The organism is Streptomyces sp. P1-3, assembly GCF_050613155.1.
Taxonomy (GTDB): domain Bacteria; phylum Actinomycetota; class Actinomycetes; order Streptomycetales; family Streptomycetaceae; genus Streptomyces.
In genome coordinates this window covers 6,376,591-6,607,276 of sequence record NZ_CP192512.1, presented here as the reverse complement: position 1 = coordinate 6,607,276, position 230,686 = coordinate 6,376,591, and the positions used below count along the sequence as shown (strand labels likewise).

197 protein-coding genes, 1 tRNA gene and 20 pseudogenes (2 of these 218 running past the window's edge) are annotated in these 230,686 nt (G+C 70.0%); 103 read left to right on the top strand and 115 right to left on the bottom strand.

The window, feature by feature from the left end:
• From ACQUSR_RS28290 to ACQUSR_RS28260, 7 genes are all read right to left on the bottom strand, one after another.
• Positions 1–103, bottom strand: the beginning of a protein-coding gene (locus tag ACQUSR_RS28290; RefSeq protein WP_431045426.1) for a DUF5722 domain-containing protein. It extends 1,475 nt beyond the left edge of the window; the window shows 103 of its 1,578 coding nt (coding positions 1–103); the start codon lies at positions 101–103; the stop codon falls past the left edge of the window.
• Between the two features lie 1,148 nt (positions 104–1,251).
• Positions 1,252–2,067, bottom strand: a complete 816-nt coding sequence (xdhC, locus tag ACQUSR_RS28285; RefSeq protein WP_431047895.1) for a xanthine dehydrogenase accessory protein XdhC — start codon at positions 2,065–2,067, stop codon at positions 1,252–1,254.
• Position 2,068: 1 nt separating this feature from the next.
• On the bottom strand, positions 2,069–4,486 hold the full coding sequence (gene xdhB / locus ACQUSR_RS28280) for a xanthine dehydrogenase molybdopterin binding subunit (RefSeq protein ID WP_431045425.1): 2,418 nt from the start codon (positions 4,484–4,486) through the stop codon (positions 2,069–2,071).
• Positions 4,483–5,964, bottom strand: coding sequence for a xanthine dehydrogenase small subunit (locus tag ACQUSR_RS28275; protein ID WP_431047893.1), 1,482 nt, complete (start codon positions 5,962–5,964; stop codon positions 4,483–4,485). The genes xdhB and ACQUSR_RS28275 overlap by 4 nt, the downstream gene beginning before the upstream one ends.
• A 682-nt stretch (positions 5,965–6,646) precedes the next feature.
• Entirely contained in the window at positions 6,647–7,144 is a 498-nt protein-coding gene (locus ACQUSR_RS28270) for a nucleoside deaminase (RefSeq protein WP_431045424.1), read from the bottom strand.
• A gap of 87 nt (positions 7,145–7,231) precedes the next feature.
• Positions 7,232–7,570, bottom strand: coding sequence for a hypothetical protein (locus tag ACQUSR_RS28265; protein ID WP_431045423.1), 339 nt, complete (start codon positions 7,568–7,570; stop codon positions 7,232–7,234).
• 480 nt (positions 7,571–8,050) lie between these two features.
• Positions 8,051–8,521 (bottom strand): Lrp/AsnC family transcriptional regulator, encoded by a 471-nt coding sequence (locus ACQUSR_RS28260; protein ID WP_431045422.1) that lies wholly within the window; start codon positions 8,519–8,521, stop codon positions 8,051–8,053.
• Positions 8,522–8,716: 195 nt separating this feature from the next.
• On the opposite strand from ACQUSR_RS28260, the gene ACQUSR_RS28255 reads away from it, so the two are divergent.
• Positions 8,717–9,679, top strand: coding sequence for a DMT family transporter (locus ACQUSR_RS28255; RefSeq protein WP_431045421.1), 963 nt, complete (start codon positions 8,717–8,719; stop codon positions 9,677–9,679).
• Positions 9,672–10,880, top strand: a complete 1,209-nt coding sequence (locus ACQUSR_RS28250) for an aromatic amino acid transaminase (RefSeq protein ID WP_431045420.1) — start codon at positions 9,672–9,674, stop codon at positions 10,878–10,880. Before ACQUSR_RS28255 ends, ACQUSR_RS28250 begins: the two co-directional genes overlap by 8 nt.
• 46 nt (positions 10,881–10,926) lie before the next feature.
• Here the strand turns inward: ACQUSR_RS28250 and ACQUSR_RS28245 are convergent, their stop codons facing one another.
• The gene (locus tag ACQUSR_RS28245; protein WP_431047891.1) at positions 10,927–11,304 is read right to left on the bottom strand and encodes a hypothetical protein; all 378 of its coding nucleotides are present in this window, start codon (positions 11,302–11,304) and stop codon (positions 10,927–10,929) included.
• A gap of 128 nt (positions 11,305–11,432) precedes the next feature.
• Here ACQUSR_RS28245 and ACQUSR_RS28240 point away from each other — a divergent pair, with 128 nt between their 5' ends.
• Positions 11,433–11,966, top strand: a complete 534-nt coding sequence (locus ACQUSR_RS28240; RefSeq protein ID WP_431045419.1) for a GNAT family N-acetyltransferase — start codon at positions 11,433–11,435, stop codon at positions 11,964–11,966.
• A gap of 84 nt (positions 11,967–12,050) precedes the next feature.
• Here the strand turns inward: ACQUSR_RS28240 and ACQUSR_RS28235 are convergent.
• The 3 genes and pseudogenes from ACQUSR_RS28235 to ACQUSR_RS28225 all read right to left on the bottom strand — a co-directional run.
• Positions 12,051–12,314, bottom strand: a pseudogene (locus ACQUSR_RS28235) (DUF523 domain-containing protein); the annotation flags it as partial.
• Positions 12,315–12,439: 125 nt separating this feature from the next.
• On the bottom strand, positions 12,440–12,826 hold the full coding sequence (locus ACQUSR_RS28230; RefSeq protein WP_431045418.1) for a VOC family protein: 387 nt from the start codon (positions 12,824–12,826) through the stop codon (positions 12,440–12,442).
• Positions 12,827–13,051: 225 nt separating this feature from the next.
• A complete protein-coding gene (locus ACQUSR_RS28225; RefSeq protein ID WP_431045417.1) occupies positions 13,052–13,636 on the bottom strand; it encodes a TetR/AcrR family transcriptional regulator in 585 nt (194 codons plus the stop codon).
• A gap of 281 nt (positions 13,637–13,917) precedes the next feature.
• Here ACQUSR_RS28225 and ACQUSR_RS28220 point away from each other — a divergent pair, with 281 nt between their 5' ends.
• The 3 genes from ACQUSR_RS28220 (at position 13,918) to ACQUSR_RS28210 (ending at position 15,430) form a co-directional block, all read left to right on the top strand.
• Positions 13,918–14,412 carry a hypothetical protein gene (locus ACQUSR_RS28220; protein ID WP_431045416.1) on the top strand — a complete coding sequence of 165 codons (495 nt, stop codon included), beginning with the start codon at positions 13,918–13,920 and terminating at the stop codon, positions 14,410–14,412.
• Positions 14,413–14,488: 76 nt separating this feature from the next.
• Positions 14,489–15,151 (top strand): class I SAM-dependent methyltransferase, encoded by a 663-nt coding sequence (locus ACQUSR_RS28215; protein ID WP_431045415.1) that lies wholly within the window; start codon positions 14,489–14,491, stop codon positions 15,149–15,151.
• A 102-nt stretch (positions 15,152–15,253) separates the two neighbouring features.
• Positions 15,254–15,430 carry a hypothetical protein gene (locus ACQUSR_RS28210; RefSeq protein ID WP_431045414.1) on the top strand — a complete coding sequence of 59 codons (177 nt, stop codon included), beginning with the start codon at positions 15,254–15,256 and terminating at the stop codon, positions 15,428–15,430.
• Between the two features lie 296 nt (positions 15,431–15,726).
• Here ACQUSR_RS28210 and ACQUSR_RS28205 read toward each other — a convergent pair whose 3' ends face one another.
• The 4 genes from ACQUSR_RS28205 to ACQUSR_RS28190 form a co-directional block, all read right to left on the bottom strand.
• The gene (locus ACQUSR_RS28205; protein ID WP_431045413.1) at positions 15,727–16,035 is read right to left on the bottom strand and encodes a hypothetical protein; all 309 of its coding nucleotides are present in this window, start codon (positions 16,033–16,035) and stop codon (positions 15,727–15,729) included.
• Between the two features lie 332 nt (positions 16,036–16,367).
• The gene (locus ACQUSR_RS28200) at positions 16,368–18,221 is read right to left on the bottom strand and encodes a protein kinase domain-containing protein (RefSeq protein WP_431045412.1); all 1,854 of its coding nucleotides are present in this window, start codon (positions 18,219–18,221) and stop codon (positions 16,368–16,370) included.
• A 563-nt stretch (positions 18,222–18,784) separates the two neighbouring features.
• On the bottom strand, positions 18,785–19,147 hold the full coding sequence (locus tag ACQUSR_RS28195) for a VOC family protein (protein WP_431045411.1): 363 nt from the start codon (positions 19,145–19,147) through the stop codon (positions 18,785–18,787).
• Positions 19,148–19,430: 283 nt separating this feature from the next.
• Positions 19,431–21,086 carry a methyltransferase domain-containing protein gene (locus tag ACQUSR_RS28190; RefSeq protein WP_431045410.1) on the bottom strand — a complete coding sequence of 552 codons (1,656 nt, stop codon included), beginning with the start codon at positions 21,084–21,086 and terminating at the stop codon, positions 19,431–19,433.
• Positions 21,087–21,376: 290 nt separating this feature from the next.
• Between ACQUSR_RS28190 and ACQUSR_RS28185 the strand changes: the two genes are divergently transcribed.
• From ACQUSR_RS28185 to ACQUSR_RS28175, 3 genes are read left to right on the top strand one after another with little or no spacing between them, the layout of a single operon-like run.
• On the top strand, positions 21,377–22,348 hold the full coding sequence (locus ACQUSR_RS28185) for a hypothetical protein (RefSeq protein ID WP_431045409.1): 972 nt from the start codon (positions 21,377–21,379) through the stop codon (positions 22,346–22,348).
• A 15-nt stretch (positions 22,349–22,363) separates the two neighbouring features.
• A complete protein-coding gene (locus ACQUSR_RS28180) occupies positions 22,364–24,436 on the top strand; it encodes an ATP-binding protein (RefSeq protein WP_431045408.1) in 2,073 nt (690 codons plus the stop codon).
• A gap of 56 nt (positions 24,437–24,492) precedes the next feature.
• Positions 24,493–26,052, top strand: coding sequence for an ABC transporter substrate-binding protein (locus tag ACQUSR_RS28175; protein WP_431045407.1), 1,560 nt, complete (start codon positions 24,493–24,495; stop codon positions 26,050–26,052).
• A gap of 25 nt (positions 26,053–26,077) precedes the next feature.
• Here the strand turns inward: ACQUSR_RS28175 and ACQUSR_RS28170 are convergent.
• The 3 genes and pseudogenes from ACQUSR_RS28170 to ACQUSR_RS28160 all read right to left on the bottom strand — a co-directional run.
• A pseudogene (locus tag ACQUSR_RS28170) lies at positions 26,078–26,371 on the bottom strand (helix-turn-helix domain-containing protein); the annotation flags it as partial.
• A gap of 107 nt (positions 26,372–26,478) precedes the next feature.
• A complete protein-coding gene (locus tag ACQUSR_RS28165; protein ID WP_431045406.1) occupies positions 26,479–26,871 on the bottom strand; it encodes a tautomerase family protein in 393 nt (130 codons plus the stop codon).
• Between the two features lie 416 nt (positions 26,872–27,287).
• On the bottom strand, positions 27,288–27,968 hold the full coding sequence (locus ACQUSR_RS28160) for a response regulator (RefSeq protein ID WP_431045405.1): 681 nt from the start codon (positions 27,966–27,968) through the stop codon (positions 27,288–27,290).
• Between the two features lie 254 nt (positions 27,969–28,222).
• On the opposite strand from ACQUSR_RS28160, the gene ACQUSR_RS28155 reads away from it, so the two are divergent.
• The 3 genes from ACQUSR_RS28155 to ACQUSR_RS28145 all read left to right on the top strand — a co-directional run bounded on the left by ACQUSR_RS28155 (position 28,223) and on the right by ACQUSR_RS28145 (position 31,828).
• Positions 28,223–29,194 carry an ATP-binding cassette domain-containing protein gene (locus ACQUSR_RS28155; protein ID WP_431045404.1) on the top strand — a complete coding sequence of 324 codons (972 nt, stop codon included), beginning with the start codon at positions 28,223–28,225 and terminating at the stop codon, positions 29,192–29,194.
• Positions 29,191–30,009, top strand: coding sequence for an ABC transporter permease (locus ACQUSR_RS28150; RefSeq protein WP_431045403.1), 819 nt, complete (start codon positions 29,191–29,193; stop codon positions 30,007–30,009). Before ACQUSR_RS28155 ends, ACQUSR_RS28150 begins: the two co-directional genes overlap by 4 nt.
• Before the next feature lie 121 nt (positions 30,010–30,130).
• The gene (locus ACQUSR_RS28145; protein ID WP_431045402.1) at positions 30,131–31,828 is read left to right on the top strand and encodes a sensor histidine kinase; all 1,698 of its coding nucleotides are present in this window, start codon (positions 30,131–30,133) and stop codon (positions 31,826–31,828) included.
• A gap of 146 nt (positions 31,829–31,974) precedes the next feature.
• Here ACQUSR_RS28145 and ACQUSR_RS28140 read toward each other — a convergent pair whose 3' ends face one another.
• Entirely contained in the window at positions 31,975–32,196 is a 222-nt protein-coding gene (locus tag ACQUSR_RS28140) for a hypothetical protein (protein WP_431045401.1), read from the bottom strand.
• Between ACQUSR_RS28140 and ACQUSR_RS28135 the strand changes: the two genes are divergently transcribed.
• Positions 32,189–33,181 carry a hypothetical protein gene (locus ACQUSR_RS28135; RefSeq protein WP_431048013.1) on the top strand — a complete coding sequence of 331 codons (993 nt, stop codon included), beginning with the start codon at positions 32,189–32,191 and terminating at the stop codon, positions 33,179–33,181. The genes ACQUSR_RS28140 and ACQUSR_RS28135 overlap by 8 nt on opposite strands.
• A gap of 395 nt (positions 33,182–33,576) precedes the next feature.
• Here ACQUSR_RS28135 and ACQUSR_RS28130 read toward each other — a convergent pair whose 3' ends face one another.
• A complete protein-coding gene (locus ACQUSR_RS28130) occupies positions 33,577–34,632 on the bottom strand; it encodes an alpha/beta hydrolase (RefSeq protein WP_431045400.1) in 1,056 nt (351 codons plus the stop codon).
• A gap of 969 nt (positions 34,633–35,601) precedes the next feature.
• Positions 35,602–35,844 (bottom strand): hypothetical protein, encoded by a 243-nt coding sequence (locus ACQUSR_RS28125; protein WP_431047889.1) that lies wholly within the window; start codon positions 35,842–35,844, stop codon positions 35,602–35,604.
• A 1,212-nt stretch (positions 35,845–37,056) separates the two neighbouring features.
• On the opposite strand from ACQUSR_RS28125, the gene ACQUSR_RS28120 reads away from it, so the two are divergent.
• Positions 37,057–37,698, top strand: coding sequence for a hypothetical protein (locus ACQUSR_RS28120; RefSeq protein WP_431045399.1), 642 nt, complete (start codon positions 37,057–37,059; stop codon positions 37,696–37,698).
• A 58-nt stretch (positions 37,699–37,756) separates the two neighbouring features.
• Here the strand turns inward: ACQUSR_RS28120 and ACQUSR_RS28115 are convergent, their stop codons facing one another.
• Together ACQUSR_RS28115 and ACQUSR_RS28110 are read right to left on the bottom strand one after the other, a co-directional pair.
• Entirely contained in the window at positions 37,757–38,479 is a 723-nt protein-coding gene (locus ACQUSR_RS28115) for a transposase family protein (protein ID WP_431045398.1), read from the bottom strand.
• Between the two features lie 297 nt (positions 38,480–38,776).
• A complete protein-coding gene (locus ACQUSR_RS28110) occupies positions 38,777–39,112 on the bottom strand; it encodes an NIPSNAP family protein (protein WP_431045397.1) in 336 nt (111 codons plus the stop codon).
• Positions 39,113–39,748: 636 nt separating this feature from the next.
• Between ACQUSR_RS28110 and ACQUSR_RS28105 the strand changes: the two genes are divergently transcribed.
• The 3 genes and pseudogenes from ACQUSR_RS28105 (at position 39,749) to ACQUSR_RS28095 (ending at position 42,229) form a co-directional block, all read left to right on the top strand.
• On the top strand, positions 39,749–40,528 hold the full coding sequence (locus ACQUSR_RS28105) for a class I SAM-dependent methyltransferase (protein WP_431045396.1): 780 nt from the start codon (positions 39,749–39,751) through the stop codon (positions 40,526–40,528).
• Positions 40,529–40,783: 255 nt separating this feature from the next.
• Positions 40,784–41,272, top strand: a pseudogene (locus ACQUSR_RS28100) (transposase); the annotation flags it as partial.
• Between the two features lie 198 nt (positions 41,273–41,470).
• On the top strand, positions 41,471–42,229 hold the full coding sequence (locus ACQUSR_RS28095) for a MerR family transcriptional regulator (protein ID WP_431045395.1): 759 nt from the start codon (positions 41,471–41,473) through the stop codon (positions 42,227–42,229).
• A 151-nt stretch (positions 42,230–42,380) separates the two neighbouring features.
• Here the strand turns inward: ACQUSR_RS28095 and ACQUSR_RS28090 are convergent, their stop codons facing one another.
• Positions 42,381–42,995, bottom strand: a complete 615-nt coding sequence (locus ACQUSR_RS28090; protein WP_431045394.1) for a transposase family protein — start codon at positions 42,993–42,995, stop codon at positions 42,381–42,383.
• Between the two features lie 701 nt (positions 42,996–43,696).
• Here ACQUSR_RS28090 and ACQUSR_RS28085 point away from each other — a divergent pair.
• Positions 43,697–44,803: a glycosyltransferase family A protein gene (locus ACQUSR_RS28085; RefSeq protein ID WP_431045393.1), complete on the top strand. Its 1,107-nt coding sequence runs from the start codon at positions 43,697–43,699 to the stop codon at positions 44,801–44,803.
• A 13-nt stretch (positions 44,804–44,816) separates the two neighbouring features.
• Here ACQUSR_RS28085 and ACQUSR_RS28080 read toward each other — a convergent pair whose 3' ends face one another.
• Genes ACQUSR_RS28080 through ACQUSR_RS28070 form a run of 3 tightly spaced genes read right to left on the bottom strand, consistent with a single transcriptional unit; the run spans position 44,817 to position 49,280 of the window.
• Entirely contained in the window at positions 44,817–45,746 is a 930-nt protein-coding gene (locus ACQUSR_RS28080; protein WP_431045392.1) for a glycosyltransferase family 2 protein, read from the bottom strand.
• A complete protein-coding gene (locus ACQUSR_RS28075) occupies positions 45,739–47,712 on the bottom strand; it encodes a glycosyltransferase (RefSeq protein WP_431045391.1) in 1,974 nt (657 codons plus the stop codon). Before ACQUSR_RS28075 ends, ACQUSR_RS28080 begins: the two co-directional genes overlap by 8 nt.
• Positions 47,713–47,729: 17 nt before the next feature.
• Complete coding sequence (locus ACQUSR_RS28070) at positions 47,730–49,280, bottom strand: carbamoyltransferase C-terminal domain-containing protein (RefSeq protein WP_431045390.1); 1,551 nt, start codon at positions 49,278–49,280, stop codon at positions 47,730–47,732.
• Between the two features lie 158 nt (positions 49,281–49,438).
• On the opposite strand from ACQUSR_RS28070, the gene ACQUSR_RS28065 reads away from it, so the two are divergent.
• On the top strand, positions 49,439–50,347 hold the full coding sequence (locus ACQUSR_RS28065) for a galactosyltransferase-related protein (RefSeq protein WP_431045389.1): 909 nt from the start codon (positions 49,439–49,441) through the stop codon (positions 50,345–50,347).
• The gene (locus ACQUSR_RS28060) at positions 50,340–51,179 is read left to right on the top strand and encodes a sulfotransferase family protein (RefSeq protein ID WP_431045388.1); all 840 of its coding nucleotides are present in this window, start codon (positions 50,340–50,342) and stop codon (positions 51,177–51,179) included. Before ACQUSR_RS28065 ends, ACQUSR_RS28060 begins: the two co-directional genes overlap by 8 nt.
• Here the strand turns inward: ACQUSR_RS28060 and ACQUSR_RS28055 are convergent.
• The 3 genes from ACQUSR_RS28055 to ACQUSR_RS28045 all read right to left on the bottom strand — a co-directional run bounded on the left by ACQUSR_RS28055 (position 51,164) and on the right by ACQUSR_RS28045 (position 54,383).
• Entirely contained in the window at positions 51,164–52,222 is a 1,059-nt protein-coding gene (locus ACQUSR_RS28055; protein WP_431045387.1) for a glycosyltransferase family 2 protein, read from the bottom strand. The two genes, ACQUSR_RS28060 and ACQUSR_RS28055, sit on opposite strands and share 16 nt — an antisense overlap.
• Positions 52,219–53,910, bottom strand: a complete 1,692-nt coding sequence (locus tag ACQUSR_RS28050; protein WP_431045386.1) for a carbamoyltransferase C-terminal domain-containing protein — start codon at positions 53,908–53,910, stop codon at positions 52,219–52,221. Before ACQUSR_RS28050 ends, ACQUSR_RS28055 begins: the two co-directional genes overlap by 4 nt.
• Positions 53,911–54,218: 308 nt before the next feature.
• The gene (locus ACQUSR_RS28045) at positions 54,219–54,383 is read right to left on the bottom strand and encodes a hypothetical protein (RefSeq protein ID WP_431045385.1); all 165 of its coding nucleotides are present in this window, start codon (positions 54,381–54,383) and stop codon (positions 54,219–54,221) included.
• A 485-nt stretch (positions 54,384–54,868) separates the two neighbouring features.
• Here ACQUSR_RS28045 and ACQUSR_RS28040 point away from each other — a divergent pair, with 485 nt between their 5' ends.
• The 4 genes and pseudogenes from ACQUSR_RS28040 (at position 54,869) to ACQUSR_RS28025 (ending at position 59,734) form a co-directional block, all read left to right on the top strand.
• Positions 54,869–56,044 carry a transposase gene (locus ACQUSR_RS28040; protein WP_431047887.1) on the top strand — a complete coding sequence of 392 codons (1,176 nt, stop codon included), beginning with the start codon at positions 54,869–54,871 and terminating at the stop codon, positions 56,042–56,044.
• Between the two features lie 1,070 nt (positions 56,045–57,114).
• Positions 57,115–57,714: pseudogene (locus tag ACQUSR_RS28035) on the top strand (phosphotransferase); the annotation flags it as partial.
• Complete coding sequence (locus tag ACQUSR_RS28030; protein ID WP_431045384.1) at positions 57,711–58,610, top strand: lactate/malate family dehydrogenase; 900 nt, start codon at positions 57,711–57,713, stop codon at positions 58,608–58,610. The pseudogene ACQUSR_RS28035 and the gene ACQUSR_RS28030, both read left to right, overlap by 4 nt.
• Positions 58,601–59,734, top strand: a complete 1,134-nt coding sequence (locus tag ACQUSR_RS28025; protein WP_431045383.1) for a hypothetical protein — start codon at positions 58,601–58,603, stop codon at positions 59,732–59,734. The genes ACQUSR_RS28030 and ACQUSR_RS28025 overlap by 10 nt, the downstream gene beginning before the upstream one ends.
• A gap of 519 nt (positions 59,735–60,253) precedes the next feature.
• Here the strand turns inward: ACQUSR_RS28025 and ACQUSR_RS28020 are convergent.
• From ACQUSR_RS28020 to ACQUSR_RS28010, 3 genes are all read right to left on the bottom strand, one after another.
• On the bottom strand, positions 60,254–60,439 hold the full coding sequence (locus ACQUSR_RS28020) for a hypothetical protein (RefSeq protein WP_431045382.1): 186 nt from the start codon (positions 60,437–60,439) through the stop codon (positions 60,254–60,256).
• Between the two features lie 57 nt (positions 60,440–60,496).
• A complete protein-coding gene (locus tag ACQUSR_RS28015; protein WP_431045381.1) occupies positions 60,497–61,099 on the bottom strand; it encodes a hypothetical protein in 603 nt (200 codons plus the stop codon).
• 103 nt (positions 61,100–61,202) lie between these two features.
• Positions 61,203–61,457, bottom strand: coding sequence for a hypothetical protein (locus ACQUSR_RS28010; RefSeq protein ID WP_431045380.1), 255 nt, complete (start codon positions 61,455–61,457; stop codon positions 61,203–61,205).
• Between the two features lie 176 nt (positions 61,458–61,633).
• Here ACQUSR_RS28010 and ACQUSR_RS28005 point away from each other — a divergent pair, with 176 nt between their 5' ends.
• Both ACQUSR_RS28005 and ACQUSR_RS28000 read left to right on the top strand, forming a co-directional pair.
• Positions 61,634–63,328: an IS1182 family transposase gene (locus ACQUSR_RS28005; protein ID WP_431045379.1), complete on the top strand. Its 1,695-nt coding sequence runs from the start codon at positions 61,634–61,636 to the stop codon at positions 63,326–63,328.
• Positions 63,329–63,622: 294 nt separating this feature from the next.
• Positions 63,623–64,705 (top strand): pentapeptide repeat-containing protein, encoded by a 1,083-nt coding sequence (locus tag ACQUSR_RS28000; protein WP_431045378.1) that lies wholly within the window; start codon positions 63,623–63,625, stop codon positions 64,703–64,705.
• Positions 64,706–65,107: 402 nt separating this feature from the next.
• Here ACQUSR_RS28000 and ACQUSR_RS27995 read toward each other — a convergent pair whose 3' ends face one another.
• The 3 genes from ACQUSR_RS27995 to ACQUSR_RS27985 all read right to left on the bottom strand — a co-directional run bounded on the left by ACQUSR_RS27995 (position 65,108) and on the right by ACQUSR_RS27985 (position 68,667).
• The gene (locus ACQUSR_RS27995) at positions 65,108–66,094 is read right to left on the bottom strand and encodes a tyrosinase family protein (protein WP_431045377.1); all 987 of its coding nucleotides are present in this window, start codon (positions 66,092–66,094) and stop codon (positions 65,108–65,110) included.
• 1 nt (position 66,095) lies between these two features.
• On the bottom strand, positions 66,096–66,518 hold the full coding sequence (locus ACQUSR_RS27990; protein WP_431045376.1) for a hypothetical protein: 423 nt from the start codon (positions 66,516–66,518) through the stop codon (positions 66,096–66,098).
• Between the two features lie 1,243 nt (positions 66,519–67,761).
• Positions 67,762–68,667, bottom strand: a complete 906-nt coding sequence (locus ACQUSR_RS27985) for a LysR substrate-binding domain-containing protein (RefSeq protein WP_431045375.1) — start codon at positions 68,665–68,667, stop codon at positions 67,762–67,764.
• 80 nt (positions 68,668–68,747) lie between these two features.
• Between ACQUSR_RS27985 and ACQUSR_RS27980 the strand changes: the two genes are divergently transcribed.
• A complete protein-coding gene (locus ACQUSR_RS27980) occupies positions 68,748–69,683 on the top strand; it encodes a DMT family transporter (protein WP_431045374.1) in 936 nt (311 codons plus the stop codon).
• Between the two features lie 251 nt (positions 69,684–69,934).
• On the opposite strand, the gene ACQUSR_RS27975 is transcribed toward ACQUSR_RS27980, so the two are convergent.
• The gene (locus ACQUSR_RS27975; protein WP_431045373.1) at positions 69,935–70,480 is read right to left on the bottom strand and encodes a hypothetical protein; all 546 of its coding nucleotides are present in this window, start codon (positions 70,478–70,480) and stop codon (positions 69,935–69,937) included.
• Positions 70,481–70,792: 312 nt separating this feature from the next.
• Positions 70,793–71,329, bottom strand: a complete 537-nt coding sequence (locus tag ACQUSR_RS27970) for a hypothetical protein (RefSeq protein ID WP_431045372.1) — start codon at positions 71,327–71,329, stop codon at positions 70,793–70,795.
• A 320-nt stretch (positions 71,330–71,649) separates the two neighbouring features.
• Here ACQUSR_RS27970 and ACQUSR_RS27965 point away from each other — a divergent pair, with 320 nt between their 5' ends.
• From ACQUSR_RS27965 to ACQUSR_RS27955, 3 genes are all read left to right on the top strand, one after another.
• Positions 71,650–72,153: a hypothetical protein gene (locus ACQUSR_RS27965; RefSeq protein ID WP_431045371.1), complete on the top strand. Its 504-nt coding sequence runs from the start codon at positions 71,650–71,652 to the stop codon at positions 72,151–72,153.
• Between the two features lie 789 nt (positions 72,154–72,942).
• Positions 72,943–74,034, top strand: a complete 1,092-nt coding sequence (locus ACQUSR_RS27960; RefSeq protein WP_431045370.1) for a hypothetical protein — start codon at positions 72,943–72,945, stop codon at positions 74,032–74,034.
• Positions 74,035–74,580: 546 nt separating this feature from the next.
• Positions 74,581–75,252 carry a formylglycine-generating enzyme family protein gene (locus tag ACQUSR_RS27955; RefSeq protein WP_431045369.1) on the top strand — a complete coding sequence of 224 codons (672 nt, stop codon included), beginning with the start codon at positions 74,581–74,583 and terminating at the stop codon, positions 75,250–75,252.
• Between the two features lie 307 nt (positions 75,253–75,559).
• Here ACQUSR_RS27955 and ACQUSR_RS27950 read toward each other — a convergent pair.
• The 3 genes and pseudogenes from ACQUSR_RS27950 to ACQUSR_RS27940 all read right to left on the bottom strand — a co-directional run.
• Positions 75,560–75,817 (bottom strand): annotated as a pseudogene (locus ACQUSR_RS27950) (helix-turn-helix domain-containing protein); the annotation flags it as partial.
• Between the two features lie 137 nt (positions 75,818–75,954).
• Positions 75,955–76,758, bottom strand: coding sequence for a HEAT repeat domain-containing protein (locus tag ACQUSR_RS27945; protein WP_431045368.1), 804 nt, complete (start codon positions 76,756–76,758; stop codon positions 75,955–75,957).
• 311 nt (positions 76,759–77,069) lie between these two features.
• Positions 77,070–78,149, bottom strand: coding sequence for an LLM class flavin-dependent oxidoreductase (locus ACQUSR_RS27940; RefSeq protein ID WP_431045367.1), 1,080 nt, complete (start codon positions 78,147–78,149; stop codon positions 77,070–77,072).
• Here ACQUSR_RS27940 and ACQUSR_RS27935 point away from each other — a divergent pair.
• The 5 genes and pseudogenes from ACQUSR_RS27935 to ACQUSR_RS27915 form a co-directional block, all read left to right on the top strand.
• Positions 78,136–78,456, top strand: a pseudogene (locus ACQUSR_RS27935) (transposase family protein); the annotation flags it as partial. The gene ACQUSR_RS27940 and the pseudogene ACQUSR_RS27935 overlap by 14 nt on opposite strands.
• Entirely contained in the window at positions 78,413–79,282 is an 870-nt protein-coding gene (locus ACQUSR_RS27930; protein ID WP_431045366.1) for an ISAs1 family transposase, read from the top strand. The pseudogene ACQUSR_RS27935 and the gene ACQUSR_RS27930, both read left to right, overlap by 44 nt.
• A gap of 87 nt (positions 79,283–79,369) precedes the next feature.
• Complete coding sequence (locus tag ACQUSR_RS27925; protein ID WP_431045365.1) at positions 79,370–79,684, top strand: hypothetical protein; 315 nt, start codon at positions 79,370–79,372, stop codon at positions 79,682–79,684.
• A gap of 2 nt (positions 79,685–79,686) precedes the next feature.
• A complete protein-coding gene (locus tag ACQUSR_RS27920) occupies positions 79,687–79,965 on the top strand; it encodes a pyridoxamine 5'-phosphate oxidase family protein (protein ID WP_431045364.1) in 279 nt (92 codons plus the stop codon).
• A complete protein-coding gene (locus ACQUSR_RS27915; RefSeq protein ID WP_431045363.1) occupies positions 79,962–80,246 on the top strand; it encodes a hypothetical protein in 285 nt (94 codons plus the stop codon). The genes ACQUSR_RS27920 and ACQUSR_RS27915 overlap by 4 nt, the downstream gene beginning before the upstream one ends.
• Positions 80,247–80,313: 67 nt before the next feature.
• Here the strand turns inward: ACQUSR_RS27915 and ACQUSR_RS27910 are convergent, their stop codons facing one another.
• The 3 genes from ACQUSR_RS27910 to rfaE2 form a co-directional block, all read right to left on the bottom strand.
• Positions 80,314–81,504 (bottom strand): Gfo/Idh/MocA family protein, encoded by a 1,191-nt coding sequence (locus ACQUSR_RS27910; RefSeq protein WP_431045362.1) that lies wholly within the window; start codon positions 81,502–81,504, stop codon positions 80,314–80,316.
• 97 nt (positions 81,505–81,601) lie between these two features.
• On the bottom strand, positions 81,602–82,597 hold the full coding sequence (locus tag ACQUSR_RS27905) for an NAD-dependent epimerase/dehydratase family protein (protein WP_431045361.1): 996 nt from the start codon (positions 82,595–82,597) through the stop codon (positions 81,602–81,604).
• On the bottom strand, positions 82,594–84,654 hold the full coding sequence (gene rfaE2 / locus ACQUSR_RS27900) for a D-glycero-beta-D-manno-heptose 1-phosphate adenylyltransferase (RefSeq protein ID WP_431045360.1): 2,061 nt from the start codon (positions 84,652–84,654) through the stop codon (positions 82,594–82,596). The genes ACQUSR_RS27905 and rfaE2 overlap by 4 nt, the downstream gene beginning before the upstream one ends.
• 79 nt (positions 84,655–84,733) lie before the next feature.
• Between rfaE2 and ACQUSR_RS27895 the strand changes: the two genes are divergently transcribed.
• Together ACQUSR_RS27895 and ACQUSR_RS27890 are read left to right on the top strand one after the other, a co-directional pair.
• Positions 84,734–85,369 (top strand): D-glycero-alpha-D-manno-heptose-1,7-bisphosphate 7-phosphatase, encoded by a 636-nt coding sequence (locus ACQUSR_RS27895; protein WP_431045359.1) that lies wholly within the window; start codon positions 84,734–84,736, stop codon positions 85,367–85,369.
• A gap of 602 nt (positions 85,370–85,971) precedes the next feature.
• Entirely contained in the window at positions 85,972–86,445 is a 474-nt protein-coding gene (locus ACQUSR_RS27890; protein WP_431045358.1) for a hypothetical protein, read from the top strand.
• Here the strand turns inward: ACQUSR_RS27890 and ACQUSR_RS27885 are convergent.
• Entirely contained in the window at positions 86,336–87,160 is an 825-nt protein-coding gene (locus ACQUSR_RS27885; protein WP_431045357.1) for an SAM-dependent methyltransferase, read from the bottom strand. The genes ACQUSR_RS27890 and ACQUSR_RS27885 overlap by 110 nt on opposite strands.
• 225 nt (positions 87,161–87,385) lie before the next feature.
• Between ACQUSR_RS27885 and ACQUSR_RS27880 the strand changes: the two genes are divergently transcribed.
• The 12 genes and pseudogenes from ACQUSR_RS27880 to ACQUSR_RS27825 all read left to right on the top strand — a co-directional run.
• Positions 87,386–88,294, top strand: coding sequence for a site-specific integrase (locus ACQUSR_RS27880; RefSeq protein WP_431045356.1), 909 nt, complete (start codon positions 87,386–87,388; stop codon positions 88,292–88,294).
• Between the two features lie 660 nt (positions 88,295–88,954).
• Positions 88,955–89,800, top strand: a complete 846-nt coding sequence (locus ACQUSR_RS27875; protein ID WP_431045355.1) for an NAD(P)H-binding protein — start codon at positions 88,955–88,957, stop codon at positions 89,798–89,800.
• A gap of 55 nt (positions 89,801–89,855) precedes the next feature.
• Entirely contained in the window at positions 89,856–91,376 is a 1,521-nt protein-coding gene (locus tag ACQUSR_RS27870) for an HAL/PAL/TAL family ammonia-lyase (RefSeq protein ID WP_431045354.1), read from the top strand.
• Positions 91,377–91,630: 254 nt separating this feature from the next.
• A complete protein-coding gene (locus tag ACQUSR_RS27865) occupies positions 91,631–92,359 on the top strand; it encodes a hypothetical protein (RefSeq protein WP_431045353.1) in 729 nt (242 codons plus the stop codon).
• Positions 92,356–93,063, top strand: coding sequence for an O-methyltransferase (locus ACQUSR_RS27860; protein WP_431045352.1), 708 nt, complete (start codon positions 92,356–92,358; stop codon positions 93,061–93,063). The genes ACQUSR_RS27865 and ACQUSR_RS27860 overlap by 4 nt, the downstream gene beginning before the upstream one ends.
• Positions 93,064–93,068: 5 nt before the next feature.
• A complete protein-coding gene (locus tag ACQUSR_RS27855) occupies positions 93,069–95,420 on the top strand; it encodes an SDR family NAD(P)-dependent oxidoreductase (RefSeq protein WP_431045351.1) in 2,352 nt (783 codons plus the stop codon).
• Positions 95,417–96,730: a wax ester/triacylglycerol synthase domain-containing protein gene (locus ACQUSR_RS27850; protein ID WP_431045350.1), complete on the top strand. Its 1,314-nt coding sequence runs from the start codon at positions 95,417–95,419 to the stop codon at positions 96,728–96,730. The genes ACQUSR_RS27855 and ACQUSR_RS27850 overlap by 4 nt, the downstream gene beginning before the upstream one ends.
• A 120-nt stretch (positions 96,731–96,850) precedes the next feature.
• The gene (locus ACQUSR_RS27845) at positions 96,851–98,038 is read left to right on the top strand and encodes a UDP-galactopyranose mutase (RefSeq protein WP_431045349.1); all 1,188 of its coding nucleotides are present in this window, start codon (positions 96,851–96,853) and stop codon (positions 98,036–98,038) included.
• Complete coding sequence (locus tag ACQUSR_RS27840; protein WP_431045348.1) at positions 98,028–98,912, top strand: hypothetical protein; 885 nt, start codon at positions 98,028–98,030, stop codon at positions 98,910–98,912. The genes ACQUSR_RS27845 and ACQUSR_RS27840 overlap by 11 nt, the downstream gene beginning before the upstream one ends.
• 25 nt (positions 98,913–98,937) lie before the next feature.
• The gene (locus ACQUSR_RS27835) at positions 98,938–99,228 is read left to right on the top strand and encodes a sulfotransferase (protein ID WP_431045347.1); all 291 of its coding nucleotides are present in this window, start codon (positions 98,938–98,940) and stop codon (positions 99,226–99,228) included.
• A gap of 209 nt (positions 99,229–99,437) precedes the next feature.
• Positions 99,438–99,662 (top strand): NAD-dependent epimerase/dehydratase family protein, encoded by a 225-nt coding sequence (locus ACQUSR_RS27830; RefSeq protein ID WP_431045346.1) that lies wholly within the window; start codon positions 99,438–99,440, stop codon positions 99,660–99,662.
• A 33-nt stretch (positions 99,663–99,695) separates the two neighbouring features.
• Positions 99,696–100,022 (top strand): annotated as a pseudogene (locus ACQUSR_RS27825) (hypothetical protein); the annotation flags it as partial.
• Between the two features lie 36 nt (positions 100,023–100,058).
• Here the strand turns inward: ACQUSR_RS27825 and ACQUSR_RS27820 are convergent.
• Positions 100,059–101,033, bottom strand: coding sequence for a UDP-glucuronic acid decarboxylase family protein (locus ACQUSR_RS27820; protein WP_431045345.1), 975 nt, complete (start codon positions 101,031–101,033; stop codon positions 100,059–100,061).
• A 435-nt stretch (positions 101,034–101,468) separates the two neighbouring features.
• Here ACQUSR_RS27820 and ACQUSR_RS27815 point away from each other — a divergent pair, with 435 nt between their 5' ends.
• Complete coding sequence (locus ACQUSR_RS27815; protein WP_431045344.1) at positions 101,469–102,422, top strand: glycosyltransferase family 2 protein; 954 nt, start codon at positions 101,469–101,471, stop codon at positions 102,420–102,422.
• 397 nt (positions 102,423–102,819) lie between these two features.
• Entirely contained in the window at positions 102,820–103,515 is a 696-nt protein-coding gene (locus ACQUSR_RS27810; protein WP_431045343.1) for a glycerophosphodiester phosphodiesterase family protein, read from the top strand.
• Here the strand turns inward: ACQUSR_RS27810 and ACQUSR_RS27805 are convergent.
• From ACQUSR_RS27805 to ACQUSR_RS27795, 3 genes are read right to left on the bottom strand one after another with little or no spacing between them, the layout of a single operon-like run.
• Complete coding sequence (locus ACQUSR_RS27805; protein WP_431045342.1) at positions 103,421–104,800, bottom strand: cytochrome P450; 1,380 nt, start codon at positions 104,798–104,800, stop codon at positions 103,421–103,423. The genes ACQUSR_RS27810 and ACQUSR_RS27805 overlap by 95 nt on opposite strands.
• A gap of 22 nt (positions 104,801–104,822) precedes the next feature.
• Entirely contained in the window at positions 104,823–105,521 is a 699-nt protein-coding gene (locus ACQUSR_RS27800) for a tRNA-dependent cyclodipeptide synthase (protein WP_431045341.1), read from the bottom strand.
• Between the two features lie 13 nt (positions 105,522–105,534).
• Positions 105,535–106,347 (bottom strand): class I SAM-dependent methyltransferase, encoded by an 813-nt coding sequence (locus ACQUSR_RS27795; protein ID WP_431045340.1) that lies wholly within the window; start codon positions 106,345–106,347, stop codon positions 105,535–105,537.
• Between the two features lie 271 nt (positions 106,348–106,618).
• Here ACQUSR_RS27795 and ACQUSR_RS27790 point away from each other — a divergent pair, with 271 nt between their 5' ends.
• On the top strand, positions 106,619–108,043 hold the full coding sequence (locus ACQUSR_RS27790) for a helix-turn-helix transcriptional regulator (protein ID WP_431045339.1): 1,425 nt from the start codon (positions 106,619–106,621) through the stop codon (positions 108,041–108,043).
• Between the two features lie 191 nt (positions 108,044–108,234).
• Here the strand turns inward: ACQUSR_RS27790 and kdsA are convergent, their stop codons facing one another.
• The 7 genes and pseudogenes from kdsA to wecB all read right to left on the bottom strand — a co-directional run bounded on the left by kdsA (position 108,235) and on the right by wecB (position 117,747).
• Positions 108,235–109,110, bottom strand: coding sequence for a 3-deoxy-8-phosphooctulonate synthase (gene kdsA, locus ACQUSR_RS27785; protein ID WP_431045338.1), 876 nt, complete (start codon positions 109,108–109,110; stop codon positions 108,235–108,237).
• On the bottom strand, positions 109,107–109,853 hold the full coding sequence (kdsB, locus tag ACQUSR_RS27780; protein WP_431045337.1) for a 3-deoxy-manno-octulosonate cytidylyltransferase: 747 nt from the start codon (positions 109,851–109,853) through the stop codon (positions 109,107–109,109). The genes kdsA and kdsB overlap by 4 nt, the downstream gene beginning before the upstream one ends.
• 517 nt (positions 109,854–110,370) lie before the next feature.
• Complete coding sequence (gene asnB / locus ACQUSR_RS27775; protein WP_431045336.1) at positions 110,371–112,224, bottom strand: asparagine synthase (glutamine-hydrolyzing); 1,854 nt, start codon at positions 112,222–112,224, stop codon at positions 110,371–110,373.
• 231 nt (positions 112,225–112,455) lie between these two features.
• A pseudogene (locus ACQUSR_RS27770) lies at positions 112,456–112,788 on the bottom strand (IS5 family transposase); the annotation flags it as partial.
• Entirely contained in the window at positions 112,782–113,657 is an 876-nt protein-coding gene (locus ACQUSR_RS27765; RefSeq protein ID WP_431045335.1) for a putative RNA methyltransferase, read from the bottom strand. The pseudogene ACQUSR_RS27770 and the gene ACQUSR_RS27765, both read right to left, overlap by 7 nt.
• 920 nt (positions 113,658–114,577) lie before the next feature.
• The gene (locus tag ACQUSR_RS27760) at positions 114,578–115,606 is read right to left on the bottom strand and encodes a terpene synthase family protein (RefSeq protein ID WP_431045334.1); all 1,029 of its coding nucleotides are present in this window, start codon (positions 115,604–115,606) and stop codon (positions 114,578–114,580) included.
• A gap of 971 nt (positions 115,607–116,577) precedes the next feature.
• Entirely contained in the window at positions 116,578–117,747 is a 1,170-nt protein-coding gene (gene wecB / locus ACQUSR_RS27755; protein ID WP_431045333.1) for a non-hydrolyzing UDP-N-acetylglucosamine 2-epimerase, read from the bottom strand.
• Between the two features lie 318 nt (positions 117,748–118,065).
• Here wecB and ACQUSR_RS27750 point away from each other — a divergent pair, with 318 nt between their 5' ends.
• The 3 genes and pseudogenes from ACQUSR_RS27750 to ACQUSR_RS27740 all read left to right on the top strand — a co-directional run bounded on the left by ACQUSR_RS27750 (position 118,066) and on the right by ACQUSR_RS27740 (position 120,772).
• Entirely contained in the window at positions 118,066–119,400 is a 1,335-nt protein-coding gene (locus ACQUSR_RS27750; RefSeq protein ID WP_431045332.1) for a glycosyltransferase family 2 protein, read from the top strand.
• 447 nt (positions 119,401–119,847) lie between these two features.
• Positions 119,848–120,492 (top strand): annotated as a pseudogene (locus ACQUSR_RS27745) (alpha/beta hydrolase); the annotation flags it as partial.
• A 28-nt stretch (positions 120,493–120,520) separates the two neighbouring features.
• Positions 120,521–120,772 carry an alpha/beta hydrolase fold domain-containing protein gene (locus ACQUSR_RS27740; protein ID WP_431047885.1) on the top strand — a complete coding sequence of 84 codons (252 nt, stop codon included), beginning with the start codon at positions 120,521–120,523 and terminating at the stop codon, positions 120,770–120,772.
• Here the strand turns inward: ACQUSR_RS27740 and ACQUSR_RS27735 are convergent.
• A complete protein-coding gene (locus ACQUSR_RS27735; protein ID WP_431045331.1) occupies positions 120,769–121,632 on the bottom strand; it encodes a LysR family transcriptional regulator in 864 nt (287 codons plus the stop codon). The genes ACQUSR_RS27740 and ACQUSR_RS27735 overlap by 4 nt on opposite strands.
• Before the next feature lie 163 nt (positions 121,633–121,795).
• On the opposite strand from ACQUSR_RS27735, the gene ACQUSR_RS27730 reads away from it, so the two are divergent.
• On the top strand, positions 121,796–122,395 hold the full coding sequence (locus ACQUSR_RS27730) for a short chain dehydrogenase (RefSeq protein WP_431045330.1): 600 nt from the start codon (positions 121,796–121,798) through the stop codon (positions 122,393–122,395).
• Here ACQUSR_RS27730 and ACQUSR_RS27725 read toward each other — a convergent pair.
• Together ACQUSR_RS27725 and ACQUSR_RS27720 are read right to left on the bottom strand one after the other, a co-directional pair.
• Positions 122,392–123,301: pseudogene (locus ACQUSR_RS27725) on the bottom strand (IS481 family transposase). The gene ACQUSR_RS27730 and the pseudogene ACQUSR_RS27725 sit on opposite strands and share 4 nt — an antisense overlap.
• Before the next feature lie 6 nt (positions 123,302–123,307).
• Positions 123,308–123,436, bottom strand: coding sequence for a hypothetical protein (locus tag ACQUSR_RS27720; RefSeq protein WP_257548903.1), 129 nt, complete (start codon positions 123,434–123,436; stop codon positions 123,308–123,310).
• Between the two features lie 5 nt (positions 123,437–123,441).
• On the opposite strand from ACQUSR_RS27720, the gene ACQUSR_RS27715 reads away from it, so the two are divergent.
• A complete protein-coding gene (locus ACQUSR_RS27715) occupies positions 123,442–124,026 on the top strand; it encodes a DinB family protein (RefSeq protein ID WP_431045329.1) in 585 nt (194 codons plus the stop codon).
• A gap of 33 nt (positions 124,027–124,059) precedes the next feature.
• Entirely contained in the window at positions 124,060–124,467 is a 408-nt protein-coding gene (locus ACQUSR_RS27710) for a transposase (RefSeq protein WP_431045328.1), read from the top strand.
• Here ACQUSR_RS27710 and ACQUSR_RS27705 read toward each other — a convergent pair.
• A pseudogene (locus tag ACQUSR_RS27705) lies at positions 124,437–125,336 on the bottom strand (IS110 family transposase); the annotation flags it as partial. The gene ACQUSR_RS27710 and the pseudogene ACQUSR_RS27705 sit on opposite strands and share 31 nt — an antisense overlap.
• 229 nt (positions 125,337–125,565) lie before the next feature.
• On the opposite strand from ACQUSR_RS27705, the gene ACQUSR_RS27700 reads away from it, so the two are divergent.
• Together ACQUSR_RS27700 and ACQUSR_RS27695 are read left to right on the top strand one after the other, a co-directional pair.
• Positions 125,566–125,916 carry a YciI family protein gene (locus tag ACQUSR_RS27700; protein WP_431045327.1) on the top strand — a complete coding sequence of 117 codons (351 nt, stop codon included), beginning with the start codon at positions 125,566–125,568 and terminating at the stop codon, positions 125,914–125,916.
• Between the two features lie 32 nt (positions 125,917–125,948).
• A complete protein-coding gene (locus ACQUSR_RS27695; protein ID WP_431045326.1) occupies positions 125,949–127,247 on the top strand; it encodes an RNA polymerase sigma factor in 1,299 nt (432 codons plus the stop codon).
• Between the two features lie 120 nt (positions 127,248–127,367).
• Here the strand turns inward: ACQUSR_RS27695 and ACQUSR_RS27690 are convergent, their stop codons facing one another.
• Positions 127,368–127,535, bottom strand: coding sequence for a hypothetical protein (locus ACQUSR_RS27690; RefSeq protein WP_431045325.1), 168 nt, complete (start codon positions 127,533–127,535; stop codon positions 127,368–127,370).
• Positions 127,536–127,947: 412 nt separating this feature from the next.
• On the opposite strand from ACQUSR_RS27690, the gene ACQUSR_RS27685 reads away from it, so the two are divergent.
• Together ACQUSR_RS27685 and ACQUSR_RS27680 are read left to right on the top strand one after the other, a co-directional pair.
• Positions 127,948–128,154: a helix-turn-helix domain-containing protein gene (locus tag ACQUSR_RS27685; protein WP_431045324.1), complete on the top strand. Its 207-nt coding sequence runs from the start codon at positions 127,948–127,950 to the stop codon at positions 128,152–128,154.
• 75 nt (positions 128,155–128,229) lie between these two features.
• Positions 128,230–131,381 (top strand): annotated as a pseudogene (locus ACQUSR_RS27680) (Tn3 family transposase).
• A 189-nt stretch (positions 131,382–131,570) separates the two neighbouring features.
• Here the strand turns inward: ACQUSR_RS27680 and ACQUSR_RS27675 are convergent.
• The gene (locus tag ACQUSR_RS27675) at positions 131,571–132,149 is read right to left on the bottom strand and encodes a TetR/AcrR family transcriptional regulator (protein WP_431045323.1); all 579 of its coding nucleotides are present in this window, start codon (positions 132,147–132,149) and stop codon (positions 131,571–131,573) included.
• Positions 132,150–132,240: 91 nt separating this feature from the next.
• Here ACQUSR_RS27675 and ACQUSR_RS27670 point away from each other — a divergent pair, with 91 nt between their 5' ends.
• Positions 132,241–132,687, top strand: a complete 447-nt coding sequence (locus ACQUSR_RS27670) for a DUF1772 domain-containing protein (RefSeq protein WP_431045322.1) — start codon at positions 132,241–132,243, stop codon at positions 132,685–132,687.
• Here the strand turns inward: ACQUSR_RS27670 and ACQUSR_RS27665 are convergent.
• Positions 132,651–133,493, bottom strand: a pseudogene (locus ACQUSR_RS27665) (transposase); the annotation flags it as partial. The gene ACQUSR_RS27670 and the pseudogene ACQUSR_RS27665 overlap by 37 nt on opposite strands.
• Positions 133,494–133,628: 135 nt before the next feature.
• Here ACQUSR_RS27665 and ACQUSR_RS27660 point away from each other — a divergent pair.
• The 3 genes from ACQUSR_RS27660 to ACQUSR_RS27650 all read left to right on the top strand — a co-directional run bounded on the left by ACQUSR_RS27660 (position 133,629) and on the right by ACQUSR_RS27650 (position 135,818).
• Positions 133,629–134,171 carry a hypothetical protein gene (locus ACQUSR_RS27660; protein WP_431045321.1) on the top strand — a complete coding sequence of 181 codons (543 nt, stop codon included), beginning with the start codon at positions 133,629–133,631 and terminating at the stop codon, positions 134,169–134,171.
• A gap of 332 nt (positions 134,172–134,503) precedes the next feature.
• Positions 134,504–135,160 carry a hypothetical protein gene (locus tag ACQUSR_RS27655; protein ID WP_431045320.1) on the top strand — a complete coding sequence of 219 codons (657 nt, stop codon included), beginning with the start codon at positions 134,504–134,506 and terminating at the stop codon, positions 135,158–135,160.
• Between the two features lie 70 nt (positions 135,161–135,230).
• Positions 135,231–135,818, top strand: coding sequence for a transposase (locus ACQUSR_RS27650; RefSeq protein WP_431045319.1), 588 nt, complete (start codon positions 135,231–135,233; stop codon positions 135,816–135,818).
• Here ACQUSR_RS27650 and ACQUSR_RS27645 read toward each other — a convergent pair.
• Positions 135,800–136,195: a hypothetical protein gene (locus tag ACQUSR_RS27645; RefSeq protein WP_431045318.1), complete on the bottom strand. Its 396-nt coding sequence runs from the start codon at positions 136,193–136,195 to the stop codon at positions 135,800–135,802. The two genes, ACQUSR_RS27650 and ACQUSR_RS27645, sit on opposite strands and share 19 nt — an antisense overlap.
• A gap of 172 nt (positions 136,196–136,367) precedes the next feature.
• Positions 136,368–137,294: a hypothetical protein gene (locus tag ACQUSR_RS27640; protein WP_431045317.1), complete on the bottom strand. Its 927-nt coding sequence runs from the start codon at positions 137,292–137,294 to the stop codon at positions 136,368–136,370.
• 717 nt (positions 137,295–138,011) lie between these two features.
• Here ACQUSR_RS27640 and ACQUSR_RS27635 point away from each other — a divergent pair.
• The gene (locus tag ACQUSR_RS27635; RefSeq protein WP_431045316.1) at positions 138,012–139,412 is read left to right on the top strand and encodes an FAD-binding oxidoreductase; all 1,401 of its coding nucleotides are present in this window, start codon (positions 138,012–138,014) and stop codon (positions 139,410–139,412) included.
• A gap of 97 nt (positions 139,413–139,509) precedes the next feature.
• Here ACQUSR_RS27635 and ACQUSR_RS27630 read toward each other — a convergent pair whose 3' ends face one another.
• Entirely contained in the window at positions 139,510–140,568 is a 1,059-nt protein-coding gene (locus ACQUSR_RS27630) for an aldo/keto reductase (protein WP_431045315.1), read from the bottom strand.
• A gap of 724 nt (positions 140,569–141,292) precedes the next feature.
• Between ACQUSR_RS27630 and ACQUSR_RS27625 the strand changes: the two genes are divergently transcribed.
• On the top strand, positions 141,293–141,472 hold the full coding sequence (locus ACQUSR_RS27625) for a PLD nuclease N-terminal domain-containing protein (protein ID WP_431045314.1): 180 nt from the start codon (positions 141,293–141,295) through the stop codon (positions 141,470–141,472).
• Between the two features lie 38 nt (positions 141,473–141,510).
• Here ACQUSR_RS27625 and ACQUSR_RS27620 read toward each other — a convergent pair whose 3' ends face one another.
• The 8 genes and pseudogenes from ACQUSR_RS27620 to ACQUSR_RS27585 all read right to left on the bottom strand — a co-directional run bounded on the left by ACQUSR_RS27620 (position 141,511) and on the right by ACQUSR_RS27585 (position 146,464).
• A complete protein-coding gene (locus ACQUSR_RS27620) occupies positions 141,511–142,023 on the bottom strand; it encodes a GerMN domain-containing protein (protein ID WP_431045313.1) in 513 nt (170 codons plus the stop codon).
• A complete protein-coding gene (locus tag ACQUSR_RS27615; protein ID WP_431045312.1) occupies positions 142,020–143,456 on the bottom strand; it encodes an ATP-binding protein in 1,437 nt (478 codons plus the stop codon). The genes ACQUSR_RS27620 and ACQUSR_RS27615 overlap by 4 nt, the downstream gene beginning before the upstream one ends.
• On the bottom strand, positions 143,453–144,145 hold the full coding sequence (locus ACQUSR_RS27610; protein ID WP_431045311.1) for a winged helix-turn-helix domain-containing protein: 693 nt from the start codon (positions 144,143–144,145) through the stop codon (positions 143,453–143,455). The genes ACQUSR_RS27615 and ACQUSR_RS27610 overlap by 4 nt, the downstream gene beginning before the upstream one ends.
• Before the next feature lie 94 nt (positions 144,146–144,239).
• Complete coding sequence (locus tag ACQUSR_RS27605; RefSeq protein ID WP_431047883.1) at positions 144,240–144,767, bottom strand: GerMN domain-containing protein; 528 nt, start codon at positions 144,765–144,767, stop codon at positions 144,240–144,242.
• Positions 144,768–144,889: 122 nt separating this feature from the next.
• Positions 144,890–145,276 carry a hypothetical protein gene (locus tag ACQUSR_RS27600; RefSeq protein WP_431048012.1) on the bottom strand — a complete coding sequence of 129 codons (387 nt, stop codon included), beginning with the start codon at positions 145,274–145,276 and terminating at the stop codon, positions 144,890–144,892.
• A gap of 28 nt (positions 145,277–145,304) precedes the next feature.
• A pseudogene (locus ACQUSR_RS27595) lies at positions 145,305–145,775 on the bottom strand (acyltransferase family protein); the annotation flags it as partial.
• 32 nt (positions 145,776–145,807) lie between these two features.
• Positions 145,808–146,053, bottom strand: a complete 246-nt coding sequence (locus ACQUSR_RS27590) for a hypothetical protein (protein ID WP_431045310.1) — start codon at positions 146,051–146,053, stop codon at positions 145,808–145,810.
• 42 nt (positions 146,054–146,095) lie between these two features.
• The gene (locus ACQUSR_RS27585; protein WP_431045309.1) at positions 146,096–146,464 is read right to left on the bottom strand and encodes a hypothetical protein; all 369 of its coding nucleotides are present in this window, start codon (positions 146,462–146,464) and stop codon (positions 146,096–146,098) included.
• A 476-nt stretch (positions 146,465–146,940) separates the two neighbouring features.
• Here ACQUSR_RS27585 and ACQUSR_RS27580 point away from each other — a divergent pair, with 476 nt between their 5' ends.
• The 16 genes and pseudogenes from ACQUSR_RS27580 to ACQUSR_RS27505 all read left to right on the top strand — a co-directional run bounded on the left by ACQUSR_RS27580 (position 146,941) and on the right by ACQUSR_RS27505 (position 166,106).
• Positions 146,941–147,810, top strand: coding sequence for a hypothetical protein (locus ACQUSR_RS27580; protein ID WP_431045308.1), 870 nt, complete (start codon positions 146,941–146,943; stop codon positions 147,808–147,810).
• Between the two features lie 936 nt (positions 147,811–148,746).
• Positions 148,747–149,520, top strand: a complete 774-nt coding sequence (locus ACQUSR_RS27575) for a hypothetical protein (protein WP_431045307.1) — start codon at positions 148,747–148,749, stop codon at positions 149,518–149,520.
• Positions 149,521–150,135: 615 nt separating this feature from the next.
• Positions 150,136–150,507 (top strand): hypothetical protein, encoded by a 372-nt coding sequence (locus tag ACQUSR_RS27570; RefSeq protein ID WP_431045306.1) that lies wholly within the window; start codon positions 150,136–150,138, stop codon positions 150,505–150,507.
• A gap of 200 nt (positions 150,508–150,707) precedes the next feature.
• Positions 150,708–150,914: pseudogene (locus tag ACQUSR_RS27565) on the top strand (ABC transporter ATP-binding protein); the annotation flags it as partial.
• Between the two features lie 497 nt (positions 150,915–151,411).
• A complete protein-coding gene (locus tag ACQUSR_RS27560; protein WP_431045305.1) occupies positions 151,412–153,379 on the top strand; it encodes an ABC transporter ATP-binding protein in 1,968 nt (655 codons plus the stop codon).
• A gap of 71 nt (positions 153,380–153,450) precedes the next feature.
• A complete protein-coding gene (locus tag ACQUSR_RS27555) occupies positions 153,451–154,335 on the top strand; it encodes an NUDIX hydrolase (RefSeq protein WP_431045304.1) in 885 nt (294 codons plus the stop codon).
• 92 nt (positions 154,336–154,427) lie between these two features.
• The gene (locus tag ACQUSR_RS27550; RefSeq protein ID WP_431047881.1) at positions 154,428–155,456 is read left to right on the top strand and encodes a phosphotransferase enzyme family protein; all 1,029 of its coding nucleotides are present in this window, start codon (positions 154,428–154,430) and stop codon (positions 155,454–155,456) included.
• Positions 155,440–156,825, top strand: a complete 1,386-nt coding sequence (locus tag ACQUSR_RS27545; RefSeq protein ID WP_431045303.1) for an MFS transporter — start codon at positions 155,440–155,442, stop codon at positions 156,823–156,825. Before ACQUSR_RS27550 ends, ACQUSR_RS27545 begins: the two co-directional genes overlap by 17 nt.
• The gene (locus tag ACQUSR_RS27540; protein ID WP_431045302.1) at positions 156,822–158,144 is read left to right on the top strand and encodes a protein-L-isoaspartate O-methyltransferase; all 1,323 of its coding nucleotides are present in this window, start codon (positions 156,822–156,824) and stop codon (positions 158,142–158,144) included. Before ACQUSR_RS27545 ends, ACQUSR_RS27540 begins: the two co-directional genes overlap by 4 nt.
• Complete coding sequence (locus tag ACQUSR_RS27535; RefSeq protein ID WP_431045301.1) at positions 158,141–158,998, top strand: class I SAM-dependent methyltransferase; 858 nt, start codon at positions 158,141–158,143, stop codon at positions 158,996–158,998. The genes ACQUSR_RS27540 and ACQUSR_RS27535 overlap by 4 nt, the downstream gene beginning before the upstream one ends.
• Positions 158,995–160,374 (top strand): phosphotransferase, encoded by a 1,380-nt coding sequence (locus tag ACQUSR_RS27530; protein ID WP_431045300.1) that lies wholly within the window; start codon positions 158,995–158,997, stop codon positions 160,372–160,374. Before ACQUSR_RS27535 ends, ACQUSR_RS27530 begins: the two co-directional genes overlap by 4 nt.
• A gap of 44 nt (positions 160,375–160,418) precedes the next feature.
• Positions 160,419–162,777: pseudogene (gene fxlM, locus ACQUSR_RS27525) on the top strand (methyltransferase, FxLD system).
• Positions 162,774–163,199, top strand: coding sequence for an AAA family ATPase (locus ACQUSR_RS27520; protein ID WP_431045299.1), 426 nt, complete (start codon positions 162,774–162,776; stop codon positions 163,197–163,199). Before fxlM ends, ACQUSR_RS27520 begins: the two are co-directional and overlap by 4 nt.
• A 101-nt stretch (positions 163,200–163,300) precedes the next feature.
• Entirely contained in the window at positions 163,301–164,272 is a 972-nt protein-coding gene (gene hemC / locus ACQUSR_RS27515; protein WP_431045298.1) for a hydroxymethylbilane synthase, read from the top strand.
• A complete protein-coding gene (locus tag ACQUSR_RS27510) occupies positions 164,269–165,162 on the top strand; it encodes a hypothetical protein (protein ID WP_431045297.1) in 894 nt (297 codons plus the stop codon). Before hemC ends, ACQUSR_RS27510 begins: the two co-directional genes overlap by 4 nt.
• 59 nt (positions 165,163–165,221) lie before the next feature.
• Positions 165,222–166,106 carry a glycosyltransferase family 2 protein gene (locus ACQUSR_RS27505; protein ID WP_431045296.1) on the top strand — a complete coding sequence of 295 codons (885 nt, stop codon included), beginning with the start codon at positions 165,222–165,224 and terminating at the stop codon, positions 166,104–166,106.
• A gap of 152 nt (positions 166,107–166,258) precedes the next feature.
• On the opposite strand, the gene ACQUSR_RS27500 is transcribed toward ACQUSR_RS27505, so the two are convergent.
• Positions 166,259–166,804: a hypothetical protein gene (locus ACQUSR_RS27500; protein ID WP_431045295.1), complete on the bottom strand. Its 546-nt coding sequence runs from the start codon at positions 166,802–166,804 to the stop codon at positions 166,259–166,261.
• A 34-nt stretch (positions 166,805–166,838) separates the two neighbouring features.
• Here ACQUSR_RS27500 and ACQUSR_RS27495 point away from each other — a divergent pair.
• From ACQUSR_RS27495 to ACQUSR_RS27485, 3 genes and pseudogenes are all read left to right on the top strand, one after another.
• Positions 166,839–167,701 (top strand): IS5 family transposase gene (locus ACQUSR_RS27495; RefSeq protein ID WP_431047879.1). Its coding sequence is split into 2 segments (ribosomal slippage): positions 166,839–167,190 and positions 167,190–167,701, totalling 864 coding nucleotides; the frame shifts between segments, so codons are not numbered across the junction.
• A gap of 15 nt (positions 167,702–167,716) precedes the next feature.
• Positions 167,717–168,067: pseudogene (locus ACQUSR_RS27490) on the top strand (PIG-L deacetylase family protein); the annotation flags it as partial.
• Between the two features lie 91 nt (positions 168,068–168,158).
• Complete coding sequence (locus ACQUSR_RS27485) at positions 168,159–169,142, top strand: glycosyltransferase (RefSeq protein WP_431045294.1); 984 nt, start codon at positions 168,159–168,161, stop codon at positions 169,140–169,142.
• 6 nt (positions 169,143–169,148) lie between these two features.
• On the opposite strand, the gene ACQUSR_RS27480 is transcribed toward ACQUSR_RS27485, so the two are convergent.
• The 4 genes from ACQUSR_RS27480 to ACQUSR_RS27465 are packed head-to-tail and all read right to left on the bottom strand — an operon-like array spanning position 169,149 to position 171,559.
• Positions 169,149–169,424, bottom strand: coding sequence for an ArsR/SmtB family transcription factor (locus ACQUSR_RS27480; RefSeq protein WP_431047877.1), 276 nt, complete (start codon positions 169,422–169,424; stop codon positions 169,149–169,151).
• A 15-nt stretch (positions 169,425–169,439) separates the two neighbouring features.
• Positions 169,440–169,733 (bottom strand): DUF1330 domain-containing protein, encoded by a 294-nt coding sequence (locus ACQUSR_RS27475; RefSeq protein WP_059130497.1) that lies wholly within the window; start codon positions 169,731–169,733, stop codon positions 169,440–169,442.
• Between the two features lie 33 nt (positions 169,734–169,766).
• Positions 169,767–171,200: an MFS transporter gene (locus ACQUSR_RS27470; RefSeq protein ID WP_406324121.1), complete on the bottom strand. Its 1,434-nt coding sequence runs from the start codon at positions 171,198–171,200 to the stop codon at positions 169,767–169,769.
• Complete coding sequence (locus ACQUSR_RS27465; protein WP_308407322.1) at positions 171,197–171,559, bottom strand: MarR family winged helix-turn-helix transcriptional regulator; 363 nt, start codon at positions 171,557–171,559, stop codon at positions 171,197–171,199. The genes ACQUSR_RS27470 and ACQUSR_RS27465 overlap by 4 nt, the downstream gene beginning before the upstream one ends.
• Positions 171,560–172,088: 529 nt before the next feature.
• On the opposite strand from ACQUSR_RS27465, the gene ACQUSR_RS27460 reads away from it, so the two are divergent.
• Positions 172,089–172,586: a hypothetical protein gene (locus ACQUSR_RS27460; RefSeq protein WP_431045293.1), complete on the top strand. Its 498-nt coding sequence runs from the start codon at positions 172,089–172,091 to the stop codon at positions 172,584–172,586.
• 95 nt (positions 172,587–172,681) lie between these two features.
• Here ACQUSR_RS27460 and ACQUSR_RS27455 read toward each other — a convergent pair.
• Together ACQUSR_RS27455 and ACQUSR_RS27450 are read right to left on the bottom strand one after the other, a co-directional pair.
• Positions 172,682–173,232 (bottom strand): annotated as a pseudogene (locus ACQUSR_RS27455) (AAA family ATPase).
• A gap of 417 nt (positions 173,233–173,649) precedes the next feature.
• On the bottom strand, positions 173,650–174,855 hold the full coding sequence (locus ACQUSR_RS27450) for a DUF4241 domain-containing protein (protein WP_431045292.1): 1,206 nt from the start codon (positions 174,853–174,855) through the stop codon (positions 173,650–173,652).
• 588 nt (positions 174,856–175,443) lie between these two features.
• Between ACQUSR_RS27450 and ACQUSR_RS27445 the strand changes: the two are divergent.
• From ACQUSR_RS27445 to ACQUSR_RS27430, 4 genes and pseudogenes are all read left to right on the top strand, one after another.
• Positions 175,444–176,588 (top strand): annotated as a pseudogene (locus tag ACQUSR_RS27445) (DNA cytosine methyltransferase).
• Positions 176,588–176,722, top strand: a pseudogene (locus ACQUSR_RS27440) (DnaB-like helicase N-terminal domain-containing protein); the annotation flags it as partial. The pseudogenes ACQUSR_RS27445 and ACQUSR_RS27440, both read left to right, overlap by 1 nt.
• A 172-nt stretch (positions 176,723–176,894) precedes the next feature.
• On the top strand, positions 176,895–177,710 hold the full coding sequence (locus ACQUSR_RS27435; RefSeq protein WP_431045291.1) for a DnaB-like helicase N-terminal domain-containing protein: 816 nt from the start codon (positions 176,895–176,897) through the stop codon (positions 177,708–177,710).
• Positions 177,711–177,765: 55 nt separating this feature from the next.
• Positions 177,766–178,275, top strand: a complete 510-nt coding sequence (locus tag ACQUSR_RS27430; protein WP_431045290.1) for a hypothetical protein — start codon at positions 177,766–177,768, stop codon at positions 178,273–178,275.
• Positions 178,276–178,380: 105 nt separating this feature from the next.
• Here ACQUSR_RS27430 and ACQUSR_RS27425 read toward each other — a convergent pair whose 3' ends face one another.
• Positions 178,381–178,920, bottom strand: coding sequence for a UDP binding domain-containing protein (locus ACQUSR_RS27425; RefSeq protein WP_431045289.1), 540 nt, complete (start codon positions 178,918–178,920; stop codon positions 178,381–178,383).
• Between the two features lie 935 nt (positions 178,921–179,855).
• Between ACQUSR_RS27425 and ACQUSR_RS27420 the strand changes: the two genes are divergently transcribed.
• Positions 179,856–180,353 carry a hypothetical protein gene (locus tag ACQUSR_RS27420; RefSeq protein ID WP_431045288.1) on the top strand — a complete coding sequence of 166 codons (498 nt, stop codon included), beginning with the start codon at positions 179,856–179,858 and terminating at the stop codon, positions 180,351–180,353.
• A 593-nt stretch (positions 180,354–180,946) separates the two neighbouring features.
• Here ACQUSR_RS27420 and ACQUSR_RS27415 read toward each other — a convergent pair.
• From ACQUSR_RS27415 to ACQUSR_RS27385, 7 genes are all read right to left on the bottom strand, one after another.
• Complete coding sequence (locus ACQUSR_RS27415) at positions 180,947–182,242, bottom strand: TIGR02679 family protein (RefSeq protein ID WP_431045287.1); 1,296 nt, start codon at positions 182,240–182,242, stop codon at positions 180,947–180,949.
• Positions 182,239–186,396, bottom strand: coding sequence for a TIGR02680 family protein (locus ACQUSR_RS27410; protein ID WP_431045286.1), 4,158 nt, complete (start codon positions 186,394–186,396; stop codon positions 182,239–182,241). The genes ACQUSR_RS27415 and ACQUSR_RS27410 overlap by 4 nt, the downstream gene beginning before the upstream one ends.
• Positions 186,393–187,706 (bottom strand): TIGR02678 family protein, encoded by a 1,314-nt coding sequence (locus ACQUSR_RS27405; protein WP_431045285.1) that lies wholly within the window; start codon positions 187,704–187,706, stop codon positions 186,393–186,395. The genes ACQUSR_RS27410 and ACQUSR_RS27405 overlap by 4 nt, the downstream gene beginning before the upstream one ends.
• Positions 187,703–189,259: a TIGR02677 family protein gene (locus ACQUSR_RS27400; protein WP_431045284.1), complete on the bottom strand. Its 1,557-nt coding sequence runs from the start codon at positions 189,257–189,259 to the stop codon at positions 187,703–187,705. The genes ACQUSR_RS27405 and ACQUSR_RS27400 overlap by 4 nt, the downstream gene beginning before the upstream one ends.
• 120 nt (positions 189,260–189,379) lie before the next feature.
• Complete coding sequence (locus ACQUSR_RS27395; protein WP_431045283.1) at positions 189,380–190,615, bottom strand: hypothetical protein; 1,236 nt, start codon at positions 190,613–190,615, stop codon at positions 189,380–189,382.
• A gap of 217 nt (positions 190,616–190,832) precedes the next feature.
• Entirely contained in the window at positions 190,833–191,645 is an 813-nt protein-coding gene (locus ACQUSR_RS27390; RefSeq protein WP_431045282.1) for an acyl carrier protein, read from the bottom strand.
• Positions 191,646–191,820: 175 nt separating this feature from the next.
• Positions 191,821–192,393, bottom strand: coding sequence for a DUF4158 domain-containing protein (locus ACQUSR_RS27385; RefSeq protein WP_431045281.1), 573 nt, complete (start codon positions 192,391–192,393; stop codon positions 191,821–191,823).
• 509 nt (positions 192,394–192,902) lie between these two features.
• Between ACQUSR_RS27385 and ACQUSR_RS27380 the strand changes: the two genes are divergently transcribed.
• Positions 192,903–193,205, top strand: coding sequence for a hypothetical protein (locus ACQUSR_RS27380; RefSeq protein WP_431045280.1), 303 nt, complete (start codon positions 192,903–192,905; stop codon positions 193,203–193,205).
• Positions 193,206–194,326: 1,121 nt separating this feature from the next.
• Here the strand turns inward: ACQUSR_RS27380 and ACQUSR_RS27375 are convergent.
• Positions 194,327–194,400: transfer RNA gene (locus ACQUSR_RS27375), tRNA-Pro, on the bottom strand.
• 245 nt (positions 194,401–194,645) lie between these two features.
• Between ACQUSR_RS27375 and ACQUSR_RS27370 the strand changes: the two genes are divergently transcribed.
• The gene (locus ACQUSR_RS27370) at positions 194,646–194,939 is read left to right on the top strand and encodes a YiaA/YiaB family inner membrane protein (protein WP_431045279.1); all 294 of its coding nucleotides are present in this window, start codon (positions 194,646–194,648) and stop codon (positions 194,937–194,939) included.
• A 60-nt stretch (positions 194,940–194,999) separates the two neighbouring features.
• Here the strand turns inward: ACQUSR_RS27370 and soxR are convergent, their stop codons facing one another.
• Positions 195,000–195,461, bottom strand: coding sequence for a redox-sensitive transcriptional activator SoxR (gene soxR / locus ACQUSR_RS27365; RefSeq protein ID WP_431045278.1), 462 nt, complete (start codon positions 195,459–195,461; stop codon positions 195,000–195,002).
• A 54-nt stretch (positions 195,462–195,515) separates the two neighbouring features.
• Between soxR and ACQUSR_RS27360 the strand changes: the two genes are divergently transcribed.
• The gene (locus tag ACQUSR_RS27360) at positions 195,516–196,232 is read left to right on the top strand and encodes a transketolase (protein WP_431045277.1); all 717 of its coding nucleotides are present in this window, start codon (positions 195,516–195,518) and stop codon (positions 196,230–196,232) included.
• Positions 196,233–196,290: 58 nt separating this feature from the next.
• Positions 196,291–197,244, top strand: a complete 954-nt coding sequence (locus ACQUSR_RS27355) for a transketolase family protein (RefSeq protein WP_431045276.1) — start codon at positions 196,291–196,293, stop codon at positions 197,242–197,244.
• Between the two features lie 248 nt (positions 197,245–197,492).
• Here the strand turns inward: ACQUSR_RS27355 and ACQUSR_RS27350 are convergent, their stop codons facing one another.
• Both ACQUSR_RS27350 and ACQUSR_RS27345 read right to left on the bottom strand, forming a co-directional pair.
• Positions 197,493–197,849 (bottom strand): MmcQ/YjbR family DNA-binding protein, encoded by a 357-nt coding sequence (locus ACQUSR_RS27350; RefSeq protein ID WP_431045275.1) that lies wholly within the window; start codon positions 197,847–197,849, stop codon positions 197,493–197,495.
• Between the two features lie 150 nt (positions 197,850–197,999).
• The gene (locus ACQUSR_RS27345) at positions 198,000–198,935 is read right to left on the bottom strand and encodes an alpha/beta fold hydrolase (RefSeq protein WP_431045274.1); all 936 of its coding nucleotides are present in this window, start codon (positions 198,933–198,935) and stop codon (positions 198,000–198,002) included.
• Between the two features lie 304 nt (positions 198,936–199,239).
• On the opposite strand from ACQUSR_RS27345, the gene ACQUSR_RS27340 reads away from it, so the two are divergent.
• Positions 199,240–202,455 (top strand): amidohydrolase family protein, encoded by a 3,216-nt coding sequence (locus tag ACQUSR_RS27340; protein ID WP_431045273.1) that lies wholly within the window; start codon positions 199,240–199,242, stop codon positions 202,453–202,455.
• A gap of 278 nt (positions 202,456–202,733) precedes the next feature.
• On the opposite strand, the gene ACQUSR_RS27335 is transcribed toward ACQUSR_RS27340, so the two are convergent.
• The gene (locus ACQUSR_RS27335) at positions 202,734–203,753 is read right to left on the bottom strand and encodes a LysR family transcriptional regulator (RefSeq protein WP_431045272.1); all 1,020 of its coding nucleotides are present in this window, start codon (positions 203,751–203,753) and stop codon (positions 202,734–202,736) included.
• Between the two features lie 71 nt (positions 203,754–203,824).
• Between ACQUSR_RS27335 and ACQUSR_RS27330 the strand changes: the two genes are divergently transcribed.
• Positions 203,825–205,078 (top strand): TDT family transporter, encoded by a 1,254-nt coding sequence (locus ACQUSR_RS27330; RefSeq protein ID WP_431045271.1) that lies wholly within the window; start codon positions 203,825–203,827, stop codon positions 205,076–205,078.
• On the opposite strand, the gene ACQUSR_RS27325 is transcribed toward ACQUSR_RS27330, so the two are convergent.
• Positions 205,050–205,787, bottom strand: coding sequence for a helical backbone metal receptor (locus tag ACQUSR_RS27325; protein ID WP_431045270.1), 738 nt, complete (start codon positions 205,785–205,787; stop codon positions 205,050–205,052). The two genes, ACQUSR_RS27330 and ACQUSR_RS27325, sit on opposite strands and share 29 nt — an antisense overlap.
• A gap of 117 nt (positions 205,788–205,904) precedes the next feature.
• On the opposite strand from ACQUSR_RS27325, the gene ACQUSR_RS27320 reads away from it, so the two are divergent.
• Positions 205,905–206,822, top strand: coding sequence for a 5'-3' exonuclease (locus ACQUSR_RS27320; RefSeq protein WP_431047875.1), 918 nt, complete (start codon positions 205,905–205,907; stop codon positions 206,820–206,822).
• 39 nt (positions 206,823–206,861) lie between these two features.
• The gene (locus tag ACQUSR_RS27315; RefSeq protein WP_431045269.1) at positions 206,862–207,716 is read left to right on the top strand and encodes a siderophore-interacting protein; all 855 of its coding nucleotides are present in this window, start codon (positions 206,862–206,864) and stop codon (positions 207,714–207,716) included.
• Positions 207,717–207,976: 260 nt separating this feature from the next.
• Here ACQUSR_RS27315 and ACQUSR_RS27310 read toward each other — a convergent pair whose 3' ends face one another.
• From ACQUSR_RS27310 to ACQUSR_RS27255, 12 genes are all read right to left on the bottom strand, one after another.
• Positions 207,977–210,808, bottom strand: coding sequence for a DEAD/DEAH box helicase (locus ACQUSR_RS27310; protein ID WP_431045268.1), 2,832 nt, complete (start codon positions 210,806–210,808; stop codon positions 207,977–207,979).
• Positions 210,809–210,898: 90 nt separating this feature from the next.
• Complete coding sequence (locus tag ACQUSR_RS27305) at positions 210,899–211,789, bottom strand: diacylglycerol kinase (RefSeq protein WP_431045267.1); 891 nt, start codon at positions 211,787–211,789, stop codon at positions 210,899–210,901.
• 36 nt (positions 211,790–211,825) lie between these two features.
• Positions 211,826–212,764, bottom strand: coding sequence for a twin-arginine translocase subunit TatC (tatC, locus tag ACQUSR_RS27300; RefSeq protein WP_431045266.1), 939 nt, complete (start codon positions 212,762–212,764; stop codon positions 211,826–211,828).
• Between the two features lie 77 nt (positions 212,765–212,841).
• The gene (gene tatA, locus ACQUSR_RS27295) at positions 212,842–213,126 is read right to left on the bottom strand and encodes a Sec-independent protein translocase subunit TatA (protein ID WP_431045265.1); all 285 of its coding nucleotides are present in this window, start codon (positions 213,124–213,126) and stop codon (positions 212,842–212,844) included.
• Between the two features lie 244 nt (positions 213,127–213,370).
• Positions 213,371–213,574 carry a hypothetical protein gene (locus ACQUSR_RS27290; RefSeq protein ID WP_431045264.1) on the bottom strand — a complete coding sequence of 68 codons (204 nt, stop codon included), beginning with the start codon at positions 213,572–213,574 and terminating at the stop codon, positions 213,371–213,373.
• 34 nt (positions 213,575–213,608) lie between these two features.
• Positions 213,609–213,875 carry a hypothetical protein gene (locus tag ACQUSR_RS27285; protein WP_431045263.1) on the bottom strand — a complete coding sequence of 89 codons (267 nt, stop codon included), beginning with the start codon at positions 213,873–213,875 and terminating at the stop codon, positions 213,609–213,611.
• A 13-nt stretch (positions 213,876–213,888) separates the two neighbouring features.
• A complete protein-coding gene (locus ACQUSR_RS27280) occupies positions 213,889–214,851 on the bottom strand; it encodes a helix-turn-helix transcriptional regulator (RefSeq protein WP_431045262.1) in 963 nt (320 codons plus the stop codon).
• A gap of 20 nt (positions 214,852–214,871) precedes the next feature.
• Entirely contained in the window at positions 214,872–215,831 is a 960-nt protein-coding gene (locus ACQUSR_RS27275) for a helix-turn-helix transcriptional regulator (RefSeq protein ID WP_431045261.1), read from the bottom strand.
• Positions 215,832–215,966: 135 nt separating this feature from the next.
• The gene (locus tag ACQUSR_RS27270) at positions 215,967–216,341 is read right to left on the bottom strand and encodes an FKBP-type peptidyl-prolyl cis-trans isomerase (protein ID WP_431045260.1); all 375 of its coding nucleotides are present in this window, start codon (positions 216,339–216,341) and stop codon (positions 215,967–215,969) included.
• 56 nt (positions 216,342–216,397) lie between these two features.
• Positions 216,398–217,381 (bottom strand): FKBP-type peptidyl-prolyl cis-trans isomerase, encoded by a 984-nt coding sequence (locus tag ACQUSR_RS27265; RefSeq protein ID WP_431045259.1) that lies wholly within the window; start codon positions 217,379–217,381, stop codon positions 216,398–216,400.
• Positions 217,382–217,521: 140 nt separating this feature from the next.
• Positions 217,522–218,883 (bottom strand): Pup--protein ligase, encoded by a 1,362-nt coding sequence (pafA, locus tag ACQUSR_RS27260; protein ID WP_304460831.1) that lies wholly within the window; start codon positions 218,881–218,883, stop codon positions 217,522–217,524.
• 9 nt (positions 218,884–218,892) lie between these two features.
• On the bottom strand, positions 218,893–220,164 hold the full coding sequence (locus ACQUSR_RS27255; protein ID WP_431045258.1) for an MFS transporter: 1,272 nt from the start codon (positions 220,162–220,164) through the stop codon (positions 218,893–218,895).
• Between the two features lie 144 nt (positions 220,165–220,308).
• On the opposite strand from ACQUSR_RS27255, the gene ACQUSR_RS27250 reads away from it, so the two are divergent.
• Complete coding sequence (locus ACQUSR_RS27250) at positions 220,309–221,355, top strand: LacI family DNA-binding transcriptional regulator (protein WP_431045257.1); 1,047 nt, start codon at positions 220,309–220,311, stop codon at positions 221,353–221,355.
• A gap of 183 nt (positions 221,356–221,538) precedes the next feature.
• On the opposite strand, the gene prcA is transcribed toward ACQUSR_RS27250, so the two are convergent.
• The 5 genes from prcA to arc all read right to left on the bottom strand — a co-directional run bounded on the left by prcA (position 221,539) and on the right by arc (position 227,267).
• Entirely contained in the window at positions 221,539–222,297 is a 759-nt protein-coding gene (gene prcA, locus ACQUSR_RS27245) for a proteasome subunit alpha (protein WP_431045256.1), read from the bottom strand.
• A 60-nt stretch (positions 222,298–222,357) separates the two neighbouring features.
• Positions 222,358–223,203 (bottom strand): proteasome subunit beta, encoded by an 846-nt coding sequence (prcB, locus tag ACQUSR_RS27240; protein ID WP_431045255.1) that lies wholly within the window; start codon positions 223,201–223,203, stop codon positions 222,358–222,360.
• A 146-nt stretch (positions 223,204–223,349) separates the two neighbouring features.
• The gene (locus tag ACQUSR_RS27235) at positions 223,350–223,565 is read right to left on the bottom strand and encodes a ubiquitin-like protein Pup (protein WP_304460834.1); all 216 of its coding nucleotides are present in this window, start codon (positions 223,563–223,565) and stop codon (positions 223,350–223,352) included.
• 131 nt (positions 223,566–223,696) lie between these two features.
• Positions 223,697–225,208, bottom strand: coding sequence for a depupylase/deamidase Dop (gene dop / locus ACQUSR_RS27230; RefSeq protein ID WP_431045254.1), 1,512 nt, complete (start codon positions 225,206–225,208; stop codon positions 223,697–223,699).
• Positions 225,209–225,500: 292 nt separating this feature from the next.
• Positions 225,501–227,267: a proteasome ATPase gene (gene arc / locus ACQUSR_RS27225; RefSeq protein WP_431045253.1), complete on the bottom strand. Its 1,767-nt coding sequence runs from the start codon at positions 227,265–227,267 to the stop codon at positions 225,501–225,503.
• Positions 227,268–227,520: 253 nt separating this feature from the next.
• On the opposite strand from arc, the gene ACQUSR_RS27220 reads away from it, so the two are divergent.
• Positions 227,521–227,835 (top strand): ferredoxin, encoded by a 315-nt coding sequence (locus tag ACQUSR_RS27220; RefSeq protein WP_431047873.1) that lies wholly within the window; start codon positions 227,521–227,523, stop codon positions 227,833–227,835.
• A gap of 21 nt (positions 227,836–227,856) precedes the next feature.
• Here the strand turns inward: ACQUSR_RS27220 and ACQUSR_RS27215 are convergent, their stop codons facing one another.
• From ACQUSR_RS27215 to ACQUSR_RS27205, 3 genes are all read right to left on the bottom strand, one after another.
• Positions 227,857–228,489, bottom strand: a complete 633-nt coding sequence (locus ACQUSR_RS27215; RefSeq protein ID WP_431045252.1) for a hypothetical protein — start codon at positions 228,487–228,489, stop codon at positions 227,857–227,859.
• 172 nt (positions 228,490–228,661) lie between these two features.
• Positions 228,662–229,642: a tRNA (adenine-N1)-methyltransferase gene (locus tag ACQUSR_RS27210; protein ID WP_431045251.1), complete on the bottom strand. Its 981-nt coding sequence runs from the start codon at positions 229,640–229,642 to the stop codon at positions 228,662–228,664.
• 28 nt (positions 229,643–229,670) lie between these two features.
• A protein-coding gene (locus ACQUSR_RS27205) for a site-2 protease family protein (protein ID WP_431045250.1) crosses the window boundary here: on the bottom strand, positions 229,671–230,686 show its 3' portion. The gene runs 235 nt beyond the window's last position; 1,016 of the gene's 1,251 nt are visible here — the last part of the coding sequence; its start codon lies off the right edge, out of view; it ends in the stop codon at positions 229,671–229,673.

The following is a 230,686-nucleotide window of genomic DNA, read 5'->3' as shown; positions in this document are numbered from 1 at the left end:
GCCCCGTCTCGGTCGAGGCGCCGGCCTGGGGAGCCGTCGGAAGGATGAGGGCGAGTATGAGCAGCAGCACGAGGGCGGCTGGACACCGGGCTGATCTCTGCATGATGCTCCGGATGTGTTCAAGGCGCTGCGGATTCCGCTGGTGGGCCATGGAGTTGTTCTCCAACTCTCGTAGGGGTGATCTGCGGCAGCCGCCAGTTCCGAGGTGCCCCGCGGTGGTCTCGGGACCGGCTGCCAGGGCACACCGTCCGCCGCGCTCCGCTGCGAGAGCCGCCTCGTAGGGTCGGGGAAGCGCCTGGTAGCGAATGCGGGCGCACCGGAAGTACTCGGCCGCTCCGGCGTGTTTTGCCTCCCCCATGACTCAGCCGCTCCCGGGCCGAATGCTCGAGAATCCGCAGATCATCACTCTCTCGAGGAAGCTGCTCCAGGTGCCGCCATCCGTCCTGGTCACCCACGCTGAGGAGCAGGGACACCCGGTTCGCCGCGATCGCTCGCCTGGACCGCCGCATCCCCGCTCCCAGCGGCAGTCGCCGGGCGGGCGGGCTCCTGAAGAACGGTGGCTCCCGACGCCGTGAACGTCACCGTCAGGCGAAACCGGACTCACCTACCGTACGCCCGCCCAGTGCCGCGCTTGTCGCCCCGCCAGGGGATCACCGCGGGTCAGGGCGCTACAGCGGCGCAGGTGATCGCTGGGTGATCGCGGCAGCAGGACACTGGCCATGTCCGCACCTGCTCCACCCCCCTGGAGGCAGTCATGATGCGCTCCTCTGCCGACCGCGGACGTGTCTACCACCGTTGCGGCTGCCGCGATCACCACCGCCGCCAGCTAGGAACACGCTGCCCTCACCTCGCTACGGACCGCACCCCCGGCACCTGGACCTTCGCCGTCGACATGCCCAGCCCTTCCGCCGACACATCGCCGGCTTCGCCCACGCCCAGCTCAACACGGACGGGGCCGGGTGACCGTGCACCGCTGCCTGTCCGCCCTCTCCAGCGCCCTCGATGACGCCGTCCGCCACCACCGGCTCCTCCACAACCCCGCACGCCCCGCAGCCCTCCCCAGACCACCAGCCGCCGAGCGCCGCATCTGGACACCGAGGAAGCCGTGCTCTCTGCTGGACGAACGGCCGCCGCTGCGGCCTCAAACGATCCTGGATCGCTTCCGCCGCATCGCACAGGAAGACCGAAGGGGTGCCCCGCAGATGTGCGTTCGCACGAGCGCGGGGCGCCGCTGTCGGCCCGGTGGGAGAGTCAGTTCCCTTCGGTTTCGAAGCTGCGCAGCAGATCGGCGGCGACACTCACGGCAATGGTCGCGGGTTCCTTGCCGGTGATGTCGGCCAGCCCGATCGGGGTCTTGATCCGATCGATGGTGGCCTCGTCGTGGCCGCCCTCGGTGGTGAGGCGTTTGCGGAACCGTGCCCACTTGGCCGCCGATCCGATCAGCCCGATGGAGCCGAGGTGGGTGGTGCGCAAGGCGGCGTCGCACAGAGCGGCGTCCTCGGCGTGATCATGTGTCATGATCAGGATGTGGGTGCCGCGCGGCAACTCCGCCAGTACCTCCTCGGGCAGCAGCGGCGTGTGATGCACGTGCACCTGCGCCACCGCGTCTGCCAGCACGTCGAGCCGTTCCTCGGTGAGGATGTCGGAGCGGCTGTCGATCAGGTGGAGGTCGAGGTCCTGACGGGCCAGGATGCGCGCCAGTTCCAGCCCGACGTGCCCGACGCCGAAGATCGCCACCGCCCGTACCACCGGCAGCGGTTCGAGCAGCACCGAGACCGTGCCGCCGCAGCACTGCACGCCGTGCTGGTTGGCCACCTTGTCGTTCAGGGCGAAATCGATAAGCTCCGGCTCCGGCTCCGGCTTGGACGCGGCGATCATCTCCCGGGCCCGATCGATCGCGACGGCCTCGACATTGCCGCCACCGATGGAGCCCCACGTCTCGGTCCGCCCCACCACGAGTTTCGCACCGGCGTCGCGCGGGGCATGGCCGCGCACGGTCGCGACGGTCACCAGCACGCCGGACTCCCGGCGTGCTCGCAACCGTGCGACCGCGGCCACCCACGTCATGTCAGGCACCACTCAACGCTTCTGTGGCGGCCCGGACCTCGCCGTTGACGGCAGATCCGTTGAGGGCGTGACCGTTCTTGGAGGCGTCGCTCTGGCGAGACTCCTGGATCGCCCAGTACACCGCCTCCGGCGTCGCGGGCGAGGCCAGATCGACGCTGACCCCGCTCGGCCCGAACGCGGCGGCGGCCTGCCGCAACGCTTCTCGCACCGAGAACGCCAGCATCAGCGGAGGCTCGCCCACGGCCTTGGAACCGTAGACGGCACCCTCCTCAGTGGCGTTCTCCAGCAGCGTGACGTTGAACTCCTCCGGCATCTCGGAGAAGCTCGGCAGCTTGTACGTGCTCGCCGCCTGGGTCTGCAGCCGTCCGCGGTGCGGCCCGTCGCTGGTGTCCCAGCGCAGGTCCTCCAGCGTCAGCCAGCCCGCGCCCTGCACGAACCCGCCCTCGACCTGACCGATGTCGATCATCGGGGAGAGGCTCTCGCCGACGTCGTGCACGATGTCCACGCGCCGGATCCGGTACGCGCCGGTGAAGCCGTCGACCTCCACCTCGGTCGCCGCGGCGCCATAGGCGAAGTACTTGAACGGCGAGCCCCGGAACGTCTTGGCGTCCCAGTGCAGCCCCTCGGTCCGGTAGAAGCCGGACGCCGACAGCTGCACCCGCTGGAAGTACGCGGTGTGCACCAGGTCGTCCCAGGCCAGCTCCTTGTCGCTGCCCAGGGCGCGCGCGACGCCCTCGACGATGCGTACGTCGGAGGCGTTCGCACCCAGCTGGGAGGCGGCCACCTGCAGCAGCCGCTCGCGCAGCTGCTCGCAGGCGTTCTTGATGGCCCCACCGTTGAGGTCCGCGCCCGAACTGGCCGCGGTCGCCGAGGTGTTGGGCACCTTGTCGGTACGCGTCGGGGCGAGGCGGACCTTGTGCAGCGGGATGCCCAGGGTGGTCGCGGCCACCTGGATCATCTTGGTGTGCAGGCCCTGGCCCATCTCGGTGCCGCCGTGGTTGATCAGGACGGAGCCGTCCTTGTAGATCAGCACCAGCGCGCCGCCCTGGTTGAAGGCGGTGAGGTTGAACGAGATACCGAACTTGATGCCGGTGATCGCGAGCGCCCGCTTGGTGTGCGGGTGCGCGGCGTTGAACGCGGCGATCTCGCGCCCCCGGTCGGCGATGCCGGCGTTCTCCTGGACCTGCCGCCAGACGGTGGAGATCCGGTCGGCCTGGGTGACCGGCTGCCCGTACGGCGTCGTCTGGCCCTGATCCGGCTGGTAGAAGTTGCGCTCGCGCAGCTCCATGGGGTCGAGGCCGAGCTGCGGCGCGACGCGGCCCAGGATGTCCTCGATCACCAGCATGCCCTGGGGTCCGCCGAAGCCGCGGAAGGCGGTGTTGGAGACCGTGTTGGTCTTGGCGACACGACCGGCGACCCGCGCGTTGGGGATCCAGTACGTGTTGTCGATGTGGCACAGCGCCCGGGCGAGGACCGGCTCGGACAGGTCCAGGCTCCAGCCGCCGTCCGCGGTCAGCGTCGCGTCGAGGGCCTGGATGCGGCCGTCGGCGTCGAAGCCGATCCTCCACGAGGCGTGGAACCCGTGCCGCTTGCCGGACATCGTCAGGTCCTGCGTCCGGTTGAGCCGGAACCGGACCGGGCGGCCGGTCAGCTTGGCGCCGAGCGCGGCGACGGCCGCGAACCCGTGCGGCTGCATTTCCTTGCCGCCAAAGCCGCCGCCCATCCGCAGGCACTGCACTGTCACCTCGTGAGCGGGCACACCGAGCACGTGGGAGACGATCTCCTGGGTCTCCGACGGGTGCTGGGTGCTGCTCTGGATGAACACCTGCCCGTTCTCGTCGACCTGGGCGAGGGCAGCGTGGGTCTCCAGGTAGAAGTGCTCCTGACCGGCGAACTGGAACTCACCGGTGAACACGTGCGCGGAGTCGGCGAAGCCGGCGTCGATGTCGCCGGTCTCCATCAGCGGCTTGGCGCCGTGGTAGCTCTCCGCCGCCATCGCGTCCTGCAGCGTGATCAGCGCGGGCTGCTCGTCGAGCTCCACCTCGACGGCCGCCGCACCGAGCCGGGCCGCCTCCAGGGTCTCACCGAGCACCCAGGCGACCGCGTGGCCGTAGAACATGACCTCGTCGGGGAAGAGCGGCTCGTCGTGCTTCATGCCGGCGTCGTTGACACCGGGCACGTCGGCGCCGGTCAGCACGCGGACCACGCCGGGCACGGCGAGCGCGGGCTCGGTGCGCAGCGCGGTGATCCGGCCGTGGGCCTTCATGACCTGGACCGGGTAGGCGTGCAGCACGTCCTTGGTGCGCTGCACCAGGTCGTCGGTGTAGAGCGCGGTGCCGGTGACGTGCTGGAAGGCACTCTCGTGCGGCAGCGAGACGCCGACTACGGGCTTCTCGGGGCGCTCGGAAAGGTGACTCATGACGACACCGCCTCGGTGGTCTGTGCGTGCAGCTTGAGCAGGCTCTGGCCGAGCATCGCGGAACGGTAGAGGGAGCTGGCGCGGTGGTCGTCCATCGGCGTGCCCTCGCCCCGCAGCACCCGGGCCGCGGCTTCTACAGTCTCTTCCGACCACGGCTCGCCCTCCAGGGCGGCCTCGGTGGCGAGCGCGCGGATCGGGGTGGCGGCCACGCCGCCCAGGCCGATGCGTGCCTTGCGGACGATCCCGTCCTCGATGCCGAGCGCGAAAGCGACGGCCACGCTGGAGATGTCGTCGAAGCGCCGCTTGGCGATCTTGTGAAAGGCCACGGTCGGCGACAGCGGCAGCGGGATGCGCACCGCGCGGATCAGCTCACCAGGACGGCGCACGCTCTGCCGGTAGCCGGTGAAGTAGTCCGCCAGCGGGACCTCGCGCTCACCATCGGCGTCCGCCAGGACCAGGGACGCCTCCAGCGCGAGCAGCACCGGCGGGCTGTCACCGATGGGGGAGCCGGTACCCAGGTTGCCGCCGAGAGTCGCGCCGTTGCGGATGAGCCGCGACGCGAACTGCGGGAACAGCTCCGCAAGCAGCGGGACGTCACCGTCGAGGCGACGCTCGATCTCGGTGAGCGTGAGCGCCGCCCCGATCTCGATGCAGTCGGACTCGACGCGCAGCTCCCGGAGTTCGGGCAGCCGGTCGATGGCGACCACGCAACCCTCCCGGCGGGAGCGGATGTTCACCTCGACGCCATAGTCGGTGGAGCCCGCGACCACCACCGCGTCGGGTCGCTCGCGCAGCAGCTCCAGCGTCTCGGCCAGGGTGCTCTTCCGCAGGAACGCGCTGTCGCCCTGGGCGTATTCGGTGGCAACCGGTGCGGGCGGGGACTGCTCGCGACGCTGCGCGAGCGGGTCCTCATCGGTGGGCGTACCAACGGCGAACGCGGCATCGCGAATCGGGCGGTAGCCGGTGCAGCGGCACAGGTTTCCGCTCAGCGCGTGCAGATCGAAACCGTTCGGACCGTGCTCGGCGTCGACGCTTTCGGCCGAGTCCGCGCCGTCGGCCGGGTCCGCGTGCGCGCAGCGGTCGGGCCGGTAGTACTCGGCGGCCATGCTGCAGACGAATCCCGGCGTGCAGTAGCCGCACTGGGAGCCGCCGCGGACCGCCATTTCCTCCTGCACCGGGTGCAGGGTGGGCGGCATGCCCGGTTCACCGGCGGTGGCGAGACCTTCGGAGGTGATGATCTCCTGACCGTCGAGCGCCGCGACCGGGACCAGACAGGCGTTGACTGCCACCCAGTCGGTGGGCTTGTTCACCCCGGGACGGGCCACCAGAACCGAACAGGCGCCGCACTCACCCTCGGCGCAACCCTCCTTCGTGCCGGTGAGCCCACGCTCGCGCAGAAAATCCAGCACTGTGGTGTGGGGCGCAGCCGGTGAAATCGATGCTTCTTCCCCATTGACCGTGATCCGCGCCGCTACCATGACAGGCCTTCGTTTCGGTGCGCGATCGGTCGATTCATTATGTTCGCCATTGTCAGGCAGCTTTCTGTGTTCAGACACGCCCTGTGAGAGGAGCGGGCGCACAACAGCGCGCAACAGCGACGTGCCGAGAGGTGGTGACGGGAAACCCGGAATGTGCCACGGACGGGCACATCAGAACGGCGTGCTCAGCAGCCGTGCGCGATCCGACCCGGAACCCAGACCGTGCACTGGGCGAGGCGACCGAGATCAGAGCTGGTGTACATCCGCTGGTCGCCTCCTCTCGGTAGCTATGGGTCGACGTTCACCGCAACGTAGTGGCTGGCGTCACCGGGGTCAAGAGATGATCTCGGTCTCTTGAGAGCCGATCGGATTCGAGGCTGGGAGCCACCGCCGGGTGGTCGCGCGCACGGTGTCCTGGCCGGCCGGCCGCCGTCGTCTGCACCGCTGCTACGAACGCAAGGCGAGGTTCCGGCCGGACGGGGCGTGGCTGTTACGCCACCGCTTCCCCGTCCGGCGGTTGATGCTGACGATCCGGCACACCTCGAGATCCGGGACCGCTCGGTCAATCGGGGACGCCGTCCCCTGACCGAGGAACGGCCCGTCTTGTGTCCGGGTCGGCTTCGATGACCGTGGAGTGGTACATCGTGTGTTCACCCTGGATCGGCACGGGTTCCCGCTCTTGTCAGTAGTCGACGCGGTCGGACTTCGCGATCCACGCGTCGAACGGCGCGGTGCGGTTGGGCAAGTCCAGGTGGACGACCTGCATGGGCCACGCTTCTTGGGGCTTCTTCTCGAACAGGTCGTAGAACTTGCGGTCGTCGAAGCCAGCCGCCGCGGCGTCGTTGCGGTCGGCGGAGAACACGAGCCGGTCGACGCGAGCCCACAGGGCGGTGGACAGACACATCGGGCACGGCTCGCACGAGGTGATCAGGGTGCAGTCTTCGAGGATGAAGGTGCCCAGTGCCGTGCAGGCGGCGCGTATCGCGTTGACTTCGGCGTGCGCGGACGGGTCGTTCGTCGCGGTGACCTGATTGTGTGCGGTCGCGATGACTGTGCCGTCCTTGACGATCAGGGCGCCGAAGGGGCCGCCTCCGCTGTTCGCGCTGTCCGTGGCGACGGCGATGGCCTGCTCCATCCATGCCTGCTCGTCCTGGACGATGGTCGCGGTGCTCACGGTCACGGTTGCTCCTTGTCGAATACGGTGAGGTGGGGTGCGGGTGCGGGTGCCGTCGGGAGGCGGTGACACCCGCACGAACAGGGGGTCCGGTCAGACGCGGTAGATGCGTTCCGGGGAGACCGGGGTGTGGGTGAGGCTCAGGCCGGTGGCGCTGCAGATGGCGTTGACGACGGTGGGGGTGGCGGAGATGGTGGGCGGCGCGCCGACGCCGCGTTGGACGGCATCCCAGATGGCACGCCAGGCCTCCAGCAGGCCCGCATGTCGGTGGAGGAGCTCGCCGGCGATGAGAGCATGCCCTTGAAGGCTCTGGCAGGGCAGGGGCCCACACAGCGAGTCGGCCAGGTTTCGGCCATCGAGTTCCGCCGTGACGGTGATGCCGAGGTCGGGCCAGGCGATCTCAATGTGCCGATCGGGCAGCGTCTTTTGCAAGGCGTTCCCAGTTCTTCGTCGTTCGGGATTGCCTGAGCAGTACACAGCCGTCCGAAGGGAATCAGCCAGGCGCCGAAGACATGAAATGTGGGTGGCACAAGACCGATGCTTCGTAGGTTCCTACGAGGACCGGTCTGGCCCTGGTGTGGTCAATGAAACCGGGTTGAGGCGGAGCTTGGTGGCCCGGGCGAGGCGGTGGCACCTGCTCGCGCGGTAGCCGGTCAGGACGACGGGATTCTCGGCGGCGCCGTCGTTCTGGGCACGTCGCCGAAGACGGTGCTGACCGATGCCGGGTCGGTCACGCCGGCGGCCCCCCGGGACCACGACGGCTCGTTCGCCGCGGCGTGCCTCCTCCCGTATAGGGCCGGTCGTCGGGGTTAGCCGCGGCGACGGTGCCAAACAGGCTGCACGGAAGAGCGTGTTCCTACGCGGTGTTTCTGCGCGGTGCTTCTACGCGGTGTTTTTCTACGCGGCGTTCCTTCAGTGCGGCGCCGAGGCGGGGCGGGGGAAGGTCTTGGACTGCTTGACGCTGCCGAACGCGAAGCTGGACTCGATCGACGCGATGCCGGGGATCGCGTGGATCCGGTCGCGCACCAGGTGCTCGTACGCCTCGAGGCTCTCGATGACGATCCTGAGGAGGTAGTCGCTGGTGCCGGCCATCAGGTAGCAGTCCTGGATGTGCTCGATGAGGCCGACGTGCTCCTCGAAGGCGTTGACGATCTCCGCCGTGTGCCGTTCGAGGCGGACCCGTACGAAGACGGTGATCGGAAGGCCGAAGGCCACCTGGTCCACCATGGCCGTGTAGCCGCGGATGAGGCCGGCCTCCTCCAGTTTCCGTACCCGGCGCAGACACGGCGAGGGCGACAGCCGGACCCGGTCGGCCAGGTCCTGGTTGGACAACCGCCCGTCCGCCTGCAGCTCGCGGATGATCCGCAGATCGACAGCGTCCATGGCGACTCCTTGCGGCTCTGTGCGGCTCTTCGCGGCCTCTTTGCCACTCATTGGCAGATCCTGCCCCCACAGTGACCTGAGCGGGCAGAAGTGGCAATCATATGCCCCCGGCATGACTCTATCCTTGCCCCGATGCGTGCAGGCTCGCGCGGCTCCGTGCCCGCCTGTGCAGGGATCTCATGCTGGAGGAATCCGTTGGCCACGACGAACACCGTTGGGCTGCCCCCGCCCACCGGGACGGTGCCGGCCGCGCGCCGACGGGTCTCCCCCACCACGGCGGGTATGGTCGCGCTGGGACTGACGGTGGCGGTCTGGGCCGCGTTCGCGCTCAGCGCGCGGGCGCTGGACAGCTCCACTCTCCTTCCCGCGGACGCGGCGCTGCTGCGGTTCGGGGTGCCGCTGCTCGTCCTGGCCCCCGCGCTGTGGCGCCGCCGCCGGCAGCTGGCCGCCGTCCGCCCAGCCGCCGCGGCCAAGATCATCGGCGGTGCCGGGGTGCCGTTCTTCCTGGCCGCGATGTACGGCGGTTCGCTGACGTCGGCCGCGTTCGTCGGGTCGCTCATCCCGGGGATGGTCCCGCTGTTCGTCTCCGCGCTCATGGTCCTGGCCGGGCAGGCCGCGCCCAGAGGCACACAGGCGGCCGGACTCGTCCTGATCCCCCTCGGGGTCCTCGCGCTGGTCTGGCCGTACACCTTCCCGCTCGACAAGGACGTGCTGGTCGGCTCCGGCTTCCTGTTGCTCGCCAGCGGGCTGTGGGCTCTGTACACGGTGGGCCTGCGGGAGGTCGGCCTCGACCCCGTCGGATCGATCGGGCTGCTGTGCCTGCCGTCGTTCGCCGTGCTGGTGCTCCTGGTCCTGACCGGGGTGCTCCCGACCAACCTCACCCACGCGGCGGGCGGTGACATCGCACTGTTCCTGGTCGTCCAGGGGCTGGGCGTCGGTCTGTGTGCCGGGCTGCTGTACGCGTTCGCCATCCGCCGGCTCGGCGCGCAGCGTAGCTCCGTCGTCGGCAGCCTCAGCCCCGTCGCCGCCAGTCTGCTCGCCATTCCCCTGCTCGACGAGTCGCCGAACCTCGCCGTCCTCGTCGGCGTCCCCCTCATCACCGCCGGCGTCGTGCTCGCCAACATGCGCCCGAGAACCAAGGTCCCCACCGATGCTTGAACTGCTCACTCCCCCGCCCGCCGACCCGCTGTGGGAGCTGGCCGCCGCGTTCGGCGCCGACGCGCGTCCCGAACGGCTGAACCTGGTCCTCGGCGTCTACCGCGACCACACGGGCGCCACCCCTGTCATGGCCACCGTCCGCGAGGCCGAGATACGGCTGGCCGAGGGCTCCGCGTCGAAGGAGTACCGGGGGCTGTCGGGGAACCCTGCCTTCAACCGCGCGATGCTGTCGACGGTGCTGGGAACCGATGACCTCACGGGCCGGGCCACGGCGATACAGACGGTCGCGGGCACCGGAGCCCTGCGCCTGCTGGCCGAGTTCGTCGGCCGGACGCGGCCCGGGGCGACCGTGTGGATCAGCGATCCCGCCTACGTCAACCACCGGCCCATCCTCGAGGCCGCCGGTCTGGTCGTCCGGAGCTACACCTACCTCGACGCCGAGGGACGCGCCGACACCGCGGGCATGGTGCACGACCTGCGTCAGGCGCGGCGGGACGACGTCGTACTGCTCCAGGGGTGCTGCCACAACCCCACCGGTGTCGACCCGTCCCCCGACGCCTGGGACGCGCTGGCCGAGCTGGCCGGACGCCACGGATGGGTACCGTTCATCGACCTCGCCTACCACGGGCTCGGCGACGGCTTCGAGGCCGACCTGCATGCCACGCGCACCCTGGCCGCACGCGTCCCGGAGCTGCTCATCGCGGTCAGCTGCTCCAAGAACTTCGGGCTCTACAACGACCGCACCGGCTGCGCCATCGTCCTCGGCCCTTCCCGGCACGCGCTGCGGCATGTCGAGACGTCCCTCCAGAACATCGCCCGCACGCTGTACTCCATGCCGCCCGAGCACGGCGCCGCCATCGTCGCCACCGTCCTCGGCGACGACGCCCTTCGGGCGGGCTGGCGGACCGAACTCGACGTCATGCGCGGCCGGATCACGGCCAACCGCGCCGACCTCGTCGCCGGTCTGAGCGCCCTGGGCTGCGGGCGGGAGGCGGAGATCCTCGCCCAGCAGAAGGGGATGTTCTCGACACTGCCCCTGACGGCGGACCACATGCTCACCCTGCGCGAACGGTTCGCCATCTACGGCACCACCTCGGGCCGCATCAACATCGCGGGCGTCTCGGCGCACCGCATCCCCTACCTCGCGCAGGGCATCGCCGCGGTCCTGGGCGCCGTGGAGGCACCGGTGCCCGCCGCCTGACGCGGGCCCGGAGCCGGGGGGATCGTGGTCAGCCGGGGGGGACACGTCAGCAGCGTCGCGTCACCCTTCTCCCACGCCGTACGCGGCGCTGCCAGCCGGTCCTTGTCCAGAGCCGCCTTGTCCACCTGAAGACCTGGGTGGCGACGATGACGCCTCGCTGGGGCCGCTGTGTGGTGGGCTTGATGACGCGGCCGAATGCGGTTTCCGCGCGCTGGGTGTAGGTGGCGCGCTGGTGGGCTGGGAGGCGGGCGTGCAGCAGATGCAGGTCCACCTGGTCGCCGGGTTCGGCGGCGAGTTGCTGGTAGGTAGCTTGCGCGTGAGAGACGGTGGTGCAGCCTCGGTGGTATCGGCTGAGCGAGGGTGGCCTGCGGCGAGGGCGTAGAGGAGGGTGTGCGTGACACCAGAGACCGAGACGGGTCTCGATACCGGTGTCGTCGAAGGCCGCGGTCTGGAAGGGGCGGTGCAGGCGGCCTGATGCCTTGGGGTCCGGGAGCGGCCGACGGGCGAGCGCCGATTACCGATGAGGCTCTTGCCTTCGGCAGGATGGGCACCATGACCGAGATCCACACACCCCGCCTCCTCCTCCGTCGCTGGCACGACGACGACCTCGCGCCCATGGCGGACATCAACGCGGACCCGCGGGTCATGCACTGGATCGACGACGGCTCGGTGCGCGACCTTGACCACACGGCGGAGGACATCGAGCGGTGGGAGGAGGAATGGGACGAGGAAGGCTTCGGCCTCTTCGCCGTCGAGCTGTTGGCCTCGGGCGAACTGGCCGGCTTCACGGGTCTGTCCGTGCCCGAGTTCCTGCCGGAGGTACTGCCGGCGGTGGCGATCAGTTGGCGGCTCGGCTCGCAGTACTGGGGCCAGGGATACGCGTCTGAAGCCGCCCAGGCCACGCTGGAGTTCGCGCTCCAGGACCGTGGCCTCGACCGCGTCATCAGCATCAGCCGGGTGGGGGACGACGCCTCCGAGAACGTCACCCGCAAGCTCGGTATGGTGCCGGAGCGCGAGACGGAACACCCGGTGTACGGCTTTCCGCTGCGCGTTCACACCATCGATCTCACTGAGTTCCAAGGGTGACCCGGCCGAGCTGTCGGATCATCACGAGACGGCCGACCGATGTCCATACGTCCTCGACCTCATTGATCTCCACGGTGTGAGATGCCCGGGCGCGGGCCGCACGGCGATCCCGTTCCGCTCGAGCAGCGCCGCGGTCACCCCGTCTCCCGGCACCAGCTCCCCGGCGAACGACCCGTCGTACACCGAACCCCGTCCGCACGACGGACTGCGCGGCATCAACAGCGCCTCCGTGCAGCCTCCGTGCCGCGCCGCCGCGAGTGCGCGCCGTGCTCCGTCCACGAACTCCGCCGTCACGTCCCGCCCGGTGTCCTCGACGACCCGCGCCGTCCCGTCGAGCACGTCGTGCCCGGATAATTTCCGCGCGGCGATGCGCTGCCCGGACACCCCACAGCTCAGCCGCCCCATCACGCTACTGCAAGCCATAGACCTCCAGACGCCCCCACCGGGGGCCGGACCGGAGGATGCGGCGGGGCTCAGCCGCCGAACTGCCAGAGGAACCACTCGTTGCCCCACGGGTCCGCGATCACCGCGACCCAGACCGGCCCCTTCTGCCGCTTGGGCGCCAGGACCTTGCCGCCGTTCTCCTCGACGGCCGCGATGGTGGCGTCCATGTCCTCGGTGCCCAGGAAGGGCATCGCCTTGTTCGTCTTCCAGAACGTGGCCAGGTCGCCCGACTCCGGGTTGCCCTCCCACATCAGACCGACCTGGGCGCCCCCGTCCCCGGTGCCCATGATCGGGTAGCCGGGGATATCGATGTCCACACTCCACCCGAAGGTCTGGGTGTAGAAGCGCTGCGCGTCGCTGTGGGCCTCCTGCGGCACCGTGACGTCCACCAGGTTGCAGGGATTCGCCTTCGCCATCGCTCTTTCCTCTCTCGATGTCCGGTAAGGATTATTTGCTCACGCTTTCGTGACATCTACACGCTAGCCGATCGTTACGGACGTCCGTACCAATCAGGCGGTAAAAGCGACACACACCACATCTGCCACACAACAGGGAAGGCCCACCACCGACGTGCGCCCCGGAAGGTGGTGGCCTTCGAGGCAGCCTCTCGGCGGCGGGCCCAGTACGCACGTCGGGCCCGGCTACGCCGGCGCCCCGCCCAGCATCCGCCCGAGTACGGCCAGGACCTGCTGACGGGAGGGTGGCTCGGGTGCCGACATCACCTGGAGGCACAGCCCGTTCATGACCGGCGGAATGCAGGCCGCGACCTCCGGGCCCACATGCGGCGTCATCGCCTCGACGCTGTCCCGGGTCAGGCGCGCGGCCACGTCCCGCAGAGCGGGGCGCCGCAGCGCCGCGAGGTACAGCTCGAACTCCACCATCGCCCGCGTCCGCCCCTCGCGCAGGCAGTCCATGACTCCGTCAGCCAGCGCCTCGGCCAGCTGCTCACGACTGTCCCCGGCATGCTCGACGGCCCACTCCCGCACGTAGCCGGCGAAACGGTCCGCAGCACGCTCCAGAGTCGCCCGGATCAACGCTTCGCGGTCCTTGAAGTGGTACGTCGTCGAGCTCAGTGACACATCGGCCCGCTCGGCGATCGCCCGGTGACTCAGCCCCTCCAGGCCGCGCTCCGCGATCAGCTCCTCCGCCACCTCGATAAGGCGCTCCCGCCGATTGGGGTCATGCCGGCGCGGTCGGCGCATGGGCCGCTGGGCCTCGTTCGCCACGATCAGATTCCTCTCGACAGGCAGAATCAGTACGAACGTACGTACTTGCCTTGAGCGTACGTCGCACACCGTGCGAGGAGCACCATGACTGGCCCCTGACGGAGTAGGCACCGGCGCCGGACTGTAAGCGGGACGACCGGCATCAGCTCCTGCACTTGCCGCCACGACAAGGGATCACCGCAGGTCAGACGGCATTCAGGCAGCCAGGTGAGCGCCTGGTGGTCGCGGCAGCGGGACACTGACCGTGTCGGCACCTGCTCCACTCCCGGGAGGCGATCACCATGCGCTCCTCTGCCGACCGCGGACGTGTCTGCCGACGCTGCGGCTGTCGCGATCACCAGCGCAGCCAGCTGGGAACACGTTGCCCCCGCCTGGCTACAGACCGTACCCACGGCACCTGGACCTTCGCCGTCGACCTGCCCAGCCCCTCCGCCAAACGCACCACCATCCGACGCGGCGGCCTCACCGACCGGTTCCCCGGCCGGATCCACCTCAACGGCCCCGTCGACGGCTGCCTGCCCAACACTCTCAACATCAGCATCGACGGCATCCAGGGCCACGAGCTCCTCGAAGCCGTACCGCAGATCGCCGCCTCCACCGGCTCGGCCTGCCACAGCGGCGAACACCAGCCCTCCCCGGTACTCAGCGTCATGGGGCTGCCCGATTCCCGCAGCCTCGCGGCCCTCCGCCTCTCGCTCGGGCGCTGGGCCACCGCTGACGACATCGACCGGACCGTCGAGCCGCTGACCGCCGCCTGTTTGGGGGGCAACGCGTGATCACATGAGCGACGTGACGAAGCCCAGGCTGAGCACCGTTCCCCGGACCGGGGCGGTGGGGACCGCAGGAGTACGGATGCACGAGGACAGAGAGCTCGCCAAGGCGCAGCGCGCGCACTGGCAGCGGACCTACGCGGCTCATCCGGGCATGTACGGAGACCAGCCCTCCGCCGCTGCCGTCCACGCCGCCGAGGTCTTCCGTACGACCGGCGCGAAGGAGGTTGTGGAACTGGGCGCCGGGCACGGCCGCGACGCTCTGTACTTCGCCCGCTGCGGCTTCACCGTCCAGGCCATCGACTTCAGTCCCACCGCTCTGGAACAGCTGCGGTCCGCCGCCGAGCAGCGAGAGGTCGGCTCGTCGGTGAACACCATGGTCCACGACGTGCGCGAGCCGCTGCCGCTGCCGGACGCCTCGGTGGACGCGGTCTTCGCGCACATGCTGTTGTGCATGGCGCTGTCCACCACGGAGATCAAGCAACTCGTCGCCGAGGTGCGCCGGATCCTGCGGCCCGGTGGCGCCTTCGTCTACACCGTCCGCCACACCGGCGACGCCCACTACGGAGCGGGCACCGCGCACGGCGACGACATCTTCGAGCACGGCGGCTTCGCGGTGCACTTCTTCGACCGTGCCCTGGTCGACGCCCTGGCGCAGGGCTGGAGCCTCGGCGAGGTGCACACGTGCGAGGAGGGTGAACTACCGCGCCGCCTGTGGCGGATCACCCAGACGGTGCCCCGGTGACGCCGGACCCTGGTCGTCGACGGCGGCGACCTGCTCTGCGTACGGCTTCCGCTTCTCCTGCGCCGTGAGATCGCCGAGGCGCCAGAGGGAACGCTGGTCCACGTGATCGCCCGTGACCCCGCAGGCTCGCTGGACCTGCACGCCTGGTGTCACACGACCGGACACAGCTACCTCGGCCCCGTACCCGACCCCGACCGCGCGGTGTATGCGCTGCGGCTCACCGCGGCCCCGGTCCGTACACGCGCCGACGCCCCCTGGAACACCGACCAGGCCCATTGATCGCGCTTCCACCCGCCGGTAGGCCCGCCCCCTGGATCTTCGGCGTCGGATCGATCGCATGCGCGACGGTCCCTGACAGCTACCGCCTCGCCCCCGCGATGCGCCGGCGCCTTGGCCCGTCGCCTGGTTCACGCGCGGAGGTGCCGATAGCACGCAAGCGTTCGGTGCCCCTTTCCAGCCCAGCCGTTAAGGCGTCGAGTTCAGCGGGCGACCAGGCCATCAGCCTGGAGCGCATCGACTAGGCCGGTCACATTGCGGGGCGTGACTCCCAGCCGCGCGGCCAGCGCTCAATGAGTTCATCGGCCCGCCGTGCAGGAGCGCCAACAACCGTGGTGCCGTAGTGACCGTCCGCGTATCGCCTCGCGAGCGGCCATGAGCTTCGACAGGGACACCTTCGGGCGCGCCGGGGCCGGCAGCAGGTCCGGCGTGGCCTGGCCGAGCCGGTCAGCGACCCGGTCGCGCATGCTGGCCATCGTCAACCTGCGCGGGTCGGCCTTCCCCGGCTGCCACTCCAGGTGGCCGATCACTGAGCGGGCGCTCCATCCGTGGACGCGGCAGATAGCCGCCGATACCCGCTCGATGGCCTCCAGGTACGGCGCCGACACGTGTACACCGTTTGAGGAATCGAGCACTAGCCGCCGGCGCACCTCGGCCCGCTGCTCAGGCGTCAACTCCACCGTCAGGATCTTCGGCGTTGGCATCGCTTCACGCCAAAGCACCTACCCCAACGGTGGATTGACCTCCCCCGGCCGCTTGGTCACCGACCTCGCCTGAACTCCTACGAGGGCCCCATGACTCCCCGGACACCCCCAACCCGGCACGATCGCACCGGTGCGCCCGCGCACGGCCCGGCGCCGCCGAGCCGACACGACGAGCGGTCATCCCAGCCCCCTGTCCGGCTCACTGCCGGCCCACTCCGCTGTTCGACGGGTCACCGTCAGTAGGGCACTGTGTCGCACCAGGTCTCCGCCCAGGCGGAGGCGCCGTGTGTGTTGGCCGCGCGCACCGTGACGCAGATCTCGTCACCGGAGAACGGACCCTTGATCGTGTAACTGGTGCTCCCGGTGGAGTAGACCGTGTCGACGTTCTTCTCGGTGAAGTTGCTGCCCTTGTTGGTGTAGTGGATGTCGTACCTGGTCGCTCGGGAGATTGCCGACCAGCTCACCTTGAGTGGCATGTCGCACGCGCCGACACAGGAGTTGGTGTACTCAAGCTCGTAGCCCTTCATGGCGGGCGGCGGCGAGCCGGAGGACGAGCCTCCGGAGTCGGATGGACCTCCGTCGTCCGTGGACGAATCTCCGCTGTCCGAGCCCGAAGAGCCGGACCTGCCGCTGTCGGAACCACTGTCGTCACCGGATGAACTGCCGCCGCCGTCAACACCCGACGACCCGGAACTACGGCTGCTGCTCTCCCGGACGTTCGGCTCATCCGTCCCGTCCGCCTCGTCCTTCCCCTTCTTGCCGTCATCGCCCTTGTCGTCGTCCCTGCCCTTGCCGTTTCCTCCCTTTCCTCCCTTGGAAGGTGAACTGCTGGGCGGGCTCGGCGAGGTGCTGCCGCCACGAGAGGCACTCGCACTATTGCCTGGTGACTGGGCATGCGTTCCGTCCCCGCCGCCACCCCCAAAAGGCTGAAGCAGGGCGACCGTGCCGCCGCCGACGGTGATGACGACGACGATGGGCAGCGCGATGAGCGTGCGGCGCCGGCGAGGCTCCCGCTCCCGCTTCGTGGCTCCGACGCCCGGGACGGCCGGGACGACTTCGGGAAGAGGCCCGCCCTTGGGCCGCAGCCCGACGGTCGCCAGATCCACGGGTTCCTCCCGCAGCGGCGCCGCCTCGGCGTCGAGCAGCCGCGCGGACTGCCGTGCGAGGTGCGCGACGACACCGGCAGGCAGCCAGGCGCCGCGCGCGGCGTGGGGACGCACCCGCTCGGGATCCTCCAGCAGCTCGTCGACGCTCGGCCGTTGATCGACGTCCTTCGCCAGACAGCGGGCGATGAGCGCCCGCAGCGACGCGTCCTCGACACCTGTCAGATCGGGCTCGCCCTCCACGATCTGGAACATCACCGCGTGCTGATTGCTTGCCTCCTGCCCGAACGGCAGTCGCGCGGTCGCCGCATACGTCAGCACGCACCCGAGGGTGAACACGTCGCTCTTGACCCCCGCGCGCCGCCCGAGCACCTGCTCCGGCGACATGAACCCGGGAGACCCGACGACCATCCCCGTACTGGTCAACAAGGACTCGACGGACGTTTCCAGCGCCCGCGCGATCCCGAAGTCGATGACCTTCGTGCCGTCCACGGTGAGCATCACGTTGGACGGCTTCAGATCGCGGTGCACGATCCCGGCGCCGTGAATGTCCTTGAGCGCCTTCAGCAGCCCGTCGGCGAGGGCGTGCAGGGACGCGGTCGGCAACGGCCCGTACTGTCGCACGACTTGATCAAGCGAGAGACCGGGAACGTACCCCGTGGCGACCCATGGCGGTTCATCGTCCGGACCCGCGTCGAGCACCGGCGCCGTGTACCGCGCCCCGACCCTCCGCGCCGCCTCGATCTCCCGCCGGAACCGCGCCCTGAAATGCTCGTCGGACACGTGCTCTTCGTGCACCACCTTCACGGCTACGGTCCGACCACTGTCCGACCGCGCGAGGAACACCCGCCCCATGCCGCCGGCACCAAGCCGCCCGAGCAGCAGATACGGGCCAATCCGCGCCGGGTCGCTCACCGCGAGCGGCTTGATACCCCCATCGACACAGTCGTCCCGCTCATCGGGTCCGTCCCCGTTCGTACCGCTCATGATGGTGTGACTCCCCCGACCCTCTTCGCCTGTTCAACGGCGTAACCCGGATGACAATAGACGCTGTTGACGCGCCTGGTGAAAGTGAGGGCGCGTCGTGCGAGCGGGACTCTTCTCAGCGGCATCACCCGCGCCGCCCGGCCGACCACTCCCCCGATCCGCATACCGGCCGCGCGCCCACCCTGCGACCACGTCCCACAGCTGCACACCCCCCCTCAGGCGCGCATGATGCCAGGGCGGCAACTGCGGCACCCGCAGATGACCGGCCTGCCGCTGCTCAGACCCTGACAGGCCCGTTTCGCGGGAACAGCGGCCGAAACCGCCTCGCCGCTCGTCCGCCCCCGGTAGCGTCCCGGTCCGGCGGAAGGGGGCGTCAGGATGGGCACGAGGGTGCTGGGCTTCCGGCTGGGGAACGGCTCGTGGCAGACCGCAGTGATCGTGACCGACAACGGTGTGCCGCACCAGGCCAGCGGCGCCTACGGGCGGCGGGACAGGGGCTCTCCTCCGCGTGTGCCGGGCAGCGAGAACCCGATCCACGCTCAGGCCGCCGCGCTGCGGGCCCTCTATGCCGATCGCGTCCGCCGTGGATACAGCCAGGTGCTCATCCCTCCTGCGAGCGTCCGCCTGGACGTCACCGAGCCTCCGCTGCCTGACTGGCCGTACGGCGCCAACGCGCCGGGCCCCGCCCCTGAACTGGTCGACGCGTTCGCAGGTGCCGCCCCGGCACGCCACCTGTTGCCCTCGAGGTCGGTGATGCTGAACTCGCCGCTGCCGTACGCCTGGTCGGCGATCTCGCGCAGGACCTTGACGCCCGCGTCCCGCAGCCGCTCGTACAGCGCGTCGACGTGGTCGGTGACGACGTACGCCCCGAAGGTGCCGGGCCTCAGGCACCAGCCCTCGGCGTCCGGGTCGTGGGAGCCAAGCATCACGGCTCTCCGCTGAGGCTACAGCCTCCCGGAAGCTCTCCCCGGCTGCATGCAGCCGGGCTCACGAGCAGGCCGGCCCGCTACGGCACAGCATCTCTGGCGGTCCGGTGGAGCCCGGTCGGCGCCACCGTGCGCCCGGTCACCGGCCGCCCCGCCGGGCCTTCACTGCCGTACGCCGCGGCAGCGCAACCACCCGCTGCTGAGGCTGGTCCTGGACGGCCTGCGGGAGAACGCACGACGGCTGAGCTCCTCCGCTCCAGCGCAGCGGATGGCATGACACGCCTTACCGGTCGGCGCCGCGCGTGAAGTGGAAGATGCCCCAGGTGAGGTGCTTGTCGCGGCCACCGTCGATCCAGTGAGCGAGGCCCTTTTTCATCGCGGCGAGGTAGTCGTGGCTGACCTTCCTGGCCAGCCCCTCGGCCTCCTGGCGCCCGGTCTCCTCAAGGACCCGTGCGTAGTGCGTCACCAACTGCTCGCGGTGCTCCTCGAAGCCGCCGTCGACGGCGGTGAAGCCGAGCCGAGTCAGCTCGCGGGTGTAGAAGCCGGGCGAGCCCATGTCGTCCAGGTGGATGCGGTCGAGAATCGGCCGCAGCACACCGGTGGGGCAGGCGTCCGCCGCCATCGGGTCGGTGAAGATGAGACGGCCGCCCGGCCGCAGTACCCGGGCGATCTCCTCCAGCACCTGTCCGCGGTTCCCACTGTGCAGGAAGGCGTCCTGGGACCAGACGACATCCACATGAGCATCCGGGTACGGGATGTCCTCGAAGGACCCGTCCACCACCTCGATCCTGTCGGTGAGGCGGCGGGCCGAGTTCAGCTCCCGGTGGCGCCGGTTCTCCACCTCGCTGAGGTTGAGGGCCAGGACCCGGCAGCCGTACGTCTGAGCCAGACACCGTGCCGAGCCGCCGAACCCCGAACCAAGGTCGAGCACCACGGACTCCGCTGTCATTTCCAGCTTCGAGGCCATCCGCTCGACAGTGCGTCGGCTGGCGTCCGCGATGGGCTGTCCGGGGTGCTCGTAGAGGCCGATGTGGATGTCCTCGCCGCCCCACACCGTGGCATAGAAGGTGTCGGCGTCAGGCGAGTTGTAGTAGTCGCGGGCGGCGCCGACCGCGCCTCGGTACCGCCCCTCCTGATCGTCGTCCATCCGGTACTCCTTCTGGGCCACGTGTACGAAGAAATCCGGCTGCTCGCCCCGGTAGGTGTGCTGGAAGTCGCCATAGGTCTCGATGCGCTGGAAGCCCACGTCGGACATGAGCCGACGGGTGTAGTCCTTCCGCAGCGGGAACATGTTGAGGTGGTACACGGAGTCGTCCGGGAAGACGTACCGCATCCGGCACAGCCCCTCGTCGACATGCTCCGGCTCCACAGTGACGTCCTCACCGCAGTAGTAATACGTGTGTGTGCTGGTGTACCCGCCGTCCAGAATCGCGTCGTAATTGCGCTGGTCCAGCACCAGGATTCCGTCGTGCTTGAGCATCGCGTAGAACTCGGCCAACGCCTTGCGCCGGTCGCGCTCCGAGAACAGGTGCGTGAAGGAGTTGCCGAGGCAGACGATGGCGTCGTACTCCCCGTGGACATCTCTGTTGAGCCAGCGCCAGTCCGCCTGGACGACGCGCAGGATGTGGCCGCCCTTCTTCATGCCGTTCTCGAAGGCCATCGCCAGCATCTCCGCACTGCCGTCCGCGCTGACGGTTTCGAATCCGGCCGCCAGCAGCCGTACGGAGTGAAAGCCGGTCCCGGTCGCGACGTCGAGCACGCTCCGCACGCCCCGCTCACGCAGCAGGTCGATGAAGAACGTCCCCTCGCTCTCTGCCCTCTTCTCCCAATCTATGAGCGCGTCCCACTTCTCGACGAAGCTGGGGACGTACTCCTCGGTGTAGTGCCCGGTTTCTCGTACCTCGACGGGGTCGTCGCCGAACTCTTGGGCCGGGTGCACGGTAATGGGGAACCCCTTCAGTTGTGGGAATCACCTGTGTGGACAGCCCGGGACGGCACAGACCCCAGGGCCTTGGAAACCGCACGTCTGAGCCTCTGCTATCCACTCCTGGAGGTCTCATGCCTCCGGTCTCCAACTCTCTTGTGTGCAACGGAGGTTGCCGCGTGGGAGGGCTGGTGAACGGAGTGGATCCTGTGTAGTTTGACGAAGATGCCAGCCGGGGGGACGGCACGGGCGCGACCTTCCTGACTGTGAGCCACCGGCCCGAAGAGAGGAACAGGACCCAGTCAGTGTCAGCCGCAGCGCCTTCGTCACCCGAGGACACGGAGTCCTTCGTCGTGAGCTTCTACGGCCCGCGCCTGCTGCTGTGGGTCTGGGACCGGGCCGAGGGCGAACCGGACGTTCCGGTCTCCTGCGCCGAGTTCGGCTCCTGGCAGAGCATTCCCATGAGCGCCGTCCGGTCCCTCACCGACCATCTGAGCGGGCAGGCACTGATCCGCTCATACGGCGGCCACGCGGACGCCCCTGTGGTGACCCTGCTCGCCGCGGGCGCCGAGCGGGCCCGTCAGTTGCAGGTCCGCCGGGCGGACCCGGCCGAGCGCGGGCGGCATGCCGTGAAGGCCGTCCTGCACTGGATCTACGCGCAGGCCGACCGGCGGCCCTTGCGGATCAGCGGGTTCCTCGACTCGCCGGGGATCTACTTCCTCGGTGAGGCCCTGTCGCGGGGCGAGGTCGCCCGGACACTCTCCTATCTGGAAGAGGCGGGACTGATCACCTGTGCGGGGCCCACGTTCCACAACGGAGTCGGATCGCACGTGGAACTCACCTCGCTGGGCGTGGAAGCCGTACAGAACAGCGAGGAACCGGACCAGTACCTGGCCCGGCGGCGCGAGGAGACGCGGCCCGCCAGCCAGACCCATATAAGGGCCGGCACGGTCCATTACGCAGCGGAAGGCGGCACCCACAGCAACATCCACAACACCATCGACGTCCATACGGGGTTGTCACCCGATGATCTCGCCCGGCTTGTAGGCGAGTTGGCCCCCGCGCTGCGCCTCGACGCGGAGTCCCGGGCGGCGCTGCTGCGCACCGCGCAGGCGCTGGGGCGGCGGGGTGACACCGACGACGAACCGGAGCGGGACCGGCAGCGCGGTCTGATGGAGCGGATGCGCCGCCTGCTGGGCGGCGCTCCCGACACGGTCGGCAGACAGCTCATGCTGGACTCGGTCGGCCAGGCGCTGGGGCGGCTCCTCGGAGGGTGAGCCGTGGCGAGGCCGATGCGTGAACACACCGAGGAGGGCGGTGCCATGCGGCTGTACGCACGTGATCCGATCCTGCGCGCGCTGGTGCCGCGGCTGCTCGGCCTCGCGTACGACAAGCGGAACCTGGTGGCGCAGGAGCACCGTGACGACCTGCCCGTCGTGCTGCTGACCGGCCGCCACGGCATGGGCAAGACTGCTGTCCTCGATGCCCTGGAGACGGCCTATCGGGGCAGGGTTCCGCTCGGCAGAGCCGACAGCGCGGAGGTCGACCCGGCGCGCTGGGCGGGCTTCGCCGTGTCGAACACCTCACCCGTGCTGGAACTCCTGGAACAACTGGTGTGCGAGCTGGCGGCGGTGGTCCCCGGCACCAGCCGGCTCCGCTTCCCCCGGCTGCTGCCAGGGCTGTTCGCGATATCCAGCTGGCACCGGGGCAACGAGCACGAGCAGCGCCTGGCGCGGGACCGGATCGCCCGCCTCATCGCCGCCTGCGGGCTGGAAAAGGGCGACGAGCGTACGGACACCGGTATGGACTGGATGTCCGACGTCAGTGAACGCCTGGCCGACACGGATCAGCAGTATGGCCTGGAACCGGTCGCCGCCGCGGTCATCCAGCAGTACTTCAGCCGGCACACCCGCACCCGGGCCGGACGGGCCGTACGGGAGTGGTACCACGAGCGGTCCGCGGGGACGGCCGACGGCGAAGCCGCTCTGATACGGCTCAGCCTCCGCTTCCACCAAGGCGGTGCCTTCCGGCACGCCGTCGAACGGCTCCTGACCTCCGCCCTGATCGAGGACGTCAGCGATGCCTACGGCCGCTGGCAGCGGATGAACCGGACGCCCAAGCCGCTCATCCTGCTCGACAACGTCCACACGGCGGCCGGGCGACGCGTACTCGACCTGATCCTCGAGCACCGGGCCGGACGCGGCTCCGATGATCCGGACCCGCTGGTCGTCGTGGCGACCCGGCTGGGCGGCGGCGCGGACCTCTACCCGGACGCCTCACACAGCGAGCTTCCCGAACTCTCCGTCGCCTCCGGCTGGGAGCGGACCGCCCCCGGGTCGCCGTCCGCCGGACTGCTCACCGTCCCGCTGGCGCCACTGAGCCTCGACGACCTGCTGATGATGCTCGACCGTGCCGAAGGGCCGCTGCACCGCCGGCTGCCATCGGCGCTGCACACCCTGGCCCGGGGCCATCCACTGGGCAGCGGCCTCCTGTGCGATGCCATCGTGCATACCAACGCCCAACGCCCCGTTCTTCCTGAAGACTTACTCGACCTGTGCACGGCGGAAGGTCGGTCCGTCACCGAACGATTGCTGGCACAGCTGATCCCGCCGCCCCAGCTCCGCGACCATCTGGCGCTGCTGTCCCTCGCCCGCGACCGGGACGCCGCGGAGGCGCTGGCGGCCGCGTACGCGGTCTCGGGCGCCGACCCGCTCCCCGTAGCCGCGGCCGCCCGCTACCTGGAGGAGGAGCAATGGACGGACCGGCCGGATGAGGTGGGCACACCGGGCCATGAGTGCCGCGGCACCTCGCCGTTCGCCCCCGACCCGTTCCTCCACGCCCTCTTGGTCCACGCCGCTCGGAACGGCTCCGCCGCGGCCGGCCCCGGCCGGCGCTGGTCCGACCTGCACCGCATCCTGCGGGAGCACCACACCGCCCTCGGTGCGGGAGACTCGGCGGACATCCTGCGGCACACACTCGCCGCCGGTGACGCGCGTCCGGTGGTGATCCAGCTGACCGCGCACTTCGCCGACGGAGACGCGGACCGCTGGCTTCGGACACTGCGGCATGTCGCCACGGCGCCCCACCCCCCACGGGCCGAGTGGACCGATCACCGCCTGGAGATCGCCCGGGGCGATCACGACCACCGCTACGCCGAAGCCGACGACGTGCGACGATCCGTCAACAGGCTGCTGCACGGACTCTGGTATCTCTGCGAAACGTACGCGGAGCCCTTCGCCGACATCTGTGACGGCATCGGCTCCGAGCTGGCATTCCTGTCGATGCGGCATACGTCAGGCCGCGCCGCACTGAACCAGGCGTCCCGGACGTGGCCTACGAGCTTGCGAAGGGAACCACCGTGCTGAGGGGTCTGCTGAGAGGGTTACGAAGCCGTGTCTGGGGCCCTGTGGACAAGGCGATCATGCTGGTGGTGAGCCTCGCGCTGATCGCGGGGCTGTCCGTCGTCGTCTGGTCCCTGCTCCCGGAAGAGTGTGGTGATGGTCTGGAGAAGGCCGGGGGCGAGTGCGTGGGCGTCACCGAGAAGGCCCTGGCCGACGCCGATCCGGAGCTCAAGGACCTGGTACACGCCGTGGCGCGCGAGAACGTCCGCGTCAGGAAGGACTGGGAGGCCCCGGAGGGTGGGAAGCCCCCGATGCCCTACGTACGGATCGCGCTCATGATGCCGTTCACCTCCGACGCCAGCAGCGCCATGACGATCGAGCAGATCAAGCGCGGTGTGGCCGGCGCGCACACCGCCCAGCTGCGGGCCAACTCGGAATCCGGTCCGCACTACCAACTGCTGCTGGCCAACGACGGCAAGGACCTCGACCACTGGCGGCCCGTCGTCGACCGGCTGACCGCGATGGTCGACGACAAGGCTCCGCTGATCGGGGTGATCGGGATGCCCAGCAGCAATCCGGAGACGCTGCACGCGGTCCAAGCCCTCTCCGCCCAGCGGATTCCGGCGGTCGGCCCCATCATTACGTCATCGGACATGAACGCCAAGTACTTCTTCAAGACCTCCCCGTCGAACGAGCTCTTCGCAGAGGCGCTTGCGCAGTATCTCGCCCAGGAGCCGGGGGCGGGGAAAGGATTCCTGGTGTCGGACAACCGGCCTCGGGACAACTACTCCATCGATCTCCGGAAGGTCTTCCTGGACCGCTTCGACGAGAAATACGGCCTACGGAAGCGCCAGGCGTACTTTCTGGGTGCGATCGGTGCGGAAGCCGGGATTCCGCGCCGCTTTTCGTCGGCCGCCCAGAAAATCTGTGTGACCGGTGCGGACACGGTCTTCTACGCCGGCCGCGACGGCGATCTGCCGCACCTGGTGAGCAGGCTGGCGAAGGAGCCTTCCTGTGACGACGCCAAGCCGGTGCGCATCCTCATAGTCGGCATCGGTATCGACCCCGTGCTCACCACGCCCGACCTCACCCGGCAGATGCGGGAATCCAAGATCACCCTGGTGGACGCCGCCTCGGTCGATCCTCAGTGGTGGACGCGGAGCCCGAAGAGCCGGCCGACACAGCCGCCGCCGGGCCTCGCCGGTTTCCTCCAGCGGTTCGAAGCCCTGGGCAAGGAGCAGGACCTGGGTGAACGACCGCTGGACGACGGATACGCGATCATGTACCACGATGCCTTCACCGTGCTCTCCCAGGCCGTTGACCAGACGTTCAACGACGTCAACGACAGCGGGAAGAAGAGCTCGAACGCCCCGGTCATGCCGACGAACGACGATGTCTACAACACCATCATCGACATGAACATCCTCGGCACCGCCGACGGCGCGGACTGCGTCAACTGCGTGCGCGGAGCCAGCGGTACGTACGGTTTCGATGACTCACGCGACACACAGAAGTGGCCCGTCTGCAAGCCCGTCCCCGTCATCGAATACCCGCCGCCATCGGCCGCCTCCACCGCCGGGAAGAAGCCCCGCACGCTGTACCGGACCCACGAGGACATCTTCGACGGCGCCTGCCCGTGACACCTCGCTCGTCAGAGCCAGTCGCGGCCTTCATCGACGCTTCTCGGGCCGCTGCGGCAAGGGTTGGTACGAGGGCGGCCAGCAGGTCGACGGCCTCGCCGATGTAGCGGTAGGCCGTCGCCGCCCCGACGCCGAACCCCGACGCGAGCTGCGCGTAAGGGTGGCCGTTGCGCAGATGGGCAAGAGTGAGCAGGGCCTACCGGCGCGCGCTCAGTCGCCGCCATCGGGAACCAAGAGCACGGCGGTGCGCACGCAGGTGGGCGCTGAGGAAACGGAGGGCGGAGCTGGAGACGTCCAAGCCAGACGGATAGACAACCACGCGAAGCCTCTGGTGGTGATGGGTTTCTCAGTCGAAAACCCATCTACCAGAGGCTTCGCTGCGCTGCCAGCCCAACTGACGGGCAATTCAGGCAGGTTGGCAATCAATCACTGCTGTCGTTGGAGGTACTGGGCATCGCCGTTGCCGAGCGACCAGTCCCCGTTCTCGTTCTCTGTCAGTACGACGAACATGTTGCGTGGCTCAGTGCCCGCGTATTCCTCGGCCAGTTCGGATATGCGCTGGTACAACGCTTGCTTCTGCGCGTCCGAGCGGCCAGCTCGCAGAGTGATGGCCACGTACACGATGCCGTCATCGCGTTGCACGCCGAGATAGGTGCCGTGGCGCAGCAGTCCCTGCCGCCCGTCGTGGCCAGTCAGGATCTGGAAGTGGTCCTCGTCGGGGAAGCCCATTGTCTCGCCGAGCGCCTCGTGGACGGCCCGCCCCAGAGCCTCCAACCGCGGCGTGTCGCAGTGCATGGCGTCGATGCGGACGAGTGGCATCGCGCGTGCCTCCTCAGGTCGGTCTGCAATGTGGTCCAGCCACTGTACATACCAGTAGGTACAACGGCTGCATCGTGATGTGCGGCGCTTCGTGCGCCGCACACACAGTCGGGCTCAGGAGTTATCGCGCGGTGCAGCCGCGCAGCGGTTGGCCACTCGTCTGGCCTTGGCCCACTCCCGCCACGCCTCCGTCCGCTCCCTGGAGCGATACGCCCGCCCCGGAGCCGACACGGTCGCCCGGCACGTCGCCCAGCGTGATCCCGCTGCACGCCGCCGAGGCTGAACCGGATACCTCGGCGGGGCGGAATGTCGTTGAGGTGTGACGGAAGGCCGGCGGGCGCTGCCGCGCCACCCCAGGTGCTCGGCGTTTCTGCGGCCGAGGACTGATCGGCACGTGGCGGAACGCTGACACCAGGTCAGCCACGACGTGGCGGGACCAGGCCGGCCTCGTACGCAGCAATGGCCGCTTCCACCCTGTTGCGCGCGCCCAGCTTCGCCAGCACCGCACTGACGTGCGCCTTCACCGTACCCTCGACCAGGTGCAGCCGGCTCGCGATCTCCGCGTTGGACAACCCCGCCCCGAGTCCGGCCAGCACCTCGCGTTCCCGCTCCGTGAGCCGCTCCAGCGAGCGGTGGGGATGTGCCGCCCGGTGCGCGCGCAGCCCGGCGATGACCCGGCCGGCGACACGCGGGGACAGGTAGGCTCCGCCGGCTCCCACTGCCCGTACCCCGTTGAGCAGTTCCCTCGGGTCGTCCGCCTTCAGCAGGAAGCCGTCGGCACCCTCCTCCAGGGCGCGGGTGACGTACTCGTCCTGGCCGAAGGTCGTCAGCATGATCACACCGACGGCTGTCAGCTCTCGGTGGAGCAGCGCCACTGCCGTCAGCCCGTCCAGGCCGGGCATCTGGATGTCCAACAGGACCACGTCCGGCCGATGCCGGCGGGTGAGCGCGATGGCCTCGTGCCCGTCACCCGCCTCGGCGACCACCTCGACGTGCGTGTCCCTGGCCAGGATGGCCCGCACCCCCGCCCGGACCATCGCCTCGTCGTCGGCCACCAGGACCCGGACCGGCCGGCTGCCGGGTGTCGTCTCTTTCACGCGGCGAGCCTATGGCCGGCGCACCACCGGGCGGACGGCGAGCCCCACAGATCCGCCCCGGGGCGGGGCGCACCCCCGACAAAGGGCAGGACGCCGATGCCGTTCGACCAATGGGCGCCGGCGCCGCGGACTCCTAGCGTCGCTTCCGTACGGGAAACGAGGCGGCCGCCCTGGGCCCACCACGCGTCGGTGTGCGCCGCCGCCGACTTCCGCGAGCTGCATTCCGCGGTCCGCGACCGACACGAAGGAACTCCGTGATCACCGTCCGAGGACTCACCAAACGCTACGGCGACACCCTCGCCGTGGACGAGCTGACATTCGATGTCCGGGCCGGCCGCGTGACCGGCTTCCTCGGCCCCAACGGGGCCGGGAAGTCCACCACGATGCGCATGATTCTGGGCCTGGACCGTCCTACGCGCGGGCGGGCCCTGATCGCCGGCCGGCCCTACGCGGACCTGCGGCGGCCGCTGTGCGCGGTCGGCGCGATGCTGGACGCCCGGGCCGTCCACCCCGCCCGTTCCGGCCGCACGCACCTCGTCGCCCAGGCCCGGGCCAACGGCATCCCGGTACGCCGTGTGGACCAGGTGCTGGAGAGGGTGGGCCTGACCAAGGCGGCCCGCCGGCCGGCGGGCACGTACTCGCTCGGCATGAGCGGGCGACTCGGGGTGGCGGGCGCCCTGCTCGGCGATCCGCCGGTGCTCGTCCTGGACGAGCCGGTCAACGGCCTCGACCCGGACGGCGTGCGGTGGATCCGCCGGCTCGTCCGTGACCAGGCGGCGGAAGGACGCACCGTATTCCTCTCCAGCCACCTTATGAGCGAGATGCAGCTGACGGCCGACCATCTCGTCGTCATCGGCCGTGGTCGGCTGCTGAGCGACACCTCCATGACGGAGTTCCTCGCCGCCGCCTCTTCCGCGTCGGCGCGCGCCGTGGTGCCCGACCCCGAGGAAAGAGCGACGCTGGTCCGTCGACTGATGACGGCCGACGGGGTGAGTGTCGAAACGTCCGCGTCCGGCGAACTCACCGTCGAGGGTCGCACCGCTGCCGAGATCGGCGACCTGGCCCACCACTGCCGAGTCCGGTTGCACCAGCTGAGCGACGTCCGGGTCTCGCTGGAGCAGGCGTACATGGACCTGACCGCACGCAGCGTCGAGTACACGACGGGCGGCAGCGGCACGGACACGACCGCCGCGGACGCAGCGCCGAACGAAGGAGGACGACAGTGACCACCCCGACGAAACCCGTCAGGCGGACGGACCGGTCGCGGGCCGTCCCCGACGCTCCCGGCCGGGGCGCACCCGGTGGCTTCGCCGGCGCGACCGCCTCGGAATGGACCAAACTGTGGTCCGTCCGAGCCCCCTGGCTCTGCCTTCTGGCGGGCCTTGCGATCACCGGTGTCTTCACCTACTACTACGCCTCGATCGCCCGCATCAACGAGCATCCGGTCCAGTCCGTCGGGAACGCGGCGGCCTCCTCCGCCGTCCTCGTCCAGTTCGCCGTCGTCGTCCTGGCCACGGTCGCGGTCACGTCCGAATACTCGACGGGCAGCGTGCGGGCTTCCCTGCTGTCGGTGCCCCAGCGGCATCGGGTCCAGGCGGCGAAGGCATTGGTGGCGGCCATGGTCGCGTTCGTCGCCGGCACCACGTTCGCCGTCGTGGGGACGGCGGTGGCCTGGGTGGCGTTCGACGGACGGGCCTCCTTCGGGGCCGGCCCGACCCTCCTGCAAGTCCTCGCGGTCGGTCTCTACCAGGCGCTGGTCGCCGTGCTGACGGTCGGGGTGGCGTTCGCCGCACGCCACCCGGCCGGCGCGCTCTCCATCCTCGTCACCCTCCTGTGGGCATTGCCGAGCGTGCTCCTGGGGCTCGGCGGCCCGACGCTCGCGGACGTCAACGACCATCTGCCGCACGGAGCCGGAGACCACTTCATGCGCCTCGGCGCCGAGGCCCCCTACGGGCTGGCGACGGCGGTCCTGATCGTGGCGGCGTGGGCCGCGACCGCGCACCTGATCGGCCTGTACGTGCTGCGCCGCCGGGACGCCTGACCCCGCGTCGACCCGGCCCGGACGCCCTCACCGTGCCAGCCCCTCGCAGGGCGTCCGGCCCCGTCCCACAGAATCGACCCCGGCAAGTGAGGACATTCACCGGAAGGACGGTCGACACGCCATGCCGCACACACGCATACCCCAGGTCAGATCCGTGTGCGGCGATGTGGTGCTGTGGGGCGTGCTCGCTGCCGCCACCGGCTACGGATTCCGGGATGCGGGCACAGCCGCCTCGCCGGCCCTGGACCTGTACCTGCCGTTGGCCGTCCTGGCGTTGGCCGTACCGCTGTCCCGCCGTCGGCCGGGGCCCGCGGTCGTCCTGGCCAACGGGCTGTGCGCGCTGGGCCTGGCCGACTCCGCGACCCCCGGCAACGCCCACGTCCTGTCGCTTGCCGTCCTGAGCTGTCTGCTGGGCGCCCGGGTCGTCACGGCACGGCGCCCGCTCCTGGTGCTCGCCGGGTGCCTCGCGGCCGACCTCGTGACGTGCGCGGTGCTGCGGACCCAGGCCGTGTGGTGGTTCTACGCGCTGACCGTGCTGCCCGCCGCCCTCCTGCTGCCCTGGTTGGCCGGACGGCACTGGCGTGGCCGACGCGAGCTCGTACGGGAGGGCTGGCGGCTGGCCCGGAGCCTGGAAGAGCGGCAGCACCTGGTCGCGGAGCAGGCGCGGCTGACCGAACGCGCGGACATCGCGGCCGACATGCACGATTCTCTCGGGCACGCTCTTAGCCTGGTCGCCCTGCGTGCCGGGGCCCTGGAACTCTCCCCCGACCTCACCGACCGCGACCGCACCGACCTAGCCGAGTTGCGCGGGACGATCGCGGACGCCGTGGAGCAGCTGCGGGAGACCGTCGCAGTCCTGCACGACCCGACAGGAACGGAACCGGGCGCGGGTCTGTCCGTCACCGACACCCTTGAGGACCTTCTCGGACGGGCGGTCGCCTCCGGGGTTCCGGTGCGCTGGGAGCGGCGCGGGGCGATGCCCGCGCTGCCTTCCTTGATCGAACGGGGAATGTACCGGGCGGTGCAGGAGGCTCTCACCAACGCGGTGAAGCACGCGCCGGGCAGTGCGATCCGGGTGCAGATCACACACGAGGCCACCCGTACCCGCGTGAGCGTCGTGAACGCCGCTCCGCCGGCTGACGGGTCGGCGCACGCGGCCGAAGGCCCGACGGCCAGCGTCGGCCGCCGGGGCCTGACGGGGCTTCGGGAGCGGGTGACGGTTCTCGGCGGCTCCTTGTGGACCGGCCCGTATCAGGGCGGATTCCGCGTCACCGCAGTCCTCCCGCACACGACCACGGCCCGCCCGGGGAGACCGGCGCCGGAACCCGGGACGGCGCCCGGAACACAGGCCAGAACCCGCGGGCGGCACACCGAGTCCGCGTTGCCATCCGGAACTGCTCTCCACCCGGCCCCGGAGACGGACACCGTCGCACCGGAGTCCGCCAAGCGGCTCGCCTCCGTACGGAGCGCTGCCCGCCGCCGCTCCGTCGCCGCCTTCGCGGCGCCTGTCATCGCAGCCGCCTTCTTCGTGCCCGCCGCCGTCTACCTGGCCTGGCAACTGACGACGAGCGTGCTGCCGCCCTCCCGGTTCGACGAGCTGACCACCGGCCGGCCACGCGCCGAACTCGCCCCTCTGCTGCCGGCCCACGCCTACCCCTACCCGCCCGACCACGCCCGTTCCGCACCCCGGCCGCCCGGCGCCACGTGCGAGTTCTACCGTTCCGGCCGCGACCTGTTGCACGAGGTCGACCTCTACCGGCTCTGCTGGTCCGACAACACACTGGTGACGAAGGACACCGTGCCCGCGAGCCGACCCTGACCCGCGACATCTGCCCGGCGCGTGGCTGATCGAGGAGTACCGTCCTGAGATCCGGCAGCTCGAACACGCCCGCTTCGCACCGCTGTCCACCGTAGTGGAAGCCCTCGAAGCGCACACAGTGCTCCCGTTCCCCATTCCGCGCGACTTCACCGACGGCTTCCAGATCGCGTACTGGCGGCGTCCGACAGCGCCGCCTCCGCGACCCCCATCAGCATCGCCTCCTTGCCACGGACCTTCTTCAGCTCCGCCCCCAGCTCCTTCTCGACCTTCCGCTCCGCCCGCGTGTTGATCTCCAGCACGAGCTGGATGAACAGGTCCACCAGCGAGTCGGTGATCTCTGTCTGCCGGACATGGCACAGCGTGGCCAACAGCGTCAGCCGCCGCGGCGCCGACTTCCCCGGCCAGGCCCAGAAGGCGATTCCGTACGGGATCTACGACATGACCGCGAACACCGGCTGGCACCCAGACCGCGCGAGCCCCAGCCGCCCAGCCGCGACCACGCGGCCGTGCGAGCGGGCCCGGACGCCTCAGCCCCTGGATGGTTCCCTTCGTATTCTCGTGCTGCCGGAGAGGGATCCGGGGGACCGGGAGGGGAAGCTCATGGCGTTCGGCAGGAACAGGCGGGACGAGCCCTTTGAGGCCGTGCACTGGAACGAGATCACCCAGTTCACGGTGGGCAGGATGATGCGGCACACGGTCCGCAAGTCGAAGCGGGGCGAGGGCGCCCACGCGGTCCGGTTCATGAGGACACGCGGAGGCGACGAGTACATGGTGCCCGGCGTCTACATCGTCCCCGTGGAGGCGGCCGTACCGCTCTCGAAGGGGGGCTTCCGGCTCTTCGAGGACGAGAGCAGCCGGCAGTTGCTGTGCACGGTGCTCCCGGACGGCTCCGATCGCTACCGGGTGACGGACGCCACCGGCCGGGAGCTCGGCTCGGTCCGCCGCACCCCGGTCGCCAAGCGACTCACCCAGCAGGGCCTGTGGATGGAACAGCCTGGGCACCCGGCCATCGTGGCCCCTCGCAACTGGGCGAGAGGCGGCCCGGGAGCATCCCTGGGGCGCGGGGTGGGACATGTCCTCGACGGGGTCGTCGACAGCCTGCTGTCCTTCGGGTCCGACGAAGGGACGGGCTCTGGGGCAAGCGCCAAGCCGGTGGTCTGGGCGGTGGGCGCGGAGGGCACGGAGGAGGAGGGGGCGGACGGGGAGTACGGGGAAGCGGTGCTGACCTTCCCGCGCAGCACCGAGGGCAAGCGCTGGTACTTCGTCAAGCGGGACGGCTGGCTGGACAAGCGCCTCGCCTTCGCGCTGGCAGTACTGCGCGAGAGCGAAACCTTCGGCGCCGACAACCGCTGAGCGGCGCCCGGCCCCAGGCATGCCTGGCACAGCGGATAGGGCGGGCGCGCCCCTGCGGCCGAGCTCTCCGCCCGCCCGCACAGCGTCGGGCACCGGGCCGGACTCCGTCCGGCTTAACGCGCGCAGCAGGGGCCGGGGTTACGGGTTCGAAGGTCGCGGCCCTTCCTCCGCGCGGGCGACGCTGGCCTACGTTGTCGCGGTGAGTGAAGATCTGTTCTGCGCGTGCGCTCGGGACACGGCGTGAACCTTGGGCGCCAGCCGGAGTACGGCGGGAACGTGCCGTTATGGAAATCTCCCGCACCCGCCGCATCCAGGGCCTGGGCATCCAACAGCGGACACGTCTGCTCGCGCGGTTCGCGTCCGCGCGCTGACCGGCCCGCACGCGTGATGCGGCCCTAGACGCAGGCCTTCGCGGGCGGCGTGACCGGTTCGGGCCCCGCTCCGACGAACGCGTCGGCCCAGTCCCGTACCGCCCGCTGGTACGGGACGGTGTTGGTGGCCAGATTCAGGTCGTGGCCCGCCCCGGGCTCGACGTACGTGTGCAGGCAGGCCGCAGACCCGAAGTACGGGTCCTCCTGGGCCTTGAGCGCCGCCGCGCTGGCGCAGTTGCCGCCCAGGGAGTCGCAGAAGAATCGGTCCTGGTCGCCGACGGCGAGCAGGACCGGGTGCTGGATCTGACGGGAGTATGGCAGGAGTCCGGCCACGCCGAGACCGTCGGCCGCCTCGGCCGTGCTGAACACGTCCTTGGTGGCCTCATCCGTGGCGAGCACCGCCGGGTCGGTGGTCGCGGGGGCGTAGAAGGCGGTGCCCCGGGTGCCGGGCCTCGTGGTCAGGTACCCCGGATCGTAGGATTTTCCGGCGAATGCCGGGTCCAGGGCCGCGGGGTAGAGGGACGAGGTGAAGATGTCCACGATCTCCTGGGCGACGATCCGGTGGGTGATGCCTGTGAGCACCACGGCGTCCGCGTCGTTGTAGGTGCCCGCTTCGATGACGCTGATCAGCGAGCCGAGCGAATGGCCGCCGAGGATGACCTTGCGGAAGTCCGTGCCGCCGATCCGGCCGCCGCGCAGGGCCTGGATCACCTGGTGCACGGCCCCGGCCTGGACGGACGCGGTGACCAGGGCGCTGGGCGGGCGTGAGCTCGCGCCGGTTCCGAGCCGGTCCACGACGAAGGTGGCGTAGCCGGCATCATTCATGGCCTGGCGGAAGTTGTACGTCTCGGGCTGGTACGGGAAGTCCCAGTAGGTGTGGTTGTACGTCCCGCCGGGCACCAGCACCATCACCGTGTCGGGCGTACCCCCCGCGGGCACGCACAGGGTGCCGTGCATCGTCGCCGACACGACACCGGTGACGGGGACGCCGGCACCCTGGCACGAGGCCGGCGCTGCCTGCGCTGCCCCGCTGGGCACACATACCGCCAGCAGCGCGGCCAGCCCGAGAACAAACCGCACTCGCACATCGTTCCAAAACCTGGCCACATGTGCCTCCACATTCCGCAGTACGGCAGCCAAGGGCTGCCGACCTGAGCCGAAGACAGAAACATGCAGGCCACAGGCCTGCCCTAGCAGTCGCCCGAACTGACGATTTCTCATTGACTGAACCCCATCGAGGCCCAGTTCACCGCCCTGCGCTACTTCGCTCTCGACGCACCTGACCAGGCCAGCAACTGCGCCGACCAGAACGGATGCGATGCGTGCGCTGCCCGTGATCCCTCCTCAGGGAACAGCGAACAGCCCTTCCCGAGGGCTCCAGCAGTCCTCGGAAGCAGTCTTCCCGCGCGTGCCGGGCCGTCGTCGTGCGATAAGAACACTGCGCCCGTAATGTACGATTGGCCAGAGTCGGCGAGGGGTCGTGCAGGGGCGCGTGCCCGGCGCGCATTGCGAGTGCGCGGCGCGTATTTTGGCCAACCGGAATCCGGCCGGAACAGGCAACCGCAGTAAATGCGGGCATCCGATCTTGTCCAGGAGCCGCGTTTCCGCAGGTCGCCATGCCCGCTGTCATAAGCAAGCCCCTTGGCGCGGCAGACGACCTGATCGATCGCCCGCAGACCTACCTCCATGATCGCGCTTAACTTGACGCGAAATAGCCTGCCCACTGGTCACGCTAATAGAACACGGGGACCACGGATCAACCTCACCATGGCGGACTGGCGCTGCCGTAGTCATCGCTTCGAGTGCTGAAGACGGCAAAGTACATTGCTCTGCCGCTCAGCTCGCACCCCAAGCATGGCAGCCATCCCCTGGGGTAAGTGGGCAACCTGCGGGGCTCCCTTCAGCACGTCAACCGACACGTGTCTTCGGTAGACACACCGACAACGCCACAACCAGGGAATCTCCGCACGTCACAGGGGGTGCGGCACGACCAGCCCTCGGTTGTGGCTCCTGCCCAGGACTCGAACCTGCGGCCAACGGACCAGTGCTTCACAGCTCAGTGTGGGCTCCGCGGGGATCCGCGGCCCCGGTCACCGCCGCCCGTGACCGTAGCCCGGCCAGGCGACGCGGGGATGGCCAGGCGGCGATTGAGGCCAAGGTCGACGTGTGGACCCGTTCCAGCAGCATCGCGAAACGCTCGTCGTCGCGCTCGTACAGCAGGACAGCACCGCGCCCGCCCCACGCCGCGAACGCGTCCGGCTCACGAACATTACCGGGATGTGGAAACGACACCTTCAACACAGCCGTCCCTTCGGCCCGCTATCGCACCGGCACGACGGAGCCCGACCCCCCATGCATGACCCGCCATCCGCACGCACCCCCAGCGCCCCAACAACTCCTCCACGATCCGAGGAAGTTCGGCCAGCCCCGCCACTCCAGGCTCTCTCACGCTCGATGGTGCTCCGCGCGAATGCCTCTGGTATCCCGACCATCCGGGCACTTTACGTGCTGCCCCCACCCCCCCCACCGAGCCGAGCCCAAGCCGACCACTACCGCCACCACAGAGACCTCCGACGATAAAGATCACGATCTACGACTGGAGTCCTGGCTGCCGACCAAATCCTTCGAGACAGCACGGAGGCAGCGAGCCGCGAAGCACCCGCTCATCGGTCGCCCTTGGGATGCCGTATCCCCCGTCGCATGAGGCGAACAACGGCGATCGCCAGGCCCACAGCAGTCACCAACGCCGCTCCCGCCCCTGGGAGTCAACAGAAGACGGCAGCCGACAAGGGGCATCGCCTCATCGTGAACCGAACCGACGACCGAGGCTAACGTCCTCAACCGCCGTGAGCTGCTCAGTTATCTCGCCGACGCCATGCCGCCGCGCTCTCCAACTCGTGGGCCAGGGAGTCGCTTGGGAGCAAAGTCGATCTTGGACCGGTCAAGACGCACGGCCGGGCGACAAGGGGCAATTGACTCCCGGCAGCCACGCCGCACCCACATCCGCCGGGCACATCGACCGGATCGGGCGACGGACAAAATGGGCGCGGTTGACGTCTTGGGAGCGTGGGAGCACGAGCGCTCCCAGAGGGCTCCCACATGGGAGCAAACACATGTACGCCAAAGGCCGCTCCCGATGATCAGAAACGGCCTCTGACCTGCGATTACACCGTCGGGACGGCAGGATTTGAACCTGCGACCCCTTGGCCCCCAGCCGCGCGCCAATTCTCCTCTTTTGCGCCACTTTAAGAGCCCCGCAGACCTGCGCCTCCGTCAAGCTCCATACGGCGCTGCAGAGCGCAGTCGTCAAGTGCCAACCACGGGTGTCGGCGTACCGGAGATTCTGCTCATTCGCGCGCGAGCGAGCGTGACGGCAGACCCTAGCCCGCCCACCACTACCTGAACGCCGCGGCGCCCGGCTTTCGCGCCGGGCGTCGGCACGGGCGCCCGAGCCGAGTCGCGATCAAGGCCGCGCGGGGGTGACGATGAGGTGGGGGGTACGGCATGCGCAGCGCAGTCACCACGACGGAGGCAGAAATGCTGAAGGGGACGCTCACTCCCGAGGAGTTTCTGCGGGAGCTGCAGAAAGAAGAACGTGGCCTCTCCTTCCCAGCCCTGATCAAGCCCGCCGAAACGCCCGACGCCTTCCTGGTGTCCATCCTGCTCACCTGCGACGACTGGACGGTGATCCCGTCGAACCGCATCGACGGCATCGAGTACTTGTTCCCCGTACCGTGCAAGACGCACGAACATCCGCTGGTCAGGATCCACCTCAAGGAGCCGGATTCTGACGAGGGGAAGTTCTACGCGTCGCTGGCCACCGCGCTCGTCCACCGTGGCGCTACCACTGCGCGGCCCCGACGGACCGCAGGGGCATCGAAGGTCCGCCCGGCTACGGGACCGTTGCCTCTGGGCGGCCACCGCCTGCCACCGCTTCGTCCCGCCGGCCCCGGGGTCGGCCCCGGCTCCGATCCGGACGGTCCACTCGTCCGCGTCGACGAGCAGGCGTGTCTGCTCTACCACGGCACCGCGGGCTTCCTCCATGCGATGGCACTGGTCTACGAGGCAGAGGGATACCACGACTCGGCCGAGCTGCTTGATGCGTGGGCATATGCGAACGACTACATGGCGGGCTTCGTCTGTTAACGACGTGGTCGGCGATTGGGGTTGGAGCGTCTCGGCCTGACGGTTCGGCTGGCGGTGATCAGCAGGCGGTCCGGCGGGCGAGTACCAGTTCGGTGCTCGGCTTGCGGAAGGTGGCCCTGCGGGCGGCGCGGTCGGAGACCAGAACGGCGACGGCTCGGTGAGTTTCCGCGTAGGTTTCACGGCATCCGGTAAACCGCTGGAGCGGGCGCCAGTGCCGGTGCTCGGCGTTGGCGTGTTCCACGCAGACCCGGGCGGAGGATTGGCGCCGTCGCTGCTCGCGCCAGGCGTGCTGCTCACCGAGCGGGGCCTCGTTCTTCGGCTTCTTCGGTGGCGCGCTGACCTGGTTGGGGAACTCGTTGGCCAGGCCCCGGTAGCCCTCGTCGACCTCGGCTCTCACCCTCGGATGCAGGCGGAACTGCTCGGCGATGCCCTCGGTGCGCATCGCGGTCTGGTCGTGCATGCGTCCTGGCCGGTCGGCCCCGGACCACAGGGTCCGTCCCTGGCCGTCGCTGATGGTGGTGGTCTTGATGGTGTTCTGCTTGTGCTTGCCGGAGACGAAGGCCCGGCGTCCGGGGCGGTGCGCGGACGGGCGGCGGACCTGGGTCTCCATCCCGTCGATGCGTAGTGTGACGCTTTCGGTGTCGGCGTAGGCGAACACGTCGGCCAGGGTGCGCAGCCGCAGGCCCGTGCGGTCGGGAACGGCGAAGCCCCGCTCCGCGAGCAGGGGCCGCAGCTGGGCGATCGCCTCGCTCACCGTGGAGCGGCTCACGCCGAACAGCACGGCCAAAGGCGTGGTGGGTCAGCCCGGTGCGCAGATGGACGACCGTGGCCAGGACCCGGTCGCAGAACGCGAAATGAGGCTTCGGCCCGGCGCCGGCCTCCCGGAGGCGCGGGCCGCCGCGGCGCTGGTGCAGGCGAGAGTCCCGCTTCGCCTGCCAGGCGGTGTACAACTCCTCGGTCCAAACGCCGAGATGTGCACGATCAACCCTGGAGAAAGCAGGATGGGACAAGGCCGCACGGGCCCACTTCGTCTTCACACCCGAAGAACCTGTGCGGCCCGTTGCAGTCACGGCTCCTGTCACCCACGGCGGAAAGCCTCAGCGGCCTCTTCGGGCACATCGAGAACGATGGTGTGGGAGCTTTCGATCCGGGACACGATGGCCTCACGGGGACCATGACGCCAGGCGTCACTGGCGTAGAACGCCTGCTCCTGTCCGTGGTGCTCCTCAAGCGAGGCGAACGCGCGGATCAGGTATGCCTCCTCGTGCCCGCCCTCGGCCACCAGCGAAGCCCCGCAGTCCACCACCCGGATACCGGCCTTCTCCAGCAACGGCACCGACTCCTCCCGCATCACGCGAACGAACTCGTCGCCGGTGCCGGGCTTCAGCCGGTACGTGCGGATCTCAAGTATCACAGCCAGTCTCCTGCGGTATGCGGGTCCTCATCGGCACAAACACCTCGTGCCCGTAACCCGTGGAGGCTACGGGTAGCCACTGACACCCCCGCCGCCAGTCGGACGATCCTCTCAATAGCCGACCAGGTCGTAAACGCCTGAGGTGTCTTCATGTTCCTCACGGATTCATCGTGGGGACCGTCCGCCCACTCCTTCTCCACCGACTGCACCTCCCTGTTTACGGTGGGTGGCAGGAATTCACGGAATGTGCCCACCGCGCTGCGGGCGGGAGCTCGCCGACCGGTGCACTCAGACCCGGCGCCTGCGGACCATGAATGCGGCACCATCGTGATCAACGTCTAACGGCACCCCAAAGAGCTCGTAACGCGATCTTGCTTTTCGCGTAGCGGAAGCGGTCCTGGGCAGGTGTGAAGCTTCTGCTAGCCTCGCGCTTTCATGAAGCGCGCTGTCCGGCAGGTGGTCGGCTCAGTGGAAAGTTCCTGTGACCAGCAAGAGTGCGGATTGTCGAGGCCCTCGTTCCCGCACAACCGGAGGCACTTCTCAGGTGAGCGCGAGGCTATTAGCGTTATCGGGTGGCCGTCGCCGAAGTGTTGATGCGGGGTAGTCGACCGCCAGCAGCACCGATACGGTGACCGCGTGGATAAGGACGAACGGCTGCTTCACGCCTCGTCGTTCGGCACAGCGGCGGTCGCATACGCCGAGCACCGTCCGGATTACGCGCAGGCCGCGGTGCGCTGGGCGCTCGAGCCCGCGTCCGGTCCGCGTGTGCTCGACCTCGGCGCCGGAACCGGCAAGCTGACCGCCACGCTGGTCGCGCTGGGTGCCGAAGTCATCGCGGTCGAGCCCGACCCGGCGATGCTGACCGAGCTGCGCCGCACGCTGCCAGCTGTCCGTGCCCTGTCGGGTGGTGCCGAGGCGATACCGCTGCCGGACGCGTCCGTCGATGCCGTGCTGGCCGGCAACGCCATGCATTGGTTCGACATGGCGGTCGCGGGACCCGAGATCGCCAGGGTCCTCGCACCCAGCGGGATCCTGGCCGGCCTGTGGAACGTCATGGACGACCAGGTCGAGTGGGTTGCCGGGCTCGCGCGGGTCAGCGGGAGCGCGGCCATCGGCCCGCGTGACACGCCCACCAGCTGGCGCGCCGAGACGGCAGACATGCACCTTCCAAAGACTGGCGTGGCCGCCCGATTCGGCTCGCCGGAGCAGGCCGAGTTCTCGCACGGGCAGCGCCGCACCGCCGACTCTCTCGTCGCCACCATCGCGACGCGCGCGGGGGTGTTGGTCATGCCAGAACAGGAACAAGAAGCCACGCTGGGCCGGATCCGCGCCTTCCTCGCGAGTAGACCGGAGACCTCCCGCGGCGAGTTCACTCTCCCGATGCTGACCGGCGTGCTGCGCGTCCGGCGGCTGTGAAGCATCACGTCGACAACGATCGATGACACGCCGCTCGCCGTCTCACGAAGATGGCGGATCCGCCAAGTGGGCCGTCAAGTTCGTGAGAGACCGCCAAGCTCAGTGAGAACCTACAGCCCACCGCTTCGCCGTTGTGGTCGCCTTCGCCCCTTCATTGGCCTCGTGCCTGAAGCAGGCTGTCCGGCAGGTGATCAGCCAAGCCAAAAGTGCCCCCGACCAGCGAGAATGAGGATCTAGGCCCTTGTTCCCGTGGGGACGGTCCGGCGGACTGGTCTGGATGCCGCGCTCTCGGCGGCCCTGGAGCCGTGGCGCAAGCCCCGGGCGGTGCATGATCCCGGCAAAATCCTCCTCGATCTGGCCCTGGCGGTCGCGCTGGGCGGGGACTGCCTGCCTGACGCTGCGATGCTGCGGGCCGAGCCCGAGCTGTTCGGGCCGGTCGCCTCCGACCCGACCGTCTCCCGCCTCGTCGATACCCTCGCCGCCGATGGCCCCCGAGCACTGGCCGCCATCCCGAGAGCGCGGGCCGAAGTACGCGAGCGAGTATGGCGGTTGGCAGGCCCGGCGGCGCCGAACGCGGGTGGCGAGGTGGTCGTGGACATCGACGGTGTGCTGGTCCTGGCGCACTCCGAGAAACAGGACGCCGCTGCAACGTGGAAGAGGACCTTTGGCCATCACCCGCTGTTCGCGTTCGTCGATCACGGTCAAAAGGCTGGTGTGCCGGTCGGTCGGCGTACTCGCGCTGGTCGAGGGCGGCAGTCCGCCGAATAGCAGCACCGGGCGTTCCCAGCGCGCCGATCGGGCCGGCGTCGGTACGGCCGCGGCGACGGCGATGCGCTGGGATCCTGGGTGCGGGGGGTTGAAGCTGCCGCAGCGGAAGCTCCTACCGTCCTGACCAGGGCCGGAAAGACCGGCCCGGTAAAGCACTCGTGAGGGGAGGCGGCGATGGCCTGGCCGACTGCGAAGGTCGCCCGGATGTCGGGTGTGACGGCTCGGACACTGCGGCACTACGACGAGATCGGTCTGCTGCCGCCCGCCTGGATCGGTACCAACGGCCACCGCTACTACGAGGAAGGCGAGCTGCTGCGACTGCAGCAGATCCTCGTATTGCGGGCGCTGGGCCTGGGGCTGCCCGAGATCGGCAAGGTTCTGGCCACACAGGTCGACGAGGTGGAGGCCCTGCGGGGCCACCACCGTCGCCTGCTCGCCGAGCGCGACCGGCTCGACGCCCTGGCCAGCACCGTCGCCCGCACGATCACCGAACTGGAGCATTCCAGGAGGGACGGCAGACCCATGACCATCAACCGGCCGGAGAACCTCTTCGAGGGGATCGAGCCCGCCCAATACCGGGAGACCCTGCAAGACTTCCCGGAGCTGGCCGGGGCGATCGACCGGCACACCGCGACGATGAGCGAGGCCCAGATCGAGGCCGGACACCGCGAGCGCACGGCCCAGATGATCCGGCTGGCCGAGCTGATGGCCGCAGGCACCCCGGCCGACGCCGAACCCGTGCAGGCCGAGATCGACGCCCAGTACCAGGCACTCGCCGAGCTCCTCGCCGTATCCGCCGAGGAGTACCGCGCACTTGGGCGTGCCTGTGTGGAGAACGAGCCGTGGCGCGCGGCCTACGAGACGATCGCGCCGGGCCTGGCCGCCTACCAGCGGGACGTCATCGAGGCGTACGCCACGACCCGGCTGAGCTGAGGGAACCGGGCCGCCACCACGGGAACGGCCCGCGGCGGCGGCTCTGCGGTGCGAACAGGCCGGAGCGTCCGCAGCGCCAAGGAAGTCTCCCCTCGCCTGTCGACGGTGCCGCCGGTGGGGTGCTGTCCGGCGCCCGTGAACAACCAGCTTTTCAACGGTTGACCTCGAGGTTCGTCAGGACGAGCAGGCCGCGTAGGAGGTGGGTGGCGCGGGCGGGGTCGGTGCGGAGCTTGGTGAGGGTCCGCCAGTTCTTGATGTGGGCGAAGCCGTGCTCGACCGGTGCACGTCCGACGGCGAGGACGCGGTTGACAGTCTTCTGGCCAGGGGTGAGCTTGTGAGCGCGGGTGGCTGTGAAGCCGGTGACGACCAGGGGATCGCGTACGTCGTTGTCCAGGCCACGGAAGCCAAGGTCCGCGAGGGCTCCGAGACCGGCGGCGCGCAGGTGGGCCAGGATGTGGTCGCGGCGGGCGGAAGTGTTGTCGTGGGTGCGGCCGGGCCGGGCGGCAGATATCCAGATCAGCTGGCCCTTCTCGTCGGTCAAGGTGAGGAAGTGGAGGCCGTGGGTGCGGTGCTTGCCGGAGTAGTTCTTGCGGTTCTCGCGTCCAAGGCGGCGCTGGGTGGGGATGAGGGTGCCGTCGATCAGGACCACTTCTCCGAGTTTGTCGGCCATCTTCCGCACGCCTTCGACGGAGGTCGCCGAGTCGCCCGCGTTGCCGATGACGACGATGGGGGCAGCGCCTGGCGCCGAGGCCGATGACCAGATCACCCACGCTGAGGGAGCCCGCCGAATCTGCCCCCGAGCTCCGCCCCACGGCGGACCTGGTGGCCGATGGCACCGGCCTGCCCTGCGTTCACCCTGCTGCTACGTCTGCAGGCCCGGATCACCGACGACAAGCCCGGGCAGGGTGGTGCACTTCGTCGCCACCGCCCTGGCCGGGCCGCTCGACCTGACCGCCTGGGGCTGCCGGCCATCACCCGGCCTCCGAGCCCAGCCGCTCGGCCGGGAGCACACTTGCGCACCCCTGGAGGGGCAGTGCTGCGCGCCGGGTCGGCATTCGGCCGTCGTCGAGACCGGCGACGGCGTCACCGTCAAAGAGGGACCCGCGCCAGTTCGGGGTTGGTTCACGGGTGAGTCGTCTGCTTACGAGGTCGATCACCGCTGCCCCTGGCACGGAGGCCAGTTCGGTGAGCGCCCTGCCCGTCCCTCCGGTGGCGGCGCGGGAGGCACCGGAGGGAAGACGGCCCGCTCGTGCCGCCACGGCGTCGACGTACCGCGCTGATCGCCTCCGGCGCGTGAAGAGCTACCGGCACCACCACCGTCCGCGCCTCCGTCGTCCCCAGCCTGGCTGCCGTTGCCGCCGCCGTTCGGGGTCCGGGCGTCAGGCGCCGGGAGGGCATGCCCGCCCGGCGCCGGGGTTGACGAGAAACTCTCTGGCCCGGCCTGCGGCTCTGTGGCCCACTGAATGAATGGGAAGCGCGTTGAACCCGTCCATTCGTGAATCCATGCGGAAAGTCGGGAATGATTATTCGAACATCGAGCGGAATTTCGCCCGAGCAGTCAGGAAAGAACTGTGCGATCTCACCGTCGGAGGGGCGAACGGAGACGGCGGGCTCGGGGGATCACCCGCCGCTTTCACAGGAATCGCCGAGAGACTGTCCGTCGTGGTCTGCACGTACAACGGAGGGAACACCCTGCCGTTGCTTCTGGCGGCGTTGGAGCGGCAGCGCCACCGCGGCTTCGAGGTGGTCATCGTCGACGACGGGTCGGACCGGCCCGTCGAGCCGCTCGTCCGTGCGGCGGCGCTGTCGGTGCCGGTCACACTGGTGCGGAGCAGGCGCAATCGGGGGGTGGCGACCGCGCGGAACCTGGGCCTCACGGTGGCCGACGGGGACAGTGTCGTGTTCCTCGACGACGACATGCGGCCGCCGCCCACCATGACCGGCTCGCTCGCGCTGCGGCAGACCCATGCGGCCGGCTGCGTGTTCGTGGGATTCCGCGAGGACGTTTCCGCCGAGCGCTTCTTCGCCGATGATCCGAAACCCCCACGTACCGAACGGGACTGGCGCTGTCACAGCAGGCGTGGCCCCGGTGAATACCTGTTCCTCGCTGCCGACCAGAACGCGCCCCGCGTGCACCGGAGTGAATTCTCCACCGTGCGCGACACCGACTATTTCAAGGCACTCGGGCACGGTCGTGTCTTCGAGTTCTGGGATCTGCCGGGGCTCATGTCCGGGCACAGCGTATGCCTGAAACGCGCGGACGCCGTCGCCGCCGGCGGTTTCGCCGAGGAGTACTTCAGGGGGTGGGGCGCGGAGGACCTGGCCTTCGGCGCGGTGCTCGCGGCGCGCGGGCACTACGTGGTGCCGGCCCTGGACTGGGTGTCCCTGCACCTGCGTCAGGAAGGGCGACACGCCGGCGGCCGGGCCGCCGAACGCGAGAGCCTGCGGCGGAACTTCGCCCGGTACCTGTCGTACATCGGGGAGCCGCTCGGCCGGCGGCAGCTCCCGTCGCACTGGTTACGGCCCACCGGCAGGGCCGTCGGGGGCGTGGAGACGTACGAGGTGCGGAACTGAGCCTCGCGGTGGTTCACCCGACGGCGTGGTCCTCCTCGATCATCGCCGCCGGGCCTGCCGCCAGGCGCTGCTTGTAGCGGGTCCGGTTGGCCAGGGGCTCGGGGTGGGCCACGTAGTGGCGCGGATGCTCCAGGTGCAGACACGTCACGGCGGCCGTGGTCTGCCAGGCGCGGACCAGCGAGGTGCGCGAAGCTAGTTTCACCAACAGATCGTCGTCCTCGCAGCCCCAGCCGGTGTAGGCCCGGCAGTATCCGCCCACTTCCGCGAACCGGTGTGCGGGAACGAGGAGTTGTCCCCAGTGGAAGGGCGCCTGGCGCTGAAGTGGTTCCGGCAGGCCGGGGTCGTATGCCGTGCGCGGTGGCCACACCATCGGCGTCGGGGCGAGCAGGGCGTCCTTCCCCAGGTCCTGCCACTCCAGGCGCTCATCGGGGTGCGGGACCAGTTCGGGGCCGGGCGCGGGGGTGACGTAACAGGTCCGCAAGGGTGGTGCCGTCACCCGCAGGTCCACAGGTTCCACGGCACCGGGAAGCGCCCCGGCGCCGCCCGGCAGCCGGTACATCCACGGCTGGGCGAAGGCGCCCTCGCCCGCGAGCTCCAGACCTCGACGCAGATAGTCGCGGCCGAGCGGGACCACGTCGGCGTCGGTCAGGCACAGGACGGGTGCGCGGGCGTGCCCGGCGGCGATGTTGCGGAGGACACCCGCGGCCCGGATCCCCGGGTCCGCGCGCACCACCCGCACGCCAGCGAGGTCCGGCGCGATGTCCCCCGCGACCGCGACGACCACTTCGCAGGGCACCCCCTGCGCCCGCCACGCCCCGGCGACGGCGGCCAGGCTCTCACGGCCGCGATGGTCGCCGTAGAGCGGGATCACGACGCTCACCTCAGGCGCGACGCTCACCTCGGGCGCGATGCTCACCTCGGGCGCGATGCTCATCTCAGGCATGACGCTCCTCCTCCGCTGCCCGGCGCCAGCGGCCGGCCAGGCTCGGTTCGACGCGGTTCTTCCACAGGTGCAGCAGGTGGTGACAGGCGGCGGAACCCTGCTCGGTCAGCAGGTCGGCATGCTTGGCGAGGATGTACTGGTACTCGTCGTGGAACATCGGCGCGGGGGACGCGAACGTCAGCGACTCGGCATGGCGCCGGTACGAGAACAGTGCGCGCGGCACGACGTCGCCCTCGTACCCGGCGCGGGCCAGCCGCACGAGCAGCTCCCAGTCGTCGAGCGTGGGCAGTTCCTCGTCGTAGCCGCCCACGGCGTCCACGGCCGTGCGCCGCAGCAGCCGGGTCCGTTTGCCCGCGGTGTTCAGGAACGGCGTCAGGGCGGGGACGATCCCAAGCGGAGCGTCGATGACGTCCAGCAGGCCGAAGTGGCGTACGTAGCAGGTGGCGTAGGCGAGTTCGGGCGCCCGGCGCAGGACTGCGGCCAGGATCGCCACGCAGTCCGGGTGCAGAAGGTCGTCGCCGTCGAGCGGCAGCAGGAACTCCCCGCCGGCCGCGGCGAACCCCGCGTTGTACGCGGATCCCGGGCCGCCGTTCGTCTTGTCGACCTTGACCACGTCGTCGGGGAGGGCGTGGAAGGCGGCGACGGTCGCGGGGTCGGTGGAGCCGTCGTTGACGACCACGATCTCTACGGCGGGATGGGTCTGCGCGCGGACGGAGGCGAGCGTCTCGGGTAGCCAACGGCCCTTGTTGTGGACGGCGATGATGACGGAGACCGGGGCAGCGGTCCGTACGGGTGCAGGTGGGCGGCGGGCCGTTCGGTATCCGGCGATCAGCCGTTCGGCGGCCGGGGCGGCGTAGTTCCGTGCGGCGGCTCGCGCCTGCCGGGACAGGGCGGTGCGGTCGTCATCGTACGAGGATCCCGGCCCGAGGAGCTTCGCCAGCACATCGGCCAGCGCCTCCGGATCGCCGGGCGGTACGACGAACCCGGACCTTCCGTCGGTCACCAGCTCCGCCGTACCGCCGCCCTCCGTGCAGACGACGGGGACGCCGTTTGCCATCGCTTCCAGGGCCTCGTAGGGGCAGTTGTCCCAGCGGGCGGGGACGACGCAGAGGTGGGCGGAGGCCCAGACGGCCGCGCGGTCGGGCGTGTCCGCCGGGTCGAGGAACCCGATGCGCCCCCGCAGGTCGGTGGGGATCCGCCGGGCGAGGTGGTCGGCGTGTGACAGGCCCAGGCGGCGGTGGGCGGTGCGCGGTCCGAACAGGGTGAAGGTCACGTCAGGTTCGGCACGGGCGAGTCGTACGGCCGCCTGGACGAACACGTCCGCCCCGCCGAGCGGGTCGAGCGGGCCCGCGCACACGACGTGACGGGCGGCTCGGGATGCCGGGTCGGCCGGCGGCACCGGGTCGGCCGGCGGCACCGGGTAAGGGGCCGCGAGGACACGGCCGTTGCGCTCGCGTGCGTACCCGGCGACCCGGCCGGAGGGCATCAGCAGCAGATCGGCGTGGCGCACGCAGTACTCCTCCGCGTGGGCGGCCATCGCCCGGTCCGTGTCCCCGGGGTGTTCCTCAAGGTGCGGGGCGAGGAGCGTGGCGGGTGCGTGCAGGCGGACGGTGAGCGCGGTGTCGCGGAACTCGCCGAGCAACCGTTTCGCGCGGATCGTGGTGAGTCCCTCGCCGTCGCGCTCGGGGAACTCCACGGCGTCCAGCGGGGTGTGCTCGTGCAGTGCGCGCAGCGCCGCGTACACCTGGTCGGCGTGGGCGTGCGCGGGGGTGAGGAACGCCTGCCCCGCGGGCGGCGGGGGCAGCGGGACGACATCCATCCCGCACTTCTCTGCCGCCTCGAAGTCACCCTGTGGGGACAGCAGATGGACCTGCTGCCCGGCGCGCACCAGCTCCCGCCCCGCGTGGTGGACGTAGCGGCTGACCTGGTCCTGGTCAGGCGCGAACTCCCTTACGGTGAGAGCCACCCGGAGCCGTCCGGCCCTCACCGGCGTCGGTAGCACTGGTCGCCCACCGCCATGATGTCCACACCCCGTTTCTCGCAGTACCGCGTCAGGTCGGAGAAGTGGTTGATGAAGCCGTGTCCGTTGAAATTGAGGGAGGTGTTGCACAGCACGCCCGCGCCATGGCGATCGGCGAAGGCCGTGAGGAGCCCGTGCAGCGGGGCGTTGGTGTCCGGGCTCACGGTCTGTACGCGGGCTGAGCCGTCGACGTGGGTGACGGCGCGCAGGCTGTCGGAGCGCACCTTGCGGAAGTAGAGCATGTACGGGTCCTCGAAGCCGCCGTGGAAGAGCGTGTCGGTGTCCTCGACGCGGCAGCAGGGGGCGATGGGGCGGTAACTCTCCCTTGCCTTGATGGTGTTGAGGCGGTCGCGAGTGCTCTCCTGGAACGGCTCGGCGAGCAGGGAGCGGTGGCCGAGCGCGCGCGGGCCGATCTCCCAGCGGCCCTGCACCCACGCGACGACCGCTCCCTCGCCGAGGTCGCGGGCCAGTTCGGCGTGGTCGAGTCGGGAGCGCTGCCAGCGGGCGGCCGAGGGCTGGGCGTCGTGCACGAACTCCAGGCCGCTGTACACGTTCCAGTCGAGATGCGGGTCGCCGGTGAGGTGGGCGAGGGCATCGATCGCCGTGCCGATGGCGGAGCCGGAGTCGTTGGCCACGGGGGGTACGAACACCGATGAGAAGTGGCCGAGTTCGGCCCACATGCTGTTCCAGTCGCAGTTCAGGCCGCAGCCGCCCGAGATGTGCAGCGGGGTGCCGGCGGGCAGGTTGGCGCGCGCCGAGTCCGCGAACATCCCGAACAGGCGTTGGCTGAGCAGCGCCGCCGCGGCCTTGGTCTGGGGCGCCTCGACGCCCGCGTCGTGCAGCACGGTGTCCCGGAAGTCATCCTTCGGCGCTGGGTAGGTCGTGGGCAGGGCGAGGATCCGGTCGACGACGTGGGTGATCTCGGCGTCGGCGTCTCCGGGGTCGGCGTAGGCGGCGAGTGCCATCAGCTTGCCCGCGTCGCCCAGCCTCGGGGCCGGCCGTTCCTTGAACGACGGGTCGGCCAGCGCGAACAGGAACGCGAACCGGGCGCCGGGTTCGCCGAGCACGGGCACGTGGCGGACGACCCGGCAGTCACGGTCGACCAGGTAGAGCGCCCCGGTCGTCCCCTCCCACACCAGGACGCTGCGCAGTTCGGCGTCGGTACGGGGCGCCAGACCCAGCGCCGTCATGAGGTGCGAGCGCTCGTGCGACGAGGAGAAGTAGCGCACCTCTTTGCCGAAGAAGCGCCAGGGCCGCTGCTCGACCGCGTGCGCCCCGCGGTAACCGGCGCCGACGCGGCGGTGCGCCACGGGGCCCTCGCGGCGCCAGCCGCCGACGGCTACCACGTCGGGCAGTTCCCCAGTCAGCTCCGCGGCCCGCAGCACGGTGCCGATTCCGGCCGGCGCGTTCCGCTTCCCCGAGTCCTTTTCCGCCTCCAGCGAATACAGCAGTTTCCGGTCACGCACGATGGCGATCGCACCGTCGTGCGCTGGATTCACCGCGAGAATCAGCACGTCTTCTTCCCTCTCTGCACTCGAACGCAGATAGCTCGTTTCGAATTTATTTCGACGGATGCGCCGCCGCTGCGCCCGCGCCGGGCATGGCCGGAAACCAGCAGAGAATTACCCGACGGGATTCTCCGGCCCCCCGCGCGCCTCTTATCGTGCGGAATATGACTGACGGAAACGAGACCGGAACCGGGATCGAAGTGAGCGTGGTGATCCCGCTGTACGGGGATCACCGGGGGCGGGTCAGCATCGGCACGGTGGCCGAGGCGTGGCTCGCCCAGGACGTACCGTGCGAGGTGGTGCTGGCCACCGCGGGTGACCTGAACCTGGACGGCACCGGCGGCGCCCGGATCGTCACCGCCGATCCGGAGCTCACGGCACCCGGGCTGCTGCGCAACAGGGGCGTGGCGGCCGCCCGCGGCCGGATGCTCTACCTCTCCGACTCCGACGTGGCTCCGCTCGGCCGAGGCTACCTGCGCCGCTGTCTGGAACTGGCGGGCGAGGGCGCCTTCGCCCAGCCGTGGATGCACCGCCTGCCGGGCCCCCTCAGCGGGCCGGTCGTCGACCTCGTCCCGGCGCCCGCGCCACGGCCGTACTGCTTCGTGACGCCCGGTCCCGACGGCACCCTGCGCCCGTACCCGGGCGAGGTCATCACCGCCAAGCGGATGCAGCACTGCGGCATCGTCACCGAGGTGCCCATCATGTTCCCGCCGCCCGACCTCAACCCCGCCGCGGCCGACAAGCGCGACTGGCGGGCGCCCTTCCACTGGGGCGCGATGCTCCTGGACCGCCGGGTGTTCGAGGAGGTCGGCGGCTACTGCCGCCGCTACTTCGGCTGGGGCTGCGAGGACGACGACCTGTACGTGAAGGTCGCCTCCCAGGTCCTGGTGCGCATGGCCTGGGCGACCGACGCGGAGGGGATCAGCTGCCTGCACTTCGAACACCCCTATCCGTACGCCGGGACGCCCGAGCGGGAGTCCAACAGCGCCCTGTACACGCGGCGCCTCGCCACCGGCGTGGAGGCGATGATCGCCCAGGACGTGGCCGACGCGAGGGCGGCGGCCCATGTCTGACACGGCCCCCACACCGCTGTTCCTGCTCGGCATCACCAAGCGCAGCGGCACCAACTTCCTGTACGACCTGTTGTGCCGGCACCCGGACATCGAGAAGCGGCCCCCAATCTGGGAGGACTACCTGCTGGACCACGCCGGTCCGCTCACCGACTTCACCTCCTCGGTCACCGGCCTGTGGCGCGAGTGGTGGGACATGGGAAAGGCGGAGGCCGACCGCTTCGTCCGGGCGGTCGGCGCCGGCATCGAGTCCTTCCTGGTGGAAGGGGCCACGACCCGCTTCGTGCTGCTCAAGACCCCGACCCCGGCCAACGTCCACCTCGCGCCCCTGCTGTTCCCGCGCTCCCCGGTGATCCTGCTGGTCCGCGACGGCCGGGCCGTCGCGGAGTCGACACGGCTCACCTTCGGCAACACCGACGAGGAGACGGCCCGGCGCTGGGCCGACGGCGGCCGCCAGATCCTCGACTTCCTGGCCGACGGCCGGCAGCCGGAAGAGTCCGGGGAGAGCCCGGCCCGCCTGCTGCTGCGCTACGAGGATCTGGTCACCGGCACCGAGCGCGAGCTGCGCCGGGTGTTCGCCGCCCTGGGCGCGGACCCGGAGGCGTACGACTACGCCGGAGTCGCCTCCCTCCCCGTGCGCGGCTCCTCCGTGGCGCGCGGCGGCGCACGCGAGGTGCACTGGGAGCCCGTCGCCCGCCCTGAGTCCTTCGACCCGCTCAGCCACCACCCGGCCTGGGAACCCGCCCGTCTCGCCGCCTTCGCCGAGGTCGCGGGTGAGGTACTGGCGGCCTTCGACTACCCAGAGGTCTACGCACCTGTTCACAGCGCTTCGTAGCGGCTGATGCCTCCCGCACCGGGGCCGCCCAGGCGCCGGACCCGGTGCCTGGGCGGCCGCAGCGCGTCGAGCGGCAACCGCAAAAACTCCAGGTAGCGGGCGAAGTTCCGCTCCAGCGAGGCGCGCTGGGCGGCTCGCGGTTCGTGCCGCCCAGCGTGCCGCAGATGGAAGGAGACCCAGTCCAGCGCCGGTACGACGCTGTGCCCGCGCGCCGCCATCACCGCGCCGAAGGCCAGATCCTCCGCGCCCCAGCCCCGGAAGTGTTCCTCGGGGAAACCGCCCGCCGCGAGGGCGTCCGCGCGCTTCACGCACACGCTGTGCCCGACGACCATGCCGGGCAGGTCCCAGAAGCCGATCGCTCTGCAGTGTCCGAACTCCTTGAAGAATCGGCTCTCCCGCACCAGTTGGTAGGAGAGGCGGTCCGGATACGGGACACTCCGGTCGGCGGTGAGCAGCAGATGCCGGTCCCCGCCCCGGTCGCTGCTCCACCGCCAGTCCCGCTCGATGCGCGCGGCGCGCGGCTGGGGGCCGAAGAAGGTCTCCGGCCCGGTGTTCTCCCGGAAGCCGGTGAACAGGCAGCCGTCCGTGTGCTGCTGGCGCACCGCCAGCAGCCCCGTCGTGTGCGGCGGTGCCCTCATGTCGTCGTCGAGGAAGACCACCGTGCTGCCCTCCGCCATCAGCAGGCCGATGTTGCGGGCGGTGGCGGCGCCCCGGTTGGCGTGACAGCGCACCAGCGTGACCGGAACCGTCAGCGCGGCCTCCCGTACGGTCCGCTCCACCGGCGGATCGGAGCCGTCGTCCACCACCACGACCTCGAAGCCGCGGTAGGTCTGCTCCTGAAGACCGGCCAGGGCGCCCGCGAGGGCCCGCCTCCCGTCGTAGGTGGCGACGACGACCGAGACCGGCTCCCGGACCTCGTCGAGGGCACCGGTACCGGCACCGGTCAGCTCCAGCCCCGTACGGTCGCCGAAGGCCCGCTCCACCGCCGAGTAGTCGTTGCCGTGAGCCCGCAGCCCGTCCAGGAGCGTGAGAGCGTCCCTCACGACCGCCGGACCACGTACGGCGGCATCACCATCAGGTCGATGTCCGGGCTCTCGGCCATCAGCTCGACGCCCTGCTCCGGGGTGAGCACCATGGGCTGCCCCTTGATGTTGAGCGAGGTGTTGATGACGGCGGGCAGCCCGGTCTCCTCGCCGACCGCCGCGATCAGCGCCCCGAATCCGGAGGCGGAGTCGGGCACGTACTGTCCGCGCGTGGTGCGGTCCACATGGACACCGGCGGGCGCCTGCTCGATGTGCTCGCGGCCGACCAGGTGCATGTTCAGCATGTAGTCGCTCAGGCCCGCGACCGGCGGCTCCATACCCAGCGCCGTGAAGCCCGCCCCGGTCAGCGAGAGCGCGGCCGGCCGCCACGGCTCGCGGCCCTTGACACGGTTGAGCCGGTCCAGGGTCGTGCGGTGCCGGGGCGAGGCGAGCAGACTGCGGGCGCCGAGCGCACGCGGCCCGAACTCGTTGGGTCCGTCGAACCAGGCGACGACTTCGCCCTGCGCGATCGACGAGGCGACCTCCGCCAGCAGCCGGTCCCGGTCCAGCGCGACCGCGTCCAGACCGCCCGCCTCCAGGGCCTCCTCGATGGCGGGAACCGTGACCGGCGGTCCGAAGAAGACCGGCTGCCCCTCCTCGGCGGGCAGCGGTGGCGGGGTGGTGCCGTACAGGGCCTCGGCGAGCATGGCGGCGCCGAAGACCGTCCCGCCGTCGTTGGGCGCGACCGTCCCGGACACCCGCGCGTAGCCGCTTTCCAGGGCGATACGGCGGTTCATGTGTGCGTTGAGGGCGACCCCGCCGGACAGCAGCAGCGTGTCCTCTCCGGAGAGCCGGCGGGCGCGGGCCGCGAGCGCCAGGCCGGCCTCCTCGATGGTCAGCTGGGCGTCGGCGGCGAACGGCGCGTAGTCGAAGGCGTTCGCCGACGACTTGGTGTAGGGGAAGACGTTCTCCTCGAACGCCGCCATCCACTGCTTGCCCAGCTTGTCCCAGCTCAGCCCGCCCGTCACGGCCCCGCGCAGCCGCCCGTCGAGGCTGAAGTCCCCGATCCCCTCGTCGAACCTCATGAACCGCATGTCGCTGGTACGGCCGTAGGAGCTGAGTCCCATGAACTTGCCCGCGCCCCACCAGCCGAGCTTCGCGTACGCCGCCGCGGCGCCGTAGAACATGCCGAGCGACCAGCGCTTGTCATACCGCTCCAGCAGCCGGAAGTGTCCCCGGTCCACGTGGAAGAGGGATGTCGAACCGTCGCCGCCCCAGCCGTCGGCGACCAGGATGTCGGCACGCTCGTACGGGTTGAGGAAGTAGGCGCCGGCCGCGTGGCACAGGTGGTGGTCGAAGAACGTGATGTCCCGCGTGCCCAGCTCGGGCGCGAGCGTGGGCAGGATCGTGTCGGTCAGCGCGGAACTGACGTGGACCCCGCAGGGGATGCCCGGGGCCTCGGTCACGGGGGTGTCGGGCGGCGCGTCGGCCCAGGCGAAGCCGATCGCCTGGATCTCCCCGGGATGCACGCCGAAGGCGTCCAGCAGCGCCCGCGCGGCGCCCTCGGGGCCCTCGCCCTGGGCATGCCGGCGCCGGCTGATCCGCTCCTGCTCCAGCGCGCCGACCACCTTCCCGTCGACGGCCAGGCAGGCCGCCCCGTCATGGCAGCCGGGTACGTCCGGGCGGCCGATGAGACCGAGGACGATCATTCGCACCTCCTGCTCGGTTGTGCACCTGTGCTGTGCGGATCAAGGATGGGGCGTGTGCGGGCAACACGTCCGGGGAATTCCGTTAACTCCTTTGTTCCGGACTTTCTTAGGCCGATTTCATGTCTTCGAGAATGGCTTTCGGCGTGTCCGGGCAGCGCCTTCCAACGTGATAGCAGACACCCTCACTTCGAAAGATCGAACGAAATTCTTCAGCCGCCCGCACATGCCAGTTCGAATGCACCTGCCCTGAGTGGGCCGCTCTATTTCCAACAGGGCTTCGGCAAAGTTGTTCGTTGTCCGGTTCGTGATCATGCGAGCCCGAGGAGGGAGAGCGGTCGGCGAGCGTCGCGGGCGTTGTTCGAGACCTGCACGTCGGGCTCGTCGGCGGCAACGGCCTGCGGTACGGTCAAGGCCGCCGCGGCCAGAGCTGTGGCGGCGACGGCCGCGCGTAAGACAGTCTTCGATCTGGACATGAGCAGGTTCCCCCCTGCTGGAGATTGCGGGACTGGTCATAGCGCAGACCCAAAGCCCCCCCCCGGCGTGCGGGCTCCCTTACCCGCGCAGGCGGCCAGCCTCGCGGTCGACGGTGACCTTAGTCGCGAACAGTGCGAAGTCGCAGGATTGGCATTCGGTGCTGTACTGGGTGCGGCGCTGCTACTGGTCGCGGCGCCGGCGGATGTGCAGGCGGACGCGGAGAAGGAAGACCGCGGTGTCCATCTGGGTGTCGGAGGGCGGAGTCTGCACGTCGGCGATGCGAACGGTTACGTCAGCGGGCACACCACTGCGGAGGCCAGGCTGCGTGCCTACTCGCCGAGCGGGCGGCACTACAACGTCACGGGTTGGAAGAACGGCAACAAGGTCAGCCGTTACGGGATCGGGCCTACGGGAGGCGGCCGACATCGTCCAAGAGGCACTGCGCCTGGGCCCCGAGGAGGTCTACACGTACGAAGTGGCCCGGATGATCGCCCACCTGGCGGACAACAGGACAGTCGCCGACAAGCTGCATCGCTCCATCCTCCAGCTCGATCCCAACCACCCAGGCGCCTTGGCCCGCCAGACCAAGAAAGCGGCCGATGCCCCAGGCGTCAAAGCCGCACTGGCCGCCAGCCTGTACGCGGACGCATTCGCCGCCATCCCCGACAGCCCCGGGCTGCGGCGCGATCTCGACCGGGCCACCTACCAGCTGCTGCGCGGAATCCGCTGGCTGGCACTCATCTGCGTGGTGGCCGCCGGGTCGATGGTCGATCTGTTCGCCGCAGAGGGTGAGACGCAGCGGGACGCCGGGCAGGACGTGGAGCCGGCCGACGATTTGCGACGGCACCGACGGGCGGTGGCGCATCGCCCGCCGCACCGGATACGAACGGATGGTCTCCACCGTCGACCCCGAAGCCGGCACGTGCACAAGACCCGCTCCCACCGGCAGGACGGCTTCAAGGCCCACCTCGCCGTCGAGCCGGAGACCGGACTGATCACCGCGATCACCCTGCGGCCCGCCGCCGGAGCCGAACACCACGAAGCCGCCGTCGCCCTGGACCTGCTGGACCAGGAGACCGGAACTTGGGACGTCCTGGCCGACTCCGCCTACTCCACCGCTGCCCTGCGCGAGGAGCTGACCGCGTCCGGGCACCGCCTGCTGATCAAACCAGCCGTGTTGAAGAAGGCCGTCACCGGCGGTTTCACCCTCGACGACTTCCACATCGACGCCGCAGCCAGCACGGTGGCGTGTCCGGCCGGCCACACCACCACCCTGCTGCCGCCGAGCGGCAAGCACCAGCAGCGCAAAGCCTGGTTCAACGTCCAGCAGTGCACCGGCTGCCCACTGCGGGCCCGGTGCACCACATCCAAACGGGGCCGCGTCGTCACCTGGCGCCCCCACCACGAGCTGCAGGCCGATGCCCGCCGACAGGCCACCGATCCCAGCTGGCAAGCCGACTACCGCCGTTGGCGTCCGCCCGTGGAACGGGTCATTGCCTGGCTCGTCGCCCACGGCAACCGCCGCTTACCCTGCCGCGGCAGCATCAAAGGCGAACGCTGGATCCACCACCGGGCCGCCGCCCTCAACCTCCGCCGACTGATCAACCTCGGACTCAACCACCACAACGGCACCTGGACCCTGACTCCAGCCATCCCATAACCACGGGAAAGGGGCTGTCTGAGCCTGCAGCCGAACGGTCTCCTCCCAACATCTTCATTGAACTTCTAGCCGCCCCCCTTGCACAACGACGTCACCGTCCTGTGCACCACCAGCTACGCCGAGGCCGGCGGGCGCGTCCGCGGCGGATGCGCGCCGCAGACGGCGAGCCGTTCATCGTCGACGAGTGGGACGTGCCCGCGGGCAAGTGGACCGCGCGCACGATCGTCCAGCCGCTGCACGGAGCCGGGCTCCTCGACGTCCTCGCGTTACAGGTAGAGCACCACAGCAACAAGCGACGCAACGCGTCCGCCACCAACATCAACGACTGGCCCGAAGGGACACCACCATGTCGGACGCCGCCCGCCGCACCCTGCGCACCATCGTGCAGACCGTGCTCGGCCTGGCCGCCGCAACCTCGCTCATCATCGACGCCGCGTACAGGGGGCGTTTCTGCGCTTTGTAGTAGAGGCCCATCTGGCCGCCAGCTTCGTGACCGGCTTCGGCCAGTCTCGTTGTGGTGACCGCACAACCGTGCGTCGCCAGCCGGATCGAACCTCTTGGAGTCTTTCATGCGTCGAACCACCCGATCAGCCGCGTTGACCACCGTGGCCGCCGCAGTCATGTTGCTGGTCCCCACGCCTACAGCCTCCGCAGCCGACCCCACCCCGACCCCTAGCACGGCGCAAGCTCCCACCAGTTCCGACGCCCCCAGCGACGAGAAGGACTGCCAGTTGAGGAAGGGCGGATTCGGGTCTTGCTTGAATGTCTTGAAGGATCTCGCCACCTTCTTTGTCAGCGAGGACTAAACGAATCGGCGGCCCTGGGCACCAGTCCGCAGCGACTTGTCCTACCACGAGCCGACGCGCTGTCGGACGTCTCCCTCCGAGCCGCCATTTGCACCACGAGCCCCGCCGATCAGCCAAGGCAGAGACCCCGCCGGTCGTCACCGGCGAGGGCCCTGCCGGGGGCCACCGCAGGGGTAGACCTATGCGGCTACTGGTGCGGGAAGCGCTCCCCCTCCCCTCCTGACCCTGCAGTGACGCCACGGTCACTCTGCGCGGCGTCGCTGGCGGGCCAGCCTCGGTGCGGACCGGCTGCCCGAGCGGACCCGCCGCGGGGTGGTCGCGGTCCTCGGCCAGGTCGTGGCCCGTCTGCTGAAACTCCGCCTCACCTCCGCTCCCGGTCCCCGCGCCGTCGTCTACGGGGACTTGAAGCCCGAGCACGTCCTGTTCCCCGGCCCAGGCGAGGCGCCGGTGTTCATCGACCCGAGCCTGGCGACCGGGCCGGCGTACGCCGATGTGGCGAAGCTCGTCTCCCGCACGCTCCTCGTCCAGGTCGCCGCGCCGCCCGTGGACGGCCCGCAGGCTGTGCTGGACGGCGTCGCCGCGTTCGTCCGGGACCAGACCCGGGGCATCGAACGGGCGGCGCGGGCTCTGTGGCTGCGGCGGTTGATGGTCACCTGGCTGATGGACACGACCAGCATCCTGTCGACCTACCTCAGTGCCCCCGCCGCGCTGCCGCTCCCCGAGCACGCCCGCGCGGTGATCGAGCGGGCAGAGAACATGTGCGTGCTCCTGGACCGGCTCAGCGCCGCCCTCGCGGCCGGGACCGATCCGGACGCGGCCTGGCGCCTCGGCCTGGACGCGGTGGGCAAGGCGGTCACCCGATGACAGGCCGCACGGTGGGCGTCGTCGGCGCCGGGGCGGTCGGGCAGACCGTCGCCGCCCTGGTGGCCGCCGAACCCTGGTGCGCGCGGGTCTTGGTCGCTTCCCGCACAGAGGAGTCCGCACGCGGCCTGGTGACCGATCTGGAGGACATGCTCCAGCTCACCGCCTCCTCCGCCCGGGTGTATTCGGTACCGGTGGGCGAGTTGCGCGGCGGCGACGCGGTCGTGATCTGCCCGCGGGCCCGCTTCACCAACACCAACACCGCCGACGTGCGGATGGGCGGCCTGGCGGCGAACGCCCCCGTCATCGCCGGCCTGGCGCGCAGCCTGCACGGCTACCCGGGCGTCGTGGTCATGGTCACCAACCCCGTGGACGTCCTCGCCCGGCTCTTCGCGGAGGTCTCGGCCGGCCCGCGGGTGTACGGGGTCGGCTCCGCGACCGACACCGCCCGCTACCGGCTCACCCTGGCCCACCACCACCGCGTCCCGGTCGACGCCATGGACGGCTACATGAGCGGCGAGCACGGCGACCAAGCCGTCATCTGCGCCTCGACCACCACCATCGACGGCAAGCCCGCCACAGTGCCGCTCGACGTCGTCCGCGCCGAACTGCACGCCCGGCCACGGCGGATCAACGTCGGCATCGGCCGCACCCACTGCGGACCGGCCGGCGCCGTCCTGACCGCCCTCCGCAAGCTGCTCGGCCTCCAGGACGGCATCGATGTGCTGTCCGTCAACCGCGGCGGCGTGTGGCTGGGAAACCGGTTGCACATCGAAGCGGGCCAGCCCACCGTGCACCCCCTGGCCCTGGACGCCACCGAGACCGCCCAGCTCGCCGCTGCCCGGACCAAACTCGCCAACGCCTACCAGCAGATCGAAGGAGCAGCCCTGTGCCGCTGACCGCAACCCGTATCCAGGCCGACACCGCGACCGTCATCGTCGCCTCCCGAACCGCGGCCGTCACCGAGTGGGCGCGCCGCTACTTCGGCCCCTGGTGGAACGCTGCCGCGGTCGCGGAGCCGGACAGCGGCGACATCGCGGACGGCGGCGCCGTGGTCTGCGCCGACACCGATCCCGACCTCCTGGAGCACATCCGCGCCCGCGTCACCGGCCACGGGCACGAGGAGACCATCTACGCGAACGCCCGCACGCTCACAGCCAGGCACGACGGCGTCGTGTACGCCGTGCAGCCGGAGGAGCGGATCGCCTACCGGGCGGATGGTCAGCGCATCGTCATCGCGGGCGTAGACGCCGAGTCGCTCACGGTCGCGGCCGCACGGCTGGCCCGCGAGCTCGTCCGCGCCCAGCTCCTGGCCGACGGCTGGTCCATCCTGCACGCCTCCGCCGCGGCCCGCGACGGCCGTGCGGTGCTCACCCTCGGCAGGAAGGGCGCGGGCAAGACCACCACCGCCATGTTGCTGGCCCGTACCGGGGAATGGGGGCTGCTGGCCAACGACCGCGTTTTCGTCCGCCCCGAGGCCGGCGGCCGGGTCCAGGTGCTGCCCTGGCCGGCGGCCGCCGCGATCGGCCTCGGCCTCCTTCACGCGACCGGCTTGTACGAGCAGGTCCGCGAACGGGTCCTCGCGGGCGAGCAGCTCCACCCCACCCAGCACCGGCGCGTCACCGAAGCCCTCCGCACTGGGGCGCGGCGGCCGTTGTGGCGCGAGGACGGAAAGGAGCTCAAGGCGCAGTTCTTCCCCGACCAGCTCGCATCGTGGCTCGGCCTCACCCTGGCCACCGAAGCGCACGCGGCCGGGCTCCTGTTCCCCAGCATGAGCCCGCAGGCCACCCCTGCCGTCTTGGACGAGCACCGCGCCCTGAGTGAAGGCGACTTCTTCACCTCGGGCACCGAGGACCGGTACCCCGACGTCTTCGGCCTCACCCCCACCACCACGACCGACGTCGAAGCCGTGGTCGAACACCTCGTTCGTGTGCCCCACCGGGTCCTGGCCCTCAGCCACGACACCGACGCCAACACGGCGCTGGTGGCAAAGACCGCCAACGAGATCGCGGCAGGCCGCTGAGCACGCATCCATCCCTCGAACTCTTGCCCCGCGCCCAGGGCGCCACCGGCCACCGGGCGCTGGTGCTACCGAACAACCCGGAGGGGGCGCACGGAAGGACGTACGCGCCTACTCGTCCGAACTTCCGCAGGTGCGGCTGAACGTTCGGGCGCTGTAGCTGAACCATCTGTCCCACTTCATTGGCGAGATCGTCGTCGACCGGGACGGCACGGCGGCCGGTGCGAAGCGGGAGCAAAAGCTGGTCAAGGTCATGAAGGCGCTCCAGAAGCAGGCGTGGGCGCTGACGGAGCTGTGCGACGAGCTGGTGGACGAGGAGCGCGAGCAGGGCTGACCCCGGGCCGGGGCTCGGCCGCGGACTGGTGCAGCCGTTGGCGCTGAGATTGATCTTGAACAGCGGAGGCCCCCGGCAGGGTGATGGCCGGGGTCCTCCGCCGTATGGGGACGAGGGTCATCCTCGTCGGCGCCATCGCATAGGGGGCGCCCTTAGGCAAAGCTGCCGTGCATGGGCGCCCGCGGGTGTCAGGCGTCGTTGCGCAACGGCGCCAATGTCTCCTGGGCTCGATCTGCCGCGTCCTTCATCTCCTGCGTGACAGGATCACCGACGCTGGCGGAGCCCAGGAGGTCGATCGGGATGGCAATGATGTTGACGTCAGGGACCTGGGTGATGTTGAAGTCGCCGCCGCCGTCGCCAAGGATGTCGCTCATGATGTGCCCTTCATCAAGCCTGCAGGGACTCGTGGCATTCGCCGCGAGTTCAGGTGATCAAAGGGGCGTGGGGGCAGCCACCTGAGGGGGGCCGTTCCGGTGAGCGAGCTGCCGATCCGGGATATGTGTGACAGGTCGCGTCTTGTTCGCTGACTCGGTCTCCGAGGTCTGGAGTACTTGGGCCTGGAGGCGCTGACGAAAGTCGGCTTCCTCGGGCGTCAGCAGATCGTCGGGGCGCCGGATGAGGGCGGGCTTGGGCCTGCGGGGCAGTTCGTCGTCGATGGCGGTGTCCTCGGCCTCGGCGAGTGCCCGGTACAGCGAGGCGACCGACGAGCTCTTGCCTGCGTTCTTGCCGGTCTTGATGGTGAGCTTCTTCGCGGTGTCGGGGACGGGGACGCCCTTGGCCTTCAGGGCGAGGGCGAAGGTGAGCGAGTCGTCGTCGATGGCCCTGGGCCGTCCGCCGTGGTTGCCCTTCGCGGCGGCGGTGACCTGGCCTTCGAGGGTCTTCTCCCGGATGTAGTTGCGCGGGCCGGTGAGGAGTTCGAGCTGGATGCCGCCGGCCTGGAGCTCGGCGGACAGCGTCATCAGCTCGGCGGCGTGCCTGGCTAGGCGCTTGAGCTCATGCACGGTGAAGATAACCGGCATCTCGGGTGCGGCCACCTGGTGAACCTGCTGGCCTCTCACCTCCTCGGCCAGGGCTTCACCCCTCATCAGCCGCATCCGGCAGGCCCCACCCACCGTCGCCGACTGGATCGGCGTGCTGCTACTCGGCCACGGACCCGCCGGCGAGGACGGCCTGCTCATCCTCGAACCCGACGGCGGGATCTTCTTCCGCGGCGGCGTCGACCTCCCGCCCGACTGGCTCCACCACGCTGCCCGCTACGGCTGGGCCGTGCTGTACGTCGGCGGCGTCGGCCTCCACGACCCTGCTGGACCAGAACAGCAAGGCCCGCACCCGGGCACTGCGCACCGCCGCCCAGGCCGGACGGCTGGTCGGCGCCCGCATCGCCGTCGGCACCCCTCGTAGCATCCGGATTTTTGGGGTGCCGGTAGGAACCGTGTCACCGATCCTGCTGGCTTATTCCGTGCCCGGCGGGGCTGGCGGCTCGTTGGTCGGGACAGCAGCGGCCGTCTTGGCGTTCCCGGTCGCGGGTGGGGTGTGGAATGTCGATGCGGCCGAGGCCGTGGCCGAAGGTGCCTGAGTTGACCGCGCAGGTGGCGCGGGCGGTGGCGGCACGGGGCCCGTACCCGTTGGCGATGCGGGTCCGTGACGAGCTGGGCGAGCTGTTCGCGGACGCCGAGTTCGCCGAGGCGTTCGGAGCCAGAGGGCGGCCCGGCTGGTCACCGGGCCAGCTGGCGCTGGTGACGGTGTTGCAGTTCGCCGAGAACCTCACCGACCGGGCGGCAGCGCATCGGGTGCGGTTCGGCATGGACCTGAAATACGCGCTCGGCCTGGAGCTGGATGATCCCGGGTTCGACGCCTCGGTGCTGTCCGAGTTCCGCACGCGACTGGTCGAGCACGGGATGGAGGAGAAGGCGCTCGACCTGCTGCTGACCGCCCTCAAAGACCGGGGCCTGGTGAAGGCCGGAGGCAGGCAGCGCACCGACTCCACCCGCGTTCTGGCGGCGGTACGCGATCTGAACAGGCTGGAGCTGGCCGGGGAGACGCTGCGGGCCACGCTGGAGGCGCTGGCCTGCGCGGCCCCGGACTGGCTGGCCGGGGCGGTGCCCGTTCGGGAATGGGCCAACCGCTACGGTCCGCGGACTCACTCCTGGCATCCGCCGGCTTCTACGAGCAAGCGCGAGGAGATGGCCCTGGTCTATGGCCGGGACGGGTTCGCGCTGCTGGAGGCGGTGCATGCCCCCGACGCCCCGGCCTGGCTGCGCGAACTCCCGGCGGTGCAGGTCCTGCGCACGATGTGGGTGCAGAACTACCACCGCACTGTGAGCGAGGCCGGGGCAGAGGTGAAGCGGCGGGAGAGCAAAGACCTCCCGCCCGGCAGGCTGCGGCTGGCTTCTCCGTACGACACCGACGCGCGCTACGGCCTCAAACAGGGCTCCTGGTGGACCGGCTACAAAATCCACATCAGTGAGTCCTGCGACGAAAGCGACGTGCAGGACGCGGCCACCGAACAGGCGGTGATCCCCGGAGCCGACGGACCGCCGCGCTTGATCACCAGCATCGCGACCACCGATGCCACGGTGACCGATGCAGAAATGACCGAACCGGTCCATCACATGCTCGCCGCCCGCGATCTCCTGCCCGCCGAGCACTTCCTCGACTCCGGTTACGCGTCCGCCGAGTTGATCGTGGGCATGAAGAAGTACTTCGGGGTCACCCTGGTCACCCCGGTCCTGATGAACAGCTCACCCCAGGCACGTGCCGGCGCCGGGTTCGACCGCACCGCGTTCACCGTCGACTGGGACAAGCGGCAGGCCACATGCCCACGCGGGGACACCAGCACCTGGTGGAGCCCCGCCACCCTGCGTGGCACCAAGGCCATCGTCATCAAGTTCGACAAGGAGACATGTCGCCCCTGCCCGGTGCGCGACCAGTGCACTCGCTCGAAGACCGGCGGCCGGACCCTCTCCCTGCAACCCCGCGAGGTGCAAGAAGTCCTCGACCATGCCCGCCTCCAGCAGGGCGACGAGCAGTGGCGAGCCAAGTACGGAACCCGCGCGGGTATCGAGGGGACCATCCACCAGGCCGTCGCGGTCACCGGCATGAGACGTGCCCGCTACCTCGGTCTCCAGAAGACCCACCTGGAGCACGTCTTCTCCGCCGTTGCACTCAACCTCATTCGCCTCGATGCCTGGTGGAACGGCCACCCGCTCGACCGCACCCGCGTCAGCCACCTTGCCCGACTCGGCCTCTCCCTCGCCGCCTGACCGAATAGGCTCCGGGCTCCCAGCTCGGACACCAGGGGACAACTAACCAGCCAGTAGCTGGGGTCGAACCGAACGGACGTGCGACCATCGTGCGCGCACCGTGCGGAAATGCGCCCAGGGCCGGGAGTACCCCGGACCCAGGCGGGTGTTCCCGTTCCGCCGAACGGCGGCCACAGCGCTCCGTCAGGGCCAGAGCACGAGCATGATCAAGCCGTGACAGCTATGCCGCGACGGGGACACAAGGACCCGGCCTCGCGGGGCCGACACGCTCCCCGCTTGTGGCCCGTCTGGGTAGTGGGCCTGCTCGCCCTCCTGCTGGCCCTGGCCGTGGGCTACGGGATCTACGAATTCCTTCACTCTCTCGCGTCGAAGGAGGCCACCCCGGAGAACCCCGTCGCTGCCCACGAGGTGATCCGCACCGCGCTGGCGACCCTCACCTTTGCCGGCGCTGTTCTCGCAGGGGTCTATGCCTACCGCAAACAGCGCCTTGCGGAGGGCGACGCTCATCGGGCCGACGACAAGCAGCTCGCTGAGCGCTTCACCACCGCCGCCGACCAACTCGGCCACGACCAGGCAGCGGTGCGCCTGGCTGGCGTATACGCCATGGCCCGGCTCGCCGACGACTGGATCGAGCAGCGACAGGTATGCGTCGACGTTCTGTGCGCCTACCTGCGCATGCCGTACGAGCCCAATCCGGAGGCCGCCTCGACGGCATCGGAGGGCGAATCACTGTCGTCGACGCCCGCCGCATACAAGGAAGGCGAACGCGAGGTCCGCCTCACCATCATCCGGACCATCCGCAGCCACCTACAACCCCAAGCACCGACCTCCTGGTCGGCGTGCAACTTCGACTTCACCCGCGCCACTTTCGACGGCGGGTACCTACAGGGAAGTCTTTTTCAAGGCACGGTCTCCTTCGGTGGCGCGGAGTTCAGCGGCCGCAGCTTCTACTTCGGCGGCGCGGATTTCAGCGCTGGCAGAGTCTACTTCGGCGGCGCGAACTTCAGCGGAGGCAGAGTCGACTTCCGCGGCGCGAAGTTCAGTGGAGCCAGCGTCGACTTCACCGGCGCGAAGTTCAGCAGAGGCAGCGTCTACTTCGGCGGCGCGAAGTTCAGCGGAGGCAGCGTCGACTTCACCGGCGCGAAGTTCAGCGGCGGCACGGTTACCTTCATCGACGCGGAGTTCAGCGGCGGCACGGTTACCTTCATTGGCGCGAAGTTCAGCAGAGGCAGCGTCGACTTCGGCCGCGCGAAGTTCAGCGGCGGCACGGTTACCTTCATCGACGCGGTGTACAGCGGCGGCACGGTCGACTTCGAGGACGTGACAGGCGCCCCACAGAACTGGGGACCTTTCCCGCCAACTGACTCGGGAGGGTGACGCCAAAAGTGGAAGAAGGCTAGGAAGCCCTCGAAGGCCAGGCCTCCACCCGCAGGCTTCACCGCACCTCACCGAAGAGGAAGCCCCCACCGACGCCACCGCGTGTGCCCAGGACTAGGACGGTACAGGGACGCCGGGCCCTGTACCCATTTCCGCAGTCGGCTCACGATGGTCGTGGTGTCACGTCTGGTTCCGCCCCAGCTACCGGCCGGTTAGTTGTCCCATGGTGTCCGAGCTGGGATGCCAGGGCCGAATAAGCCAGCAGGATCGTCACCAGCCGCAAACGACGGCGCTAGGGGATGGCCGATGTGGCCCTGGCGACCGCGAGGGCAGGCGGCGGTGTCTCTTGTGGCTTCTGCCAGTGCGGCGGACCACCCGACCGTATACGCGGGCCGTCAGCCCTCAGGGCAGCAGGTCGTACGAGTAGAGGGCGGTCGGGTCGAGGACGGTCTCGGGTGTCGCGGCGGAGCCGAGCGGGGAGACGATGGGGTCCTTGAGTCTGTGGCCGCGCAGGATCTGCGGCGCGGACTGGTCAGGCAGGTAGTTCCGGCCGTTGCGGTCCATCCACCCCTCCCAGACCCGGTCGACGTTGCAGTGGTGCAGGTAGAACGCCGGGTCGTTAGGCGAGGAGGCCAGGCCCATGTCCCGGCCGATGAAGACGTGCACCAGGTTGTGCAGGCCGAACGGGTTGAACCCCTCCAGCCGGTTACGGAAGCCGGTCGAGTCCACGTTCCACGGCGAGAAGTCGTAGGTGGCGAGGGCCGGGTCGCCGGTGGGCGGGCTGACGTCGAAGAGCGCGTCGACATCGGCCTTGCTGGGCACGTTGGGCGCGTCGACGCCGAGGGCCCGGCGCAGCCCGCGCGAGGTCCGGACCAGGGTCAGCGACGAGTTGGTGGTGATCCGGACCCGGAAGGTGTCCGGGTCGGCCTCGTTGAAAGCGAACGGACCGTCGGCGACCGTGCCGCCGAAGGGAGCGGGGCCGCTGCCGCCCATGCAGGAAGGCTTCCAGATAGCGCTGTCCTTCGGGTCGCCGAGCTCCGTGTCCTGCGTCCAGTCCCAGTAGGGCAGGCCGAAGGACGGATCGCCCAGCGCGCGCTGGAAGTTGGCCTCCATCAGGCTGAGCATCACCCGGTGCCAGGGAAGGAAGATCGGCCCGCGGTGGGCGGCGTTGCGGATGTCGGGGTCGCCGCCCGGCGGGACGGAGGTCCGCATGGCCAGAATGTGCCAGATCACGAACAGGTCGTAGGTGCGCACCGGGGCGGGCGGGCCCGCGATGCCGAAGTCGGTGGTGGAGAAGGTGGAGTCCTCGGCCTTGAGCAGCTTGACGCCGGAAATGTAGGCGTCGCGAGCTGCGGTGTCCTTGAGAATGTTCTTCCGAACGACGGCCATCTCAGTCACCTCCGTGTTCGTGCTGGCCACCACCGTGGTCGTGGTCGTCGCCGTGGTCGTGGCCACCATCGTGGCCTCCGCCATGGCCGCCACCGCCAGGCCCGGTCGGGTCGGTGGGGAACTCCTCGGGGTAGTTGTCGATCAGCGCGCGCACCGCGTCGAGCGCTGAGAGGAACTGGTAGGCGGGCAGCGCGTGGCAGTGCACCTGGCCGTTCGGATCCACGCCGAGGTGGGCGCCGATCGGCAGGCCGTCCACGGTGATCTCGTAACGGGTGGTGACGACGATCCGGTGACCGTCGTGCACCGTCGTGCGGACCGTCGTCGCCGGCCCGGCGTGGTGGGCCGCCGGCAGCTTCGGCAGGCTGCTCAGGTAGCCGCCGAGCTTGTCCGGGGTGGCGACGTTGGCTAGACCTTGTGGGTCCATGAGAACCTCCCGATCGCAGGTGGTCCCGGGAATGCCCCGGGGCACGAACCTCCCTTTCTCCACCGTCCCGCAGATGCGGCCGCCACGCGCGGTGAGGCGCTGCTCACCGTGGCCGAGGGCTGAGCCACCCAAATTTGGGTGACCCGGCTGCTGCGACCCGAATATCGAGCGTTTTGAGCGCCCTCTACGCGCGCACGCGCGTAAGGAGCGGCAGGTGACCAGCGCTGGAAACCTGCTGCGCCAGGGCTTGAAGCTCGGGCGCCGGCGTCGTCGACTGCGGGCCCGGCTGGGGAGCGCTTCAAGCGCTTCAGGTGTTGTTCTCCCGGTGACCGGAGAGGACCCAAACTGGGTGTCCAGCGAGGGCACCAGGCTCGTCACCTCGGTGATCGGCGATATCGGTTACGGGGCGCATCCCAGCTCGCTCTTGCGCCTATTGAGCTCCTGCAGCCTCTCGTCTGTTCGTCCGGGTCGAGCGAGAACGACTCACCAACACCGAGCGCCGTAGCCGTCCGCAGGTACACCTCGGTCCTCCAGCCACCTCGTAGACGATCACGCCCTCATCTGGAATCCCCAAAGACGCATGCGACGCGCGCTCGTAGTCGTCGACCCTTAGACGTGCCTCCGCCAAGAAATGACGGCCAGTTACCCGAGAGGGAATGCGGACAGCGGAGCGACGACCGGGCATTGGTGGTTGCCGCAGCCCGATCGCGTGCAAGCCATGGTGCGTCGTGCTGCCGTGGACGTGGCTGCCTACCGTCGCCGGGTCGAGCCACTGCATCGCCATCTTCGTGTGAGCACTCGGGTGTGTGCCGCAGGAACAGGCCATGTTGTCGAACTGGCCGAGGTTCGGCGAGGTGAAGTACAGGTCGCCGAACTCTGTCAGGGCGTGCAGCACCTCCATCCCCCACACTCCGACGCCCTCGTCAAGGTTACAGCGAGCGCTATTGGTGATCCCGTTGCGAGGCGCCCGTCGAACCAGACGCACTCCGAGACGCACACCGCAGGCAAGAACCGCATTCCAGCTCGATGCTGACCACACATCCGGCGACCGGGTAATGGTGCAGCCCACGCGTCAGATCGTGCGCCAAGGGCGGTAGCCCCTGGTCAGCGCAAACAGCCGGGGCCAGGAGCTGCCCGGGCCCGTACACTCCAGGCGCCCGGCGGGGAGAATGACGGCCCCCGCCGGGCGTCTGATCACCTCAGCTGTTCCTCGGCATGTGCACACTGATACCGGTAGCGGTCGTCATGTGTCTCGACCTTGGATCGCTGCGGCGGCGCGGTGCAACTCGGCAAGGACCGTTCGGACGGCCTTGCGGGCGGTGCGCTCGGGCCGGTGGAGGACGTCGATGTGGCGTCTGGCGTGTACTCCGCTCAGCGGCCTGAGGACGACGTCGGGGTGCGGGCGGGCGGTCCAGCGGGGCATCAGCGCGAGGCCGCCGCCGGCGGCGACGGCCTCGGCGACCACTGCGAACTCGTTGATGCGGTGGACGATGTCGAGCCGGCGGTTGGCGACGCTGGCGATGGCCTCGATGGTGGCCATCAGCGGGAAGCCGTCGTGGACGGTGATCCACGGCTGGCCCGCCACGTCCCGCGGCGAGAGCAGCGGCTTGGACACCAGCGAGTGGCCGGCCGGAAGGGCGACATCGAGGGGCTCGCGCAGCAGCGTGGTGGAGGTCACGGTGCGCGGCCATGGTGGGCCGTGGTCGAGGCGGTGGGCGAGCACGAGATCGTAGTGACGGGTGAGGGCGGGGAAGCGATCCTGGGCGACGTCCTCGTCGGCGAGCGCCGGGCGGGGGCGGCCGGGGCCGGCGAGGCTGCGCAGCAGGAGCGGGAAGAACGCGGACGCTGCGCTGTGGAACGCGGCCACCGATACGTCGCCGTCGGGTTGCTCCGCGAAGTCGGTGATCGTGTGCCGGGCCCGGGCCAGGGCGGTCTCGACCTCGATGGCCGCCGCGGCCAGGGCCTGCCCGGCATCGGTCAGCACCACCCGGCGTCCGGCGCGTTCGGTGAGCGGGACGGGGATCGCGCGCTGCAGCAGCCGCAGCTGCTGCGAAATCGCAGAAGGCGTCACGTGCAGTGCCTCGGCGACCGCGCTGACGCTGCCCAGGTCTCCCAGTTCGCGCAGGATCCGCAGCTGCCGTTCATCCACCCTGACAGTGTAGTGCTGCTACATCTTAGGTTTAGATATTGGTTGTGGCCTTCAATGTTGTGGTGGTGCAGCGTGGGGGCATGCATGTTGCCCGCCGCACCGATGCGGTACTTCTCCTGGTCGCGCTGGTCTGGGGTTCCAGTTATCTGGCGGCCAAGACGGCCACCGTCGCACTCCCGGTCATGGCGGTCCTCTTCGCCCGGTATGCGATCTCCGCGCTCGCGTGCGGAGCCCTGGTCGCCTCCCGCCGCCGGAGGCGTCGCTGGACCCGCGCGGAAGTTCGCATCGGGTCGCTGCTGGGAGTCACGCAGGCGGCCGTGCTCGTGCTGGAGACCTACGGGGTGGCGCACACCAGCGCCGCGAATGCCGGGCTGATCATCAGCCTGACCATCGTGCTGACACCGCTGCTGGACCGCACCGGCAGCCGCCGGCTGCCGTGGACGTTCTTCCTCGCCGCCGGACTCTGCGTCATGGCCGTCGGGCTACTCACCTCCAGCACCGGGCTGCACGCACCACGGCTCGGAGACATGCTGATGCTCGCCGCCGCAGTCGTCCGGGCCGGGCACGTCGCGCTCGTCGGACGGCTCACCGCGAGTCGTCCCGTGGACCCGCTGCACCTGACGACCGCCCAAACCGTCGTCGGCTCGGCAATGTTCCTGCCACTCACCATCACCCACCTGCCCGACCTGGCCCACAGCAGTGCCACCACCTGGACCCAGCTGATCTATCTCGCCCTGTTCTGCAGCGTGTTCGCCTTCCTCGCCCAGACCCGGGCCGTGCAAGGCACCTCCGCCAGCCGAGCCAGCCTGCTGCTGGGCACCGAACCGATCTGGGCCGTCGCCATCGGGATCAGCCTCGGCGGCGAACGGCTCACCCTCTGGGCCGCTCTCGGCGCCATGCTCATGATCGCCGGAACCTACTGGGGCCAGGCCATCGAACGCACCCACCGCACCACCACAGCAAGAACCGAGAAAGAGGACGAAACGTGCCCGGCAATGGCACCTACCAGCGCCTGATCGCCCTGCTCGACACCACCAGACGCCCCTACCGGCTCATCCATCACGAACCGTGGGCACAACGTCTCGTGCCTGAAGCCCTCGGAGCCGGCTGAGCTGCCGGCTGTGGCGGCAGCCGAGAGCGGATCTGCGCTCGCATGCGTCGCTGGTAACGGCGGAGTGTGAAGCCGAGCATTCAAGTCCAAGAGAACCTCGGGGCGGAACCGGGACACACGGTGGGCCGCCGTTCACCTCGGTCCGCAGCGGACTCTTCAGCGGGGAGCCAGATCCTTCATGACGACCCGAATCAGATCCTTCTCCGAGATCTTGGCTTCCTCCGACGTGTACACCAGGGTCGGGTGCTTGGGGTCGGCGGGTTTGTCCAGGGTGATGACCACGAACGGTTCGTAGAAGGAACGATATTCGTTGGTCGCTCTCCAGAACTTCTGCTTGAACACCCGGGCCGGGCCCAGCGGAGTGCTCACTGTACGAGCGGTCTTGTTCACCGCGGGCGGGATGTCAGCGGCAGTCCGATAGCGGGGGTGCATGCCGTTGTGCGGATTCTCATTCCTTTCCATGTCGACCTCGCAGGAGGTGGACATCGAGTACCAGGAGTAGTAGACACCCTGGTCGTCGGCGGCCTGCTGAGGCGGCACCCGGCATTCAGCCGGGGTGCCGGGGGTGGTCACGGGGGCGTGGCCCTTCTCGACGCCCACCCCGTCCGGCAGGGTGAGCCGGAGGTGTGGCACGCCGTCACCGCCGATGTGGTGCGGGGTACCCGGATCGGCCTCGCGGTCCCAGTCTGGTCCGAATGACACGTGTGTCTCAGATGTCTCGCCGTTGCCGTCCTCGGCGCATCCGGCGAGGGCGGCTGTCATGCCGAGCGCGGCGACGCAGGCCAACCACACCCGGCCCCCCATTCGTCGGCGCGTGATCTTTTCGCCCGCCCGCATCCGTGTGCCTCCATCCGCCCGGTCCCCTGATCGCCGGTTGGGTGACGATTTCGCCAGGGAGGGACGCGAGACGGCGCCGCACGGTTCCTGGGGGTCTTCGTCAGGGGGGCGCCTTGCGCACGGGGGGGCGTGGCCGGGTACGCCCGGTCACGGCCCCCGTTGTACGCACGACGGTTTTCAGTGCTGCTGTTCCACGAAAGTGACGAACCGACGTGTCTCGGGACCAGATTTCTCGCCGTCCGAGGTGAAGGCCATCGCTCGAACTGTGCCGCTGCCTGGTGCCTCCCGCTTGCCCTGACGGGATGACACTGTGACGGACCACTTGTGAGGGCGATGGGGGCCGAGCACCGAGTCATCGAACTCGATGGGGTCCGACACCCCCACACCCCGCGCGGAACCGAACAGCATGAGGGTGATGCGCACGGTACCGCGGCCAACGCACAGGGCCTCGCCGGAGACCGAAGCTGTCTCGCCTGCCGGGTCCACGGTGACTTCCTCGTTCACGGTGGTGGCGGTTGGCGTCAGCTGCTTGCCCCTTTCGCAGGTGGCATCAAAGCCGTCGGTGAAGCAGGTGTCCTGCCCTGCCCCGCCATTGCCAATGTCGCCTGGCAAGGGGAGGTTTTCCTCTCCACCTCCGTTGAGGGTGTCGTCACCGTCGTCGCCGTACAGCCTGTCGAAACCGCGATCCTTGGCAAAGCAGGCGGTGTCGGTCACCTGACTTCCACATCTAGAGCACGACGTGGCGCACGCGGCGCTGCTGTCCTCCTCGCCGTTGGTGGCCTGGCGTTCGCACCCGCTTCGGCCGAGGCCGGCCAGCCGAGCGCACCAGCGCCGGTGGCGCAAACCTTCAAGAGCCCGGTTCGGCATCCTTCGCTGTGCCTGCCGGTGTCCACGAGCTCACGGCAGAGGTGGTCAGCGGCGGCGCCGGAGGAAGTTCGGGTGTAGCCGGTTTCGGCCCCAACGAAGGCGGCGGCGGAAGCGGTGGTGGCGGCTCGGCCGCCATGCGCTGCCAGCTCAAGGTGGCCCCCGGGCAGGTGCTGAAGCTGTACGTCGGACGCGGAGGCGAAGGCGAAGGCGAAGGCGAAGGCGAAGGCGGCGGGGCCTACGACGATGACCCGTACAGCGGTCATCCGGGAATCGACGGATATTCGTCCAATCTCAAGCTCAGCCGGCACCCCGACCCCGGGGACGTCTTGGCCGCCGGTGGATCCGGGGCGCCAGGCGGCAACTTCCCCGGCGGCATTGCCAGTCCAGGGCGGGGCGGCTGGTTCGGGTCCTGCGTCTTGCGGGGCGTCCGGGGGATCATCCTGCCCCCCACATTCCAGGGCCACCTGGGCGGCTGGGGCCAGTTGTTCACCGCCACCGCGGCAGGATCCGGCGGGACCGGCGGGGCAGCTGGCCACGTGCCGCCGACCCACCCGGCAGATGCCGGCATGGGAGGCCGAGGAAGCGACGGCGCCCCGCCAGGAGGGACGGCCAAAAGCGGCGAGTACGGCAAGGACGGCTGCATCGTCCTCACCTTCACTCCCTCCCTCTGAGTCAGGTCACCAGGACACCACTCGCGGTCTTGTTCATCTATCGGCCAATAGCTGAACAAGACCAGTCAGAGCGTGATCCGGGTCCCAACGGGCCCGGGTCGCCATATTCGCCCGCGAGGAAGGCCAATGCCGTCCGAACTCGTGAACATTCCCGCCCGGCCTCGATGCCAGATGCGGCGGACCGAGAGGACAAGAAGCACGCGCCGAAGCCTTCGATCAGCTCTAGGATTTCAGCGGCTCTCTCTTCGCCGTCCCGCGCACTCCGCAGCACCTCCAGGGCCTTCCACAGGGTGTCCAGCTCGAAGGCCGGAACGACGAGCAGGTGGACCGTAGGTCTCCCGGCCTCCGGGGTGAGGACCTCGTCCTTGACGCGGCCGATCGCGTTCTCAGCAATGCGGTAGGTGAGACCGGTCAGGACGTACCGATCCGCGTCGTCCCTGTCTTCGGCAACCCGGCCGGTCTGCCGAGAAGGCCGAAAGCGTCTTCGAGGTAGGCGGCGGTCTCAATCCAGGACGGATCGCCGGGCAGAACGCACATCCGGTCGGGCTGCTGCCGCTTCGTCATTGCGAGAGCACGCCCTCCTCGCAACAGGACATACCGGAGACCAGCAACCGCCGTCGGCATCCATCGGCCAGTGGTTTCGCGTTTGTCTCAGTGGGCTCGGCCGCTCCTCAGTCTCAGGCCGGTGTCATTTCCTCACTGACCTCCCTCAGGCGGGGGTGGACCTCGCCGTCAGCGCAGAGCGGTTGCGAAAATCGGACGCGGCGTCCGGCGTATAGGCTGCGCGGGATGTCCGATTCGCAGGGTGCCTCGATACTCCTCGGTCCGCGGGGCCGCCGACTGTGCATGTTGGTCGCGGAGCGCAGCGGCGACATAGGGGAGGCCCTCTTCCACACCGCACTCGATCCTGCCGACGAACGGAAGCGGCGGGAGCTGGTCCGGCTGCTGGGCGGGCTGGATCCCGCCCACGCTGTCGCAGCCATGGGTGAGCAAGGGCTAATGGGCGCGCTGGGCGACAGCGCGGCCGCCGCGATGTACTGGCAGGAGCCCGACGAGGAGGACTCCCTGCTCACCCATCAGGAGTTCGTCGAGGCGCTGCGTCCGCTCGCGCAAGCGATCGAAGGCGCGCCGGAGACCGGCTGGTGGTCGGCCGCCGTGGCACCAGACGCCCAGGTGTACGTGCAGTGGGTAGAGGGGGGCCAGGACAAGCACCGCCCGCCGCCCACCCGCGCTCCGGCCGGAGCCCTGCGGGCGTGGAAGGCGGAGACGGTGAAGGACGAGCACGATGCACGATCGTTTCCCGAGGACTCCTCGGTCATCTACAGCGGGATCTGGTGGTCGACGCCACCGTCCTCCGGACTCCCCGTGACCTCACGTGCGCTGCCGTGGCTGGGTGCTGCGCAGCTCATGGCCGTCGAGGACGGGGCGGGCTGGGTACGTGCGCGGGTCTGGCCGATGCGTATGCCGAGGAACATCCGGAGCTACGAGATCACCGGGCCGCAGGCATGGACGGACCTGGTCGGGCGGTATCCCCTGCGGGTCAGCCGAGCCCGGCGGCATGACTGGGAGCGGGCCACGGGCCGCGCGGCCGAGTGGTACATCCCCGACTGGGAGGCGGTCGCCGCCGACTTCGACGCGGTGCACCTCACGGTGACGGGGTATCTGGCCACGGCGGGGCGGGCGTTGGATGTGAGCGGCACTGCAGGTGCGGGGGACACCGGCCAGCCCCATGCCACCGTGCTTGCGGGATGGGACCCGGACACGACGTACTGGCTCACCGGCTCCGCCGGCCACAGCGACTCGCCGACCGACTGGGAACTGCGCGACGTCGACGGCAGCGAGGATCCCGTGTGGGTACGGGTGGTTGACCGAACGCGTTGAAGGCTTGTGCCCTTGTGGCTTTCACTTCGCCCCGTCACCATCCCTCAATGCGCCCGTTCGACCCGGCCAACTGGGGCCGCTCGAAGTCGCCCTACCGGGCCCGCCGGTGAACGTCACAGCCACCCCTAGCTCGTGCCGGGTACGACCTTCAGCGTGCGGTAGGCATAGCCGTCCTGCAGGAACCCCGGATGCTCCCATTCGAATGCCACGCGCTGGCTGGCGCCAGCGTGTGGAGGCCGTCCAATTGGATGTCGGAGAAGTGTGCGAAGCAGCCGCCGGGCGTCTCGGGGGGCAGGAGGCGTGCAAGCTCCAGGCGCGACTCGTAGATCACGTGGTTGCGCGTGGGCGCTGACCAGTGGGTCCCCGAATAGCGCTTCTGACCCTTGTACCAGCGGAACGTCCGCCAAGGAGCAGCCGAACCTAACAGGCCGAGCGAAGTAGTCGACCAGGCTTGGTCCTGGGCGCTTGGGCGCCGGGTGCTGTCTCGGTCGATCTGGTTCGGCTCTGCCGTGTCGCACTGGCAGGTCTCGTTAGGATCTCCTGATCATGGACGTGATTACGGGGAACGAGATGATCGCCATCCCGCCGGGGCAGGTGACGCTGTCGGACCGGCGGACGCAGCGCAGTTGGTCGGTCGAGCTCGCGCCCTACCAGCTCGCGGCATTCCCGGTCACGCAGGCGTTCTACGCACAGATCACAGGCCAGCGGCCGAGTGCCTCCCTGGGGGACCAGTTGCCCGTCGAGTGCGTCTCCTGGTGGGACGCGGTGCGGTTCTGCAACGCCCTGTCCCGGTGCGACGGGTTCACGCCCGCATACCACTTCCGTGCCGACGGCGAAGGTATCGAGTGGGACGCGTCCGCCGACGGGTACCGACTGCCGACCGAAGCCGAGTGGGAGCACGCCTGCCGTGCCGGTACGGCAGGACCGCGTTACGGGGAGCTCGACGAGATCGCCTGGTACCGCGGTAACTCGCACGAGCGCATCCACGACGTGGGCGGCAAACGCCCCAACTCGTGGGGGATTTACGACATGCTCGGCAACGTCTGGGACTGGTGCTGGGACGTCTACGACGCCGAGGTCTACGGCACCTACCGGGTGCTCCGTGGTGGTGGTTGGTTCGATGAGCACTGGAGTTGCCGGGCCTCCGCGCGGCGCCGCAGCCACCCGACCTTCCAGGTCGACGACGTGGGTTTCCGCATCGCGCGTTCCCTTGTGTGACAACGGGTTCCCGCCCGTCCTCAGACGGAATGTTCGCCGATCGAACGGCCTGGAGGGTCCGATCATCTGAGACATCGAGCGAATCGGACCCGTTCACTTGAGACATGGACCAGATCGACAGAGACGGGACAATGGAAGGCCTGTCTTACGTTGCCTCACTCCAATGTCCTGTCGCAACGCATGTGAAACATGAAAGCGTTTTGACCTGTGGCGCTGCCAGATGGTTTGAGAATCCGGGCTCCTGACGTTCTCAATCGACCTGGCTTTTGCGGAAGTCGCGTCTGCCGTGGACACGGCGTCAAACCATCCGGCTGTTGCCCCGGTTGACCTGCCGGATCAACCCGGCCTCGCGCAGTGCACGGAAGTGGTGCGTGACCGTCGCCTTGGAGACCGGCAGCCCGAAGGAGCTGCACGTCCGCGCCGCGCCGTCGGGTTCGGCTGCCAGCTCAGTAATGGTGTGGCGAGGGGTGGCGCCTGGTTGGTGCTTGCGTTGAAGGGGTTCTTGAGGGGCCTGGTCCTGTCCCAGGGTGACGGCTGTCCTGATCGTGAGGCAGGAGGGGTGCATGCGTCAGGAGTGGGAGCCGGAGGACCTGGCCGTGCGTATCTCCTCCGAGGGCCTACGGAGCATTGCCCGTACGGGCAATGCTCCGACTCAAGACACATTAGGACAGAAAGGTCAATCTGCCTAGATCAAATGCCCTCTCAGAGGGTCGTACCGTCCCCCGGCCAGGTCTGCGGCAGCGGATCAGCCGCCCTAGTGAGCGTGTGCCGAAGGGCTTCGGCGAGCGGGGCGTCGGCGGTGGAAGCCGCCTGGCGTACTCGCTCTGCGCGCTCCCACAGCATCAGTGCCTGCACTGCCGCGTCCCGGATCTGGGGACGCCGGTCGCCCAGCGCCTTGACCAGCCCGGCCTCGGCCGGGTGGTCGTCCAGCGTCGAAGCCGCTCCGGCGTGGTGCAGCCTTCGTACGGACTGGATCGCCTTCAGCCGGACGTCAGTTGACGGATCGTCCAGGACCGCGACCAACGGCTCAAGGGCGGCCAGATCGGCCGTGTCGCCCAGGGCCATGACCGCGGAGACACGGACCGTGGCGCTGTCCGCCCCCAGTCGCAGGGTGTACCGCTCGACGGGCGGCGGGCTCAGGCGCTTGAGCCGGGTGTAACCCCATGCCGATCGCGGAAAGGTGTCGGGGTACGACAGGGCGCCCCTGCTCATGACCTTCCGGACCAGACGGTTCTTCGGGGGGTGGGGCTCCAGCAGGTCCCGGAAGGGCCCCACGTCCCGGTCCGGGTCCAGCTCTGCCGCGACCCGGACCGCGAGTCCGTGGAGGTCGGGTTCATACAGGTCGTCGAGGTGGTCGAGCGCGGACATACGCGTGACGAACCGCATGACGGCGGCGTCCGCTCGTGGGCCACCGATCCTGTGGAGGTCCAGCAGAGCTCCGGAGAACTCCTTCTTCCGGTCGCTGAGCAGAATGGCCTCGGCCTCTTCGAGGCTGCCGGTTGTCATGTCAGCCTTCCTTTCCTAGATCGGGGTCCCACCGGTAATGCTGATGGATTGATTCCCAATGGGGTTGCCAAGCCAGTGGATCCTGGGTGCCATCAGGCGGCCGTGGCCGCCCTTGACGGCGGGCTGGTCTGGAAGGTGCGGCCGTCGCGGATGAGGGCCCAGAGAACGTTCAGGCGGCCCCGGGCGAGGGGGTGCGGTTGGCATTGTCGGACGCGACACCGTGGGCGTGCGAGGGGAAGGGGCAGGGCGATTGTAAAGTCTTGGTGATCTTGTAGGTGTGCAGGTCAAGGACGTGCGGCAGGCGGGTCAGCTCAGGTGAGGAGTTTCGCGAGCTGGGCCATCTCGGTGGGCGGGTCGATCACCGGCTGGATGAGGAGTTCGTCGACGCCGGCCTGTTCCAGGGTGGTGATACGGGCGAGGAGGTCGTCGCGGGTGCCGACCAGGGCCAGGGTGTTCATCAGCGAGGGCAGAACCAGGTCCCGGTCCTGCGGTGCGATGCGTCCGAGGTAGTTGGGGTAGAGCTTGGTGTGCCGGTCCGGCGCGGTGGCGGTAGTGCCGCGCCGGTCGAGGAGCCGCCGCACCGCCTCGCGTTCCTCGGGGCCGAGTTGCTCGGCGAAGGCGGGTGTGTCGGCGGCTGTGTCGGCGGCGAAGGCCAGCAGCGACAGGACGAGGTGGCCCGTCGCGTCCCGGGCCGCGTCGCCGTGGGGGTCCTCGTCCTCGTCGAGTAGGTGGAGCGAGGTGACCACGTAGGAGTCCGCCCGGGAGTCCGTGTGGGAGTCGAGGTCGCGGGGTGTGCCCTGGGCGGCGTGGCGGCGGGTGTCGTGCAGCGCGTGCCAGGCGGTGGGGTCCAGCTGGCCGAAGGAGATGAGGCCGGTGCCGCGGCGGCCGGCGACGGTGGCGGCCTTCGGCCCGAGCAGCGCGGCCACGACGAACTCGATCGGGTCGGCGGTGTTCACGTGCGCCCCGGCGTGCAGGAACCGGATGTCGCGGACCCGGTCACCTTCGCGGTACTCGGTCGAACGTCCGGCGCACAGGTCCTGCAGTGCGACGGTGAAGTTCTCCAGCCTGGCCGCCGTGGTCGGCCGCATTCCCAGGGTGCGCCGGGCGGTGTTTCCGGTGCCGACTCCGCAGATGATCCGGCCCGGTGCCAGGGCGTTGAGGCTGGCGAGCCCGCTCGCGGCGGCCGGGGCCGAGCGCAGCGCCGGTGAGGTCACGCCGATGCCGAGCCTGATGCGGCTGGTGGCCTTCGCACACAGGCTCAAGGCGACGAAGGGGTCGCCGTGGACCATTGGGGTGTCGTTGACCCAGAAGCTGTGCAAGCCCAACTCCTCGGCCCGCACGGCGAGGTCCTCCACACCGGGCTGCGCGGCGACAACGATGCCTGCACGCATCAAACCTCCAAGGTGTGAGGATCGAACGAACCCGCTCAGCATGGCAGGGCCCGGCGCAGGGCCGTTGCGGTTGCCGGACCCGCGCCGTAGGCGGGGAGTACGTCATCCGTTCGTGAGTGTGGTGCTGATCGCGGCGTCCGCGGTAGTGGCCGGCGCCCGCTCATACACGGCGATCGGGCAATGGGCCGCTGCGGCCCCGCAGACCACCCCGGCCCGGCTGGGTACCCGGGTCGTCGGCGCCTTCGCGGTGCGTATCGCGCCCAGTGCCGCGACCATCCGCCGGGTGCTGGAGCGGGTCTGCCCAGGTGGGCTGGCCCGACTTGGCCGGTGGCGATCCGGCCGGGGCTACCACAGTCGCAGTGGACGGCAAGAGTGCCCGCGGCTCCCCCAACGGCCACGTCCCGTCCGCACACCTGCTGGCGGCGATGACCGGCGACGGGCAGACGATCAGTCAGCTGCGGGTGCCGGACAAGACCAACGAGATCACGGGCTTTGCCCGGCTGCTCGCCCCCTTCGACCTGACCGGGATCGTCGTCACCGCCGACGCGCTGCACACCCAGCGCGAGCACGTCCGCTTCCTCACCCGGGACAAGCAGGCGCACTACCTGCCGGTGGTCAAGAACAACCAGCCGTCCCTGTTCACGGCGCTGCGCTCGCTGCCCTGGAGCCAGGTCGCCGCCCGCCATGCGGCCCGCAGCCGCGGGCATGGTCGGCGTGAACTGCGGGTCGTCAAGGCGCTGACCGTTGACGGGCTGGAGCTGGACTTTCCTGGCGCGGTCCAGGCCGCCCGGATCATGCACTTTCGCACGAACGCCGGAACCGGCCGACTCACCCGCAAGACGATCTACGCGATCACCGACTTGCCCTCGACGCAGGCGTCGCCGCAGCAGCTCGGCGAACTGGCACGCTCGCACTGGGGTATCGAAAATCGGCTGCACTTCGTGCGCGACACGACCTTCGCCGAGGACGCCAGCCGCATCCGTACCGGCCGCGGACCGGAGAACATGGCCACCTTGCGCAACCTCGCCGTCAGCACCCTCCGACGGGCCGGGCACCAGAACATCGCCGCCGCCCTCCGGCATGTCTCCTACCAGCCCTTCACCCGCCCGCTGGACCTCCTCGGCATCAGCTGACCAGCACAGCGTCAGATCACACGACTTTGCAACAGCCCTGGAGGTAATCTTCCGGAGCTGAGAGGCCAACGGGCCTGTTGCGTCTTGATGCCGGGACTCACAGATTCGAACGCGCGCACCATTCCGGTGTGGCGACGTACGACTACCCCGCGGGAACGGCGGCTGGCCAGCGTTCGGGCCCGGCTCGGCTCAGACGTCCACACCATCGAGCACACCGTGACCTTCGCGGACGAGGCCGCATGGGGCCACTACCGCCGCCAAGTCTCCGAGCGCAGCCACGATCCGGCCTGGGAGCGTCGGCGCACGGAACAGGGCCACTGGTGGCACCTGCTCGACGCCACGCTGCTCAGTGACCCCCCGGTCCCACTCGGCTTCAACCGGGCTCCCAAACCCCAGGAGTGACAATGGACGATCTCAAGACACCCTCCGAGCGCAGCCGGCACCTGCTGGAGCAAGCGCGATACATGACCCTCGCTACCTCCGACGGAACCAGCCCCTGGGCCTCGACCGTCAATTTCGTAGCCCTCCACGCCCCGCTGAGGCTTCTGTACTACTCCCTACGTACTGCCCGGCATTCTCGCAACATCGACGGCAACCCCCAGGTGTCAGGATCGATCTACATAACCGGACTTCCCGGATTTGGCCTGGATGGCGCGCAGTTCACCGGGGAATGCCGTGAGTGAAGCGGGATGAGCTCGACGAGCACCACCGGCTCTACTACGAGCTCAACTTCCCCGACGCCAACACTCGGCACGAGTGGTTGCTGCCGCGATCGCAGTTCCATGGCGAAGGACCACGCCGCTTCTACGTGGTCGAAGCAACGCAATGGTGGCTGCTCGACATCGGCCGGTGGCTCATCGACAAACATGACCAGAGGATCGAGGTCCCCCTTCATACCCTCACCTGCGATTTGAGGGGACCGGTCCGGATGGCGCTTCAATCGATGACACCGGGCAGCGGGTGACGGGCCGCCGGCACAGCGCCTCAAGCCCTCCTCATGTCCATGTCCGGCACCTGCCCACTCCGATCCCTCATTCCCGCTTCTGCCCTCCCGCGAAGTATGCGGCCAGCCCGGCATCCGGTGGTGCGACCTCGCGCGGAGTACCGCCGTCCCTCAGCGAGTCGGTGGCCGCGATGCCGGCGGCCACCGCCATCCGGGCCGCGATCGGCGACGTGCGGGTGAGGCCGCCATCCCGGGCGAATCGCACGAATTCCGCCACGATAAGGGGATCGGCGCCACCGTGGCCGCTCAGGTCCTGGGTGTCCGGGATCTCGTGAACGGCATCGGCGTCCGTGCGGTGTTCCGAGCGGCGGGAGTTCCAGACCTTGACGACGCCGCCCGGCCCGTCACCGAAGTTCTCCAACCGGCCACCATCCCCGATGACCGTGTAGTTGCGCCAGTAGTCGGGGGTGAAGTGGCACTGCTGATAGGCGGCCAGCACACCATTGTCGAGGCGCATGTTGACCAGCGACACGTCCTCCACATCGATGACGGGGTTGAGGCCGGTCTGCCCGCGCGGCGGCCAGTTGGCGTCATAGTCCAGCCAGTCGGCTCCCTTGGGGGTTCCTGGTGCGCGCCGGGCGTCGGGCAGCGAGCCGTAGACCATCAGGTCGCCAAGAGCCTGGACCTGCCGAGTCCAGCCGCCCGCCAGCCAGTGCAGCACGTCGAGGTCGTGAGCGGCCTTCTGGAGCAGCAGCCCGCTTGTGTACTTCCGCTCCGCGTGCCAGTCCTTGAAGTAGAAGTCGCCACCGTGCCCCACGAAGTGCCGTATCCATACGGTCTTGACCTCGCCGATGTCGCCGCGCGCGATGATCTCGCGCATCAGGGTCACGACCGGCATGTGCCGCATGTTGTGGCCGACGTACAGCCGGGTTCCGGTTTCCCGTGCCGTACGCAGGATCCGGTCGCACCCGTCGAGGGTCACCTCCAGGGGCTTCTCCACGAACACCGGCTTACCGGCACGCAGCGCCTGGCACGAGAGGTCTGCGTGGGTGTGGTCGGGCGTGAGCACGAGTACGGCGTCGATGTCATCGGCCTCGATGACCCTGCGGTGATCGGTGACCTGGGGCACGTCCGGGAGCAGCTGGGCGGCACGCTCCCGGGCGGCCGGGTCCGGATCGGCGACGGCGGTGACCCGATGCCCCTCTCCTGGCCGGTGGGCGGTGACGGCGAGGCCGGCTCGCAGGCCGAAGCCGAGGACGCCGATACGCAGGTCGGTCACAGGCGGATCCGTCCTTTCAGTTCACTGAAGAGCCGCGGCCCTACGGGCCCTCCCTTCAGGGCAGGCGCTGCCACGCTTGCCCGGGGCGGGGCGTCGATCAGCCGGTCGACGCGGACATCGCCCGCGGCTCGTCTCGCCGGAACACCTTGAACAGCTCGGTCACCCGTGCCTCGACATCCGACGGGGCGACCGTGGGCCGGTCGGGCAGGGCCTTGTCGAGTGCTGTCATGTCAGCGCAGGTGTAGTACTGGTAGGCCGCGGTCACCGGGTTGGGCACCAGCCGTACCTCAAGCGGCCCGCCGCCCGCCTCGCGGTACAGCCGCGCGCACCACTGCACCACCTCGGCGAAGGACACCGCGTGCCCGGCCCCGAGGTTGTAGACCGCGGCGGGCACCCGCCGGCGGGCGAGCAGCACGAGGGTGGCGGCGACGGTCTCCGCCGGGATGTAGTCCCGGGCGGCCGTCAGCGAATCGTCGAACACCCGCACCCGGCCCCGGTCGGCGGCTTGGCGCAGCAGCTGGGACAGGATCGACGCCATCGGGCCCTTGTCATCCTCGTCCGCGCCGAACACGTTGGTGTAGCGCAGGCCCACCCAGTCCAGCCCGTCCCCGAACCGCTCCCGCATCTGCCGGTCAAGCGCCAGCTTGGACCACGCGTACGGATTCAGCGGGCCCGAGCAGCGGCCGCGGTCCTCATCGGCTTCCTCGGCCAACGGGGCGCGGTCGCGCGGCATCCCGTAGACGGAGTGCGAGGAGGCGTACACCAGCCGCGTCCCGCCGCTGCGGCACGCCTCCGCGAGCCGCAGCGGGCCCAGTGTGTTGGTCTCCTCCAGTTCCGGGCCCGCCACCGCGCGGGTATCGCTGATACCGCCCTGGTGCAGCACCGCCTCGTACCGGCCCGCCGCGACCTCTGAGAGCAGCGCGGGATCGGCGAAGTCGCCGCGTCGCCACCGCGCGGAGCGGACCAGATGGCCAGGGGCCGGGCGCAGGTCGACGGCGGTGACGGCGTGTCCGGCCCGGTGGAGCGCGGCCACCGTGTGCCGGCCGATGAAGCCCGCCGCGCCGGTCACCAGCACCTCCCCTGCCGCCGTCACCGGGCGCCCTCTTTCTGCGCGGCCCGTGCGATCAGCGAGGTGGTGGAGCGGCCCTCCAGGTAGGGCACCACGACGACTTGCCCGCCCCAGCTCTCCACCAGATCGCTCTCGGGGATGCGCTGGCCGGCGTAGTCGCCGCCCTTGACCCATACGTCCGGCCGCAGCTCCGCGAGGACGCTCTCGGGGGTGTCCTCGCCGAAGATCAGCACCCCGTCCACGCAGGCCAAAGCCTCCAGGAGCGCGGCCCGTTCCCGTTCGCCGACCACCGGCCGGGACGGTCCCTTGAGGCGGGCGACGGAGGCGTCGCTGTTGACGCACACCACCAGGACGTCGCCGAGCTGCCGGGCCTGCTGGAGCAGCGACACGTGCCCGCCGTGCAGCAGATCGAAGCAGCCGCCCGCCGCTACGACCTTCCCGCCCCTTTCCCGGACCCGTCTCGCCATCGCCAGTGCCTTCTCGGTCGTCGGAGCGGTGATCGTCGAGGCGGTGGGGCGGGCCAGGCTGCCCGGGCCGCCGCCGGCGACGTACGCGGTCGCGGCCTCCACGCCCGCTGCCACGGCGTGGGAAGGCAGCCTGCCCGCGCCGAGCCTCATCGCCGCGGTGACGGCCAGCAGGTCGCCCGCACCGCACGTATCGCCGACCGCCGGCCGGCCCGGGATCGCCAGCGGATGGCCCGTGGCGCTCGCCACCAGGACCGCTCCGCCGCCGCCCCGGGTCACTGCCACCTGCTTGACCGGCCACGTCTCCAGTAGTGCCCGGGCCCGCTGGACGTCCTCGGCCATGCCCCGGCCACCGGCGACCGCGCTCAGGGCGCGGGCCTCGTCCCCGTTCGGCACGGCCAGCGCCACCCCGTCCACCGGCGCAGGTCCCTTCGGGTGTGGATCCCACACCACGGGGCAGAGCCCGGCCGCCGCCTCGAGCGCTTGGCGGACTTCGGCGTGGGCCGCGACCCCGCGCCCGTAGTCGCACACCAGCACCGCCGCGGCCGCGCCGAGCCGCCTCCGTGCCGCGTCCGGCAATCGGCCGAGCCGCACCGGCTCGTGTTCGTCGTCGATCCGGACGATGGTGCGATCCCGCGCCCGTATCCGGGTCTTGACCGGGGTAGCGCCGTCCGCCGCCATGTCCAGGATCTCGACCCTGGCCTCCGCGAGCAGCGCACGCACCCGGGCCCCGGACTCGTCCCGGCCGATCCCGCACACCAGCGACACCCGCCACCCGGGCTCCCGCGCCGCCATGAGCGCGGCCAGCCCCGCCCCGCCCGGACGCTCGGTGGTCTGCGGGCCGCTGACCACCGGCACCGGCGCTTCCGGCGACAACCTCTCCGCGGCCCCGGCTATGTCCCGGTCCAGCAGCACATCGCCCACCACAACCAGCCGCCGCACAGGGCCCTCTTCACTCTGGCCGATGGCCACAGCCGTGGAGGCTTCCTCAACGGCGCCGCGGTCGGGCCGTCGGTCCGGCCCGGAGTCAGCCTGGCCCGGCCCGGACCCGGCGGCAAGAGCCGCCAGCTCGGCGTCGACCGCCGCACACAGCACATGGACGGCCACCAGGTGGCACTCCTGGACGGTCGCGACAGCCTCCGCGTCCACGCAGAGCGCGGCGTCGCACACCTCGGCCAACGGATTCGGCCCCCGCCCCGTCAGGGCCCACGTCTCCAATCCCAGCTCGCGCCCGGCCTCGGCGGCCTTGAGCACGTTCGGGCTCCGGCCCGATGCCGAAACCAGCAGCAGCACGTCGCCGCGTCTGCCGTGCGCACGGACCTGGCGGGCGAAGACCTCCTCGATGCCGTAGTCGTTCGCGATGGCCGTCACCGACGAGGAGTCCGCGGTCAGTGCGAGCGCGGACAGCGGCGCGCGCTCCTCCCGGAAGCGGCCCACCAGCTCCGCGGTCAGATGCTGCACCTCGGCCGCCGAGCCCCCGTTGCCCGCGGCCAGCAACCGCGCGCCCCGCGACAACCGACGCGCCAGCCGTTGCCCCCACTCCCCCAGCCGGCCGGTGTCGAGGCGAGGCAACGCCTCAGCGAGCGCCTGAGTGTGCGAGCGACCGGGATCGACCACGTACAGCTCCCTTAAGAACAGACGAGAACGACTACGATCAGCAACCTAGTCTTCACGCAGGGCCCTTGGAGGGGACTTCGTGGATCTGACAGGCACCCTCACACCCCTGGCCGGCGACCGGGCCGGACACACCCAACGGGCGGTCTTCCTCGACCGCGACGGCACCCTCACCGAGCCGCGCCACTATCCCCGCCACCCCGAAGACCTCGTCCTCCAGCCCGGCATCGGACCACCGCTGCGCGCCCTGCAAGACCAAGGACTGGCTCTGGTCGTCGTCACCAACCAAAGCGGCCTCGCACGAGGACTCTTCGACGAGCCCGCCCTGACCGCGATGCACCATCGTCTCCGCGACCTCCTGGCCGGACTCGGCGTTCACCTCACCGGGATCTATGCCTGCCCCCACCATCCCGAAGGCAACGTTCGGCACCTGCGAACCACCTGCCACTGCCGCAAGCCCCAGCCCGGGATGCTCCAACAAGCCGCCGCCGACCTCCACCTCGACCTCACCGGATCCTGGATGATCGGCGACTCCACCTGCGACATCCAAGCCGGCCGCCGGGCCGGCACCCGTACGGCGCTCGCAGCACCCAACCCGCTCCCTGGCTGCCTTCCGGACGTATGGGGCACTACGACAGCCAGCGCGCTCACCCACGTTCACAACGCGCTGCGTGCCCAGGGCACTGGCGAGCCAAGGCCCTCCACTCCCAAGCCTTGACCCAGATCGCCTACCTCACCCCGCACGGCCGCTGACGCCCTCTCCCCACTCCCTAATGTCCTGAGTCCCTTGATCCGTCGTCGGTTGGGCATGGGGCGTCCAGGGCCGAAGCTGGCCGAGTTGGTGTGCGGGGCCGCGAGCTGGGGATCACAAGGGAGACGGCCTCGAAGTGGCGGGCCCGGTTCGTCTGTCGTGCTGCACCGCTGCCGGGACTCACCCCCGCACCGCAACGGCAAGGTGGAGCGGCCGAACCTGGCTATCGAGCAGATGCTCCTCTCCCAGCTCCCCGGATTCACCGGCCGGCGCACGCGATGCCGGCCACAGGCCGTATAGGCCGGTGCAGGACCACGCCCTCGCTGTGCCGGCTCGCCGGCGATGGTTCCCGGCTATGCACCCGCGGGTGCACGTCGGCCACTTCCGCGTAGACGCCGAGTTGTGTGGCGAGCTGGTCGGTCTCGGGGCGGCCTCACCCTGGCCGGGCGCGCGCAGACAGATGAGAGGAAGCGCTTGGCCGGATTCCCCCCGGGCCCTCTTGCCTGGCCCGCGGCCCGCGGTCAGGATCAGCCCGCCACGCCGAGCAGTCGACCAGGAGGAGCCGCCCGATGGTGGTAAAGCCCATACCGACGCAGACCCCGCAACTGATCGTGCATTCGGCCAGCGGCCTGCACATCACCCCGCAGGGCCGTGCCGATCAGGATCTGGAAGTGCGGCTGTGGAGGAGCGGCTGGACCTCCGCGGGGGACAGGACCCGCCAATGGATCTTTCTCCCGGTGTCGGGGCAGGAGCACACTTACCGGATCAAGAACGCCCAGTTCGAGCGTTACTTGACCCTGGAGAAGCCCTCGCCCAGCACTCCGGTCGTCTCCCTTACGTCCAACAGCACGGACCAGTCGCTGTGGAAGCTGATCTTCCCCGACTCCGCTCAGGCCGACTTCGTCATCGCCTCGTTCCTCGACACGGATCTCGTCATCTCCCCCAAGGAAGGCGCCCACGATCCTGAGGCGACCTTGGAGGTCGAAGAGCTCGGGCCGTACACCGATCAGTTCTGGCGTACTCGGGAGCCTCGTTCCAGCTAAGGCTTCGCGTAGGCGCAGGACGCGCACCAGCCGGGCGCCGGGGCCGCGCGGCCGCGGCCACCCAGAGGGGCAGGTTGCCGAGGAGGCGGTCGAGGTAGGCGGGGCTGATGATGCCGCGCAGTTCCTTCTCGCGCTGGTGGGTCTCCTCGGTGAGGCGCACATAGTGGCGGACCAGTTGGCTGCTTTGGTCGTCGAAGTCGATGCGGGACAGGCCGAGTCCGGTGAGGGTACGGCGGTAGAAGTCCGGCGTGGCCAGCGCGTCCACGCCCAGGCGGGACACGGCGGGGCGCAGCACCTCGGCAGGGGTGTCCTCGGCGGCCATCAAGTCGGTGAAAACCAAGGCGCCTTCCGGCTTGAGGACGCGTACGGCTTCGCTGAGGACGCGTGCCCGGTCGCCACTGCGGCAGAAGGCTTCCTGGGACCAGACGACGTCGAAGCGGCGGTCCTTGCAAGGGATGTCCTGGAAGGATCCGGTAACGACCTCGATGAGACCGTCCAGCCCGCGCTTGGCATTGGTAGCACGGTGGCGTTGGTTCTGGGCTTCGCTGAGGTTGAGGGCGATGACGCGGCAGCCGAAGCGCTCGGCCAGGTAGCGGGTGGGGCCACCGTATCCGGACCCGAGGTCCAGCACGGTGCTCTCCTGTGGAACGCCACGTAATTCCCCAGCGGAAACGTCAGGGCCCTCCCCATGGGGAACCCGACGCTGCTTCGGCATGACCAGGAGGACGCCGCTCTGCTCCGGGCCGCCCGGCAGCCAGCCGATCCTCAGGGACGCGACGGACGGTCAAGGATGAGCGCAGCTCACCGCGTCAGCGGCGCCGAAGGCGTCCTTGACGGTTCGGCGTGGCCCAGACACTGCCGGGGCGGGCGGCCCGCCGTTAGGAACACGCTCAACTCGAACGCGCTGGCGGGGACGGTGACGCTCCCACTGGGGAATTGCATGACCGTCGACAGCCACGCAGTCGATCCGCTCATGGCCGACCTGACCGAGTTGCTGATCGGCACCGGCATCCGCAAAGGAGAAGCCCTCGGCCTGCATTGGGAGGACGTCCACCTCGACGAGCGCGTTCTCTACATACGCCGCACGCTCTCCGCGATCGACAACGAGCTCGCGCTGACCACGCCCAAGACCCGCAGCAGCAAGAACTGGGTCGCCATCTCCAACCGCGTCGCCACCGCCCTGCGCCACCGCCCTGCGCCACCGCGCCCAGGAGAAGTGCCCCTCGACGGCGCAGAGACTCCGGGGCGACTTCGTCTTCCACCGCCCCGGCAGCCGACCGCTCCACCCGAATATGCCCTCAACCGCTTCCACCTGCTCAGCCGAGAAGCACGCGTCCCCCGCGCCACACTTCACGACCTCCGACACCTGGCGGCCACCATCTCGATCCACCCCGGCGTACCACTGACCGTGGTCTCGAAGACACTGCGACATTCGACGCTGTCCACCACGGCGAACATCAGCAGCCACCTCAACCTGCGCCCCCTTGACCCCCTCGCGCTTTCTGTGTGTCAACAGGTAGGCCGTTCGGGAGCGCGCAGGTCGTATGGTCCCAAACTGGTTCCAGAGCCGGTCAAGTACACGCCGGAAGAAGCAGAGTGGCTGGAAGCCGCAGTCTGCTGTTCAACCGCTTTGGTCGAGGCTCCATCGCCGAGCCGAACTGGACCAGCGGACCCGACGGAGGGCACGTTCACCGAACAACACCGCCTGCATGCACGCACGACATCGCCGCGACTGCAACCATCAGCGAACGCAGCTGCGGCCGGAGGGCGAACTTCTACCGGAACAGGGACCTGCCGGAATACACAGAGAATCCCCGGTTTCGCCAACCGGGGATCGTCGGCTACATAGGGCCGGAACGCCAGCGGCCAGGCCCATTGGCGTTATCGGCGACCGCTTCATGGGTGTGCAGATGGCTCGCCCCCGGGCTGAAACAGGAGACCTGCGCCCCCCTGGCCGTAGGCAGCGACCTCGAACGCGGAACGGGTCCGCGTCTACGACTTGTCGAAGATCAGCGCGACGGTCCGTCCCGCGAGCGCCAGTGTCCGAGGCACGGACTTGAGTTGAGTGCCCAGCGCGAGCAGTGCCTCGATCCGCCAGGCGTCAGGTCACTGTCCTTGAGTAGCCCCCGAACCCGGTTTCCGTCCTTCACTCGGCGTACCCCTTCGATGAGTCGGCGCCAGTGACGATCTCGTGGATCGTCCCCGTGTGGCCTCCGTCTCAATCGTTGTGGGTCATTTTCGGGCAACCACAATGACTTGTGATTCACATGAGGTCGACGAGGATAGAAACCTCCTCGACTCTCACCTGAATGGCTCCACGAGCCCGAGAGGAGCACCGTACCCAATGCTTCGCACCGCCGCTGTCTGCGCTCCCCCTCGCCGCACCGCCTCTATTCCGCCATTCCCCTATCGCTTATGCAGGGACAGTAAGGAGGAAATGAAACCGAACGCCGACTCCATCGAGGAGACGGCCAACTGACTGTGGCGGACCGCGAAAGGCAGAGTGCCCATGACCATCCTGATCACCGGTGCCTCAGGAACCCTGGGCAGCACTGTCGCACGCGACATCGCCGCGACCGGCCGACGCGCAGTACTCGCCACCCGTCGCCCGCACGCGGTCGCCGCCGTCTCCGGCGGTCATGCCACCGTCCGCTTTCTCGACTACGACGATCCCGCCACCTGCACCAGTGCTCTTCGCGGTTGCACCACGGTCTTCCTGATCGCTCCGCTGGCCGACCATCGCTCCGACGAGCGGATACTCCCCTTCCTCGATGCCGCCCTCGCCTCGGGCGTCTCACACGTGGTCCTCAACTCCGCGTATCTCGCGAAGACGGCCGAGGACTTCGCACTACGTCGACTCGAACGCGCTGTCGAGGACTGCGGCCGAGGTTGGACGCATCTGCGATCCCAGTGGTACATGACCAGCCTGACCAGCGGTCTGTTCGCGTCCATGGTGACGGCCGGGGAGCTGACGCTGCCAACGGGTGACCCGGGCCGGATCGCGTACGTGGCGCCCCAGGATGTGGCCGCGACCGCCACGGCGATCCTGACCAGCCCGAGGGACCACACCGGCCGTGCGTACCACCTGACCGGGCCCGAGGCTCTCGACGGACGGACGGTGGCTGATCTGTGCTCGCGCGCCCTCGGGCATGCCGTGGCATTCCGTTCCATCAGCGATGACGACTACCGCGCCCGCTGCCGTCAGGCGGGCTTGCCGGACGGCCCCATCTCCCTGCTCCTGACGCTGTTCGCAGCGGTCCGCGACGGCCAAGCGGCCGCGATCACACCGGATGTGCGGGCGGTCACCGGCCGCGCGCCCCTCACACTGCGGCGGTTCTTGACCCAGAACCGATGACACCGAACCGCCACGGTGTACCGGTCATACCCTCATCCCCGACGAGGAGACACCTGTGTCATCCCTCCGCGCCCCGTCCGGCTCGCTCCTGATCACATCGGAGGCGCCCCTCGGCCTGGATCAGCTGGAGCAGGCCGCGCTCCCCCTGGACGTACGGATCGACCCCAGCGTGCGCAAGGAGGTCGTCACATGCCATGAGTTCGTCCTGTCCTGCATCTCAGACGGTCGTCCGGTCTACGGCACCACCACCGGATTCGGGCCGCTGGTCGGCTTCCCCGGCCGCGACGAGACCACGGCCCAGTGCGACAACGCCCTCGCGCACCTGACCGCAGGTCAAGGTCCGGACCTGGATGCCGGTGTCGTACGAGCCACGATGCTCGTGCGGTTGCGGTCCCTGTGCCGGGGGCACTCGGGCGTGTCATCAGCGGTCGTGGAGTCCCTGGCCGCCGCCTTGCGCACGGCCTTCGCCCCGGCCGTGCCGCGTCTGGGTTCGCTCGGCGCCAGCGGCGACCTCATCCCGCTCGCCTATATCGCCCGCGCGCTGCAGGGCGAGGGCCACGCCTATGCCGACGGGGAGCGGCTGCCCGCCGCCGTCGCGCTGCGACGCGCCGGGTTGCGCCCCGTACGTCTCGACGGGCGTGACGGGCTCGCGCTGGTGAACGGCACCTCGCTCACCGCCGCCGCGGGCGGCCTGGCAGCTGCCTCCCTCGCCCGGTCCCGCGACTGCGCCGTCGCGCTGTCCGCCCTCCTCGCCGACGTGCTCGGATGCACACCGGCTTTCCTCGCCCCCGAATTGCTGGAGGCTTTCGGCCATCCGGACGCCGTTCGCGCCGGCGCCGATCTCCGTGCGCGTCTCGACGGTCTGTCTCCCTCCGGCGTCAGGGCACTTCAAGAGCCGTACAGCATCCGCTGTACCCCGCAACTGATCGGCGCCGCCGGCTCGGCACTGGACTACGCCGACAGCGTGGTGCGCGCCGATCTGAACGGGGTCAGCGACAACCCCCTGTTCTTCCCGGCTCAGGACTTGGTGGCCCACGGCGGGAACTTCTTCGGCCAGCCCGTCGCCTTCGCCTCCGATCTGCTGACGCTGGCCGCCACTCAGCTGGGCAACCTCGCCGAGCGCCAACTGGATCTGCTCCTGGATCCGCACCGCAACGGCGGCCTGCCGCCCATGCTCTCCCCGGATCCCGGCCGCCAGCACGGCCTCCAGGGCGTCCAGCTCGCCGCCACCGCCATGGTGGCGACGATGCGACGCGGCGCGACCCCGGCCTCCGTCCAGAGTCTGCCGACCAACCTGCACAACCAGGACGTCATACCCTTCGGCACCCAGGCCGCGTTGAACGCACTCGACACGGCGCGACTCCTGCGCCTGCTGCACGGATCCCTCGCGGTCGCCCTCCGCCAGGCCGTGCATGTCGGCGGCCGCCGCCCCACGGCATCGGCCTGCGCCGGGCTTCTCGACCGGCTTGCCGACCTCATTCCCCCCGTCGATCACGACCGGCCACTCGACGACGAGGTCCGTCAAGCCGCCGATCTACTCGACCGCGTCGCCGACGGAACCAGCCGCGCCTCGTGATCCCCCGTGGTCGCGTCGCGCACCCGTGCCACACAGTCGCTGACGCCACCGCGTATGGGACCGTGGAACCGCTCACGCTGCCGGCTCCAGGCGACCACTGTGCTCCCTGCCCCCACGCCTCCGGTGCACAGGGGATCTGCTCGCAGCCGATCGAGGCCGACACACGACTCCTGCGGCTGGCGGCCGCAGGGGAACGCCCCCAGGAGCTGCGCGCACCAAGTGATCCGGATGAGCGGACCCGCTACCAGTGGATCGTGGGACATCATGCCGTCTTCGCCATCTGGCGGCTCCAGGGCCGGCTCCTGGAGTCGATCGCCGAGGCCCCCGAGCCGTCGCCGCACGAGGTCCGTACCGCGGCCCGGCTCTACGACATGTATTCGCTGCTGCTCCTGTACACAGGCAGATGTTCAGCCGAGCGCTATGCCGCCACAGTGCGAGCCGAGATGACGGACTGCCATCCGGCGTTCAGCGGCGCATGGGCCCCCGACCACCAAGCGCTGCCGGGGCTGATGAGGCGTGTGCGCGCCAGACATCCCCACGCCCGCATCGCTTCCTTGACCGAGGCGGCGCGCCTCAGCCATCACGTGCACATGGCCGTCGCCAAGAAGCTCGTGCCCAACGGCCCTTCCTTGCTCCAGCAGGCCGGACGCCGCCCCGCCGTCGGTGCGACAAGGCGTGAAGGCGACCTGTACGACGCGTACTTCCGCGTGCGGCGACAGCCGGTGTGCCGGCGAAGCTTCAGCGCACAACTGATCCGGCGGCTCGCCCAGATCACGTGTGACACCGCCGCCCACGGCCTCAGCGGTCCGGACGCTCCTCCTGCCCGACTGGACGGCCGATACGCGGTAGCCGTCCAACGCTTCGAACGGGACGCTCCGGTCCTGCTGCGCGACCTGGCAGAGGCCCTCCACCCCGCCGAACCCCCGTTCGACGGGGCCATCCACCGCCTCCCAACGACCACAGGTGAAAGGGCAACCCGATGAACCCAGCGGACGATGTCAAGACGGTCTCGATGACGCCCGCGCTCTACCGCTATCTACTCGCCCAAGCCGAGCCGCCAAGCCCAGTCCAGCAGCGCCTGATCGACCGCACACGCGCGCTAGGGACAGTCGCGGAAATGCAGATCCCGCATGAACAGAGCGTCTTTCTCACCCTGCTGTCCCGCTTGGCCCGAGCCCGGCTGATCGTCGAGGTGGGCACCTTCACCGGCTACTCCACGCTCGCCCTCGCGCTCGGCGTGGAACCCGGCGGCCGGGTCATCACCTGCGACCTGTCCGCGGAATGGACGGACATCGCCCGCGAGGCATGGCAAGCGGCCGGTGTCACGGAACGTATAGAACCGCGCCTGGGCCCCGCTGCCGAGACCCTGCGCGCGCTGCCGGAAGAGCCTGGGATCGACCTGGTGTTCCTCGACGCGGACAAGCCCGGCTACCAGGACTACTGGGAGCAACTCGTGCCTCGCGTCCGACCTGGCGGATTGCTGCTGGCGGACAACGTCCTCTACGGAGGCGAGGCCGCCGACCCCGAAGCCACGGGCAACGCACAGGCCATTCGCGCCTTCAACGAGCGGGTGCGCACCGACAAGCGGGTCGAGGCCGTCATGTTGCCCATCGCGGACGGCCTGACCCTCGCGCGTAAACGCGGGACGGCCGACGGGGCACCCGTTCCCGCGCCTGGGCGAGCGTGACGGCCATGGCCATCCGGACGTTCACCCATCTCGCGTCGGACCCGCCCCCGGAACGCGCGGCCCTCATCGAGGGCCGTACAGGCCGGACGAGCAGCTACCAGGAACTGACGCGAGCGGTCGGCGCTTTCGCCACGGGGCTTCGGCAGCGCGGGCTTCGGCCCGGCGGTGTCGTCGCCACGCTCCTCGGCAACGGTGTCCCGTTCGCCGTCGCCTACCACGGCACCCTGTACGCCGGCGGAACGGTCCAGCCGCTCGACCCGCTGGCACCGCCCGCGCAATGGGCGCGGGCGATCTCGGCATCCGGAGCCCGCTGGCTGGTGGCCGACCGGGACTCCTGGCAACGACTGACCCGCACGCCCGAGGCCCGCTGCGTCGAATACGTGGTGATCACCGACGAGGACGGCGCCGGTGACGGCCGGGAACTCTCGTGGGTCGGCTGGGCGCGGCTGCTCGCGGAATCCCCCGCGGCCGACGGTCCGCCTCCCTTGACGGCCACCCCCGAGGACGTGGCCGTACTGGCGTCGTCCAGCGGTACGGAAGGCCCGGTCAAACACGTCGTCCTCACCCACGGAAACCTCACAGCCAATCTGGAGCAGATCCACGCCCGGCACCGGCTGACCAGAGAAGACGTCGTCATGGCGGTGACGCCCTGGCGGCACATCTACGGCATGCAGATGGCGATGAACCACGCGCTCCTGACCGGAGCCACCCTGGTCACCATGGGCTCCCCCTTCCGTCTCCAGGAGTTCCTGGAGCTCACGCAGCGACACCGCGCCACGGCCGCCTACCTGGTGCCGGGCATCATCGCCGAGCTGGCCGAACACGTGGACGTCACACGGTACGACCTCTCATCACTGAGGTTTCTCTTCTCAGGCGGGGACGTACTGCCACCGGCCGTGGCCGAAGCCTGCAGCCGCCGGCTGGGGGTGCCGGTCTACCAGGGCTACGGCATGACCGAAGCGGGCTGCACCCACCTGGTCCCCGACGGTATGACAACTCCTGCCGGTTCGATCGGCCTCCCCCTGCCCCGCACCGACGTCCGCATCGCCGATCCGGACACCGGCGAGCCCTGCTCTCCCGGCCGGACGGGCGAGTTGTGGGTACGCGGACCCCAGATCAGCCCCGGCTATCTGCACGACGAGCACGCCACGGCCCGCCTGCTCACGCCAGACGGCTGGCTGCGTACGGGGGACCTCGCCCGCAGCGACGAGAACGGCTTCTGCACGATCACCGGCCGCCGCAAGGAACTGATCAAGTACAAGGGCCATCAGGTCGCGCCCGCCGAGCTCGAGGCCGTCCTCCTCACTCACCCCGCCGTCACCGACGCGGCCGTGGTGGGCGTTCCGCACCGCGGCTGCGGTGAACTGCCCAAGGCGTTCGTGGTGCTGGCCCGCCAGGTGCCGTTGCGCGACATCACCGACCACGTCGCCGAGCGCGTCGCGCCGCACCACAGGATCAGGCTCATCGAATCCGTCGCCTCCCTCCCCCGCAGCCCTTCCGGGAAGCTGATACGAAGCGCGCTGACCGCCGGCGCGGCGCGACCCGGCGGGAACCCGGCCGCGCCACTCGCGGGGCGTACGGTCCTGCTCACCGGCGCGGGTGGGGGGCTGGGGCGCGCCTTCGCCGCATGTCTCGCCGACGCCGGGGCCAACCTGGTCCTGACCGGACGTGACCCGGGGAAACTGAACGAGACCGCGGCCGAGCTGGAGACCCGCCAGGTCCGTGCCCTCGCCGTTCCGGCCGACGTGACCGATCCCGACGCTCTTCCCCGAGTCGTGGAGCGCGCCATGACCGCCTTCGGCACCATCGACGTCCTGGTCAACAACGCCGGTGTCCCCGGACCGCACGGCGCGCTGTGGGACACGGACCCCGCCGAGTGGTGGGAGGCCATGGAGGTCAATCTCCACGGCACGATTCGCGCGTGTCGTGCCGTCCTTCCGGTGATGACCGCGCGGCGCAGCGGACGCGTCATCAATATCGTCAGCGCCGCGGGCAGACACCGCTGGCCGCACGCTTCCGCGTATTCGGTCTCCAAGGCCGCCGTCATCAAACTCACGGAGAACCTCGCCCCCGAACTGCGTCCCCACGGCGTCGCCGTCTTCAGTTACCACCCCGGCCTTCTGGACCTCGGCTTCACCCGCGACCATCTGGACCGCCATCCGTCCGGAAATCCGTGGACGGACCGCATCGGGGAATGGCTCCAGAAACAACGCGCCGAAGGCCGGTTCACCTCTCCGCGGCGTGCCACCGAGACACTGCTACGCCTCGCTGAGGGCCAGGCCGATGAGCTCAGTGGCAGCTATCTCACCGCAGGTGACGACATCCCCGCCCTCGTACGTCGTCAGAGAGACATATGAGGATGACCAGGCATCAGCGTTCCTCCGCCACCACCGTGTCACACGCGGATTTCCTCACCAAGACATTCCTCGCGCTGGGCAATGCCGCCCCCGACCCATCCGACCTGTACTTCGGCTTCCAGCTTCGTCTGTCAGGACCACCTCCCACCCTGGACGTGTTGCGTACTCACGTGGGCGACAGGGTGGAAGGACTCCCTGCCCTGACGCACAGACTGGTATCTCGGGGCGGCCGGATCCGATGGGAAAGAGACCCCGACTTCGACATCGCGCACCATGTCCGCTCGTTCCCGAACACGGGCGTCGAAGCGAGCCCCGCCCAAGCGGTTCTCGGCTCGTCGCCGGACGAGACGCGGCCCCTCTGGGGACTGTGGCTGCAGACCGACGGCAGCGAAGACTGGGCCCTTTGCTACCTCGCGCACCATGCTGTCCAGGACGCCACGGCAATGCTGCACACCTTGACATCACTGTTCGGCGATTCCGGCTGCGAACTCACGCGTCCCACGCGTCAACCACCGAGCCCATCGGAGCCACGGAGAAGCCTGCTCACCCTGCTGCCCGACGTCCTCGACACCTACCTGCCGACCTCTCGCCCCTCACCGCCGCCTCTGCCCGCCGCTGCCCAGCAGGAACGCGTACTGGGGCATCACGCTGTCGAGCTGAATCTCCTACGTGAGGTGGCGAGGGCAAGCGGTGCGAGCATCAACCAGGTGCACCTGGCCGCCTTGGCAGCCGCATGGCGGAACTGGCGTCATGGAGAAGGGGGTGCCCCTTCCCCATGGCGGCCAGGGCGCGGCCCACACGCGCTGATACCCATCGACACGCGGCTGCCGCAGGACAGGGAACGGGAGAACGGGCTCGGCAACAGTCTCGGACTGATGCGTGTCCCCCTCCCCTGCGCACTCCCGAGTTCGTCTCAGCGTTTGGAAGCCACAATGGCGTCCAGCAGTCGGCATCGCGTCACCAGGCACAGACGTGCACTGCGCACGCTCACTCAGAACACCCCCGAATGGGTGGCGAAATGGGCCATGCAACGCATCACCGATCCCCGCAAATCGGCCCTGACCGCTTCCAATTTCCGAGTGAGAGACTCCTTATCCGCCTTTGGAATGCCGATCAGGGATATCGTGGCCATCCCGTGGCTTCCCCCCGGTCACACTTGCTTCACCTTCCTCGTCAGTTACAGGGACACGGCCCGGCTCTCCGTCCTCACACCCGCGGGCGGCCCTGACCCGCAAAGGCTCGCCAGCCTCTGGGGAGAGGCCGTAAATGAGGGCCTCCTGGTACGCGCCTCACCGGAGACGGCTGGATAACACGCCGCCGAGCCCGACCTTCCGCCGCCGGCGGTGTCGCGGTGCCCTTCCTGCCTGCCGTCACGGCGCGGGCCCGATCTGTCGACCGTCGCAACCAAACCGAAGACATCGAGGAGATTCATGTCCGCATCCGGGACGGCGAGTCCACAGGTGGCAGTCGTCGGGGCGGGGTGGTCGGGAGCGACGGCAGCTCGCCTGCTCCACGACGCGGGTCTGCGGGTCCATATCTTCGAACGCACGATGGCGGTGGGAGGGCACTCGCGTAGCGCCACCGTCAACGGAGTCCTGTTCGAGCCCGAGGGACCGCACATCTTCCACACGTCGAAACCCGCGGTGAAGGACTTCGCGGTGCGCCATGGCATGCGTCACAGCTACGAGCACAAGGGGCTGACCCAGATCTTTCTGGACGATGCCGACGAGCGCCCGTACACACTCTCTTGGCCACCACAAGTGGCAGAGCTTCGCGTACTCCCTGTATGGCCGGCTATCGAGAAGGAGCTGTCTGAAATTCCGCCGACGCCGTGCACTCGTGACTTCGAGTCCCATTGCGTCAGCATCATGGGGCGGACGTTGTACCGGCTGTTCATCGAGGGCTACACCATCAAGCAGTGGGGATGCCATCCATCCGATCTGTCGAGCAAGTTCGCACCCAGCCGTCTCGGACTGCGTACGGACGGGAATCGACGCTTGTTCCGGGACACCTGGGAGTTTTTCCCGCTGCCCAATGCGCAGGAGGTGATGGAGAGCATGACCAGACCGATACCTGCCACTTTCGGCCAGGAGATCGCCGCCGCCGATCTGCCGGAACTGGAACGGACGTATGACGCCGTCGTGCTGACCGTGCCCTTGGACACGTTCGCCGGGCGGCCAGGGCGACTCGAATGGCGCGGTATCAGAACGGTCAGCAGGTACATCCCTCTCGAGGATCCTGACGCTACGGTGACCCCGGGCTACATCGTGAACCACCCGTCGCTGCGTGTTCCCTATACGCGGACTGTGGAGTCGAAGCACGCCTCCGGTCAGTCGATTCCGGCCACCGTCGTCACGGAGGAGTATCCGGGTGCGCCCGCCCGTCACTATCCGGTCCTGACCACCGACTCACGGAACGAGCGCGAGAACGTACGGCTCCAGGAAGAGATCAGGAAAATGACCCGGATGAGCGTCTTCTTCTGCGGTCGGCTCGCGAACTACGAGTACATCAACCAGGATGTTGCGCTCGACCAGGGCATGTCCTGCGCGAACGACGTCATCCGGGAGCTGCGTGCGAAGGGACGGAACACCTGGGAAGGAAGGGCATATGAACGGTGATACGACAGGCGCCATACGGGCCATGGATGGCGATTTCTCGCCACGCGGCGGGCGCTGCGTCGATCTCGTGCTGCGCACCGTGGGAGAACGCACCACCGATGTGGCGCTCGAGCTGGCCATCAAGCATCTGCGTCCGAACCGGGTGTACATCGTCGACAACGTGAGACCATTCTGGTTCGCCATCGACGAGATGCTGAGGATCGGGCACGAGAGGGCCTCGCACGTCGTATACCTCGACGCCGACTGCCTCATCCTGGAAGACCTGCGCCCGTTCCTCGACGCCAATGAACTCGCCTTTGTCGACTGCCTTGTCCAGGACGCTTTTCGGGGCCGCGTCGCGTGTGGGGTGCACATCACGCGGACGGATGTGGTCGAGCGCATGCGGCGGATGGAACCGCCAAGAGATCACATCCCATGGATGCTGCGTCCCGAGAGCACCCGCCGCTCCCTCGCACTCCGCGGCATTCAGGACAGCGTGCAGTACAGGGGCGCCCACATCCTGCACGATCATTTCCAGCACTACGACCACATCTTCGCCAAGATCGCCCTCAGGGAGTTGCGGAGCCGCACCGAGGCCACGCGTCGGGCATTCGAGGCCGCCATGGCGCGGTGGGGCGAGGGTGCGGACTACGACATCGCCCGCACCGCCGTCGCCCATGCGCGGGTGCACGTCCCCCATGGCGCCCCGGCTCCCGCGGTCCAGCAGTACATCGAGAGTCTTCCGGACCTGGCATACCGCGAGGTCCGGGCGATGAACCTGCCGAAACGCCCCGCACTGACCATGCGGGAGGTCCGGCGAGCCGGTGAACGTATCCGCGGTGTGCGAGGTGAGGGGGTGGCGGGACTACTCCGCGCCGGTATCACCCGGTCGTGAGCAAGACAGTCACGGGGCCGCCCTCATGGAGATCCAGCGCTATGTGCAAGCCGCGGTCTACGGCTGCCACGAATTCGACGCCGAGCGCCTGTCGCGCGTCTACGACGAGCATCTCGCCGCCGTCCGCGATCACTTTCACGGCCGCCCCGGCGACCTCCTTGAACTCGACATTGCCGGCGGCAAAGGGTGGGACGAACTCGCCCCCTTCCTCGACAGCGGGGCGCCGGCCGACTCTTTCCCCCGTGTCGGCTTTCAGCGTCAGACAGCTGATGAGAAGCGCGAACTCGCGCCCGGCCATCCGGGTCAGCGGATGTGAGCGAGCTCTCGTACACCACCACCGGAGGACAGATGGACTGTCCGACGCCCTGCTCCACCAAGGCACGCAGGTCATCGGACCCGACCGGTATCCCCTGACCTTGGTGCCGCCGCGGTGCATCTCCGGACGGGTCTGCGGCACCCTGGGTTCAGCTACCTTCACACGGACCTGTTGTGCCACGATCTCGCCCCTGCCGTCGAAAGGGGCCGATGTCGTGTTTCATCTGGCCGGGTTGCCCGGCGTCCGGCCGTCCTGGGGGGGTGGCCTTTCCGGACTATCTCGCCTGCAACGTGCTGGCTACCCAGCGGCTGATGGCGGAATGCGACAGACAGCACGTTCCCCGCCTGGTCCTCGCGTCGTCCTCCAGCGTGTACGGCGAGGTCGGCGACGGCCTATGTCGCGAAGACGCACCGGCCCGGCCCATCTCGCCCTAAGGAACCACCAAACTCGCCGCCGAACAACGCCGTGACTTCACCTACATCGACGACGTGGTCTCAGCGACGCTGGCCGCAGCCACAGCCCTCGCCCGGGCCGAGGTCATCAACGTCGGCGGCGGCTCCAGCACATCCATCACCGGGCTCCTGGCGACCGTCGAACGGGTTGCCGCGGCGAGGGTACCGACCATTGCGGCGCCCCCGCAGCCCGGAGACATGAGCGCAACCCTGGCCGACCCGCACAAGGCGCGACGCCTCCTGGCCTGGCGCCCTCGCGTGGACCTGACCACCGGAGTGACCCGCCACCTGGAGTGGATGGAACAGCACACGCTCACCACCCTGGCCGAGCCTCCACGCTGAGCCCTTCTGGTGGCCGGACCGGCACAGCCCCTGTCCTCACAACATGGTGGTCCGCACGACGGCATCTCTCGTGCCGGCATGAGTCCGGAACCAGGCGATCGTGCGTTCCAGTCCTTCGCTGAGGCCGATCTTCGGAGCCCAGGCGAGTTCCCTGCGGGCGCGGGTGATGTCGGGGCAGCGGATGTCGGGGTCGTCCTCGGGCCGTTTTGAGAAGGTGATGGTGGAGGCGGAGCCGGTCGCGTGCAGGATCAGGCGGGCCAGGCCGAGCATGGTGATCTCGTGGGGATTGCCGAGGTTGACCGGACCGGCGACTGAGGACGCGCGGAGCGCGAGCAGCCCTTCGACCAAGTCGTCGATGTAGCACAGGGAACGGGTCTGCGCTCCGGTGCCTGTGACGGTGAGGGGCCGGCCGCTGAGGGCCTGGGCGATGAAGGTGGGCACTGCCCGGCCGTCGGTGTTCCGCATCCGCGGGCCGTAGGTGTTGAAGATGCGGGCTATGGCCGTGTCGATGCCACAGCTCTCGCGGTGGGCGGTGACCAGTGCCTCTGAGAAGCGTTTCGCCTCGTCGTAGACGCTGCGGGGGCCGATGGGATTGACATTGCCCCAGTAGGTCTCGGGCTGGGGGTGGACATGGGGAGTTCCATAGACTTCCGAGGTGGATGCCAGGATGTATCGGGCGTCTTTCTCCCGCGCAAGCTCCAGGGTGTTCTGTGTGCCCGCCGATCCAGCGGCGAGTGTCTCCAGGGGATAGCGCAGATAGTCGGCAGGGGAAGCGGGAGAGGCGAGGTGAAACACCACCTCCACTTCGCCGGGAAGCCGTATCCGCCGAGTCACGTCCCAGTGAACGAACCGGAACGGGCCCAGAGACTCGAGTGCGGCGATGTTCCGGTGTCTTCCGGTCAGGAGATTGTCCATGCACACAACTTCGTAGCCCTCACGCAGAAGCCGACGGCACAGGTGGGACCCCACGAATCCCGCCCCACCCGCCACGATCGCGCACGGCTGCGACATGCTCTCCCCCCTCGCTCATGCCCGCACTTCCGATGTCGAAGATGAAGGAGATGTCTTCGGCCCTCAGGATGACCGCCACATCCTCGCCAAGCCAGAGGGCAGAATCGGCCCTTGGCTCGGAACGGCCGTGCGGTACGGGAGAGTAGCCGCCATGGGCGTGAGACTTGGGACTGTGGCGGTCACGGGCGCTGCCGGGCGGATCGGTTCGGCTGTGCGGGCCGGTCTGCGCGACGAGGTGGATTCATCCGGGCGGCTCTCACCGCTGGTGATGTGCGCTTCACGACCGCGTATGCCGTCTCTGCCAACACCCACCGTTTCTGGGATATCGCCGCCGGCGCGGACCTGGGATATGTGCCCCTGGACAACGCTGAGTCCTGCGTGTCGGGCAGCGCGTGAACGGAGCCTCGGCCGGGAGCACCCTTCAGGGAGGCGACCATGCCACTACGGAGCAGACCCTTCGGCACACGTGAAGCGTGGCCCGTCGACCCCGGCAACGAATGGCGCAAACACCACTCAAACTCGATCAACCCTGCTCTATATGGTGGCTTCATGGGCCGGGAAGAGTTTCCACGAGTCTGCGTTGTCACGCCAACCAAGAACCGTCCGGACCGCTTATTGCGAGCCATGACGTCGGTCAAGGCCCAAGTCGGAGTCACCGTCCATCATATTGTGCTGGGCGATGACTGTCCCTTCCTGGCCGATGCCGGAAACCTCGAAGAGCTGTCCAACAGGTTCCCTGGAGCCACCATACGCAATGTGCGCCGATCTCATTTCGGCGGCGTACCCCGGGAGGAGCTGGAGTACATCCCCGGGCGCTTGGCACACCTACGCAACCTGGGCATCAAGATGGCCGATGCGGAGTATGTGGCCCACCTCGACGACGACAACGTCTTCCACCCCACCCACCTCAGATCCCTCGTCGACCTGCTCCGGGCGAACCCGACCGCGCAAGTTGCACACAGTTGGCGTCGCCTGCTCACCCAGGAAGGCGTGGAGCTTGTTCCGGATGGCGAAGACCCGTGGTACGGCGAGCCGGCCAAGCGCGCGCACTCCTACGAGCGCTTGCGAGCCCTAGGGATATTCGAGCCAGGATCCTGTGTCATGCGTGACACGCTCCGGGTCGGTGACCAAATCCGCGGGGTCGATACGAGCGAGTGCCTCGTGCGAGTCAGCCTTCATGAACAGATTCCGTTCCCCACGCGCTTCTCGCAGCAGCAGAAGCAATTGGGCTACACAGAGGATCTGGCCTTCAGCCAGGAACTGGTTCGACAGGACGTGCCGGTACTGTGCAGTCAGCAAGCCACCGTTGACTACTTCATGGGTGGTCATTCCAACAGCAAGCCGTTCGTTGAGCTGCGGGACGCCCGGTTGCACATTCCACCGAGCTGATCCCGCTATCAGGAAGCGCACGTACGAGGAGTCGCAAGGCCGTTCACGGAGCAGACCTGGCCGCCAGCGATCGCTTCACCCGCTTCGAGGGCGAACACGCAGCTGCGTGAAAGCCGCATCCAGCTTCGGGTCGTACGCCTCCGGCTGGAAGCCGAGTTCGGAGCTGGGGGGCGGCGATGTCGTGGCCCCTCCCTATGATCCGCGCATGGCAGATAGCGAGCCCGGGCCCGCCAGGCCAGTGGGCCACACGCAAGGGGCTGGGCCCCGCCTCCTCCGGTCACAGTCGCTCATGTCTCGCGGATCCGCCCTGGCCGTTGCGGCCGTGGCTGTGATCTGTGCCGTTCCCACGCTCACGGGAAGCGTTCGGGCTTCGGCACCTGCTGACGACGCCGATGCCGTGCGGACGCAGAAGAGGCCGTGGATCATCGCGCACCGTGCGGGCACCAGCGACTATCCCGAGAACACCCTGCTGGCCATCGAGGAATCCTTGAAGGCCGGAGTGGACGGCGAGTGGCTGAGTGTGCAGGCGACCAAGGACGGTGTTCCCGTCCTGTACCGGCCCACCGACCTCTCCGCCCTGACCGACGGATCCGGTGCCGTCTCCAGCAAGACCCTTGCGGAACTGGCCGACCTCAATGCCGGCTACGCGTTCAAACGCCCCGACGGCACCTATCCCTACCGCTCCCGCCCGCTCCGCATTCCCACACTGGAGGCGGCGCTGCAGGCCGTTCCGGAGGGCAAGCAGGTCTACCTGGACCTTAAGCAGGCACCCGCCTGGCATGTCGTCGACGCCGTGACACGCGTGCTCGACGCGACGAAGGCGTGGCACCGCGTCAAGCTGTACTCCACCGATGCCCAGGTCACCTCGCTGCTTGAGCGGATCCCCGGGGCACAGGTGGCGGAGTCCCGCGACGCCACCGTCACCGCGCAGCTGTGGACACCCGATTCCGTGCGCTGCTTCCGCTCCCACGGCCGCACACCGATCGTCATGCTCGGCGTCAACACCCCCACCGACCTGCGCGACGCCACTCGCCTCGGCGCCACAACCGTCGTCGTCGACTCTCCCCGTACCCTGCTCCGGCCCGGCCGGTAGCCGTACGGTCTCTCTGGCTGGCGGGCCATCTGATCAACATCCTGCGCCGTCGGGGATCAGGCCCCGCTGCGGCTGTCACCAGGCGACGGGGAGGCTCGCGGGTTTGGTGAAGAGGAGGTTTTCCTCCCAGGGAATCTCGCGTTCGGGGACGGCGAGGAAGAGGGACGGGAAGCGGGTGAAGAGGGACCGGTAGGCGGTCTGCAGGAAGAGGCGGGCCAGGGGGGGCGCCGAGGCAGAAGTGTGGGCCGGCGCCGAAGGTAGCGGAGGCGTCGGTGGTGCGGTGGATGTTGAAACGGGAGGGGTTGGGGTAGTGCGCGGGGTCGTGGGTGGCTCCGAGCATCGGGCAGCAGACGCCCTCGCCCTTGCGGATGGTGACGTCGTGGAGCGTGACGTCTGTGGTGGCGACCCGGGGCATTCCGAGTACGCCGTTGTGGTGGTAGCGCAGGATCTCTTCCACGGCTTTGGGCCACAGGTCCGGGGCAGTGATGCAGTCTCGGAGTTGCCGGGGGTGGGTGAGGAGGGTGATGACCCCGGTGGCGAGCGGGGCGGTGAGGGGTTCGGATCCGGTGACGAACAGGTATGAGGTTGTTCCGATCAGTTCGTCTTCGCTGATGAGGCCGCCGGAGCGGGCCCGGATCAGTGCTCCGATGGGTTCGTCGGGGTCGGGGTCCCGGCGTTTGGTCTCGATGACTTCCCTGGTGAAGTCGGTGATGGCCGTGGTGGCCGCCGCGACTGCCTCCGCGGAAGCGGCGAGGTGGGTCTGGGTGCGGAAACAGTCGTGGTAGGCGCTGTGCAACTCGGGTGGCACTGCGAGGATTTCACGGGCCACGCGTAGGGGGAGCGCGGCGGCGTAGGCGGGTATGAGGTCGGCTGGGTTCGGGCCGTGTGTCATGTCGTCGAGTAGCCGGACCGCGTGGTCTTCGATCATCGACCGGTGGCGTTCGACAGCGCTGCGGCTGTAGAAGCGGCTGATCACCCGGCGGACCCGGGTGTGGTCGGGTGGGTCGAGGTTGAATATCCCGCCCGGGACGGAGGTGAAGTCGTCGCCGACGAAGCGGGGCGCACCGGGGTAGGTGAGGTTGCGGGAGAAACCCGGGTCGGTGAGTACGCGCGTGATGTCTTCCTTGCGGGTGACCATCCATACGGGGTCGCCGCTGGGCAGCGCGACCGGGCACACCGGCTGTCTCTTGCGGGCCCAGTCCAGGAGCGGTGGTGGGGTGCCGAGCTCGCCCGGCGGGAACGGGTAGGGCAGAGGCAGGTTGGGATCGGCGGCGGGTCGGGTCATGGTCTGGGGCTCCGTTTCGCTGTCATGAGCGGTGGGCCGGTACGGAATCGCGCTCGGCCGGCCTCACCACGGCGTATCCCTGCCCGGAGGCGGGACGGAGCTGGGTGGCATTGCCGGTGATGAAGGGATCGAGGAGATCCATCTCCCGGTGGTACACGAAGACGGAGGACTCCGTTCCGAAGATCGCCGGTGCGTCGAGGACGAGGGGCAGTTCGGCGAGGGCGTAGCTGACCGCCTGGTCGATCTGCCGCGCACTCGGCTCGCGTCCGGCGGCGTGCAGCACGGCCCCGCGGGCGGTCAGGCGGCAGGCGCGGCGCACCGCTGCATCGGTCTGGTACGCCTGGTGCACGCGCTTCAACGTGCGTGCGTATGGGGGGCGGTTGGCCAGTTGCGTCCAGCTGTGGAACCGGGCTCCGGGGTTCGGGATGCCGGTACGGCGCAGGGCGCGCTGGGCGGGGTTGCGGAGCTGGCTGATGGCGCGCCGGGTGCGGTGGACCGCTTCCCGGGGCTCGAAGCCGGCCGCGGTGAGGGTATGCGCGGCCTCGTATCCGGGGACGAAGACGTCCACGGCTGCGAAGTTCGCGCAGGCCCATTCGACCAGGGCCTCGACCCTGCGGGGTTTGTAGTAGCTGTTCCACGGGCTGAGCCCGATCAGCAGGTGCTCGGCTCGCGCCAGGATGTGCCGGCTTTCGACGGTGCACGGCTGTACAAGGAATTCCATGGCGGAAGGCTCCTCAGGCGGTTCCGTGGTCGAAGCCCGAGCCGGAGTAGGAGTCGGAGTCGGAATCCGGTTCCGCGGTGGCGTCGATGATCAGTGCGTGCGGGCAGGAGAGGTACTTGGCCCAGTAGTCGTCCCCGAACCTCTTCCGGCCCGCCTCGGACACCTCCGGCCGGATCCAGCTGATGTGGATGAACCCCGCCTTGCGCAAGGCCCGTTCATGAGCACCGGCCGACCAGCGGTGGGCATCGACGTCAATGGTCTGCCCCGCGACCCACGCTGTCAGATGGACCATGGCGCCCTCTTCACCAGGCCGGTCCGTGGTGAGCTGCATGCCGTAGTCCCGGTACCACTCGGGGTGCGTGGCGAAGTCGGGGTTGAGCGTCATTGCGACGAACCGGCCACCCGCTGGCGAGAGCGACTGGCGGGCCGTCGCGCACATCGCGGCGAGATCCTCCTCCGACGTCGCGTACGGCAGGACGTAGACGGAGGTCACCAGGTCGAAGGCTCCGGCCAGGCCGTCGACACCGTTCAGGGGATGCGTGGCATCACGGTGCACGTAAGTGACGCCCTGCCGTTCCCGCTCTTCCTGCCCGCGGGCGCATTCGATCATGGACAGCGACGCGTCCAGGCCCACGACCCGCCGGGCACCGGCAGTCTGGAAGTACCGCGTGTACAAGCCTGTACCGCAGCCGAGATCGAGTACGGACAGACCCGCGATGGCCCCGATGGCCTTCAGCAGGCTGTGAGACTCGACGTGCTCACGGAACGGCAACGCGCCCATGCTCTGCGCATAAGCGGCGACAGTTGAATCGAACTGGCTATCCAAGGCGTGCCCCCTGGCTGCTCAACCGATGAAGTGGGGCGGCGCCGTTCCTTCCGCAGCAGGCGGAGGGAACGGCCCCGCAGGACCCAGGAAAACGTGAGCTGCGCCACACCTCAAGGGACTCCATGGCGCCTAAGGCGCGCCTTACTGGCCCTACTTGGCACGTCTCCGTGGAATGGATCTCTACGATTCGACGACCATTCAATTACTCATGGGTAAGGCAGGTATGTACCAGAGACCTGACAACTCGGGTATAGCGCGGCATCCGTTGAAGGTGGCACGGGAATCGCTCGGCCTCTCCCAGCTCGGCTACGCGAGGCTGATCGCCAGAGCCCACGACGAACTCGGCTTCGGCCCGCGGATGGTCAAGACCCGCCATACGGTCTCGCATTGGGAGGCCGGGCGGAACGAACCCGAACTCACCGCACAGCTCGCCATCGCCCGCGTCCACCACGTCCCCGAGGAAGAGGTGGCGCGACTCGGCTGGCCGCACTGGCTGCACCTGGCCACCGACGACGCCGCGCTGCTGAGCCGGCTGTGGACGCCCCAGGGCGCCATCGACGCCCTGAGCAGCACAGCCCGACTCGCTGACGCACAGCCTCGCTCCTACCTCACCGTCACCGGCCCCGCCCTCGACTCCCAGATCAGGAAGTCACTCGCCGCCCTGGCCGACCCCCAGCCGCCACCCACCCGCGACGGACGCCCCGTCACCCCCGACACTCTGGCCGGGATCGAAGCCCGTATCGAAGCACTCGAACTCCAGGAGATAGCGACATCGGCCACCCCGATGGCCCTGTACTTCGCCGCCCGCGCAGAACACCGGCTGCTCACCAGACTCCTGACCACCCACGGCTACGACCAGCAGACCGGGACCTGGCTGCTCCTTCTGACCGCACGCACCGCCGCGCTGTGCGAATGGCTCAGTACCTGCATGGGAGAGGAGGCCAGGGCGGAACGGTACTCCCTCGCCGCTCTTCGCGCCGCCACCGCCGCAGGCTCACGGACGCGTGTTGCCGCCTACATGGTCGACCTGGCATTCCGCCACCTCGTCGCAGGACATCCCAAGGACATGCTGTCCCTGGTCCATGCCGCACGGGCGGTCGTCCGGCGCCCCCCGCCCAGCCTCGCGGTCACCCTGCACACCAGAGAGGCCCAAGCCCTCGCCCGTCTCGGGGACAGCGCCGCCAGCATCCGGGCATTGGATCGAGCCACCAGCGCACTGGCCGCCAAAGTGACCGACGCGGATCCGATGACCGAGCTGCTGTGCGTCAACGTCGACGAGGAATGGCTCGACGTCTCCTCCGGGCTCACCTGGCTCCATCTGCGCCGGCCCAAGCAGGCACTGCCGCGCTTCGCCACGCTGCTCGACGACGGCCCCCCGTCGCGCACGCCCGCGCCTCTCTCCCCTTGCACCGCCAGACGATTCCTCTACGTGACCGACGCCCAACTGGCCCTCGGCGAACTCGACTCCGCCGCCCACAGTGCCCGTCGCGCCGTCGCCCTCGTCGGCAGCCTGCCTCCCGGCCTCGCCCACCAGTTCCGGCAACGATTCGCCCCCCACTCCACCGAACCCGCCGTGCGAGACCTCATCGACACCCTGACCGAACACCCCGCACACACTGATCCCGGCATGGGGAGACCCGCTCCCCGGTCGGCCCGCCCCATCCGGCGACACCACCGGCAACCCGAAGGCGCGTGAGGTGTTGATCAAGGTCGTGGAACGATCTCGGGATGGCCCGTGGCGATCTGACGGGCACGCAGTGGGAGCGGCCTGAGGCGCTGTTGCCACCGCTACCTGGGCCGCAAAGTGCTGCGGCCCTCTGGCACCCGGCATATCGGGCTGACGCCCGCGCGCTGTACCCGGAGCGAGCGCCCCGTGGGCACCACGGTCTACCGGTACTTCTGGGAGTTGTTGGACCTTGATGTATCCATTGCCTTGGTCAGGTCGTCCAACTGCTTGATCTGACGGAGAAGTCCGGGGACATCGGCGAGGGCCGTTGCCGAGGGGCCGTCGCACGGGGCGCGGGTCGGGTCGGGGTGGGCCTCGATGAACACGCCGGCCAGGCCGACGGCGACGCCGGCGCGGGCCAACTCCGCGGCGTATCCGCCGCGCCCGCCCGCCGCATCGCCCAGGGCGCCCGGTAGCTGGAGTGCGTGGGTGACGTCGAGGGTGACCGGTGGGCCGATCTCCCGCATGCGGGCGAGTCCGACGATGTCCACGATCAGGTGGTGGTAGCCGAAGGCTGTGCCGCGCTCGCACAGTACGACGCCCGCCGCCCCGGCTCGGGCGCACTTTTCGGCGGCCGTCCGCATGTCCTCGGGTGCCATCATCTGCATCTTCTTCAGGTGCAGCGGACGGCCGGTGGCCGCTGCGGCGTGGATCAAGTCGGTCTGCCGCACCAGGAAGGCGGGAATCTGGAGGAGGTCGGCGACTTCGGCGGCCGGGGCGCACTGTTCGGCGGTGTGCACGTCGGTGACCACCGGCACGTCCAGCTCCCGCTTGATCCGGGCGAGCATCGCCAGGCCCTCATCGAGCCCGGGCCCCCGGAAGCTGTGCGCCGAGGACCGGTTGGCCTTGTCGAAGGACGCCTTGAAAACGTACGGGAGGCCGAGCTCGTCGGTGGCGGTGCGGAACACCTCGCCCACCCGCAGGCTGGTCTCCAGGTCCTCCAGGACATTGGCCCCGCCCAGGATCACCGCCGACCGGTCATTCCCGAACTCGATCCCCGCCACCGTGCACCGGCGCAGCGCGGCCAGCTCCGTCAACACGACCTCCTCCGAACCACTTCGGTCTCCTCGGCAGCGGCCAGGTCAGCTGGCACGTTGATACTGACCGGGGTCCGCGGGGCACGCACCACCTTGATGGGCAGACCCAGTTCGAGGAACCGCAGCTGCTCCAGCCCCTCACTGCGTTCGAGAATGCCGGGTGGCGTGGCAGCGATGTGGGCCAGCGCCGCTGGAGTGAAGCCGTAGATACCCAGGTGGGCGCCGACCTGGCCAGTGCCGCGTAACTCGTGGAATTCGACACCGGATTGCCGGTACGGGATGTCGGCGCGGGAGAAGTACAAGGCGCGGTGGCTCTGGTCGGTGAGGACAGTGACCTGGTTCGGGTCCCTCCCGCACGCCTCGTCCAAGGGGCCCGCCGCCGTGGCCACCGGATGACCGGCCCGTACCGCCTCGACGACCCGGTCGATGACGTCCGGGTCCATAAAGGGCTCGTCCCCCTGCAGGTTGACCACGCAGTCGGTGTCCCACCGCGCCACCACGGCCGCGGTCCGGTCCGTACCGGTGGCATACGCCCCCCGGGAGACCACCACCTCGGCGCCGAACGACCGGCACACCTCGGCAATACGGTCGCAGTCCGTCGCGACCACGACCCGCCTGGCGCTGCGTGCCCGCGTGGCTGCCTCGTAGGTCCACTGGACGATCGGTCGGCCACCGAGCGGCGCTGTGGCCTTACCGGGAAAGCGGGTCGAGCCAGCCCGGGCCGGGATGACGATCACGGTCATGCCGCCTCCCCGGTAGCGCGTTGCAGCCCTGCGGCCCGCCACACCGCCCTTGGCCGCCCAGAGGCTGGACGCACTACCCAAACCCGCGTCGGGGGAGCATCCGACGCAACCACTTGGCGGCCACACTCCTGCACGATCGTTCCCACCCTTCCCTGCCACCCAGCCGCGACGCACCGCCCCTCTGGCGCGGATGTCGCCACCCTCATTGGCGGAGATCCACGCCGGGTCGGCCCGTGCACCATCCCTCCCCACGCGACGGGTCATCATGCCGAGGGTCTCCGGTCGGGCTTCAGCCTGTCGCCGGTGCCCAGCCGGGTTTCAGACGAGTGCTTTCCGGGAGGCAGGCGACTGACAGTAAGTCAGCGAGGCCGAGCAGGCCGACACCCCACCGACCCCGCGCCATGCCCGTCAACACGGTCAGCGACGCCCGCATGCAAGGTGGTGGTACGGCTGGCGAGCCTGCTCATCGATCTGACCCCCGCGATTGCTCCGGAGCCCCTTCGCTCTCGCCCACGCCTCAGGCGGTTTTGATGAGCGGCTGGACGGTGGTGAGCCAGGTGGCGGTGTCCAGGAACCGTTCCAGTGCGGTGTGAGGGTGGGGGCCCGGTCGCGCCGCGGCGACCCGGCCTACGGCCGCATGGTCGAAGAGCGTGAACACCTCGTGGTCCGGGTCGGCGAGCAGCGTACGCGCCTGGGCCTGCAGGGCGGTGGTGTAGGCGGCGGACTGAGTGGAGGGGAAGTGGCTCTTGGCCCGCTGGACCACGGCCGCGGGCAGGAGATCGGTGACAGCGTCCCGCAGCAGGACCTTGTCCCGGCCCGCGGTTGCCTTCATGCGCCAGGGGACGTTGTAGACGTACTCGACAAGGCGGTGGTCGCACAGCGGGACCCGGGCCTCGACGCCCACGGCCATGCTGATGCGGTCCTTGCGCTCCAGCATCATCGGCAGGAACCGGGTCAAGTGCAGGTAGGTGACGGTGCGCATACGGTGCTCGGCGCGCTCGGCGTCGGTGCACGTGCCCGGCCCGCCGCCGGGGCGGTGGACTTCGGCGCAGGCTGTGGCATGGCTGTCGGCCAGGTAGGCGTCTCCTTGGAGCAGACGGCGTACATCCGGTGTGTACAGCGGGGCGGTGTGGGCCCAGCGGCCGCGGTTGCCGGCGGCCCAGGGGAAGGTGGGGGTGTCGGCGATCGCGGGCTGGTGAAACCAGCGGTAGCCGCCGAAGAGTTCATCGGCTCCCTCGCCGGTGAGCACGACGGTCGCCTGCGGGCGCAGCCACTGGAGCAGCAGGAGCAGTCCGCCGTCGATGTCTCCCATCCCGCGCGGCAGATCCTGGGCATGGACCAGCCGCTCGCGCAGGTGGGGGTCGGCCAGCATGGCGGGCGGGTGCAGGATCTCGTGGTGGCGGGTGCCCAGGTGGGCGGAGACCAGGCCGGCGTAGGGGGCGTCTGCGCTGTGCCGGGTGGCAGTGGGGCGGAAGGCGTCCTGCTCCTGGTAGCCGGTGGCGAAACTGAACAGCCCCGCGTCGCCGGGTGGCTGCTGGCGCGTAGCAAGAGCGGTGACGGCACTGGAGTCGAGTCCTCCCGACAGCAGCGTGCCCAGCGGTACGTCGGCGTCCAGCTGCTCGCCGACGGCCTGGGCCAGCAGGCGGCGGACCGTGGCGGTTGTGGCGGAGGCGTCGTCGGCGTGCTCGTACGCCGGGAGACTCCAATACGTCCGCTCCCGGAGCCCTGAGCGGTCCACCCAGAGCAACGCGCCGGGCCGCAGCTCTTCGATGCCCTGGTAGACGGCATGCCCCGGGGTCCGGGAGAACGTCAGCAACTCCCGCAGCCCGTCCGCGTCCACGACCGCCTGGACCTGCGGATGCGCCAGCAGCGCCTTGGTCTCTGAGGCGAACAGCAGCCCGCCGTCCAGGCAGTGGTAGTACAGCGGCTTGATCCCAAGGCGGTCGCGGACCAGCAGCAGCCGCTCGACGCGGCCGTCCCAGATGGCGAACGCGTACATCCCCACCAGGCGGTCGACCAACCGCTCGCCCCACTCCAGATAGGCGCGCAGTACCACCTCCGTATCCCCACGGGTGGTGAAGCGATGACCAAGAACAGTCAACTCCTCCCGTAAGGCGCGGTAGTTGTAGACCTCGCCGCTGTACGTCAGCGCGACCTCGCCGCCTTCCACGGCCACGGTCATCGGCTGTGCACTCGCCTCCACATCGACCACGGCGAGCCGCCGGTGCCCCAGCGCGACATGGGCCCGGCACCACATCCCCACGGCATCCGGTCCGCGGGGCACCAACGTCGCCGTCATCAACGTCACTTCAGGCCACGGCGGACCGGCATGCTTCCGAGAGAAGTCCACCCAGCCGACCACACCGCACATCGTCGCCTCCCCGCACCGGCCCTGGGCGGGACACTAGATCACCCTCCACGCCCCGGCCACCGGCTTCGCCCCAGACGCAGTCGGTCGGCCGAAACTTCAGCCACTATCTATGCAGCGATGCCCGGCGTACGTTGCTGAGGCTATGGACGGCTCTTGCGGCTGCTGCGTCATGTGTCGGCGCTCGTGGCCCCGTTTCGGTCTCCTGATCTTCGCGATACGTCGCGACCAGCGCCTGCAGGACGATGTCGCGTGCTGGTGAGCCCGGTTGATCATCGAGTCCACCGTGACCGTCCAGTCGATCCCGCCGATCGAGTCCGCCTGGGCGGTCAGATGCGCCAGATCCGTGTCCCAAGTGCCGTCAGCAGCCCACCTGCGATGGCGTTTCCACACCGTCTGCCACGGTCCGAACGCCTCACGGGGCAGATCTCGCCACGGGATACCTGTGCGGTACCGGTAGATGATCCCCTCGATGATGCAGCGGTGGTCGGCGAAGGGACGCCCTACCTTCCCCGTGTCGTGGGGAAGGTAGGGCGCCAGGCGTGCCCACTGCTCGTCGGTCAGCAGGCGCGTGCGCCTGCTCGTGGTCGCCGAGGCCGGTAGGCGGTGGCCAGCACGGAGACGGTGACCTGGTCGGGCAGGAGGCCGTCACCGTCCAGGTCTGCAGGGCTCAGGTGGCGTGCGCTCGGCGTCATCCCCACCAGGTCGAGGGCCTCCAGCCTGGTCAAGGACGTGACGTACTCGACCCGCTCGGTACCGGTGGCCTCGAAGAAGGGGGCCAGCGCCTGGTGCAGGCGCTGCTCCTTGGCCGGGTCGACCGTGACCACCGCGGGCCCACGGCCGCGCAGCTCGGCCAGGTGCCGCCCGGTAGGACGCACCACGACCAACCGGCCGGACGGGCGCAACACCCGGTGAAACTCGGATGGGTTGCGCGGGGCGAACACGTCCAGCACGACGTCGGCCATCCCATCGGCCAGCGGGAAGGGACGGAAGACGTCCCAGGTCGCCGCGGCTGCTCGCTCATGGACTCGGGCCGCCGAGCGCAGCGCGCGAACCGAGGTGTCCAGGCCCAGACCACGGGCGCCAGACAGCTGGTCGAGTACGCCGGCCAAGTAGTAGCCCGTGCCGCACCCGACGTCCACGACTGTGCCCTGCTCGGGCACGGCGTCGGCCGCCAGACGGGCCACGACCTGGCAGATGGGCCCGTACTTGCCAGTGGCCAGGAATCGGTCCCGGGCCCGGGCCATGGCAGCATCGTCGCCGCTGGTGGCGCGGGCGCCCGTCAGGAGGCTGACATAGCCGTGGCGGGCGATATTGAAGGTGTGGCCCGCCGGGCAGCGCAGTGCGCCGCGGTCGGGATGAAGACGGGCGCGGCACCTCGGGCAGCGCAGCAGGTCGAGGAATAGTTCGAGGGCAGGGCAAAGCGACACGGGCACAAGGCACTCCTAGCAACGGTGAAGGGAAGGGACCGTGCCTGCACGCGTGCTTCGAAAGTCGCCGCCCCAGGAAGGAACGGGCTCAGCGTCCGGCCACCTCGGTACGGGCAGCGCCGGGAACGTGGTTTACGCAGCAGGAACACCAAGGAGGGCGACGCCGCCCGGCATCGCCCTCAAAGCTTCCCAATCACAGGAAGCAGCAGTGCGGGGTGCTCATGAATGCCACGCCGTGATTCTACGAGATTCCGCGAAAGCCCCTCGCGCCGCCGCCAAGTTAGGAGACGCTTGGATCGCTGACGGGGGCGTTCTCAGACACGTTCAAGGGCGCTTTGGATGCCGGGGGTGGTGTGTTCGAGGCCGCGGCCAAGGGCATCGCTGATCCGAGGCAGCCGTACGTGCGGTTCGACGGGTACCGCGGAGGCGAGTTCATCCGCTTCTCCCAGCGGCATGGAATCGAGGTCGGGCCCAGAAGGATCACCGAACCGTGGAACTCCTCGGGCCCTTGTGGTTGTGGGTGACGGCCTGGAAGCCAAGTGTTTGTCGGTACATCCGGAGTAGGCGTGCGTGCTGCCTTCATCCGATGGTGGCGCTACCGAAGCGGTCCTCGCTCGTCGACGTACACAGTGGGCTCCGACAAGAACATGTTGGCGTCCACCGGGCCGTAGGCGATGTTGAAGGTGTCCATCCAGTACGACTAGTCCTGCATCCCCGAAGTACTGCTGAAGCGGTAGTTGAGCTGCCAGCGGACCCACTGGCCGGGGACGAGGTGAACAGCTGGGGGCCTGAGGTGAGGCGGTCGGCGGCCTTCTGCCCGCGGTGGGAGGAGCCGATGCTGCTGGCCGGGGAGGGGCAGCGGCTCCGACGCTGGCGGCAGCGACCGACGTGAAGTCGGCTCGCTTCCCGCCCTCGGTGTGCCGTGGTCATCCCCGCAGTACCCACCACTCCTCCACGCCCGCGACCGGCGTCCGATCCGTGCACGTCGGCACGGTCCCCACCACCGCCGAGGACCCCGAATACCGGGCGGAGCCGATGCCCAAGTCCAGGTTTCCCCGAATCCACCCGTCCAGGTCCCGTACCCACGACGCCACCGTCGGCGACGCCCCGGCCAGGGTCTCTTCCCGCAGGTCCATGTAGCGCACCATCACCCGGTCCCGCAGCGCGACGGTCTCCGCCAAGCCCCCGCCCTCTCTGGCCACCGCGTCCACCAAGTTCAATCCGTCACCACAGCGCTGCGATTCCTTCGCATGCGAGATCAGATCGTTGTCATAGCCCACCAAGGCCGCGCACATCTCCGACAGCGCCCGAACCGCCGGTACTTCCAGCTCCGGTAATGGGGCCTCGTAGCCGTTGGTCACGTCCAGCATGTTCACGCACACCGGCATCGACCCGTTGGAGATACGAGCCACCAGATACGCGCCCAAGGAGGGAAACGTCCCCCGCACGCGATGCCCTGCCTCCCACACCTGATAGGCCAGGTAATCCCGCAGCGCCGTAATCCAGCGCCCCACCTGCACTCCTGAGCCCAGACCGGCCAACCGCTCCCGCAAGTCGGCCAGAGCGTTCTGGAACGGCTCGTCAGCTCGCGCCACTCCCGTCTGTGCCGTCCGTATCAGGTCGGCGATCAGTACCCCCAATCCCGCCGGGTCATGGCTCAGTTGCCCCTCGTCGCAGAACACGTCGTCGAACGCGAACAGCCACATCAGCATGTCCGCCCCGAGCTGAGCCTGCACGGCTGTCCCCCACGGCGCGATGCGGGCTGCCAACTCGCCGGCGCCAATGGCGGAGAACCGGGCCGCTTCCTCCTCATCGCGGGCCAGCCCCCACTTCGCGGCCCACCGGTCCGACTCGGCCTGGAGCACTTCGACCGCCGGATACATCCGCGACGGCAACGGACACCACAAGGCCACCACCGGCCGCTCCCGCGGACGCAGTGAGGCCGCCAGATCCATGGCACTGCCCCCGATCACGCCCCCGGAGAACCGACGTCCAGACATCACTCCCCTCTCTTCGCGCACCTTGGAGTACGCGACCTGCCCGGGGCACCTGCCGGTGTCCGAGAAGGAGATCCGAAACCACCAGGACCAGTGACGAAGACACGGACGCGCCCGCCCAACCCACCCCGTCCATGGGGCTGGTCTGCCCGTCTGCCGCTGCACGCGCTGAAGCCGTCTTTGAGCTGCTGCAAGTCCGCTTGCACCGGCACACCTCGGCGGCCCCCACCGGAACCCTCCACGACAAGGTCTACGGGCTAGGCCGGGAACGGCACGCCGAGTGGCGGCGGATACTCGTCGCCGCGGTCGAGCACTCCCCCCCGGCCGGTACGTGGCGGACCGCCAGCGGGTGCTACGAGAGCTCGGGCAGTACACCCAGAGGCCCGGGACCCGGCGGCCCCGAGGCATCGGGCGCCCGGCGTTTTCAGCCAGCCGCGGCAGCGTGGCAGCAGTTCGGGGTCCTGGATCAGTCGGTGGTCCGCCGTTATCCATCCGGTCACACGAGGAGCACTGCCCTGCTCGATGTCCTTCCCGGGCCGGTCACCGATCTCGCATCCCGGGAGCCGGAACCGGCCTTCGCCGGAGAAGCCCCGCTGGAAGCCGATCCCATCGAGGCCGAACGCCATGTAATCCTGGCCGAGTCGGCCATCGGCGATGCGTGGTCGCTGGTGCAGCCGCCGACCGGCGGGGAGAACGCGTGCGCCTCGCTGCGGCTGATACGTCACCTCCGGCGTCAGGTGTCTTCGCACCCTCGTAGCCTGCGCCGCTGTACTTGCAGGCGGGCGCGCTGACCGCGGACGCGGTCGCCCTGGAGGCCGGCAAGACAGCCGTGGCCAATGAGTTGGTCATCGTGCCCGCACCAGTGGGGCCAGAGCGGGCGACGGTGACCTTCTTGACGCCGCCGGCCAGCGAGGAAGAATCCTTGCCGTTTACCGTTCCGGCAGACCTCGCGGCCGCGGGCACTCTCCGAGCAGCCAGCCGCAGGCCGCCGCACAGCGGGCCGCCGCCCGCCCGTCGCCGTAGGGGGTGCCGCGCACCACCGCCCGCAGGCGGGCACCGAGCGGAAGGGGCCTCGCGCGGGCGAGTTCCCTGTCCGCCGCTGCCACGATGTCTGGTCCGTGCGTGCCGACCAGGCGGGCGAGGCCGGAGCTGATGCCTTCCACACGCTCGGTGGTGTCCCGGGTGACCAGCACTGGTACTCCGAGGGCGGTGGCCTCTTCCTGGATTCCCCCCGAGTCGGTGATCGCGAGGGCGGAGCGGGCCAGGATCCTCGCGAAAGTCCCGTACGGCACGGGGCCCGGCAGCCGTATGTTGGGCAGTCCGTGCAGTGAGTCCTCGATCTCGGCCCGGACCGCCGGATTCATGTGAGCGGCCACGACGAAGGTGGTCCGCGGGTGTCGGCGGCTGATCTCGGCGACGGCTTCGCCGATGCGGCGGATCGGCTTACCCCAGTTCTCCCTGCGGTGCGCCGTCACGAGCACGAGCGGCGACGTGGTGTCGCCGGGCAGGAGGTGGTGGCTGTCCGCAGTGCGCTGGCTCGCGGTGACGACCGCGTCGACGACGGTGTTGCCGGTGACCAGGATGCGCTCGGCGCTGATGCCCTCCGCCAGCAGGTTCTTCAGGGCCGTGTGCGTCGGTGCCAGGTGCAGGTCGCAGACCTCGGAGATCATCCGGCGATGTGCCTCTTCCGGAAACGGGGTGCGCAGGTCGCCGGAGCGCAGCCCGGCCTCAACGTGCACCACGGGGACGGAGGAGAAGAACCCTGCCATCGCCCCGGCGAGGGCGGAGGAAGTGTCGCCCTGGACAACGACCGCGTGGGTGCCCGGTCTGCGTAGCTGCGGGCCGACCGTGCTCAGCAGGCCGGCGGTCAGGTCCGTGACGCTGTCCGCGCCGCGCGGTGCGGACAGCGTCACATCCGGGCCGATGCCGAAGCAGGACAGCGTCTCGCGCACCACCGGGCCGTGCTGGCCGGTGGTGATGACCACCGGCCGGGACCAGGCGCACCGGCGCAACTCCAGGATGAGCGGGGCGAGTTTCACTGCCTCGGGCCGGGTGCCGACGACCAGGGCGATGCGCCTCGCGCTGCCAGTACCGTTCACTCCGTACGCTCCCCCCGCCCCGCTTCGGGCGGTGCCGTCAGCTTGCCCCGGTCCCACGCCAGGCACCGCGGGGACCGGGCACGTTCACTCGTACGTGGTGTCACCGCGTACGACAGGGCTGCCGCGCCCGGGGCGCACACCGTGCGCCGGGGCACGCACACGCGCGTCGGTGGTGTCCGTGTCGGGCGCCGAACTAGGCTGCACCGGAGTGGATCCAGCACCTGTCCTGGGTAGCCGGACAGCCTGGCAAGAGCGACGAAGGCGGTGCCGAGTGCGAGATCCCCTCCAGGCCGGGCGGCGCCCGCAGGGAGTCTCCCGGTGGCCGCAGTGGACACGATCATCCAGCATGCTGCTGTCGTCGTCACCGTGTTCGCGGGCATCTACAACATCTCGCTCCTCATCCTGGGCATCGCCTTCGCCCGCCGCGCCGAGGGCTCGCTGCGCGCACAGCTGAGGTCGGCGCACGGGCCGCCCGTCGAGCTGCCCGCCGACTGGAGTGTCTTCGTCCTGGTCCCCTGCCTGAACGAGGAGCGCGTCATCGGCAACACGCTGCACTGCCTGCTCGACGGGCAGCCCGGGGTGCGCGTCATCGTCATCGACGACGGCAGCGACGACGCCACCTCCCGCATCGTGCGCGCCGAATACAGCGACCGCGTCACCTTGGTCCGCAGGACACCGCCCGCCGCCCGACAGGGCAAGGGCGCCGCCCTCAACGCCGGACTGGGCGCCATCCGCGAGCGCGCCAAGGAAGAGGGCTTGGATCCCGGACAGGTGCTGGTGTGCGTGCTGGACGCCGACGGCCGGATGACGCCGGGCGCCGCAAGCCGGGTGACGCAGCTCTTCAAGAAGCCGACGGTAGGCGGTGCACAGCTGGCGGTGCGCATCCGCGGCCGACACCGCTGGGCGCTGCGGTTGCAGGACTTCGAATTCTGGGCGCTGAGCGCGCTGACCCAGTTCGGCCGAATCGCCACCGGCACGGTGAGCATGGGCGGCAACGGCCAGTTCAGCCGGCTCTCCGCCCTCGACAGCGTCGGGACCTACCCCTGGTCGGACTCCCTGACCGAAGACCTCGACCTGGGCATCAGCCTGGCAGCCCGCGGTTGGACGGTTACCTCCACCACCGGGGCCTTCGTCTCCCAGCAGGGACTGACCGACCCCCGTCGCCTGCTGCGCCAGCGCACCCGCTGGCACCACGGACACATGAGCGCCATCACACGCCTGCCGGAACTCTGGGCCCGCCCGTCCGTCGGCGTCCCAGGCCGCATGGAACTCACCGGCTACCTGCTCGTCCCGTACCTCATCACCCTGCCCAGCTCAGTCCTCCAGCAGTACCTGATCCTGAACGCCCTGTCAGGGGACGGCACCGGGATGCTCCACCTCGTCCCCGGCCCCTCGTGGCTGAACGTCCTGGTCTGGCAGTTCCTGGCCTTCACCGGCTGCCTGGCTTCAGCGTTGCTCTACTGGCGCCGCACCGATGACCTGCCGGCCTGGAAGGCGGTCTGCTGCTTTCCCGCCGTCATGGTGAGCGTCTACCTCAGCTTCGCAGCCAGCTGGTGCGCCCTGTGGCAGATCGTCACCCGGCGCACGCACTGGACCAAAACCGAACGCGCCGTGGAGACGCCCGTCACGAACGGGGCGCCCACGGCCCCGTAACCGGCCAGCGGCGCCCCCGCACCACCGCCGAGTGCCGTCTTCCTTCCCGGCATCGTGCCGACGAAGCGATCGGACATTCACACAGCGGGGCACGACGACAGTTCATCCGCCCAGTGACGGCGGCTGCCGCCCGCTGGCCATCCTGATCATCACACCCGGACAGTGGGGTGATGCCCGCATCTGATCCCGGCCCTGGACCGCATCCGCGTCCCGCGCCTGGCTGGAGGTCACCCGCGGATGCGCCCGGACCGTCTCTGCGGCGACGAGGCGTACAGCTCCCGCCGAAATCGTCACTACTTGCGGCGATGCACATCCAACACACGATGCCCGGGCACCGGGATCAGCCGCGCAGACCGCCGAGGCGGCAAAGCACCCTCGTCCGTCTCCGCCCGGCAGCCCACACACCGGCCATACCAGCCGCACCAGCGGTAGACGCGCGCCCGAGCGATGGCGAAGTGGTTGCCGCTGAAGCGGTTCGGGCTGGACGGCGCGCCGCCCACTGTCGTCCCGACAGTTGAGGAGATACGCGCGGGCAACAGGATGCTGTCGCTGGCCGTCGCGCCGCAGCCGCCCCTCGCGGTCGGTTCGCTGGACGACAGCACCCTGGCCGGGGTACCGGTGCGGGTCTACCGGCCCCAGGGCGCGGGGACGGCGCCGGCGATCGTGTTCATCCACGGGGGAGGCTTCGTCGTCGGCGATCTCGACACCCATGACGGGGTCTGCCGCCGTCTGTGCCGGGACCTGGACGCGGTGGTGGTCAGCCCCGCCTACCGGCTCGCCCCCGAGCACCCGTTCCCCGCCGCCTACGACGACTGCCTCGCCGTGGCCCGCCACCTCAGCGACCACATCGCCGACTTCGGCGGCGGACCGCTCGCGGTCGCAGGGGACAGCGCCGGAGGGAACCTGACCGCCGGGGTGGCGCTCGCTTTCAGAGACGAGGGCCGTCCGCCGGCGGCGCAGATGCTCGCCTACCCCGCCACGAGCCTGCGGATCGACCGCGAATACCCGTCCCGCACGGAGTTCGCCACCGGCTACCTGCTGACCCGGGCCGAGTACGAGAACAACATCTGGCTCTACCTCACCGACGAGCCGCGCTGCAGACCGCGCCCCGGCCTCCCCGCTGCTCGCCGACAGCCACCAGGGGCTCGCCCCCGCAGTCATCGGCTGCGGCGAGCTCGACCCGCTGCGCGACGAGGGCCTGGCCTACGCCGACGCCCTCGCCACCGCCGGCGTCCCCGTCAGCAAGCAGGCGCGGGCACACATTGGTAGGACGGCCGGCCCAAGACCGTCCCGCCCATGCCAAACCTCCGCTACACTCCCCACCGCCAGGCCGTTGACCAGGAGAAATACAGAAGTCCGGCTGGAGTACTAGGCGCTGACCACCTCCCGCACTGCCGCGAGGAACTCCTCCGTGCGCGGGTGCGTGGGGTGGGCGGGGTGAGCGAGGTAGACCGTGGCGGCGGGCGCGTCGTCGACCGGGACGAAGCGCACCCCTGGGTGGCCGTGGCTCTCCGCCGTGCCCGCGGCGCCGACGCCGAACGCGCCGCCCGTGGCGATGAGGTTCAGCCACTCGTCGACGTTGCGCACCTCGACCGTGTGGTCCGGGCGCTGTGCCGGAAGCCAGAGGCTCACCGAGGCGGTGCCGGTGTCCGGCCACAGGGCCAGTGGGAGGGCCGGGCCGGAGGTGAGCTCCGCCAGGCGCACCCGGTCGCGGTCCGCGAGCGGGTGGTCGTCGGGCAGGGCGGCGACCCGGTCCTCGGTGTAGAGGGCCTCGGTGCGGATGCGCGGGTCGGCGGGGACGGTGCGGAGCACTGCCACGTCGGTGTCGCCGGTGGCCAGGCCCGCGGTGCTGTTGTCCTGCCGGACGACTTCGAGCGGCGCGTGCGGGTGCGCCCGCCGCCATGAGCGCAGCAGCGGGACGGTCTGCTGCCCGAGGACCGCGCACGTGTAGCCGAGCCGCAGCGGCCGGTCGACGGCCCGGGTGTCGGCGAGTGCCGCGTCGAGGTGGGCGAGGATGGCGCGCCCGTGCCCGAGGAGGGTCGCCCCCGCCTGGGTGAGGCCCAGATGCCGAGAGGAGCGGTCGACCAGCCGGACCCCCACGCGCGCCTCCAGCTGGGCGAGGGTGCGGGAGAGGGCGGGCTGTGTCATGTGCAGCCGGGCGGCCGCGGCGGTGACGGTGCCCGCCTCGGCGATGGCGGCCAGGGCCTTGAGGTGACGCAGCTCCACATCCATGCGTGGGAAGCATAGTCGCTGCCCAAATGGCATTTCTGTGTGCGCAGCGCGCCCCGTAGCGTCGGATGCGCCGGGTGGTTCGCCCGGTTTCCTTCCCCGGGGCACCCCCAGGGATCTCCCGGTATTTCCCGGGCGTTTCTTTCCAGGCATCGGAGAGTGAGTCATGAGGATTCTTCTGGTCGGCGCGGGCGGCACGCTGGGCTCCGCGGTACACAAGGCGCTCGTGGAGCGCGGCCACGAGGTGATCGGCGTGGGCCGCACGGGCGGGGACCTGGTCTGCGACGTCACCGACCCGGAGGCCGTGGCCCGGATGTACGCGCAGGCCGGTCCGCTGGACGCGGTGGCCGTCGCGGCGGGCGACGCCGTGTTCAAGCCGCTGGCCGAGCTGGCTGCGGACGACTTCGCGGCGACGCTCCGCGGCAAGGCCCTCGGCCAGCTGGAGCTGGTCCGCCAGGGTGCCCGGCACGTGGCCGCGACCGGCTCGTTCACGCTGGTCAGCGGGATCCTGGCGGAGGAGCCGATCGTGGCCGGGGCCGCCGCGTCCGCGGCCAACGGCGCGGTCGAGGCGTTCGTGCGGGCCGCCGCGATCGAGCTCCCGCCGCAGCGGATCAACGCGGTGAGCCCGACGGTGGCCGAGGAGTCCCTGCCCGCCTACGGGCCGTTCTTCGCGGGCATGGAGCCCGTCCCGGCGGCACGCGTCGCGACGGCGTACATCCGCTCGGTCGAGGGGGCGCAGACGGGGCAGGTGTACCGGGTGCGCTAGGTGTGCTGTTCGGAGAGGTTGGTGACGCGGCTGGCGGGGGTGTGGCCGCTGATTCCGGTGTGGGGTCGGTGGTAGTTGTACCAGTCCAGCCAGTCGGGGAACGCTGCCCGCCGTTCGGTGGCTGAGGTGTAGGGCCGCTGGTAGGCCCATTCGTCGAGCAGGGTGCGGTGGAAGCGTTCGACCTTGCCGTTGGTCTGGGGACGCCAGGGGCGGGTCCAGCGGGGGCTGATGCCCAGTTTGCCGGCGGGTGTCGCGCCAAGTGTTCTTGGTGTAGGCCCAGGCGTTGTCGGTCAGGACGCGTTCGATGGTGATGTCGTGTGCGGTGAACCAGGCGGTGGCGCGGGTGAGGAAGCCGGCGCGGGTTGGGGCGGTCTCGTCGGGCAGGTCTTGGGTGTAGGACAGGCGGGAGTGGTCGTCGAGGGCGGTGTGCAGGAAGGCGTAGCCGGTTCCGGTGCGGTTGCGTCGGCCTTCGGCACGGCCCTGGGTTCGGTGCCCGCCGCCGTTGGGGATGCGGCCGAGTTTCTTGACGTCGCTGTGGACCAGTTCGCCGGGCCGGGAGTGTTCGTAGCGGCGGACGGGCTCGCCGCTGGCCCGGTCCAGTGCGGCCAGGGCGGGCAGGTGGTGACGGGTCAGGATGCGGTGGGCGGTGGAGGCGGCGATGCCGCAGCGGGCGGCCAGCCGCACAGGTCCGATGCGATGTTCGCGCCGCAGACGCACGACCCGTTCCTCCACGTCGGCCGGTGTGCGCAACGGCTGGCGGTGCGGGCGGCTGGAACGGTCCTGCATCCCTGCCTCACCGTGCAGCCGGTAGCGGTCCGCCCAGCGTGCGGCGGTGGTGTGGCTGACCTGGAAGCGTTCCGCGGCCCGGCGCACCGGCCAGTGGCCGTCAACGACGCACCGGGCCAGGGTGTCTCACGTGGCAAGTTTCGCGAGCTTCTTGTAGCAGGTCAGGGCGGCGGCCATGGCCAGGCCTCGGCTCTGCCAGTCGTTGCGGACCACGTACGGGATCTTGAGACCACGAGCAGCCCATGGCAGGCTCATGCCGCATGATCGATGAATTCGCGAAAGACAACCTGCACGGGAGACTGCGGCGGGACCGCAAGGCGCTGCTCTGGAAACTCGACGGCTTGTCCGAATACGACGCCCGCCGGCCTTTGACAGCGACCGGGACCAACCTCCTCGGCCTGGTCAAACACGTGGCCACCGTCGAGGCCAGGTACTTCGGCGAGGTCTTCGACCGCCCTTCCCCGGAACCGCTGCCCCGGTGGCAGGACTACAACGGCAGCGATCTGTGGGCGACCGAGGACGAGACCCGCGATCAGATCATCGGGTTCTACCGGCGCACGTGGGAACACTCGGACGCGACGATCAACGAGCTTCCCCTCGACGCCCCCGGCCACGTGCCGTGGTGGCCGGAGCCTTATCCGAACACGAACCTGTTCGCCATCATGGTCCATGTCCTCGGCGAGTCCATCCGGCATGCCGGGCACGCCGATATCCTGCGCGAGGGCCTCGACGGCCGGACCGGGGTGCGCGCCGAACACGAGAAGCAGATCGACGAGGAAGCCCGTGCGGCCTACTGCGCGAAGATCGAGCAGGCCGCCAGGTCGGCCGCACCAATCAAGGCTTAGAGGTTGTCTCACGTGACTTGATGTTCGTGCGGCATGATGCCGGTCGTGGGTGCTGATCTATCGAAGCGTCTGGGTCCTGATGAACTCCGGGAGCTGGCCGCCCCGTTGCTGCCGTCGTTCGATGCTCGTCCGCAAGGTGGTGGGACCGCTCCGTGTGACGAGCGGGCCGTGTTCACGGCAGTGATGTACGCGCTGACCAGCGGCTGTGCCTGGCGGCATCTGCCGCTGACGTTCGGCACGTCGCCCGCCACCGCGCATCGCCGCTTCACGGTATGGACCGAGGCCGGCCTGTGGCGTCGGCTGCACCGGGCGGTGCTGGACGAACTCGGGGCCCGGGGCGAGGTGGACTGGACCTCGGCGATCGTCGACGCGGCCTCCGTTCGCGCCAAAAGGTGCCCCTATGGTCTTCGTCAAGCGGCTGCGGTAGCTGGTGCTTGGTAGAAGGTGCCGTCTCGGAGCATCGCGAAGAGAACGTCGATGCGTCGTCGGGCGAGGCAGACGATGGCTGCGACGTGGTGCTTGCCCTCTTGCCGCTTCCTGTCGTAGTAGGCGCGTGATTCCGGCTGGGTCAGCGAGGCGAAGGCAGCAAGGTAGAACGCTCGTTTGAGCTGTTTGTTGCCGCGTCTGGAGGGATGTTCGCCGCGGGTGGAGCAGCCGGAGGTTCGGGTGACTGGTGCCAGGCCAGCATAGGCGGCCAGGTGGGCGGCGGTCGGGAAGGCGCTGGTGTCGCCGACGTCGATGAGGATGCGGGCTGCGGTCCTGACTCCGATACCGGGCATCGAGGTCAGGACCGGGGAAAGAGGGTGGGCCTCCAGCAGTTCCTCGATCCGGAGGGCGAGGGTCTTGCGCTGGTCGAGTATCGAGGCGAGTGACGATACGAGGCTGGGGATGATCAGCGCGGCGGCGTCGGCACCCGGCACGACAACAGTCTGCTCGTCCAGGGCGGCGAAGATGTCCTCGACCAGGCGCTCGGCCATCCTCGGCGCCTTCGGCCGCAGCAGCGTCACCAGGCGTCGCCGTCCGGCTCTCCTCAACTGGGCTGGTGAGCCGAAGCGTTCGAGCAGCATGAGGACAGCCGGATGGTCCAGCCGTGGACCCACGACCCGCTCCAGGGACGGATGGATCTGGGTGAGCAGGCCCCGCAACCGGTTCTTGATCCGGGTCACCTCGGCGGCGAGGTCGTCATCGAAGCCGGCGATCATCTCCAGTTCGGCGACGGTTTCGTCGGATGGTGCCAGGTCCCGAAGAGTGTGCGGCATGGCGCGGGCGGCGTCCGCGATGATCGCCGCGTCGCGGGCATCGGTCCTAGCTATTTTCACCGCCAAGTACAACCAGCCCGGAAATACGACCATGGTGTCGAGCCCCGATGCTGCCGCCAAGTGACAAGTGGCTTTCTGGAAGCAACGAGGGACATGGCTGCCGAGCTCGGCCCGGAGAAATTATTCGGGGAGGTGTCGATCCGATCGCGTCCCGTTCGTCGTCATGGTGTACGGCGACCCGCCGCGCGAGGAATCAACAGAGCCTGACAGGAGTCGGACCATGAAGTACATGCTGCTGATCAACGCTGGTGCGATCGACGAGAACGGCGCGGCCGCCGAGTGCAGCGTCGAGGACTGGATGATCTATGACAAGGAAGTGAAGGACGCGGGGATCTGGGTTTCCGGGGAGTCGCTGGCCGACCTGGTCACCGCCACGACGGTTCAGGTCGGCCAGGACGGCAAGCGGACCGTCACGGACGGGCCGTTCGCCGAGACGCGCGAGATTCTCGGCGGCTTCTATGTGATCGACGTGCCGGACCTGGATGTCGCACTCGACTGGGCTGCCCGCTGTCCCGGCGCGCGCGGCAGCGGGACGGTCGTAGTGCGTCCGATCGCCGAGTTCGGGGCCTGACAGTGGAGGGCGAGGGAGATACCGGAACCGACATGCCCATCGAGTCATCCCACCAGTTGTCTGTCCAGGCGTCCGTGGAGTGGGTGTTCCGTGAGGAGCGTGGTCGGCTGCTGGCCTCCCTCGTCCGCCGCTTCGGCGATCTCGACCTGGCCGAGGAGGCCGCCTCCGAGGCCGTCGAGGCGGCACTGGTGCACTGGCCGGCCGAGGGTGTTCCGGCCAGGCCCGGGGCCTGGCTGCTGACCACTGCGCGACGCAAGGCCGTCGACCGCCTGCGGCGGGACCAGGCATACGCCGCCCGCCTCGCCGTCCTGCAGGTGGAGGCGGACCGGGCCAACCCCGTCCCGACCGTGAACGCCGACGGCGGCTTGCCCGACGAGCGGTTGCAGATGTTCTTCACCTGCGCCCACCCCGCCCTCGCGGCCGAGGACCGCACGGCGCTGACCCTGCGCTGCCTGGCCGGGCTGACGACGCCCGAGGTGGCGCGGGCTTTTCTCGTCCCTGCCGCGACGATGGCGCAGCGGATCGTGCGGGCGAAGAAGAAGATTCGCGAGGCTCGTATCCCGTTTCGCGTGCCCGGCGCCGATGAGCTGCCGGAGCGCCTGCCCGGGGTGCTCCAGGTCATCTATGCGATCTTCACCGAGGGGTACGCGGCCAGCTCGGGCCCGCAGTTGCAGCGGCTCGATCTCGCGGAGGAGGCCGTCCGGCTGGCGCGGATACTGCGCCGGTTGATGCCCGCCGAGCGGGAGGTCACCGGCCTGCTCGGGCTCATGCTGCTGATCCACGCGCGACGCGAGGCCCGGACCGGTCCGGACAGCGAGCTCGTGTTGCTCGAGGACCAGGATCGCGGCCGCTGGGACCGCACGATGATCGAGGAGGGGCGCGGCTTGGTGGTCTCCGCGCTGACTGGCGGACCGCCCGGCCCGTACGGTGTGCAGGCCGCCATCGCCGCCCTCCATGACGAGGCCGTCGACCTTGCGTCCACCGACTGGCCACAGGTCGTAGCCCTCTACGACGTGTTGCTCGTGCTCACTCCGTCCCCCGTCGTCGCGCTGAACCGGGCGGTGGCGGTGGCGATGCGCGACGGCCCGCAGGCGGGCCTGGCGCTGCTCGACGAGCTGGCCGACGAGCCGCCACTGCGCCGCTACCACCCCTACCCGGCCGCCCGGGCGGACCTGCTGCACCGGCTCGGCCGACTGCCCGAGGCAGCCGCGGCCTACCGGGAAGCGCTCGACCTGGCCGGCACCGAACCCGAACGGACCCACCTGAGGCGCAGGCTGAACACGGTCAGCCGCACGGGTGAGACGGGTAGCGGCATGGAACCCTCCAGGTGAGCAGCGACGGGGTGTTGGCCTCACGCTGCCCGGGCGTGGTGAGGCCGCTCATGCGGCGGCGGGTGCGGCTCGCCAACTGAAGCATTGAAGACTGTCACCCTCAGTGGGCAGTCCCAGTGATCAGGTGGTGGGGTTGGCGAGGTAGAGGCCGCAAGCGCAGTCCAGGGCCTCTTCGGGAGAGCCTGCCGGCAGGCCGGTGGGCAGGACATTGTCTTCGTAGCCGCCACGGCTGGCAAGGTAGAAGGCGAAGCCCCAGGTATGCCGGACGCCGAGTGAAGAAGGCGGCACGGGGGAAGCGCCTCCCCGTCCTTCAACTCGCCGACCACGTAGGCGAATCCGGTCCGTTAGCGGACCGTCACCCCGGCCAGCTGAGGCCAGTGAGTGCGGGCGTGGTCGGTCAGACGCTGGCGCAGGGAGACCTGAATCGATTCCGGCGGGCTCTTCGGCACGGACCCCATCCTGCCGGGCGCCGCACCCACCCGCCGTGATCATCTGTCATGGGTGGGATGACTCGGATACTGGCGGCAGTCCCGGTCGTGCTCGACGAGTCAGCACGCAGGCAGCTTGAGCAGCTGGCGACCTCGGTCACCGCACAGGTCCGCCACGTGCTGCGGGCGAAGATCGTGCTGACGGCAGCGGCCGGGGGCAGCAACGGCTGGATCGCTCGTGAGCTGGCCCTCAGCGTGAATACAGTGCGCAAGTGGCGGGCCGGTTCGCCACCGATGGCCCGGACGGGCTGCGTGACGCACGGCGTTCGGGCAGGCCCCGCACCTACGGGCCCGCGGTGCGAGTGGCGGTGGTGGCCACGGCAACCAGCACCCCGGCCCACCCGGAGGCGACCTGGTCGCACAGGACCGTCGCCGCGCAGATCGCCAACACTGTCTTCGCGCCGATCGTGATCCACTAGCACAGGCGATCCCCGGCATACCGGCTTTCGGTGAAAGGTCCGAGGCCCATCGCGGTGGGTGGTTACGTCCGCCGCATGCCGGTGGAGTTTCTGACTGATGAGCAGGCCGAGGCGTACGGGAAGTTCGCCGAGGAGCCGACGAGGCCCGAGCTGGAGCGGTTCTTCTTCCTGGATGACGTGGATCGGGACCTGATAGCGCTGCGGCGTACGCAGCATCACCAGCTCGGGTTCGCGCTCCAGATGTGCACGGTGCGGTATGTGGGCCTGTTTCTGGGCGAGGACCCGCTGAATGTGCCGTGGCCGGTGGTGGAGCACCTGGCCGAGCAGATGGGGATCGAGGACCCGTCGTGCGTGAAGCGGTACACGGACCGGCGCCAGACGGTGTACGACCACGCGTGGGAGATACGTAAGGCGTACGGCTACCACCTGTACGAGGACCATGCGGTGGGCCGGAAGTTCCGGGCGTTCCTGCATGGCCGGGCGTGGACGGCGCATGCGGAGGGGCCGAAGGCTTTGTTCGACCACGCGGTGGGCTGGCTGCGCCGGCACCGGTTGCTGCTTCCCGGTGTGAGCGTGCTAGCCCGCCAGGTCGCCGAGGTCCGCGCCATCGCGGAGAAGCGGCTGCACGCCACGGTCGCGAAGGCGGCCCGACGGGCGGATGCAGCACTGCCTGGGGACCTGGTGGCGCTGCTGAAGACGCCGGAGGGCAAGCGGTACTCGGAGCTGGAGTGGATGCGCCGGCCGCCGACGCGGACGACGGGCACCGCGATGAAGAACGCGCTCCAGCGGGTGGACGACATCGCCGCGTTCCGGCTGGGCGGGTGAAACTGGACAAGGTCCCGACGAACCGGCTGGCGGCGCTGGCCCGGTACGGGCTGGGCACGAAGGCGCCGAAGCTGGAGCGGGCCTCGGAGCCGAAGCGCACGGCGATGCTCACCGCGGTGATGCGGCACCTGGAGGCGAAGGCGATCGACGACGCGCTGGACCTGTTCGAGATCCTGATGGCCACCCGGCTGATCAGCACTGCGAAGCGGTCCACCGACAAGCAGCGGCTCTCGACCCTGCCGCAGCTGGAGAAGTCGTCATGGCTCGTGGCCAGGGCGGCGACGGTGTTCATCGAGGAGCTGGAGCTGCTGGAGAGGACTCGCTGCGACCCGGATGTGGCGGCGCTGTGGCGGGCGCTGGAGGAGGTCGCGCCGCGGGCCGCGCTGTCCAGTGCGGCGGCCACGGTGGTGAGCCTGGTGCCGGAGGGCGACGACGCGGCAGAGACCGCGCTGCGCGGGGCGCTGGCGCTGCGCTACAACACCGTGCGCCCGTTCCTGTCGCTGCTGGGCGAGACCTCGGCGCTGAAGGCCGCGACCGGGGGATTGCGCATCCTGACCGGGGTGAAGCGGCTCCCGGCCATCTCACGCCGGAAGGTGACGGAGAAGCCTCTGCTGCCTCGCGAGATCGACGACAAGCTGGTCCCGCCGCACTGGCGCAAGGCGGTGTACGCGAACGCGGACCTGCCGGAGGGGGCGGTGGACCGCGATGCGTACGTGGTGTGCGCGCTGGAACAGCTCTTCCGCGCGCTCAAGCGCCGCGACATCTTCGCCTCGCCCTCGCACCGCTGGTCCGACCCGCGCGCCCGGCTGCTCCAGGGCAAGGGGTGGGAGGCGGTGCGCGAGGACGTCCTGGCGGGCCTGAGCCTAGACGAGGACGCCGAGCAGCACCTCAAGGAGCTGACCGAGGTGCTCGACGCCACCAGGAAGCAGATGGCCGAGCGCCTGGAGGAAGCCGGCGCCGACGCGAAGATCAGCATCGAGGTGCAGCCCAACGGGCTCGCGAAGCTGAACGTGGAGAAGCTCCACGCGCTCGGTGAGCCGAAGTCGCTGAACTGGATGCGCAAACGGGTCGAGAAGATGCTGCCGAAGATCGACCTGCCGGACCTGCTGTTCGAGGTGCACGCCTGGACCGGGTTCCTGGACGCCTTCGTGCACCTGAGCGACGGCACCACCCGCATGAAGGACCTCACGACCTCGGTGGTCGCGCTGCTGTCTCGGAGGCCTGCAACATCGGCATGACTCCGGTCATCAACCCGAACTTCGAGGCGCTCACCCGCTCCCGCCTCGTCCACGTCGACCAGTACTACCTGCGCGCGGACACCATCGCCGCGGCGAACGCGTACCTGATCGAGGCCCAGACCCAGGTGCCTATCGTGCAGTTCTGGGGGCAAGGGCCTTCTCGCCTCCGTGGACGGCCTGCGCTTCGTCGTCCCTGCCCGCACGATCAACGCCGCCTCCTCGCCCAAGTACTTCGCGAAGAAGGAGGGGATTACTTGGCTAAACGCGATCAATGACCAGGTGATCGGGATCGGGCAGACGCTGGTACCCGGCACCCCGCGCGACTCTCTGTTCATCCTGGACGCGCTGCTGAACCTGGACGGCGAGGTGAAGCCGGAGACGGTCGCCACCGACCACGCCTCCTACTCCGACATGGTCTTCGGCATCTTCAAGATGCTCGGCTACCGCTTCTCCCCGCGCTTCAAAGACCTCGAAGATCAGCGATTCTGGAAGGCCCAGATGCCCGGCGCCGAGCCGGCGGGCGGGTACGGACCGCTGGAGGCGCTGGCCCGCAACAAGGTGAACGTGAAGAAGGTGCTCACGCACTGGCCGGACATGCTGCGGGTGGCCGGTTCCCTGGTCACCAACCAGGTGCGCGCCTACGACCTGCTGCGGATGTTCGGCCGCGAGGGGCACCCGACCCCGCTCGGCAACGCATTCGCCGAGTACGGGCGGATCGCCAAGACCCTCCACCTGCTGGCCGTCGTCGACCCGGTCGATGACACCCACCGGCGTCAGATGCACAAGCAGCTCACCGTCCAGGAGTCCCACCACAAGCTCGCCCGCGACATCTGCCACGGCAAGAAGGGCACCATCCACCAGGCGTACCGGGACGGGATGGAGGACCAGCTCGGCGCCCTCGGCCTCGTCCTGAACACCGTGGTGCTCTGGACGACCCGCTACCTCGACGCCGCCGTCGCCCACCTGCGGGCCCTGCCGCCCGAGGAGCGGGAGTATGACGTCCTGGACGAGGACGTGGCCCGGGTCTCCCCGCTGAAGCACGCCAACCTCAACTGCCTGGGCCGCTACAGCTTCGCCGCCCGCCCGCCGCGCGAGGGTTTGCGCCCACTGCGTGACCCGGCGACCGTCCACCTCGACGAGGACGACGAGGGCACCGACGAATGACGCGGCGTTAGGGCGCGTATCGGGTCGTGATCAATGAGCATCGCAGCTTCCGGGGCGGGTGCCCGTCTGGGGTACGGGGCCCGGCGATCTGCGGCTGCGCCGTGTGGGCGCGAGTGACCGGAAGCGATGCCGCAGGCAGGCAGCGGCGGGGCCCGAGGGCCCCGGCTGCGTGCCCGCCGGGCCGGTGTGTCAGACCATGGCGAGCCGGTCCACCAGCAGCTCCACCCTCGGCTCGGCGTCCTCGGGCAGCAGGCGGCCCGCGCGGGTCAGGGTCGCCAGGCCGTGCAGGGACGCCCAGAACACCTCGGTGAACAGTCCCGGGTGGACGCCGTCGCCGGCGACCTCGGCGAGGCACTCGAGCAGGGCGGCGAAGGCGTCCTTCAGCGGCTCGGGGGTGTCCTCCTGCGCGTACGCCAGGCCGCCGTCGAGCTGGAACAAGGCGTCGTAGACCGCCGGGTTGCGTGCGGCGAAGTCGAGGTAGGCGCGGGCCAGGGCGGCGACCCGGTCGCGCGGGCTGTTCGCGCTGGAGGTCGCGGCCCGCACCGCCGCGGCCATCTCGGCGGCGCCCTCGAGGGCGACGGCGCCGATGATCTCGCGTTTGCCGCGGAAGTGGCTGTAGAGGACGGGCTGGCTGTATTCGATGCGCTCGGCGAGCCGGCGGGTGGTGACCGCGTCCCAGCCCTGCTGCTCGGCGAGTTCGCGGGCCGTCGCCACGATGAGGCGCTCGCGCTCCGCCCGTTCGCGCTGCTTGCGTTCCTGTACCGACATGATTCGATCCTAGCATCGCTAGACAATCGAGCGGCAGAAGTACTAGCGTTGCCTCATCGGCTAGCAACGCTAGATACCAGGAGGGGTCAGCATGCTCGATGCACTTGAGGTCGTCACCACCGTGGTCGTCGGACTGATGGTGGGGGTGGAGTTCTCCGTCGCCTTCGTCATCAACCCGATCCTCAGCGCACTCCCCGAGGACAGCGGCCAACTCGGCCGCAGCCACGGGGGCCGGATGCTCGGCGCCGTGATGCCGGTCTGGTACATCGGCTCGCTCGTCCTCGTCGCGGTCTGGGCCATCGCCGGATGGCACCACCACGGCACCGGCCTCGTCGTCACCGCCGGCGCGCTGCTGATCCTCAGCGTGATCATGTCGCTCCTGCTGCTCGTCCCGATCAACAACCAGGGCAAGACATGGACCCCCGAGAACCGGCCCGAGGACTGGAAGCAGCAGATGAACCGCTGGGACCGCTTCCACTACGTCCGCGTCGCCGTCATCATCGCCGCCTTCGCCCTGTTGGTCGCCGCCCTCGTCTGACCCCGCGGGCCGACACCGCGCACGCGGCGCACAATCCCCCCCCCGGGCGACAGCGGGCCACCGAAGTCCCGACATCCGCGCAGGTGGGCGCGGTTGCCGCGGGACGAGTACGCCCTGTCCCCGGCGACCGCGTCCGGGCGGGTGCGAGGCCGCCCCGCTGGGCCGCGGACCCGGATCTTCCCCAGCACCGGGATGAACTGTGGGCTGTCGGCCGCCTGTCCCGCGATCAAGACGAACGCCAACGGCCGGCACTTGCGGTCGGCGGCGAGAGGGACCTTTGACGTCTGCCCGCCCCGTGAGCGCCCCAGCAGAGCGGCCTTCAGCCGGACCCTGCGTCGGCGCCGGACGCGTCGCCGCTCGTCCCGCTCGGGATCGGCACCACCGTCCTGCCCGCTTCGTCCCTCGGGACCGCCCCCTTTGACCTGGCCTCCTCCTCTTCGGCGGCAGCCTTCTCCAAAGCGGCGAGCACGTCCTGGCTCGTGTGCATCCCGGCGGCATCGTGATGGGCCCGCACGGTGGTGGAGTCGATACCGACCAGCGACAGATCCACCTCACCCCGCCCGCTTCGCGGCCTCCGCGATCAGGCCCTTTAGCAGGGCCTCGAACACGCCGGCGTCACGCCACTGCCGGAAACGATTAGACACCGTCGACCAGGCACCGAATTCCTGCGGCATCTCCCGCCACTGCCCGCCGGTCCTGAACCGCCAGACCACGCCCTCGAACTGCTGGCGCAATCGCTCGGGGTACGGGCCATACTCGCCGATCGGCAGGTACGGCTCGATGAACTCCCACTCCACATCGGTCAGCTGCGCACGTCACGCAAGACGATCTACCCGATCGAAGATCAGCACGAGGGGAGAACCCGCTCATTGATCACGACCCGATACGCGCCCTAGGAGCGCCGTCGACCTCGGCATTCCCGTCATTAGGATCGAGGAGCGTTGAGCACCCGAGCCGGCCACGAGGAACCGAGCCCCGACATCAGCACCTGGGCTATGGCGCGTTTGTGGGGACTCGCTGGCGAAGCTGAAGGCCAGCAGCTCGAAGTGGTACGCGTCGCCGCCCAGGGGCGTGCCTACCGCTCCGGTGAATCCCGGGAAGCCCGCAGACAGTGGGCCAGGCTGTCACTGCACGCCAACCGCCGCCTCCGCGAGAACGATCCTCGGCAGCGGGCACGAGCGGATCATCTGGATTTCATGCTCCGGACGTGGGTCATCGACCACTTGGGCCCTGACGAGGACGAGCCCGACTTCGCGCCCGAGACGCTCGCCTCGGACACTCTCGCCGCACTGGCTCTCACTCCTGCCGATGCCCGTGCCCTTGCCGTGAACTGGTGCCAGCTCCCTGTTGACCAAATACAGGAGCTGCGGCGCCATAAGAACCTCACTGCGCATCTCAGCACGCTCGCCAACTATTTGCAGCTCGGCCCGAGCCGGGACCAACTTCTCATCTGGCTACAGACTCGCGAGGAACTGCCCGGATAGGCTTCGAAGTCCGCACCGCAATTCTGGTCCACATTGCACGACGGTGGTCGGAGAGGGCGACCGTGAGAGCGGTCAAGGCGTTGATCTGTGTGGCGTGATGCTGGGCGGCGCGGCGTCGGCACGGTCAGAGCGAGCAGCCCCGACCGCGGCTTCTGGCCCTGTCATTCCGGCCGGTGCACCCGGCGGCTCCCAGCGGGCCGCATCGGCCGCAGCCTACTCCCCGCCGTCGTCGGCGAGGCGTCGGTACACCCAGTGGCCCTGATCGTGTGCTTCTCGTGGGACGCGCCAGGAGGTGCCGTTGGAGCGGGGGCGAAGTTCGGTACTTGTGGAGGATGACCGCGCCGATCGTGCTCGCTGCCGCAGGGGTTGCCCTCCTCATCTTCGGAGCCCTGGTCCTGCTCAGATTTCCCGACAAGCCCGGGGGCACGTTCGAGGCGAAATTCGGCGGTCAGGGGATCCAGGTCAGCTCGCTGGGAGCCGGGCTGCCGATCATCGTGATCGGGGCAGCTCTTCTGGTGCTCGCGGTGTTCATCCCCGTGTCGGACGGGCGTAGCTCTTCGCCCGAGGTGCGCCCGTCGCCGTCACGGGTCGACCCAAGCGGGTCGCGCACGTGCCCGGACCGGCTCCTTGAGGATGTCGACAAGAATCGTGTGAGCACGGTGGAGGAGGGTGTGGTTGATCAGCCCGTCATCGGGGCCGATCAGCCGCTATCCGGGGTGTTCGGCATCCGGATGAACGCCGATGGCAGTCCTGTCGGGGCTATCCGGCTGCAGTTCTTCCCGAACAGCCAGGTCTTCAAGGTCGGCGCTGTGGTGGATGCCACGTGCACTCGGGTCGAGGACTTCGCCAACGACACGCGGGGCGGCGACAAGCACGTCTTGCAGAACTGGGATTCCCTGCGGTTGCGCCTGGACGGCCGGTCCTTCGTCCTCCGGCTCGGTGCCGGCGACGGCGAGGTCACGGGCAACTTCAAGCGTGTGGCGCAATGAGTTGCCGGGTCGGCCCAGCACACCTAGGGACTGTTTGAAATGTTGATCAAGGTCGTGGAACGGTCTTGACGTGGCTCGTGGGGGCCTGACGGACGAACAGTGGGCGCGGCTGGAGCCGCTGCTGCCACCGGTGCCGAGGATGGGGCGGAAGCCTCGGAATCGCCGACAGGTCTTCGACGGAATTTGGTGGCGGGCGCGGACCGGCTCGCCAAGGAGACAAAGAGGCACATACCCATGTCACACACCCCCGAGACCATCCCCTGCACAGAGAGCACGCGCCTGCCCTCCTCTGGCTGGGCACCGAGCCGCCCACCGTCCCCCGGCGCGACCTCCCGGAGTTCTTCACCGCTGCCCGGCGACTCGCCCAAGCACTGCCCGAACCCCTGGGCCAGGCGCTGGACGCCTTCCGCCGACACGGCAACGTGCAAGGCTTCCTCTACTTCCGCGGGCTACCCATCGACGAAGGCGCACTGCCGCCGACGCCGTCGGCCACCCCCGCCCCCACAGACCGGGAGCTGGTGGGCATGGAGCCATGGATCGCACTGGCCGGGGCGCGGCTTGGGCACCCCACGGGCTACCGGGAAATCCGTTGCGGCTCGGTGTTCCAGGACATCTACCCCGACCCGCAGGCGCATCCGCTCACCGCGCACACCAGTGAGGGAAGAGCTCCGCTACCACACCGAGATGTGCTACCGCGCGCACCAGCCGCACTATCTGGTCATTGCCTGCGCCCGTGCAGACCATGACCGCAAGGCGGCCACGCTCGTCGGCTCCGTACGCACGGCCCTGCGCGAACTCAGCCGCCAAGACCACGAAACAGATGGCCTGCACGACAGCGCGGGTGAGGCGTTGGTCGGTCAGCTCGTCGTCTGGCGCGATGTCCTTGATGGTGTTGAGGCTGTCCAGGGCGCCGGTTGGCAGAGGGGTGCGGGTGCGTACGGCGGGGAGGATGCTGCCCCGGGAGGTCATGGTGACGTGGTGGCCGGCGTGGCTGAGGACCAGCGCGGCGTCGATACCACTCTGCCCTGTCCTCACGACCAGGACGCGAGACTGGGGGTGCAGGCGGTCCGCATGGCCGTGGTGGGGAAAGGGTCTTGACTCGAAGGGCTTTGGCCACTGCGGCCTGGTCAAAGGTATTGGGTTGTCGTTCTGCCGCCATATGAGGAGGGACTATAAGGGACAGGAGTCGCGAAAGATGTAAGAAAAGTTACAAGTCTGCTCCCATAGGCGCCTCGGGACGCCAGGCGACAATGGTTGCTTGACCGGGCGTCACAGCAGACCATTCCCTAACAGGAACAGGGTCCCCTTCCTCGTAATGCCATTCCTGCTCCCCCGACTCACTCACGGGGTGAAATACAGAAATCTCAAGATCAGGCAGGGCCTCACCGGCCAACTCAAGCCTGAAGAGAATCGCGAAGTCTGAGTGCATAAGGGGAATGAATCCAGCAGCATTAAGAAATGTTTGGAAGCTGCGACCGTGCTCAAACGACTCACCAAGAGGAATTTTTGCACCGAGAGGGATGTGCGCCGTAAGCAGATCCTGCTGATTGAGACCCAACCTGTGAAGCGAAGTCGAGGTGAAAGGAAGAAGATCGGCGCCAGACTCTTCAACATCGATGCCTGCGGCAGGGCATTGAAGAGAATAGTGCAGGTAACTCGTGTGGTACCCGTTAACGGAAGATACTGCCCAAAGAGTTCTCCTCGGAAGGTACCCAGTACCGTCAAGGCACGTCCCCGTAACCCTGACAGAGATATCGAGGCGAACTACTTTTCCCCTGTCAGCCCAGGAGAAATTGAGGCGCAGGCGCGTGCGGTTAATGTAGACACTTTGATCGGCGAAACCGTAAACAGCTTTACGTAGTTCGACTGGCTGTTCTCCTCGGAGGAAGCCAAGTGTCTCATTCATGACGCCTCGAACAGCGCGTCGCATCACATCTTCGCCGAATTTGTCTCGCAGGTAAAAGTCCCCAGCAATACCGAGGATGAAGGCAACGAAAAGGGCTTCCCCTACCGCATGCGACAAGTCATGAGAAAGCCCTTCACTTTTGAATGCCTCCCGTTCCAGGATGAAGCAGGTGACGGCACCCGCAATTAGCCCAAAAAAGATCCAGCGTCGCGCGAATAATTTACGCATCCTGGACTCCGATCGATTAATCTCCCACAATCCGCCTTACCCCCTTCTCGGGGCAATTTTCAGATGCCGATTGCAACAATGCCACTCTTGCAACCTAGTGTTGACGTTGAATGCGAGAAGCGCATTTTTTAGGCGGCCAGAAGGGTCTCGCAAGAATCCAAAGTACGACGCCGTGCCGACCTCGACGGAACTCCATAACGCCGTTACAGTAGGCACGCCATTCGCGCCTCAACGACCAGTTCGCCCATTCGGCCGCAGTCGACCTTCCCGGGCCCTCTGGTGACCTCACAGACCAGGCCCGACGTGTCACCCATTTGTCACGCACCCGGCGTACCGCAGCCGGAGGCAAGCCTCTGACCTGGATGTTTTCCGGACCCTGTGGACTGACCGCGCGAAGTGGACTGGGTTTCAGTCTCTGGGGGCAAGGGGTCGCAGGTTCAAATCCTGTCGTCCCGACGGCGCTGAACCCGCTTCACAGGAGCCGCCTGAATTGGTGGGGTCTCTCCCTGTATGTGAGCATTGGTCACAAGTGATCTGTGGGGCGCCCACTCCTTCGATGGGAGAAGCTGCATGTCGGTGATCGAAAGGACCGGCGGCGGCGCCGCGCCGGAGCCGGCCGCGTTCGGGCCGGTGACGATCCGGCCGGGTGATGTTCGGTATGACAGCTTGCAGCGCGGCAACAACTTTCGGTTCGTGGGCCGGCCGGAGGAGATTCGCGTGCTCGGGTCGACCGAGCAGGTGGTGCGGGCGGTGGCGGATGCGGTGCGGTCAAGGTGGCGGGTCGCGCCGCGCAGCGGCGGGCATTGTTTTGAGAACTTCACCACCGACCCCGCGGGTGGAATGCTCTTGGACCTGTCACCGATGGACGCGGTCGGCTACGACGCCGAGCGGCGCGCGTTCGCGGTGCAGCCGGGAGCCACGCTCGGGCACGTGGGCCGGACCTTGTTCACGGGGTGGGGGGTGACGATCCCGGCAGGCGCTTGCCCGGAGGTGGGCGCCGGCGGGCATCTGGCCGGTGGCGGGTACGGACCGCTCTCGCGCCTGTACGGCTCGGTAGTGGATTACCTGTATGGCGTGGAAGTGGTGGTGGCCGACGCCGACGGCACCGCCCGCGCGGTGGTGGCCACCCGCGAGCCCGATGACCCGCATCACGACCTGTGGTGGGCGCACACCGGCGGTGGGGGCGGGAACTTCGGCGTGGTCACCCGATACTGGCTGCGCACGCCGGATGCCACCGGCACCGACCCCTCCCACCTGCTGCCGCCCGCCCCACGCCGGCGACTGGACTGCCAGCTCGTCTGGGCCTGGGACCAGCAGATGACCGAGCAGGCGTTCACCACGCTGCTGCGCAACTTCGGCACCTGGCACGAGCGCAACAGCCAGCCCGGCTCGCCGTACGCGCCCCTGTGCGCGGTCCTCCAGCTCATGAACCGCGGCGCGGGCAGCTTCATGATGAATGTGTGGGTCGATGCCGACATTCCAAACGCCGACGGCCTGGTGAACGACCTGGTGACCGCGGTGACCGCGGGCACCGGCACCATGCCGACCGACACCCGGCGCACGATGCCGTGGCTGCACCCGACGACCTGGCCGGGCACCGGTCAGACCGGCGACGCGATCACCCGTCGGTTCAAGAACAAGGCCGGCTACCTGCGCCGCTCCTACACCGACACCCAACTCACCACGATCTACCGGCACCTGACCGACCCCACCGCCAGCCCGACCGGCCTCATGATGCTCGCCGGGTACGGCGGCCAGGTCAACGCGGTACCGCCACAGGCCACCGCCATCGCCCAACGCGACGCGGTCATGAAGGTCATCTACCTGACGACCTGGACCGAGGAATCCGACGACGCAGCCCATCTGGCCTGGATCCGCGACTTCTACCGTGACGTGTACGCCGACACCGGCGGCGTTCCGGTGCCCGGCGAAGTCAGCGACGGCTCCTACATCAACTACCCCGACACCGACCTGGCCGACCCCAAATGGAACACCTCCGGCGTGCCCTGGCACACCCTCTACTACAAGGACAACTACCCACGCCTCCAACAGATCAAGGCCCACTGGGACCCGGGCAACGTGTTCCACCACGCCCTGTCGATCCAACCACCCGCCTGACCGGCGGCCACACCAGCAAACGCCACGGCAAACGCCACGGCGAACGCCACTCGGGCCGGGCCAGTGATCTCGGTGCCCTTGCGCGCATACTCGCGGCTCAGCGGGTTTCGACCTTCAGGCCGCCGAACATGGCGCTGCGGTTGCGGGCCAGGAACTCGTGGGGGAAGCCGAGGTCGATGGCGCTGGCCTCGTCCAGGCGGGCGAGGTGAGCGGCATCGAATGCGACGTCCAGGGCACCGAGGTTGTCCTCCAGCTGCGCCGAGGTCCGGGCGCCGACGATCGGTGCCGTCACGTCGGGGTTCTGCAGGGTCCAGGCGAGGGCGACCTGCGAGGGCGTCTTGCCCAGTTGGGCGGCGATCTCTTTCACCACATCGGCGATCGCCAGACCGCGCTCGGTGAGGTGGCCCTGGGCGAGAGCCAAGTCCTTGCGGGTGCCCTCGCGCGAGGCGGTGACAGGCTGCTCGGCCAGGTCGGCGTGGCCGTATTTACCGGTGAGCACCCCGCCGGCCAGCGGTGACCACGCGATCACGCCCAGCCCCATTTCGTGCGCCATCGGAACCAGGTCGCGCTCCACGGTCCGCTCGATCAGGCTGTACTCGATCTGCAGCGCCACCAGCGGCGACCACCCGCGCAGATCGGCAATCGTCTGCATGCGCGAGACCTGCCAGGCCGGCGTGTCAGAGATCGCCACGTACAGCACTTTGCCCTGGCGGACCAGGTCGTCGAGGCCGCGCAGGATCTCCTCGACCGGGGTCAGAAAGTCCCACACATGCAGGTACAGCAGATCTAGGTAATCCGTATTCAGCTGTCGTAGACTCGATTCCACTGAGGCGAACATGCTCTTACGGTGATTGCCACCGGAGTTCGGGTCGCCCGGTCGGCGTAGGCTCGTGTATTTCGTTGCCAGCACCAGGCTTTCGCGGTTGTCGCAGGTGAATTTGCCCAGCAGCCGCTCGGAGCTGCCCTTGGTGTACATGCTGGCAGTGTCGATGAAGTTGCCGCCGCGCTCGACATAGATCTCGAACAGCTTGCGCGCCTCGTCGGTGTCGGCACCCCAACCCCAGTCGGCACCGAAGGTCATGGTGCCCAGGGCCAGCGGCGAGACCCGCAAGCCGGAGCGGCCCAGCAGCCGGTAAGTGTCAAGAGTAAGAGACATCGCATCCTCCTATGCCGTGTTCCGCGTACCGGACATCAATGCTCGATGTTCACGCCCTGCCGAGGGGACGCTGACGCTCCTTGCACCACTTCACCACCAGCTCCCTCACAAGATCGGCCCCATCATCACGCCGCGCCCACCCTCACCCGCACCGAAACACGGCTGGACCATCTACATTTTCGTCGAGATCACTTCATTGCCCCGTTTGCCGTTCGGCCGTGAACTCGCTGGACCATTCGGGGGAATTCGACTTCCTCTTATGCATTTTCGGAGTATGTCAAACACGCCTTAAAGGCAGTCGATGTGGGGGGACACCGGGCGGGATGAGGGATACGGCGTACAGCCTCGCGGCCGACCCGACGTACGGACTCGTCCTGCTGCTGCCCCCGGCCCTCTGCCTGGCCCTGATCGGACTTTACGTGCGGGTCATCCGCCGCCACCCCCAGGACCTGGGCCCGCACGAGACCCTCTCCGGCATCCGCAACCATGCCCTCCCGCACACGCGAGCACGCACCATCCCAGAGGCACCCGAGCCGACAGATCCACAGATCCCTGCGACGGTGGCTGCGGCCAATGGCTCCCGCACAGGTGAGTAACCGCCTCTCACACGACGAACTCTGAGAATCCCCCCACCAGCAAGAGGAGAGAACAATGCAGGCACAGCTCACGCACCAGATGGCCGGCCCCTACGGGTGACATCGTGATCGGCTGCGCAGGAGCTGCTGTGGCCCTCGGCGTTCTCGCGTTGTACTTCGGCGGCCTGCTCAGCATCGTCAGGTCCGACCTCACCGGCGGGATGAAGCTGGTCTGGCTCGCGTTCGCCGTGATGGCCCCCTTCTTCGGGAGCCTGCTCTGGTTCCTCGTCGGTCGCCGCGACGCCCAGCGCCGGGCAGGCATCGCCTGATTCCAAAAGCGTGCCATCGACGGTGCCTGGGCCGTAGGTCAGGGGCGCGGGCACACTTCCGTGGTGGGTTCTCCGCCTTCTGAGCGGTGCAGTCTGACTCGTGTGTCCTGCGGCTTGGTGCCGTGTGTGGTGGCGGCGGCGTCGGCGGCGGTGCAGACGAGCTGGTGGAGGGCGGTGCGGTCGGCTGTCCAGCCGGGCGGTAGGTGCACGTCGGCCGTGCTCGGTTGCGGTGTGACGGCGGCCGGTGCGGGTGTGCCTGGTGGGATGAGGCTGACCAGGCCGCGGGTGCGCTCGGCCCGGTCGGGGCCGGCCACGAGCTGGTCCATGGCCGCCTGGAGGGTGTTGGGGCGTTTGTCGAGGCGGGAGACGCGTTCGAGGCCGAGGGGCGAGGAGAAGTAGACGTGCACGGTGGTGGCCGGGCGGCCTTGTATCCGGCGCAGTCCGGAGGCGGGAGCTCCTGCTCGGGCGGGGCCCGTGTCGTCGATGCCGCAGGCGGTCAGGGACGCCAGGCACAGGGCGAGTAGCGGCGCGCACGCCGCGCGGGGCCTCACGCCGGCTCCTGAGGCAGCGTGAGGGTGAAGACCGCTCCTCCGCCTGGCGCGTTGGCGGCGGTGAGGGTGCCGCCGTGCAGGCGCACATTCTCGGCGGCGATGGCGAGGCCCAGGCCGCTGCCCTCGCTGCGGGTGCGGGCCGCGTCGCCCTTGGTGAAGCGGTCGAAGACGTGGGGCAGGGTGTCCTCCGGGATGCCGGGGCCGCCGTCGGTGACGGTGAGGATGAGGCGGTCATCCTGGGTCTGGGCCCGGACGTCCACCGGTACGGACGGGCCGCCGTGGCGCAGGGCGTTGCCGATGAGGTTGGCGAGGACGACATCGATGCGCCGGGGGTCGAGACGGGCGCGCAGCCCCTGCGGCACGTCGACGCCGACCCGGTCCTGCCAGTGCCGCAGGCCGAGCGTCTTGCGGACGAGTTCGCCGATGTCGATCTCGTCGAGGTCCAGGGCGGCGGCACCCGCGTCGAACCGGGAGATCTCCATGAGGTCCTCGACCATGCGGCCGAGCTTGTTCGTCTCGTCGGCGACCAGTTCCAGCGCCTCGGCGGTCTCCGGGGCCACCCGCCCCGAGCCGGCGTCCTCGTTCAGAACACCGGTGACGGCGGTCATCGCGGCGAGAGGTGTGCGCAGTTCGTGGGAGACGTCCGCGGCGAAGCGGCGCGCTCTGCTCTCCATGGCACGCAGCGTGGCCGCGTCGGCCTGGAGTGTGGCGGCCATGGTGTTGAACGTACGGCCGAGGTCGGCGAGTTCGTCGTCGCCGGTGACGCGGATCCGGGTGTCGAGGGCGCCGGCGGTCATGTTCTCGGCGGCCGAGCGCAGCTGCCGTACCGGGCGCAGGACGCGGCGGGCCGCGAGCAGCGCCGGGACGAGGGCCAGCAGTACGACGGGCAGTGCGCCGGCACGTGCGGCGGAGAGGAGGGTGGCGACGTCCCGTTCCTCTTCGGTGAGCGAGAAGGACGCGTAGACGACCAGTCCTGAGGGCTCAAAGGGGCGGTCCTCGCGGGTGACCGGCAGGGCGAGTGCCAGCCAGGGTTCCCCGGCATGGTGGAAACGCTGGACGACGGCGGTGTGCGCCGAGGAGGCGGCGTGCCGCAAGGGCGCGGGAAGGACGGGTGCGGGACCCGCGGCGGAGACGAGGGCTCCGCCGCGGTAGGCGGCCGCGGTGCGCCAGTCCTCCCGGAAGCCGCCGCCCCGGTCGAGCTGGAGCGCAAGGGTGCGCAGGTCCGTCTCGGCGGGCGCGAACGGCAGATCGGGGGCCAGGGAGCCGATCTGGGCGCGTAGTTCGTGCACGGCGCTGTCCCGAGTGCGGTCCAGGATGGCCGCCCGTGCCTGGCGGAAGGTGAGGGCGGCGGCGGTGAGCGCGCTGAGGGCTGACACCAGGAGGAAGGCGACGACGAGACGGGTGCGCAGGCCCCGCGGGAGGAGGCGTCTCACAGCGGCCCGAAGCGGTAGCCGAAGCCGCGCACGGTCTGGATGTAGCGTGGCTTGCGCTGGTCGTCCTCGATCTTGGCGCGCAGCCGTTTCACGCACGCGTCGACGAGTCGCGCGTCGCCGTAGTAGCTGTGTTCCCAGACCTGTTCGAGGAGTTGCTGACGGCTGTAGGTCTGCCCTGGGGAGGCCGACAGGAAGAGCAGGAGCTTCAGCTCGGAGGGGGCGAGGGTGAGTTGCCGGCCGTGCTTGCACACGCGCACCGCGATCCCGTCGATCTCCAGATCACCGTAGGCCAGGGGCTGGTCGCGGTGGCCGGGGCGGGGCTGCGAGGGTGCCAGGCGGCGCATCACCGCGCGCATGCGCGCTTCGATGACCTCGCTGCTCGCGGGTTTGACGATGTAGTCGTCGGCGCCCGCCTCCAGGCCCACCACGACGTCGATGTCGTCACCGCGGGCCGAGAGGATCACGATGGGCACCTGGCTGGTCTCACGGATGCGCCGGCACACCTCCAGGCCGCTCATGCCGGGCAGCATCAGATCGAGCAGCACGATGTCCGGCGCGAACGGTGCGAGTGATGCCAGGCCGTCCTCGCCCGTGGCGACTCCCTCCGTCTCGTGACCGTAGCGGTGCAATCCCAGCGTGACGCCACGGCGCACGCCGGGATCGTCCTCGATCAACAGGACGCGCGTCATGGGCCGGCCTCTCCTCTCGCTCGTCGATAAATCCACCCCGTATAGCACCTCAAAATGGCGAATACCAGCCGAACGTAGACACGCAGACGGTGCGTCAGCCGGCCGTCGGCGGCGCCTCCACTGGGATAGCCGTGCCGGTCTCTTCGCACCTGACCCTCCATGGCTCTCCGGGCTCTCCCGACTCGTAGACGCGCACGACAACATCGGCAGGCCGTCTTCCGCCCGGGATCCCCGGTGCCGCGGCGGCCGTGCACACCAGCTGGTTCACCGCCACGCCGTCCAGCTCCACCACGAGCCACGGCAGGTACAGGTCCACCGCTCCGGGGCCCGCTGCTGTGGCCCGGACCTTATGCCTCCCGGCCGGCAGCGCGGTGACGAGCCCGCGGTTCCGCTCGTTGCGGGTCGGCCCGGCCAGCAGCTCGTCCAGCGCTGCCTGCGGCCCGGCTCCGGCGGACGCGGCGCGGGCGACGGGCCAGGCCCCGTTCGGGGCGACGAAGTACACCCGCACCCAGCGGGCGGCGCCGACCGTACGCCCTCCGCCGGCCGGCGCGCCCGACGACTCCGGCCGGGTGTCGGGGACACCGCAGCAGGCGAGCGCCCAGGAGGCGAGCAGCACCGCCACGGGCCGCGCCTTCCGCACCACGCCCCTACGCGCCCTTCCCGGCCCGCCCGGCCCGTGTGCACCGCTCATCGGCATGCGCCCAGTCTCCCCGCACGCCGCCCGGGCTCCCCGCACCCCGGGTCTTACGGCGCCGTCAGCCGCTCGATGTCCACCGTCCCCGCACCGGGCTGCGGTCGCGGTACGGCCACCCACACGCCCGCCGCCACGGCGAGGGCGGCGGCGAGCGCCAGCAGGCCCCGGCGCCCGGTCGCCCACCTCGCCCGGAACCGAACCGGGTCCTCCACCCCGGCCTTCGTCAGCCGGGCGGCCAGCAGCGACACCCCGATGGCCACGGCGGTGCGCCACCACCCACCGATCCCGAACACCGTCTGCGGCAGCAACAGGTACACCGGCCAGTGCCACAGGTACAGGCTGTAGGACAGCTCCCCGAGCAGCGCACACCACGTCCACAGCGCGCCCCGGCACGCGGGCGACCATACGCCGGACCGGCACCGTAGCCGCCAGCGCACCGAGCAGCAGGGCGAACGCCCGGGTATCGGTGCCCTCGTAAGCGCGCGTCGTGTCCACGGCATCGCCGTAGTGGAGCATCAGCACGAGCCAGACGAGCGCCCCCACGCCGGCGAGGACGGCGCCCCGCCACTGCCCGCCCCGGCCCCGCCCGGCGAGCGCCACCACCAGTGGCCAGGCCAGGTAGAACTGCCACTCGACGGCGATGCTCCACAGGTGTGCGAAGACGCGGGAGCCGGAGGCGTTCCAGTACCCGATCTCCTCGGCGACGAAGTGCCAGTTCACCGCCTGCGCCGCGACCCACGGCGCGTCCTCAAGCGCGAAGAGCAGCACGGACGCCGCCCCGAACGCCCAGGTGAGCAGAATGGTGCCGACGCCCACAACGGTCAGCGCCTGCAGCAGGCGGCGCGCCCGCCGGCCCCAGAACGCGGTCAGCCCGATCCGGCCGTGGCTCGCGGCCTCCCGCAGGAGCAGGCCGGTGATCAAGAAGCCGGACAGCACGAAGAAGAGGTCGACGCCGAGAAAGCCGCCGCTCAGAGCTGTTCCGTGAACCACTTGGCGAAGGCGGCCGAACCCTGCTGGCAGGAGTGGATGCCGTCGGACGCGCGCTGGGCCTTCCCGGCCTTGGGGTCGGTGCCCCACAGCGCGGAGGCGTCGACGAACCGGCCCTTGCCGCCACTGCGGTCGGCAACCTGCTTGGCCTTCGGCGCGCTCGCAATCGCGCTCTCGTACTTCTTGTAAAAGTCGTCGATCTTGAACGGCGGGGCCGAAACGATCACCAGCTCGGCGCCCGCCCGCTGCGCGGTCCTCGCAAGCTTCGCCTACGAGGCCCGCTGCTGGTCGGCGCTGCCCCAGTCGTAGGTGGTGACCTGGTAAGCGATCACGTCCGGGCGGAAGGACTTGATGTTCTTCGCGAGGTCCTTCCACGTCGACTCCGCGATCTGCCCGGCCATCCTGTCGCCGCCCTCGACAACCGTGCCGCCGCCGTCGGACGCCGCGTTCTTGAACCCCATGCCGCTCGCCTTCAGCGCTGCCTCCAGGGGCGGCGCCTCAGCACCGGCTATGGAGTCGCCCATCCACAGGACTCTCTTGCCCTGTGGCCCCTGCTGCGCCGACTCACCGGGGTCCGTCTTCGCGGCGCCGCCCCCGCCGTCCGCCGTCCCGCAGCCGGTCAGCACGGCGCCGGTCACAGCCGTGACAACGAGGGCGGCGGCAAGCGGGGCCCACAGACCGCGCCGGTGACGATGACGGTGAGGAGGCTGATGCTCGTGACGTGAGGTGAAGCTCTCGTCCATGTCCTCAGGCAAAGAGCACACAGAGACGATCGACCGGGCGGTCATCTACCGGTCACACAATGAGCCACGAGCAGTCACACAGCGACGGCCCCCCAACCGCTAGTTTTCCACCACGGCCGCACCCACTGCTGAGGCGTTCCACACAGCCGGCACACATCCGGGGGAACGAAGCGGGGCGCGATTCCGCCTCCCTTCTTCGGCTACCCGCATCTGCAGCGGCCGAGCTCCTGCACGCCTGAAAGGCGGACGGGCGCGGCTTCCCCCCACACAACTCCTGCTCAAAGAAAGCGAAGACGGACATGACCATACCCGTCACCACCACCCCTGCACACAAAGCGCCGCGCCGAATGGGAAGGCGCACCGCCGTACTTATGGCATCCACCCTCATCGCCGTGCCGCTGCTGGCCAGCGCGGCGGCGCCTGCCATGGCCGAGGACGGCAACACCTACCTCAAGACCGAACAGGAAGTCTTCGACTTCATCAGCAGGAGTGCGCCCCTGAACCAGAAGGAAGCCATCAAGGGCTACCCGGCCAGCGGACAGGACTCGCAGAAGATCAAGCTCGACGACGTCGAGAAGGTCTACCCGCACGACCAGGCGCTCACGGACGTGCCGTCCGTGCTGGGCACCGGGTTCGACCTCCCGGGGAGCATCCCCACCGAGGGTCCCGACATCCGCAACAGCAGCAGCGACGACAAGGAGCCCTGGCTGAGCAACCAGGACGCCAAGTCGATGTGCGGCCAGCCCAGCGAGAAGCCCGACGGCGACCCGATGCCCTGCGGCTTCGTCGGCGTACTCGACACGGCGTACCCGAAGATGCTGGGCGGGTCGGCGGTCATGGGTAAGGCGCAGTTCGACTACACGACCCAGGCCACGGTCGGCCAGGACACCAGCCAGACCAGCGGCTGGTCCGTCGGCGGAAAGGTCAGCTCAGAACTGACGGAGGGCGCCGACAAGGCCGGCACGGAGCTCAACTTCACTTACAGCGAGTCGACCACCACCACCAACAAGTGGACGACCATGACCCAGCAGACCAACAAGTACGACGTCCCGGACGGCGTATCAGGGTGGGTCGAGGGACGCGCCAACGGCGGCTGGTACATCGGGTACACCGTCTACAAGCTCGACTTCGTCGATGGCAACGGCAACGAGAAGCAGAAGATGGTCCTCATACCGGCACGCGTCCTGATCCAGGCACCCGGCAACTCGGTTCCGATAACGTTCGTCAAACGCCAGGGATAAACAGGGATAGAGCAGCGCACAATCCCCTGCCACCACCTGGGGCCCCGGCGGCGCGCAGCGCGCACGCGGCCGGGGCCGGGGCCGGGGCCGGGGCCGGCCGACAAGTCCCGCACGTCTCGGCCACGCGGCCCGGTCAGGACAGCGCAGCTCACCGCGTTGGCGGCGCCGAACGCGTCCTCGTTCGTGCGGCGCGAACCGAAACGCTTCCGTGGGGGGGCGGCACCACCCATGGCACGCGCTCGATGCCCGAGCGGCGGCCCGGGCATCGACCGGGTCCGACTTGCCGTGCCCCACCATGTGGGTGCTGGTGCCGCAGGTGTGGTGGTCGGTCATGGTGAACCAGCCCCTGTGCCGCCTGTACGGACCGGAGGATCCCGGATACCTGCACCCGGCGATCCACCAGGCCCTGGCCACCCGAACGGAGGTCCTCACCGCTCTCGGTGTCTCCGGCGATCCCGGCGTACCGCGTCTGATGGCACGGCTGCGGGAGCTCCGGGACCGTCAGGCCGACGACGACACCGATACCGACACCGACGTGCCGGACAGCCTGAGGGCGGAGGCGCTGCTGGTCTACCAGTCCCTGACACGGCGTCTGACGCACCGTTCGGCAGACGCAACCCAGACGGCGGTGGAGAAGCAGATCTGCAACGAGTTCCGGTACGAGGACCTCGTCCTGACCGACCGGGGCTGGACGCAGTCCGGCAAGTGCTTTCAGGGACCTGCGATCCTGCGCGGGTTCCGTCCCTTCACCCTGACCGGCGCGGACGTCGACCCAAGCCAATGTCGCCGGGGCTGCAGAGCAGACTGCGAAGTCTGCCGTTGTGGACCACGACCGGCTGGGTCAAAGGCAAGGGCCGATCGGTGTTCGCCGTGGCCGACTCCGGGGTCGCGCGGGTCTTGGCGGGCCGTCTGCCCCTGTGGAAGCCAGGAGGGAACGTGCAGCAGTTCACGGCACTGTTCGGACGGATGCACGTCACACCCCTGGACGTTGCGGGCGCCCAGGTCACGTACGAGACGGGAGGCGTAGACGGGGCCGGGGACGCTGCCCTGGACCAGCCGGCCGACGCGAGCCTCACGGAGGACTTCCGGCGGGGAGTCGCCGCGCTCCAGGACCTCCTGGTACGCGACGAGCCCGGGACTGCGGAGGCTTTCACCGGCTGGACCTGGCTGGCGGGACTGGAGGTCCGGCTGCTCCCCGGCCTGCGGATCCGCCTCGATCCGGGAGACACGTACGAGCTCATCGAGCTCCCCGTCGACGCGCAGATCGACCGCGGCCGCAACACGCTGTTCCTGCACTCGCACACGGCGCTGACCACCAAGGCGGGTGCGGGCGCGGCCATCGCCGCCCACTTCGCGGAAGAACGGTCTCGCGTAGGCCACAGCTGGCGGGTCGTTGGGGAGGAACACCTGGTGGAGACAGGGGCCGGAACCGCCTCACATCGGCAGGGCAGCGGGACCGCGAGGAACGGCAGCGGCTTGCCGAAGAACTGCGCCGGCGTGCTCAGCGGGCTCCCGCCCCGCCGATACCGAACGGGAAGCCGGCCCCTCAGCGGGGCACGGGCTCCGGCCCGGCTATCCCCGTTGACTCGACCGGCATCATCCCGCCGCCCCGCACTGGTTCAGCTCCCGCTCCCGCGCCCTAGCCCGGAAGCCCCGGACCTGGCGCCCAGTCCGGCCCGCAGCACGCGCCGGTCGTGCGCCCCCTGGTAGACGCGGTCGACTTCGACGTGCTGCCCGGCAAGGTCACCCGCACTGGAACGCCGTCCACACCGGGCAGCACCCCTGCCCGTACGCTGGGGACGGCGGGACCTTCGCCCCTCCGACACGGGATCTCACTCCCCCAACCCAGGCCCGGGCCCCGCCCCGCAGCCATGCCTCACCGCTCGGCTACGCAGACCACCACACGGAGGAGCTCGTCATCCAGGCGCTCCGCCGGATCCTGCAAGAGCAGGGTGTCGAGCTGTACGACCAGCGGGGTGCGTCGGGGGTGGGCGCCGACGCATACGACTCGACCGGGCGCTATTACGAGATCAAGGCCCACGGGCGTGCTGTTCCGGGCGAGCTGACCCTGACGCGTTCGGAGTTTGTAAGGGCCTGGTCTGAGGGCGATAACTACACGCTCGTGATCGCCTCACACCTGGAGAAGGGCGCCGGCAAGCCGACCCTCCGCCTGGTGAACGACCCCGTGCACCGCTACGAAGTCGAACCGCACGTGGCCTCGACGAACAGGCACGCTCCACGATCGAGTCCACCGCCCCTACAGAACCGTGGGAGAGCGCCATCGCAGCCCTCCTGCGCATCCACTGCCGGCCCGAGGGGTCCCCCGTGCCGCAGCCAGAACTGGATCTCGCTCTCCAGGAGGCAGTTGCGGTGATCGCCCAGCCCGACCCGGCGACTGCTGCATTCCAGGTTCGCGTCGGACTGGCTGCGCTCGACCCGGTCCGCGATCGAACCAGCCCTCATGCGGTTCACCTGCAGAGCGCCATCGCCGACGTGGCCGTTCTCGACGCCTACGCCGCCCGCGACGTACTGAACCACGACACGGAAGGCTCCTGCCTGGTCCGTGAGCAGAGGAAGAAGCTCGAAGCCGTACTCACTGCCGCGGGGCTGGGCGCAGGGGACCTTCCGCCGGCATACATGCAGGTCCTCGCCGAAGCCGTGGACAAGGCCGAGGGCGTGCTGCGGAGTCTTTTGTAAGTTGCCGGGCGGAGCCTCGGCGTTTCGGCCAACCCACCGCTTCGCGCTCCTGTTGCAGGGAGCGGATCGATGCATCTTCCACGCTCCGCCACGCGCTCTATCTCGGGATTCCGAGACCGACCGAAACACAGGTGTTCGATATCCCGGCTCGGTCGTTGAGCCTCACGACCACGCCGGACGACCGTCTAGGGAGACCAACATTGACCTCGGCCGCCACGAACGAGCAGCAGGACACCACGCCGCCGATTCCACCGCCGGCGGAGATCACCTACAGCGGGCAGTGCTCCGTCAATGCGCTCGCCGAGGTCTCCTTCCGGCGGATGTGCGCGCAGATCCCGGCTGTCCTGGGCAGGATCGCCCGATTGTCGTGGCGTACCGACCGGCGGGCCGTGCAGCTCCTTCTCGGCCGCCGTGGTCGAGGCGGTGTGCCGGGTGGAGGCCGCGGCGAACACCGAGTTCGTCGAGCGCGTCTGGGACCGCGACGGCTCCGGCCAGATGATCTCCGTCTACGCGCCGCCGTACGACGGCACAGCCGAGGCACTCACGCTCGGCGAGGGTCGTCGTCAGAGCCTCGTCGCACCAGAGAGACTCCACGGCTACCGCATCCCGCCCCTACCTGCGCACCGTCGTCGACCGCTGGCTGGCGAACCGGCGGGCGCCGGAGAAGGGGGCGGGCCGGTGAGCACGAGCGCGGTCATGCCTCCGGAACGTGTCGACTTCTCGGCGCAGCACCCGTACCTCGACGCTGCGCTCAATCCCGGCCTCGGCCGGCGCCCTGAACAGTCCAGCCAGGCCAGGGGGCAGCGGCATCCAGGTCGCCGTCCTCCGGGCCCACACCGGACCACGTGCCCGTCCAGACCCGGCTTCTCGCCAACCATGCCGCTCTATCCCTCTTGGAGGTTTGGTGTCCACCTGGCTCAGAAGGCCACCCCAGCAATCGACGCTCTCCCGCAGTGAGCAGCTCCTGTTCAGCGGCGCGTTACGGCATGACAAGGCGTGGGCGCAGTACGAGAATCCGCTGCTGAGGGTGTCATTCTGGGCGATGGCCAAGCAGTTCCCGGCCATGATGGCGAGCGTCGCACAGGCCGCGCGGCGCGAGGACCCCCGGGCCCTGCTGGTCCTGCTCGCGGCGGAGCTCGGGATCGGGCTGATGCGCGCCTTCACACTCGTGGCCACCAATCAAGTTCTGATTGCGATCTTCTCCGCCGGTCCGACCACCGACCGTCTGCTGGACGCCGCGCCCGCCCTTGGCGCGGCCGCCGCGGTGACGGCTGCGTCGTCGATGCTGTCGGCGGTGAGCGTGGCGGCGTCCGGCCGCCTGGAGCCGAAGATCGAGCGGGCTTGCACGGCCCGGTACTACCGGGGCCTGGCCCGGGTGGAGCTGGCCACGTTGGAGGACAAGGACGCCCAGCGCGCTCTGGACGCCGGCCGCTACGGGATCCGCTCCATCCGCTCGATGCTCAACTCAACCATCCAGGTCATCAACACCCTCATCGGCCTTCTCGCAGCAGCCGGAGTCCTGGTACTCCTCCACCCCGTCCTCGTGCTCGCCCTGCTGTTGATCGCGGCGCCGAAGGCATGGGGCGCGGTGGCGGTCGTCCGACGGAACTACGCCTCCCGCCGCGCCTGGCTCGACCACGTCCGCGCGACCGACATGGTCACCTACCAGCTGGCCCGGCCGGAGGCGGGCCCGGAAATCAAGGCACACCGCGCCGGCGAGCTGCTGACGAGCGCCTACGAGGACATGGCCGCCACCGCGGCGCTGGAGAAGCAGCGCCTGGCCTACGCCGAGGCCGGCACGAACCTGCTGGTCTCGATGATGTCCGGGGTGGCCGCCGTCGCCGCCTACGGAGCTTTGGGGGCGTTGCTGTGGTACGGCAGTATCCCGCTGGCGGCGGCCGGCACCGCGGTGATCGCGGTCCGTACCTCGAGCCAGAATCTCACCAGCCTGGTGATGACCATGAACCGGCTGTATGAGGAGTCGATGTACCTGGCCGACCTGGAGACGGCCAACGAGCTGGCCGAGCGCAACGCGATCCCCACCGGCGGCCTCCCGGTTCCTCAAGGCCCGGTCGACGTGCGCTGCGAGAACGTGTTCTTCTCCTACCCAGGTTCCAAACAACCCACCCTGACCGATGTGTCGTTGACGATCCCCGCGGGGAAGGTGGTGGCGCTGGTCGGAGAGAACGGCTCCGGCAAGACCACGCTGTCCAAGCTCCTCGCCGGGCTCTACCTCCCCTCCCACGGCCAGATCTTCGTCAACGGTGTCGGAGTACGTGACGCGGACCGGGACGCCGTCTTCGACAAGGTGGCCCTGTTGTGTCAGGACTTCCCTCGCTGGTCGATGACGGCCCGCGCCAACATCCACATCGGCCGGCCCGAACTGGACCTCGACCAGGCCCGTGTCGAGCAGGCCGCTCGCGAGGCCGGAGCCTTGGACGTGGTGGACTCGTTGCCGGACCGGTGGGACAGCATCATCGTCAGCGGGTTCGAACGCAGCACCCAGCTCTCGGGTGGACAGTGGCAGCGCATGGGCAGCGCGCGAGCCCGGTACCGCCAAGCCCCGCTGTTGATCGTCGACGAGCCGACCTCGGCCCTGGACCCGAAAGCGGAGATCGAGGCGTTCCAGGCCCTGCGATCGATGACCGACGACGGGACGACGGTGCTGCTTATCACGCACCGGCTCGCGGCGACCGCGACCGCCGACCTCATCTATGTGCTGGACCACGGCCGCGTGGTCGAGCACGGCAGTCACGCCGAACTCATGGGCCTCACCGACGGCCACTACCGGACGCTGTACGAGATGCAGGCCGCCCAGTACACGCAGACCCCCTCGTGCGCTGTCCTTCCTCGTCCCACCGCGCACAGCTGAACGCCCGCTGGCGTCTTGCCCGGGCACAGCTCGGGCCCTTCCGAACGACTCCTCTTCGAAGGCGGTGACCCATGATGAACGACTTCACCACCGGTACGGCGGCCCTGATCGTCAACTCCCGTGGCCGCTACCTGCTGCACCTACGCGACGCCAACAAGAAGATCTGCGACCCGGGGACGTGGAGCATCCCGGGCGGCGACCGCGAAGGAGCGGAGTCCTCACGCGAGGCGGTGGAGCGGGAACTCCTCGAAGAGACCGGCCTGGTGGTCCCGCTGGAGGAGTTCACGGTGGTCGACAGCCTGGGCCCCGACGGGGCCAAAGGCCGGATTCGCGTCTACCTCGGAACCTGGGACGGCGACGCCGATGACCTGCCGTGCCCTGAGGGCATCATGTTCCGCCACTTCGACGCCGACACCATCCCGTACCTGACGATGTGCCCGTGGACGAAGGAGGTCATCGACCTCCACCAGGCTCAGGCCATCGCCCCGCCCCCTGTTCCGGCGCAGGCCCGGCCCGGCGGGCAGGCGCGTCTCAACGTCGTCGGCGTCCACCTCTACCTGGAGCAGGACGGCAAGGTCCTGCTCGGTCTCCGGCATCCCGACGCCGCGTTTGCGGCCTCCACCCACCACTTCCTCGCCGGACACTGCGAACAGGAATCCGCTATCACCTGCCTGGTCCGCGAGGCGGAGGAGGAGGCCGGGATCGTGATCGACCCGGCCGACCTGGAGCTGGCGCACGTCGTGCACATGGTGGACCACCCCGGCGGGCAGCCCCGCATGGGGCTGGTCTTCCGCGCCCGCCAGTGGGCGGGTACGCCGCAGGTGCGAGAGCCCGACCGCTGCGTGTCCTGGGGCTGGTGGCCCGCCGACGCCCTCCCCGAGGAGATCGTCCCGTACACCCGCGCCGCGATCGAGGGCATCCGGGCCGGCCGCCTCTACACGGAGATGGGCTGGTGACCGTTGACCACTACCCCACGCCCTCTGCGATCGAGGCTCCGCTGCGGCTCGGCGGCCGCCGCCCGGTCCATCTGGGGGTGCCGCGATGAGCGCTGAGTCCGACGCGATGGTCGTGGCAGGCATCCTCCCGCGCTGCTACCGGATCGTCCCCACCTTGGTCGTCGACGGTCACAAGGGGACCGCGACGCGCAATTACCTGGCCGAGGACTCCGCCGGCCGGCGGTGGTTCGTCAAGACCTATCCCGCCAGGCACGGACCTCCAGGGGGAGCACGAGGCGCTGCGGCTGGGCGAGTTCGCCCGCGGCAGCGGGATCCCGGTGCCAGCGGTTCAACGGTCGCTGGCCGGCGACCTCATCGTCACCGCCGACGGGATGGCGGTGTCCGTCTCCGGGTACGTCGATGGCGCGCAGACCGCGGAAGGCGGCCTCTACGGCGGCCGGTGGGCGGCTGTCGGCGAGGCTGTGGGGCGCCTGCACCGGGTTCTGGCCCAGCATCCGGCCGGGCCACCGCGGCAGGTCCCCGCGAGCGAGGTCTGTGACGTCAAGCGGGCAGGCCAGCGTCTGGAGCGGCTGCTTGCCCAGTACGCGAAGGGAACCGTTGGCGGGGAGTTCGCCGCGTGGGCGCGCCAGACCGCCGAGCAGCGGCTCGCCGCGTTGCCCCAGGTGGCGGCCATGGTGAAGGCCCTGCCTCCGATGTTGACGGCTCAGACGGTGCACGGGGATCTGGCCTCGCCGAACGTGCTGATGCGGGAGCAGGAGGTGGCGGGTCTGATCGACTTCCGGCCGCCCGGTCAGCGCAGCGCTGCGTGGGAGCTGGGCCGGATCGTCCTCGATCCGCGCACGGTGCTCGCGGGCCCGGACTGGCTCGCGGGCATGGCCGAGGGGGTCGCGGCCTACCGAGCGGCGAACCCTGGGCTGCCGGTGGAGGACTTGCTGGCCGTGCCCCGGGTGGCGGCCGGCTACATGGCTCGCTCGGTCTACCCGCTGTCCGAACCCATCGACAACCCGGCCGCGGTCACCCCGGAGCTCGAGGCGTATGGGCGGGCCCGGCACGCCGTCGCGGGCGTCCTCGCCGAGCGCCTGGACGAGGCCGAGGGGGTGCTCCGTGACCGCCTCACCTGATTCCGCCACCGCGCCCACGTCGTTGTGGCGGCACCGCGACTTCCGGCGCTACCTGACCGGCCAGACCGCCAGCGTGGCCGGAAGCTCCATCACCTCGATGGCGCTCCCGGTGCTGGCCGTGCTCAAGCTGGACGCCACCACAGGACAGGTCGCCTGGATGGCGTTCCTGGGACAGCTCCCGCCCGCGCTGCTCGCGCTCCACGCCGGTGCGCTCGCCGACCGGCACTCCAAGCGCCACCAGATGATCACCGGTGACCTGGTCAGCGCCGCGGCCCTGGCGACCGTGCCGCTGGCAGCGGCCCTCGATGCGCTGACCCTGGCGCAGCTCATGGTGGTCGCCGCGGTCCAGGGTGCCGCGGGCGTGCTGCACGACGCGGCGGCGATCAGCCTGCTGCCGAAGCTGGTCGACCGGTCCCTGATCCAGCGGAGCAACAGCCGAGTGGGCGCTCTGTTCGCGATCGCCGCGACCGGCGGCAGCAACGTCGGCGCCATCCTGACCGCGCTGCTCGGCCCGGCCCGCGCCCTGCTCGGCGACGTCGCGTCCTACCTTCTGAGCGCCTGGTGCACCGCCCGCATCAAGACCCGCGAGACCACCCCGGCCCGGGCGAAGACGCGTCGGCTGCGGACGGAAATCGCCGAGGGCCTGCGGTACGTGCACGCCGACCACCGGCTGAGCGTGCTGACTTGGGTCAACGCCACCACCTCGCTGGCCCTGGCGTTGCTCAACACGTTGTGGGCGCTGTACCTGCTGCGAGTCCTGGAGATGAGCGCGACCGTCTTCGGCGTGGTCCTGGGGGTCGGCGCGCTGGGGGCGGCCGCCGGCGCGTTGTCCGCCCCGGCCCTCGCGCGACGGTACGGGCCCGGGCCGATGATGCTCGGCGCGCTCGCCCTCACCCCGCTCACCCAGGTCCCGTTGCTGCTGGCCTCCCCGGGCCTCGGCTGGGAGATCACGATCGGCGCGGCCCTGTTCCTGCAGCTGGCCTGTGCCGGGGCGGCGGGCACCACCCAGCGGTCGATCAGGCAGATCATCACCGAGTACCGGATGCAGGCCCGGATGCAGGCCGTGAGTACCTGCCTGACCTCGGGCGCCCGGCCGGTGGGGGCGCTGTTGGCCGGCGGGCTCGGGACGTGGGCCGGAGTGCGGCCCGCGCTCGTCGTCGGCGCCTGCCTGCTCGTCGTGCCGCTCGTGGTCCTGGCCCGCTCACCGCTGCGCGCTCTGCGGCACATGCCCGACCCTCCGCCCGAGCCGGATGACCTGACCGACTCCGCTGGGCAACCGCAGGCGGCTCCCTTTCCGACCGTGCCCGCCCCTGGCCCGGCGCCGGTTGACGTCCGCCGTGAGGGCTCGATGGAGGGAGGTGCGTCGTGACGCAGCTGAACACCGGCGGAACAGAGGCCGGCCCGGCCGCGCTGGCGGTGCCCGAACCGCGTACCGCCGCGCCGGAGGAAGGCGTTGCTGTGGTCCCGTCCGCCGCCGCGGGTCACGCCGCTCCGGACATCGCGGCCGCGCGGGCAGCGATGGTCGCCCGCCTGGAGGAGGCCGGGGAACTGGATGCCGGCCCGGTGCGCGAGGCGCTGCTCGCGCTGCCGCGCGAGGTCTTGATGCCGCAGGCGTACGTAAGGCGCAGCGCCCCCGACGAACCGCCGCGCTGGGAGCTGCTGGACTGGGCCCGGCCAAAGCACCGGGACGAGCTGCTGCGCCTGCTCTACAGCGGGGACAGCGTGCTGATCCAGCACGACGGCGAGCCGATCCTCGGCCGCGCGGCCGGCTTCCGGTCCTGGGGCTCCATCACGGCGATGTCGAGCACGATGGGCATGACCGCCGGCCTGCTGCAGCGCCTGGACCTGCACCGCGGGCAGCGGGTGCTGGACGTCGGCACCGGCGCCGCTGTGACCGCCGCCGTGGCCTGCTTCGTCTGCGGCGACGACGGCGTGGTCACCCTCGACATCAACGGGCACGTTGGCGACGCCGCTCGAGCGCGCCTGACGGCTGCGGGGTACAGCCCGGCCGTGGTGACCGGGGACGGCCTGGCTGGCTGGCCCTCATTCGGCCCGTACGACCGGATCTTCGTGTCCTTCGCCGTCCCTCGCATCCCGCCGGCGTTGGTCGCCCAGCTCGCGCCGGGCGGACGGGCGCTAATGACGCTGGGCACCACCTCACCGTCCTGGCCGGGCCTGGCCGTGATCACCAGAACCTCGGCCGGCGCGGTGGAGGCGGAACTGGTGGCGGTGGAACTCGGGCACCGTGGTGGCGCCGGCTTCGACCGGCTGTTCCTATCCGCCGCATTCCGCAAGAGGATCGCCACGGGCGAGGGGGAGTGGACCCAGCGCAGCCGATTGCGGCCCCCGGCGGACACCGACCGGGGCATGTGGCTGGCCCTGGACCACCTCCACCCCGGGCTCGTCCGCGACTTCGGCGCGGACGACCTGACCATCGGCGCGCCCGGGTGCGGGTCCTGGATGCGGGCCCGCAACGTCGGCACCCGCCGCTGGGAGGTCACCACCTGCGGGCCGCGCGACATCTGGGCGGAGCTCCACGACGTCGCCGCCCGCTGGCGTGCGGCCGGGTCACCCGACACGTACCGGCTGCAGATCGACTCCAGCGGCGCCCAGCGGGTGACCAGCCACCTCGGCGCCCTGTCCTGGCCTCTGCCCGACCCCTCTCGCACCCCCGGAGACGCACAGTGACCAGCCGTTCCGACGAGCCGTCCAAAGGCACCGCCCTCGCGGGCGAAGAGCTGTTCGGTATGACGGCCGCCGAGTACGCCCGCTACCGGCCGGGCGTGCCGGACGCCGCCGTCCGCCTGCTCGCCGCGACCCTGCACGGTGTCCCCGCGCCGGTCCTGCTGGACCTGGGGACCGGGACTGCTCAAGTACCGCGCGCGCTGCCGCCCGTCGTCCCGCGGCTGGCGCACGTCGGCCTCGTCGACGTCAACCCGGGGATGCTCGCGCAGGCGATGGCCGAGCTCGAGCCCGTCCTTGGAACGTGCACGGCCTCCGCGCACGCCGGCGAGGCCCAGACCTTCGTCCCGCAGACGCAAGGGCGGCGCCCGGATCTGGTCACCTGCTGCCGGGCCTTTCACTGGATGGACCGCCCAGCGGTCCTGCAGATGGCGGACCGGGCGGCCGCGCCGCACGCCGCCGTGGCGATCACGGGCGACGGGAGCCTTGGGACTCACGGCGCTGACTGGACCGTCGCGCTGCGCGAGCTGATCCAGACCTACCTCGGCGTCCGCCGCCGCGCGGGCGCCCGCGGGACCTACACCGAGCCCGGCCGGTCCTACGAGGACGACCTCGCCGACTCGGCGTTCAGCGACGTGAGGGAGCACCGCTTCCCCGTCAGCCGCGCCTGGAAACCCGAGTCGGTCGTCGGCTACCTCCGCAGCACCAGCTTCGCCCGGCCCGACCTCTTCGCCGACCGGCACGGGGAGTTCGAGGCCGAGGCTCGCCAGCGGCTCAAGGCGTACACCCACGGCGGGGTGCTGAGGGAGGAAGCGGTGTTCACCGTGCTGCTGGCCCGCCGGCCGGGGGCCGCGTCGTGAGCGGCCAGCAGCGGCACCGGGAGCCGGTCGACGTCCACCTGATCCTGCGCCGAGACGGCGCCGCGGGCCCCGAGGTCCTGCTGTCCCGCCGCGCGGGGGCCGTCTACGCCGCGGGCCTGTGGCATTTGCCGTCCGGGCACCTGGACGGCCCGCACGAGGACGTGGTCGACGCGCTGATCCGCGAGGCACACGAGGAGACCGGTGTCGCCATCGACCCGGCAGAGGTCCGGTTCGCGGTCACTGTGCATCATCGCAGCCCTGGCGGCGGGGCCCGGACGGGGATGTTCTTCGAGGTGCGCACCTGGCAGGGCACCCCCGGCATCCGGGAGCCGGCCGTCTGCGACGCGATGGACTGGTTCGCGCTCGGCGCGCTGCCGGAGCCGATGGTCGCGTACTGCCGGGCCGGACTGGATACCTACCGGGCCGGCCAGACGATGGCGGTGCACTTCCAGCAGCCTGGCGACCCGATCGCCTACGCCCCGGCCCTCGACCGGCGCCGCCCCGTCCCCGCGTCCGGGACGGTCGGGCCGGACGCTCAGGTGCGGGCGTTCGCTGAGCGGGCCGTCGGGCGCGTCACCGGCTGCACGGACGTCTCCTGGGCGCGGGACGGCAGCCGAGTGTGGCAGGCCCGCGGCGCCGAGGACGGGACATGGTTCGTCAAAGTCCACCAGAGCCCCCGGTTCCACCAGCGGGAGACGGCTGCCTTCCGCAGCTGGGTCCCGGATCTGGGCGTGGCCGTGCCCCGCCTGGTCGCCGCCGACGAAGCGCTGCAGGCCGTCGTCATCACCGCGGTCCCGGGGTGCTCCCTGCGCGGCACCGTCCACCCGCCGGCAGAACAGCGACGGATCTTCCACCGCATAGGCCAACTCGCCGCGGCCATCCACCACAGCGCCCCGGCCCGGCCGGCCACCGACGACACCGTGCCCCTGGGGAAGTGGGAGCGGCACCTCGACGCGGCCCGCCCCTACCTGGCCGCCGGGGATGAGGAGTTCATCCGAGCGGTGGCGGCGAAGGCCACGGGGCTGCCGGCCCTGGAGACAGTGCCCACGCACGGCGACTTCCAGCTGCGGAATCTGCACTGGGAAGAGGCCACCGGAACCCTGTACGTCATCGACTTCGAGCGCAGCGAAAACGGCCCGGCCGTACGGGACTTCGTGCGCCTGTCCGACGCCTGGGACGGTCGGCCGGACCTGTACGAGGCCGTGATGGCCGGCTACGGCCGGCTGTTCACCGCCGTTGAGGAAGAGCACCTGGTTGTCCTGTCGGTACTGGATGCCGTCTCCGGCATCCAGTACGGCGCCGCCCACGGCGACCTGGAACTCGTCGAACGCGGCCGCCGCACCCTGGCCCGGCTCCGCACCGCGGGCCGCCCGTGACCAGCACATCGTCCATCGAACGTGAGAAGTTGAGGAGCAGCACGATGGGGTACACCGCCCGCGAGGAGTGGCAGCAGCACTACGCCGAGGGGAAGGGGTTCCGGCAACTGGGTGACGCCGAGCGGGCGCTGCTTGCCGAGCACGCCCCCGTGCCGGAAGGCGGTGGCCGGGCGCTTGACGTGGGCTGCGGCACCGGGGAGCTGGCCGCATACCTCGCCTGTCTCGGCTACGCGGTGGACGCCATCGACTACGCCGACAGCGCGATCGCCCGGGCCCGCGAGGAGCACCAGGACGCGGAGCGGGTGCGCTGGCTGCAGCTGGACATCGAGCGCGACGACGCCGCCGAGCTGCACGGGGACGGCTACGACCTGGTCACCCTGCGCCTGGCATACCCGTTCCTGCGCGACCGCAGCCGCGTCCTGCACTCTCTCGGCGAGCGGCTGCGCAAAGGCGGCGCGCTCGTGGTCATCACGCCCACCGCCGAGCACACCCCCGCCGAGCGGCGCGACATCGCTCTCGACGAGGACGAGATCGTCCTACTCACCGCAGGCTGGCAGCGGGCCACACGCCTGGAAGCGGACGAGCTCGCCGTCCTCGTCCTGCGTGGCCCCTGCGACAGGGACACCACCGCGGTCGAGAAGCGGCCGACCACCGGCCACGCCCTGACCGGCGCACTCGCGGTCGTCACCGACGAGGCGGGCCGGGTTCTGCTCGGCCGGTCCACCCAGGGCATGTGGGAACTGCCGGGCGGCAAGACCACCGGGTCGGAGGATTTCGCCTCCGCGGCGGTACGGGAGCTGGCCGAAGAGACCGGCCTGACCGCGTCGGCTGCCGATGCGTACGTGGTGGCGATGCTCGCCGACGACAGCCACGGCGTGCCTCGGCTCACCGCGGTTGTCCGGATCACCGCCTGGTCCGGGACCCTCACCAACCGCGAGCAGAAGCTCTTCGAGCGGTGGGAGTTCCACGACCTGCACGGCCTGGCCTGCGTCGGCGACATCTTCACCCCGGCCGCGCAGGCACTGGGCGCCATCTGGCCCGGCGTCATTCCCGACCTGCCGCCGGTCCACGCCTACCCGCTCGCCACAGGCCAGCCGCCCGTGCCGGGCGAGCCGGCCGAAGCCAAACGCCTGCGCCGGAAGATGGCCGACGCGGTCATCGCCGGCGGCTGGGCTCCGTCGACGGCGGTTCAAGAAGCGCTGCGTGCGGTGCCCCGGCACCGGTTCGCGCCGGAGAAGGACCTGGGGACCGCGTACGACGACGACCTGGCCGTGGTCACCCGCCGCGACGAGACCGGACGGGCGACCAGCTCGGTGTCCGCGGCCTGGCTCCAAGCCGACATGACCGAGGGTCTCCGGCTGCAGCCCGGCGCGGTCGTGCACGAGGCCGGGTCCGGGGGCTACAACGCCGAGCTGATCGCGGCGGTCGTCGGCCCGGACGGCCGGGTCGTCACCGGCGACATCGACGCGTACGTCGTGCACCGCACCCGCAGGTTCACCGCGGAGGCCGGTAGCGGCCACGTGAGCGCCTACCACGGCGACGCGGCCCTCGGCGCGCCCGCGTACCTCGTCCCCCGGGGCGGTTTCGACGCAAGCGTGATCACCTACAACGTGTGGGACATCGCCCCGGCCTGGCGCGAGCAGCTCGCCGAAGGCGGGCGCCTGATCCTGCCGCTGGAGATCGGCGGCTACACCCGTGCCATCGCCTTTGAGCGGCGCGGTGATGTGCTGCACGCGCGGAAGTTCACCCACTGCGGTTTCGTCCCCGCCCAGGGCGAGCACGCCCGCACTGCCCTGGCCGTCGATCTCCTCGACGGCGAGCTGCGGATCCGGTTCGAGGACGGTGACCCCCGCGATGTTGAGGGGCTGGAAGAGGGCGTTGCGCGGGCCCCGCCATGAGGTCGCCACCGGGGTGACCATGGGGTCCGGCTTCTACTTCGGCTCGCTCCAGCTGTACGCGGCCACGACCCTGCCCGGCTTCTGCCGCCTGGCCGCCCGCGCGGAGAAGGGCACCGGCGCCACCCAGATCGCGAAGGGCAGCGACGCGCCGACGATCCTCGGCGACGCCTCCCTGGCCTACCTCGTCCACGTGCAGACCCGGCACGGTGACGACCCCGCCGAGCGGGAGTGGGAGTGGGTCGTGCACGCCTTCGGCGACCAGGCACCGCACCTGGCCGAGCAACTGGTGGCCACGGTCCACGCCTGGGACCGCAACGTGCGCAGAGGCGCCGACCCGGACCTCACCGTCCACCCGGCCGGCACCCCCGATCGCCTCCTGCCTCCGGGGGACGTCCTGGACAGGCCGTGCTCGCGCCTGGTGTTCCAGTGGCCGAGCCGTGACGCCCGCCTCCCGGCCCCCGTTGACCGGGGGGAGGCTGTCGCCGCGACCAGGGAGGGCGCGTGATCGTGTGGCTCAACGGCCCGTGCAACGGCGGCAAGAGCACCCTCGCCGCCGAGCCGCGCCGCGCGCTGGCCGACCACGTCCGGCGTCCCCGGGACTACCAGGACCTGCCGGCCTGGCGGGAGTTGACCGGCGCGCTTGTCACCGGCCTCGCCCGGCATACCCGCGGTCCCGTCATCGCGCCCATGACGGTCCTCAACCGCGCATACGCTGCCGAGCTCTTCACCTCGCTCCGCCAGTCTGGCGGCGGTTTTCACCACCTTGTCCTGCACACGACCCCGGAAGTCCTCCAGGCACGGATCGAGGCCAGCTGGGAGTACCCCGGAGATCCCGAGCGAAGCGAAGCCGTGCGGGCCCACCGCCGCTGGCGCGCCGCCGACTACTACGAGCCGCCACCGGCTGGATGCACGCGGACGGGCACGTGATCGACACCAGCAGTCTCACCCCCGGCCAGACTCTCCAGTACGCCCTCGCCCACCTCCACGTCGGCTGCCCCTCAGCTCCTCTTGCCTGAAAGCGATCCACGATGACCACCAGCACGACCATCAGCCGGTTTCGGATGGGCACCCGCCCCAGCTCCATGGCCATGGAGCAGACCGGCCGGATCGAGACGGCCTTCCGGTCCCTCCATCCGGACATCGACCTCGAGATTCTGAAGATCACTTCCCAAGGGGACCAGCACCGGGGCCCGCTGGCCGAGTTCGGCGGGAAGGGAGCCTTCACCCGCCGCGCCGACGAGCACCTCCTCGACGGCCACCTCGAGGCCACAATCGCCTGCGCCAAGGACATCCCCGGCCCCCACGACCGGGCCCCTGGGATTACGGTCGGAGCGGTCCTGCCCCGCGAGGACGTCCGCGACGTCCTCGTCCTGCCCGCCGGGCACCCGCCCGCCACCCTGGACGACCTGCCGCCCGGCACCCGGGTCGGCACCAGCGCACCCCGCCGGGCCGCCCTCCTCAAGGCCCTCCTCAAAGCCCTCCACCCCAAGCTGGTCCCCGTACCGATCCGCGGGAACGCCGACACCAGGCTGAACGCACTCGACGCCGGGACCTTGGGCGCGGACGCCGTGATCGCCGCCCTGGCCGGACTGCACCGCCTCGACCTCGCGCACCGGGCCTCCCAGATCCTGGACCCCACGGTGTGGCTGCCGGCCGCGGGAGCAGGAATCATCGTCATCGAGCACCGAACCGACGACCACACCGCCAACGGCCTCCTCGCCCCGCTCACCCACGCCTCCACCCGCGTCGCTCTGGACGCCGAACGCGCCGCCCTCGCCACCCTGCACGGCGGCTGCCTGACCGCCGCCTCCGTCCACGCCACCCTCGACGAGGCAAGCGGACACGTCACGGTGCACGCGGTCGTCCTCGACCCAGCCGGCGGCGCCCCCTTGCGCTCGGTCACGACCGGCCCCGCGGCCGACCCCGCCGATGTCGGACACCGCGCAGGGGAGCAGCTGCTGGACACCGGCGCCGCCCGCCTCCTGGGCGTAAGGCCGTGAGCAGCGCATCAGCGGCCGGAGGCGGCCAGGTCGCGGGGCGCACGGCCGTGTTCGCTGCGCCGAGCGAACGCGACGACCAGGTGCGGATGCGGCGGGCGCACGCGGCCGCGGCACGGAACTTCGACGTGGAGGCAACCGGGCCGGAAGCCTGGGGCTGGCAGGGACGCACCCTCGGCCGCCGAGCCGGCCGCTGGTGGCTGCGCCTCCTCGCCGTTCCTGAGGAGAAACGCGGCGGTCGTCTATGGGAGGGAACGGTCACTGCCGACGCCGCGCTTCCCCGCTCCGTGCCCCGTCCACGGCTGCACCACGTGCTGGACTGGTCCGCGGAAGGCCACGCCTACCGCGCGGAGTTGACCGAGTACGTACCCCTCCCGGCCCTCCAGGCAGGAGGGCCCGTCCTGCATTCGGACGTGGAGCTACCCGACTCCTGGTGGGCAGACCTGCGGGCCGCACTCGCCGCCACCGCAACCGTCACCACGGAGCGACAGGCCGTACGCCAGCAGTGGGTCGACAGGAACTTCGCCCGCTTCCTGGGCATCCCCGCCATCCGGATCACGGACTGGACGACTGGCCACGGCGACCTGCACTGGGCCAACCTCACCGCGGCGCCTCTGGTCGTCCTCGACTGGGAGGGCTGGGGGCGGCTGCCCGTCGGCTACGACATCGGCCTCCTGCACGCCTACAGCCTGACCACGCCGTCGACCGCCGCCCGGATCCGGGCCGAGTTCGCCCACATCCTCTGCACGCCCGCCGGCCGGACCGGGGAACTCGTCGCGCTCGCCCAGCTCCTCCAGGTCGTCGGACGTGGCGGCCATCCGGAACTCGCCCCGCACCTGGCCCGGCGCGCCGAACAGCTCACCGGCACCCCCGTGCCCACCCCCACCTCATGAACAGCCGGTCCCGGCCGAACACGGCCGCGCGCACAGGCTCCGCTCCGGAGAAGGGCGCCATGCCTCAGCCCCGCGTCGACGTTGTCCTGCTGACCATGAACGACCGCCCCACGGAAGAGGCGGCGACCCAGGCGACCCTCCTCGCGCAGACGGGCGTCGATCTGCGGATCTGCGTCGTCGGCAACGGCTGCACCCCCGACATCGTCCCCGCCGACGCCAAGACGGTCGTTCTCGCGGAGAACGTCGGCATCCCCGGCGGCCGGAACGCCGGCGCCCGCGCTCTCGCGGAGGACAAGCAGCCGGGGAAGTTCCTCTTCTTCCTCGACAACGACGCCAGCTTCCCCCGTCCGGACATCCTCGCCCGCCTCGTCGCTGAGGCCGAGCAGCGCCCTGAGGCCGCCTACGTCCAGCCGCGCCTGACAGGGCCCGACGACGCCACCACCCCACGCCGCTGGGTTCCGCGCCTGCGCGCCGGCCACCCGGGACGGCCCGGCACCATCACCACCATGACCGAAGGCGTCGTCCTCATCCGGCGCGCCGCCTTCGACGCGGTCGGAGGGTGGGCGGAGGGGTTCTTCCTCTACCACGAGGGCCTCGACCTCGCCCAACGCCTCTGGGGCCAGGGGCACACGGGCTGGTACGCAGCCGGGATCCGGATGCACCACCCCCTCACCCAGCCCACCCGGCACGCCCTCTTCCACCGGCTCGCCGCCCGCAACCGCGTCTGGGTGGCCTATCGCAACCTGCCCGCACCCTTCATCCCCCCGTACCTGCTCGTGTGGACCATCGCCACGGCCGTGAGGGCTGTCCGCGGAGGCGGGGCCCGGGAGTCCCTCCGCGGGTTCCGCGAAGGGTGGGCCGGCCGCCATAGACAGGACCGTCGACCGATGAGGTGGCGGACCGTCCTTCGCCTGACCGCCGCCGGCCGCCCACCGCTCCTTTGACACCCCGTACGCCGCCGTTGCCCGCACAACCCTCAGTCCCGAACACCACAGAGAGAGGAACCCGCTCCCGTGTCTCTGCCGAGCCTGCTAGGCCGTTTCTTCCGGATCATCCGATCGCTGGTCTGGGATGTACGTCCAGTCCTCCTCGGACTTCACCGGCGCCGACCGAGAAGGGCCGCCTGCTCCATCTTGAGTCGCGCGAAGCGCGTGGTGGTGTACTCCTTCAGCTCCGGCCCCGGGAACTGGATGACAGATTTGTATTCGCCGAACTCACCACTTGCCCAACGCGCTGCGGTGATCTCGTAGCCGGAGACATGGGCGCACAGTTCGAGCAGGACAGGCGGCACCTCCTCCTCGATGAGAAGGTCGGCCTTGGTGACGACCACGTCGCGCATCTTCTGGATGTTGGGCAGGAAGACAGTCGTGGCCCAGATGCGCCACTCGACGAGCTCCTCCTCGGTGGGGGGAGTCTCGTGGTCGAAGGGGTGGACCCCATCAGGGCGGGCATACTTCTCGCAAAACGCCTCATAGGCACGACTGTTGGACTCCATGAGCGCGAAGAGTGGGCCGTAGAAGTCGCTCAACTGCTGGTTCACTCGGGCGAGCCGGGCCTGTCGCTGCGTGAGCCTCAGCCCATTGAGGTACGTCACTAGGTATCCAACGAAGGCCAGACTGACGGTCGTGATCACTGTGCCCATGGCGAGGATGGTAAGCCCGCTTCCTTGAGGCCATCTGATCGTTGGTCTCGTTGTGCCGTTGACTGACGTGCAGTGGGCGCGGATTGAGCCGTTGCTCCCGGACCGGACGCCGAAGCGGGGTGGCCGGTGGCGGGACCACCGCGAGGTGATCGATGCGATCGCCTGGAAGTTCCAGACCGGATCGCAGTGGGTTCACCTGCCCGAGAAGTACGGCAACTGGCGGGGTGTCTACAACCGGCTTCGCATGTGGGCCGTCGTTGGCACCTGGGAGCGCGTCTACACCGCGCTCGTGGCCCAGGCCGACGCCGACGAGGACCTGAGCTGGACGGTCTCGGTGGACTCCACGATCGTGCGAGCACACCAGCATGCGGCCGGGGCCCGCAAAAAGGGGCCCCGGCCGACGAGCCGGACGACCATGCCATCGGTCGCTCCCGCGGCGGACTGACCACGAAGATTCACCTCGCAGCCGACGCCCACTGCCGGCCCCTCGCCTTCGTTCTCACTGCCGGACAGGCCGGTGACGCGCCCGCCTTCGCGCACGTGATGGCCCGCTTGCGCGTTCCCCGACGACGCGGACGGCCCCGCACCAGGCCAGACGTAGTCCTGGCCGATAAGGCGTACTCATCACGCGCCATCCGCGAACACCTGCGCAAGCGCGGTATCCGGGCGGTGATCCCCGTTCCGGCGGACCAGCGGGGCCACCGGCTGCGCCGAGGCAGCCGGGGCGGCAGGCCACCCGCCTTCGACCGCGAGGCATACAGGCAGCGCAACGCGGTCGAGCGATGCATCAACCGCTTGAAGCAGTGGCGCGGCATCGCCACTCGCTACGAGAAGACGGCGACCATCTACCTGGCAGGACTGCACGTCGCGGGCATCTTCCTCTGGTCCGCCCGATGATCCAAACGAAACCGCCTAGCGGTCTTCGCACACCCCGACGACGAGGCCCTGCTCGCCGGCGGCGTTCTCGCCCAGCACGCCGCCTCCGGCGCCCGCACCGCCGTCATCACCAGCACCTGGTCCGCCAACAGCCATCGGGCCGCCGAACTCACCGACGCCCTCAGCACCCTGGGGGCGGGCGAGCCGAGGATGCTCGGCTACGCCGACGCCCGCATCCCCGATTCGGCACCAGGACAACTACGCTTCTGCGACGCCCCACTGGAGGAGACCATCAGCCAGGTGGTCCAGCACCTGCGAGAGATCCGCCCCGACATCGTCGTCACCCACGACGCCTACGGACAGCTGACCGGCCACCCCGACCACATGGCTTATCCCGGCACTTCCCGTGTCCCTCGCAGGTCGTGTCGCTTAACTCGCCGGTGGACGAGAGGGAGTTGCCGGATACGTCAGCCGGGCCATGAGTCTCATTCTACTTCGGCGCCGACCAGCTCCTGTGATGCATGTCATAACCGATCGTGTGACCCTGCGCGGCACCAACCTCATGCCGCGAGGCGGTCCCGATCACCCGGCGCCTCTCATCGCCAGGCTGTCCGCCTTCCGATCTAACTTCGGCTCGTTTTACGCACCTTGCCGCCTCATCAGCACGGAGAAGAACCATGTCCCGCCCTGGCCAGCCCGACGTCGCCGTCATCACCCCGACGGGATTGCTCCCCACGCGCCTGCCCTTCCTCGAGGAGCTCTACGAGAGCCTACGGGCCAGGAGGGCGCCACCTGGGAGTGGATCACCGCCCCGAACGGTCCGCAGGCCGATCCTGGCCTCATCGCTCCGGCGATCGCCAAGGACGCCCGCGTCACGGTGGTCACGCGACCAGGTCCTGGGCCGGCGCCCGCGCGCAACACCGCGTTGAACTACGTACGGGCTCCTCATGTGGCCTTCGCCGACGATGACGACAGGCTTCCGTCGCAGTCGTTGGCCGTCCGCAACGAGCACGCGATCTCTACCGGGTTGCACTGGGTCGCGGGCCGGTCGGCCGACTGGGACGCCGAGACCGGAACCCGGACGACGTGGATGTGCCCGACCCCCGTCGGCCGTCACGCTGCCGGGGACATCTTGAAGTTCTGGCCGGATCCGATGGCCAGCAAGCCCCCGCTGGGGCACTGCATGCTGCTGACCGACACGCGCCTGGCTCGGGCAGTCGGGCACGGCGGGCTCCACAAGGGAGAGGACTACCGGTTTGCCGTGGGCGTACCCGCGCGCCGGGACGGCCTCATGCTCGGTGACGTCGTGTACGAGCGGCGCGTTCATGACCATCAGTGGAGCAGCGAGGCGTCCTACCGGGGCCAGGTCGAGTTCGATGCCCGGCGCCACGCTTGGCTGATCGGCCATGCGGAACGCGCGTTGCGGGCGGAACGCGCCGCTGCTGGCTCCGCGGCAGCGTGACCGGCTCTATTCCGTGGCGGCCTGCGCGGTGAGGGCCGGGGTGTCCCGCGCCCCCATGCGCAGGTGCTCGACGTGGTACAGGGCCTGGTCGAGGAGTTCGGCCACGTGGTTGTCGTACAGGGCGTAGATGATCGAGCGTCCGTGCCGCTCGCCGACGACCAGGCCCAGGTTGCGCAGCAGGCGCAGCTGGTGGGAGCAGGCCGAGGCTTCCATGTCGACCGCCTCGGCCAGCTCGCTCACCGAGCAGGGGCCTTCTTGGAGGCGGGCGACTTCAGTGAAGATCCGACTGGACCTCGGTCAGTCGATGCCTTCGACGATGCGGAAGTCGCGCTCGACGCCGTCGGAGAGGGCGACCAGCGCCTCCTGGTAGGCCGCACTCTCGTGCGCCGCGACGGCCTGCTCGAAGCTGTCGAACTCGATCAGGACGGTGCGCTCGGCGATTCCGGCGTCATGCGCCACGACCCGACTGCCACGGGCGAGGATCCGACCGCCCCCGGCCTCGACGGCCGGACCGGCCAGCTTGTTGTAAGCAGCCAGCTTCTCAGGGTCTGAAATGGTGCGGTAGGCGCTGACCCAGTAGCCCTTGGGCATGGAACCTCCAGTGTTGGGATGAGTGCATCTGACTTACGGGTTGGTCTCGGACGAGCGTCGGCGGGCGAGAGCGAGGCTTGTCAGCGTCGTGATCGCCATGGCGCCGATGCCGACCAGCGCCGCGGTGGTGTAGGCGCTGTCGTCGGGGAAGAGGTGGCCGGGGCCGGTGCCCGCGGCGAGGATCAGGCCGCCGATGGCGCTGCCCAGGGAGTACCCGACGCTGCGGACGACGTAGTTGAAGCTCATGGCGCTCGACGTCTCGCTCTTGGGGGTGACGGCCAGGATGACGCCGGGCATCGCGGCCGAGAAGCCGCCGACGCCGAAGCCGAGCACGCCCATCGCCGCGAACAGTTCGGCCAGGTCCGACCGGGCCGCCGCGAACAGGGCGAACCCGCCGCCGACCACGACGGCGCTGCCGGCCAGGAGCAGGGGGTCGGCGATCCGCGTCCGGACCCGCGGCGTGAGCTTGCCGGCGACGAACCCCAGCACCGAGAACGGGATGAGGACCAGCCCGGCGACGAAGGTCGTCAGCCCGAAGCCGTAGCCGGCGCCGTGCGGCGTCTGCGCGTACCGGGTGATGAGCGTGAGCAGGAGGTACATGCCGATCCCGCCGACGAACATGGCGAGGTTCGCCCCGGCGACCGCCGGGTGCCGCACCGCCCGCACATCGACCAGGGGCGTCGTGCTGCGCAGCTCGATGACGGCCCAGACGCAGAGCAGCACCACCGCGACGACGGCGAGGCCCGCCGCCACGGCGAGGTGCCGGCTCCACAGATTCCGTTCGCCGGCGAGGAACAGCACCAGGAGCAGCGCAGCGGCCAGGACGACCGCGCCTGCCACGTCCACGTGGGCGGAGCGGCCTTCGGGGGCTTCGGGCATGGAGCGCCACGCGGTCAGGAGGGCGGCGGCGGTGACGACCAGGCCGAGGCCGTAGGCGGCCCGTACCCCGCCGAGCTCGGCGAGCAGTGCGGCCAGCGGGTAGCCGACGCCGGCCCCGATGATCGAGACCACCGAGATCAGGGCGATCACGCCCGCGCTGCGCTCCTCGGGGAGGTGGTCCCGGGCCACGCCCATCATCAGCGCCGTCAGCCCGAGCCCGACACCCTGGGCCGCCCTGCCGGCCAGCAGCCACGCGAACGGCAGCGGCAGCACGGTGAGCGCGCTGCCGGCGACGACGACCGCCAGCGTGGCGAGGATCGTGGCCCGCCGGTGCCGGCCGGCTCCGAGCCGGCCCAGGACCGGTGTGGCGACGGCGCCGCTGAGCAGCGCGACGGTCAGCGTCCACTGCGCGCTGCCGAGCGAGACGTGGAACGAGGTCGCCACGCTGGTGATGAGCGGCGTCCCGAGGCTGGCGACCGCCGCCACGACCAGAGCGATGAACATCAAGGCGGGGACCAGCAGCCGCGCCTCGGAACGCGCCACCGGGAACGCCTTCACCGCGACCCCGCCGACCGGCTGCCCGGTCACTGCTTCGGCCCTTCGCGGTCCTGGCTTTCGAGCTCTGCCAGATGCTTCAGCGCCGGAAGGGCCGCCGCCAGCGCCTCGACCTCGTCGCCGGTGAGCTCGCCGATCAACCGCTCGAACGCGTGGACGCCCGCCTGGCGCCGCGTCCGGACATAGGAGGCGCCGGCCTCGGTCAGGCACACCAGCGTGACCCGCTTGTCGGACGCGTCGCCCCGCCGCTCGACCAGGCCGGACTCCTCCATCACCCGGACCAGGGCGGTCATCGCGGGCTGGGTGACGCCCTCGACCGCGGCCAGATCGGTGATGCGCCGCGGGCCGGTCCGGTCCAGGGTGGCCAGGGTGGCGGCGGACGTCAGGCTCATGTCCCGGGGCAGGCGTCTCGCGGCCCTGGTGGCCAGGCCGTAGAGGGCTGCCCCGATGGCGGCGGACGCGCCAGGAGCGGTGTCTTGACGACTCATGCTCGAAGCATAGCATTTTTATATTCATAGTTTATGGAAATGGTCGACTGGCGTGGGCGGCGCGCCCCTTGAGCGCGACCCTTGATAGATCACCCCGTCCCCGACATCCCACGGAGTCCCCATCCACCACGCGATTTCCCCGACCCCCTGGTGTGGCCCTGCGCGATCGGTTGACCGGCCGCAGATGTCACGGCGTGGGCGGCTGCGGCTGCGGCTGGGAGGGCAGCAGGCGGACCACGGGCTCGGCGGCCGTCAGCTGCTGGCGCAACCGCCGGTTCTCCGCGGTGAGTTGGTTCACTACGCGCACCAGTGCCTCGACGTCGCAGCGAAGCGCGGCCAGTTCTGCTTGGTCTTTGTGCCGCAGCGTCTTGAGCTTGCCGACCTGCTCTGGCCTCGATCGACGCCGCCGCCGCGTAAGGAGAAGCCCCACCTCATGGCTCGAATCAGTGCAGAGACCCGCGCCCGCAACAAGCAGGCTGTCCGGGCCGCGATGGACCGGCTCCTGAAGGGTGATCTCCCGCCCGGCGGCAGCTGCGACTTGAAGACACTGGCCGCCGAAGCTGGCGTGACCCGCACCGCGTTCTACCCGAAGAAGAACCGTGACGGCACCACCCGCCCCGGCCCCTACCAGCACCTCGCCGAAGAGTTCGAGCGGCGCCTTCGTACTCCGCAGGAGGCCGGAGACCTCGTCGACCCGCGGATCGCGCAGATCGAACGGCTCAAGGCCAAGGTCGCCGAGCTCAAGGAACGCCTGGCTCAGCGGGACGAGACCGTTGCCGAGCTCACCACGTTCAAGGAACTCGCCGTCTCGCGCTTGGCCGCACAGCACGACGAGATCGTACGTCCACGGGAACAGGCCGCAGCCCTCGGCAACGTCCGCCGCCTGCCCGCCGCCCGCCCCGGAACAGCCCCGTACGGATCTTGCATCTGAGCCTGGCGTCTCCCCACAAGCCCGGACACGGCGAGGGATCCCGTCGACACTGCCAACCGTGCTCCCTCGCCGTCCGCCGCCTCGTTTCACCGCGATCACACCTCGGAGGTTCCACCGGCTCGGACCCGGACCAGCACCTGGTCGGCCAACTTCTGCGGTGTCAACTCGCCATCCAGGAACACGGTGTCACCGGGCAAGGCGTCGGCAGCGGCCATGCACGGCGAAATCCTTCCTTGCACCAGCGCCGAACCTTCTCGTCCTGCTCTGGGCTGTCCGGGGTGAAACTGCGGTCGTCGATCCGCTGCTCCAGAACCTCTCGGGAGACCTTAAGGAAGAAGTGGTGGACGTCGATGCCTGCATCCTTCAACGCGCCAAAGATCTCACCGACATAACCAGGATTCACCAAGGTCATCGGGATGAGGACCGGGCAGCGATACTCCTCGATCAGTCCCACCGCCAGGTCAGCGACCTGGCGCCGCCACAGCCGAAGGTCCTGGAAGTCGCCGGTCGGCACCTCCACGATCTCTCGCAGCACATAGCCGACCATCTCCGGGTCGTAGACCAGTGCCTCGGGCCAGCACGCACGCAACTCGTCAACCAGGGTGCTCTTTCCGCTACCGAACGCACCGTTCACCCAGACGATCAACGCGATCCTCCCCGCCCCGTCGCCGTGCCCGCGCCCCGGGCCCGGCATGGCGTACCGACGAAATGGGGCTGTGTGGGTGACGAAACGCAGTCCGTCGTCGGCCGGGCGATTGGGCTGACGCCGATCCCACCGAAGGCGGCTCCGGTGTGCGGGAACTTCTGCGTATCGGCGCGGGATACACGCCCTGCTGGACTTGCTGGCCCACCATGCCGGCGCATTGCGTCGGTGGCCCTATCGCCCATGTGCATCGACGCGTAGTACCGCTGGCGAGCTTCCTTGACGTCCACCGGGAAGGCGTCCACCAGGCCGAAGTCGGTGATCGAGTTGTCGAGCTTCTCAATCGCCGTGTGCACTCTGGAGGTTCGCCGCGGTCCCAGTCTCGGGCAGTGCGGCCTCGCGCCGATGGTCGGCGGCTTCTTACTCTCCCCCGTCGCCGGAATGGAGCTGGAAGTCGACGACGACGCAACCAACCTGTCCGTCATCGGTGCGGCCGATCCAGACGGGGTAGGCCCCGTCGCCCCGGCCGGCACGGAAGGCGATGAGGTTCGGCTCGGGCTCCGTGCTGGGCAGTTCGACAGTGAAATGGCTGTCGAGGGGTATGAACAGGTCCTCGTCCAACTGGTCTTCGATCACCGTCCGAGTCGCATCCATGAAAGCCGCTGTGCCGGTATCCACGCCAACCCCGTAGAACTGGCCCTCGCCGAGCAGCCCCAGGTCCTCGTCGGGCCGGAGGGCCATTTCCCACTCGCGGGGCGGGATGTCCAGGAACGTCACCCTGGCCGCGGCGACACCGGCCCCGCGTGTCGTGCGCAAAAGCGACAGCGTGACCGGGAACTCGCCCGGTGGCACAGCGACGGTCCGCGGGGTCTCTCCGATCCAGCCGGGGTCCGAGACCGCCAGCTGCCCTGACGTGATCCGCAGCAGGCCGGCGTCAACGGGCTCGACGACGGCCGGCCCATCCGGAGTGTCGCACGCGCCCGGACTGAACAGTTGCTCGATTCCGGTGGCGCGCAGCGGTCCCGATCCTTCGTCCACCGACACGTCGCTCAGGACTACGGTCGTGGCGGGCTCGTGGCCCTGCTGGGCGAGGAACGGCGCGAACACCTGCCAGTCGCCGAATTCCGGTACGGGGCAGAGGAAGCTTTCGACGGGCGCCGGGAACCGCCGCACGGGGACGCTCGACGGGCCGGATGTTCGAGCGTGCAGTGGCTCCGTCGACGCTCCCCTCGGCCCGGCGAACTCGGACCTCACCTCGACCTGCCCGTCGGCCGAGACGGTCGTGGTCTCCTGAACATCCCACTTCCAGGACGAGTGCTCCTGCTCGTTGGAAAACTGCCATCGGGTGTTCCGGTGAGCCAACAACATCCCCGTGCTGTGCGGCTTGAGGTCGATCATCTGCATGCGCCAGGACCTGTCGTCGAACAGATACACACGCCACATCCGGCGCGGCCAGTATTCGACCAGTGCCAGCGGTCGCTCCCGCGCGGACAGCAGAACCGCGTACTCCATCCCGGCAGCATGTCTGCGTGCCGCGACCGCGCGCGACATCGGGTCCGGATGGGTCATTCCCTGCTGGGAACCCCACATGTTGCCGTACGACACATCAAGACTGTCGAAGATCACAGCCGCGCATCTCCCCCCGTGGCACCAGCCGCCCCCCAGCAGTGGCGCTCGACGGGTGACCCTGCCGCATCGCCCTGCCCTTCCGGAGCTTCGTTGTGCCGCCAGTCTGCCACTGAGGTGTGACACATAGGATTGTGGGAGGCTGGCAACCTGGGGTTACCGACGAAATGGGCCGCCCCAGGTGACGAAACACAGTCGGTTCGGCGGGCCCCATCGGTGATGCGTGCGTTCGCGTCAGCGCCGACGCTCAGGGGCGGGAACGTGGGCACTCCTGCGCGGGAATCCAACCCGGCGGAAGCCACGTTACGGCTGGTCAACGAATTCCGTCGGTTGCCCGGCATATCGGATCAGCATGCCGCCTCCACCCGACACCTCTCAACCGATGACAACGCTCAATCGCTGCAGGCCACCAACGCCCCCTACACGAGAGGCCCCTGTGGTCGAACCCATACCTTCACCTATCGTTCCAGCTGACGTAGCACCCCCACGCAGACGTGATCTCAGTCACGCAGCCGTGCAGGGCAAAGGGACAACATGCCTCGCTACAACGCGACACGACGAGGACCCTCGACCCTCGCGTAAAGCGACATGACCTGCGTGGGACACGGCGTCTGCCGTCACAAGGGCCCGGGCGGCTGGGCGCACGGGCTGGCGCTGCTCGGCGCGCGGGATGTCGGCTTGGAGTGGGACGAGTGGGCCTGCAGGACCCGTGCTGCGGCGGGTCAGTTGACCATCCGCACGGACGTCGCGATGTATCCGGTTCGGCCGTTCATCGGCCGGACCACGGGGCTGATCGCGAGTCCGCCGTGCCAGGCATGGTCGATGGCCGGCAAGCGCCTCGGGCTCATCGACCAGCCCCTGGAGTGGGTGGCCATGGAGGAGGTCCCAGATGTCCTCCCCCTGTGGCGCCAGTACGCCGCGATCCTCCGCGGCTGGGGCTACTCGGTGTGGACCGGGATCCTCAACGCCGCCGACTACGGCGTACCCCAGACAAGGCGGCGGGCGATCCTGCTCGCCTCCCGCGTCCGCACCGCCGAGCCGCCCCCGCCCACGCACGCCAAGGCCGCCGAACCCCATACGCTGTTCGGGCCCGGCCGCAGGCGCTGGGTGTCCATGGCCGAGGCCCTGGGCTGGGGCGCCACCGACCGCCCCGTTCCGACCGTGTGCGCGGGCGGCGGCCCCGGAGGAGGCCCCGAGCCGTTCCCCTCCGGCTCACGCAAAGCCCTCGCCGACGCACGCGACTGCGGCACCTGGAAGCCCCACACGCCCCCAGACGTTTGCCTCGCCTCCGGGCGAATGCGCGCGGGTCGGACGGGGCGGCTCGCACCCCGCGACAACCGACCCGCCGATGTCCCGATCCCCGAGTTCACAGCCGAAGCGCGCGGTTGGTCATGGTCGCTGCGCAGCAACAACCAGGCCAACGCCACCGTCCGCAGCCTGGGCGAACCGGCCGGCACCTTGTTCTTCGGCCACCGTGCCAACGAGTGCGTCTGGTCGCCGAATCCACAGCGGATAGCCCTGATACGCAGAGCGCGGCACCCGAGCCGATCCGGATCACCGCGGCCGAGGCGGGCCTGCTGCAGACCTTCCCCGCCGACTACCCGTGGCAGGGCAACAAGGGCCAGGTCTTCAGCCAGATCGGCAACGCCGTGCCGCCCCGACTCGCGGCCCACCTGCTGGCCCCGCAGCTCGGCAAGACCCTCGCCCCCGACGACTTTGCGCTGGCGGCCTGATGCCCCACCTCACCGACCCCTGCGAAGACGACGACCTCGACGACCTCCCTCCTCCGCCGCCGGTCTTCTACGCCGAGCAGGCTCTCCTCGGTGCGCTCCTCTTCGAACCCCACCGGCTGGCCGAGATCGGCCCCGTGGAGCCCGCTCAGTTCGGCGACCACACCCACGGCGCGCTGTTCGCAGCCGTACGCACCGTGCCGACACCCGAACCCAAGCAACACCAGGTAGACCTGGGCTGGTTCAACGCCGTCCTCGACGCTCGCGCGCCCCGATGCGCCGGGGCTGACCGCCTCCTACCTCCACACGTTGATCCAAACCTGCCCCTGGCCCCAGCACGCAGCGGCGTACGCACGGATGGTCCGCGCCGACCACGCCCGCCGGACGCTACGCATACACGCCCAGCACCTGGCGCAGACCGCGACCGACCCGACCCTGCCCAACCCGGTCGCCACCACCATCGATCAAGCCGACACCCTGGCCCGGTTCCTAGAGGAACTCACCGGGCAGTTCACCCCGCACCCCGGCTCCCTGCCCCGCACTCCCCCGCCGTCGGCCCCGCCACGTGACATGGGAGAGGAGGCCCTGGATGAGGAGTGGCTGCTCCTGGCCAATGCGACCGCCCACCCCCAGGAGCTCAAGGCGATGCGGTGGCTCCAGCCGGACGACTTCGCCCTGCCCCTGCACGGCGCCCTCTTCCAGTGCCTCACCACCCTGGCCCATCGAGGCGACCCCGTCGATGCGGTCACGGTGCTGTGGGAGGCCCAGCACCGCGGCCTCCTCGCCCACGACGTCGCCCCGACCGACCTCATGGCTCTCGTCTCGACACCCGTCGGCTCCCTCGAGTACTGGGGCGAGAAGATCCTGGACCGCGCACTGCTCGCCCGCGCCCACACCGTCACCGTCCGGATCCAGGCGTTCACCGACGACCCCGCCAACACCCCCTACCAGCTCATCACCGGCAGCCGCCGCGCCCTGGCCGACCTGACCGCCATACGCGCCCGCTGGCAGCACACCGCCCCCAACACACCCCCGCCGTCACCGCGCGCATCTCGTGCCCCGGTCGCATCCCGGGCCGGACCACTGCCACGCGCCACCGCTGCCGCAGCCCGAACCACCCGATGACCACAGCTCCCGTCCGGCCGGCACCGCGCCGGCCGGGCCGGTGAATCGAGCCCGCATGCCGCACCCCGACCTCGATGCCCACGTCCACCTGGACAAGCACCCCAAACACTCCAGCGCCGTCACCGCCACCCTCGCCGGCCCTGGCACCCACACCGCCTGCGCCCTGCTGACCCTCCACGGATTCGAGGTCGTCACCTCCCACAGGATGATCCTGGCCCGCATCGACCACGAGGAGCCCCACTACGCCAACCAGGCCGCCCGCACCCTGCGCCAAGAGGGCATCACCGTGGACATCACGCCCGGCCTGCAGGAGGACATCGACACCGAGTGGACGTGGGCCAACTTTCCCTGTCAAGTCAATGTGTTCAGATCTGGGACGGGCAGGCGAAGGCGTCAACGTGGCCGGGTCGCCCGGGGGTGTGAGGGTGCTGTCCTGCCTTTAACGTGTGGCTCGCTCCGCTTAAGGAAAGGCAGTGCTGCGCCAGCGCCCGGGATCGGAAAAGTCGTTGTTCGTTCTGCCGAGATTTCGGTCCCGTCGGTCCCGCTGCTCTCGACCTGCTCCTGATCGCATGAAATGCCGCCAGCGGCCCCGTCCGGAACGGGGCCGCTGGCGGCCTTCGTATTGCTGGAAATCAGTCCCTGACGGTCCCTGTGGCCCGGGCGGCCCGGTTCAGCGGCGGCCGAGGGCTCGGGTCATCCAGCCGGCGTCGCGCCACTGGTCGGTGTTGAGAGTGCCGCGGGCGTCGATGACCTTGGGGCTGTTGGTGCGGGTGGCGAGCCGCTTGGGGTCGATGTGGGAGAACTGCGGCCACTCGGTCAGGTGCAGCACCAGGTCGGCGTCATCGACGGCGGCGATCGGGTCCTCGACGTAGTCGAGCTCAGGGTGGAGCTTGCGGGCGTTGTCCAGAGCCTTGGGGTCGGTGACGGTGACGGTCGCGCCGAGGTTGTGCAGGGCCTGGGCGACGGCGAGGGCGGGCGAGTCACGGATGTCGTCGGTCTCGGGCTTGAAGGCGGCGCCCCAGACCGTGATCCGCTTGCCTAAGCGGTTGTCGCGGTCGGAGATGCTGCCGGACGAGGTGGCCGCGCAGGCATGGGTGGAGCGCATGCAGCGGGCCGCGAGCCGCGGAGCCACACCCGCCATGGCAACCATGTCGCTGGCCGAGTACGGCGATGAGTACTGGGACTTGGCGATGCGCGGCCTGGAAGCCAAGACCATGGCCCCCTACGGCGCCGGCTGGCGGCTGCGCGTGGTCCCCTCCCTCGGCCACCTGCAGGTGCCCACCGTCAGCCACGGCGTGATCGACCGTGCCGTGTACGGGTGGGTAGCCGACGGGCACGGCCGCTCCAGTGTGAAGAACACCATCGCGCCCCTGGCCCGGATGATGCAGCAGGCGGTGCGTGACGGCATCATCGAGGTCAACCCGGCGCAGATCACCGGCTGGCAGAGGACCTACCAGCAGGCTGAGGACGACCATCCGTGCCAGCACTGCATCGGCCCGATGCGGGTCGCGTCGCGGACGGGGCCAGGGCCTGCCGAACTTCAGCCACTGTGCTTTCCGGGTCACCCATCAACGCTCGTGACACCCTGGCCCGAAGATGATGCTCTCCGGGCCGGCCCGCCAGTCGCACGTGCGGTGGAAGTAACGGGCGGATGCCCTGCCGAGCGACTCTGTCAGAGCGGCCCACCACATGTTGTGCGCCTCTGCGGACTCCCTCTCCTGGGACCTGATCGCCCACCGGCCTCGCCATCTCGCTCACACCGTTGTCCTATGACTTCGCCGGCGCTGTTGATAGCCGGGGCGTCATAGTCTGCGGGTCAAGGCGCAATTGTGGGGGTGGGAGTTTCCAATGAGACGTGTGCGCAGCGCTGTGGCGATCGCCATGGCTCTGGCGGTTTGCGCCACTGCTTGTGGTGGCAGTGACGGTCCGGACCGGCAAGCTACCTGGACTCAGACCACTGGGCCGTCGGCCCAGCCCGCAGAGACCTCCCCCGGGGCTGGCTCAAAGTCCTCCCAGGAGCCGGGCTACTCGCCTCCTGACGAGTGGACCGAGCCGGACCGATGGGCCGTCCTACCACGCGGGCAGCGTACTGACTTCCAGGGCAATACGGTCGGCTTCCCGCACACCACTGAAGGAGCGGTGGCCATGCTGGTGGAGGCGAACGCCACAGAAGCCAAAGGCGAGCGGAGCATGGCGGACGAGCTGATGGGCACCTTCGAGTCCTACATCGGCAGGGCCGACCGGACGGCTGAGAACAGGGAGAAGGCCAAGGCCCACGCCGTCAAGTCCGACCAGACACTGCGCCGGTCCCTGGGCATCCCGGTCGATGGAGAGATGCCAGAGGGGGCGTACGTGCGTGCGACGGTGATCGGGTTTCAGATCGTCGAGTCCTCCAGGGATGAGGCCAGCGTGTGGCTGCTGTCCCGCGTCACGCAACGGAGCGGAGAGCTTGCCAAGGAGGACGGTTCCTACACCCGCAATCTGCTGGCTGCGCAATGGGAGGACGGAGACTGGAAGATGACTGCCCAGTCGCAGCACCGGGCAGTCGAAGCAGTTGACGGCCGGGAGCGGCCAGCGATCGTGGCGCCTGGGGATGCAAGGTTCAACCGTGCTCAATGGGCCGCCATTCGCCAGGCATCCTGACCGCCCGTACATGGGGATACTCCTCCGGACCTCGCTGTGGCATGAAGCCGTATCAGCCCATGTCGCGTTCGCTGCGTCTCCTCCGCCTGCTGGTCTCCGCAGGTCGTCTGAACATGCGGAGTCCTCGGCGGTCGCTGTCACGGCTTCGTCGCGGGTCTGGGGCGGCGACTGATGCTGATGTCGCGAAGACCTGGCGGGTCCGGGCTGCAAAGGCAGCGCCGAGGACTGCACGCCCCCGGGTCGCGTGCCCTCCATGGCACACAGCTGAGGGCGTGCCGAGCCGTGTCCACGCCGCCGTGCTCGGGGTGAGAGGTGGGGACGGCGTCCCGTTGTCGGGCAGGTCGGCGGAAGACGATGCTGTCCCGGTCATCGATGAGACGGGCTGGCGCCACGAGGCGTTGAGAATCGAGGAGGAGGAACCCGCCGCTGGTCATCGCAGTGACTGGTTGAAGCTGGAGACAGGTGGATCCCGGGTGGGGGGGTGACGTGGCCGCCGCGTGCTGCGGCCATCGACAACCCAGGTGCGGTCCCGGAAGCGCAGGCCCGCGGCCGCTTCGAGACCCTTTCGGCAGCCCGGAGCGTCAAAATGAGCGTCACAATCGGCCAGAGAGGCGCTCCTGCTGAGCCATAGCAGCGAGGTCTTCCAACAACACATCGGCCACCAGCTCCTGGACCACGGCGGTGCTGTGCTCCGCCATGGCCTCGGCCAACTCGGGATCCCACGGCGCTCCAGTAATGCGCCCAGGTTGAGGACCGTGTGCGTTGCAGACGACCGCGGCTCGGTAGTCCGCTGCCGTCATACGCCAGGGGTGCGCCCCTGTCTTGTCCAGGACGTATGCGGCGATGCGGATGCCCTCGCCATCGAAGTCACCGTGGTAACGGAGATCGGCACCGCGGTCGACGAGTATGCGCAGGAGCTGGATCGCGGCGCTGTTGGGCCAGCCGGACGTGCAGACGAGCGGCGGGCAGTCGGGGCCGAAGCGGCGGAGGGCGAGGGCCAAGATGCTGGGGTTCTCCACCACGTGCACGACGGGTGGGGCAGGGGCGGCGGGCAGGGTGAGCTCGCCCGGGTTCCGGACGTGGGCGAGGGTCAGGCTGGCGGCCTGGCCGGCCTCGGTGCACAGGCGGGCCACGCGGGCGAGCAGGCCGTCGCCGGCGGGGCGCAGTCCGCCGGCGACGACGGTGGCAGACAGCTCGTCGTCGGCGACGCCCGCGCGGGTCCACAGGGCGCGCCGTTCCTCCGCGGACTGCGGCGGGGCGGTGTCGTACAGGGTCGCGAGGGCACGGAGGACGAGGGTGGAGAGAGGTGTGCCGTCGTCGAGGGCGTGCGCGTGGCCGTTCAAGACCCTGGCGGCGAAGACGGGCAGGGGTTCGGCTTGGCCGGGGAGTTCGGCGAGCACGTTGAGCGCGTCGGCGAGCAGCGTACGGGTACGTTCCGTCGAGCCGCCGACCAGGCCTGCGGCTCGACAGGACGCAGCCCAGTCGGCGAGCACCGGCTGCGCACGCACCGTGTCGTGACCGGCCAGCCAGGTCCACAGACCGGCGCGTGCGTCGTCCTGGCGGCGTCGCTCACCGGCTCTGTCGCCGACTGGGCCGACGAGGGCGGCGACGACTTCTCGTACGGTGCGGCCGGAGAGTTCGGTGACCGCCTCCTCCAGGCGGGCCAGGGCGATGGAGGGTCGGGGGTCCGGTAGGCGGTCCAGGCCGAGGAGGTCTGCGAGGGCTTCCCGCTGGCTCTCGTTCAGTGGTCCGAGGCGTACGCGTGTGACGGGGCGGCCGGAGGAGAGACGGCCGTGGACCGTCTGCCAGAGGGGGAAGAGTTCGGGGCGGCGCAGGGTGGCTTCGCCCGAGGCCGGTTCTGTGACGGTCGTCGCGTCCGCGGTTGTCATTCCGCCTCCATGCCGGTGCCGTTCCAGACGAAGCGCGCGCTGGTGACGGCGTCGTTGTCGCCGTCGGTGAGGAGCTGGTGGACAGCGATGCCGGGCAGCTCGCGGTAGGTGCCCCACTCGTGGTCGGAGGTAATCATGAGGTCCAGGTCGAGTGCGGTGAGCAGGGCGAAGACCTGTCCGCGGTTGACGGTGTCGACGCCGACGAACACCTCGTCGAGCAGGATCGGGCGGGGTGCCAGGGGTACGTCCTCGTAGTGGGCGGCCACGGCGGCGAACAGCGGCAAGTGCAGGGCAATGGCCTTCTCCCCTCCGGAGAGCGCGCCGTGCAGCCTCTTGGTCAGCGGCTGCCAGCCGTTTCCGTCCGCCCGGTCGAGACGGACGGTGAAGCGGTGCCAGGCGGTGTAGTCGAGCACGTCGCCGAGGTGTTCTTCCCAACTCGCGGCCGTGTCGCTGCCCTTGGCCTCCTCGATGCGGGCACGGAAGAAGGCGTGCAGGGCCTCGCGGTCGGACTCGGTGACCCGGCCGGGGTCCTTCAGGAGCAACTGGCGGGCGGTGCGGGTGCTGTCGGGGAGGTCCGGCCGCACGTCCCAGACGAGCTGGACCGCTACGTTGGAGGCGGTACGGACCCGCTCCAGGTGCCCGTTCATATCCTCGACGAGCTTGCCGGCCCGGCGGATCCGGGCGGCGAGGTGGCGGCGGATGTCGCCGGTGAGGATCTGGTCGAAGAGACGTCGCTCGGCGGTGCTGATGTCGTCGCGGCTGCGGTCGCGCTCCTGGGTGAGCGTGGCGAGCAGGCCGGCCGCCCCGACGCGGATGCCGTCCAGGGTGGCGGTGAAGAGCTGGACGTCGTCGTCGGGCTCCAAAGCCAGGTCGGCACGGACGCCGAGGTGTCCGCGGGCGTCGTGGACGGCTTCGGAGAGGCGGGTGGCGGCATCGCCGAGGTTGCGTGGGGCGTGCGGGAGGCCGGGCCACTGTGCCGCGATGGTGCGGGCGGCCTCCAGGGTGGCCTTGGTGCCGTCCCCGGCGTCGAGTTCCAGTGCGACTCCGGCGTCCTCGGCCAGGCCGACCAGGCACAGGTGCCGGAACCGGTGCGCCGCGCTGTCGCGGACCGCGATGGCCTTCTCCCGCCGCTCGGCATCCTGGCCGCTCGTGGCCTTCAGTTCTCCGATGCGGCCTTCCAGGTCCACGAGGAGTCGGCTCGCCCTCCGGGCCTCGTCCCGGCAGCGGTCCCGTTCGGCGCGCGTCTCCGCGACGCGGGCGACGATCTGCCGGTAGTCCTCGCCGACGGTCGCCTCCACCGCCTCCAGGCGCGCCGCCATCCCGGCGGCCTTCGTCTCGACGGCGGCCGCGTCCCCGGCGCTCTCATCGGCGATGCGGCGAGACCGGTCCGCCTGCGCGGCCGTCTGCCGAGCCCGCTCGGCGGCGGTGACCGCGGTGAGACGGGCGTCGACCCAGCCGTCGGCGAGGTCGCGGAACCTCTCGACATCGCCGGAGAGGGCCCGCAACCGGTCGCGGTCGGTGGGCAGTCCGTGTTCGGCGGCCCGGCGGCTCAGCGTGCGCAGCGCGTCCGCCACGCCGATCTCGCACTGGGCAAGGTGGGTGGTCGCGTCGCGTACGACGTCGTCCCGGGCGGCCACCTTGTCCTCGGCCCGGTCCCAGTCCCGTCGGCGGGCGTCGAGTTCCTGGTGGTCGGGCCGGGCGGCCCGGTCGGCCTCCAGCCGGGAGGCACGGGCGTCGATCTCGTGCAGTTGGTCGTCGAGGGCGGCAAGGGCGGCGTCCGCCTCCTCGATGCGTCCGGTCAGTTCGGCGAGCCTGCGTTGCCGGCTCCGCTGCCGGGCTAGAGCACCGATGAAAGCGGGTTCCGGCTTGCTCCAGGTCCCGGTGGCCGGCGCGAGGCGCCAGGCTCCTTCGGCGGACACGGCCGCGGGGTGGCCGCCGGGCAGGGTGGTGCCGTACGCGACACCGGCGAGGAGACGGGCCACCGTGTCGGCCGGTACGGGGATGTCCTCCTCGGGCCGCAGCACGTCGAGCAGGCTGGGCCCCGGGGCGGTCGTGGCCAGGGCGGCCTCGGCACGGGTGTCGTGACCCGGCAGCGTGATCCCGTCCGAGGGGCTGACCCACGCGTCCAGGAGGCCCGAGGCCTCCAGTGCGGCTTCCACCGCGGCCTGGACGGCGACCGGGACGCCTTCGCGGAAGGCCACCAGCCGCCACAACGGCGCTCCCGCGGCCGTTGTGCGGACGGTGGTGCGCGTGGGCGGAGCGGGCGGCGGAAGGTCGGCCTCGCCACTGAGCTGGCGTACCTCGTCCTCGAGCTCGCCCCGCTCTTCCCCCAGCCTCCGGCACGCGGCTCGGACACCGGCTCGCGCCGTGGCGATCTCCTGGTCCAGCGGTCGTGCGGCGGCATCGACCAACGCCCGCACGTCCGCTTCGACCGCCGCCCTGGCCGCCAGTTCGCCGGGGTCGGCGATGCGCAGTTGCGTGCAGCCCGCGACCCAGGTCAACAGCCGTTCCGCCTGCGCGGCAACGGCGTCGTCCCAGGCTCCGGCGGTCGCATCCCTGTGGACGATCGCCTCCCCAAGCCTGGTGCGTGCCTCGTCCAGCAGGCCCTCGGCGGCGCCCCGGTCGCGTACCGCGCGGTCGTGCTCCTCGATCGCCTCGGTGATGTGGGTGACCTGCTCGCGTCGGGCGGTGACCGCGCCCCTGAGCAGTCGGCGGGCCCGGCGGGCCGCGCCCTCACCCACCGTACGAGCGACGGCACCGGAGCCGTCGGGCCGTCGGCCGCCCGTCCCGTTCCCGTGGCCGTCGGTGACGGACGCCGCCGATTCCGCTTCGAGGATCGTCCGCACCTCGTGGTGGATGGACTCCATGCCCGCTGCCCGGGCTGACCGGTGTGCTTCATCTGCGGCTTCACGCGCGTGCTCATCGAAGGTGCGAGCGTGCCCCGCGGTCTCGTCGGCGAGCTTCCGGTCCCTCTCCGCCCCGGTCTCGGCGGACTGAGCGGTGGCGCGCCGCTCCCTGGCGGCCGCGACCAATTCTGCGGTGTCGCGGCGGAGCCGGTCGAGTTCCTCCCCCTTCTGGTACGCGTCGCTCTCGCGCAGCCCCTCGACGGTCTCGTCCAGGGTGTGTGCCCGCAACTCCTGTTCGTCGCGCAGAGTCTGCGTCGAAGCGCGTTCCGCGAGCGCCTTGTCGAGCTCATCGGCGCTCTGGCGGGCCGCACGGGTGAGGTCGTCCATGTCGGTCGTCGCTGAGATTAGTCCGGCCGCGCCGGCACGCAGGACCCGACGGGCGTAGGCACGCTGCCGGGAGGCGACGGTCTCGGCCGCCGTCACTTCGGCGTCGAGCCGGTCGAGGTGGTCACGCTGCCGGTCCAGACGTTCGAAGCCCTCGGCGAGCTCGGTGATCTCTCCCTCGCCGAGCGGGGGCAGGGCACGGGACAACAGGGTGGACAGCAGGGACGGGTCGAGCCGTTCGGACAGCTTCGGCTGGCGCAGCTGAAGCAGGGCGGAGAGCAGCGACTCGTAACGCTGCTCCCCCATTCCCGCGAAGAGTTCGCGCCGGACGGCGGTGCGGTAGTCGGCGGCCGAGGGGTGCACCTCGCCTCGGTCGCGAAGAGCCTCGGCGAGAGCGGCCTTGGTCAGGGGCTGCCCAGCCTCGTTGACGAGGGGTACGCCGTCGGGGTGGGCGATCCGGGAGCCGGTGGTGAAGTACTCGGCGTGTGCCGTGCTGGTGTGCACGCTCGCGTGCAGGCGCGCACCGCAGCCGAACCACCGTTCGGCGCCGTCATCACCAACGCGGCGGAACTCCATCCACACGTACCCCACACGCGTCTTGCCGGAGGCTCCCGCACCGAGCATGTTCCAGTGCATGGTGCGTTCCGAACCGCCGAACGTGGAAAGGCGGTTGGGGCGGAGGCTGGCGTCGAAGAGGAAGGGGAGCAACAGCTCCAGCGCCTTGGACTTGCCGGAGCCGTTCTGGCCGCGCAGCAGCAGGCGCCCTTGGTGGAAGGTGAAGGTCTCGTCGTAGTAGCGCCAGACGTTGAGGATGCCTGCGCGGTGGGGCTGCCAGCGGCCGCGGGCGGCGTCCCCCTCTCGAGCGGGCGGCACCTCGGCAGTCTCCTCCGGCCGTCGCTGAAGGGGAAACTCCGTCACGCTCACTGCATGTCTCCTTCCGCGGCGACGCCGCTGGAAGCGGCAGTGCCTTCCGGGTCGTTCTTCGGGCCCGGGCTCGTGGTCTCCGTCAAGCGGTAGCGGTACGCGGCCGGTCGTGCGACGACGCGGCCCCGGGCTCTGCCGGCCAGGCCGACGTCGAGCAGGACGCGTACGGCGTCGTCGGCCAGGCGCGCCGGGCCGTCCTCGGACTGGTACGCCTTGGCCCAGCCCGGGAAGCGGCGCAGCTGATCGGCTCCGGCCTCGGCCAGCTGCTCGGGCAGCATCCCCGCGGGAGCGGCGCAGAGCGGTTCGAGGAGGAGCAGCGCGGCGACTCGGGCGGTGGAGGTGTCGTCGGGGAAGCGGACGTCGGTGGCGATGCCGTCCGGGTCGACGAGGAGGAAGCCCTCGGCCCGCTCCTCCAGGAGGAAGCCGGCCTGTTCGACCGAGCGGCGCAGGATCTGGCGGCCGGTCAGGGACGTGACGTACGCGAGCTCGTCCTCGGCGAGATCGGACCGGTACAGCACGGGGTCGTCGAAGAGGCGTCGGAGTACCGAGTGGCGCAGTTTCAGGTTGCGTTGGGCATCCGTCGTGGCAGTCCCGCCGGGCAACTCGTCGGCTGTCCCGTCGACGGCCGCGCCGCCGTAGCGGCGCTCCCGCACCAGGCCGGTAAGGAGGTCCTCGAACCGTGCGGGCACCTCGTCCGGGGGCACGGCGAGCCGTGAGGCGCCGACAGGCGCGGCCGGCAGCCGCATCAGCAGCGTGGTGTCCACCCGGTACAAGACCTTCGCCTCCGCGGAGTCGACGTACGTCTCGGTCGTGCCGTCCACGGCGCGCAGTACGTCGTAGGACTCCAGCAGCTTGAGGACGTCGACGAACGCCATCCGCTCGGGCCGGTGGACCGGGTCGAACCCCGGCAGTGCCCGGTCGGCCGTGGTCGCCTGGACGACGCGGTCGGCGAGCATGCCGATGGTCGTCATCGGCATCGACAGCAGCTCGGCCGCGATCACGCAGAGCAGGACGTAGCGTCGGCGGTCGAACGGGGCTCGGCCGGACCGCGCTCTGCGGGCCGGGCGGGAGCCGTCGGGGTTCGCGCGGATCTTGGTGAGACGGGCGTACCCGCGGCGGGGCTCCACGACCAGGCTCCAGCCGCAGGTGTAGTCGAACCACCGGGCCAGCGGGTCGCGCCGGCGCCGTACCAGTTCGAAACCGGTCGGGTCGGCGGCCTCGGTGAGCAGCGGACGGGCCAGGAGAAGACGGATGGCGCGGGCGACCTCCTCCCGCTCCGCGGAGGCCAGTTGGTTGGCGAGCGTGCTCATCCAGCCGCCTCCTGTGCCATGGCGGCGCGGACTGCCCGGAAGGCGGTCGCTCCGCCCGCGGCCATGATGTGGACCACGTAGTCCGGGCCTGCCAGCGTCCCCTTTTCGGTGTGCAGTACGGCGGTGCGCGCGTCGGGGGGCGGCGACAGCGCGACCTCCACCCGGCCGTCCCCGGTCGTGGCGCGCCGCAGACCGCCCGCGTCCGGCGGGGCGGCCAGGGCCCGGCCCAGCAGGTCCAGCAGGCGGTCGAAGACCGCGGGATCCAGGGTGCCGAAGGAGGAGAGCCGCACGGGGCCGTCCGTCTCCAGCGCCTGCCAGGCACGCGCGAGTTCCGCCCGCTCCGCACGTGCCCGCTCGGCGCGCTCGGCCCTCACGGCCGCGACGTCCCTCACTTTGCCGGTGCGGGTGAAGCGCTCCGTCCGTCCGCTGGTCCGCAGCAGCGCCGACACCTCCACCGGCGGCACCTCGGACCAGGAATGGGACGAGGGGATCAGCTCCGGATCGGGGTGGGCAATATGGGCGTGGCGCGCCGGGCCGAGGCCGAAGGCCGCCGACCACAGCCGGTGCAGGTCCTCCTCCTCGGGAGCCGCCGCGAACCAGCGTGCCAGCTCCCGGAAGTCCTGCACGGCACTGGAGGAGCGGCGGCGGGACTCGTTGATCCGTTCCAGTACCTGCAGGAGGGAGACGATGGCGCGCCGGGCGATGTCGTGCAACTGCTCGATCCGGGGGCGCGCCCCGTTGTCCGGCAGGAACCAGGCCCGCAGGCCCTCCCAGCGCGCCCGCCGGCTCTCCAGCCAGCCGGCCGCGGGGTCCTCCCCCGGCACCGGCGGCAGCTCGGCGCCGCGCAGGGCCCGTTCGCGCAGCACGGCGATGCCCCGCTCCTCCACGCGGGCCACCGCGGCCGCGACCGTCTCGCCGCGCCGGTCGAGGTTGACCAGAAACTCCTGGAGGTACGCGACGGTGGCGGCCTTGACCTCACGGAAGACGTCCAGGTCCGCGCCCTCGGCGCGGAGGAGTCGCTGCAACTGGCCGTTGAAGGCCTTGGTGTTCTCCACCAGGGCCTCCAGATGGCCCTCCAGCTCCCGCAGGGTGCTGAAGATCCGGCGGTCGGCCGCGGCGGGTTCACCGGACAGCACGGTCAGCTCGTCGAGCCGGTCGGTGATCGCCTCCAGCACCGCGGTCTGCAGTGCCCCCGTCGAGGCCAGCACCTCCAGGGCGTGCCGGACCCCGGCCAGCGCGGCCTCGCCCCGGCGGGTCAGCGAGTAGTGCAGGTTACGCCGCTCGTACTCCTCGGCCGTGCGGTAGTTCTCGGCGTGATTGTGGACCACGTCGAGGAGTCCCCACCTCACCAGCCGTTTCAGCGCCTCGTGCAGCTCCTCGTCCTCGAGGTCCGCGATCCAGCCCACCGCACGCAGCCGCTCGCGTACTCCGTCGAGCCCGAGCGTGGTCTCCAGGTACTCGCCGGCCACGCCGAAGGCCTCGAGGACGGCCCCGTTCAGGTCGGCCTTCTCCCCTGTGGTGAACCGGAACATCTCCGGCGGAACCCTGCGCATGCCCGTACGTCCCCTCCTCCGCCGCCACCCCTGCGGCACTTCGCCACCCACGGTAGGGGGCGGCTCCGGATCCCGGCCTCGGATTTGCTTTCATCGCTGTGACAGCTGTCATGGCAGGGTCTACTCCGTGCTTTCGAACGGGTAGACAAGGCTCTGCGCACCCCGGATGCCGGAGACCAGCACGTTGCCACTCGGCCGGTAGGGCAGGTGCTTCAGCGGCTCCAGGATGATCCGCACGGTGACGGGCGCCGATCCGGCCTCCAGGCCGGAGACGACCACGAGGAAGAAGTCGTCGCTCTCGACCGCCCGCTGGAACTCCGCGGGGGTGAGCTGGATCGTGTCCGGCTCGGCACTGACGTACGTCTTGAGTTCGTAGAACCGGGCCAGCTCGTCCACCGCGTCCGCGCCCAGGCCGTGCTGGGCCCTCAGGTCACGGAGTTCGGTCTCGTCCAGCGCCAGGGCCCGGCGCACAAGGTCCAGCGCCACCTTCTCCTGCTCCACGGTCGTGTAGGGACGCGCGGAGGTGCGCTGCTGGGGGACGGCCGAGCCGGACCGGGGCTGCGGCAGGGCGGACGGGCCCTTCGGGACGTTGGCGGTCGCGGGCCCGGCCCCGGGCTGCGGTGCTGTGAGGTTCCCCCGGTCCACGACGAGACGGAGCGTGCTGGGGTCCACCAGCCGGCGGACCGGGGCGGCGGGCTGTCCGGCCGGGACGGAGGGGAGCCGGCCGGGCACCATCACGGGCGGTACAGGTCCCTGGCCACCGGTCGTCGGCGAGGCTCCCGCATCCGGGCGCCTTCTCCTTCCGTTCGTCCGGCCGCGTCGGTCCACCTCGTCCTGCATTCCCCTGAGCCGGCGGTCGCGCTCGGCCGCGGCGGCTTCCTGGTCACGGCGCACCCGGTCCTCCGCCAGGCTGAGGTCCACGGCCGTACGGCCCTGCTCCGCCCGGTCGCACGCGGCAGTCCAGGCGAGCGCCGCCTCCCGGCGGTGCCCCGGGAACCGGGCGGCGATCGAGGCACCGCCCACGGAGGGCCGGTTCACCGCCGACGGGTCGCGGACGTACAGGGTGCCGGAGCCCCAGTCGACACCGGCGTCGACGGGCACTTCCGCCACGGTGCCGGGCAGTTCCACCCGGCAGATCAGGTCAGATGCCACGCTCACCGTGAGTACCGCGAGCTCGTCCCAGGGGCAGTCCAGGCTCCGGGCGACCTCCGGGGAATTGCGCTGCAGATCCTCGCGCAGATGGTTGACGGCCTCGCGGACCAGCTCCGTCGCGTCCGGGTCGTGCGAGGCCGCGATCGTGCTGTGCACGGTGAGCTGCTCCGCCCCGATCCAGGTGAGGCGCAGGGCACCGGCCAACGGCCGGAACTGATCCAGTTCCGCTCCCGGTCGCCACACCGCGTGGTCACGGCCCTGTCGCCGACCTCGTCTCCGCCCTGACCGAGCAGCCCCGCGGGCCGCGCGAAAGCACAAGGGTCACCCCCCTCGCGCGAGGGTGACCCGTCGCTGGGACCCACGGGCCCCCTTCTCCCGGGGCTACGGCCCCCTTGGGCCCGAAGTCCCGTCGTCCGGAGGGCTACGTGCGAGGGAGTGAGGTGTTGGTGATCGGGAGCGGCTGGTCCGCTCCCGCCACGTAGAGGTCCGTCGGAGCCGTGCGCAGCACGAATGTATCGTCCTCGCGCGAGACGCGCACGGACAGCACGAAGAAGCCGTCATCCTCGACGGTGGTCTTCACGTGGTACTCGTTCTCCCAGTAGGTCTGCAGGAAGACCTCGGTGCCCCCGGGCTCGACCCCTTTGGGGAGCCTGACCTTGCCCTGGACGGTGAGGGTGTCGCCCGCCTTCACCTTCTTCTTGTTGACCTGGTAACTGACGGAGCTGGGCTTGGCGTTGGCAGCCACGGTGGTGTCTGCGTAGTAGCCGTCTTGCGGGGTGTTGAGGTCGCCGTCCTCGTCGTAGAGGGCCGTGATCTGCACCCCGTGCTGGACATTGAGCAGGCTGCCGCCGCTCACGTGGTCGATGTCGACGTCGGGGATGGTGAACCTCCCGTTGGCGTCGGTGACCGGCGTGCCCAGGTCGCGCGGCTCGTAGTAGTTGGGGTCGATCGGGTCGCCCCACGGATTCCAGGTGGTGAAGAGGACGACCTCCTGGATGGTGACGGGGATGTTGGGCGCCGGGGTGCCGTCGGCCTTGGTGACGGTACCGGTGACGTCGACCTTGCGGTTGTCGTAGTCGGTATTGGTCGGGTTGGTGCTCACGGTCAGCACGTAAGCGTCGCCTGGGGAAGCGTCCGAGGGCTTCGCTGAGGCGGCGGGCGCGGACAGGGCGCCTGCGGCGAGCAGGAGCGCGGCGGTGGCGGCAAGCCGCGTCGGCAGGGACTTCCTGGGCACGGGTCAACTCCAACTTTTGTTGGGACTAGAGGAGTCGCGCCGGGCGGCACCGGTTCCGCCGCAGCGCAGGTGTGCGACACACCAGGTTCGACCGGCGGGGTGGGGCGGGAGTTGTCCCCTGTGCGACCGCTGTTACGCGGCTGTGGCAGGAGACGGGTTTGTCCGGGTTACGTGTTCACCTGGACGTCAGCCGCAGGCCGCCCCCGCATTGCCCTCGGCGGGTGGAGATGGGGAACCGGGTGTTCACCGCGGTGCGGATCTCCGAAGCCATCGCGTCCAGCGTGGTGTAGCCGGGAAGCTCCAGCCGCTCCTTGACCAGCCGCTCCAGCGCCACGTTGATCAGGTCGGCCGGGTTGTACTTAGTCTGCACCGCCTCGTAGATCGCCGCCGAGGCGATCTTGCGGGCCTTCTCCTTGTCGTACTCCACGCCCAGCCGCTCGCGGATGATCATGCGGTGATGCCGCAGCGTACGGTCGGCGTCGTGCCGCGGCCGCACGTCCTCATCCAGCACCAGCAGCCCGCGCACGTGCCCGACCACCAGCTCCGGCACCTCGTCCAGGCTGGGGAAGTAGCCCAGCTTCTGGAAGCTCTTGAGCAGCACCACCAGCGCCAGCAGATGCTCCGGCGACCGCGCCTTGCCCCGCGCCCACGCCACCTCGGACGGGCCGGGGGTGAACGCCTCGTGCAGCTCGCGGGAGGTGATCGTGCGCTTGAACCGCGGGTACGCGGTACGTTCCACCGAAGCCATGCGCCGCATGATCCCCGCCGCTCACCCGTACGGAGCACACACAGCAGCCGCCGGAGAACGCGTCACGGGCGTGTGACCAGCAAAAAGGCCGTACAGAAGACCCGCCACAGCTCATACCAAGACCATCCGACCGGATGATCAGTCGACGGGCATCCAAGCGTCAGATCGCGCTCGCCGCAGCCCTATTGCCTGTTTCTGGCGTACTCCGGCTGCCCTCCAGGTAGGACAGGACGATGCGGGCACCGCCGAGTCCCAGCTTGTCGGCACGTCGGGCGTGGGCCGACTGCGTGGGCCCGTGCCACTCTCGTGCCAGATGGAACGGGAACTCACCGGGAACCCGAGGTGCAGGGAGGGCGTACAGCCAGACTATGACCAAGGCAGGAGACGTCCAGAATCACGCTACTGATAGCCGGACCTCGCTCGGCATGCGGGCGACATTTTGATGACTTAGCATGAAAAATAGCGCCTGCTAGTCGATTACTGCTTTAGTAGGAAAGCAGGATCACATCATGTACATGATGCGCGAGGTCTACCAAGCTGAACGCGGGAAGGCGCCGGAGATCGTAGCGGCGTTCAAGACCCTCACCGAGGTCTTTGAAGAGGCCGGGTACGCGAACCGGCGAATCTACGTCGATTACGCCGGTCCCATGGATACAGTCGTATGCCAATGGGAATTCGACAGCCTCGACCAGTACTTCACCATGGAGCGAGCGTTCTTCGTGAATCCAGATGAGAACGCCCAGTCACTGATCGATACGCTTAACAGCAACGCGGCATCCGGCTACAAGGAGATCTACGAGGTCATCCAGTAGCGGATCACCTGGGCGACAGAGGCCACCGTCGCCCGCGCGTTCCCGGACCACGACCGGCTACACCACTCAGCGGGACGCCATCCCGAAACTCGCCCCGCATCACCGGCATGTGCGTATGGCGCGTGTCCCCCACCGCCCTCAACCCCAGACCATCGCAGCCTGGTGAGCAGTGGGCAGGCCCGCTCCGATGCCGTCGCACACAAGAGCGGAACGCGCTGACGGGCCAACGGGGACATGCCCGGGCCACCCATCGCCTCGCCCAGAACGTAACGGCATCCGCATCCTCCGAAACGCACCAGAGAACGTGCCGCCGTACAGGACTTCCTACTCGGCGTACGGACTCACGCCTTACTCCCCCAGACCCCAGCAACCGCAACTCCCCCACACGCAAGGCGGCTTGCATGCACCCCGACCCGTCAGCCTCAGCTGTGCTGCTGAGTACGCCCTCACCAAACTTTCCGGACAGCGCCCAGGGCAGCGAGTTGGGTGTCCCGCAACGCATCTCAATTGAGCGGTGGTTCCAGCACTTCAGCACAAGCAATCATTCCGCGTCGGCTGACACCGAGCTGTCGCATCCCCCGTCGCACGCGGCGAACAACAGCGGCCGCCAGCTCTCGAAAGCCGCCCACGGCGCTCCCGCCCCTGGGAGTCAACAGAAGACGGCAGCCGACAAGGAGCATCACCTCATCGTGAACCGAGCCAACAGCCAAGGCCCGCACCCTCAACATGCCGTGAGCTGCTCAGATATCTCGCCGACGCCCTTCCGCCATGCTCTCCAACTCGTGGGCCAGGGAGTCGCTTGGGAGCAAAGTCGATCTTGGACCGGTCAAGACGCACGACCGGGTGACAAGGGGCAATTGACTCCCGGCAGCCACGCCGCGCCCACATCCGCCCATCACGAACGGGCGACAACGGCGGCGCGCGGTTGACGACCGCGCCCTACTGCCGCGATCGGCCGGGCACATCGACCCGATCGGACGACGGACAAAATGGGCGCGGTTGACGTCTTGGGAGCGTGGGAGCACGAGCGCTCCCAGAGGGCTCCCACATGGGAGCAAACACATGTACGCCAAAGGCCGCTTCCGATGATCGGAAACGGCCTTTGACCTGCGATTACACCGTCGGGACGACAGGATTTGAACCTGCGACCCCTTGACCCCCAGTCAAGTGCGCTACCAAGCTGCGCCACGTCCCGGTGCTTGACCGGCTCGGGCTTTTCCCCTCGCCGACCGCGCATGAGAACAATACCGCACTTCAGGGGGTGGTCGCCTCCACCTTCCCCGGCGCAGTCAGCGGTGGCGATCAGGTGCCGTGATCTTCCGCCGCGTGCCCGCGGGGATCATGCGTGGCGATCACTCGTGGGGGCCGCGCGCGGAGGCTCATTCGGGGCTGAGTAGGAGTACTCATGCGCGTGCGTCACGGAGCGCGCACCCTACGTGCATGACAACTCCTTCCATCCAGCGGCCGACGACCACCGCCTTCTTCGTCCAGGCCGCGATCTCGTTCGGGATCTCTTTGGCCGCGGTGGCGTACGGCATCGTCAAGCTACCGCTCGGGACGTGGGAGCGGGGGTTTCTCGCGCTCGGGCTGGTGTTCGTGGTGACGTCCAGCTTCACGCTCGCCAAGTGCGTGCGGGACCGGCAGGAGGTCGAGGAAGTGACCAACCGGGTGGACAAGGCACGGATCGACAAGCTGCTGATCGAGCAGGACGTGTTCAAGCCGGGGAACCTCTGATCCCGGCTCGCGGTGGCCCGCCGGTCCCGCCCTCCGGGGTGGGCGGCGGGCCGTCGTGTGTCAGGAGGGTTTCGGGTCGTCCCCCAGCAGGTAGCGGGCGCCCGCGCCGGCGTCCGCCGCCTGGTCCTCCGGGTTGTAGAGCCCGCATTTCCGCAGCGACAGGCAGCCGCAGCCGATGCAGCCGGTCAGTCTGCGCTTGAGTCGTTCCAGGTCGGCGATCTGCTGGTCGATGCGGTGGGTCCAGGTGCGGGCGACCGCGTTCCACTGGGTGGCGGTGGGGGCGCGGTCCTCCGGCAGGCGGGCGAGCGCCGCGCGGACCTCGTCGAGGGACAGGCCCACCTGCTGCGCCGCGCGGACGAAGGCGACCCGGCGCAGCGTGGCGCGCGGGAAGCGGCGCTGGCGGCCGGCCGTGCGTTCGGCGCGGATCAGGCCCACCTCCTCGTAGTAGCGCAGGGCGGATGCCGCGAGGCCGCTGCGGGCAGCGAGTTCGCCGATGGAGAGCTGGTCATGCTTCGAGGTCATGACCTCGATCGTACGGCTTGACTTCAAGTCGACTTGAAGTTGCAGGGTTCTCTCATGACTTCGACGACGACTTCCGCGGCGGTTGGGAACGGCTACGGGTACGAGGACCTGCCACGCCTGATGAGCGCGATGACCGGAGACGAGAAGCACGGTCCCGCCGCCACCTCCACCCTCGACGCGCTCTGGGTGCTCTACGACCGCGTACTGCGTGTCGATCCGGGGAACGCGGAGGGGGCGGACCGGGACCGGTTCCTGCTCTCCAAGGGGCACGGGCCGATGGCGTACTACGCGGTCCTGGCCGCCAAGGGCTTCTTCCCCGTCTCCCTGCTGTCCGGCTTCGGCTCCTACGAGTCGCCGCTGGGGCACCATCCTGACCGGATGCTCGTGCCGGGCGCCGAGATCGGCAGCGGATCGCTCGGGCACGGGCTCCCACTCGCCGTCGGGACGGCGCTGGGACTGCGTGCCCAGGGGCGCGACGAGCCCGCGGTGTGGGTGCTGATCGGCGACGCCGAGCTGGACGAGGGCAGCAACCACGAGGCCATCGCCTATGCGGGCGCCGCCGGGCTGGAGCGGCTGCACACGCTGGTGATCGACAACTCCTCCGCCACCCACGGCTGGCACGGCGGCATCGCGTCCCGGTTCGAGGCCGCCGGATGGACCGCCGCGACCGTCGACGGGCGTGATCACGACGCCCTGTACGGAGCGCTCACCGCTCCGCACCCCGGACGGCCCCACGCCGTCGTCGCCCGCGTCGAGCCCAAGAGTTCCTGAGGTTCTCTTCCTCGCCTCCTCTTCCTCCCTTCCCCTTCTCCGCGTTAAAGGATCTTCGATGGACACCATGCGTGAGCGCTTCGCCGCCGTCACCTCCCGCCTCCTCGACGACGACCCACGGCTCGCCGTCGTACTGGCCGAGATCGGGAAGGACGGGTTCGCGGACGCCGCCCGCACCCATCCCGACCGTGTGATCAACGTCGGGATCCGCGAGCAGCTGCTGATCGGCGTGGGTGGCGGGCTGGCGCTGACCGGGCTGCGTCCGATCATGCACACGTTCGCCAGTTTCCTGGTGGAGCGGCCCTTCGAACAGGTCAAGCTCGACTTCGGGCACCAAGGGTCCGGAGGGGTGCTGGTCAGCGCCGGGGGGTCCTACGACTGGCCGGCCGGCGGCTTCACCCACATGGCGCCCGGCGACATCGCCCTGCTGGACACCCTGGACGGCTGGACCGTCCATGTGCCCGGTCACCCCGACGAGGCCGAGGCTCTGCTGCGGCACGCTGCCGCCGCCGATGACGACAAGGTCTACGTGCGGCTATCGGCGCAGGTCAACGCCGTCGGGCTACCGGTCACCGGAGACCGGTTCCACACGGTGCGCGAGGGGAGCGGCGGCGTGGTCGTCGCCGTCGGGCCCATGCTGGACACCGTTCTGGCGGCCGTCGAGGGATTGGACGTCACCGTGCTGTACGCCACGACCATACGGCCCTTCGACAGCCGGTCGCTGCGCGCCGCCGTACAGGGGCCCGGCGTCCATGGTCCCGACGTCCGCCGCTCGGGTGGGGCCACCGGCGCGGCGGACGTCGTCCTCGTCGAGCCGTACCTCGCGGGCACCTCGACGGCCGCCGCGAACGACGCCCTCGGCGACATCCCGCACCGTGTGCTCGGCCTCGGCATCGGCCGTCGCGAGCTGCGCCGCTACGGCACGGTCCAGGAGCACCTGGCGGGTCAGGGCCTCGATCCCGCCTCGCTGCGCGAGCGAATCACCGCCTTTCTCCCGCTCGCCGCCCGCTGATCGCCCGACCGGCCGGACCCATCGCCGATGCCGCGTGCCCCCAAGCCGCGTTTCGCCGATGCCGTCCCGGCCGTGTCATTCCTCGTCGATGCCGTCCGGCCGAGTCCTCCCTCGGCCACGCCGACGCGCCCCGTCACCCCTTGGGCACGCCGCTCCCGCCCCGTCACCCCTCGCCGGCGCCGACCCGCCCCGTCGTGCTTTGGCAGCGCCGACTCCCCCGTCGTCCCTCAGCACCCCCGCCCGCCATCTCACCCCTCAGCGACCCCGTCGGGAAATCCCTCCGCGAGCCTGCGCGGGGCTGCCTGGCGCCACGAGTCGTGCAGGATGTCCCGCAGTTCAGCGGTGTCGTCCAGTGCCGCCAGCCGGACCCGTACCCACGCGAAGTTGTCGTCGTGCCCGGGCCGGATGAAGAACTTCTCCGGCTCCGACGCGATCAGCTCCGCGCGCTCCTCCACGGGGCACTTCACCCCCACGGACGTGTCATCGTCGGCCAGCGACGCGAAGATCTTCCCCTTCACCCGGAAGGTCGGTATGCCCCAGGCGAGCTTCTCCTCCGTCTCGGGCAGGGCGAGCGCGATCGTGCGGACGTCCTCGGCAGTGGCCATGGGCCCTCCGTTCCAGCGGTCACCTGCGTACGGCGTGCCAGCCGCTCGTACGGCTCATACGACGACCGTAGCCGCGCCCACTGACAACGCCCCCTGGCCCGTGGCAGACCCCGCCCGCCCGGCCGGCCGTCCCTCACCGGTGCGGTCCGGTCACACGCGCTGGTCCAGCCACGCCAGCAGGTCCGCCTGCACCTCGTCGCGATTGGTCTCGTTGAGGATCTCGTGCCGTGCCCCGTGGTAGCTCTTCCACGTCAGGTCCCGGGTGCCGATGTAGCGGAAGTCCTCCAGGAGTTCGTACACCTGGGTCATCCGCTGGTTGCACGGGTCCTCTGTCCCCACGGCGATGTGCACCGGAAGCGCCGCCGGGATCCGGGCCTGGTTGCGTGGGTCGTTGATCTTGCGCACCGCCCGTACCCAGTCCAGCGACAGCCCGGCGCTGAACGGGAAGCCGCAGCGCTCGTCCGCCGCGTACGCCGCGACCTCGGCCGCGTCCCGAGACAGCCACTCGAAGCCCGTCCCCGACTCGTACGGGTCGTTGAACGACGCGAAGAGCCCGGGGGTGAAGGTGGACAGGGCGGTACGGCCGCGCTGTGCGATCTCGCGTTCGATGTGCGCGATCGCCTCCTCCGGCTCCACGCCCGGCAGGGACCGGAAAGTGCCCGACAGGATCAGCCCGGCCAGTTCCTCCCCGTACTCCTGCGCGCTGTCCCGCGCCAGCATCGAGCCCAGGCTGTGACCGAACAGGATCAGCGGCAGGTCGGGGTGTTCGGCGCGGGCCTGGTCGCCGATGGCGCGCAGGTCGGAGACGATGGCGCGCCAGCCGTCCTCGCCGACGACGCCGTAGCCGCCGGTCCCCTGGGCAGTGGCGCCGTGTCCGCGGTGGTCGGAGGCGATGACGGCGTAGCCGTGCGCCGCGAGGAAGCGGGCGAACCGGTCATAGCGCCGGGCGTGCTCCGCGGCTCCGTGGGCGAGCTGGACGAGGGCCCGCGGTCGGCCGTTCTCCGGCAGCCATGTGTACGTGGCGACGCGCACGCCGTCGGGGGTGCGCAGGTGACCGGTGTGGTGGGAGGTGCCGGTGGGTCGCATACCGTGTCGTCTCCTCGACCGTTGGGATGAGCGGTTCCTCGACCGGTGTCGGGATGGGTGATGGGTTCGGGGTGATGGGTTCGGGGCAGCGGTTCGGGGTGATGGGCCCCGGCTCATGGCTCGGGACGACGGGTGAGCCCGGAAAGGGTTCCGCGAGCACACTCTCCCTTCGTGCGGCGCACAAACCAAGGGCGCATGCGCACTGTGTTGCGACTGAGGTCCGTGTGGTAGGCAACCAATGCAACGAACCATCACTTCCCGTCCCACGCCCGCCCCGCACAACCCCCGTGCCACAGGAGGACCGTTGGAGCCCACGGACGTTTCCCCGAGCACCCCCGAGCGTCGTCGCACCCCCTTCGCCCTGTCCCGCAGGAGTCTTCTGCAGACGGCCGCGGGGACCGCCGCCGCGGCCGGTGCGGCAGCCGTTCTTCCGCCCGCCTCGGCGGCCGCCGCCGAGGCGCACCGCGCCACGCTCTCCTTCACCGCGGCCACCAACGGCGCCGCCACGCTCGCCCCTTCGGGCGACCGGCTGGTCGCCGAGGTGCAGAACGTGCTGTGGTCCGTGCCCCGGAAGGGCGGCGAGGCCACGGCCCTCACCCCCGCCGGACTGGAGCCGAACCGTCCGGTGTTCTCCCCCGACGGTTCGCTGATCGCCCTGTGCGCGTACCGGGGCGGCGGATTCCACATCTGGACGATGCGGCCGGACGGTTCCGATGTACGGCAACGGACGGACGGCCCGTGGGACGACCGCGGCCCCGCCTGGTCGCCCGACGGCACCCGGATCGCCTTCGCCTCCGAGCGCGGCGGCGATCCGGTGACCGGCAGCCCCTACCGGGTGTGGGTGCTCGACGTGGCGACGGGCGGTCTCACCCGGCTCACCGGACTGCCCGGGCAGGAAGGGCCGCTCCAGGACGGGGCCTGGGAGGACTTCGACCCCACCTGGTCGGCCGACGGCGAGCGGGTCCTGTTCGTCCGCGCGACCGTGCGCGCCGCACCGACCGGGACCGCGCTCGACGCCCGCACCATCGCCTCCGTACCGGCCGGCGGCGGCGGTCCCGTGCGGCTGGAGCACACCGAGACGGCCGCGGCCCAGGTGATGGCCCCCGCCGTCTCGCCGGGCGGCAGGCTCGCCTATCTGCGCACCACCCCTGCCCCCGCGGGCTCGTGCACGCTCGTGGTGGACGGCGCGGCCGCGGCGGTGGACGGGGACGTCCTGCCCATACCGCCGCGCTGGATCTCGCGGGAGGAGCTGCTGCTGACCGTCGGCGGGCGGTTCCGGATCGTCCGGCCCGACGCCCTGGAGCGGGCCGAGACGATCCCGTTCACGGCCGCCTTACCGGTGGACCGCCCCCGTTACCGCGTCAAGCGCTACGACATCGACGGCGGGGGCGGGGCTCGGCCGGTGCGCGCCCTGCATCTGCCCGCGCTCTCCCCCGACGGGCGGCGGGTCGCCTTCGCGGCGCTCAATTCCCTGTGGGTCGCCGAGGTCACGGGCGGCCGCGCCCCGCGCCGGGTCGTCCGGGCCGATCCCACCCGCTATCTGCTCGGCCCCGTCTGGACGCCCGACGGACGCGGCCTGGTGTACGCGGACGACCGCGACGGGCTGCTCGCGGTGCGCCGCCGGGACCTGGACGGCGGCGCGGAGGCCGTGCTGGCCTCCGGCGGCCGCGTGCATCCGGCGCTCTCTCCCGACGGCACCCGGCTCGCCTGTATCGATATGTCGGGAAATCTCCTTGTGCGGGAGCTGGCCACCGGTGCGGAGCGGGTGCTGGTCGCGGCGCTCGGCGGCGGCGGGCTGCCCGGCCGGCCGAGCTGGTCGCCCGACGGCCGCCGCATCGCCTTCTGCGACCGGAACCGGCTCAACCAGCGCTTCCGCGAGGGGTACAACCTCATCCGGGTGGTCGACGCGGCCAGTGGCGCGGCGCGGCTCCACGCGCTCGCCCCGCACCTGTCGCTGTCCGACCGATACGACTCCGGCCCCGTATGGTCCCCGGACGGCCTCCATATGGCCGTCATCGCGGAATCGGCGCTGTGGCTGCTGCCCGTACGGGAGGATGGCACACCCAGCGGCGAGCCGCGGCAGCTGACCGACGAGCCCGCCGACCACCCGTCCTGGTCCGGGGACGGGCGCACCGTCCTGTATCTGTCGGCGGGCAGGCTGCGGCTGCTGGACGTGGCGAGCGGGGTGGCCCGTACGGTCCGGATCCCACTCGACCACCGGCGGCCGGCACCCGCCGACACGGTCGTCCACGCGGGGAGGTTCTGGGACGGCACCGGCGACCGGGTCCGCGAGGACGTCGACGTCGTGGTGCGCGGCGGGCGGGTGGCCGCCGTCGAGCCGCACCGGGCGCGCCGGTCCGCCGGGCACCGCGTCGACGCGTCCGCCCGTACCGTGCTGCCGGGCCTGTGGGACGCGCACACGCACCCCTGGCAGTACACCTACGGCGGCCGCCAGACCGCGTTGCAGCTCGCGTACGGCATCACCACCGCGGTCTCGCTCGGCGGGTTCTCCTACGAACAGGCCAGGATCCGCGAGGCGGTGGCCGCCGGTGCGCTCGCCGGTCCGCGGCTGCTGACCTGCGGCGAGCTGCTCGACGGTCCGCGCGTGGCTTACAGCATGGGGCGGGCGCACCGGACCCGCGCGGGCCTGCGGCGCTCGCTGGAGCGCGGCGCGGCCCTCGACTGGGACTTCGTCAAGACCTACGTCCGGGCCCCGGGCTGGGTGATGGAGGAGGCCGCGCGCTTCGCGCACGACCGGCTCGGGGTGCGCACGGGGAGCCACCTGTGCTCGCCGGGCGTACAGCTCGGACAGGACCTCACGACCCATCTCCAGGCCACGCAGCGGCTGGAGTACGGACACGCCACGTCGGCAACCGGCCACGCCTACCAGGACCTGACGGAGATCTACACGGGGACCGACTTCCGGCTGATCGCCACCCCCTTCACCGCCCAGCCACTGATCGGGGCCGATCCGGCGCTGGCGGAGGACGAGCGGGTCACCCGGCTCATGCCACCGTGGGACACCGCCGTGGTCCGCCAGCTCGCCGGTACGCCGCCCACCGCCGAGCAACTCGCCACGCTCGGCACGGAGATTGACGTCTACCGTCGGGTACTGGAGGGCGGTGGGCTGGTGGCGTTGGGCACGGACGCCCCGCTGGTGCCGGTAGGTCTGCATCTGCACATGGCGCTGCGGGCGCTGCACCGGTACGGGCTGTCGCCGGCCGAGGCGCTGCGCACCGCGACGGTGCTGCCGGCGCGGGCCTTCGGCGCGGAGCGCGATCTGGGCACGCTGGAGGTGGGCAAGGCCGCGGACGTGGTGGTCGTGGACGGCGACCCGTTCACCGACTTCGACTCGCTCGTACGGACGGAGTCGGTGCTGCGCGGCGGGGTGCCGTACAGCACGCGGGACCTGGTCGGGGCGTTCCCGAGGGCCGCTTCCGTACGCGGGGGCGCACCGGTACGGCGCTGGCTGGAGGTCGGCCGGAAATTGCGGCAGGACAGCTGCTGCGACCTCGGGTAGCCGCCGGCGTGCGCGGTGTCGGGCCGGGCCACCGGCCTGCGTGAGGGGCCGGGCCGTCGGCCTCGCGAGGGACGGGGTTGGGGCCGCCGGCGTGCGGGAGGGTCCGGGGTTGGGCCGCAAACCTCCAAGTCGGGCCCGTCGGCCGCGCGACGGTCGGGGCCGGAGCCATCGGCCTCGCGAGCGCCGGGGATGGGGCCGCCGACCTGCATGAGAGGCCGGGCCGCCGCCGGGTGGGGTTCGCCGCGTGCCCCGCCCGCTGTGGCGGCCCGGGGGTCTGTTCAGCGTCCGGCCGACCGCGTGAGTCCCAGCAGATCGCGGGCCGGGCCCGCCGGGCGCTGGCCCGCGGGCCAGACCGCGCGCAGGTCGCGGCGCAGCCGTACCTCCGCCAGCGGTATCTCGGCCAGCCGGCGGGCCGCCAGTTCCTCGCGGACGGCCAACCGGCTCAGGACGGCGGGTCCGGCGCCGCTGATCGCCGCGGCTTTCACGGCCGTGGTGGAGGCGAGTTCCAGCAGCGGGTCGGCTAGGCCCCCGTACGCGGCGAGGGCGGTGTCGAGGACCTGGCGCGTTCCCGAGCCCCGCTCGCGCAGCACGAGCGGGGTCCCGGCGAGTTCCCGGGGACTGACGGGGACGCGGCGGCGCGCCCAGGGGTGGTCGGGCGCCACGACCACGGCGAGCCGGTCGTGGCCGATCACCGCGCCGTCCAGGCCCGGGGCCACGTCCAAGCCCTCCACGAAGCCCAGGTCCGCCTCCCCGGCGAGCAGGTGTGCGGCGACGGCGGCGGAGTTCCCGGCGAGCAGGGACACGGCCGTGCCGGGCCGCAGGCCGCGCAGCGCGATCAGCCAGCCGGGCAGCAGATACTCGGCGATCGTCATGCTGGCGGCCACCGTCAGCCGGGAGTCGCGCCGGTCGCGCAGCGCGTGGACGCCCGCGTCGAACGCCTCGGCCGCTTCCACGATCCGCCGGGCCCAGTCCGTGACCAGCGTCCCGGCCTCGGTGAGGCGGGAGCCGCGCGGGGAGCGCTCGACGAGGGCGAGGCCGAGGCGGCGTTCCATGGCGCGGATGCGGCTGCTCGCCGCGGGCTGGGTGATGCCCATCTCGCGGGCGGCGCGGCCGAGGCTGCCCAGGCGGGCGACGGCGAGCAGCAGTTCCAGGGCGCCCAAGTCGGGGACGCGGTGGGTGATCGGCGTACCGAAGGCCGGGGCGCCGTCTCCGGGAGCGTGCCCTGGCCGCTCGGCACGTACCGGCCGTCCTCCGCTTCCCGGCCGCTCCCCCGCGGCACCGTTGCCGTCCCTGGTCATAAATCCAGCTTATGCCCTCATAGAGACAAGGTGTCTGGTGGGCGGACCGACCGGCGAGGAGGGTGGCGTCCATGACCGCTCTCACGCATCCGCGCCTCTTTCCCGCCACCGCTGGACACCGGTGGCGGATCTCGTCGCGACACCTCGGCCCCAACTGGTACGCGGTGGTCATGGGAACGGCGATCGTGGCGAACGCGGGTGCCGCGCTGCCGCGCGTCCCGGGGGCGCGTACCGCGTACGAGGTCGTGTGGGCGCTGTCGGCCGCGGCGCTGGTGGTGCTGGTCGCGGCCCGCGCGACGCACTGGGCGCGGCACCGGGACCAGGCCCGCGCGCATCTTCTCGATCCGTCGGTGGCACCGTTCTACGGCTGTGTGTCGATGGCGCTGCTCGCGGTCGGCGGCGGGACGCTGTCCGTCGGCGCGCACGTGATCGGTGTGCGGGCGGCGGTCGCCGTGGACGCGGTGCTGTGGACGGCGGGCACCGCCATCGGGCTGGTGGCGGCGGCCGGGATCCCGTATCTGATGATCACGCGGCACCGGATCGGCGCGCAGGACGCCTCACCCGTGTGGCTGCTGCCGGTCGTCCCGCCCATGGTGGCGGCGGCGCTGGGGCCCGCGCTGGCGGCTCACGTACCGGCCGGGCAGGCGCGGTTGGCTCTCTTGCTGGGCTGTTACGCGCTGTTCGGGCTGAGCCTGATGGCGGTGCTGCTGATCCTGCCCGCGGTGTTCCTCCGGCTGGTGCGGCACGGCGCGCCCGCTCCGGCACTCACCCCGACCCTGTTCCTCGTCCTGGGGCCGCTGGGCCAGTCCGTGACGGCCGCCGCCCATCTGGCGGAAGCGGCTCCGGCGGGCGTCCACGGCGGGTACTTCGCCGTGGCGTACGGCGTCCCGGTGCTGGGGTTCGCGCTGCTGTGGCTGGTGCTCGCCGGGGCGATCGTGGTGCGGGCGCTGCGGCGCGGCATGCCGTTCGCCATGACCTGGTGGGGCTTCACCTTCCCGTTGGGTACGTGCGTCACGGGCGCGGCCGGGCTGGCGCGGCACACCGGGCTGCACGCGCTGACGTGGCTGGCGGTGGGGCTGTACGCGGTGCTGGTGGGCGCGTGGGCCGTGGTCGCGGCCCGCACGGCGCTCGGGGTGGCGCGCGGGACACTGCTCGCGCCCTCGAACGCGGCCCTCGCCTCCGCACCGGCCCATGCCACGGCCCTCGCCTCCGCACCGGCCCATGCCACGGCCCCCGCCGCCATCCCGACGCCTGCCGCGGTCCCCGTCTCCGCCCCGACGCCTGCCTCAGCCGGTGTCAGCGTGCCGTCCGCAGAGCGGCGCTGAGCACCGCGGGCGCCTCGACCAGAGAAGGCCCGTACCAGGTGAGATGCCGCCCGCTGACCAGGGCGGCTGGCAGTCCGGGAAACGCTTCGGGGCCGTCGTCGGCGGTGAAGCGGTACGGCTCGTCGGGCAGGACGACCAGGTCCGCGCCCCGCGCGCGCAGTTCGTCCAGCGGGATGCGCGGATAGCGGTCGCTGTGCGCGCGGTACAGATGCTCCACTCCCAGCCGCGCCAGCAGATCGCCCGCGAAGGTGTCCCGGCCCAGCACCATCCACGGCCGCCGCCATACCGGTACGAGGGCGCGCCGGACCGGGGCGGCGGGGGCGAGATTCCGCCACGCCGCCTCGGCCGCGTCCAGCCAGTCGGGGCGGGCCAGGCCGCAGCCGTCCACCAGTACCCGCGCCAACTCGGCGAACGCCTGGTCCAGGGTGTGTACCTCGGTCACCAGCACCTCCAGTCCGGCGGCGCGCAGCGCGGCCAGGTCGGGGGCCCGGTTCTCCTCTTCGTTGGCGATGACGAGGTCCGGTGCGAGGGCGGCGATCCGGGTGGTGTCCGGGTTCTTCGTGCCGCCGACGCGCGCCGCGCGCAGACCGGGCGGGTGCGTGCACCAGTCAGTGATGCCGACCAGCAGGTCGGGGGCGGAGGCGGCCACGGCCTCGGTGAGGGAGGGCACGAGGGAGACCACGCGCCGGACAGCGGGGCGGTTGCTCATGGCCTCACCGTAGGCCGTGCCCCCTCATGCCGTGGCCCGTCATGCTGTGCCCCCGTCATGCCGTGCCCCGCCGCTGTCAGTGGTGTGCGGCATGATCGAGGCGTGACGCGACGCCTGATGCTCCTCGACACCTCCTCGCTCTATTTCCGCGCCTATTTCGGGGTTCCGGACTCGGTCAGGGCCCCCGACGGCACCCCGGTGAACGCGGTGCGCGGGCTGCTGGACTTCATCGCCCGGCTGGTTCAGGACCACCGGCCCGACGATCTGGTCGCCTGCATGGACTTCGACTGGCGGCCGCACTGGCGGGTCGACCTGATTCCGACGTACAAGGCGCACCGGGTCGCGGAGGAGACGCCGAGCGGTGTGCCGGACGAGGAGGAGGTCCCGGACACGCTCTCGCCGCAGGTGCCGGTGATCGACGCCGTGCTGGACGCGGTCGGGATCGCGCGGGTCGGCGCCGCGGACTACGAGGCGGACGATGTGATCGGCACCCTGACCGCCCGCGCGGTCGGGCCGGTGGACATCGTCACCGGCGACCGCGACCTGTATCAGCTGGTGGACGACGGGCGCGGGATCCGGGTGCTCTACCCGCTCAAGGGCGTGGGCACGCTGCAGGTGGTGGACGAGGCGCTGCTGCGCGAGAAGTACGGCGTCGGCGGCTCTGGATACGCGGACCTGGCCCTGCTGCGCGGCGACCCCAGCGACGGCCTGCCGGGCGTGCCGGGGATCGGCGAGAAGACGGCCGCGAAGCTGCTCGCCGCCTACGGTGACCTGGCGGGGATCATGGCCGCTGTCGACGACCCGGCCTCGAAGCTGACCCCGGCGCAGCGCAAGCGCCTGGACGAGGCGCGCCCGTATGTAGCGGTCGCGCCGCGGGTGGTGCGGGTGGCGTCCGATGTCGCGCTGCCCGAGGTCGACCCGGCGGTGCCGCGCACGCCGCGTGATCCGGCGGGGCTGGAGAGGCTGGCGGAGCGCTGGGGGCTGGGTGGCTCATTGCAGCGCCTGCTCACTACGCTGCACAGCGGAGCCTGTTAAGTTAGGTAATCCTAACTATTTCCTTGATCGGGAGGACCCATGGCCGACCGTCCCGTCCGCAAGGCACCGCAGCAGCACCGGGGACGCGTGGTGCGTACGGAACGTCTGACCCCGCACATGGTGCGGGTCGTGCTCGGCGGCGACGGCCTGGCCGGATTCGCCGCGGGCGAGTGGAGCGACCACTACGTCAAGCTGCTCTTCCGGGTGGAGGGCGTCGACTATCCCGAGCCGTTCGACATACGCCGGATACGCGAGGAGTTCCCGCGCGACCAGTGGCCGCGGACGCGCACGTACACCGTGCGCGACTGGAACGCGGACGTGCGCGAGCTGACGGTGGACTTCGTGGTCCACGGCGACGAGGGGCTGGCCGGGCCATGGGCGGCCGCCGCCACGCCGGGCGCGGAGATCGACCTGCTCGGCCCCGGTGGCGCCTATGTGCCTGGCGCGGAGGCCGACTGGCACCTGCTGGCGGGCGACGAGAGCGCGCTCCCCGCCATCGCCGCCTCGTTGGAGCGCGCACCGGACGGGGTGCCCGTCCGGGCCCTGATCGAGGTCGCGGGCCCGGAGGAGGAGCAGAAGCTGACCGCGCCGGACGGTGCGGAGATCGTCTGGCTGCACCGCGGCGCCGCGCCGGTCGGCGAAGCGCTGGTCGCGGCCGTCCGCGCCCTGGAGTTCCCGCCCGGCCAGGTACAGGCGTTCGTGCACGGCGAGGCGGGCTTCGTGAAGGAGCTGCGCCGGCACCTGCGGCTGGAGCGCGGAGTCACGCGCGAATGGCTGTCCATCTCCGGCTACTGGCGGCGCGGCCATGACGAGGACGGCTGGCAGGCGTCCAAGAGGGAGTGGAACGCACGGGTGGAGGCCGAGCAGGAGGGCAGCGGCCAGACCGCCGCGTAGCCTCCCGGGATCACCGGGGCCCCGCCCCGGGCCCCGGGCCCCGGTCCTCAAGCTCCCCCAGGCTCCGCCCCAGGCCCCGGTCCTCAAGCTCCCCAGGCTCCGCCCCAGGCCCCCGACCTAGCTCCCCCAGGCTCCGTCGGGGGTGCCGGGCCGCCCCCAACGTGCCGGCCGCGCGCCGCATCCTCGAACTCCCCGGGACTTCGTCCGGGAAGGCTCCCCCGGGCGGGCTGACGTGCGGCCCGCCCGGCACTGACGCGTGCTCAGCCCACCGAGCTGTACGCCACCACGCCGCGCAGCAGTCCGTCGACCGCCCGCCGGGCGTTCCTGCGCACCGTGCCGCCGTCGGGCGCCGCCTCCGCTATCTGGCCCAGTACGTCGATGAGTTGCTTGCACCAGCGCACGAAGTCACCGGCGGGCATCTCCACTTCGCGCAGCACCTCGTCGAGGCCGTGGCCGGAGGCCCAGCGGTACGCGGCCCAGGCGAAGCCGAGGTCCGGCTCGCGCTGTCCGACGCCCTCCGCCTGGTTGATCTTGTGCTCCTCCTCCAGGGCGTCCAACCGGCCCCAGATGCGCACCATCTCGCCCAGGGCCTGCTTGGCGGCGCCCGTGGGCAGCTTCGGCGGCATCGCGTCGTCGGCCTGCCGCGCCTCGTAGACCAGCGCGGAGGCGCACGCCGCCAGCTCGGCGGGCTTGAGGCCCTCCCACACCCCGTCCCGCAGGCATTCGCTGGCCAGCAGGTCGAGTTCGCCGTAGAGCCGGGCCAGTCGTCGGCCGTCCTCGGTGACCTCGTCCGCGCGCAGATAGCCCAGCTCCGACAGCAGCGCGCAGATCCGGTCGAAGGTGCGGGCGATCGTGTTCGTACGGCCCTCGATACGCCGCTCCAACTGCCGGGTGTCGCGCAGCAGGCGGTGGTAGCGCTCGGCCCAGCGGGCGTGGTCCTCACGCTCGTCGCAGCCGTGGCAGGGGTGCGCGCGGATCGCGGTGCGCAGCCGTGCGATCCCGGTGTCGTCGGCGGCGGCCGAACGCTCCTTGCGGTGGCGCCGCACGTCGTGGTGTCCGGCCTTGGTACGCAGCGCGGAGGCCAGGTCGCGACGCGACTGCGGGCTGCGCGGGTTGAAGGACTTCGGCACGCGCATCCGCTCCAACGGCTCGACCGGGACCGGGAAGTCGATCGAGGCCAGCCGCTTGACCTGCCGTTCGGCGGTGAGCACCAAGGGGCGTGGGCCGTCGTGATGCTCGTATCCGCGGTGGGCGTTGCTGCGGCCCGCCGGGAGCCCCGGGTCCAGCACCAGTGCCAGGCCCGCGTACTTGCCGGTCGGCACATGGATCACATCGCCCGGCTTGAGCTTCTCCAGCGCCACGGCGGCGGCCGCGCGCCGCTGAGCCGCGCCCTGCCGGGACAGCTCGGTCTCACGGTCCTTCAGCTCGCGGCGCAGCCGCGCGTACTCGTCGAAGTCGCCCAGGTGGCAGGTCATGGAGGCGCGGTAGCCCTCGAGGCCCTCCTCGTTGCGCTGCACCTGGCGGGAGATGCCGACGACCGCCTTGTCCGCCTGGAACTGGGCGAAGGAGGTCTCCAGCAGCTCGCGCGAGCGGTGCCGCCCGAACTGCGAGACCAGGTTGACCGCCATGTTGTACGACGGCTTGAAGGAGGAGCGCAGCGGATAGGTGCGGGTGCCCGCGAGGCCCGCCAGCGCGGTCGGGTCCATGGCGCGCTGCCACAGCACCACCGCGTGGCCCTCGACGTCGATGCCGCGCCGCCCCGCACGGCCGGTCAGCTGCGTGTACTCCCCCGGCGTGATGTCGGCGTGCTGCTCGCCGTTCCACTTGACGAGCTTCTCCAGCACCACCGAGCGGGCGGGCATGTTGATGCCCAGGGCGAGCGTCTCGGTGGCGAACACCGCCTTCACCAGGCCCTGGACGAACAGCTCCTCCACGACCTCCTTGAAGGTCGGCAGCATGCCCGCGTGGTGGGCGGCGACGCCCCGCTCCAGCCCCTCCAGCCATTCGAAGTAGCCCAGCACGTGCAGGTCTTCGTCCGGAATGCCCGCCGTGCGCTCCTCGACTATGGCCCGCACCTTGGCGCGCGCCGCGTCGTCGTTGAGCCGCAGTCCCGCGTACAGGCACTGCTGCACGGCGGCCTCGCAGCCCGCGCGGCTGAAGATGAAGGTGATCGCGGGCAGCAGCCCCTCGGCGTCGAGCCGGTCGATGACCTCGGGCCTGCTGGGCGTCCAGATGCGGCTGCGCTGGCGGCGCTCGCGCTCCCGGTCGGCCTCCCGCATGTTGTTGCGCCCGCGGCGCTTGTCACGCCCGAAGCTCGGCCGGGAGTTCTCCATGCGGGCCAGCCGCACCAGGTCGGGGTTGACCTCGCGGCGGCCGGTGCCCTGCCCGCCGTCCTGCTGGCTCCGCTCCTCGAAGAGGTCGTACATCCGGCGCCCCGCGAGCACGTGCTGGAACAGGGGCACGGGTCGGCGCTCGGCGACGATCACCTCGGTGTCGCCGCGGACGGTGTCCAGCCAGTCGCCGAACTCCTCGGCGTTGGACACGGTGGCGGACAGCGACACGAGCGTGACGGAGTCGGGGAGGTGGATGATGACCTCCTCCCAGACCGCGCCCCGGAAGCGGTCGGACAGGTAGTGCACCTCGTCCATCACCACGTACCCGAGGCCGCGCAGCGCCTGCGAGCCCGCGTACAGCATGTTCCGGAGCACCTCGGTGGTCATCACGACCACCGGCGCGTCGGGGTTGATGCTGTTGTCGCCGGTGAGCAGCCCGACCCGGCCGACGCCGTGGCGCCGGACCAGGTCGGTGTACTTCTGGTTCGACAGCGCCTTGATCGGGGTGGTGTAGAAACACTTGCGGCCCTGGGTGAGGGCCAGGTGGACGGCGAACTCGCCCACGATCGTCTTGCCGGAGCCGGTGGGCGCGGCCACCAGCACGCCCTTGCCGGCTTCAAGGGCCTGGCACGCCTCTATCTGGAAGGGGTCCAGTTCGAAGTCGTACATCGCGCGGAAGGGGGCCAGCGCGGTGGCCTCCTCGGCGGCCCGGCGGCGGGCCGCGGCGTAGCGCTCGGCGGGAGTCAGCTCGTCGGTCATCGTGTCTACGAGACTACCGGCCACCTGTGACAACGCACGATCTTTATCCGCGGAGCACCGACAGGCCCGGGGATGGCGGAGGTCGGGCCGTCAGGCGCCCAGAACACGGACCGCGCCCGGCACGGTACGCGCGGTGAGGGGCAGCGCGCCGACCAGCTCGCCGTCCGCGTAGCCCGTGATGCCGTCGGCGGCCAGCGAGATGGCGGCGACCCGGTGCACGGTGACGGCGGGGTGCGTCAGATGCGTGCCCTTGTAGACGCGCGGGAAGACGCGCAGCAGTGTGGTGCGGCGGCACGGGCCGACGACGGTGACGTCGAAGAGGCCGTCGTCCGGCCGGGCATCGGCGCAGATCCGCATCCCGCCGCCGTACGAGCCGGTGTTGCCCACCGCGATCAGCGTGGCCTCGACCTCCTGCTCAGGCCCGTCGTCCAGGCGCACGCGGAACCTGGTCGGGCGCAACGCGGCCAGTTCGGCGAGCATCGCGATGTCGTAGCGGAACCGCCCGGTGGGCCACCGCATGCGGTTGCCGCGGTCGTTGACGCGGGAGTCGAAGCCGGCGGCCAGGACGGTGCCGAACCAGGTGTCCCCGGCCCGGCCCAGATCGGTCTCGCGCCCGCCGTCCTCCTTGAGCGCCCGCGCGATGCGGCGGGCGGCCCCGGCCGGGTCGCGCACGGGCAGTCCGAGGGACCGCGCGAAGTCGTTCCCGGTGCCGACGGCCACCACACCCAGTGGCGTACCGGTCCCGGCCACGGCCTGGAGCGCGAGCGAGACCATGCCGTCACCGCCGACGGCGATCAGCGCGCCCGTACCGCCCGCCACCGCCGCGCGTGCGCGCCGCAAAGCGTCGTCGGCGTCGGCGCCGAGCACCGTACGGACGCTGTACCCGGCGTCGCGCAGCACCCGGGCGGCGGGCTGGGCCGCGTGCGCACCGCGCCCGCGGCCCGCCGTGGGGTTGACGAAGAGGGTGATGTCGCTGGTCACGAGCGGGACCCTATCGGTAGGCCCGCCGGTGCCGGATCAGGTGAAGTCGTCGTAGCCGTTGCGCCTGGCCGGATCCGTGTGGTCGGCGTCGCGGGCCGCGGCGACCGGCTCGACGTCGTCGATCCGCGACGGCGTGAGATCGAGGTCGGACGCCTCGTCGTCACCGAGCCCGGCGTCGGGGTTGCCGCGGCGCTTGCGGCGGTCGTTGACGAGGCTGATCCCGGTGGCGCCGAAGTACAGCACGATGATGGGGGCCGCGAGGACCGACATGGTCAGCGGGTCGCCGGTCGGGGTGGCGACGGCCGCGAAGACGGTGATGCCCACCACCATGAAGCGCCACCAGCTGAGCATCCGCTTCCCGGTGATCACTCCGCCGAGGTTGAGCAGCACCAGCAGCAGCGGCAGCTCGAAGGCGAGACCGAAGACGATCACCAGCCGGGTGACGATGTCGAGGAACTCGTCTGCGGGGAACTGGTTCTCCCACCCCTCGGGGGTGAGTCCGACCAGGGCCCCCGCCGAGGTCGGCAGGATCGCGTACGCCAGGTAGGCGCCGCCCAGGAAGAGCGGGACACCGGCGGCCACGAAGCTCAGCGCGTACTTCTTCTCGTGACCGTGCAGCCCGGGCGCGAGGAAGGCCCACAGCTGGTAGAGCCAGACCGGGCTGGCGGCGACGACACCGGTGGCGAGCGCCACCTTCAGCATGATCGTGAAGGGGGCGATCAGGCCGTTGGCGGTGATCCTCGCGCAGGACGAACCGTCCGGGTTCACCGTCCTGCCCTCGGGGCATCCCACGGCGTCCCTGACCGGGTCGGTGATGAACTCCGCGATCTGCTTGTAGTAGATCAGCCCGATGATCGTGAACACGACGATCGCGATCACGGACTTCAGCAGCCGGTTGCGCAGCTCTCGCAGATGCTCCGCGAGAGGCATCCGCCCCTCGGGGTCCTTCTGCTGCTTGCGGGCAGACTTGAGCAACCCACGTCCTCGTCTCGTACGGAGCCCGTCGCCGGCAGGTCACGTCGGCGGCGGTGCGGCGGCTCTCTCGGCTGGCGTCAGCCCTGGCTGGTGCGGTTCGGCTCGGTGACCGGGCGCGAGCTGGTCACATCGCCGGGAGCTGCCTGGATGGTCTTCGGCGCGGGCTCCTGCTGGGCCGCCGGGTCGGCGGGCGGGGCACCTGCTGCGGCCCCCTCGTCGTCCTTCTTCATGGCCTTGGCCTCGCTCTTGAGGATGCGGGCCGACTTGCCGAGGGACCGAGCCATGTCGGGGAGCTTCTTGGCACCGAAGAGCAGCAGGATGACGACGAGGATCAGGACGATCTCAGCGGGCCTCAGGTTCATGTGTGCTACTACCTTCTCGCCAGGGCGGCGTACCTACTGCCTGCCGGGTGGGGATCGGACGGGCGTGCTAGTGCTGCCAGCGATCGTAACCCGCGGGGGTGAATACGGGGCAATGCCCTTGCATACGCCCGGTTGCGGACCGTGTATCACCGGCAATGCTGCGTCTTGCAGCCTACCTCCCGGGCGCCACCGGCAAGAGCGCTCGCCCCGTACCGCCACCCTTCGCCAGTGCGACCGCGCGCCGTCAGTCCCGGTGGAGCCGGTCGACGTGGCCGGCGAGCGGAGTGGCGGCCCGCTCCAGGTCGGCGGCGGCACGGGAGATCCGGTCCGAGCTCTCCCCGACCTGCCGGGCCAGCCGCCGGACTTCGACGAAGACCCGGACGGCCAGGACGCCGAGTACGGCGATTCCGCAGAAGGCGAGGGCGAGGGCGAGCATCGGCCAGAGCATGACGGGAGCCTACCGGGATGCCACGCGCCCGCGGTCAGGCGGTGGAGTGCAGCCGCAGCGTCCGTACGCCGCCGCCGGTGAGCAGCTCGACGATGCGCTCACCGGCCGGTTTGCGGACCGCGGAGCCGCAGCGGGGGCAGGTGAAGGAGTAGAAGGTGGTCTTGTCGCTCGCGCCGATCGCCAGCCGCAGCGCGCCCGCGGCGAGCTCGAACCGGCCACGGCACTCGGGACAGCCCGCCTTGAAGACCACCGGGTGAGGCGCGGCGGGGTCGGACGAGGCGGCGTTCGCCTCAGCGGTCACGTCGTGCGTCCCTTCACTCGCCGTACGCCGCGAGCGCCTGCCGCGCCGCGTCCCGCGCACTGTCCGCCAGGTCCCGCGGGGAGACGATCCGGCCGTCCCGGCCCAGCCGGAGCGCCAGGCGGCGCAGCGAGCCGGGGTCGGGGGTGCGCAGGGTGATCCGCAGGCCCCCGTCAGGCAGCTCGTCGGCGCTGTCGTGCGGGTAGTACTCGGCGACCCAGCGGCCGCCCGGTCCGACCTCGACCACCACCTCGGGGTCCTCGGCGGCGGGCTGCACCAGTCCTTCGGAGAGGTCCCGCGGCTCGATCGGCGGCGGGTCGGAGCGCTCGTCCAGCAGCCTGATCTCCGCGACCCGGTCCAGCCGGAAGGTGCGGCGCGCCTCCGACAGGCGGCACCACGCCTCTACATAGGTGTGGCCGACGGCGAACAGCCGGATCGGGTCGACCTCGCGTTCGGTGAGCTCGTCGCGCGCGGGTGAGTAGTAGCGCAGCCAGACCCGCCGCCGCTCGGCGATGGCCCGGTCGATGTCGGCGAAGACCCCGCCCTCGGACTCGAACGTCACCGACAGCCGGGAGCTGGCACCGGCCGCCTCGCCCGCCGCGGCCTCCAGCTTGGCGGTGGCGCGCAGCAGCGCCTGCCGGTCGCTGTCGCGCAGCCCGGGCAGGGTGGCCACGGCGCGCGCGGCGACGAGCAGCGCGGTGGCCTCGTCGGCGGCGAGCCGCAGCGGCTCGCCCGCGCTGGAGCCGGTGGCGTCGGGGTTGTGCCACCAGATGCGGTCGCCGTCGGTGTCGATATCCAGCAGGTCCCCGCCGCGGAAGCTGGTGCCGCACATCGGCAGCACGTCGAGGTCGGCGATCAGCTCGTCCTCGCTGATCCCGAAGGCCCGGGCGACATCGCTGACGTGCGCGCCGGGGCGTTCCCGCAGATACGTCACGAGGGACAGCATCCGGCGGGTCTGGTCGATGGCGTTTCCGGCCATGTGAAGTCGGTCCGTCCCTCTCAGCCCTTGGCCACGGCGCGCAGCCGGTCGACGACGTCGGCACGCAGTTCGGCGGGTTCCAGTACGACCACGTCCTGGCCGAACTCCACCAGCCACGCGTCCAGCCCGTGCCCGTACGGGATCTCCAGCTCGTCCCAGCCGTCGTCCACCGGGCGGCTGCTCAGCGCTCTCGCCCGGAGCGGATAGCCGTGGCCGGCGCGCAATCTGATCCGGGCGGTGCCGGTGGCGATCTCCCCCGCCCAGCTCTCGACCGTCTCCCGTACGGTGACGTGGTCGGGCACCTCGGCGGTGAAGGCACCGGCGCGGGAGCGGACCTTGCCGATGATCCGGGAGAGCCGGAAGACCCGCTCCGCCTGCCGCTCGCGGTCCCAGCCGACGAGGTACCAGTGGCCGCGCCAGCACTCCAGGATCCACGGTTCGACCTGGCGGCGCTCGGGGTGGGCGGCGCTGGACTTGCGGTAGTCGAAGACGACGGGCCGGCGGTCGCGGCAGGCGAGCATCAGCGGTTCGAAGGCGGCCTCGTGGGCGGGGATGCGCGGCTCCAGGGCGCTGGGCCCGTCGGTGCCGTACGGATCGTCGGCCAGCGGCATCCCGGCCGCGCGCAGCTTCTGCAGCGCGCCGCTGGCCGCGCCCGCCAGCCGGGCCTGCTGCCACACCTTGGCGGCCAGCCCCAGGGCCGCGGCCTCCTCGGCGTCGAAGGCGATGGGCGGCAGCCGGTTGCTGTCCCGGCGCGCGAGGTAGCCGGTCTCGCCGTCGATGCTCTCGACCGTCTCGATGACCAGTCCGAGTTCGCGCAGGTCGTCCTTGTCGCGCTCGAACATGCGGTTGAAGGCGTCGTCCGCCCCCGCCTGCAGGTAGGCCTCGATCGAGCCGCGCAGCTCACGCTTGGTGAGCGGACGCCGTGTTCCCAGCAGGCACAGCGCCAGGTTCATCAGCCGCTCGGCCTTGGCAATCGCCATCGACGCCCCTTCTTCTCGACCCCTCGACGGTGACCGTACCGCTACGGGGACACAAGGTGAAAGCCGAGGGCCCCTGCCGGACGGCAGGGGCCCTCGATGTCCGGACGATCTTGTCTCAGACGGATGCCAGGCGGCTCAGACGGCGACCAGGTCGCAGACGAAGATCAGGGTCTCGCCCGGCGCGATCTTGCCGCCGCCGGCGCCCCGGTCGCCGTAGGCCAGGTGCGCCGGGATGACCAGCTGACGGCGGCCGCCGACCTTCATGCCCTGGATGCCCCGGTCCCAGCCGACGATGACCTGACCGGCGCCAAGCTGGAACTCCAGCGGGGTGCCCCGGTTCCAGCTCGCGTCGAACTCCTCGCCGCTGGAGAAGGAGACGCCGACGTAGTGCACGAGGACGTTGTCCCCGGCCTTGGCGACGGGACCGTCGCCCTCCCAGATGTCCTTGATCTCCAGGTCCTTCGGCGGCTCGCCGCCCGGGAAGTCGACCTCGGGCTTGTCGATGCTCACGAAAACTGCTCCTTGTTACGTGGTGGGCAACCTGCCCAGTCTGTCAGAACGGCGTCTCAGGCGACGGCCAGGATGTCGACGGCGAAGACCAGGGTGGAGTTGGCCGGGATGTTTTCCTTCGCCTCCTTGCCGTAGCCGAGCTCCGGCGGCATGACGAGCAGCACGCGGCTGCCGACCTTCTTGCCCTTCAGTCCGTCGCGCCAGCCCGCGACGAGCCTCGGCAGCGGGAACTGGGCCAGGTCCTTGTTGGCGTACGTGGACTCGAACTCCTTGCCGCCGTCCCACAGGACGCCCTTGTACTGGACGAGGACGGTGTCGGTCTCCTGGACCTCGGGGCCGTCGCCCTCCAGGACGTAGCTCGAGACGAGCTTCTTCGGCGCCGCGACCTTGGGGACCGTGACGCTGGGGGCCTTGCCGTCGGTGTTGTCCCCCACCTTCGGCAGGTCCTTGTTGTCCTGGGCGACCTTGCTGCCGTGTGCGGCGCTCTTGCTGTTGAAGACGCCGACGACGTCGACGGCGAACACCATGGTGTCGGTGCCCTTGATGGCGGGCGGGCGGCCCTGCTCGCCGTATCCGAGCTTCGGCGGGATGGCCAGCTCGACGCGGCTGCCGGTCTTCTTGCCGGCCAGGCCCTGGTCCCAGCCGGGGACGACCTCGCCCGCGCCGACCCGGAAGATGAACGGCTTGCGGCCCTTGTCCCAGGTGGTGTCGAAGACCTTCCCGGTGTCCCAGATCTGGCCCAGGTAGTTCACCTGAATGTAGTCGCCCTTGGCGGCGGCCGGGCCGCGGCCCGCGATCAGCGTCTTCACCTCGAGCTTGTCGGACGGCTTGCCGACACCCCTGGCGATCTCGGGCCGCTCGCCGAACTTCGTCCCGCCGAGCAGCGCCGGGACAGGCCCGTCCATCTTGGCGGTCGGCTGGGCCGATGGGCTCTTCGGCTCGGGAGAGGTCTTGTCGCCCTTGTCGGAGTCGTCGTCGCCGCAGCCCGCGAGCGCGAGCAGCCCGGCGGGTACGGCAAGGAGTACGGATCGTCGGCGCACGGAGGTCCTCGTTCGGTAGATCCTGCGGGGGGCAATGCGCGCCACTCTACGACGTGGTGCGGGCCCCGTACGAGGAACGTACGGGGCCCGCGTCGGGTGTTCGGCGGAGCGACCTCACCCACGGTCGATGAGCTTCGGCCTCACATACCGGCGATGAGCTTCTCCACCCGGTCGTCCACCGAGCGGAACGGGTCCTTGCACAGCACCGTGCGCTGCGCCTGGTCGTTGAGCTTGAGGTGCACCCAGTCGACGGTGAAGTCGCGGCGCTGCTCCTGGGCGCGGCGGATGAAATCGCCGCGCAGCCGGGCCCGGGTGGTCTGCGGTGGCACCGACTTGCCTTCGAAGATCTTCAAGTCGTTGCAGATCCGGGCTGCTTGACCGCGCTTCTCCAGAAGGTAATACAAGCCGCGGCGGCGGTGGATGTCGTGGTACGCGAGGTCTATCTGCGCGATGCGCGGGTGGGACATGGTGATGTTGTTCTTGGCCCGATAGCGCTCGATAAGCCGGTATTTCATCACCCAGTCGATCTCGGTGTCGATGAGGTCGAGGTTCTCCGTACGCACCGCTTCGAGGGTGCGGCCCCACAGTTCCAGGACACGCTCCACCGTGCCGGTGCGGATTCCGCGGCGCTCGCAGAAATCGACGGCTTTTTCGTAGTACTCCTGCTGGACTTCCAGGGCGGACGCCTCGCGGCCGCTGGCCAGCCGCACCTTCCGCTGTCCGGTGATGTCGTGGCTGACCTCGCGGATGGCCCGAATCGGGTTCTCCAGGGTGAGGTCGCGCATGACGGTGCCCGCCTCGATCATGCGCAGCACCAGGTCGGTGGCGCCGACCTTGAGCAGCATGGTCGTCTCGGACATGTTGGAGTCGCCGACGATGACGTGCAGCCGGCGGTAGCGTTCGGCGTCGGCGTGCGGCTCGTCGCGGGTGTTGATGATGGGCCGGGAGCGCGTGGTGGCGGAGCTGACGCCCTCCCAGATGTGCTCGGCGCGCTGGCTGACGCAGTACACGGCGCCGCGCGGGGTCTGCAGCACCTTGCCCGCGCCGCACAGCAGCTGACGGGTCACCAGGAACGGGATGAGGATGTCCGCGAGCCGGGAGAACTCGCCGTGCCGGGCCACCAGGTAGTTCTCGTGGCAGCCGTAGGAGTTCCCCGCGGAGTCCGTGTTGTTCTTGAAGAGGTAGACGTCGCCCGCGATCCCTTCCTCGTGCAGGCGTTTTTCGGCGTCGACGAGGAGACCTTCGAGGATGCGCTCGCCCGCTTTGTCGTGGGTGACCAGCTCGGTCACGTTGTCACACTCGGGAGTTGCGTATTCCGGGTGCGATCCCACGTCGAGATAGAGGCGGGCGCCGTTGCGCAGGAAGACATTGCTGCTGCGGCCCCAGGAAACGACACGGCGGAAGAGGTACCGCGCCACTTCGTCAGGAGACAGTCGGCGCTGTCCCCTGAACGTGCATGTGACGCCGTACTCGTTCTCCAGCCCGAAAATGCGGCGGTCCATGACTGAACATTACGCCTGACGGCTCCCGCTGAAACCGGGTTCGACAGCACCGTTTCGATCATTTTCCGTCGGGAGATCGCCGGCGACGGGGCGCGACCCGCGCCGGCTCACCGGGGCGAGGAAGCGCCGTGCACCCACCAGGACCAGCAGCGCCACCGCTCCGGCGGCCCCCGGGACGGCGAATCCGGCGGCCACGTCACCGGCCTCGATGACGGGTCCGGCGGCCCCGGTGCCGACCGAAGCGCCGACGACGAACATGGTGACCAGCCAGGAGAACGCCTCGGTGACGGTGCCGCTGGGCGCGTGCCGGTCGACGACGACGAAGGCGCAGGCCAGAGCCGGGGCCAGGCAGATACCGGAGAGGAACGCGAGGGCGGTCATGGCGGGCACGCCGGGCACCAGCGCCAGCGGTACGTAGCCGAGCGCGAGGGCCGCCACCAGCAGCCGCAACCGGGGCTCCGGGGCACCGGCCCACTGCCGGGCGCCGTAGACCACACCACCGACCAGCGCACCGGCGCTCAGCGCGGAGAGCAGATAGCTGGAGACCATGCCGCCGCCGTGCTGGTCGGCGTACGCGACCGAGGCCACGGCGATGGCACCCATCGCGATGCCGACGAAGAAGAACGCGCTGATGAGGACGAGCAGTCCGGGCGAGCGCAGAGCGCCGAGCCAGTGCGCCTCGCGGGGCGCGGAACGCCACTGCCGGGACGGCGGCGAGCTCACCACGCAGAACGCGCCCGCCACCCCGATGACGTTGAGGACGAGCAGGGCGGCCGCCTCCGACCAGGCGGCGACCAGGAGGGTGACCAGCAGCGGCCCCACGGCGTACATCACTTCCTGGGCCACGGCGTCCAGTGCGTAGGCGGCGTGGATGCGGTCGTCGCGCTTGAGCACGTCGGGCCACAGGGCTCGCAGGCCGCCTTCCAGCGGCGGTGTGAAGAACCCCGCGACCAGCACGGCCGCGTATGCCACGGGCGGCAGGTCGGTGCCGACGACGGCGAACAGGGCCATCCCGAGCGCCGACAGCACGGCGGAGGGGAGCATCACCCGAGGCTGTCCGAGGTGGTCCACGGCCCGCCCGAGCAGCGGCTGGCCGATGGCGTTGCCGACGCCGTAGACGGCCGACAGCGCTCCCGCGAGTGCGTAGCTGCCGCCTTCGGCCCGCACGAAGAGCACGATCGCGAGCGAAGCCGTGGCGTTCGGCAGCCGACCTATGAGCGTGCCGGCGAGCAACCGGACCGTGTACCGGGTGCGCAGCAGCTCTCCGTATCCAGCCGCCATGACGTTGGCCCCCTCTTCCCTCGATCGCTCTCAGAGTGCGGAAGTTTTACGTATAACCTCCGAGGGTTATACGTACCATGTCAGCTCCCCGCGGGTCCACCGAGATGACGTCGCGGTGGATGAGCGTGGAGTGCGGAGGCGATCGTGGCGGAGACGGCTGGGGCGCGAGTGACGAGCCGGGACGTGGCGCGGGCCGCGGGCGTCTCACAGGCGACCGTGTCCATGGTCCTCGGGGACAAGTGGCGCGGCCGGGTCTCGGAGCGCACGGCCGAGGCGGTGCGGGGCGCCGCACGGGAGCTCGGGTACCGGCCGAACCTCGCCGCCCGCAGTCTGCGGCTGGGGCGCACCAGGACCGCGCTCCTGGTCGTGCCCGCCCTGACGACGGAGTTCTTCGCCCGTGTCTACACCGGCGCGGCCCGCGTGGCGGCCGAGCACGGCTTCGGGGTCGTGCTGTACCCCTCTCCCGCGGGCATCCGGCCCGCCAGCGATCCGTTCGACTCGGCCCGGGCCTCACTCGACGGCGTCATCGCGTCCTCCATGGCGGCCGAAGCGCTCGCCGCCGTACGGGGCGGGGGGCTGCCGCTGGTGATGCTGGACAGCGATCCGGCCGACGCGGCGGCGGCCGCGACCGTCAACCTCGACATCGCGGGCGGCATGCGGCTGGTCGCGGAGCACCTGCTGAGCCTGGGGCACCGGCGGGTCACCCACCTCGCCGCGGACGTGGACTCCTGGACCTTCCGGGTGCGGGCGCGGGCGCTGGCCGAGGCGTTCGGCGCCGTGCCGGGCACGGAGGTACGGACCGTGGCGGCACCGCTCGGCGTGGACGACGGCCGGCGGGCGGCGGAGCGGGCGCTGACGGGCCCCGGCCCCCGGCCCACGGCGCTCGTGTGCGACGACGACATTCTGTCGGCGGGGGCCTGCAAGGCCGCGCGGCGGCTCGGGCTGCGGGTGCCCGGCGACCTCTCGGTGACGGGCTTCGACGATCTGGCGCTGGCCTCGGCACTGGAGCCGGAACTCACGACCGTGCGGCTGCCGGCCGAGGAGGTGGGAGAGCGCGGGATGACGGCTCTGCTGGCGGTGCTGGAGGGGCGGGCCGCGGACGGAGGCGAGCTGCCGGTGGAGCTTGTCGTACGGGGCTCTACGGCGCCGCCGCCCGCCACGGCGGGCAAGGACCACGCCGGCTACGCGTGACGCTGCCGCGGCGGTGCGCGTCGGCTACCGCGCGCGGCGCCTCGGTTTCGTGCCCGTCTGCGGGCCGGTGGCCGGTTGTGCCCACCCGTTCTTCCCCCAGACTCCGTCTGGGAGGTGCCCCCAGGGGCACCCCAGCGGTCGCGCTGGGGGAGGAACGACTGCCCACAACCGGCCGTCAGGCGGTTATGCGTCCGAGTCTTCCGAGCTCTCGGGGGACTCGTCCTCTGCCGCCGCGTCGGTGCTCTCATCCGCCAGGAGACGGGACAGCTGGCCCCCCAGGATCCGCTTGAACTTGCGCTGCTGCGGCCGGGTCCGGTCCAGGACCGCGACCTCCAACTGCTCGGCGGTGAGGCTGCGCTCGCCGCCGTTGGTGTCGCGGGCCAGGGACTCGACCGCGAGCTTGAGCGCCTCTGCCAGCGTCATGCCCTCACGGTGCCGCTGGTCCAGGTAGCTGCTGATCTGGTCGGCGTTCCCGCCGACCGCGACCGACCCGTGCTCGTCGACGATCGAGCCGTCGTGCGGGAGGCGGTAGATCTGGTCGTCCTCGGGGCCGTCTCCGACCTCGGCGACGATCAACTCCACCTCGTACGGCTTCTCGGCGGCGCTGGAGAAGATGGTGCCCAAGGTCTGCGCGTACACGTTGGCCAGGCCGCGCGCGGTCACGTCGCCCCGGTCGTAGGTGTAGCCGCGCAGGTCGGCGTAGCGCACACCGCCGATGCGGAGGTTCTCGAACTCGTTGTACTTGCCGACCGCCGCGAACGCGATGCGGTCGTAGATCTCGCTGACCTTGTGCAGCGCCCGGGACGGGTTCTCCGCGACGAACACGATGCCGTCGGCATACTGCAGCACGACGACGCTGCGGCCCCGCGCGATGCCCTTGCGGGCGTACTCGGCCCGGTCGGCCATGGCCTGCTGGGGTGATACATAGAACGGCGTCGTCACCGGCTATCCGTCCCTTTCTGTCACTGTCACTGGCGAATGCATCCCGATCTTCCCCGTCCGTCAGAGCAGCGCGGCCCGCGGGCCGTCCGGCTGCTCGAGCCGCCGCTCGTGGATGGCACGGACGATCTCGGACACCTCGGCCTCGGTGAGCCGCCTGAAGCCCTCGTCGGTGATCACCGTGACGATCGGATAGATCCGCCGGGCCAGGTCCGGCCCCCCGGTGGCCGAGTCGTCGTCGGCGGCGTCGTACAGCGCCTGGACCACGGCGGTCGCGGCCTGATTCTCCGTCAGGTCTTCGCGGTACAGCTTCTTGAGGGAGCCGCGCGCGAAGATCGAGCCGGAGCCGGTGGCCGCGAAGCCGAGCTCCTCAGAGCGGCCGCCGGTCACGTCGTAGGAGAAGATCCGCCCCTTCTCGCGATCGACGTCCCAGCCCGCGAAGATCGGCACCACGGCCAGGCCCTGCATGGCCATGCCGAGGTTGCCGCGGATCATCGTGGAGAGCCGGTTCGCCTTGCCCTCCAAGGAGAGCTGGGCGCCTTCGACCTTCTCGAAGTGCTCCAGCTCCAGCTGGAAGAGCTTGACCATCTCCACCGCGAGACCGGCGGTCCCGGCGATACCGACGGCCGAGTACTCATCCGCGGGGAACACCTTTTCGATGTCGCGCTGCGCGATGACATTGCCCATGGTGGCGCGACGGTCACCGGCGAGCACCACGCCACCGGGGAAGGTAACCCCCACGATCGTCGTACCGTGCGGCGCCTCCACGACGCCCTGCACGGGCGGCAGCGGCCGGTTGCCCGGCAGCAGCTCAGGCGCCTGCGCGCCGAGGAAGTCCATGAACGAGGACGAGCCGGGCGTCAGGAAGGCAGCCGGTAGACGCCCTGTGCTACGGGTGTTGGCTTCCACACCATTCCTTCCAGATAGGTGGTCGCCCGCCGCCTGGCGTCGGGCCGATCTTGTCACACTGCACGGACCATACCCGTGGCCGACGGTGTCATCCGCGCCGCACCGGGGCCGCCGGCCTCCGGCACGGCACGGATGCCCGGATCGCCCTACTCGCCGCCCTTTTGCACAAAGGACCGCACGAAATCCTCGGCGTTCTCCTCGAGGACGTCGTCGATCTCGTCCAGCACGGAGTCAACGTCGTCCGACAGCTTCTCCTGGCGCTCCTTGAGGTCCTCGGCAGCCTGCGCGTCCTGCGCCTGCTCCTCGACCTCCTCGGTGGAACGCGTCGCCCTCTGCTGTCCTCCGGTGTCCTTGGTCGCCATCTACCTCACCCCGCTCGGTCCGCCCAGCTTGAATGGATCGGTCAAGATCAGACCCTACAAGCCGGGTCCGACATCGGCCCCGCACTTTTACAACGCGGGGCCACTTCGATGATTCCCGGCGGACGGCTGTTTCAGCCCCCCGACAGCAGCCGGACCAGGTCCTCGGCCGTACGGCAGCGGTCCAGCAGTTCCTTGACGTGGTTCCGGGTGCCCCGCAGCGGCTCCAGCGTGGGCACCCGCTGCAGAGAGTCACGGCCCGGGAGGTCGAAGATCACCGAGTCCCAGGACGCGGCGGCGACGTCGTCGGCGTACTGCTCGAGGCAGCGACCGCGGAAGTACGCCCGGGTGTCCTCCGGCGGCTGCGTACGGGCCCGCCCAACATCCTCCTCGTCCACCAGCCGCTTCATCCGGCCCCGCGCCACCAGGCGGTTGTACAGCCCCTTCTCCGGGCGCACGTCGGCGTACTGGAGATCCACCAGGTGGAGCCGGGCCGCGTCCCAGTCCAGGCCGTCGCGTCGCCGGTAGCCCTCCAGCACCTCCCGCTTCGCGATCCAGTCCAGCTCGCCCGCCAGGCTCATCGGATCGTTCTCCAGCCGGTTGAGGACGTCCTCCCAGCGGGAGAGCACATCGCGGGTCTGCTCGTCGGCGTCCGCGCCGAACCGGTCCTCGACGTACTTGCGGGCCAGCTCGAAGTACTCCATCTGAAGCTGCACCGCGGTCAGCGTGCGTCCGCTACGCAACGTGATCAGGTGCCGGAGCGTGGGGTCGTGCGAGACCTGGTGCAGGGTCCGCACCGGCTGGTCGACGGCGAGGTCCACGGCGATGAAGCGGTCCTCGATCATCGACAGCACCAGGGCCGTCGTGCCCAGCTTGAGGTAGGTCGAGATCTCGGAGAGGTTGGCGTCACCGATGATCACGTGCAGCCGCCGGTACTTCTCGGCGTCGGCGTGCGGCTCGTCCCGGGTGTTGATGATCGGCCGCTTGAGGGTGGTCTCCAGCCCCACCTCGACCTCGAAGTAGTCCGCGCGCTGGCTGATCTGGAAACCCTGCCCATGGCCGTCCTGGCCGATGCCGACGCGGCCCGCGCCGGCGACCACCTGCCGGGAGACGAAGAAGGGCGTCAGATGGCGCACGATGTCCGAGAACGGGGTCTCGCGCTTCATGAGGTAGTTCTCATGCGTGCCGTAGGAGGCGCCCTTGTTGTCGGTGTTGTTCTTGTACAGGTGGATCGGCTGGGCGCCGGGGAGCTGACCGGCCCGCAGCGCGGCCTCGGCCATGATGCGCTCGCCCGCCTTGTCCCAGAGCACGGCGTCCCGCGGATTGGTGACCTCGGGCGCGCTGAATTCAGGGTGCGCGTGGTCGACGTACAGCCGCGCGCCATTGGTCAGGATCACGTTGGCCAGGCCGATGTCCTCGTCGGTGAGCTGGCTGGCGTCCGCCGACTCACGGGCGAGATCGAAGCCGCGGGCGTCCCGCAGCGGATTCTCCTCCTCGAAGTCCCAGCGGGCGCGGCGCGCCCGGTGCATCGCCGCCGCATAGGCGTTGACGATCTGGGATGAGGTGAGCATGGCATTGGCGTTCGGGTGGCCCGGGACGGAGATCCCGTACTCCGTCTCGATTCCCATCACGCGCCGTACGGTCATGCGGCCCTCCTTGCCCGGCGACGGCCCCAGGCGGGGTCGGCGCTCAAGTCCCGCTGCGCATCCGGTCCGAGTGCGGTCGTCCCTGATCCCCCGCAGCGCGTCGCGGCGGTACCGACGAGCCTAGAACGGTCGCACGCCGGGTGGGAGATCATTTCGGTCATTGGTCCGGTCCGGTTCATCCATGCGGATCCGTGCAGATCCATGCGGAAACGCGTGTCCGGCTGCGGATGCCCTCCCCCCGCCGTCCCTCGGCGGGGGGACTGCTTCGGACATCCGCAGCCGGATCGCGGTGTTACAGGTACTGACCGGTGTTCGCCACCGTGTCGATGGAGCGTCCGGTGTCCGCGCCCTGCTTGCCGGTGACCAGGGTGCGGATGAAGACGATCCGCTCGCCCTTCTTTCCGGAGATCCGGGCCCAGTCGTCCGGGTTCGTGGTGTTCGGCAGGTCCTCGTTCTCCTTGAACTCGTCCACGCAGGCGGCGAGCAGGTGGGAGACCCGCAGACCCTTCTGGTCGTGGTCCAGGAAGGCCTTGATGGCCATCTTCTTGGCCCGGTCCACGATGTTCTGGATCATTGCGCCGGAGTTGAAGTCCTTGAAGTACAGGACCTCCTTGTCGCCGTTGGCGTACGTCACCTCAAGGAAGCGATTCTCCTCGGATTCGGCGTACATCTGCTCGACCACGGACTGGATCATGCCCGCCACCGCGGCCTTCGGCGATCCGCCGTGCTCGGCGAGGTCGTCCGCGTGGATGGGCAGGGTCGCGGTCAGGTACTTCGAGAAGATGTCCTTGGCCGCCTCCGCGTCCGGACGCTCGATCTTGATCTTCACATCGAGGCGGCCGGGGCGCAGGATCGCCGGGTCGATCATGTCCTCGCGGTTGGAGGCGCCGATCACGATGACGTTCTCCAGGCCCTCCACACCGTCGATCTCGGAGAGCAGCTGCGGAACGATGGTGTTCTCCACGTCCGAGCTGACTCCGGAGCCGCGGGTGCGGAAGAGGGAGTCCATCTCGTCGAAGAAGACGATGACGGGCGTGCCCTCGCTCGCCTTCTCCCTGGCCCGCTGGAAGATCAGGCGGATGTGCCGCTCGGTCTCGCCGACGTACTTGTTGAGCAGCTCCGGACCCTTGATGTTGAGGAAGAAGCTCTTCCCCGCGGGCTGCCCGGTCACCTCGGCGACCTTCTTGGCAAGGGAGTTGGCGACGGCCTTGGCGATGAGCGTCTTGCCGCAGCCGGGCGGGCCGTACAGCAGCACGCCCTTGGGCGGCCGCAGTTCGTGCTCCTTGAAGAGGTCGGGGTAGAGGTACGGAAGCTCGACCGCGTCCCGGATCAGCTCGATCTGGTTCCCCAGACCGCCGATCTTGGTGTAGTCGATGTCCGGGACCTCTTCGAGGACGAGTTCCTCGACCTCGCTCTTCGGTACGACCTCGTAGACGTAGCCGGATCGGGGCTCCAGCAGCAGGGCGTCGCCGGGCCGGATGGTGGTGTCCAGCAGCGGCTCGGCGAGCCGCACCACCCGCTCCTCGTCGGTGTGCCCGATCACCAGGGCGCGCTCGCCGTCCTCGAGGATCTCCTTGAGGGTGACGATGTCCCCGGCGCGCTCGAACTCCATGGCCTCGACCACGTTGAGCGCCTCGTTGAGCATGACTTCCTGGCCGCGCTGGAGCTCTTCGAGCTCGATGCTCGGGCTGACGTTCACCCGGAGTTTCCGGCCTCCGGTGAAGATGTCGGCCGTGCCGTCCTCGTTCGCCCGCAGAAAGACCCCGAAGCCGGCCGGCGGCTGCGCGAGCCGGTCGACTTCCTCCTTGAGAGCCACGATCTGGTCGCGGGCCTCACGGAGGGTGCTGGCGAGCCGCTCGTTCTGTGCGGACACGCCCGCCAGGTTGGTCTGCAGCTCGACGATCCGCTCTTCGAGAATCCTCGTGTGACGCGGAGAGTCGGCGAGCTTGCGTCGCAGGACGGCGATTTCCTGCTCTAGGTAGGCAACCTGACCGGCGGGGTCTTCAGACCCCCGCCCGGGCCGGATGCCGCGGTTGCTGTCGTCGTCGTGGGCTGCCACGGTCCTCACCTCCTCCAAGGGGAGCTGGACGCTTCCTGACCCTACCTGGGCAGGTGCAGGTTGAAACCCCTAGATCACAAACCCGAACAGGGTGTGTCCGATCTTCACCCTTGCGCACGTCCTCACAGCAGGTGAATACCCACCCAACAACATCGGAAAGCGACCGGTTGTATCGTCGGAGTGGTCAACACCCGCCAGTGCTGGCTTCTTTTAGTCCATGCTGGTACATGTCCGCAGAAACGGCAGGCTCTATATGACCGTGCAGAGGGAAGACCTCGTCACCAGCTCCGACGGCGCCGCCCTGGAGGTCTGGATCGACCAGGACCTGTGCACCGGAGACGGCATCTGCGCCCAGTACGCGCCCGAGGTCTTCGAGCTGGACATCGACGGGCTCGCGTACGTCAAGAGCGGCGACGACGAGCTGCTTCAGGACAAGGGTGCCACCACCGCCGTCCCCCTGCCGCTGCTGGCCGAGGTCGTGGACTCCGCGCGCGAGTGCCCCGGCGAGTGCATCCATGTACGCCGCGTCGCGGACCAGGTCGAGGTCTACGGACCCGACGCGGAGTGATCCGCGACACCGCGTGACGAATCAGACACTCCCCGCGGCCGGCAGGGCCTTGAGGACGAACTGCCCGTCCTGCCACCGCCAATTGACCTTGCGTTGCAGGTCGGGACAGCAACGCGGCACGTCGGTCGAGGAGTAGCCGAGCAAGGTGGCCGTGACTGTCGTGCCGCGCAGCGCGAAGCCGGTGACGCTCATCCCCTCCTTGGGGTCGAGGAAGGTCTCCACGATCCGGGGCGGGAAGGCCGCGTCGGCGGCAGCGGCCAGCACGTAGATCCCGCTGGGCGGGGTGCCCGTCTCGGTGTGGCACCGCACCACGGCGACCGTCTCCGGGGCCCCGTCGCCGTCGAGGTCGCCCGAGGCCCGCTGCACCACGTCCAGCCGCGCCGGACCGCAGTCGACCGGGAAGCGGGCGGCGGCGGGGTCGGGGGCGGCGGCGCGGGGGTCGGGCGTCAGGGCGGTCGGAGTACCGGCCCGGGCGCGCGTGGCGGACGCCTTGGCGTCCGATGGCTGGAGGACGGACGCCGCGGCCACCACACCGGTCAGCGCGGCCGCGGTGGCGAGCCAGTGCACCGGGCGGGGACGGCTGTGCGGGAGATCGGGGCCGTGGGGTGGCGGGAACGACGCAGTAGAGGACTCTGCGCCTGCCGGAGGCTGCACGCGGGGTGACTCCTGTGAGAGCTGCGGCTGGGGGTGCCCAGCATCGTGCCACATGTCACAGTCGGCGGGAACTACCGGGGCGGCGTTTCCGGCCAGGGCCCGAAAACGGCGCAGCCACCGGCTCCCGGACAGGAAGTCGGTGGCTGCGCAGAGGTGTTGGAGGCGGGGCCGATCAGCCCTGCCCGGCGGAGTCGCCGCGGCTGCCCGCGGCGTCGTCCTTGCCGCTCCTGGCCTCGCCCGGGGCGTCCTTGCCGCCCCCCGCGGTGTCCTTCCCGCCCCACCCCGCGTAGTCCTCGCCGTACGCGCCCTTGGCGGGCCGGCGGCGGCGCAGCGGGGGCTCCACGCCGTCGGCGAGCCGACGCGCGGTGAGCAGGAAGCCGGTGTGGCCGATCATGCGGTGGTCGGGGCGGACGGCCAGGCCCTCGATGTGCCAGTTGCGGATCATCGACTCCCAGGCGGCCGGCTCGTTGAAGGTGCCGAAGTCGCGGATCGCCTCGACGGTGCGGGCGAGCTGGGTGGTCGTGGCCACGTAGGCGCACAGGATGCCGCCGGGGACGAGCGCCTTGGAGACGACCTCGAGGCACTCCCAGGGCGCGAGCATGTCGAGGATGACGCGGTCGACGTCGGTGTCCGACAGGTTGTCCTGGAGGTCGCCGACGGTCAGCCGCCACGCGGGGTGCGGCCCGCCGAAGTAGCGCTCCACGTTCGCCTGGGCGATCTCGGCGAAGTCGGCCCGCCGCTCGTACGAGTGCAGCATCCCCTGGTCCCCGATGGCGCGCAGCAGGAAGCTGCTGAGCGATCCGGAGCCCACGCCTGCCTCGACGACGCGGGCGCCGGGGAAGATGTCGGCGAAGGCCAGGATCTGCCCCGCGTCCTTGGGGTAGACCACGGCGGCGCCGCGGGGCATGGACAGGACGTAGTCGGGGAGCAGCGGGCGCAGCGCGAGGTAGGCGACGTTCCCGGTGGTACGGACAACACTGCCCTCGGGAGCGCCGATCAGCTCGTCGTGGGGGAAGGAACCCTTGTGGGTGTGGAAGTTCTTCCCGGCCTCGAGCGTGAACGTGTAGTGGCGTCCCTTGGGGTCGGTGAGCTGGACCTGGTCCCCGACCTTGAAGGGCCCGCGACGGCGGGCGGCACCGGTCGGTTCGGACATGTGAACAGCCTACCGGTCTTTTGCGGACTCACTTGCCGGTCGCCTGGGGCCGCGCCATGGCCGCCACGAAGGCCCGCTCGACGTCCGCGGTGGACAGCACGCCGTAGATCTCGCCGGTCTCCTCGACCACGAGGTACTCGGTGGCCGGGGTGGCGCGGAGGGTGTCGAGGAGTTCCTCGCCGGTCAGCTCGGCGGAGACCTTCATGCCGTCCCTGAGGTCCTGGGCGATGCCGCTGACCGGGACCCAGGGGCGGCGGTGTTCGGGGATGCCGACGATGGCCGCCTCCCGCACCACGGCGGTGGGGAGGCCGTTCCCGTCGACCACGACCAGGGCCCGCGCCCCGGCCTCGTTCGCGCGGCGCAGTGCCTCCGACAGCGGGGTGTCGGCGGCGACCGGGACGGCGCGCCGGGTGAGCGTACGGGCGCGAAGGTCCGGCAGCCGCTCGCGCAGCCGCGCCATGCGCAGGCTGTTCCCGGCACCGGTCCAGATGATGGCGGCGAGGATGGCCGCCAGCAGCGCGTCGGTGAGGGACTCGAAGCTGCCGAAGCCCTCCGCGTCGTCGCTGAAGCCGCCCGCCTGGCTGAGCAGCGGGAGCCCGATGAGCACCGTGACGGCCAGCGCCCGTCCGGTCCACGCGGCGGCCACGGTGCCGGTCATCGGCTTGCCGCTGATCTTCCACACCACGGCGCGGAGCATCCGGCCGCCGTCCAGCGGCAGGCCGGGGAGCAGGTTGAAGACGGCCACGATGAGGTTGGAGATCATCAGGCCGGCCAGCAGTACACCGGGCACGGTCCGCGGCTCGACGAGCTGCATCGCCAGGTAGAACACCCCGGAGAGGATCAGGGAGAGCAGCGGGCCGACGAAGGCGAGCACGAACTCCCGGCCCGGTGTCTCGCTCTCCTTCTCTATCTCCGAGACGCCGCCGAAGAACTGAAGCTGGATGCGGCGGACGGGGAGCTTGTAGCGGAGCGCGGCCACGGTGTGCGCCAGCTCGTGGACGAGTACGGAGGCGTAGAAGGCGACCGCGAAGAAGAGCGAGACGA

Excerpts from the sequence above, each read along its gene's own strand:
- xdhC (WP_431047895.1), bottom strand. The coding sequence starts at position 2,067 with ATGACGTGGGTGGCCGCGGTCGCACGGTTGCGAGCACGCCGGGAGTCC.
- xdhB (WP_431045425.1), bottom strand. The coding sequence starts at position 4,486 with ATGAGTCACCTTTCCGAGCGCCCCGAGAAGCCCGTAGTCGGCGTCTCG.
- ACQUSR_RS28275 (WP_431047893.1), bottom strand. The coding sequence starts at position 5,964 with ATGGTAGCGGCGCGGATCACGGTCAATGGGGAAGAAGCATCGATTTCA.
- ACQUSR_RS28260 (WP_431045422.1), bottom strand. The coding sequence starts at position 8,521 with ATGGACGCTGTCGATCTGCGGATCATCCGCGAGCTGCAGGCGGACGGG.
- ACQUSR_RS28250 (WP_431045420.1), top strand. The coding sequence starts at position 9,672 with ATGCTTGAACTGCTCACTCCCCCGCCCGCCGACCCGCTGTGGGAGCTG.
- ACQUSR_RS28240 (WP_431045419.1), top strand. The coding sequence starts at position 11,433 with ATGACCGAGATCCACACACCCCGCCTCCTCCTCCGTCGCTGGCACGAC.
- ACQUSR_RS28230 (WP_431045418.1), bottom strand. The coding sequence starts at position 12,826 with ATGGCGAAGGCGAATCCCTGCAACCTGGTGGACGTCACGGTGCCGCAG.
- ACQUSR_RS28220 (WP_431045416.1), top strand. The coding sequence starts at position 13,918 with ATGCGCTCCTCTGCCGACCGCGGACGTGTCTGCCGACGCTGCGGCTGT.
- ACQUSR_RS28215 (WP_431045415.1), top strand. The coding sequence starts at position 14,489 with ATGCACGAGGACAGAGAGCTCGCCAAGGCGCAGCGCGCGCACTGGCAG.
- ACQUSR_RS28200 (WP_431045412.1), bottom strand. The coding sequence starts at position 18,221 with ATGAGCGGTACGAACGGGGACGGACCCGATGAGCGGGACGACTGTGTC.
- ACQUSR_RS28195 (WP_431045411.1), bottom strand. The coding sequence starts at position 19,147 with ATGCTTGGCTCCCACGACCCGGACGCCGAGGGCTGGTGCCTGAGGCCC.
- ACQUSR_RS28180 (WP_431045408.1), top strand. The coding sequence starts at position 22,364 with ATGCGTGAACACACCGAGGAGGGCGGTGCCATGCGGCTGTACGCACGT.
- ACQUSR_RS28175 (WP_431045407.1), top strand. The coding sequence starts at position 24,493 with ATGCTGGTGGTGAGCCTCGCGCTGATCGCGGGGCTGTCCGTCGTCGTC.
- ACQUSR_RS28165 (WP_431045406.1), bottom strand. The coding sequence starts at position 26,871 with ATGCCACTCGTCCGCATCGACGCCATGCACTGCGACACGCCGCGGTTG.
- ACQUSR_RS28145 (WP_431045402.1), top strand. The coding sequence starts at position 30,131 with ATGCCGCACACACGCATACCCCAGGTCAGATCCGTGTGCGGCGATGTG.
- ACQUSR_RS28120 (WP_431045399.1), top strand. The coding sequence starts at position 37,057 with ATGCGCAGCGCAGTCACCACGACGGAGGCAGAAATGCTGAAGGGGACG.
- ACQUSR_RS28095 (WP_431045395.1), top strand. The coding sequence starts at position 41,471 with ATGGCCTGGCCGACTGCGAAGGTCGCCCGGATGTCGGGTGTGACGGCT.
- ACQUSR_RS28085 (WP_431045393.1), top strand. The coding sequence starts at position 43,697 with ATGGGAAGCGCGTTGAACCCGTCCATTCGTGAATCCATGCGGAAAGTC.
- ACQUSR_RS28080 (WP_431045392.1), bottom strand. The coding sequence starts at position 45,746 with ATGCCTGAGATGAGCATCGCGCCCGAGGTGAGCATCGCGCCCGAGGTG.
- ACQUSR_RS28065 (WP_431045389.1), top strand. The coding sequence starts at position 49,439 with ATGACTGACGGAAACGAGACCGGAACCGGGATCGAAGTGAGCGTGGTG.
- ACQUSR_RS28060 (WP_431045388.1), top strand. The coding sequence starts at position 50,340 with ATGTCTGACACGGCCCCCACACCGCTGTTCCTGCTCGGCATCACCAAG.
- ACQUSR_RS28050 (WP_431045386.1), bottom strand. The coding sequence starts at position 53,910 with ATGATCGTCCTCGGTCTCATCGGCCGCCCGGACGTACCCGGCTGCCAT.
- ACQUSR_RS28045 (WP_431045385.1), bottom strand. The coding sequence starts at position 54,383 with ATGTCCAGATCGAAGACTGTCTTACGCGCGGCCGTCGCCGCCACAGCT.
- ACQUSR_RS28040 (WP_431047887.1), top strand. The coding sequence starts at position 54,869 with ATGATCGCCCACCTGGCGGACAACAGGACAGTCGCCGACAAGCTGCAT.
- ACQUSR_RS28030 (WP_431045384.1), top strand. The coding sequence starts at position 57,711 with ATGACAGGCCGCACGGTGGGCGTCGTCGGCGCCGGGGCGGTCGGGCAG.
- ACQUSR_RS28020 (WP_431045382.1), bottom strand. The coding sequence starts at position 60,439 with ATGAGCGACATCCTTGGCGACGGCGGCGGCGACTTCAACATCACCCAG.
- ACQUSR_RS27995 (WP_431045377.1), bottom strand. The coding sequence starts at position 66,094 with ATGGCCGTCGTTCGGAAGAACATTCTCAAGGACACCGCAGCTCGCGAC.
- ACQUSR_RS27990 (WP_431045376.1), bottom strand. The coding sequence starts at position 66,518 with ATGGACCCACAAGGTCTAGCCAACGTCGCCACCCCGGACAAGCTCGGC.
- ACQUSR_RS27980 (WP_431045374.1), top strand. The coding sequence starts at position 68,748 with ATGCATGTTGCCCGCCGCACCGATGCGGTACTTCTCCTGGTCGCGCTG.
- ACQUSR_RS27960 (WP_431045370.1), top strand. The coding sequence starts at position 72,943 with ATGTCCGATTCGCAGGGTGCCTCGATACTCCTCGGTCCGCGGGGCCGC.
- ACQUSR_RS27955 (WP_431045369.1), top strand. The coding sequence starts at position 74,581 with ATGGACGTGATTACGGGGAACGAGATGATCGCCATCCCGCCGGGGCAG.
- ACQUSR_RS27945 (WP_431045368.1), bottom strand. The coding sequence starts at position 76,758 with ATGACAACCGGCAGCCTCGAAGAGGCCGAGGCCATTCTGCTCAGCGAC.
- ACQUSR_RS27940 (WP_431045367.1), bottom strand. The coding sequence starts at position 78,149 with ATGCGTGCAGGCATCGTTGTCGCCGCGCAGCCCGGTGTGGAGGACCTC.
- ACQUSR_RS27925 (WP_431045365.1), top strand. The coding sequence starts at position 79,370 with ATGCCGGGACTCACAGATTCGAACGCGCGCACCATTCCGGTGTGGCGA.
- ACQUSR_RS27920 (WP_431045364.1), top strand. The coding sequence starts at position 79,687 with ATGGACGATCTCAAGACACCCTCCGAGCGCAGCCGGCACCTGCTGGAG.
- ACQUSR_RS27890 (WP_431045358.1), top strand. The coding sequence starts at position 85,972 with ATGGTGGTAAAGCCCATACCGACGCAGACCCCGCAACTGATCGTGCAT.
- ACQUSR_RS27885 (WP_431045357.1), bottom strand. The coding sequence starts at position 87,160 with ATGCCGAAGCAGCGTCGGGTTCCCCATGGGGAGGGCCCTGACGTTTCC.
- ACQUSR_RS27880 (WP_431045356.1), top strand. The coding sequence starts at position 87,386 with ATGACCGTCGACAGCCACGCAGTCGATCCGCTCATGGCCGACCTGACC.
- ACQUSR_RS27875 (WP_431045355.1), top strand. The coding sequence starts at position 88,955 with ATGACCATCCTGATCACCGGTGCCTCAGGAACCCTGGGCAGCACTGTC.
- ACQUSR_RS27860 (WP_431045352.1), top strand. The coding sequence starts at position 92,356 with ATGAACCCAGCGGACGATGTCAAGACGGTCTCGATGACGCCCGCGCTC.
- ACQUSR_RS27855 (WP_431045351.1), top strand. The coding sequence starts at position 93,069 with ATGGCCATCCGGACGTTCACCCATCTCGCGTCGGACCCGCCCCCGGAA.
- ACQUSR_RS27850 (WP_431045350.1), top strand. The coding sequence starts at position 95,417 with ATGAGGATGACCAGGCATCAGCGTTCCTCCGCCACCACCGTGTCACAC.
- ACQUSR_RS27845 (WP_431045349.1), top strand. The coding sequence starts at position 96,851 with ATGTCCGCATCCGGGACGGCGAGTCCACAGGTGGCAGTCGTCGGGGCG.
- ACQUSR_RS27840 (WP_431045348.1), top strand. The coding sequence starts at position 98,028 with ATGAACGGTGATACGACAGGCGCCATACGGGCCATGGATGGCGATTTC.
- ACQUSR_RS27835 (WP_431045347.1), top strand. The coding sequence starts at position 98,938 with ATGGAGATCCAGCGCTATGTGCAAGCCGCGGTCTACGGCTGCCACGAA.
- ACQUSR_RS27830 (WP_431045346.1), top strand. The coding sequence starts at position 99,438 with ATGTCGTGTTTCATCTGGCCGGGTTGCCCGGCGTCCGGCCGTCCTGGG.
- ACQUSR_RS27820 (WP_431045345.1), bottom strand. The coding sequence starts at position 101,033 with ATGTCGCAGCCGTGCGCGATCGTGGCGGGTGGGGCGGGATTCGTGGGG.
- ACQUSR_RS27815 (WP_431045344.1), top strand. The coding sequence starts at position 101,469 with ATGCCACTACGGAGCAGACCCTTCGGCACACGTGAAGCGTGGCCCGTC.
- ACQUSR_RS27805 (WP_431045342.1), bottom strand. The coding sequence starts at position 104,800 with ATGACCCGACCCGCCGCCGATCCCAACCTGCCTCTGCCCTACCCGTTC.
- ACQUSR_RS27800 (WP_431045341.1), bottom strand. The coding sequence starts at position 105,521 with ATGGAATTCCTTGTACAGCCGTGCACCGTCGAAAGCCGGCACATCCTG.
- kdsB (WP_431045337.1), bottom strand. The coding sequence starts at position 109,853 with ATGACCGTGATCGTCATCCCGGCCCGGGCTGGCTCGACCCGCTTTCCC.
- asnB (WP_431045336.1), bottom strand. The coding sequence starts at position 112,224 with ATGTGCGGTGTGGTCGGCTGGGTGGACTTCTCTCGGAAGCATGCCGGT.
- ACQUSR_RS27760 (WP_431045334.1), bottom strand. The coding sequence starts at position 115,606 with ATGGATCTGGCGGCCTCACTGCGTCCGCGGGAGCGGCCGGTGGTGGCC.
- ACQUSR_RS27735 (WP_431045331.1), bottom strand. The coding sequence starts at position 121,632 with ATGGATGTGGAGCTGCGTCACCTCAAGGCCCTGGCCGCCATCGCCGAG.
- ACQUSR_RS27730 (WP_431045330.1), top strand. The coding sequence starts at position 121,796 with ATGAGGATTCTTCTGGTCGGCGCGGGCGGCACGCTGGGCTCCGCGGTA.
- ACQUSR_RS27720 (WP_257548903.1), bottom strand. The coding sequence starts at position 123,436 with ATGAGCCTGCCATGGGCTGCTCGTGGTCTCAAGATCCCGTACGTGGTC.
- ACQUSR_RS27715 (WP_431045329.1), top strand. The coding sequence starts at position 123,442 with ATGATCGATGAATTCGCGAAAGACAACCTGCACGGGAGACTGCGGCGG.
- ACQUSR_RS27710 (WP_431045328.1), top strand. The coding sequence starts at position 124,060 with ATGATGCCGGTCGTGGGTGCTGATCTATCGAAGCGTCTGGGTCCTGAT.
- ACQUSR_RS27700 (WP_431045327.1), top strand. The coding sequence starts at position 125,566 with ATGAAGTACATGCTGCTGATCAACGCTGGTGCGATCGACGAGAACGGC.
- ACQUSR_RS27695 (WP_431045326.1), top strand. The coding sequence starts at position 125,949 with ATGCCCATCGAGTCATCCCACCAGTTGTCTGTCCAGGCGTCCGTGGAG.
- ACQUSR_RS27675 (WP_431045323.1), bottom strand. The coding sequence starts at position 132,149 with ATGTCGGTACAGGAACGCAAGCAGCGCGAACGGGCGGAGCGCGAGCGC.
- ACQUSR_RS27670 (WP_431045322.1), top strand. The coding sequence starts at position 132,241 with ATGCTCGATGCACTTGAGGTCGTCACCACCGTGGTCGTCGGACTGATG.
- ACQUSR_RS27655 (WP_431045320.1), top strand. The coding sequence starts at position 134,504 with ATGACCGCGCCGATCGTGCTCGCTGCCGCAGGGGTTGCCCTCCTCATC.
- ACQUSR_RS27640 (WP_431045317.1), bottom strand. The coding sequence starts at position 137,294 with ATGCGTAAATTATTCGCGCGACGCTGGATCTTTTTTGGGCTAATTGCG.
- ACQUSR_RS27630 (WP_431045315.1), bottom strand. The coding sequence starts at position 140,568 with ATGTCTCTTACTCTTGACACTTACCGGCTGCTGGGCCGCTCCGGCTTG.
- ACQUSR_RS27610 (WP_431045311.1), bottom strand. The coding sequence starts at position 144,145 with ATGACGCGCGTCCTGTTGATCGAGGACGATCCCGGCGTGCGCCGTGGC.
- ACQUSR_RS27580 (WP_431045308.1), top strand. The coding sequence starts at position 146,941 with ATGGCATCCACCCTCATCGCCGTGCCGCTGCTGGCCAGCGCGGCGGCG.
- ACQUSR_RS27555 (WP_431045304.1), top strand. The coding sequence starts at position 153,451 with ATGATGAACGACTTCACCACCGGTACGGCGGCCCTGATCGTCAACTCC.
- hemC (WP_431045298.1), top strand. The coding sequence starts at position 163,301 with ATGACCACCAGCACGACCATCAGCCGGTTTCGGATGGGCACCCGCCCC.
- ACQUSR_RS27505 (WP_431045296.1), top strand. The coding sequence starts at position 165,222 with ATGCCTCAGCCCCGCGTCGACGTTGTCCTGCTGACCATGAACGACCGC.
- ACQUSR_RS27500 (WP_431045295.1), bottom strand. The coding sequence starts at position 166,804 with ATGGGCACAGTGATCACGACCGTCAGTCTGGCCTTCGTTGGATACCTA.
- ACQUSR_RS27485 (WP_431045294.1), top strand. The coding sequence starts at position 168,159 with ATGAGTCTCATTCTACTTCGGCGCCGACCAGCTCCTGTGATGCATGTC.
- ACQUSR_RS27475 (WP_059130497.1), bottom strand. The coding sequence starts at position 169,733 with ATGCCCAAGGGCTACTGGGTCAGCGCCTACCGCACCATTTCAGACCCT.
- ACQUSR_RS27465 (WP_308407322.1), bottom strand. The coding sequence starts at position 171,559 with ATGAGCCTGACGTCCGCCGCCACCCTGGCCACCCTGGACCGGACCGGC.
- ACQUSR_RS27460 (WP_431045293.1), top strand. The coding sequence starts at position 172,089 with ATGGCTCGAATCAGTGCAGAGACCCGCGCCCGCAACAAGCAGGCTGTC.
- ACQUSR_RS27430 (WP_431045290.1), top strand. The coding sequence starts at position 177,766 with ATGCCGCACCCCGACCTCGATGCCCACGTCCACCTGGACAAGCACCCC.
- ACQUSR_RS27420 (WP_431045288.1), top strand. The coding sequence starts at position 179,856 with ATGCTGGTGGAGGCGAACGCCACAGAAGCCAAAGGCGAGCGGAGCATG.
- ACQUSR_RS27415 (WP_431045287.1), bottom strand. The coding sequence starts at position 182,242 with ATGACAACCGCGGACGCGACGACCGTCACAGAACCGGCCTCGGGCGAA.
- ACQUSR_RS27405 (WP_431045285.1), bottom strand. The coding sequence starts at position 187,706 with ATGAGCACGCTCGCCAACCAACTGGCCTCCGCGGAGCGGGAGGAGGTC.
- ACQUSR_RS27400 (WP_431045284.1), bottom strand. The coding sequence starts at position 189,259 with ATGCGCAGGGTTCCGCCGGAGATGTTCCGGTTCACCACAGGGGAGAAG.
- ACQUSR_RS27385 (WP_431045281.1), bottom strand. The coding sequence starts at position 192,393 with ATGGCTTCGGTGGAACGTACCGCGTACCCGCGGTTCAAGCGCACGATC.
- ACQUSR_RS27380 (WP_431045280.1), top strand. The coding sequence starts at position 192,903 with ATGTACATGATGCGCGAGGTCTACCAAGCTGAACGCGGGAAGGCGCCG.
- ACQUSR_RS27370 (WP_431045279.1), top strand. The coding sequence starts at position 194,646 with ATGACAACTCCTTCCATCCAGCGGCCGACGACCACCGCCTTCTTCGTC.
- soxR (WP_431045278.1), bottom strand. The coding sequence starts at position 195,461 with ATGACCTCGAAGCATGACCAGCTCTCCATCGGCGAACTCGCTGCCCGC.
- ACQUSR_RS27360 (WP_431045277.1), top strand. The coding sequence starts at position 195,516 with ATGACTTCGACGACGACTTCCGCGGCGGTTGGGAACGGCTACGGGTAC.
- ACQUSR_RS27355 (WP_431045276.1), top strand. The coding sequence starts at position 196,291 with ATGGACACCATGCGTGAGCGCTTCGCCGCCGTCACCTCCCGCCTCCTC.
- ACQUSR_RS27350 (WP_431045275.1), bottom strand. The coding sequence starts at position 197,849 with ATGGCCACTGCCGAGGACGTCCGCACGATCGCGCTCGCCCTGCCCGAG.
- ACQUSR_RS27345 (WP_431045274.1), bottom strand. The coding sequence starts at position 198,935 with ATGCGACCCACCGGCACCTCCCACCACACCGGTCACCTGCGCACCCCC.
- ACQUSR_RS27335 (WP_431045272.1), bottom strand. The coding sequence starts at position 203,753 with ATGACCAGGGACGGCAACGGTGCCGCGGGGGAGCGGCCGGGAAGCGGA.
- ACQUSR_RS27330 (WP_431045271.1), top strand. The coding sequence starts at position 203,825 with ATGACCGCTCTCACGCATCCGCGCCTCTTTCCCGCCACCGCTGGACAC.
- ACQUSR_RS27325 (WP_431045270.1), bottom strand. The coding sequence starts at position 205,787 with ATGAGCAACCGCCCCGCTGTCCGGCGCGTGGTCTCCCTCGTGCCCTCC.
- ACQUSR_RS27320 (WP_431047875.1), top strand. The coding sequence starts at position 205,905 with ATGCTCCTCGACACCTCCTCGCTCTATTTCCGCGCCTATTTCGGGGTT.
- ACQUSR_RS27315 (WP_431045269.1), top strand. The coding sequence starts at position 206,862 with ATGGCCGACCGTCCCGTCCGCAAGGCACCGCAGCAGCACCGGGGACGC.
- ACQUSR_RS27310 (WP_431045268.1), bottom strand. The coding sequence starts at position 210,808 with ATGACCGACGAGCTGACTCCCGCCGAGCGCTACGCCGCGGCCCGCCGC.
- tatA (WP_431045265.1), bottom strand. The coding sequence starts at position 213,126 with ATGAACCTGAGGCCCGCTGAGATCGTCCTGATCCTCGTCGTCATCCTG.
- ACQUSR_RS27290 (WP_431045264.1), bottom strand. The coding sequence starts at position 213,574 with ATGCTCTGGCCGATGCTCGCCCTCGCCCTCGCCTTCTGCGGAATCGCC.
- ACQUSR_RS27280 (WP_431045262.1), bottom strand. The coding sequence starts at position 214,851 with ATGGCCGGAAACGCCATCGACCAGACCCGCCGGATGCTGTCCCTCGTG.
- ACQUSR_RS27275 (WP_431045261.1), bottom strand. The coding sequence starts at position 215,831 with ATGGCGATTGCCAAGGCCGAGCGGCTGATGAACCTGGCGCTGTGCCTG.
- pafA (WP_304460831.1), bottom strand. The coding sequence starts at position 218,883 with ATGGACCGCCGCATTTTCGGGCTGGAGAACGAGTACGGCGTCACATGC.
- ACQUSR_RS27255 (WP_431045258.1), bottom strand. The coding sequence starts at position 220,164 with ATGGCGGCTGGATACGGAGAGCTGCTGCGCACCCGGTACACGGTCCGG.
- ACQUSR_RS27235 (WP_304460834.1), bottom strand. The coding sequence starts at position 223,565 with ATGGCGACCAAGGACACCGGAGGACAGCAGAGGGCGACGCGTTCCACC.
- dop (WP_431045254.1), bottom strand. The coding sequence starts at position 225,208 with ATGACCGTACGGCGCGTGATGGGAATCGAGACGGAGTACGGGATCTCC.
- ACQUSR_RS27220 (WP_431047873.1), top strand. The coding sequence starts at position 227,521 with ATGACCGTGCAGAGGGAAGACCTCGTCACCAGCTCCGACGGCGCCGCC.
- ACQUSR_RS27210 (WP_431045251.1), bottom strand. The coding sequence starts at position 229,642 with ATGTCCGAACCGACCGGTGCCGCCCGCCGTCGCGGGCCCTTCAAGGTC.